This is a genomic window from Cyanobium usitatum str. Tous (assembly GCF_003011885.1).
Taxonomy (GTDB): domain Bacteria; phylum Cyanobacteriota; class Cyanobacteriia; order PCC-6307; family Cyanobiaceae; genus Cyanobium_A; species Cyanobium_A usitatum.
The window spans coordinates 55,742-245,881 of the sequence record NZ_PXXO01000002.1; the positions used below are offsets into that span (position 1 = coordinate 55,742).

Below are 190,140 nucleotides of genomic sequence, written 5' to 3' on the forward strand. Positions count from 1 at the left end.
CCCCTTTGCACGGCGTAGGGTGAAGGATTGGTAGGCGGGCGTGGGCACTAAAAGCTTTGGCAACGGCGCTGGTGGTGGCAAGAGCGATGGCCTCGATTTATCCACCGGCATGACCGTTACGGTGGCCATCACCGGCCTATCCCATGACGGGCAGGGCGTGGCCCGTCTCGCAGATCGGGTCTTGTTTGTAGCTGGTGCCTTGCCTGGCGAGCAGGCGAAGGTACGCCTCACCCATAAGGCCCGTCGCCACTGGATGGCCGAGCTGCAGCAGGTGCTTGAGCCGGCAGCGGAGCGTCGAAGACCTCCTTGCATCCTTGCTGAAGACTGTGGTGGTTGCAGCTTGCAGCACCTAGACGACTCGGCGCAGCAGCACTGGAAGCACCAAAAAGTCGTTGATGCCCTGCGGCGTATTGCCCACCTTGATACGGATGTTGCGCCCTTAATGGCAGCGCCAGAAGGGCTCGGCTATCGCAACAGGGCGATTATCCCGCTTGAGCGCTGCGAGGACGGGCGGTTGCGGGCTGGCTTTTATCGCCCTGGCACCCACAAGATTGTCAATATGAATCGCTGCCCGGTGCTTGATCCGCGCCTGGACGCTTTGATCGCACCGCTTAAGTCGGATCTTGAGACCAGTGACTGGCCCGTTGATCGGGACTGCCGCGAGGGGGGCGGCCTGCGCCATCTGGCCCTGCGAATCGGCAGCTACACAGGTGAGTTGCTGATCACCCTGGTAAGCAGCACCCCAGACCTGGAGGGCATCGAGATCCTGGCCGCCCAATGGATGCACCGCTGGCCCGAACTAGTGGGGGTGTGCCTGAACCTGCAACCCCTAGCCACCAACACCCTGATGGGACCCGAGACACGCGTGGTGGTGGGACGTAGCTGGGTGCAGGAGCGTTTCTGCGACCTCGAGCTGCGCATTGCAGCAGACACCTTTTTCCAGGTCCATACCCGACAGGCTGAGCGAATAGTCCCCCTGGTGCTTGCAGCCCTTGCGGGCTCTGCGCCTGGCGTGATGGTTGATGCCTACTGCGGCATTGGCACCTACAGCCTGCCTGTCGCTGCGGCTGGCTGGCACGTTCACGGCATTGAACTAAGCCCCGAGGCCGTGCACCAGGCCAAGGCCAATGCCCGCGAAAACGGTCTAAGTGAATCAGCCACCTTTGAGACCGGTGTGGTAGCCGAGTGCCTTGCCGAGCACCTGGTTCACTGCGATGCGGTGTTTCTCGATCCCCCCCGCAAGGGACTGGAGCCCGCCACCCTGCAGGCGATCATCGAACGCCCCCCCGCCCACCTGCTCTACCTCAGTTGCGACCCCGCCACCCTGGCCCGGGACCTGGCCCAGCTGGTTGGCGGCGGCAGTTATCGATTGGAGAGCGTTCAGCCGATCGACTTTTTCCCCCAAACAAGCCACGTAGAAACATTGACCGTTTTGAGCCGTATCGGAGCTGGCCTCCCAACCCCGCAGCCCGAGGCAGCGGAGCAGGAGTAGGGGTAGATCCCGCCTGGATATCAGCTGCGCAACAGGGCGCCCAGCTGCTTTTCCAGGGCTGCCCGGATCGAGGAGTGGGCTGCTTCCACCTCTTCATCGGTGAGGGTGCGGCTGGCATCGCGGTAGCGCAGCCTGAAGGCTTGACTGCACTGGCCTGCAGCAAGTTGACCGCCCTCGTAGCGGTCTACTAATTCCGCATGCTCCAGCAGCGGCTTGCCGGCCTTGCGAATCACCTGGAGCAGCTCAGCTGAATTCGTGCTGGCTGCCACCACTACGGCCAGATCTCGCTCCGAAGCCGGAACGGTGGCGTAGGGGGCAAAGGCTGGCTGCCAGCGGTTTCGGCGGGTGGCGGCGATCAGTAAGGCATCGAGTTCGAGCTCGAAGATAATGCTTGTTTGCGGCAGGTCTAGCTTTTCGGCCTGCTCAGGGTGCAGCTGGCCAAACCAGCCCTGGGGCCGCCCTTCTACTACCAGCTGGGCGGCTCGCCCCGGGTGTAGCAACGGGTGTTGGGTAAGTGGGCGATCTTCGATTGGGATCGCCAGCGCTGCCAAGGCTTGCTGCAGCAGGCCGCGGGCCTGGTGATAGCTGGGAGGCTGGGGTTTGCCACTGCTGCTCCAGCGCTCACCTCGCCGTTCGCCACAGATAACCCCTGCCAGCAGCTGGCGAGCGGACCTGGCGGCATCGCTGCTGAACACCTGGCCGATCTCAAAGGCCCAGAAACCTGGCTGCCCACTTTGCAAGTTGCGGCGTGCAGCGCCGAGCAATTCGCCATGCAGGTTGTCGCGCAGGTAGCCGTAATCAGCTAGCAGGGGATTAGCCAGGGGTATGCGCCCAGCTGCTGCCGGCACCAGGGAAAAGCTGCAGGCCTCCTGCAGCCCGGCAGCGCACAGTTGGCGGCGCAGGCGGCGCTCCACCTGCTGGGCTGGTGTGAGTCCCCCAGGCTCCAGTGGGTCGGGTAGGTGGCAGGCGAAGTGGTCGTAACCAACCAGGCGGGCCACCTCCTCGATTAGGTCAACCTCCCGTTGCAGATCCATCAACCGTGAGGGGGGCACGGTGACGAGCCAACCCTCACCATCTATCTCTTCTGCCAGCTGGCAACCAAGGGCCGTCAAGGTCTGGACGATCCTGTCGTCACTGAGGTCTGAATAGTCTTCGCCGTCTTCAACCGGTCCAAGCAGATTGAGCAGGGCGTCACGCCTCAGCTGCAACGGCTCGATTGGCTGCTCGGCTCGTTTATGTAGCCAGCGGCCCGAAACATTGGCAGCGCAATGTTGCTTAAGCAGGGCCACGGCCCGATCTGCAGCAGCGAGGGTGGCCTCCCTTGGCAACCCCTTCTCAAAACGGCTGCTTGCTTCAGTGCGTAAGCCAACGCTGCGGGCGGAGCGGCGCACCGCCTGGGGAGCAAACACAGCAGCCTCAAGCCAGATTGAGGTGGTGGCTTCATTAACGGCTTCATCCGCACCACCCATCACGCCAGCCAGGGCGATGGGGCGGTTGCTGTAAGTAACCACCAGGGCTTCGGGGCTGAGTTTGTGCTCCGTGGCGTCCAGGCTGGTGAATTCCTCACCATCAAGGGCCTGGCGTAGCCCCAGGCTGGCTAGCTGGGGTTCGCTGTCTCCGTCGATTACGGCGAGGCGCTTGCTGTCGAAGGCGTGCAGGGGTTGTCCCGTCTCCAGCATCACCAAGTTGGTGATGTCAACAATGTTGTTGATCGGGCGAATGCCGGCCTTTTGCAGGCGCTGATGCAGCCAGAGGGGCGATGGGGCGACCTTCAGCCCGTCGAGGGCCGTGATGCTGAATAGCCCCCCAGCCTCAACTGCGACCCGGTCGCTGGCGGAAAGAGGCAGCGGCTGGCTTGTTGCGGCAATTTCAGGGGCCTTTATCTGGGTCTGGCCGCCCACCAGGGCCGCCACCTCCCTGGCTATGCCTTGCATTGAGAGGCCATCAGGTCGGTTGGCGGTGATCGCCAACTCCAAAACCTGGTCATCCAGCCCCAGGCTTGGTCCAACTGCTGCGCCCAGGGGGGGAACCTGCTCCAGCAGCTCATCAAGAATGGCGATTCCTTCCCCTTCTGCCGTCTGGCCAAGCTCGGCAAGGGAGCAGATCATGCCGCTGCTGGCCACACCGCGCAGTTCGGCGGGCTTGATCGTCAGGTTGACCGCCGGCAGAGTGGCGCCCACCAGGGCAACGGGCACATGGATACCAGCCCGTACATTCGCTGCCCCGCAAACGATCTGCAGGGTTTCGGCGGCGCCGATATCAACTAAACAGACGCTCAGCTTGTCTGCGTTGGGATGGGCCTGGCGTTCACGCACGAAGCCCACCACGACACCGCCGGCTTGGGCGGCTAGGTCCTCTATGGCATCCACCTCAAAACCAGCCAAAGACAGACGCTCGGCTAGCGGCCCTGGAGCGAGGGCTTGTTCGGGGCCGGTCACCAGCTCCTGCAGCCATTGGAGCGAGACCCGCATAGCCCGTGGTGTGTTGAACCTTGATCTTAGGGATCAACTGGGGGGTGGGACTACCGCCAGGTAAGGTGTCAACTTGTCCTTTCGCATCGCTCCAGCGGCGCAACGTCCTTCATGGCTAAAAACAAGGGCGTCCGGATCGTGATCACTCTCGAGTGCACCGAATGCCGGTCCAACCCCGCAAAGCGTTCTCCAGGTGTGTCCCGTTACACCACTGAGAAGAATCGCCGTAACACCACCGAACGGCTCGAGCTGAAGAAGTTCTGTACCCACTGCAACTCCTCGACGGTTCACAAGGAAATCAAGTGATTCAGGCTTGGGCCCCAGTTTTGGTGCTCAATCATCAGTTTCAACTCGATTTGCCCCAGCCCCGTCAGGTACTGGTCAGATCCAGCTTCATTCACTACTCGCCTTCGTAATCCATGTCTAGCTCTTTTTTCAAAAAGCGCCTTTCGCCAATCAAGCCTGGCGATCCGATTGACTACAAAGACGTCGATCTGCTCAAGAAGTTCATCACCGAGCGCGGCAAGATCCTGCCCCGCCGGCTCACTGGCCTGACAGCCAAACAGCAGCGTGACTTGACCAACTCTGTTAAGCGTGCCCGAATTGTGGCATTGCTGCCTTTTGTGAATCCCGAAGGCTGAGGCCTCTCCCCTGGCGGCTTCAACCTTCCATCCTGGCGATCTGGTGGGACTGGGCGATGTGCGCGGTCCCCAACTTGCTGTTGTTTTGGCTGTGGCCTCAAACAAGGCCTCTTTAGCAATTGGTACCAGCGCTAGACAGCAGATCCAGCCGCTGAGGCAACTGTTGCTTCTCACTGCGTTTTCCGGCGAGTGCGACCCACCCCAGCGGCTCAGCCAAGCTCCGTGGTCAATTAGTGACGACGCTTTGACGGCAGTGCTGCCTTCTCGAAGCGATTTCGCGGCAGCTTGGATCCTGATGCAGGCTGAACCTCAGGGATTGCAGCTGAGCGACTGGGTGGATCTGGTTTCTTCGCGACGGGATGGCCTAGCTATTGCATCGTGCTGGCGCTGGTGTCTTGGTCCCCAGACCCTTTTCCGTCTGCGTCAAAACCTCGTTGAGGCCAGGCCTCTGACTGATCTTCGCCGGCTGCGGCGAGAACGCCGACTGCGGGTGCTCCAGGAGCAAGCTGAAATGCGCTGGCAGCAGCAGCTGCTCGATCGTCAGCCGCTTGATCTGCAACTGCTCAGTGCAGAGCAGCGCCAGCAGCTTGAGCTATTGGTTGATTGGGCTGGAGGTGAGTGCACAACTCCCCTACCCCTTCCCCTGCGCCAGGCTTTGCAGGCCGCCAAAGTTACGGCCGATACGGGCTCAATTCGCCACCTGCTGGTTGATCTGGGCCAGTGGCAAGCCCACAATTTGCCGTCCCTCCGAGCCACGGTCTGGGAGCAAGGCTTTTCTGCTGATCTACTGGCTGAAGCCGAACGCCTACTAGTTAGCGCTGAAACTGAACTACCGGGTGATGCCGAGCGTCTGGACCTCAGCGGCCAGCGCAGCGTCACCATTGATGACGCTGATACCTGCGACATTGACGACGGGTTGGCGTTGGAAACAACCCCCGCTGGCCAGGTGAAGATTTGGATCCACGTGGCGGACCCAGGTCGCTTGATTGCGCTGGATTCGCCCCTCGACTTAGAAGCACGACGGCGGGGCAGCAGTCTTTATCTGGCATCTGGAATTTTGCCGATGTTCCCGGAGGCGCTTGCCACCGGACCGATGAGCCTGCGGGCCGGCCATCGCAGTGCCGCCTGGAGCATCTGGGTTGAACTCGACGACGATGGGGCTGTTAAGGCTTCGGGATTGCAGCGCAGCTGGGTTAAGCCCACCTACCGGCTCAGCTATGGCGATGCCGACGACCTGATCGATCTAGCCCCGCCTCAGGAGCGCGACCTTGCCGACTTGCACGGCCTGCTGCTGCGCCGCCGCCAGTGGCGTGTGCGCCAGGGTGCCCTGCTGCTGGATCAGCCGGAGGGTCGGATTCGGGCCCAGGGAGACGCGGCCCAAGGAGACGCTCCCCAGCTTGAGATCACCGAACCCAGCCCCGCCCGATTGATGGTGGCCGAAGCGATGATTCTGGCGGGCGCGGTGGTAGCTGGTCTTGGCCAAGAACAAGCGTTAGCTCTGCCCTATCGCAGCCAACTAACAGCAACTTTGCCGCCGGAGGCCGAGCTGGCAGCCCTGCCGGCTGGCCCGGTGCGCCATTGCGCCATTAAGCGGTGCCTAAGCCGCGGTCATACCGGCACGGAGCCAAGCCCCCATTTCAGCCTGGGCTTGCCGGCCTATGTCCAAGTCACCTCGCCGATTCGCCGCTACGCCGATCTAGTGGCGCAACGGCAACTGCTGGCACTTCAACAGGGAAGCCAGCCCATGGTTGCCACCGATCTAGCCGCCCTGCTCTCCGACTTAGACGGTCCGCTCAAGCAGGGGATGCAGATCAGCAGGGAAGACCAGCGTCACTGGCAGCAGGTGTGGTTTGCGGCGCATGGGAGTCAGCATTGGCAGGCCTGTTTCCTGCGCTGGCTGCGGCCCCAGGACAGGCTGGGGCTGGTGCACGTTGATGCCCTGGCCATGGATCTGGCGGCCGAGTGCCCAGCGGGCTCGGACCCAGGTGATCTGCTGCAACTGCGAGTTCAGGCGGTAGACCCCCTGCGCGACCAATTGCGACTGCAGGCCACGGGCTAATCCGCGGCCAGTCGAGAGGCCCGCAACCACGGCCCCCAAGGATTGGCACAGCCAATCAACTTGGCCTGGGTCGGCTTATCAAGGTTCTGCAGCCAGCGGTTCAAGCCTGGCTCCAGGGTGATGAGAGGCCACTGCCGTTTGGCGTTATCACTGCTGAAATCGCTGTCGCATACAAAGGTGTAGCCGCCCTGGCCGTCCGGCAGCACCCTTCCATTCCACAGAGACTCCCTGGGTTCTGGACGGCCCTGGCTCGGACTTAGGGGTCTTTGGAATGGGCGCTCAATTTGGCCATTGGCCTGCAGGAGGTCGGGATTGGCCAGCAGCTGCAGCTGTCGGGCTAACCAGTCGCTGGCATGCCAGGGGGTGTCCCAGAGCGGCACTACCGCCGCTGGAGCACGGTGATCGTGGAGCAGGCACTGCTGAACGGCTAGGGGCGCAAGCTCAGCTGGGGGGATGCCTCGCTGTACCGCCAGGGCCGCTGCCGCCCCGGCCGCCTGGCCGATATTCAGAATTAGGGGCTGCAAACGGGTAGCCCCATTGGCCATGTGGCTGCTGCTGAAAGCCTTGTCAGCTGCCAGCAGATTGTCAATCTCAGCGCTCAGCAGCGCGTCGTAAGGAATGCAAAAGGGAGTGCCGCTCCAGCGCCCTCCCCAGCGAATGCTTTTAGGTGCCAGTGGCCAGTCAGGTCCAGGGTAGTGGTGGTCGTTGGCGTAGTTGCCCACCGCTATTGACTCCAGTTCGCCGCTGGCATTGAGCGGCAGTGGCCCCTGGGATTCAGCCATGCCTAGGGGGAGCAGGTGCTGTTCCAGCACCTGCGAGCGGCCCAGCATTCTTCGCCCCTCCCGCCAGTAGGGCATGGCAGCTAGCCAGGGGGCAGGACTGCCGGCTTCAGCAGGAAATGCATGGCCCAGTTGAAGCCAGCCCCCACTTGCCTGCTCAAGGGCTCTTGCAAACTGCAGGCTGTAGGACTGCATTTCGGCAGCTAACCCATTTTGCTCAGCTGGATCTGCGCTGAAGGCGCGTTCCAGCCCCTGGTGCCAGTCATTGCCGTGCAGCGGCCAGTTGAGCATCACCAGGCCGCCCGGCAGGCGCCCGTAGTTGATCGTGCGCTCTAAACCGAAGGCCTCGCTGGCTCGTTCAAATGGCGAAGCCAAGGCAGGTGAGACTGCAGCTGGCGTCAACACTTCGCTCTGGAGCTGGCCCATCACCACCCAGGTGGGCGATTGCACAGGTTGCTGCTTAAAAAAAGCTTCCGTTTGCAACCGTTGCAGGCTGGGGGCACTGGGTTCGCCCCATTGCTCCTGGGCTTCCCAGCCGAGTCGAAATGGAGCCTCCGCTAGGGGCAGCAGGTCGCCGCGGTCGCTGCCATCGATCACAACTTTGCAGTCCAGCCATTGGGTTTCACCCTTGTGCTCCAGCTGTACTGCTGTGATGCGGGCCCCCTGACGCCGCACAGCCAGCAGCCTGCAGCTCGGCCACCACTGCAGATTGGCCAGTTCGCTTACCCAGCCTTGCAGGATCGCTTCTGCGGTCGCGGGCCGGTAACCAAAGCAACTCACCCAGTTTTGATCCAGTCCCTCGGGCTCGGCCTGCTCAAGGGCGCGCAGAAAGGCTCCCCAGAGACCTGTCTGCCAAGGGGTGAGCTCACTGCCATCGGGGCAGCAAACGCCGGCGGCGCTCACCATGCCCCCAAGCCAGTTGCCAGGGGTCAGCAACAGCGTGCTGGCACCGCCGCGGGCCGCCTGGATTGCTGCCGCCACGCCACCGGTGCCGCCCCCCCACACCAATACATCCACTGCTTCTGAAGGCAGGGTCATGGCTGGCGGACACGGCTGACCCAAGACTCGCAGGAGATGATCTGAACAGGCGTGCTCGTGGTCAGCCTTTCTGTCCGTCGCCGCTCCGTAGGATCAAAAGGATGACTTACACGCTCACCACCCCCCTCTATTACGTCAACGACCGAGCCCATCTCGGCAGTGCCTACACAACGCTTGCCTGCGATGCGGTTGCACGCCACCAGCGGCTGAGAGGGGAGTCGGTGATGTTCATTACCGGCTGCGATGAACACGGCCAGAAGATCCAGCGCACGGCCGAAGCGGCTGGACTCAGTCCGCAGGCCCATTGCGATCTAATCAGCGAGGGATATCGCGATCTTTGGAACCGTTGGCAAATCAGCAACGACCGCTTCATCCGCACCACAGACCCACGCCACCGCCAATTGGTGGCTCAATTTTTTGCCCGCGTGGAGGCCAACGGCGACGTAGTGGAGGGTCGTCAGCAGGGCTGGTATTGCGTTGCTTGTGAGGAATTCAAAGATGACGCACCGGGCAGTGAGGATCCCGAATGCCCCATCCATCGCAAGCCCCTGGAGTGGCGCGACGAGGTCAATTTATTTTTTCGCCTTTCCCGCTATCAGGCGCAGATCGAGGCCTTGATCCGCCAGCCCGGCTTCATTGCCCCCGCCAGCAGGCAGAAGGAGGTGGAAAACTTTGTGGCCCAGGGACTGCGCGATTTTTCAATCTCCCGGATCGACCTGCCATGGGGCATTCCGGTCCCCGGCCATGAAGGCCATACCTTTTATGTGTGGTTTGACGCCCTGCTCGGCTATCTCACGGCCCTGCTCGACCCGGCGGAGCCAGTTGTGCTGCAACAGGTGCTGGATCGTGGCTGGCCGGCCCAGCTACATGTGATTGGTAAGGACATCCTGCGCTTCCACGCGGTTTATTGGCCGGCGATGTTGCTTTCGGCGGGGTTGCCGCTGCCAGAACGCGTATTTGGCCACGGCTTCTTGACCCGCGAAGGCCAGAAGATGGGCAAGTCCCTTGGCAATGTGCTCGATCCTGATGTGCTGCTGGAGCGCTGTGGCCGCGATGCGGTGCGCTGGTACTTGCTGCGCGACATACCTTTCGGCGAGGACGGTGATTTCCAGCAGCAGCGCTTCACTGATCTGGTCAACAACGATTTGGCAAATACCATCGGCAACTTGCTGAACCGCACCTCTTCGATGGCACGGCGGTGGTTTGCAGATGCCGTGCCCCCAGCCGGAGCCGCCGCCCAGGCCGATCACCCCCTTGCCGTTGCTGCCCTCGCGGCCGGCAACATAGTCAACACGACCCTAACTGACCTGGACTTCCGTCGCGCCGCTGAAGCGGCGCTGCAACTAGCAATCGCTGCAAATGGCTACCTCAACGACCAGGCCCCTTGGAAGCAAATGAAGTTGGAGGGTCAGGAGAGTTTGGTGGCAGCGGATCTTTATGCCGTGCTTGAGGCCACCCGCTGGGTGGCAGTGCTGCTGGCCCCGCTCCTGCCTGAGCTTTCTGATCGGATGCTGCTCCAGCTCGGTCAGGAACCATTTGCTAGCGGTCCGCTGGCTCCTGCCTGCGCCCCTGGCAGCCATGCTTCTCCTTGGCTGTTCGCCCAGCGATGGGGTCTGCTGGAGCCCGGACTCGCCCTGATTGAGCCGCAGCCGGTGATGTTGCGACTTGAGCTCGAGTCACCTCTGTGACCACTACTGCTGTGACCACGACTGCCCGGCTGCAGTGGTGCCCCCTGCTGGCCCTGAGCCTGGGTGCCCTATTAAGCCTGCCCGTGCTGCTGGTTGGATGCGGCACCCAGGTGTCTAAGGAGGAGCCGGCCCAGCCTTTTGTCTTCCGCTCCCTCAACCTGCGGCAGAAGGATTCCAGCGGAGGGCCCCTGTGGGAATTGACCAGCCCGGAGGTTCGCTACGACCTCGGTCGTCGTGTTGCCCAAGCCCGCGACCTGCGCGGCACCATCTATGCAAAGGGCAAACCCCTGTATCGAATAACGGCCAGCAGTGGCACCGTCATTAACGATGGCGAAGTGGTGCAGTTGGAGGGCCCGACCCGGCTGCAGCGCCTTGGTCCCAAGCCACTTGTTGTGACCTCTACTCTTGTGCGTTGGTATCCCAAGCAGGAGCGCATGGAATTGGACCGCAGTCCCCGCGCCTCCCAGGGGGAGTTGCTCGTGTCCGCTCGCCGGGCCCGCTTCTGGATCAAGCAGGACAAGTTGGAGTTGAGGGGGGAGCCCCTGCTAGAGCGTTCAGGGGCGGTCGGCTTGAAGCTGGCGCTGAGTTCTGCAGATTGGTTCCCAACCACTGGCCAACTGATCGGTCGAGGGCCAGTTCGGGGAGAACGGCGTCTAGCAGCTAGTGGACTTCAAACACTTTCGGCGCCATCCCTTACCGGTAATTCCCTGCTTCAGCTGATCGACCTACAGGCACCGGTGCAGGTGCTTGATCCTGGCCGCAAGGGCCGTCTTGATGCTAGCCATATCCGCCTCGACCTGGCGCGGGAACGCATTAGCAGTGCCCATCCATTCACCGCTGTGCTGGATCACTCCCGGCTTAGCGGCACGGGCTTTGAAGCGATTGGTCCTAGTCACACCTTGATGGTTCCCCTTAATTGCCGCCTAAACCACTCAGCCGATTCCCTCGTCGCCAATAGCTGCAGCTGGAATTGGCAGACAAATAAGATTGAGGCCTTTGGTGCTGTCGAGCTGCGCCGCAAGGCTCTTGCCCAGGTCACCCGCGCTCAGCGGCTTCAGGGCGTGCTCACTAAGCAGGGGATGGCCGTATTCAGCAATCCGGGGGCAAGGGTGGAAACTCGGGTGACTTTGCCTCCCCGGGCCCCATCAGGTCCTGATTCCCGCAAGCCGGCTCCATTCGCTCTCTAAGCCGCTGGGACCAACCCTCGAGCCAGGTCAAATCGCTGCGGCTAAAGCAGCGCGGCGACCAGCCGGCAAGCACTACCAAACCCCTTGAGTCAATCGGCTGAACCACAACGGCTGGCACCCCTGGCAGCAGGCTCTCAAATTCAGCACGGCCTGGATAAAGGTTCAGATCTACAAGTGAGATGGCAGACCCTTTTTCTTGGGCTCGCTGGCAGATAGCTCCTGGTTCAAAGGGCACCTGCGCCAGTAGGCCGCGGCGCAGCAAACACTTGTTTTGCCACAGCACCACCACCGTTGCCGCCGGGGTGGCGGTGAGCAACATCTGACTCCCCCAGCCTAATTCTTCTGATAGGGCTTCAGGTAGTCCATCTGCAAGCTCCACCCCCTGCACCCCTTCGAGGGCAACTCGGGCAGCCGCTTCGGGCAAGGCCCGGGTCCAGAGCACACCCACCAACATCAGAGCCACCGCCAGGAAGCTGGCCAATACGGCAGCTCGCTCGAGGGCGGGATCAATGCTTGTTGCGGTTGTTTGATTCAGTACAACCAGGGCAAGGGAGGCCACCCCAGAGAGAAAACAGACCCTTGCGGGTGTGGAGGGGGCCATGGGGGTTAAGCAGGAGGCGACAGCTGGGCCCGCAGGCGGCAAACTAGATCCATGTTGGGCCTGAACCGTTGCCCCCTTCCCTGCGTGTGACCCCTCGCATTCCCTTATTGGGAGTGGTGGCAGCCCTGTTTATGGGCTTTGCAGCCTGTTGGATGCCTGCCCCGGCCCTGGCAATTGCCGCAAGTGGTCTACCGGCCTCCGCTCCCCAGGAGCGCATCCTTGACACCGCAGATGTGCTGAGCCGCGCAGCCATCGGCGAGCTCAGCAAAACCCTCGAAAGTTTTTCAGCAGAGCGGGTGGATGCCCACTTGATCACCGTTAACCGCCTTGACTACGGGCTGAGCCTTTCCCAGCTCGGCAATTCAGTGCTGGAGCGTTGGTCCGAGTCGGGGGGCGAGCCCAACCAGGTGCTCTTTTTAATTGACAGCCAGACGAACAGCGCGGCGGTGGTGACCTCTCCAGGCCTGGTTACCCAACTTGACGCCAGCCTGCTACGCAGCACGGCCCGAACCACGATGGCCCAGCCGATCCGCGATGGTGGTCGCTATCGCCAGGGCAGCCTCGATGCCATGACTCGCCTGCTCACCGTGCTGCAGGGAGGCGAGGATCCCGGCGAACCAATCACCGCTGAGGTTGTCAGTCAGCCCACCAACATCCCCACGAAGGAGGAAACGAAGTCAAGTAATGCCTTCACTTGGATTGTGGTGCTTCTAACGGTTGGCACGATTGTGCCCATGCTCACTTGGTGGGTCTTCTCGCGCTGATCCGATGGCACTAACCAACTGGATGGGGGCATTTGGCCGCGCCCAAGCCCTAGACCTCAGCAATGATCTTGAGCGCGGTTATGAATCCGCCCTGCTCATCCAGAGCATTGAGCTAGAGCACTACAACGACCGGCCCGTACGTCCTGAATTGGACCTGCGTATTCCCAGGTCGGCCCAGGCCCAGTTACTGCGTCGTTTTCGAGCTGCGCTAGAGGTCTGCCGCCAGTCTGTACAAACCTTGCAGACCCACCGAGGCGAGCTGGCCGGTCAGGAAATTCGCCAGTTTCAACTAATTGAGTCTGTAGTTGCCCGCTACGCGGCCAGTAGGGATCCCCTGCCTGCTATCAGTCGCTCCCCGGAGGTGCTGCCCCGCAGCCTGATTGGTGTTGTTGATCAGGTGCGTCGCCAGCTCGACCCCGAGGCGGAAGCGAATGTGGTGGCTGGCTTTCGACGGCGCAGAGACTCCACTCTGGTGTCACTGCGCATCCTGCTACTGCTGATTTTGGTGCCGGTGCTGGTGCAGCAAATCAGTCGCACCTATGTGTTTTCGCCCCTGGTTGATCGCTTCGCTCCAGACAACGCTTTTCTTACCTATCCCAAACCAAAGCTTGAGGAGAAAGCCGTAGAGAAATTACGGCTTTTCCAGGCGGAGATTGAATTTGATGCCCTCTTGAACGGCAATCCCCTGCCAAGCCGTGATGAGCTGCAGAAGCAGCTGGCAAGCAAGGCTCAGTCGCTCAAGGATGAAGCTGATCTGGAAAGCACCCATGCCATTAAGAACGTGCTTGCCGATCTCGGTGGCTTAGCCGGTTTTGTTTGCGTTTGCTTGTTTGGTCGGCGTGATCTTCAGGTGTTGCGCGGTTTTCTTGATGAGCTTGTGTATGGATTGAGCGACAGCGCCAAGGCCTTCGGAATCATCTTATTTACCGATATTTTTGTTGGCTTTCACAGCCCGGAGGGCTGGACAGTGCTGCTGGATGGCGTTGCTCACCACCTAGGCCTGCCTGCCCAGGAGAATTTCATAATGCTATTTATTGCTACCTTCCCGGTGGTTTTAGCGACCGTATTCAAATACTGGATTTTCCGCTATCTCAACCGTGTTTCACCTTCTTCTGTGGCCACGCTCCACAACATGAATGGTGGTGGTTGATTCCTACCAGCCATGCACTCTTGTGCTCGGTCCTGCCCGTAGTGGCAAGAGCCGCTGGGCCGAGCACCTCGCCATGCAGTCGGGCCTGCCGGTCACCTACTTGGCAACCGGGCCTCAGCCAAGCGCCGAAGATGGTGACTGGTTGGCGAGGGTTGAGGCCCACGCCGCTAGGCGTCCACCGCACTGGAGCGTCTTGGAGGTTGATAGCGCCTTAGCCGGCGCCCTCGACTGCCTCAGTCCCCCTGGCATTGCTCTTGTCGATTCCCTCGGCACCTGGGTCGCTGCTGGCATCGAGCTCGATACTTCTGCTTGGCAACAGCGCTGTACAGCTCTTGTACAAAGCTTGAGCCGCTGCAAGGTGCCCGTACTGCTCGTGAGTGAGCAAACCGGGTGGGGGGTTGTGCCTTCCACTGCGATTGGCGGTTTGTTTCGCGATCGCCTTGGCTCCTTGGAGCAGCAGCTTGCCCCCCTCTGCGCTGGCATTTGGCTTGTGGTTGCGGGCCGCGCCCTCAATCTGAGCAACCTGGGTTTTGCCGTACCAGCTCTTTGATCGTGCCGCGGATCGTTTTGTTTCAGCCCCAAATCCCACCCAACACCGGCAGTGTGGCGCGAACCTGCGCGGCCACCGGCACGGAGTTGCACCTAGTGGAGCCCCTGGGCTTCCAAATCGATGATCGCCAGCTCAAGCGGGCTGGCCTCGACTATTGGCCCCTGGTGTCCTTGCAGCGCCATGCCGACTGGTCAGCGTTTGCTGATCACCGTATCCGCAGCGGGGGTCGCCTGATCGCCCTTAGTAGCCATGCAAGCCAGCCCTACACCAGTTGGCAATTTGAACCCGATGACTGGCTGCTGTTTGGCCGCGAAACCGACGGCCTACCAAGGGATGTGCTGGCCTCGGCCGATGCGGCTCTCACGATCCCAATGTCAGGTGCCAAGCGGCCCCAGCAGCCCGGAGTGCGTAGCCTCAACCTCTCCGTCTCGGTAGGGGTGGTGTTGTTTGAGTCCCTACGACAACAGAATTTGCTGACATTGGCGTGATCCCCTGAGGTGACAGGGATCTGGTCACCCCATCAGCGCACTTGGTCGCAACCCCCACTTGTGGCGGTGAGTTCCGTCCGCTACTGTCTGGCCGGCTTGGGGATATCGGCTTCTCCACAAGCTTTGTCCGACTGAACGAACTGCATGAAGCCTCTGCAAACGACTCTGCGATTCCTGATCCCCTGCGCCATTGCCCTACCGGCAGTGGTCGCAGCTCTTGACCCCGCCGATATTGAGAAGGCTTCTGTTGATTCTTTGATCGCCGCCCTACCTGCCCCCAGCATCGACAAGGTCTGGGTAAAAGTGCGGCAGCCCATCAGCGTTGAAGAGCTGTCCAGCAGCCTCAAGCTCGCGGAAGAGCGATTGGCCAAGCTCAACGACGTCAACGAGGACCACCATTTCCGTCAAGGTGACTGGCTTGTTGTTCCCAGCCAGCAATCGAAGCAAATAAAGCAGCTGGCAGCGATCGATACCAGCGAGTTGCGTCGCACACCTCCTCTCCAGTCCCTACCGCCTGTGGAGGAGCGTGCTGTTGTGCGCTTTGGCGACACGGTCGTAAAGATTGCTCAGCGCTATGGATTGACTCTGCAGGAACTGCTGCGTCTCAATCCTGGCCTCGAAACCGCACGCCTTGTCGTCGGTAGCCAGGTACGGCTTGCGCAAGCTTCATCCGGACGCACCCGCATGGTGCTGGGGCTCAAGCCAACCACTAGTGGCGGTATCAGCTGGCCCGAACTGCCTGGTTTTGATGAGCTCAACCAGCCCTTTTCTGGTCAAAACTCAGCCCAGGGCTGGATTTGGCCGACCAGGGGAGTTTTTACTTCCGGATACGGCTGGCGCTGGGGTCGCATGCACAAGGGCATCGACGTGGCCAACAACGTGGGGACACCGATCGTGGCGGCAAAGGCTGGTCGGGTGGTCTTCTCTGGCTGGCACGACGGCGGCTACGGCTACTTGGTAACCCTGGCCCATGCCGATGGCAGCCGTTCCCTTTACGGCCACAACAGCCGCCTAATGGTCCGAGTTGGGCAGGATGTTGAACAGGGATCTTTGATTTCCCATATGGGCAGCACGGGCCGAAGCACCGGCCCCCACCTGCACTTCGAGGTTCATCCCCCGAGCTCCGGCGCTGCCAACCCTCTCTATTTCCTGCCACCTAGGGCCTGATAAACTCAACCAACGGCTCGGTAGCTCAGCTGGTTAGAGCGTGGGATTCATAACCCCAAGGTCGGGAGTTCAAGTCTCCCCCGAGCCATTTTCTCTGACGGGGCCTTGATTCTGGCCCTTTTTTAATTTCTATCAATTTCCTAACTATCGCAACTCGACTGTGTTGAGCCTTTCTCGAAATGAGGCCCCATCGTTCTGATCGCTTGTAATGCTGCCCAACAGCTCAGTGGGATCTGGATCAAGCTTTAGCTGTTGAACTTCCGGCGAGGCAGAGGCGGTGCTACCAGTTGTTGCAGCACCACCCCGTCGTGCACGGCCATAGCCCTGGGAGCGCCCCTCAATCGCCCGAATCAAGGACTTGCTGCGGTTGACCTCTCCAATGCTCTGGCCGTCCTTGGGCCGGACCAATGGGTTGCCCTTCAGTTCAGAGCGCAACTGGCTAAGCAAACGGAAATGCCCAGTCGTGTTGTATTTCCGCAGCACACTCGGCTCCCAAGCCATCGCCATCACTCCCATAGACATCACGTGAATCAGCCTATGGCCCCACCAGCCTGGATCATGTGATAAATTGTGAATAGCAACTGGTAGTCGATCCGACTTTGGACTGAAGTCCCCGGTGTGCCCAGCCCTCACTTACTTAACCAGCATGTCCCGGCTAGTTGGCCTGCAGGCTCCAGATTTCACAGCCACCGCAGTGGTGGATCAGGAATTCAAGGAGATCAGTCTCTCCCAGTATCGCGGCAAGTACGTGGTGCTGTTCTTCTACCCCCTCGATTTCACCTTCGTATGCCCTACGGAGATCATCGCTTTCTCCGAGCGCTACAACGACTTCTCCAGCCGCAACTGCGAAGTGCTGGGTGTTTCCGTCGATAGCCAGTTCAGCCACCTCGCCTGGGTTCAGACGGATCGCAAAAATGGCGGTATTGGCGATATTGCCTATCCCCTCGTTGCTGACCTCAAGAAGGACATCGCCCGCTCCTACGAAGTACTCGATGAGGAAGCAGGTGTGGCCCTACGTGGTCTGTTCATCATTGATCCTGATGGCGTGATCATGCAGAGCACAATCAACAATCTGCCCGTGGGCCGTAGCGTGGACGAGACCCTGCGTCTGCTGCAGGCCTTCCAGCACATCCGCAACAACCCAGACGAAGTCTGCCCTGCAAACTGGAACCCAGGGGATAAGACCATGAATCCTGACCCAGTTAAGAGCAAGGAGTTCTTCGCCGCCGTTAACTGATTCCTTTCAGGGCTAGATTTGTTTGATCTTCTGCGATCAAACCGGGGGGCCTTTGGCCCCCTTTTTTGCGACATCTTGCTGAGAGTCGTGTTCGCCAGGCTTCAATTGCTAAGGCTGGCAAGCAGCCTCAAGCCGTCGAGCCCCCCCGTGAGCGGGTCACAGGCGCGCTCCGGATGGGGCATCAGACCCAGCACATTGCCTCCTGTGTTGGTCAAGCCCGCCACATCACCAACCGAGCCGTTGGGATTGCATGCGTAGCGCAAAACCACCTGACCATTTGCTTCGAGCTCAGCCAATTGCTCGCTCTCGCACTGGTATCGCCCCTCCCCATGGGCGATTGGCAGCACGATCGCTTCTGCCTCGCTATACCCTTTCAGCCAGCGACAGTTGCCCGGATTAACGCTCAGCGGGGTTGGTTCACAGAGAAAATGCAGCCGAGCATTGCGGGTGAGAGCACCTGGCAATAAGCCCATCTCAGTGAGTACCTGAAAGCCATTGCAGATACCCAATACCGCACCGCCTGCTTCTGCGAAAAGCCTCACCGATTCCAATACGGGAGCAAACCTGGCAATTGCACCGCAGCGTAAATAGTCTCCATAACTGAAGCCGCCAGGGATCACCACCGCGTCTAGGCCGCTGAGATCGCGCTCCTCATGCCAAAGGAAGCGAGTCGGTAGACCGACGCAACCCTCTAGGGCCCAGCGCACATCCCGGTCACAATTTGAGCCAGGGAACACCACGATGCCAATGGTCATTGCTGTTGCTCCCCGGCCTTTTCAAGCAGCTCTAGCTGCCAATTTTCAATTACTGGATTGGCAAACAAGCGGTCACTGAGGAGTTCCAGCTGGCCTTGGGCGGTGGTTTTGTCCGGAGCCTCCAGTTCCAGTTCTATTGCCTTGCCGATGCGCAGGCTGCGGACGCCGTCGACGCCGAGTCGGGCCGCTGCAGCCCTGGTGGCCTCGCCAGCCGGATCAAGCACCGAGGGCCGAAGTGAAACCTGAACGCGAGCGCGGAAGAGTGGCACCAGAGGAGCAGAAGGTTTGTTAAATCTTGGCAGCCCGGTGGCCCGCTGACGTCACTTTTGGTCAGCTTGAAAGCACCCCGCTGGCATTTCGGCCGTGGTTTGGCGCTTCAACTCAGTTCCTATTGGCGTCTGGCCAGCCTGCAGGGCACTGCTGGCTGGCTTGATAGCCCTTTGTGTGCCAGCTGCGCTTGCCCAGCCGTTGCAGTGCCGTCTGGCTGATGGGCCTTGGCAGCCATGCACAATGCTCGTTCAAGCCCCTGCAGCAGAGCTGCCTATTCGGTGGACGATCGAGCTCGGCCCACGTCGAATCGACTTCCGCAACGACGGCAGTGGCACGGTGCAGATGCTCGACTCAACAGGGTGGTTGCCGGTTGAAACCAGCTGGATTGCGGGGCCTGCGCTCTGCTGGAACGGGCTATGTGCCCAAGGGGATATCCCCTTGGATTGATCAGCTAGTTAGCAGCTGCCAGCTCACCGGTCAGAGCCTGGTTCAGGCAGGATTCGATGGCAGGGCGATCCAGTTGGAAGCCAAGCAAAACCACCTCTAGGCCTGGGGCATGCTGGGAGACCGAAGCCTGGCCAGACCCTGGTTCAAACCAGCACTCCAGCCTCGGTCCTACAGCCTGGATCTGAAGCGGTCGGTTTTTACCTGAAAGCCAAAGACGCCCCTTGAGCCGGATCAGGGCGCTATCAATCACCAGCTGAAGCAGTTGTTGCTCAAGGGCAACCCGGCAAAAATCGCCAGGCAGTTCGAGGGCAAGCGACTCGATGGCAACATGACTGTGATCGTGATGCTCATGATCGTGGTGATCATGGTCATGGTCATGCTCGTCATGCTCATGGTCTGTGGTGGTTGGCTGCCGGCTCTCAAGGCCCAGCACCAGCTCTGGGGAGACCACCCCCCTGCCCATCGACAACAGCACAGCTCCTGGCTGCAGCTGGGGGGCAAGGGCCTTATGCACTAAATCAATGTCGCCTGCAGATAGGCAGTCGGCCCGGCTAATCAAAACCAGATCGGCAGCCTCAAGCTGCTCGGCAAACAGTTCATCGATAGCCGAAGCGTGATCCAGGCTTGGATCAGCGAGCCGCTGGGCCTCGAGAGCGGCTGGATTTGCCACCACACTGCCTGCCGCAAGGGCTTCGCCATCAACAACTGCCACCACGCCATTGAGGCGAATGCGAGTGCGGATTTGCGGCCAATTCAGGGCGGCAATCAGTGGTTCGGGCAGGGCCAGGCCACTGGTTTCCACCACGATCCCATCCAGGCTTTCTGCTCGCTCAAGCAGCTTCTCCATAGTTGGCAAGAAGTCGTCTTGGACCGTGCAGCAGAGGCAGCCATTTGCCAGCTCCACCAGGCGGGTGTCCAGCTCATCTTCGGGGCAAAAACCACAGCTGCGTAGCAGGTCTCCGTCGATACCCACCTCGCCAAATTCATTTACCAGCACAGCCAGTCGCTGACCGCTGTGCAGCAGCAAATGGCGCAGCAGGGTTGTTTTGCCCGCACCGAGAAAACCTGTCACCACGGTGACAGGCAGCCTTCCACTTTGTGTCGTCATCTCAGGCCGCCAAACCCGCCAGGGCCCAGGTGCCGCCAAGGGCCATTAGGGCGAAACTAAGCCAGCGCAGCTGGGTTGAAGAAAGGCGTGCTCCCAAGGGTCGCAGCGCAATAAGTGCCATCGCAAGCAGGCCTGCCTGGGAAAGGAACAGGCCCGTGCCGTAGGCCACTACGGGCATGGCGCTCCAGCCAAAAACGGGGCCGCTTAGTACATAGCCGTGCAAGGCCATGGCGGGAAGCAACAGCAGGGATGGCAAGCGCCGTAGCAACACCAGGGCCTCAACAATGAGGGTGCAGGCCACCAGGGATTCAGCGCCTGGCATCCCTGGCCACAGCAGTCCAGCGCCACTACCAAGCAAGCCAACAGCGAGAAGTCCCAGGCTCCAGCTAAGCCGTTTTTGCAGCCCCACCAAGGAAAGTGCCAGGAGGAAAAGCAGATGATCCGGGCCCAGCACTGGGTGGGCGAGGCCACTCAGAACGCCATTAAACATGCTGGGCTTTAGCTGGCCGATATCGGCAAAATGGTGTGCCTGGACTGGGCTAAGGGCGCCAATGCCGATTGATGCCAGGCCAGCAACTAGGAGCCAGCGTCCCAGGGCTTGGCCATTGGGTGCTGTTTTGATCAAATTCATGGGCCGGTCCGCGCCGTAGGAGGAACAAAACCGGCGGGCGTTCTGACTTGGCAATGGATCGCAAGCAGGCCCCAAAGTTGGAGCAGATTTGCGGGCCATAGCCTTCACAGCTGCGGGACAGTGCCGGATTTTCACCGACCTTTCCCCCTTACCTCCAGTGGCTGATCCCCACCGGAACCGGAAATTAGATGCTAAGGGCAAGGGGCCCTATCGGCACGCCAGGCTGTCCTTGGTGGCTACTCCGGTGCTCGGATTGACACCGGCAGCTCGTTTACAGAGTGCTTTCTGCTCAGGCAGATCCAGCACTGCATCACTGAAGTCGGCTCCTTCAATGGTTGCCCCTTTGAAGTGGCTTTGCATCAACATGGCGTTTCGCAGCACAGCACCACTGAGGTCAGTGTCTTCAAAGTGACTTGCGAAGGCCACCGCGTCTTCCAGGTTGGCGTCCTTCAGGTTGGCTCCCCGTAGGTCGCTGCTGTTGAAAACAGCTCCGCGCAGATCGGTGCCGCTCAGATCGAAGCCAGCCAGAGTCGCCTTCAAAAACTCCTGCTGTTGAAGGTTGCGGCCGTGCATGTCTGGTTGGAGGTCTTGTAGCGAACGCTGGCTGCGCAGCTCAGGCGCGGTGATCGCTGCGGCAGGAAAGACCCCAAGGCACCAGGTCAGCACCAGGGCCAGTGCGGCCAGCAGCCAGCCACCAGACCAACTCGCTCGGCTTTCAGGTCTCGAGCTCATGGGCGCGCACTTACGGTTGATCATCAAGTTATGGCAACCATGGTGATGGCTTTGCGGGTGGTGGTTCCCCCCCACCCCCTGATTGGCCACTGGCTTGGCGTACTGCGCGATCGACACACGCCTAGTTCGCTTTACGCCTCCGCTACTGCCGAGCTAGGTCGCTGGCTCACCTATGAGGCTGTGCGCGATTGGCTACCCCACAGGCGCATCCAGCTGGAAACACCCCTTGCCGCTGCTGAGGCAGACGTGGTGGATCCAGCGGTTCCCCTACTGGCCCTGCCCCTGCTGACCGCTGGGCTTGGCCTTTGGCAGGGCGGCCAAACAGTGCTTCCCTCGGCCCAGGTGCTCCATCTACAAGAAAGCCTGGGTGTGATAACCCCTCCAGCCGGACCAATCCCCTCCCGCTGCGGAGTTTTGCTGTTTGTAGCAGAACTGGGAGACGGCGAATCCCTGCTCCAACTCCTCGATGACCTTTCAGCTCTAGGCGTTACCGGTGATCGCTTACGAGTGATTACATCCCTGGCCTCTGGTCCAGGACTCAAGGCTGTGGGGGAGCGGCACGGCAGCCTCACCATCTACGCCGCCGGCATCGATCCGGATTTGAACGAAGCCGGGGCGATCGTGCCTGGTATCGGCGATGTGAGGCAGCGGTTGTTCGGTGGCACGGTGCTGGATGAAATGCCCAGCGATACCTAGGCTCGCTACAGCAGGGCTTGAATTATGGGCAATCACAACGGCGTCACCCCAGCCGGTGGCAGTTCCAGCCTCAGCGTCTTGGCTGGGGCTGTTATTGGTGCTGCTGGCCTTGCCTGGTGGTTGCTTGCTGAGGCAGAGCGACGCCGGCACCAAGGCCGGCCTGCCCGGGCCGCTGGAATCGCAGCCTCGCCGGCGGCTGTCAGGACGGATCGGGATCTTCACGATCGGGTTCATGAGCTCAACCAGGCGATCGACGACGTGCGCCGTCAACTGGAGACCATGACCATCCAGGGTTAGGGCTTCGGCGTCATTCGGCCCGGTGGGTAGGTTTCCTCAAGCCCAACCCGTCACCATGCTCCGCTCCGCAGCGATCACGCAAGGCATCCAGCGCTCTCCTAACCGCGCCATGTTGCGGGCGGTTGGCTTTGGCGATGGCGATTTCAACAAGCCGATTATTGGCGTTGCCAATGGCTACAGCACAATTACACCTTGCAACCTGGGCTTAAACGAGCTGGCCCAGCGCGCCGAGACGGCCCTTCAAACAGCCGGTGCCATGCCCCAGATGTTTGGCACCATCACGGTGAGTGATGGCATATCAATGGGCACGGAGGGTATGAAGTATTCCCTGGTGAGCCGCGAGGTGATTGCCGATTCGATTGAAACTGCCTGCAACGCCCAAAGTATGGATGGCTTGCTGGCAATTGGTGGTTGTGACAAAAATATGCCAGGAGCCATGTTGGCGATGGCGCGCATGAATATTCCCTCCATTTTTGTTTACGGTGGCACAATTAAACCTGGCAAGCTTGGTGCCTGTGATCTCACGGTAGTAAGTGCTTTTGAGGCAGTCGGTCAATACAGCGGTGGTCGTATTGATGAGCAGGAGCTCACTGCTATTGAAAAAAATGCCTGTCCAGGGGCCGGTAGTTGCGGCGGGATGTTCACTGCCAACACCATGAGTGCCGCCTTTGAGGTGTTGGGGTTAAGCCTGCCCTACAGCTCCACCATGGCAGCTGAGGACCCTGAGAAAGCCGATAGTGCTGCTCGCAGCGCTGAGGTTTTGGTTGATGCACTTAAGGCAAATATCTTGCCTAGTGACCTACTCACCCGCGAGGCTTTTGAAAATGCGATCAGCGTGATCATGGCGGTAGGTGGCTCTACCAATTCCGTGTTGCACCTACTGGCGGTCGCCCGCACCGCTGGAGTACCTCTAAGCATCGACGACTTTGAGACGATCCGCCAGCGGGTGCCAGTGATCTGCGATCTTAAGCCCAGTGGCCGCTATGTGACCGTTGACCTCCATCAGGCCGGTGGCATACCCCAGGTGATGAAGCTGCTGCTCGATGCGGGCTTGCTGCATGGCGATTGCCGCACCATCGAGGGCAAAACTCTGGCTGAGTTGTTGGCGTCTGTTCCTTCCGAGCCCCCCTCTGGTCAGGATGTGATCCGTCCACTTAGCAACCCCCTCTATCCCAAAGGGCACCTGGCGATACTCAAGGGAAACTTGGCTGAAGAGGGTGCGGTGGCCAAGATCAGTGGTGTTAAAAACCCTGTAATTACTGGCCCAGCAAGGGTTTTTGAAAGCGAGGAATCCTGCCTGGCCGCAATCCTTGATAAGCAGATCAACCCCGGTGATGTGGTCGTTGTGCGCAATGAGGGCCCGGTGGGTGGCCCAGGGATGCGGGAGATGCTTAGTCCCACGGCGGCAATCGTGGGGCAGGGCATGCTCGATTCGGTGGCCTTGATCACCGATGGCCGCTTTTCAGGTGGCTCCTTTGGTCTTGTTGTGGGTCACGTTGCACCAGAGGCTGCCGTGGGCGGCACAATCGGCCTGGTGGAGGAAGGGGACAGCATCACGGTGGACGCCATCGAACTGCTGATCCAGCTCAATGTGCCAGATGCGGAAATCGCTCGGCGGCGCTCCGCCTGGGTCAAGCCTGAGCCCCGTTATCGCACCGGGGTGCTTGGCAAATATGCCCGCCTGGTTGGCAGCAGCAGCAGGGGCGCGGTGACCGATGAGATCTGATAGCTGAGCTAAGCCTCAGTCGAGCGGCACCAAAAGCGCCCTGAGCCTTCGTGCCAAAGCCTCCAGGGGGGCACCATCAACTGGTCGCTCGCAGCGGAGCCCTGACTCCGGCTCCATCCACACCGGATGGTTCCCCTGCCAAAGCAGGGGGCGTTGCTCGTCGTGGCACCAGGCCAGGGTGAGGTTGAGGTCATCACCGCTGCGATAGATTTCAATTTCGAGATCTGCTGCGGGATAGCGCTCCCCATCGGCCTTTCTTACCTCCAGTCGCAGGTTGCAATCGTCGCAGCGCTGGGCATCATCCAGGGGCAGCACGGCATGACGCCATGGCTTGCGGCAGAGATCGGCGGCGGCTGCCACCAGCTGTTGCAGGTTGCTATTAACTAGCTCAGGGGTAGCCACGTACAGCGCGAAGTTGTAGGTATATCGGACCGGCGCGGAAGCCAGCATTTAAGCCACCATCATCGGCGAAGCGTGAATGCAAAAGCTGCAGCCTGGTTATCCGGCTTGGGTCAAAGTTCAAGGGCAGTCCCACCGGCTTAGCGCGCACCGAGGCTCTTAGATCCGCGAATGGAATCCTCAAGAGGCTGGGCCCCTCTGGCTCCGTAGCGAATTCGATCACCCAGCGCAGGCCCCCCGGGATCAAGTTGGTGATTCCGGCCAGACCGTCAGCGCAGGCAACCGCCAACTTGAAGCGTCTGCCAGCACCAAGCAGCTCAAGTTCGAGCCCCTCACAACTCGAAAGATCGAGAGGGGGAGAAAACAGAGGCGAGCGGCAACTGATGAAGCCCCCTCCCTCCTCAACGAGCGTGCCTTCAAACTCCAGCCCAGTTGAGGCGATCCGGCAGTTGCCCTGGCTGCGCCCACCCATCACGGTGTCGTTTAAGGCATGCCAGCCAATGAAGCCGTCGCCGCTGGCGATGGGAATCACGGGCTGACTCCAGCAGCTGCTTCTTGGTCAGCCAATATCAGCACCTCAGTCTCAGTGGTGGGCTGCACCAACTTGGCTGGGGTGCGCAGGGGCGATTCTTCTGGATCGAGTAACCGTTGCAGGGCCTGCACCTTGCCAGCCCCACTCACAAGGAAGACCACCCGCCGCGCCGCTGAAAGGGTTGGTGCCGTAAGGCTGACCCTGGGCAGACCCTTGCCCTCCCCCAGGGTTACGGAGCGGTCCCGCACCCCCGGTGCAGTGGTGCCAGGAAACAACGAGGCGGTGTGACCATCGTCGCCGAGGCCCAACAGCACCACGTCCAGCACCGGTGGGAAGTCGCCGCACAGCTGTTGCAGCAGGTCTGCGTACGCTGCCGCTCCTTGCTCCGGGCTGGCGAGCTGGGTGGGTACCGGGTGCAAGCAGGCCTTGCTACCGGGGAGCTCCGCCATCAAGGTTTCCCTAAGCATGCGGGCATTGCTGGAGGGGTCTTCGCTTGGCACCCAACGCTCATCGCCGAGGAGCACATCGACCCGATCCCATGGCAGGTGTTGCTGACCAAGTAGGCGATAGGTCGCCTTTGGTGTCTCTCCGCCGGCGAGTGCTATCTGGGCGCGGTCGCGCTGGGCAAGTACCTGATCAATCTCAGAGGCCAGGGCTTGGGCCGTCTGACGGGCGAGCTCACCTGCCGACTCAGCCACCACCAGGCGATAGCGAGTGGTGGAGCCTGGAGTGATTGGGGTCATTGGATCAGTCCAGCCACTCGGTGTGGAAGTTGCCAGGCTTGTCGACCCGCTCGTAGGTGTGGGAGCCAAAGCAGTCGCGCATGGCCTGGACCAGGTTTTGGGGAAGGCGGGCGCTGCGGTAGCTGTCGATGTAATCGAGGGTGCTGCTTAAGCAGGGCACGGGGATCCCCGCCAGGGCAGCGCCGGCAACCACCTGCCGCAGCCCCGGTAGACGCCTGTTGATCTGCTCGGCAAACCAGGGGTCGAGCATCAGGTTGGCCAGGTTGGGGTTGGCGCCATAGGCATCCTGAATTCGCTGCAGCAAGCGGGCCCGGATGATGCAGCCCCCTTTCCAGATCTGGCCGATGGCCGAAAAATTGAGGTTGTAATCGTGCAGCTTTGAGGCTTCCTGCAGCAGGGCCATGCCCTGGCCGTAGCTGACGATGCAGGCGGCAATGCAGGCATCGCGCAGGGGAGCCATCTCATCTGCCGCGCTGCCAAGATTGAAGCTGTGCGCGGCAGGCTCTGGCAGCAGGGCGCCCGCCTCGAGGCGCTCGGAGCGCAGCGAGCTCAGCACTCGGGCATTGAGGGCGGCATAGATGGTTGGTACGGGTACACCCATCTCCAGGGCACTCACCACGGTCCAAAGACCAGTGCCCTTTTGACCAGCCGCATCCACGATCGCCTCCACCAGATCGGCACCGGTTTCCGGATCCTTGGTGCGCAGGCATACCTCGGTGATCTCCACCAGGAATGAGGCCAACTCCTCGGTTTGATTCCAGCTGGCTAGGACGTCGGCCATCTGGTCGCCGTTCAGTCCGCCAACCCGCTTCATCAGGTCGTAGGCCTCAGCCAGGATCTGTTCAATGCCGTATTCGATGCCGTTGTGCACCGTTTTGACGAAGTGGCCAGCGCCACCGGGGCCGATGTAGGTGACACAGGGACCATCGTCTACCTGGGCTGCCATCTTGCGCACCAACGGTTCAATGGCGTCGTAGGCCGCCTTGGTGCCACCGGGCATCATGCTCGGCCCTTCGAGGGCGCCTTTGGCGCCACCGGAGACGCCCATGCCGATGTAGCCGAAGCTCTTGCTCTCCAGCTCGGCAACGCGGCGTTCCGTATCGGCGTAGAGAGAATTGCCGCCGTCAATCAGCAGGTCACCCTCTTCAAGGAAGGGGGAGATTGCCGCAATCGTGTCGTCAACGGGCTGTCCCGCCTTGACCATCATCAGGATGCGGCGTGGACGCTCCAGGGTCGCCACAAACTCCTCAAGGGTCGCGGCGCCAACAATGTCCTTGCCGGCGCCACGACCAGCCAGAAACTCATCGGTTTTTGCCTTGGTGCGATTGAACACAACGGAGGAGTAGCCGTTGCGCTCAGCATTTAGGACGAGGTTTTCCCCCATCACTCCCAAACCGATCAGGCCGAAATGCGCCTTGCCCATGACTGAATTTGAAGCTTTTGGCGACAGTGTGGCGAAGCATGCTCGTCAGCCCAGGCATCCGTCACAACATGGTGGCAAAGGTGTCAGCAACTCCTGGCTTTTGGCCTGACACCTTGGCAGCTTCCCCTGCTCAGATCACCGTGCCATCAGCGATGGTCCCATTTTTGACAACCACCACAATGCCGTTGCGTATGTAGAAACTGAGCTCGGGCCGGTCAGCTTCCTCCACGTGGTCCTTGTTGACGATCGTGACGTTGTCTCCGATCCGCACGTTCTTGTCGATGATGGCCCGTTTAACGGTGCTGCCCCTGCCCACGCCGATGGGGATGCCCCCACGTTCACGTAGTAGAAGGCGTTCCTCAGAGGACTCGAAGTAGTCGGCTCCCATCACCAGGGTGTCCTGGAGCACTACCTCGTCTTCAACTCGCGAGCGCACGCCCAGCACGCAGTGATGAATGCTGCAGGCCTTGAGCAAGGATCCCTCACCGATGATCGAGGCGGTTACCTGGGCATCCTGCAACTTGCTGGGCGGCAAGTAGCGAGGCCTGGTGTAAATCGGGAACTTCTCGTCGTAGAAGGAGAAGGCAGGGTTGGGTTGATCGGTAAGCGCCAGGTTGGCTTCATAGAAGGCGCCGATAGTACCGATGTCCTCCCAGTAGTCGTCAAAGAGGAAGCTTTGGAGCCGGTCGCCGCGGGCCAGGGAGGCGGGGATGATCTCCTTGCCAAAGTCTGTTGAGGACGGGTTGCTGCTCAGCAGGTCAAAGAGGGTGTCGCGGCTGAACACATAGATGCCCATCGAGGCGAGGTATGGGCGCTTGGCCGCCTCCTCCGGCGACAGGCCAAGGGCCTGGGTGTCAACCCGCATGGTCTCCAAGGCTTCACCCTTGGGCTTCTCCCGAAATTCTTGGATACGGCCATCACTGCTAGTGCGCATCAGGCCAAAGTCCTCAGCCTGGGCAGGATCTACGGGGAGGGCGCCAACGGTGAGCTGGGCGCCGGTGTCGATGTGGTGCTGAACAAAAAGGCTGTAGTCCATCCGGTAGAGCTGGTCACCGGAAAGAATCAGGTAGTGGTCCACGTCCCATTCGTGGAAAAGTCCCTGGTACTTGCGGACTGCATCGGCCGTGCCCTCAAACCAGCTTGGGCTTTCTGGGGTCTGCTGGGCTGCCAAAACCTCCACAAAGCCTTGGCCGAATCCAGCCGAAAGGTTGTAGCTCATCGTCAGGTGACGATTCAGCGACGCACTGTTGAACTGGGTAAGTACATAGATTTTATTGATTTCCGAATTAATGCAATTGCTGATTGGAATATCAATTAGCCGATATTTACCTGCCAGTGGCACAGCTGGCTTGGCCCGCATTTTGGTCAATGGGTAAAGGCGGGTACCAGCACCACCTCCCAGAATTATTGCCAGTACACGCTTCATAAATCCTGCTGCCAGCGGTTCTCGGGGCTGACCGTACTTGAGCGTCCTGCTATTGGGCGAGCCTTTTGATCCCCTGCGGCACGAACTGTTGCAGTGCCCAAGGCTGGGGCTGGTTCAAGGCTCTGGCGGACGCTCCTGCAGCTCAAACAGATCCTCCAGGACCCTCATGGCGCTGTGTCGCTGCTGGCGCGGTTGGGGGGCCCGCAGGTTAGTAACAGGGGTGTGCAGGATCTTGTTGATGATGCCCTTGCTGAGGGCTTCAACCACCTTGCGCTCCCTGGCTGACAGGTCTGGACCCATGCGGCTTAAGGCCTTCTGGAGCTCCTGCTCACGGATGTCTTCCAGCTGGCGCCGGAGCCGGTTTACTACCGGCACCGCTTCAAGCCCGTCCCACCATTCCAGGAAGACACGAGACTCCTCCTGCAGCAGCCCTTCGGCCTCAGCTGCCATTTCGCGCCGAGCCTCCTGGTTGCGGTTCACCACCTCCTGCAAATCATCAACGTCGTAGGAGTGCACGCCGGACAGGCCAGCCGTATCGGCCGAAATGTTGCGGGGCACGCCGATGTCAACCAGCATCAAGCTGGAGCGGCGATTCAGTCCGCTGAGGCGCTGAGCCGTGATGATTGGTGTGTCAGCAGCGGTGCTGGTGAAAACCAGCGAGCAGGTGCTGAGGCAATGGTCCAGGTCGTCAAGGGGACGGCACTGAACTGGCAGAGCTGGAAAGTCAGCGGCCAGTAGTTCCGCCTTGTTAACCGTGCGGTTGAGCAGCACAAGCCCTTTACAGCCTTTGGCCTGAAGGTGCTGCAGCAGTAGACGGGCCATGCGCCCAGCCCCTACCACCGCCACCTGCTCCTGATCAAGGGGCACCAGCTCATCGAGGCCTCGAGCTTGGCCCACCTTGAGCTGGGCCAGCTCCACAGCCGCTGAACTTATCGAGACAGCGCCGGTGCCAAGTTTCGTTTCCGTACGGACCCGTTTACCGGTACTAACCGCCTGGGTAAGTAGCCGATTGAGGATTGGCCCAACGGAGTGGTGCTCCTGGCCAAGCCTCACCATTTTTTTCACTTGAGAGAGGATCTGACCCTCCCCAAGCACTAGGGAATCGAGGCCTGCTGAAACCCTCAACAGGTGGCTGATCGCCTCCTCGTGGTGAAAGGTAAATAAATGCGGTGTGAGCTCCTCGACCGCTAGGCCGGAGAGCTGGCTTAAAAAAGCTCCGACAGCGGAAATACCCCGCTCCGGATGACGAAGCAGGGTGTAAATCTCCAGCCGATTGCAGGTGCTGAGGATGGATGCCTCCAGCACCTGGTCGTCGGCCCGCAGCTGCTGCAGCGAAGCCTCCATGGTTTGATCCGGGATGCTGAGGCGCTCCCGGATCTCCACTGGAGCCGTGCGATGACTGAGGCCGACGACGGCAATGTGCATGGAGGCTGGCTGGGGTGCTCGGACTGGGGCGGGCGTCAGCTCAGCGCAATGCTCTGGGCCCCATCCTTCATGTGAATGGTATTGGTAAAGCGAGCGGTGTTGTCCAGGTTGCTGATCACCAGGGAGCTGGTGCGGGTGCAATCCTTCTCAAACTTGACACCGTGGAACAGCAGGCCATCGGTGATGCCACTGCCAGCGAAGACCACGTTTTCACCGGAGGCAAGCTCCTCTGCCTCATAAATTTTGTCTACGTCGGTGATGCCCATCTCGTTAAGACGGGCGATGTTGCCTTCTTTGGTGTAGTCAGCCCACTCAGAGGTCTGAGCCACGGCCGGGTCGTACACGAGCTGGCCTTGGAAGTGACCGCCAAGGGCGCGCATGGCTGCGGCGGAGATCACGCCCTCGGGGGCTGCGCCAATGCCCATCAGGCAATGGGTGCCAGTGCCTGCAAAACCGCAGGCGATGGCGGCTTGAACGTCGCCGTCCGAGATGGGTTGAATCCTGGCGCCAGTGGCCCGGATCTCGGCGATCAGGTCTTTGTGACGAGCGCGGTCCATCACGACGATGGTCAGTTCGCTGGCTGCAAGGCCAAGGCACTCGCTGAGGATCTTGATGTTCTCGGTAGCCGACTTACGGATGTCCACCTTGCCCTTGGCTGCCGGGGGGGCAGCCAGTTTCTTCATGTAGAAGTCGGGAGCGTTGAAAAGTCCACCGCGATCAGAAGCGGCCAGGACAGCCATGGAGCCTCGCTGGCTGTTGGCGCAAAGGTTGGTTCCCTCGCAGGGATCAACGGCGAAATCCACACCGGGGCCGGTGCCACTGCCCACTTCTTCGCCGATGTAGAGCATGGGAGCTTCATCGCGCTCGCCCTCACCGATAACGATGCGGCCCTGCATCTGGATTAGGCCCATGCGAGTGCGCATGGCCTCCACTGCTGCAGCGTCAGCTTCATCTTTCTTGCCCAGGCCGGTCAGTTCGGCAGAGGCGATGGCAGCTTGCTCAACGACCTCGAGAATTTCCTGGATGAGGGTGCGATCCACGTTGATCCGGCAGGGGAATGGGCTTCAGTAATGGCGTCGGCCTGGCGGAACACGAGGTCAGAAGCCTGTTGCTGCCAAGCCTTTCGAAGATGAAGCGGCCGCAACTGTATCAGTGCTCGCGGCCATGGGACTTAGGGACCACCCAAGGCTGGTCTGCAGACCACTTCCTACAATCCAAAGCCACCCGATCGGTTGATCCAGCCATGAGCGCCAAATCCCTGGTGATCTCCCCGTCAATTCTGTCCGCCGATTTCTCCCGTCTCGGCGACGACGTTCGTGCTGTCGATCAAGCCGGTGCCGACTGGATCCACGTTGACGTGATGGATGGCCGGTTTGTGCCAAACATCACCATTGGACCCTTAATTGTGCAGGCGTTGAGGCCTGTAACCACCAAGACCCTCGACGTTCACCTAATGATCGTTGAGCCCGAGAGATACGTGGCTGATTTTGCCAAAGCCGGCGCTGACATCATTTCTGTGCAGGTTGAGGCTTGCCCGCATCTGCATCGCAACCTTGCCCAGATCAAGGATCTTGGCAAGCTCGCAGGTGCGGTGCTCAACCCCAGCACTCCTCTAGACACGCTGGACTACTGCCTGGAGCTCTGCGATCTAGTGCTGATCATGAGTGTCAACCCGGGCTTCGGTGGCCAGAGCTTCATCGACAACCAGGTGCAAAAGATTCGCGATCTGCGCCGCATGTGTGATGAGCGAGGCCTGGATCCCTGGATTGAGGTGGATGGCGGCATCAAGGCTGAAAACGCCTGGAAGGTGATTGAAGCGGGCGCCAATGCCATTGTTAGTGGTTCTGGTGTCTTCAACCAGCCTGATTACGCCGCAGCAATCACTGGTATTCGCAACAGCAAGCGTCCCGGCGCATGAGCATCTGACTAATAAGAATCCCCCCTCGCCCGAGTGCGGGGGGGGCAGATAAGGTTTAACTCTTAATATATTTTGAATGGTGGCGCTTAGGCCTTAGCTGTCAAAGAACCACCCGTAGCTGTGGAGGCCAATGCCCAGCAGATTTACACCGATATAGCAAACCACGATCACTACCAACCCCGCTGCGGCTACGAGGGCGGGCTTGCGGCCCTGCCAGCCACGGATCAAGCGAGTGTGCAGATAGGCGGCGTAGACGAGCCAGCAGATCAGGGCCCACGTTTCCTTCGGATCCCAGCTCCACCAGCTGCCCCAGGCCTCATTGGCCCACACCGCTCCACTTACCAGACCAACCGACAGCAGCAGGAAGCCCACTGTGATCGTGCGGTAGCTGAGTGAATCAAGCTGTTCAACCGCGGGCATGGCCACGCTGCTTAGTTGCAGCTGGGGTGTAGCCAGTTGGGCCTGGCGATAGCCGCCACTGCCGATGGAGCTGCTGCGCAGTTCCATCGAATTGCCGCGGTCAGTGAATAGCACCGCCAACGAAAGCAATGACCCCACCAGCAGGGCCGCATAGCTGATCATGATCACGCTCACGTGCATCACTAGCCAGCTAGAGCGCAGGGCCGGCACCAGGGGCGAGGCTTCCTGGAGCCGATCCGGCAGAGCGAAGCTTGCAAAAGCCACACAGCCGAGGGCCATGGGGGTAGCCGCTGCAGGCACCAACGGCGAAGGCCAGCTGCGCTCCACCAGCAGCTGGGTGAGGGTGCAGCCCCAGGCGAGAAAGCAGAGGGATTCGTAGAGGTTGCTGATCGGGAAATGACCCGATTCCCACCAACGCAAGACCAATTGGGCCGTGAGGCAGAGATTGGCGCCGGCAACAAGCAGGCGCACCGCCGTGCTCGATCGGCCGCCGCTAAGGGACCAGAAGGCCAGTGGCAGGGCGACCAGCAGGAGGGCAAACGCCGTCAGACCCAGGCCAAGCACTGGGTCGTTCAACAGGGCGGGCACGGGCAACGACTCGATATCTGCTCAGTTTGGCGAATGGCAGGTGCTGTTAGCGGCTGGCCTGGCGTAACAGATACACGCCGCCACCCAAACCGATCACCACTGGCAGCCAGGCGGAGAAGTAGGGACTGAGCGTTCCCTTGACCCCGAGCGAACTGAAAACAAACGCCACTAGGTAGTAGCCAAAGATCAGCAGGACGCTGAGTCCGAATCCCTGGCTACGGCTGCGGCGCGAATGGGGTCGCACTCCAAGGCTGCTACCAATTAAGCCAAACACTAAGCAGACCGCGGGAAAGGCGAACTTCTCCTGGATGCGAACTCGAAGCTTGCGGGCACCCTGGAGATCACTGGCCTCTCTGAGCAGCCGCTCGGCGGTCCGCGCTTGGCCGATTGTCATTGAATTGGAATCCTTCGGCAGCTTGGCAACCTGGAGCGGCTGACTACCAAGGGGATATAGATAGCGGTCGAAATCAGCTGAAGTGGTGGAGCTGTCCGATCCCTCCGTGACCCCAAAGACATGGCCATCAAGGAATTCCCACTGGGCATCGGCCTCGCTCCAGCGGGCCCGATCGGCACTTAGCAGCACCCGTTGATCTCGGCGTGAAAGGTCAAGCAGGGTGACCCGCTCCATCACCCCTTTATTGAAGCGTTGGGCATAGAAAAAGTGGGTAAGGCCCCGCTCCGTACTGCCATCTTCAGCCTGTATCTCACCGTATTTAGAAAACATGACGTTGTCTTTCTGCTCGCCAGCTACGGCACGACCAATCGCCCGGTTGAGGGTGTTTTTGGCCTCGAACAAGGTGCGCGGCACGATTGCCTCGTTGAAGGTGAAGGTGAGCATGGTCATCACCAGCGCGATAGCAACGGCGGGCACCACCATTCGCCAAGTGGCAACCCCCACACTGCGCAGGGCGGTGAGCTCACTATTGCCTGAAAGCTTTGAATAGGTGAGCAAGGTTGCCATCAGCGTGGCCATGGGGAAGGAGAGCACCAGAAAGGAGGGCATCTCCAGCACCAGCACCCGCACGGCCACATCTAGGGGCAGCCCCGATTCTGCAACCCGGCGCACAAGCTCAAATACGGCACCCACTGAAAGGGATACGGCGGTGAATGCGGCTACACCGAAAATCAGGGGGCCGATCAGTTCGGCTAGGAGCCAGCGATCCAGCAGGGGTAGCTGGCGCCAAGGGGTCAGCAGCTGCTGGCGTGCGCGGTGTGACCAACTCATAGCTGGAAGGATTCTCCGAGGTAATGGCGGCGGACCAAGGGATCGGAACCCACCTGCTGAGAGCTGCCGGCAGCCAAAATCGATCCCTCAGAAAGGATGTAGGCCCGATCGGTGATTGCCAGAGTTTCGCGCACGTTGTGGTCTGTGATCAGCAGCCCCATGCCCCGCCCCTTGAGCTGGTGGATCAACTGCTGCAGATCCGACACCGCGATTGGGTCGACTCCCGCAAAAGGCTCATCCAGCAGCAGGTAGCGGGGACCCTCAATACCCACGGCCAATGCCCGGGCAACTTCGCAGCGCCGTCGCTCGCCTCCGGACAACTGATATCCCTTACGGTTTTGAAATTCGCTGAGGTGAAAATCCTCGATTAAGCCATTGAGACGCTGGCGCCTCAACTCCATCGGGGTGGCACTTTCCTGCAGGGCAAGGCTCAGGTTGTCACGCACACTTAGCTGGCGAAAGACGCTGGGCTCCTGCGGCAGGTAGCCAATACCTAGGCGGGCCCGTTGGGGCATGGGCAGTTTTTCGATTGCCTTGCCATCCATCAACACCTGGCCGGAGTCAGGGCGCAATAAGCCAGTTACCAAACCGAAGGTGGTGGTTTTGCCCGCTCCGTTGGGACCAAGCAGGCCTACTACTTCACCTGGCTCAAGCTGTAGGGATACGTGGTTGACCAGCAGTCGGCCACCGATGGCCAGCGCCACATTTACGAGCTCAAGACTCATGGCATCAGGCCTTCCTTTGCTGTAGGTGCATTCATTCGGTAATGGGTGATCACCTGTTGACCGGGGGCCGGCTCAGCCACGATCCGCTCCCTCTCCACCAGATACACCAGCCTTTCAGCCTGGATGCTGTGACCCGTATCTTGAATTACATCCACATCACCGCTGAGCACCACCCTGCCCTCACGACTGAAGTACTGGGCCTGACGGGCCGTGGCTACCACCCGTTGGTCGGGGTAAACGATGCGCACATTGCCGGTTGCTGTCACAACACCGGTGCTGTTATCGGCCTTTTGCAGGTCGGATTCAATTGTTACCAGTCCGCTGGTGGGAGTCACCACGGCGGGGGCTGCAAGCGCAGGGGCCAACATTGCCGAGAGGAAAAGGGGCAGGGCCGTCAGCCGCAAGAGCGCGGAGCGCACAAGGGGATATAGCAACAGTTGGGTATGGGACATGGCGTAATTTTTAATCTATAGAAGGGTTTTGGGGCGCTGTCCCAACCAATCTGGGCGATTCCAAGCCCTCAATTGACCTCTGTTGCTGCAACGCCAGCAGACGCTGCATAGATGAGTCGATCAAGGCGGCTAAATCAATGCCTAAGGAGTTCGGCGCACAAGCCTTAAGCCGACCGAGACCCTCACCCATCAAGATTGTGGCGCCGCGGGAATTTCCCCGTTCAAGGTGCAGCTCAGCCACGGCAATCTGCAGAATTCCTTGCAAAACCGGCCTCATGGGGCCAGCTGTCTCATGCCAAAGGGCTTCGAAGCCGTCGTGGCAGGCGTACCAGTCAGCGCTGTTAAACAAGAATATGGCCTCGCCCAAGCGGGTGTCGGCCAATAATTCCTGCTCTTCGCTTAAAAACTGCTGCTCAGAATTCGGGCGCACTGATCAGCGCTTAGCGGCCTTTTTGGAAGGCAGTTTGCGCAGTCTGATCGATTGGGGTGTGACCTCAAGCATTTCATCGGGTCCGATGTACTCAAGAGCCCGCTCTAGGGTCATCTGGATAGGTGCCTGCAGGGTGTCGAGCACCTCTGCACCAGCTGAGCGGATGTTGGTCACCTGCTTTGCTTTGCAAACGTTGAGCTCTAGGTCGGGTGGTCGGTTGTGTTCGCCAACAATCATCCCCTTGTAGACCTTGGTACTAGGCGTAATGAAGAACTGGCCGCGATCTTCCGCACCCTTGAGTGCATAGAAGGTGGCTGTGCCTTCCTCAAAGGCAATCAACACACCATTACGGCGGTTGTCCATGTCTCCCTGCATCGGCCTGTAGTCGAGGAAGGAGTGGCTCATGATCCCTTCGCCCCTTGTGGCTCGGATGAATTCGCCTCGGAAGCCAATCAGCCCTCGAGCTGGCACCACAAACTCCAGCTGGGTGCGTCCGTCGTTTGTGTTTTCCATGTTCTGCATCTCGGCCTTGCGGACGCCAAGCTTTTCAATGCAGCCGCCCACCGACTCCTCAGGCACATCCAAAACCAAGGTTTCGTAGGGCTCTGATGGGGTGCCATCAATGGTGCGGAAAATCACCTGGGGCTGGGATACTTGGAATTCATAGCCTTCACGACGCATCGTTTCGATCAGGATGCCGAGGTGCAATTCACCACGGCCGCTGACAGCCCAGCGATCCGGTGAGTCGGTGTCCTCTACCCGCAGGGCGACGTTGGTGAGCAGCTCCTTCTGCAGGCGATCCCGCACCTGACGGCTGGTCACGAATTTGCCCTCCTTGCCAGCGAAGGGAGAGTCATTGATGACGAAAGTCATCTGCAGGGTGGGTTCGTCAACCCGAATCAGGGGCAGGGCCTCAGGGTGATCGGGGCAGGCAATCGTCTCACCAATATTGACCTCGTCAAAGCCGGCCACGGCCACGAGATCGCCAGCGCTGGCCTCCTCAATCTCAACCCGCTGCAGACCTTGGAAGCCAAGCAACTTGCTGATGCGGCTGCGCTTGATGCTGCCGTCGTCACGGATAAGGGCGGCAGGTTGACCAGCCCTGATTGTGCCGTTGTGGATGCGTCCAATCATGATCCGACCCAAAAAGTCGGAATAGTCCAAGGTGGTGACTTGAAGCTGCAGCGGCTTCTCGGGATCGCCGACCGGGGGCGGAACGTGCCGCAGGATCGCATCGAAGAGCGGCTTCATGTTGTCGCTCTCGGTTTTCATGTCTGGCTTGGCGTAGCCGCCCATGCCACTCCCGAACAAATAGGGGAAATCGCACTGATCGTCGTCGGCACCCAGCTCAAGGAACAAGTCGAGAACCTTGTCGACAGCCACCTCGGGGTCGACTCGGGCCCGATCAATCTTGTTTACGAAAACGATTGGACGTAGGCCTTTCTCGAGGGCCTTTTTAAGCACAAATCGGGTTTGGGGCATGGGCCCCTCGTTGGCATCAACGATCAGCAGGCAGCCATCAACCATGCCGAGAACCCGCTCCACCTCGCCGCCGAAATCAGCGTGGCCAGGAGTGTCGACGATGTTGATACGAATTCCTTCGTAATCGACGGCGGTATTTTTGGAAAGAATTGTGATCCCGCGCTCACGCTCAAGATCGTTCGAGTCCATCACACAGGTCGGAACCGCCTCTCCCTCGCGGAAGATGCCCGATTGGGTGAGCATGGCATCCACCAATGTGGTTTTGCCATGGTCAACGTGGGCAATGATCGCAATGTTGCGAATCGGCGTACCTGGGTGTGCACCGCTCATACAAATAAAACCCTACTTTTACGTTGAATGGAATCTGTTGACTTGAAGTTTATGTAGACGGAACGTTTGATGGAACGTTTACGCAGACTTGAAGCCATGTTCCAACTCTATCCCACACCCCTACCGCTTTTGAGGCTGCCCCGGGTCACGCCAAGACGGCTGTCCAACTGTTCCTGCTGCCAGAGGCTGCGTCCGCTGATCTCACCACGCAGGGCCGCTGAATATTGCTGCACCCGATGCTGGCTCTCGGCCGCTGATTCCTGCAGCAACTCAATTCGGAACTGCCTCACCCCAGCACGCATCAACTGGGGCAGGGCCTCAGCAGCTGTCTGAGCTCGGCCATTAAACAAGGTGTTACGGCAGCCAAGATCTGCCCGCAGCGGGTGCTCACTGCCGCTGCGATCACGCAGAAGCACCCTGTGCTTTTCGCAAGGGCGGCCGCAGTCGGTGTGGTCGTGTCCGTCGGATAGGAAGGCGCAAAAGAGGCAGTGCTCCATGTGGAACAGGGGCATGTGCTGGTGGGCCGTTACCTCAACCTGGCCGGGGGGGCAGCCCCGCACCAGGGCCAGCATCTGCTTGAGGTCAAGGTCGTAGCTGGCGGTGATTCGCTGCAGCTTCCAATGGTCCAGAAACCATGCGGCCGAAAGTGCATTAGCAATATTCAAGGAAAAATCGCCACAGCAGGGAGCAAGGGGTGTGAGCACCTCGAGCTGGTCTGCATTGCGCACCAGGTAGCCATCGGGGGCCGCCCGCACCAGGGGGTCCAGGGTCCAGCGCTCATCAGTCCGTGTGATCCGAGCCCCAGCCAGCCAAATGCCTCCAGGCCAGCAGCCACGGCCGATTGCCACCGCCTCGCGCAGCTCGGCCGGCTGATCTAGGTCAGCAATAACTGACGCAACTGGTTGATCCCGCAGGGCCTTCAATTGCTCAAGGCTGCGCACCAGCACAACCAACTGCGGCTCCGAATTCACAGCCGTGCCCGAACCAGGCCCAGATAGGGGCGAAGCATGGGCAGGTCTTGAAAGACTCTGCAGTAACTCGGTGAAATCAGTTGTGTCCCGTGCCAGGGGGGCCTGCGAGTCGCTTTGGCCAGGCTCAATTGCGGCAAGCGCCTCAACCAGCTCGCGGCGCAACTTATTGAGCTGGGCAATCGGCAGAAAAAGCGCTCCCTCGAGAGCAGGCTCAAGCCCCTCCAACTTCCAGCTAGTGCCGCCAAGGCGCCCCAGCTGGGCTTGAAGTCTGGAGGTGTCTAGGGCTTGCTCGCTGGCTGCCTGCAGGACCGAGGCGGAGAGCAGCTTTATTTGCTCAGTCGCTGCTGGATCGAGCCCCTCTGCCCACTCAACCCGCAGCTCCAAGGGCTCGCCAAGCCGTCCTTGCAGGCGAAGCCGCAAGCCTCGGCTGCATTCCGGAGTTGCCTGGCCAGCCATGCGCTGCCATTGACCTTCAAGGGCGGGATCGCTGGTGAGCCAGCAAGGGCTACCCGCTGACAGCCCGCGGGCTTCGATTCGGCCAGGGCCAAGCCGTACGGCCAGCCGGCCCATCGGGCGCTGCTGCACAGCCATCAGCCGGCCGCCAATTTCGGCTGGTGCCTCGAGGGGACCATATCCAGGGGCCTCAAACACCAGACCATCGCCTGGTTTCAGCTCCGCCTGCGTCTGGATGATCCACCAGCCATCGGCACTGAGACGCTCGAATGCTCCAATCTGCGGGCCACGCTTCTTGCTCCAGCGGCCGTGCACGAGCGCCTGGTGGTCGAGGCCCCCCAGCCACCCTGTGGAAAGCCCCCGCGAGAAACTCAACTCCAGGGAGCGCTTCTGCTCAGCTGACTGGGGCGCGCTGGGTAGGCCCTCGACTAAACGATCGAGTCCTTGCCGGTAGGCATCGGTAACTGCTGCCACGTAGGTGGCGTCCTTAAGACGCCCCTCGATCTTGAGGCTGGCGATGCCGATCTGCTCGAGCTGGGGCAGAAGCTCCCAGGCTGATAGATCCTGGGGTGAGAGCAGATATCGCTGGTCTTGAAGATCGCGTTCTTCGCCGTCAACAATCAGCTGGTATGGCAAGCGGCAAGCCTGGGCACACTCGCCCCGGTTTGCACTGCGCTGGCCCAGGGCTTCGCTGGTGAGGCACTGGCCCGAATAGGCAACGCACAGTGCGCCATGCACAAACACTTCCAGGGGCATGGCCAACTGGCGCTGCTGCAGCTGATTTTGCAAGCGGCCTAGGTCGGTGAGAGTCAGCTCCCGTGCAAGCACGACCCGGGCACAACCAAGCTCCGCGGCCATGGCAACCCCTGCGGCGCTGGTGATCGACATCTGAGTGGATCCGTGCACAGCCAGTTCCGGTGCCAGCCTGCGCGCCAGCCGGGCCAGGCCAACGTCCTGAACAATTAGGGCATCGACATGGGCCGCAGCTGCAGCCCTGATCAAGCTTGCCGCCTCAACCAGCTCATCGCTGAACACGAGCACATTGACGGTGAGAAATCCCTTCACACCCCGCCGATGCAGCCAGTGCATGAGTTCTGGCAATTCCTCCTGCTCAAAATTGGCGGCCCGCATGCGGGCGTTGAATGTCTCCACACCGAAATAAACAGCGTCGGCGCCATTTGCTACCGCAGCGCGCAGGGCCTGCCAATTACCCGCAGGGGCAAGAAGTTCCGGAATAGTCATCAGCGCGCCAACCGCTGGGCGGGCTCAAACAACTGCAGGGCCTCGGCGCTGCCCTCGAATCGCCAATGCCAGGGCTCGTAACTCACCCCCTGGGAATTACCCCGGGGGAAGGAGAGGGTGAAGTGGTAGCGAGCTGCATTGGCCTGCAGCCAGGCATAGGCTGCGGTTTGGTCGAAGCTTGGTGAGAGGTTGGTGGCTGGTGCCAGGGCATCGCCGAGATCGATGGCGAAGCCGGTGCTGTGCTCAGAAAACCCTGGCGGGGCGCTAACCATGGCCCTTTCTCGAGCGCTCTGGTTGCGATCCGATTTCACTTCAAAAAAGAGTTCTTTTTGAAGCGTATGAGATCGGAAGGCGCTCAGCACCACTAGCTCGACCCCGCTACTGGCTGCATCACGCTGCATGGCCAAAAGAGCTGCTGCTGCGTCTCGATGCAGGCTTAGCCCAGGGGCAATCGCCACCCGTTTGGAGGCGGCCAGCTCGCCGTAGGGGAAATGGCCCAGCAGGCGCCCATCAAGGCCTGTACGCGCGTTTAGTCCCCTTACTGGCGGTGGGGCCAATAGGCGTTGCAGCGGCCCTGGGCGCCAAACCACAACTAGGGCAAGGGCGATCAAAAGCGAGCCTGTGCCCACGCTGACTCCTAGTAGCCAGCGGTTGGCCTTTGCTGAAGTCGGGCTGGTGCGGCGGGCGACAGGAATGTCACCCATGGCTAGGGGTTGGCCTGGCCTGCGGGAATTGCGATGCGTCACGCGGGTTCCCTGCCAGGCACCGATCAATCTTCCTAAACACAAGCAATGAAGATCCTAGGCGGGGAGGTCGGATTGCCCACCACCTGACCGGTTATCGGTGTTAGCTTCCCAGCAGCATCCATATTGGCGGAGCGTTTTTTTGATGTTGCGAGTCGCGATTGTGGGTGGCGGCCCCAGTGGATCCTGTGCGGCTGAGGTGCTTGCCAAGGCCGGTATTCAAACCTGGATTTTTGAGCGCAAGCTCGACAACGCCAAGCCATGTGGCGGGGCCATTCCTCTTTGCATGGTTGAGGAATTCGACTTGCCTGAGTCGATCATCGACCGCAAGGTGCGCAACATGAAAATGATCTCCCCTTCAAACAGGGAGGTGGATATTAATTTAGAAAATGAGAATGAATATATTGGCATGTGCCGCAGGGAGGTAATGGACGCCTTTCTTCGCAACCGAGCTGCCGAACTAGGTGCCCAGCTCGTGAACGGCTTGGTTACCAAAATTGATACTGGTGCCAACCGACAGGGCCCTTATAAGCTTACCTATTCTGATTACGGCGCTGGTGAAGCAACAGGTGAAACCAAGACTCTTGAGGTTGATTTAATCGTTGGGGCTGATGGAGCTAATAGTCGAGTTGCCAAGGCTATGGATGCCGGCGACTACAACGTAGCCATTGCCTTTCAGGAGCGGATCAGGCTGCCTGCCGAGGAGATGAAGTACTACGAAAACCTGGCTGAGATGTATGTAGGTACAGATGTATCTCCTGACTTTTATGCCTGGGTGTTTCCTAAGTACGACCACGTGGCGGTTGGTACCGGAACCATGCAACAAAACCAAGGGTTGATCAAGGGGCTTCAGGAGGGCATCCGCGAACGGGCCAAAAAACGGTTGGTTAACGGCGAAGTAATCAAAGTCGAGGCTCATCCGATCCCGGAACATCCCCGTCCTCGTCGGGTAGTTGGCCGCATGGCACTAGTTGGTGATGCGGCTGGCTATGTCACCAAGAGCTCTGGCGAGGGTATTTATTTTGCCGCCAAAAGCGGTCGCATGTGTGCCGAACAGATCGTTGAATCTAGTGCCAGTGGTAGCAAGGTTCCTGCCGAAGCAGACCTTAAAAAATACCTGAAGAAATGGGATCGCCAATATGGGGCTACCTACAAAGTTCTAGAGATTCTTCAAAATATTTTCTACCGAAACGATGCTGCTCGTGAAGCATTTGTCGAGATGTGCGACGACAAGGACGTTCAGCGCCTCACCTTCGACAGTTATCTTTATAAGCGGGTGGTAATGATGAATCCTTGGCAGCAGTTGAAACTTACGCTGCTCACCCTAGGCTCGGTGCTTAGGGGCAATGCCCTTGCTCCTCAGGGCTACAAACCTGTAGATAGCGCAGTACGAGGCGAAGCCGAAGTTAATGCCATGCTGGCGGTCAGCACCATTAAGGGTGGCATCAAGGTTGGTGTTAAATCTCGCAAAACTAACGCAATGCCTGCAAATAACGCAGAGCCTGATCACGACCGCGAACCGGCACTGGCTGCTAAGGATTGATTTCGATTAGATTGTTCACCTAAGAATTTTGATTAGCAGTTTGCAACGCTCACATTGGCTTCGGTTAATGTGAGCAATTTTTTTGTATCTGAATTCCACAGAACGTATCTAAAGCTGCTGGGGAAATCTTCAAGGCGTAATCGCGCGCAATCCTCAAGTAGCACCGCATTTGCTTCGTGGCATGCTCGCAGGCGGTAGTTAGGAATTCTTTCACAGAGGTGATGAATGCTGTGAAAGGAAATGTCTGCCCAAAACCAATTAAGGATTGCTGGCATTTCCAAGTTACTACTGCCTTCTAGGGCGCCACGCTGATAGTCCCAGCCTTCGTTGCCGCTGGCATAGGAATCTGCAAAATTGTGTTGAACGAAAAAGATGCAAAGAAATAATGCTGCCGACAAAGTCATTACAAATAGATAGCAGCTCCAAAACAGACCATGGCCAAGCCAGGATCCCATCAGCCACCAACTAGTGAGTACCAAAAGATTATTAGCAAAAAGATCTATGCACTCAGCCGATGTGTACCAATGGCTGGAGCGAAAATTACGGTTCAGCTTTGGCAGCTCGGCAAGGCCAGCTAGCCCCTTTTGGCTTAGGTGGGATGCCATAGATGTCAGCCATTCAGCTACACCGAGCACAAGCTCAAGCCTTGGCCGGACCAGTAGGTAGTAGCACCCACCTGGAATAAGCATCAGAGGGTGGCGGCTAAGTCCATAAAACCAGCGTTGACGCGGTGATAGGGCCAGGTAGTCGCTAAGGGTCAGCAGCGCTGATGGGCCCCGGTAGCGATCCCAGTTGCCGTTATGTTTATGGTGAAAAGCGTGGCCGCGGGACCAGGGATGTTGGGGGATTGCATTTAAGCAACCCAGGAGAAAACCAACGGGCCTGTTTAACCAGCGAGTTTTGAAGAGAGATTCGTGTCCACAATCGTGCATGAGCGCGAATGAGCGCGCTGAAAAGAGGACTAGTAACAGCAGCACTGGCAGCAGCAGTAGTCGTAGAGCAGGCCCGGCGGCAGCGAGCGTTGGCACGGATACCCACAGCAGGGCTGTCGGCAGGAGGGTATTGATTAGCTGCCAGCTGGCAATACGGTCATCGCCTTGGCGAAAGGCCTCGAGCTGAAAATCTCGGCGGCGAGGGGAAATCGCGGGCGGGGCCTGTGGTTCAGGTGTCTGTGGCGATTGGGCCTGTGGCGAAGGGGCCTCTGGCGAAGGAAGTAAACTCAATTATTACCCTCAATTTGGACAGGCATTTTGTTCAATAACAGGTATACACTCTACGGGAATATCATCCCACGATGCGACTGAAGTCAGCCAATACGGCAGCCTGATTGCGCAGCACCCCAAGCAAATGGAGACGGTTTTTGCGTACCGCTCCATCTTCGGCCATCACCATCACGCTCTGCTCGCCATCAAAGAAGGCCGCCAGGGCTGGGGCGCCAGCCGAAAGTCCTCCAGCCAGGTCGCGGTAGCGATCGTGGGCGCTACTGGTGGCGAAGGGCTCAAGCTTGTTGAGCACCGCCAACATGGCTGCCTCACTGCTTTTTTCGAATAGGCCAGGATCGACTACTGCCTCGGCACTAAGCACGCTGCTTGGCAGATCGGCCTGGTTTGCGAGCCGCGCTGCACGGGTAACTACCGCCTGCACCGCTGCCAACTGACCCGAGCTGCGCAGCTCCATAAGCAGGGCAACTCGTTGCCGTCCATCCTCTGGATCGGAAAGCACCCGCCCTTGATCTCCCGTTTGCCCAGCCACCGCTTGCACTAGGTCGCTATCCATCCCACCTTCTTCGAGCAGGCTCACCAGTCGCTGGCGCAGAAAGTCGGCGAGCTCAGTGGTTAATCCCTCCGCATCAACGGTGTAGTGGGGCAGCAGCTCAGCCCAGTGCTGACATGAGCGCTGCAACAGGGCGAGCAGATCCAGGCGCCAGCCCTTATTCCACAAAATTTGCAGCAGGCCTTGACCCGCCCGGCGCAGGGCGTAGGGATCGGAGGAGCCGGTAGGACGTTCGCCCTTGGCGTAAATGCTTAAGAGCAACTCCAGGCGCTCAGCTAAGGCAACAACAGCTCCCGCATCGGAGCTTGGTAGGGCGTCGCCCGCACCACGCGGTAAGTAGTGCTCCAGCACAGCTAGGCCTACCTGATAGGGCTCTCCCTCTGCCACCAGGTATTTGCCCCCCATTGCCCCCTGCAGCTCTGGGAATTCACCCACCATCTGGCTGACAAGGTCGTGTTTGCAGAGATGGGCCGCCCGACGGGCATGGCTGCCACAGCTGGAGGAGAGCTCGAGCTGCTCAAGTAGGACGTCGGTGCACCATTCGAGCCGCTCAGTGCGATCTAGCAGGGAGCCCAAGCCCTCAGCGAAGGTGACACGCCCTAGCTGCGACCTGCGATCAATACTGGCAACATTGCGGTCAGCCCGTACAAAGAATTCAGCGTCGGCCAGCCGAGCCTTCAGCACCCGCTCGTTGCCACGCGCCACGCTGGCAGCGGCTTCAGGCAGGGCGTTGCTGACGCACAAAAAGCGTGGCAACAGGCTGGCTCGGGCATCAAGGGCCAGGGGGTCAAGGTTATGGCCCTTTGCATAAAGGGGCACATAGCGTTGGTGCGAGCGCATCACGGTGCTGAGCACCTCGGCTGGCAGGCCTAGATAGTGCTCGTCGAAATGACCCTCAAGCAAGGTGGGTGATTCGACCAGGTCAATCAGTTCCTGGAAGAGCGTCTCCGGCAGATCGGCATCGGCGTTATGGGTTGAGGCTGCAGCCTCAACAGCGCTGCGGATCAGAGCTCCACGGCGATCGCGATCAACCTCCACCCCGGCTGCGGCCAGCAGCTCGGTATGGGCCTCGGCGCTAGCAATGGTCACACTGGCCTGATGCAGGCGGTGGCCCCGGCTCTCCCGGCCCGCCGTCACTACCGGATCACTGCCCATGAGGCTCACGGGCACCAGCTCGGCATCGAGCAGAGCCACAAGCCACCGCACTGGCCTGGAGAAGCGACTCTCCCCTTCCCCCCAGCGCATGAAGCGGCGTCCCTGCAGGGCCTCAATCCAGAGGGGTACCTGGATTGCCAGCACATCGGTGGTGGACTGCCCTGGTTCGAGGCAGCTGGCAAATAAAAACGGCCCCTTAGGCGTGTCACGAATTTCCAGGGCCTCGGGAGCGACGCCACAGCGTTTCGCAAAGCCAAGGGCTGCAGCAGTTGGCTCGCCATCCTTTAGTGCCTGGGCCTGGGGAGGGCCCTTGCGCTCCTCCTCCAGGTCTGGCTGGCGATGCGGCAGCCCAGTCACGCTGACCACCAATCGGCGAGGCGTACTTGTGCAGTAGATGCCGGCGTGACTAAGCCTCAAGGTGGCGAGATCGCGGCGCACTAGCTGCTCCAGCTGGGGCAGGGCTAGCCGGGCAAAATCGGCCGGAAGTTCCTCAGTGCCGATTTCGAGCAAAAAAGTCGACACGGCGGCAGGGCAACACAAGACGACTGTATTGAACGCCGTTCGCTAGCTTCATTGATGTGCCGAGCGTTGTGCAAAGGACCTGATGCCCGAAGTCAAGCCGGCCGCCTCCAAATTTGAGCAGCTGAAGGCCAGCAGTGGCCACCTCAAAGAGCCATTGCTGACGGAGCTCGGCAACGACTCCTCCAATTTCACGGAAGGTGCTGTCCAGATCCTGAAGTTTCACGGCAGCTACCAGCAGGACAACCGCGAAAACCGACGCAAGGGCGCGGAGAAGGATTGGCAGATGATGCTGCGGCTGCGTAATCCCGGTGGCCGAGTACCTGGGACGCTCTTTCTGGCGATAGACGAGCTTGCCGACCGGCTAGGTAACGGCAGCTTGCGGGTCACCACTCGCCAGGCATTTCAAATGCATGGCGTCCGAAAGGAGAACCTCAAAGAGGTGATTGGCACGATCGTGCGCGAACTGGGCTCGACCCTGGCTGCCTGTGGCGATATCAACCGCAATGTGATGGCCCCGGCAGCACCCTTTGAAAAGGGCGCTTACCCGGCAGCCCGCAAGCTTGCCGACGACATTGCTGATTTGCTCGCCCCCCAGGCGGCTGAGGGTTCCTACCTCGACCTCTGGGTTGATGGTGAGCTCAGCTACAGGATCAAGCCCAGCCCAGCGGTAGCCAAGATCAAGGCACTGCAGCAGGAGGGTGCTGTCTTCAGCGGTGATGCGGCCGAACCGCTCTATGGCGACACCTACCTGCCCAGAAAATTCAAGGTTGCGGTCACCGTTCCCGGCGACAACTCGGTGGACCTGCTGACCCAGGACATCGGCTTGGTGCTGTTCTGTGACCCCCAAGGCAGCCCCCTCGGCTGCAACGTTTACGTAGGTGGTGGCATGGGCCGCACCCACAACAAGGAGGAGACCTTCGCTCGTACAGCTGACCGCCTCGGCTATGTGGCCTACGGGCACGTGCTTGAACTGCTGCAGGCGATCGTGGCCCTCCAGCGGGACCATGGCGACCGGGAGCAACGGCGTCATGCCCGGATGAAGTATTTGATCCACGACCGGGGTGTCGACTGGTTCCGTCAGGAGCTGCAGGAGCGCTATTTCGCCCACCCGATCAAGGCGATGCGGCTAGAGCCAAAAACCAAGCTCGAGGATTACCTCGGCTGGCATCGCCAGAGCCGTGGCCTCTGGTTTGTGGGCCTGCCGGTGCTGTGCGGTCGCCTTTCAGGTGAGTTCAAGAGTGGTTTACGTCGACTGGTCGACACCTACAAGCTGGAGGTGCGTCTCACCCCCAACCAGGATCTGCTGCTCTGCAACATCGGCACCTCCCAGCGCTCCACCATCCGTGCTGCCTTGGCAGAGCTTGGTATGGATGCACCGGAGGCACCTGCACCGCTGCAGCGCCACGCACTCGCCTGTCCGGCCCTGCCCCTATGTGGTCTCGCTGTTACGGAAGCTGAGCGCATCCTGCCAAGCGTGCTGGAGCGGCTGGAAGCCCAGCTCAAGCGCCTTGAGATTTCCCGCTCGGTGCTAGTTCGCATAACCGGCTGCCCCAATGGCTGCGCCCGTCCCTACATGGCTGAGATCGGCCTGGTTGGCAGTGGTGTCGACCAATATCAGTTGTGGCTGGGGGGCACCCCCAACCTCAGCCGACTAGCGGAGCCCTACCTAGAGAAAATGCCGCTGGATGATCTAGAAACCACTCTCGAACCGCTGCTGAAGGCTTGGCAGAGTGCCGGCGGCCGCCGCAGCTTTGGTGATTTTGTGGTCAACAGTGGCCGTGACACCGTGCAGCAATGGCTAGAAGCAGCGGCTGGATGAGCTGGGCCCGCTTTGCCCTGTTCCTCTCCTTCACATTTCAGGTGGCCTTGATAAGGGCTCCCCTCTTGGCTCAGGGCCGGCAACAGTCACCACCACCTGCCTCACGCCAAACGCTCTACGACCCCGATCTGAGCACTTGCGATTCGGAGCGGATTCGAACCGCCTTTCAGCAGCAACTGCAGCCCTTTGCGGACCAGGGTGATGCCGTCCTGGCATACCTACGCCAGATTCAGCTGGAGATGACAGCCAAAACCCTCAGCCGCTGCGTAAGCCGCCAGTTGCTGAGCCCGGAACAGGCCGCTCAGCTGAGCCGGGAACTGGCCGAATCACCTACTCGTCCATAAAAGGCCTCCCTGGCGCCGCTACGCCAGGCCCACAGCTGATCCCCCCAGCTGAAGTGCCACCACTCGTTGGGGTGCTGCTCAAATCCTGCCCCAGCCATCACCCTGGCCAGCAACTGGCGCCGCTGGTGCCAGACAGCGGCAGGGCTGCTGGAATCAGCCAAGGCGGCAGCTTGATGAAATAAGGGTTCGGAAACCCTGCCAATCGCATCGATCTCTCCCCCCATCGCCAGGGCCTGGCCGCCAGCATCAGCAAGGGTGAGATCCACGGCGGCTCCGGTGCTGTGGGGTGGTGGGGTGGCCGGATCATCGCTGGGAGGGGCCCAGAAGCGGCCCACGGCAGCCTCTGCCCGATCTCGCTCTGGGGAGGGATGGTCGGGGTTGATGCCGATTCGGCCACACTCGGCCACTAGGGAGTGGCGCACCATGAAGCGCTGCACGGCCACGGGCCTCCAGGCATCAAAAATCGCCAGGCTCCAGCCAGGCTGCTCCTTCTGCAGCTCCTGCTGGGCTTGCAGCAGGCGGGTGACCACGCCTTGCCGCAGCCGAAATGGAGATGCATCAGGCCCATAGGGCGCTCCCAGAGCCGCGTAGGGATGGGGTTCGAGCCGCAGCAAGGCCGTTGGGATTTTCTGCAGCGGCTCATCAACCTCAGTAATCGGAATGGAATTCCAGGGGCGCAAAGGAGCTGCAGTCAGGCTTTGCCATTCAAGCTGGGCAGCAAAGCCAGAGGTGGCCGGCAGATCAGGGTATCCAGCCCCTAAGGTTTTGAAACTCTGACGATCACCCAGGCCTCGCCCATGCCCACTCGCTTCGTTTTGAGCGGCGATCACCCTCTAGATGGCAGCCATGGCCGAGATTTGTTGCGCTCCTACATGCGCGACATCAGCAGGGTGCCGTTGTTGAGCGCCGAGCAGGAGATCACCCTTGGGCGCCAGGTTCAACAACTGGTCGCACTCGATGAGGTTCGCGAGGAGCTCACCTTGAGGGCTGGCGGGGTTGCCCCAAATGACCAAGACTTTGCTGTTGCTGTCGATCTGGAAATAGATGAGCTTCAAGCCAGGATCCGAGATGGCAGGCAGGCCAAGGAAAGAATGGTTTCGGCGAATCTGCGCTTGGTGGTGTCAATAGCCAAGAACTACACCAACAGCAGCTTTGAGCTTGCAGATCTGATCCAGGAGGGCACGATTGGCCTGGTGCGAGGCGTGGAAAAATTTGATCCCAGTCGTGGATATAAGTTTTCTACCTACGCCTACTGGTGGATACGGGAGGGCATCACTCAAGCAATCAAGAACAAGAGCCGCACGATTCGCCTACCAGCACCAATCACGGCCGCCCTCAGCAAACTCAAGCGCTGCCAGCGTGAGCTGACCCAGCTATTAGGCCGTCCGCCCAGGCTTCATGAGCTTGCTTCAGCCGCAGGCATGACTGAACTGGACGTAGAGGAGCTGATGTTTCGAGCCGTGCAGCCGCTCAGCTGCGATTACACCACAGCTGACGGGGAAGCCATCAATCTGCTTGATAAAGTAGCCTGCGGTGGAGTGCAACCAGATCAGCTAGCACTAGAGGATTGTCTCAAGACTAATATCCGTAAGTTGCTGGATCAGCTGCCTGAACAGGAGGCCCAATTACTTAGGATGCTTTACGGCATCGACCAGGAGACGGCTATGAGTTTGTCAGCGGTTGCCCGTGAACTTGGTATCAGTCGTGATACTGCCCGTGGACTAGAGCGTCGGGCTGTTGCTTCTATGCGCGATTTATCAGGGCAGGCCACCGACTACCTATCCGACTACCTATCCGCCTAGATAGGCAGCACGCCAGCTCATGTTTGGGGGTTTTCGTAGTTAGTTAAGCCGGGCCGCTTGATCCATCTGGCGCCGCCGCTGCTCAGCTAAAGCATGGGCAAGACCTTGATGCTGCCGCAATTCCGGATCAGCAGCTGTGATCTGGCGAGCAACGTCGCGGGCTTCTTCGAGCACAGTTCCATCCTCGGTGAGACTCGCCAGGGCCAAATCCGGCAGGCCGCTCTGGCGTGTACCCAATACCTGGCCGGGCCCCCGCAGGCGCAGATCCATCTCGGCTATTTCAAAGCCATCGCTGGTGCGCACCAGCACCTCAAGCCGCTGACGGGCCAGCACGTTGCTGCTGTCGTTGATCAACAGGCAGTAGGAAGCGGCAGCTCCCCGCCCCACTCGACCCCGCAGCTGGTGCAACTGGGCAAGGCCGAAGCGTTCAGCATGTTCAATCACCATCACGCTGGCCTCCGGCACATCAACGCCCACCTCCACGACCGTGGTGCTTACAAGCACCTGGGTTTGTCCGCTGGCAAAGGCGCCGATGGCTGCCTGCTTCTCAGCGCTGCTTAGCCGGCCATGCAATAGCCCTACCGCTAAATCCGGAAACTCCTCCTCACTTAGCTGGCGGTGCACCTCCACAGCCGAGCGCAGCTCGAGCTTCTCCGACTCCTCCACCAGCGGCAACACCACATAGGCCCGCTGCCCAAGGGCCACTTGCTCGCGGATCAGCTCATAGCCCCGCTGGCGCTGACTGCCTTTGACCATGCTGGTGCGGATTGGCTGGCGTCCCGGGGGTAATTCGTCGATCTGGCTGACATCCAGATCGCCATGAAGAGACAGAGCCAGGGTGCGAGGAATCGGTGTAGCCGTCATCGTCAGCAGATGGGGCTGCAGCCCTTTGGCCAGTAAGCGATTGCGCTGGCGCACTCCGAAGCGGTGCTGTTCATCAACGACAACCAAACCAAGCCGATCGAATTGCACTGGGTCCTCCAGCAGGGCGTGGGTACCCACCAGCAGTTGCAGCTGACCGTTGACTAGATCTTGCAGCAGCTGGCGCCGTCGCGGTGCTGGGGTGGAGCCAGTGAGAAGAGCTGATGTGACGTGCAACTGGGGCAGCCACTCCGCCAGCTTGCGGTAGTGCTGCTCGGCCAGCACCTCGGTAGGGGCCATCAGGGCCCCCTGGCAGCCCGCCTCGATCGCAGTGAGTAGGGACGCCAGGGCAACAACGGTTTTGCCGCTGCCCACATCCCCTTGCACCAAGCGGGCCATGGGTTGGGGGCGGGCCAGATCGGCGCGGATCTCAGCTAGCACCCGTTGCTGGGCACCGGTAAGGCCAAAGGGCAGGATGGTTAGAAATTTCTGCACCAGGCCCTCGCCACCCGGCGGCAAGGCCAGGGGTGGAGCAGGTCTCAGGCTCAGTTGGCGGCGCCGTTGGGCCAGGCCCAACTGCAGCAGCAAAAACTCATCAAACACCAAGCGGCGACGGCTTGCCTGCAGCTGCTCCTGGCCGCTGGGCCCATGGATCTGGGTAAGGGCTTCAGAGCGGCCCATCAGCTTCTGGCTGCGGCGCAGGGCCTCAGGCAGGGGATCGGGCCAGCTACTCACCAAGGGAATCACGGCTTCCACCACCTGGCGCAGCCGGTCTGCACCCAATCCTTCAGTGAGGCCGTAGACAGGCAGGAGCCTGCCGATAGTTTCGGAGCGCACCGGTGCCTGGGGCGACTCCAAAACCTCCATCAACGGATCCTGAAATGCCGGCCCATAGGGGGTTTCCTTGACCAGACCACTGACCGCAACGGTGGCTCCAACTGGAAATAGGCGTTGTTGGGATTGCAGCCAACCAGGACTGGAAAAGCGCTGCCCGGCAAAAAAGCGAGTCACCTTGATCCGCCCAGTGCAATCGATTAGGTGAAGTTCGAGAATAGAAAGATTGGGATTGCGCGGGCTGGCAAAGGCATGGCTGCGGCGCACAGTTGCCACAATCGTTGCGGTGGTTCCCGGTTTGAGCCCGTTGATCCGCACGAGATTGGCGTAGTCGAGATAGTCACGCGGGTAGTAGTGCACCAGGTCGCGCACCAGCAGTAAACCGAGCTGGGCTAAACGGCTGGCGGTCTTGGGGCCCACCCCGCGAACTTCCGAGAGAGGCGTATCCGCGTTGAGGCTGGCTGAATTGGGGGCCTTGCCGGCGGCTGTTGAGTTTGATACCAGCCGCAGCCGGGGTGGAGCTACCGCTAGCACTGGCTGCTGGGCCTGGCGTAGGGCATGCAGCCTTTCCCTAGCCGTTCGCACCAGACTCTGGCGCCTGGCTAGGGGCAACTCGCCATAGGCCTGAAAACCAGCTGACAGATCAAGTAAGCGCTGCAGGGCTTCGGCAGGCAGATCCTGCGGCCGCAGTTGCAATTGCTGCACCACAAAGCTGCTGAAGCAGGTTTGACGGCCCTTTAGGTCGATAAATCCTCGGTCGGCCTCCACCTGCAGGGCTTGCTGCAGAGCCCGCAGCCAGGCCTCTAGTCCGGGCAGCTCGGCAGGCTCTGGGCTGGGTTGATGTCCTGCAGCCACAGCTGTTCCGCCTCTAATGCCTGAACCCGCCGCCTGAGACGGCGATAGTGCTGAGCCATTCTGCGCACCTCCTGCCGGTGCTGCTGGATCCGGGTACGACAGGTGTGCAATTTGGGCAGGGAATGCTCAAGGTCAGCAGGCCGAAGCAGCACCGCTATAGCTTCAAGGCGACCGGCTGCAGGCTCCGGGCCGAAGGGCAGGGGCAAGCGCAGCAGATTCGCTGGAGCTTCCAAGCTCTCCAATTGCGCTGTAAGAGCAGCATCAAGCAGGCTGACAGGCAACAAGGTTGTGGTTATCCCCAGCCGCATTAGCTCAACGTTGAGAGCATGGGAGAGATTGCGCAGGCGGCGGCTGAGAGCCTGCTCAAAGCCGCCGATCCAGGCGAGCAGCAGCGCAGGGTCTGAAGGTAGGCGCCCTCCGTCCCATGGCGTAGGAGTCCGGTTGGACGGCTCCACCAACCAATCGCTGAAGGCTTCCGCCATGGCCCGCATCGTCACCTCACGGTCTTGCTGGCCATCTACCTCTTCCAGTTGCTCGTCCGCTTCCTCGATCTCAGCCCCTGGGTGATTGCTATTGGGCTCCGCCAGCTCAACCGGAGGGCGGAGGGTGAAGCTGGAGGGGCTGAGGAAGTCAGCTCCAATAGGAAGGGCCATTCCAAGGTTGATTGATCCCCTTGCTGGAGTCTCCTCAGCCTGGTCTTGCTCCTCTGATTCAGAGTCGTCCCCTCCCAGGGCCGCCAGCAGCCTGCTGCGTTGGCGGCTGAGTTGCTTGTTGTGTTCGCTGGCTATCTGAGCGGCTAGGTGGGCGGTTTGCTCAACTGTGAGCAAGCTGCTAGCCCGCTGAACCAGGTTGCGGATGCGCCGATGCAGCACCCGGCGCTTGTTGCCATCGAGATCGCTGTAACGATCAGGATGCACTTGGGTCGCAACATGAAAACAAGCCTGTTGAACACTGTTCAACAGGCCGTCTCTGAGCACCTGGAGATAGAGAGCCAGGTGGCGATAGAGCTGGGGGTTGGAGGCCCCCAGCTGGGATTCCAGATCCTCAAGCTGCTGATGGGCAGCCTCCAATGGGGTCACTGGCTTGTTGATCAGGCCGTCTGGCTCATGGCTGCCACTTCGGCAGCGAAATCAGATTTCTCCACCTCAATGCCCTCACCAAGGGTGAAGCGGGTGAAGCGACGCACCTGGATGTTTTCGCCCACCTTGCCGGCCACCTGCTTCACCATCTCCGCCACGGTGACAGCGCTGTCTTTGATGAAAGGCTGATCTAGCAGGGCTAGTTCCTTGAGGCGCTTGCCAATTCGGCCCTCAACGATCTTGACCTTCATCTGCTCGGGTTTGCCCTCGAGATCATCACGCCCCATCTCGATGGACTTTTCGCGCTCAGAAATCTCTGCAGGAATCTGATCGGTGCTTACGTACTCCACACCAGGACAGGCAGCGATCTGCATGGCCACATTGCGCAGCAATTCCTGGAAGACGTCGCCACGGGCAACGAAGTCGGTTTCGCAGTTGACCTCAACCAGCACGCCCACACGAGCACCAGTGTGGATGTAGCTGCCCACGGCACCTTCAGCGGCGGTGCGTCCAGCCTTTTTCTCAGCGGTCGCAATGCCCTTCTGGCGCAGCCATTCGGTGGCTTTGGTGGCATCACCACCACATTCAGAGAGCGCCTTCTTGCAGTCCATCATTCCTGCGCCGGTTTTATCGCGCAGTTCTTTAACCAGCTTTGCCGAAATCTCAGCCATGGGTTGGTATGGGGTACGGGTTACTAAGTTGTGAACGATAAGAGGGAAGGGGATCAGCCCTCGTCGTCACGGCCCTGATCTTGAGCTCCGTGGCGGCCTTCGTTGATGGCATCGGCAAGGCGGCCAAGCACCAGCTGCACGGAACGAACGGCGTCGTCGTTGCAGGGGATCGGCACGTCGCAGAGGTCGGGATCGCAGTTGGTGTCGAGCATGGACACCAAGGGAATATCAAGCTTGCGAGCCTCAAGCACGGCGTTGGTTTCACGGCGCTGATCGACCAGCACGACTACGTCGGGCAGGCGGCGCATGTTTTTCAAACCACCCAGATACTTCTGCAGGCGCTCCAGTTCACGGCGCAGTACAGCAGCTTCCTTCTTAGGACGCATGGCGATGGCGCCCGAACTTTCCATGCGCTCCAGATCCTTGAGCCGATCGATGCGAGCACGCATCGTGGTCCAGTTGGTGAGCATGCCGCCCAGCCAGCGCTGGTTGACATAGGAGGCGCCGCAACGGGTGGCCTCCAGGGCAATCACTTCAGAGGCCTGCTTCTTGGTGCCAACAAACAGAAAGCGCTTGCCACTGCGGGCCGCACTGCGAGTCCACTTGTAGGCGTTGTTCATGCAGACGGCGGTCTGCACCAGATCAATGATGTGAACCCCGTTGCGCGCGCAATAGATGTAGCGCGACATCTTGGGATTCCACCGGCGCGTTTGGTGCCCAAAGTGGGCACCTGCCTCCATCATCTCGGCAAGAGTTACAACAGCCATAATTTGGGGTTGGAGTTTCGGGTTTGCCTCCACCTGCCAGGGATCCAAAACAACCCGTACGACCAGAAGGGTCAACGGGCATTGCTGCTCGGATCACCCGAAACACGCAGGTGTGCGGTGTGATTTGTACGAGATCACCCTATCAAATAGGGCTAGGGGCTTGACCCGAATCCTTGAGTGCTTTCGCTTCTGCAAACAGGGCCCGCACTCCCAGGCGGTTGAGCGGCACTCGCAACAGCTCCATGGCCACACCCGCATGGCCGCGGCGGATCAACCAGGCAAGCAGGGGCCGCAGGCTGCGTTCGTTGAGCAGGCCGCCCAGGGTGAGTGCCTCCCAGAGCAGGCGATGCAGCCAAGTGAACTGAATGATCAGCCGCACCCGCCGGGTTGGGTGCTTTCGGTAGAAGACCAGTCCCATTTTTGCTCGCTCCCGCTCCACCCGAATCAAATCGGGGATCTGCTCCAAATTCAGGGCTGGATGCCAGTGATAGCCAACGGCCTCCGGGCAGCGCACCAGCCCAACTCCAAGCCGCCTCAGTCTTTCGCCGAGCTCCAGGTCTTCCCAGCCATACAAACGGAAACGCGTATCAAACAGGCCGGCCTGCTCAAGCAGCTGCCGATCAATCGCCACGTTGCCGGTGGCGAAATAGGCAAAGGAATGATCCTGAAGCTTGTGTGGTTCGCTGCAGGGATCCTGGAAATTGGCGGTGTTTATGACGGCCCCATAGGTGAAACAGAGGCGGTTGCCGCGCCGCTGCCACTCGCGCTCTAGGGCTACAGCGTGGCAACGCAGAAAGCTGGGGGTGACCACCAAATCGCTGTCTATGAAAACCACCACGTCGCCGCGGGCTGCCTCCACACCCCGATTGCGGCCCTGAGCCGGCCCACCGTGTTCCTGCTCGATCAGTCGCAGGTGCGGCAGCTGCAGGCTGTGCTGCCGCAGCCAGCTAACGGTGGCATCGGTTGAGCCGTCGTCGACGAGTACAACCTCATAGCCCGTGATCTCCGCTGCGGGATCCTGGGCCTCAAGGGCCAGCAGGCACTTCTGCAGGATCGGCAGGCGGTTGTAGGTGGGGATGACGACGCTGAGGAACATCGGAGTCGCCGCGAGGGTCTAAACAGCAAAAAGGGGATCCTTTCGGATCCCCTCAGCGATGCAAGGGCTGCGCTGATCAGTCGGCGGCGCCACCGTTGTTGGCTGTGCCGGTAACGCCATTGCCGGCGCCTTCACCGCGGCCGTCGTTGCGCAGCTTGCGCTTCTTGAATTTGCGCGCGTAGGAGCGATTCCGCTCTTGCTTTTCCTTCTTGAGATTCCTGCGCTTAGCCATGCGAGCGGCGTGTTGGAGAGATTCGATTCTCCATCCTACTCAATTGCGAAGGCGCCGTTGCTCAACTGACCGTCCTCCATCTGCACAAGACGGTCTGCCACATCAAGAATCCGGGGGTCGTGGGTCACCATCAACACACCGCATCCCTGGTCCTTGGCTAGTCCCTTAAGCAGCTCGACCACCTCACGCCCGGTACGGGAGTCCAGAGACGCCGTGGGCTCATCGGCCAATAGGAGCTGGGGCCTGGCGGCTAGAGCCCGGGCGATCGAGACCCTTTGCTTCTGCCCACCGGAGAGATCATGGGGCAGCTTGCCAAGATGGTCGCTCAGGCCCACGACCCGCAACCATTCCCGAGATCTATCCCTACGGGCTCGATAACTGAGACCTTGCAGCAGGTCTGCACCCATCTGCACGTTTTGCTCCGCCGTAAGGCACCTGAGCAGGTTGTGGCCCTGAATGATCATGCCGATCCTGCGGCGCAACTTGAGCCGGTCGGCGCGGCTTGCTCCCTTGAGCTCTTCGCCAAACACCTGTACCGAGCCCTCCTGCACTTGGCGCAGAGCTCCAATCAGTGTCAACAGGGTTGTTTTGCCGCAGCCGGAGGGGCCTGTAAGCAGCACCACTTCACCGGGATCAACGCAAAGGCTGATGTCCTGGAGCACCTGGCGGCGATTGACGCCACTGCCAAATGAATGCCTCAAGCCTTCCAGGCGCACCATCGCAGCCATCAGAAAATCTCCGCGGGATCGGCGTCACCAAGGCGCCGCATCGCCAGGGTTGCCGAGCCCATACACATCACCAAAATCATGATGAAGACCGTCAGTGCCCGGGTCAGATTCATTGATACCGGTAGCTGGGTGGCATTGCGCACCAGTAAATAGAGACCCTGGCCGGCGGCGTAGGCAGGCAGATAGCCGAATACAGCAAGCAGTATTCCCTCCCTAGCTACCACTCCAAGCAGGGTGGGGAGCCGGTAGCCCATCGCCATCAAGGTGGCATATTCCGGCAGATGATCGCTGACGTCCGAATACAAAATCTGGTAGACGATTACGCAGCCCACCACGAAACCCATGGCAGCGCCGAGGGTGAAAATGAAACCGATCGAGGTGCTGGATCTCCAGTAGTTCTGCTCAAAGGCGATAAAGCCTGTTTTGGTCAGCACGCTGACGTCATCTGGTAAATCCCGCTTCAGCCTCTCGACTACCTCATCGGCATCTGCCCCAGGTCGCAAGCGGATCAGTCCTACCTCAATGCTGCCTGGAGGAGTATTTGGCAGTAGCTGGAGATAGGTCTCCTGGCTGGTGAGCAGATTGCCATCAGCGCCAAAGGAGGTGCCGAGCCCCACCAGGCCGGCCACCCTTACTTTCTTGCCATTAATCTCGCTTTCGACGGTGCGTCCGCTGCGAAACCATTCGGCTACAGGCCCAAACTCTGGCCTGGAGAGCTCGTCAAACAGCACTCGGCCCCGATCCTGCAAAAGCTTTGCCTTGGGCGCGAGGCTGGGGTCGGTGAATAGGGGATCGGCAGGTTCAAAGCCCAGGGTGAGGATTGAGCGGGTTGCCTTGGTGTCTGGGTTGCGCCAAAGCAGCAAATTCCAGTGAACCGGAGTAATCCCCTCCACATCTGGATCTGCCATGGCCTGCACCAGACGGCGGCGGGGAAAGCCGGCCATGCTCACCGAGCTGCTGGAACGGGGGCTGATTAACACCAGGTCGGTGTCAAAGAGGCGGTGAATAGTGACGCTGGCATCAAATAGGCCGTCCCTGAAGCCCAGCTGCATAAACATCAAAGTGCCGGCGAAGGCGATGCCAGCCAGGGCGACAGCCAGGCGCACGGGCTGGCGAGTCAACAGCAGCCAGGCAAGGGGAATGCGGCGGCCCTGCCAGATACGGCCAAGCATCAGGGCTGCCCAGGCGCCCTGATGGCAGCGAGGCGCGCAATCACTTTTAAGCCCGTGAGATCACGCACCCGCTGGCTATCAGCAGGATCTAGGGCCACCCGCACCTCCACAACCCTGGCATCCGCATCTCCGGTGGGATCAGTTGAAAGCACTGAACGCTGACGCACCTGGGGGCTGATCCGAATCACCTCGCCAGTAAGGGTGCCTTGATAACCACCGTTTTCGCTGATCAAAGAGACGCTCTGGCCAAGGCGCACTCGGTCGATGTCACTTTCGTAGACCTCAACCAAGGCCTGCATGCGGTTGCTGGCGCCGAGTTCAAGTACGCCTGTTTCAGTCGGGCGCTCTCCAACTCGGGCATGGAGTTTGAGCACGGTGCCAGCCATGGGCGCCCGTAGTTCGGTAAGCAGCAACTCAGCTTTGAGTTTCTCGCGTTCAGCCCATGCCTCGTTGCGATCACCCTGAAGCTTGAGCAGGTCAGTCTCGCGATTGTCCAGCTCACCGCTGGGTATGGCTCCGGAACGACTCAGCTGGCGGTAGCGACGGACGTCGCGGGTTTGTACAGCCAATCTGGTGTCAAGGTTGCGAAGACGAGCCTCGATTAGCTGTTGTTGGGCCACAAGGGTGGGTGCTGTGTCAAAGCGAGCCAGCAGCTGGCCACTGCTCACGCGGTCGCCTTCCTCAACCAAAAGCTCGGAGATACGGGGGCTCCCGCCGATGCCGCTGATGGGGGCCGCCAGCAAGCGCACATCACCAGCCGGCTCCAGCCGGCCAAGCGCTGCCACCGCTTCCTGATTACTAGGAGTGACGGCAACCACCGGTGCAGTCACTGGGGATGGTCGCTGCTGGCGGACTAGGGCGACAGCCAAAACCAACACCAGGGCCGCTCCGCCAAGCCACCAAAGTCGGTTAACCCCCAGCAAGGCGCGCTTCACGGTGCTGGCGGATCGTCGAACAACAACTCCTCGATGTAACGATCGGCCCACTCCGGGTTGAAGGCTTTCTCCAGCACCCGGCGGGTCTTGTCGTTTTGTTTCTGTTGCTTGCAATACCGGAGCTGACCCTGCCATCTGGCAAGCGTAGCTGGGTGGGTTGGTGCCTGAGCCTCGCTGGTGGCTATGGCCGACGCCAGGACATCGAGAAAGCCGCTTACCTCGTCGAGAAACCCGGCCTCCTCAGCGGCGCTCGTGGGTCTCACAAAGCGAACGTAGGGCGAAAAAATTGACGCCCAGCCCGGCAGCTCCCGCTCCTGTACGAAGCTGCAGCGGGGCCTAGCGGCAAGAGCTTCACCGATACCGGCTGGGAGCTCACCGCAAACTGGCGAGAGGTCGACGATGGCGGCGGAGACCCCGGCCGGGCCTGCCACGATATCTGCCCCAAAAACAGGCAGGTCGAAGCTGGGATCCGGAAAGAGTACGCAGTGCAAAATCTGCAATCCCGCTCCAAGGCGGGCGGTTTCCAGGTGCAGCTTGCGCAGTCCCCTGCAGCGACGCAGCTCGTTGCGTATGAATAGTGATTCGCCATCGAGGCTGCCACTAATGGCTTCGAGATCGGCAGAGACCGCAAATGCTTCCAATTCGGGCAGGCCTTGCCAGAACGTACGAATCCGTGCCGCCAGGGCGTCCATCAGGGGGTGAATCGCACCGCTTTCGCCGCAAGAGCTCTCGGGGCCAGCGTCGGGACTCTGAGACGAAGCGGGGGCGGAACTCACGACAGGAGGTGCAGCCAGCAGAATGCAGATCCTGCCACGCATCTGAGCCTTGCCCCTGGCCCCATCCCAGCCCCTGCTGCCAGGCCTGGCTAATGCCAGCGACCAACTTCTTGCCAACGGCGCCACCGTCGTCAGCCTGTCCTTGCCCGACTCGCCGCTGGTTTGCCTCGACTTTTGGTGTCGGGCAGGCAGCGTTTTTGAATCTGCCGCAGAAAGCGGCATGGCCCATTTCCTTGAACACATGGTGTTCAAGGGCAGCGAGCGGCTTGGGCCTGGTGAATTCGACCTTCGCATCGAGGCGATGGGTGGCAACAGCAATGCAGCCACCGGCTTCGACGACGTTCACTACCACGTTTTGATCCCACCGGAGGCGGCTGCAGAAGCCCTCGACCTACTGCTCGATCTGGTGCTGCATCCCCGCCTCGATGCCGCAGCCTTCGACATGGAGAGGCAGGTGGTGCTCGAGGAGCTGGCCCAAAGCGAAGATCAGCCCGATGAAATCGCTCTGCAGCAGTTACTTCGACTTGGCTGCCCAGAGCACGCCTACGGCGAACCGATCCTGGGCCAGCGCGAACTGCTGCTTGAGCAGACACCCGCTGCCATGGCCGCCTTCCATCGGCGTCTTTATGGCGCCAACCGTTGCGTGCTGGCCATGGGCGGCGCCCTCGAGCTGGAGACCCTGGCCGAACGCATCGACGCCAGTGGCCTGGCCCAATTGCCGCTGGTGGAGGAGCCCTGCCGCCGACCAGCCCTTCTGGTGCAGCCAGGGGAGCACCGGATCGAAGTGCCGCGGCTGGAATCGGCGCGCCTACTGATGCTCTGGGGTCTACCTCCCGCCTCTCAATTGCACGACGTGATGGGCGCAGACCTGCTCACAACCGTGCTGGCCGAGGGGCGCCGCAGCCGCTTAGTGGAGAGGCTGCGCGAGCAACTGCGCATCGTGGAAAGCATTGATCTGGATCTGCACGTAATGGAGTTCGGCAGCTTTGCCCTGCTGGAGGCGATCTGCGAAACGGAAGAGCTGGCCTCCGTTCGCAAAGCGATTGATGCGGTCTGGTACGAGCTGTTGCAGGAGGGTATGGCTGAGGTGGAATGGCAGCGAGCCCAGCGGCTGGTGGCCAATGGCTACCGCTTTGGTTTAGAGGCCGCTGGCGGCGTGGCTGGCCTGATAGGCAACAACCGCCTCTGGGGGCGCCACCACAGGCTGGAGCTGCCACTAGAAGAGATTGGTTGCTGGAGTGCGTCCGAATTGCTGCAGCAGGCCGTTCCCCTGCTGGATCCCAGCCGGGCCTGCGTGCTCGAGGCGGTGCCGGCATGACCAGCACCCATCCATCCTCGGCCAACTGGCAGCACACCAGCCTTCAGGGCGGCCTACCGCTGATCTGGCAGCGCCGGCCTGGACCGGCGATCGTTGCCTGCCGGCTGTGGATACGGGGAGGCAGCAGTCAGGATCTGCCGGGCCAGCGCGGGGCTGGTCAATTGCTGGCGGGCTTGATGACCCGCGGCTGCGGCAGCTATGGGCCAGAAGCCTTGGCCGACCTAGTGGAGGGTCGCGGGGCGGCCCTGCGTGCTGAAGCCGCCGAAGACTTCCTGGTGATCAGCCTCAAGTGCGCCAGCAGCGACACGAGCGAGCTGCTGCCCCTGTTGCTGTCAATGGCCAGGCAGCCCTGGCTCAGCCCTGACCAACTCGAGCTAGAGCGGGACCTGAACCTCCAGAGCCTGCAGCGCCAGCGGGAAGATCCGTTCCAGCTAGCCCACGACCAGCTGCGCCACATGCTCTACGGCGATGGGCCCTATGGCCACGATCCCCTCGGTGTAGATGGGGAATTAGCGGCCCTGCAAACCGAACAGATAGGGGCGTTGGTGCCTGATCTCGGCCAGAACGGCGCCCTTTTGGTGGCCTGCGGCGATCTGGATGACGAGCTTCCCCAGCTGCTCAATCCCCTCCTGAATCAGTGCCCTTGGACTACGGCCCCGCCAAGCCCCGGCGCCGGACCGGGAGCAGCCTCCGGGCAGGAGCGCTTTGCCTGCTTGGAGCAGGACACTGAGCAACTGGTATTGATGCTGGGTACGGCTACCGTGCCCCTGGGCGATCCGGATGGGCTGGCCCTGAGGCTGCTTCAGGCCCACCTGGGCATGGGCATGTCCAGCCGCCTGTTCGTCACCATGAGGGAGGAGCGGGGCCTGGCCTACGACGTTGGGGTTCACATGCCGGCGCGGCGCGGCGCAACGCCATTTATCTGGCACCTCTCCACTTCCGCTGAGCGAGCAGAGGAGGCCACCACCGCTCTTCTGGATGAGTGGCAACGAGTACTAGATCAGCCCTTGAGCTTGCCTGAGCTCGCTTTGGCTAAGGCCAAATACCGTGGCCAGGACGCCATGGGGCGCCAGACCTGCGGCCAGATCGCCGATCGTCAGGCGCTGGTGCTGGGCCACGGCCTGGGCTGGAGTTACGTGGAGGACAGCCTGGAGCGGGCCCAGCAACTGGATGCAGGCACCTTGCTGGCGGCAGCTCGCCGCAGGCTTTCGGCTCCCTCCCTCAGCATCTGTGGTCCAGCGCCAGCCCTAACCGCCGCAGAACTGGCCTGGCAACGCCACGATCTCAGTTCCTGATAGGCCGTGCCCAGTGCCTGATTAAGGCGCGGCAGCTTGTAGTTGGTCAGCTTCCAGCAAAAAGGTGCCGCGACGAAAGCGAACTGCCAGTTGATTGCGCGCCTTAATGGCCAGCACCTGACCCTGCTCATCGCTGTCCACCAGGTCTGGCGGACGCAACATCGGCATGGGATCAGCTGTTTTTAGATAGTTGGGACGGCCCTTCAGCTGCACCGCATCGCCCACGGCAAAAGGCAGTGGCTCCACGGCAAAAGGCAGTGGCTCCAACGACTCGGCTCCTAGTGGCACGTCCATAGCTTCCCTTGATATCTAGAAGTTAGCGGCCCCATTCGCGCGACCCCCCAAAATGGAGGCAGAAACGATGTGATCAGTTGAGGGCCCTAGCCACCTGGAGCGGCGCAATCGCCGGTCTGCTGCTGATCTTGGTAGGCGGGCTGATTCAGGCCGCCGCCCCGATTCCGACCGCCAGCGGCGGCTGGAACCTCACAACCCTGCCCATCACCCTGCAGGTGCCGGCCCTGCTGCTAACCGCCCTGGTCTGCGGCCCCCGCAGCGGCATGCTCGCAGCAGTTGCTTACCTGAGCCTGGGCCTGTTCCAGCTGCCTGTGTTTCAGGGCGGGGGCGGTGCCGCCTACCTGTTGGATCCTGGCTTTGGTTATCTGGCTGGCTTCATCCCGGCGGCCTGGCTCACCGGCAAGCTCGTGCGCCAGCAGGGAATGGACGACCTGCTTGGTTTATTTGGCGCCGCAGTAGTCGGGCTGGGCGTCCTGCAGGTCTGCGGCATAGCCAACCTGTTGCTGGGAGCACTGGCTGGCCGCTGGGGACCAAATCTTGGAATCCTGCTGTTCAGCTACAGCCTGGCGCCCTTGATACCCCAGTTGCTCCTTTGCTGCGCCGTAGCCCTGATGGCCCTGCTGCTGCGCCGTCTGCTGCTGGTGGAGTCATGAGTCGGCTGCGCAACCTGGCCTACACCAGCGCTGCCTTGGTGTTGCTGCTTGACCAGCTCAGCAAGGCTCTAGCCGTTGCCAATCTGCCGCTAGGAAGCAGTTCAACTTTTCTGCCGGGGCTCCTTTCACTGCAGCTTGTCCGCAACACCGGAGCTGCCTTCAGCCTGTTCAGTGGCAACCCCCAGTTACTCGGCCTGGTGAGCCTTCTGGTCTCCATTGGTGTGGCTGTCTGGATTCAGAGGCAGGGTCAGTTGACCCTCACCCGGAGCCTTGGGATAGGGCTGCTGCTGGGGGGAGCGCTCGGCAACGGGCTCGATCGCTGGCGTCTTGGCTATGTGGTGGATTTTTTAGCCCTGGTGCCGGTTTCCTTCCCGGTGTTCAACCTGGCCGATGTGGCCATCAACCTGGCGGTGCTTTGCTTCGCCATTGAGCTGCTGGGTAACCATGGCCAAGCCAGCGTTTGAAGCCCTAGGACGCCGTTGGCAGCGGTTCAGCCAGCCCGGGCAAGCCCAACTCCAGGTTCACCTACCGGGCCAAGCCTCGCGCCTGGTGCCCCTGCATCCGGGCATCTACCGCATCGGGCGAGACAAAGACTGCCATATTTGCGTTGACCATCCGGCGGTCAGCCGCCAGCACGCCCTGCTGGAGCGGCGCGGATCCCACTGGATGCTAAGCGACGACAGCTCAACCAACGGCCTCTGGTGGCAGGGCAGGCGGATGCAGCAGTTGTTGCTTCGCGACGGCGACAGCCTGCGCTTCGGCCCCAGCCAGGAGGCGGGACTGCCTGAGCTCGATTTTCAGATCCGTCCCCTGCCCCAGCTGCAAAGGTTGCTGCGGGCAACGAGCCTGATGCTTGCGGCGGCGGCCCTAGGCGGCCTGGGCCTACAGGTCATCTCCGGCCTCCAGGTGCCCATACGCGGCAGCCTCGCCACGGTGAGAGGGCCGCTGGTCCTCTACGACCGGCAGGGCAAAGCAATCGCAACAGCCCAGGCTAAAGAGCATCGGGAGCTCAAAGCCTTGCAGGGCTATCCCCGGGTGTTGATCGATGCCCTGCTTGCCAGTGAGGACAGCCGCTTCTGGTGGCATCCCGGCGTCGACCCGGTTGGTACGGGCCGAGCCCTTGTTACCAACGTGCTCGGAGGACGGGTACTGGAGGGGGGCAGCACTCTCACCCAGCAATTGGCCCGCAGTTTGTACCCCGATCAGGTGGGTCAAGGTGAAACCCTGGGCCGTAAGTGGCGTGAGCTGCTGGTGGCGCTACAGCTTGAGGCCCGGTTCAGCAAGCGGGATTTGCTACTGAGCTACCTCAACCGGGTTTATCTAGGAGTGGGCTGGGGTTTTGAGGATGCCTCCCGCCACTATTTCGGTAAGCCCGCCAGCGACCTGAAGCTTGAGGAGGCTGCCCTACTGGTGGGCCTGCTTCCCTCGCCCAATGGTTACGACCCCTGCTTCGATCCCCAGGCGGCCCTGAGCTCCCGCAATGCCGTGCTCAGCAAGATGGGCGATACGGGTCGCATCAGTGCCGATCAGGCCCGCAGCGGCCGCCGTAGCCCAATCCGGCTTTCGCCCCAGGCCTGCCGCAGCAGCACCTCCCTACGCGGAGTCCCCTTTTATTCAGATCAGGTGGGCCGCGACCTCGATCAGCTGGTGGGGGCAGAGGTGGCGGCCGAGGGCAACTTCCTGATCGATACCTATTTGGATCGCCACCTGCAGGAGCAGGTGGAACGGTTGCTGCGCCAACGACTTAGCGAAAGCAAGTCGCTGGGGGTGGGGGAAGGGGCCGTGGTGGTGCTCGACTCGCGCACCGGCGGCATCCTTGCCCTTGCCGGCGGTCGCGACTACCGCCAGAGCCAGTTCAATCGAGCCACGATGGCCCTGCGCCAGCCAGGCAGCACCTTCAAGCTGATTCCCTACTTGGTCGCTCTCGAGCGGGGCGGCAAGCCCAGTGATCCAATCAGCTGCTCGCCATTGCGCTGGCGCGGTCAGAGCTTTAGCAGCGGTTGTGGTGGCAATTTGAGCCTGGTATCCGCCTTCGCCATCAGTAGCAACACGGCAGCGCTGCGTCTGGCCCAGCGGGTAGGTCTTGATGCAATGGTGCAGAAAGCCCGTGATCTTGGCTTCACCAGCCCCCTAGCGGCTGTACCCGGATTGGCCCTCGGCCAGAGCGAGGTAACCCTGCTGGAACTCACAGCTGCCTACGCGGCAATCGCCAACGGTGGCGTTTGGCATTCCCCCAGCACAATTCGGCGCCTTACCGATGGAGAGGCATGTAGCGGCCAGTCATCAAACCAGTGCCGCCAGGCCAACGTCCCTTCAACATCCCAGGCGGGACGCCGGGTAAGCAGCGAGGCGACTGCCCGCGCCATGCAGCAGTTGCTTCGAGCCGTGGTGCAGCGGGGTACGGGCCAGATGGCCAGTCTTGGCGGTCAGGAGGGTGGCAAAACCGGCACAACCAATGACAGCCGCGATTTGCTCTTTGTGGGCTATGAACCCCAGCGCCATTGGGTGGTGGGTATCTGGTTGGGTAATGACGACAACAGCCCCAGTCGCGCCAGCAGCGCCTTGGCTGCAGGACTGTGGAGCGAGATCATCCGAGCAGCCAGATCCTGATGCCTGAGTTGTGAGCACTCGCACCCGCCTGTGGATGATCGCCGGCCTGGCTGTGCTGGCCCTGATCGCCGTTGGCGCCTTGCTGCAGGGGGTCAACAACCTCTACTGGCAACTGAGTTGGTATCTGCCGAGCTGGATCGTTCAGCCGCTGTTTGCCCTTATTTTCGCTGGCTTCGTGTTGCTGCTAGTGCAACTGGCCTGGCCGTGGTTGCGGACCATTACCGGCAAGGCCAGCCCTGGAGCGGCCTCCAGCTTGCCGCCGCCGGGTAACCGCCGGGAAGCGGCTGCCCAAAACCTGGCCGCCATCGATCAAACCCTCGATCGGGTGCGCGATGCGGTGGAGCGGGAAGCCCTGCGTCAAGAGCGGGAGCGCATGCAGGCCGAGCTGGAACGGGGCGATCTCGTGATTGTGCTTTTTGGTACGGGGTCTGCAGGCAAGACCTCTCTGATCCGGGCCCTGCTGCAGGAGCTGGTGGGCAAGGTGGGAGCTGCCATGGGATCCACCAGCGAAACCCAGCGCTATCGCCTGCGGCTGCGCAGCCTGCAGCGAGCCGTGGTTTTAGTTGACACGCCCGGCATCCTCGAAGCAGGTGCTGCTGGCCTTGAGAGGGAGCGGCTCGCCCGCGACCAGGCCAGCAAGGCGGACCTGCTCCTGCTCGTGGTGGACGGCGACCTGCGCGCCGCCGAGCTTGAGGTTTTTGAAGCCCTGGCTGGTCTGGGAAAGCGTCTGATGCTGGTGCTCAACAAGTGCGATCTGCGCGGCGAGCAGGAGGAGGCGCGCTTGCTGCAGCTACTGCGCCAACGCAGCCGCGACCACATTGCGGCCGAAGACGTGATCCCTGCAAGCGCGGCACCCCAGAGCGTGCCTATGCCAGGGGGGCGACCTTTGCAGCCAGCTGCCGAGGTCGATGCCCTGTTACGCCGCATCGCGGCCGTGCTCCACGCCGATGGGGAAGAACTGATTGCCGACAACCTGCTGTTGCAGTGCCGGCGGCTCAGTGAGGCGAGCCGCTCCCTGCTGACCAGGCAGCGACGCAGCGACTGCGAGGTAATCGTTGATCGCTACATGTGGATAGGAGCCGGGGTGCTTGCCGTCACACCCCTACCTGGTCTGGACCTGCTCGGTGCCGCAGCTGTAAACGCCCAGATGGTGGTGGAGATAGCCCGTATTTATGGCATCAGCATGAGTCGCCAGAGTGCCCAAGATCTGGCCCTTTCCGTTGGACGCACCATGGCTGGCCTAGGGCTGGTGAAGGGGGGCGTCAGCTTGCTTAGTGCGGCCCTAAGTCTGAACGTACCTGCTCTGGTCGTAAGCCGTGCCATTCAGGCGGTCAGCGCTGCCTGGCTCACCCGGGTTGCGGGGCTGAGCTTCATCACCTACTTCGAGCGAGACCAGGACTGGGGCGACGGCGGTGTGCAGGAGGTTGTGCAGCAGCAATACGACCTCAGCCGACGCGACGGGGCCATGAGTCGCTTCCTTAAGGCCGCCTTCAGCCGGGTGGTGCAACCGCTGCAGGCAAAGCAGCGGAGTTTGCCGCCAAGGCCTGGGTCCGACTGACTGGCAGCTCGCCCATGGCCTCCGGTGGTGGTGGCTGCAGTGGCCCCCGGCTATCAAGCACCACGATCATCGCTAAATAAAGAACGCCGATTAACACCGAAATAGCGCCAGTCACGATCGCGACCCAGCGGCCGCGGCCTGAGGTCGTCACAGCAGGGGGTTCACGCAAGGGGGGAGGGGTATCAGGATTGTTCATCGAGGCTGGCATGCACAACCCTGGCGAGGTTCTCGAGGTGGGCTGGCTTGGTGTGGGGGTTACCAAGCACGGCCTTGAGATGGTGGCGCCCGGCGTAGTGAGGGCGCGAAAGCATCAGCTGCTCCTGGAGCAGGCGCTGACGGGTGCGATCGCTCCAGGCCTGGCTGCCGGCGGCATCAAGTTGCTTGGGGGTGAAGGCAAGCAGATGGAAGGAGCCACCGACCAGCTGCAGCCGCTCGTTGGGTGTCAGCAGGGCCTGAAGCTGGCGGCGACGCTGAATAGCCCCATCGAGCACCGCTTCGATGCCCACTAGGCCAAGCTGCCGCAAACCGAGCCAAAGCTTGAGAATCTCGGCGGGGCGGGTGCCCTGCAGGCCACTTTCACCGCCGTGGCTGCCGCCCCAGCTCGGCTCCATGTAGGGCAGTCCGGTATGAAACGCCTCCACCAGTTCCTGGGGGCGGGCCAGCAACAGCAAGGAGGACGTTTTGGTGATTCCCAGCAGTTTCTGGGGATTGATCGTGATCGAATCGGCTTGCTCCAGGCCAGCAACCCGATGGCGGTGGGCAGGCACCAGGCCGAACACAGCCCCGATAGCGCCATCCACATGCAGCCACAGGCCCCGCCGCTGGCAAATCCCAGCTATCGCACTGAGGGGGTCGACTGCCCCCCGAACAGTGGTGCCAGCGGTGGCAACTACCGCGATTACTGGCAGCCCAGCCCGCTCGAGTTGATCAAGCTCCACCTCCAAAGCGGTCGGATCTAGTCGGCCCTGGCTATCTACTGGCACCGGCCGCAGGGCCTCAGGCGGTAAGCCCATCACCGCCAGTGCTTTAGCGAGGGAGACATGGGCATCAATGCTTGCCACCACCACTGCCCGGCCGTCTATGGCCAGACCCCGCTGGCGTCTCGCCGCCACCAGAGCCATCAAGTTGGAAAGGGTGCCGCCGCTGGCGGCCACACCGCCACTACCCGCAGGCAGGCCTAGCTGCTCAGCCAGCCAGGCCGTGAGGCTGCGCTCTAGGCGGCTCAAGCTGGGGGACAATTCCTCAGCCAACATGTTGTTGTTAAGGCCGGCGCAGATCAAATCTGCAGCCACCGAGGCCGGCAGGGGCGGTGGGTCGAGATGGGCAAGGGCACCGGGGTGGTTGGGATTGAAGGCCCCATCCATCACCAGCTGCAGATCGGCCAGCAGCATCTCCGGAGCCAACCCGTGATCTTCCGGCTCCACCGGTGGCAAAACGCTCAAGCCTGGCAGTGGCGAGCGTTCGGCAGCGCTACCAAGCCATACACAGAGCTGCCGTGAAGCCTGCTCTAAAAAATCCTGCAGCCTGGGGTCTAGCTGCTCCGGACTGGCGAAGGGCAGGGGCTGGCTGGCCCGCGGGGCAGGGGGGGCGCTAGCCAACGAAAACCGATCGGATCAAGCCATTCTCACTTGTGGAGGTGGGCTACAAGTGGGTTTGTGCTGCGGGCAGCAAGCAGTGGATCCTTCCCAACTCATGGGCCCACCAGGTCCCCAGCTGCAGCGCCAGTGGATGCAACTGCTGCTGCGCCACGCAGAACGGGCCGGAAACCAGGGCGAAATTCCCGTGGCCGCTGTGGTGCTCGATGAAGGGGGACGCTGCATCGGCTGGGGCAGCAATCGGCGCGAGCAAAACAGCGATCCCCTTGGACACGCCGAACTGGTGGCCCTTGGCCAGGCGGCCCGCTTGCGCGGCGACTGGCGATTTAATGGCTGCTCCTTGCTGGTGAGCCTGGAACCTTGTCCCATGTGTGCCGGTGCCTTGGTCCAAGCCCGCATGGGAACGGTCATTTTTGGCGCTAGGGATCCGAAGAGGGGCGCCCTCGGCAGTTGCCTTGACTTAGCCAGCAATCCCAGTGCCCATCACCACATGACCGTGATCGGAGGGGTTTTGGGCGAAGAGGCCAGCGGTCTGCTGGCGAGCTGGTTTAGGCGGCGACGGCAGCAGGGGCAACTGCGGGCCTGAAGGCCGGCAGCTCGGTTTCAAACAGGTTGAGCAGTAGGTCGACGTTTTCAGGCTGGCTGTTGTAACCCATCAAGCCGATCCGCCAAACCTTGCCCGCCAGCGCTCCCAAGCCTCCACCTACCTCAATGCCATGTTTGGTGAGCAGGTGCTGGGAGAAGGCTTTGCCGTCAACTCCTGCGGGGATGCGCACCGTGGTGAGGGTGGGTAGGCGCAGTGCTGCCGGGGCATGAAGCTCGAGTCCTAGGGCTTCGAGACCAGCCCATAGGAGCTCGGAATTGCTGCGGTGACGGGCCCAGGCTGCCTCCAGCCCCTCCTCGGCCAGCAGGCGCAGGGCTTCGCGCATGCCGAAATTCATATTGACTGGCGCCGTGTGGTGGTACACCCGATCGCTGCCCCAGTACTGATTCAGCAGGGTGACGTCCAGGTACCAGTTGGGGACCTTGCCGGCCCGGGCCATCATTTTTGCTTCGGCTCGCGGCCCCATGGTGAAGGGACCCAATCCAGGAGGACAGCTGAGGCCCTTCTGGCTGCAGCTGTAGGCCAGATCTACCTTCCATTCATCGAGGTAGAGGGGCACCGCACCAAGGGAAGTGACGGTATCAAGCAAGAGCAGGCAGTCGTGCTGACGGCAGAGATCGCCTATGCCCTCCATGGGCTGGCAGATACCAGTCGATGTTTCGGCGTGGACGATGGCCAGAATTTTGGGCCGATGGGTGGCTACGGCGTTCTCGAGTTCAGCAAGGCTGAAGGCTTCCCCCCAGGGCTTCTCAATCGTCACAACATTGGCCCGGTAGCGACCGGCCATGTCGGCCAGACGTAGGCCGAAATAGCCCTTGACGGCCACCAAAACGGTGTCTCCAGGCTCAATCGTGTTGGCCAGGCTGGCTTCCATGGCCGCACTGCCGGTGCCGCTCATTGGAATGGTGAGCCGGTTGTCGGTCTGCCAGGCGTAGCGAAGCAGCTCCTGCACCTCACTCATCAGCTCGACGTAGAGGGGGTCGAGGTGACCAATCGGCATTCGGGCCAGGGCCTGAAGCACGGTGGGATGGGCATTGGAGGGGCCAGGACCTAGCAGCAGACGATCTGGCGTGGCTATTGGGGCCAGCGTGCGGCGATGGGCTGAATTAACTGGTGGCAGCACGGGCAGGGGAACCAAGGCCAGGATGGAGAGGGTAAATCGAGCCTAAGGAGCAATTCTGGGGCCTAGCGGGCCCGCAGATTGGTGGCACCAAGACCACGGCAGAGATGGTCAAAGGGGGCCCGAACCACTATCGCGGATGCCACACCGGACTCGAGCAGCATCTCGCAGACCACATCAGCCATCAAGGCAATGCTGCGCACGGTGGGGCCGGTCGGCACGCCAAGACTCTTGTAGGTGTCGTCGAGACCATTCAGCACCCGCTCGTTGAGGATCGATGCGTCGTCGGCGATCAGGGCATAGCTGACGTAACGCAGGAAGTAATCCATGTCCCGCAGGCAAGCCGAAAGGCGCCTTGTGGTGTAAGCGTTGCCACCGGGCAGGATCAGCTCGGGATCAGCAAGCCAGAGACGCTGGGCCGCCTCGCGCACGATGGTGGCAGCCTCTCGGTTGATCAGCTCCACCGCAGCCAGGCGCACGCTGGATTCGGAGTAGTAAGTGCTGATGCGGTCGATCGCATCGCGGTCTAAATAGCGGCCGAGCTGGTCATAACGGCCAATTAGACCAGTGATGGCATCGCGCATGGCGGAATCAAATCGACGCACCTGCATCGAAAACTAGCACTCACATTCCGCCAAACCCCAGGCCAGTGGTGGGTTCTGGGGAAGTTGACAGAAACGGTTACGCAATCCTCGCCTTCAGTTTGGTTACAGGCGATACCAATTAGCTTCTGGACGATCCGTACGGTCCGGCGACGCCGCATCCGGTCGGCACCCATTCTTCTTGTTCGTAATGGCCCAAACAGCCCAGGACGTACTCCGTCAGATCCATGAGGACGGAATCGAGCTGATCGACCTCAAGTTTGTCGACTTGCATGGCAAGTGGCAGCACCTGACGGTCTGCCGCGACCTGATCGACGAGGCCTCCTTCAGCGATGGCGTTGCCTTTGATGGCTCCTCGATTCGGGGCTGGAAGGCGATCAACGAATCGGACATGGCGATGGTGCCGGACCCCAACACCGCCTGGATCGATCCCTTTTACAGCCACAAAACCCTGAGCCTGATCTGCTCGATCCAGGAGCCCCGCAGTGGCAAGCCCTATGGCCGTTGCCCCCGGGCCTTGGCCCAGAAAGCCCTCAACTATCTCGGTTCCACCGGCATCGCCGATACCGCCTACTTCGGGCCGGAACCTGAATTCTTTGTCTTCGACGACGTCCGCTACAGCTCAGGCAGTGGCAGCAGCTTCTACAGCGTCGATTCAGTTGAAGCTCCTTGGAATAGCTCGCGCCTCGAGGAGGGCGGCAACCTTGCCTACAAGATTCAGTTGAAGGAGGGCTACTTCCCGGTCGCCCCCAACGACACCCTTCAAGACATGCGCACGGAGATGTTGCTCACCATGGGCAGCCTGGGCGTGCCGATCGAGAAGCAGCACCACGAGGTGGCAACAGCCCAGCATGAGCTGGGTATCAAGTTTGCCGAGCTGATCAGCGCAGCCGACAACGTGATGATCTACAAATACGTAGTGCGCAACGTTGCCCGCAAGTACGGCAAGACGGCCACCTTCATGCCCAAACCCGTGTTCGCCGATAACGGCAGTGGCATGCACGTGCACCAAAGCCTCTGGAGAGGTGGCAACCCCCTGTTTTTCGGCGAAGGCACCTACGCCAACCTTTCCCAGACTGCCCGTTGGTACATCGGAGGGCTGCTGAAGCACGCCCCCAGTTTCCTTGCCTTCACCAATCCCACCACCAACAGCTACAAGCGATTGGTGCCAGGCTTCGAGGCTCCGGTGAACCTGGTTTATTCCCAGGGCAATCGTTCCGCCGCGGTTCGCATTCCGCTCACGGGGCCGAGCCCCAAGGCCAAGCGCCTGGAATTCCGCTCCGGCGATGCCCTGTCCAACCCCTACCTCGGCTTCGCGGCAATGTTGATGGCAGGCATCGATGGCATCAAGAACCAAATCGACCCGGGCGATGGCACCGATGTTGATCTGTTCGAGCTCTCGCCTGAGGAATTGGCCCGCATCTCCACTGTGCCGGCCTCACTCAATGGTGCCCTTGAGGCCCTCGATGCAGACAAGGATTACCTGCTAGCTGGTGGCGTCTTCACCGAAGACTTCATCAACAACTGGATAACCCTTAAATACGAGGAAGTGCAGCAGCTACGCCAGCGGCCCCACCCCCACGAGTTCGTGATGTACTACGCCGCCTGATTAGGCACCGGCGGGCAATAGCGCAGGTGGGCGATAGCGCTTGCCTGCATTTGCTTTTCGCGGGCCTGGCGCCTAGCCCAGGCCTGGAGCTGATGCAGGGCGTCCCCGGCGGGGTTGGGATCGTGATGCTTGGTTATCTGGGCCAGTTCGGCTCCATGGAGGCGGTTGTCGCGGGCGTGCAACAGGCTCCAGGTTTGAAATTCAGGATCGGCATGCTGGCTCTGCAGGCTGGCAATGGTCATGGCGTGCTCCCCTCTCTCTGGATCCAGTCCGCAGCTATTTTGGTAGCGGTTGCTACTAAACAGCCAGAGCTTCACAGCTCTTCAGCAATCGCGGTGTCAGTTGAAATTCGCTGAAATAGACCCAAGCAATTGCCTAGCCATGCCCGATCAGCTCACCAAGTTGGCCTACCAAACCATGCAGCAGGGCAGGGCGCTGCTTGGGGTCACCCATAAGGAGGTGAGCACCAGGCTTATGGGGTTGCTTGCTCCAGATGGCACCCCCAAAACCGTGCCAATACCGCCTGAGTTGCTGGCCAGCCTCAGGCAGGCCATGGATTCATTACACGAGCGCGACTGGCAGGAAGCAGAACAGGGCCTTTACCCCCCATCCCTGCTGTTCGATGCCCCCTGGCTTGATTGGGCGAGTCGGTATCCAATGGTGTGGCTAGATATGCCCAGCACCTGGTCCCGCCGCCGGGAGCGCAATGTGCGCGATTTACCTAGCAGTGTTGATCTAGATAATTACCCCGACTATTACCTTCAAAATTTTCATCACCAGACTGACGGCTACCTAAGCGACCACTCCGCGGCGCTCTACGACCTGCAGGTGGAAATTCTGTTTAATGGCACTGCCGACCCAATGCGGCGGCGGATGCTTGCACCCTTGCTGAGGGGTATCAAAGCCTTCGCGGATCGGCCAGCCGGCCAGGTGCGCGTGCTCGACCTTGCCACCGGCACCGGTCGCACCCTGCGTCAGATCAGGGCCGCTTTACCCAAAGCCCAGCTGGTGGGATTGGATCTTTCCAGTGCCTACCTGCGCCAGGCCAATAAATGGCTTAGTCAGCTGCCCGGAGAACTTCCCCAGCTAACCCAAGGCAACGCTGAGGCACTGCCCTTTGCCGACGCAAGCTTTCAAGCCGTCACCTGCGTTTTTCTGTTCCACGAGTTGCCAGGGGAGGCACGTCAGAACGTGATTAATCAGGCCTACCGGGTTTTGGAGCCTGGAGGGGTTGTGGTCATTGCCGACTCCGTACAACTGGCTGATTCACCCCAATTCAGTGCCGTAATGGAGAACTTCCGGCGGGTTTTCCATGAGCCCTATTACCGCGATTACATCTCAGATGACATCGGAGCTCGTCTTGCCCAGCCTGGCTTTGAGGGCATTACGGCCCAAAGCCATTTCATGACTCGGGTCTGGACGGCCCGCAAACCTCGCTAACGCTTCAGAATCCAGGCCAGGAGCAGACCGGCGGTGGCCCAGCGCAGCCCACGCCAAAACAGCACCTCCTGCCGGTAAGGGGGGGCTAGCTGCTCGGGCAGGGGATCAAGCAATCTCTGGGTTAGCTCAAGGCGCTGGCGTTGCCGCCGCTGATTGACCCCGGAGCTTTTAGCTGTCAAAGATGCCTGGGTGAGCAACCCATCCAGCAGGTGCAGTAGGCGAATTGGTTGGCGCACCGAGTGGTGGCCCAATGGTCGCGTCGGCATGGCCTGCTCCCAACGAGGCGTTACAGGCTTCAGGATGGAACCTCGAGCCTGTAGCCGTCCAGTGCAAACCCCGTTGTCCAAGCAAAAACGAAGCTGGCCAGAAGGATCCTTAGAGCTGGCTGTCGCTTTGCAGCGACATCTGGCCATAGGCGACCGGGATTGGCACGCCTTCAAGTCCCAACGCCCCCGGCGCGGCGCTGAGCAGCTTGCCGCAGCCCTGGTGCTGCTGCTTAGGGGCGATGATCCCGGGGCACCTCAAAGCTCAGACGCCCGCCGCCAGGCCATCGAGTTGGTTGAGCATGGGCTCGGCTGGCTCAAGGCTGAGTTGAGCGATCCTGGTTGCCCCAGCCACCGACAGGCACCAGCAACGAAGCTCGCTGCCGACTGACTGCCAGTTGCAACCGGTTGCCACGGTTACTCCAGCGCACGTCGTCGAAGCAGTGATGAATCAAAAACAATCCGCGGCCACCTGCAGCATCTAGCTGCTTAGGCAGGCTGGTGCTGCGAGCCGCTGCGGGCACCCCGGCTCCCTCGTCCTGCACCTGCCACACCAGCCAGTTGGGGGTTTCAATGCGGCGCACTCTCAAGCATTTGGCTGGGTCGCACCCGTTGCCATGGCGGACCGCATTGACCAGTGCTTCTTGCAGGCCAAGCTGCACCTGCCCCTGAAGCTGCAGGCAGCGAATGGGCTCAATCAAAAGTTCCAACAGCGGTGCTAGCTGCAGCGTTGAAGGCGTGATGAAGTCCGACCAGCGCAGGGCCATCGGGCTGAGGTACGCAGGTGCCGTTTTGAACATACGCCGCTGCCTGCACCCTTGCTCAGGGCCTGATCCGCTGTTGCACAGCTGGGTGGTTGAGCAGGGCATCCATCAGCCGCACACCGCGCAGTTGATTTACGAGGGGCATGTGGCCCTCAGGGGCCTCAATGGACCACTGAAAGGAGCCGGGATAGCGCGTCCAGCGGCCTGCATCCTTCCAGGCCAACTTGGGCCAGAGCAGCTCCCAGCGGCCATTACAACTGCGTAGCAACTTGCCCTGCACCGAGAAGCCAAAACGGCCACGTGAATAACAGACCCAGAGCCGATCGAGGCTGTCTAGGTCGGCGGAGGCTATCGGCGGCACCTCGCTGTAGTACACATACCCGCGGCGGATGGCTTCTGGGCCGGCGAGCTCCCGCAGCAAGCTGCTTGTGATTCGATCGGCTTCCTCAAACTGCTGAGCCATCAGAGCCCTTTGCAGGGGCGCGTAGTCCAGGCCACGGGCCGACACGGTGGCAAGCCAGCCGTCGGGGTAGCGGGCCAGAAACTCTTCGCGCAGCTGATCCTGTTCATCGAGCAGGAGCTGAATTAAAAAACCAGCTGCCCAGTCATCTCCGGTGGCATCAACACCGGCCAGATGGTCTGGGATTAGGGGGCGCAAAGCTTGGCTCTGCTGCTGCAGGGTGGCCTGCAGGGCACGCCTTTGACGGGGATTGCCGGCTTGAAAGCGCTCAAGCAGGGCCCCAGGGCTGGTGCCGGTAGTGGCGGTGACCGGAGGTCCGGAAAGCATGGAAATGGAAGCCGAGCCTGAAGCAGTGCCAGCGTGGCCCACTATGTCAGCTGAGATCTTCAATAGTGATGCCGGGCCCTTGCCCTCCCCAAGATGTAAAGGCATTCCTGGCGGCTAAGGGGCCGATCGTGGACGTGCGTAGCCCTGGGGAGTTTGAACAGGGACATGTGCCCGGAGCGGCCAACCTGCCTCTGTTTAGCAACGACGAGCGAGCTCAAGTTGGCACTGTCTACAAGCAAAAGGGACGGCAGCTTGCCGTGCAACTGGGCCTGGAACTGGTTGGCCTGAAGTTGCCATCCCTTGCCCAGGCCCTATTGGAGCTTGCAGAAGCAGACAAGCCCCTGCGCCTGCACTGCTGGCGAGGTGGCATGCGCTCAGGCAGCATGGCCTGGCTGGCTAGCACCCTCGAGCTACCCGTTTTGCTGTTGGAGGGCGGCTACAAGGCCTACCGCCGCTGGGTGTTGGACTGTTTTGAGTCCGCCTGGCCCCTACTTGTGCTAGGTGGTCGCACCGGCACGGGCAAAACCGACCTGTTGCATGCCCTTCGGCAAACAGGGCAGGCGGTCGTTGATCTGGAGGGATTGGCCAATCACCGAGGCAGCAGTTTCGGCGGCTTGGGCCAACCCCCGCAACCGAGCACGGAGCACTACGAGAACCTTCTGGCTGCAAGCCTTACGGCCAGCGCTGGCCAGGCACCGATCTGGCTTGAGGCCGAAAGCGCCCAAGTCGGTCGCTGCCGTATTCCCGCGGGCTTGTGGCGCCAAATGGGTGAGGCGCCGGCTGTTGAGATCCAACGTCCTATGGCGGAGCGGGTTGAGCAACTGGTTGCGGTATACGGCAATCAAGGGGAGGAGTCCTTGCGCCTCGCCACCGAACGCATCGCCCGGCGGCTTGGTCCCCAGCGCACGGCAACAGCTCTGGAGGCGATCGCCTCTCAAGACTGGGCGACTGCCTGCCGGCAGATGCTCTACTACTACGACCGCTGCTACGACAACGAGCTCAGCAGGCGAGCTAAACCCCTGTTGGCCAGCTTCGATTTGGGCGGACTAGACCCCGATGCAGCTGCAGCTGAATTGCTGCAACCAGCTCCCTGGTGGGAGCAGGTCTGTGGGGAGTCAGTTAAGGCGGGCTCCTAGGATTGATTTTTGTCCCCGCTTGCCATGGGCGCCGCCATTCAGTTCTTCCGTGGGGTGGATGAGCCGGTCGTGCCCGACATCCGCCTCACCCGCTCGCGGGACGGCCGTACCGGCCAGGCCCTTTTCGTCTTCGACGAGCCCGATGCCCTTGCTCCCGAAAGCATGGGAGACATTACCGGCATGTTTCTGGTGGATGAGGAAGGCGAGCTGGTGACCCGTGAAGTGAAGGCCCGCTTCGTCAATGGCAAGGCCAGCGCCTTGGAGTGCACCTTCACCTGGAAGAGCACGGAGGATTTCGATCGCTTCATGCGCTTCGCCCAGCGCTACGCCGACAGCCACGACCTGGGCTTCTCGGGTAATAAAGATGATGATCAGCCCGAGCAGGACGAGGCCTGAGCCCTTGAAATTCGGCCAGTGGTTAGGCCTGTTGGGAGTGGTGGCATCCCTGGTGCTGCTTTGGAGCTTGCGTCAGAGCCTGATTTACCTGTTTGCCGCCTTGGTGTTGGCTATGGCCCTTTGCACCCTGGTGGGATCGATCCGGTCCCGGCTCGGGTGCTCCAGGCCGCTGGCTCTCCTACTCAGCTTGGGCACGGTGCTTCTGGTGTTGGCCGTTGCTGCCACCGTGGTGATCCCCCCTTTTGTTGACCAATTCAGCCAGTTGCTCAGCAAGTTGCCGGCAGCAGCCGAAACCCTGCTGGATCTCTTGAGGAATGGTCTATCGCAGGTTTCTCAAATGATTTATGGCAGCGGGGATGGTGACCTCTCCTGGCTGCGAGATGGGCTGGTTGGCAGCGACGCTGGCGGTGCGCCAGGCCTCTCTCCCCGCCTGAGCAGCAGCTTGAGCAGCGGCGCCCTGCGCCTGCTTGGGCTTGCAGGTGGAGTTGGCACCGGCCTGCTTCAGATCCTGTTTGTAGTTGCCGTTGCTTTGATGGTGGCTGTGCAGCCAACTGCCTACTTAGAGGTGGGTGTGCTGCTAGTGCCTTCGTTTTACCGGCGCCGCTTCCGACAGGTTTTGGTGCAATGCGGAGATGCCCTAAGTGCCTGGATGGTGGGGGTATTAATCAGCTCACTTTGCGTCGGCATCTTGGCGGCTATCGGCTTGAGTTTGCTCGGGGTGAAGTTGGTGGCAGCAAACGCCCTGCTTGCAGGCCTGCTGAACATCATTCCCAACATTGGACCAACCCTAAGCACGGTCTTTCCGATGTCCGTTGCCCTACTAGATGCTCCCTGGAAAGCAGCAGCGGTGCTAGCGCTTTATGTCGCTGTTCAAAACCTGGAGAGCTATCTAATTACACCTTCGGTGATGCATCACCAGCTCAAGCTGCTGCCTGGCTTCACCCTCACGGCCCAGCTCCTGTTCACGGTTGTGTTCGGACCGCTGGGGCTGCTGCTGGCCTTGCCGTTAGCCGTTTGCCTGCAGGTGATGGTGCGCGAACTGCTGATTCACGACATCCTGGACCCATGGAAACGTCTGCGCCTGACAGGCTGACGCAATGAACGGCCGCACAGTGCTTGGAGCACTAGCCCTGGTTGTTATCGGGCTGCTCACCTGGGAATTGCGCTGGGTGCTGCTTGTGCTGTTCGGTGCCGTGGTGCTGGCTGTCGCCCTTGACGTTCCGATCACCCTGCTGCGGCGCCTCCTGCCTCTGAACCGCCCAGCCGCCCTAATTGTGGTGCTGGTTTCACTGGTGTTGCTCGGCGGCGTGCTGGGCCAGCTGTTGCTACCTGAGCTGCTGGAGCAGATCAAACAATTGACCACCCTTTTGCCTGTCTTGGCTTTGCGGCTGAGCAGCCTGGCCCGCCAGGTGGATTGGCTGCCTGATCTTGAGCAGCAGTTGATGGCGCTTGGTACATGGGAGCGGCTCCAGCCCCTAGGCGGCCAGCTGCTTGGCCTGGCCGGCGGCGCCGCAAACACCACTATCCAAATGCTGTTGATGGCCTTACTGGCGATTCTGCTGGCCCTGGATCCTCGCAGTCATCAAAAGGTGATTGTTTCCCTTACTCCCAGCTTCTGGCGCCCCCAGATGCAAAAACTGCTGGGTGAATCCCGTCAGGCTCTGGGTGGCTGGCTGGCTGGCATGACCCTGTCTGCCGTGAGCGTGTTTCTGCTCACCTGGGCCGGGCTAGCCCTGTTAGGCGTCCCGCTGGCCCTATTGAGCTCCCTGGTTTGCGGCCTGCTTACCTTCGTGCCCACGATCGGCCCCACCGCTGCCACCTTGTTGCCCCTGGCGGTGGCGTTGCTGGTATCACCAGCAAAAATGCTGCAGGTATTAGTGCTGCGGCTCACTTTGCAGAACGCTGAGGCCTTTTTGCTTACGCCTGTTTTGCTACGGCGTACCGTCAATTTGCTGCCCACCGTCGCACTCACTGCCCAGCTATGCCTGGGAGCTCTGCTTGGGCTGCCAGGAGTGCTACTTGCCTTGCCCTTAGTAGTTGTGCTGCAAGTTCTCTTTGAAGAAGTATTGGTAAAGGAAGTAATGGATCACTGGAATTAATCACTCTTAGTGATTAATTGAAATTGTCAATAAAATTTTTACTATGGCCTTTGGCGGTAGTGATGCAATAGTGATGCAATAGTGATGGCAACAAGAACAGCACTGCGGTAGCCAGGAGATGATTGCGAATCGCTGCCGCTAATGAAGACAAGGTGAAGTGGTCTGCCAGTAGCTGCAGCTCGACTCGCAGATCTAGAAGAGCAAGCAGAGCGAGCAAGATAGGCACAATGGAGCCTCTCAGGCTGCTGCGGCGGCCCGTCCTTGCAACATGAGCAGGGGAATGATTAGCGACGGGACAATACCGGTAACAGGGTGGGGGCAATGGCGATGCTCGACCAGCTACCGACAACGATTCCAAAACTCATCGCCACGGCGAACCACACGAGGGTGCTGCCGCCAAAAAAGATCAGTGCTAGGAGGGGAAGGAGCGCAGTAAAACTGATGTAAATCGATCTCGTCAAAGTGGCAGATACGGCTTCATCTGCCTGATCAGCTAGAGAAAGATCCTTGAGTTGCAAACGCTTTTCTCGAATGCGGTCGAAAATAACAACAGTGTCGTTCACGGAGTAGCCAGCAATAGTGAGCAACGCCACGGCAAATAGGCTATTCACTTCAAGTCCGATCAGGAGGCCCAACCAGGCGAACAAACCACAGGTGAGCAACACATCGTGAGCGAGACAGATTAAAGCGAGCATGGCATTGATCCGGTCGTAACGAAAACTGATATAGACAGCGATTCCAACAATGCTCATCAACAGCGAGAGCAGACTGGCCCTTAGTAGCTGACTACCCAGTGTCGGGCCGATGGTGTCAACCGACAAACTCCCAGTGAGCTGCTCACCAAGAAGAGGTTCAAGCGTCCCTATCACCTGATCCACTTGCTCAGGGCTGAGGCTAGGCAAGCGCATCACTACCGAGCGTCCTTCATCCAGCAACTGAATGGAGCTCCCCATCAGATTCGGAGCAGGGCTTGCGTCATCTGAAGCCAAACGAATTGTCTGAACCCGGTCCTCCAAGGCGGAAATAGTGAGATCTCCGCAGGCGTTGCCGCAGTTGCGATCCAGTTGAATCTGGGTGCCTCCGGTGAAATCTAGGCCTGGGCGCAAGGGGGCTGCGATCTCTGGGTTCTGCCACGAGAGAATCAAGCCAATCAGACTCACAACAACCGCCAGCCCTGAAATCAGCCATAACTGGCGGCGATGGCGATTAACCCGAACGCTCAGCAAAGGTTTGAGAAGGTACATCAGCTCAGGAAACGGCAGAGGGCAACTCAGCACGTGGCAGGAAATAGGTGGTGCGTCGCAGCGTCGGGTAGCTCATCAACAGGCGTAGCAGCACGCGTGTACATGTGAGAGCACTAAAGAGGCTTAACACAACACCAATGCCAAGGGTCACCGCAAAACCCTTGACCAGCCCGGTGCCGAGCGCAAACAGGGCGACACAACTGATCAAGGTGGTGAGCTGGCCATCAAGTATCGAGGAGAACGCCAGGGAAAAACCCGTGTCGATCGAGCGAATAAGGGTGTTGCCCTCCCGCAGCTCCTCCTTGATGCGCTCAAAGATCAAAACGTTGGCATCAACCGCCATTCCCAGCGAGAGGATAAAACCAGCGATACCTGGCAGGCTGAGAGTGACAGGTATCAAGCTGTAGATGGCCAGGTTGAAGAGGGCATAGAGGCTCAGGGAGACCACCGACACCAAGCCCGCAAGCCGGTAAGTCACCACCATGAACAAGGCCACCAGGGCCAGGCCGGAGAGGGCAGCGATCAGGCTGGATCGCACATTCTCGGCCCCGAGAGATGGGCCAACGGTGCGCACCTCAATCACCTTCACGGGCAGGGGCAGGGATCCACCCCGCAGCTGAACCTCAAGCTCACGAGACTCCTCTGAGCTGAAATTACCGGTGATGCTGGCGGATCCGCCAGCGATGCCAGCTACCTTGAATTCTGGCCCAACGCTCGCCTCGCTGATGGAGCGGCCGTCTAGAACGATGCCCAGCAGGCGGCCCGTGCCAGCGATCGATTTGGTCAACGCAGCAAACTTCTCACCACCCTCTCGGTTGAAGGAGAGGGTCACATCCCAACCAGTACCTGTTTGTTGTTGCTGGCGGCCTGCTGTAGTGAGATCCTTACCAGTGAGGTTTGTGGGTTCAAAGAGCGCAACGATCTTGCCATTGACATTGCTCAGGAGTAAGTCGAGTTGGTCGCTTTCGCTGCTGCCGCGGGGCACAGAGATCCCGAGCTTCTGGAGGGCCTCGGCCAACTCCTCGGCTTTGAGTTGAACCTCGGGAGGAGGGGCTTGACCATCGGCCAGCGCGGCCGCGCGACCCTTGGTCTGGTTGAGCACGGACTGAGCCTGGCGCTTCAGTTGCAGCAGACCCTGCATCTCCCGCTCGGTGCCGGGCTGCTGAGCCCGGAATTCCAGCAAGGCTGTGGTGCCGAGCACCTTCGCGGCCCGGCTTGGATCTTGTTCGCCAGGAAGCTGGAGAACCAGTTGATCATTTCCCACGGTTTGGAGTGTTGACTCGGCGACACCCAAGCCATTAATCCGGCGCTCTAATACCTCCTTCACCGCCTCCAGTTGTTCTTTCTGAACTGTCTTGACAGCACCGGCCGGAAGCACCTGCAGGGTGAGCTGGCTGCCGCCACGAAGATCCAGACCCAGCTGCAAAGGAAAGTTGAAGAGCAAGGCCCCGGCCGCAATTGCCAAGGCAAGGATCAGGGCAAACCACCCCTGTTGACGAGCCATATCTAGATCTTTCCGGCGACGAGCTGCTGGGCCGCATCAACAATCTGATGGGGCTGAATGATGGTCAGGTTTTCCAGGGCACCGTTGTAGGGAGTGGGGATGTCCTGAGAAGACAACCGAATCGGCCGGGCATCAAGCTCATCAAAACAATATTCCGTAATTAAGGCGAGCAATTCAGCCCCGATGCCGCCTGTCTTCATACATTCCTCCACCACAATCACCTTGTGGGTTTTGCGGATCGAGGCGGATATGGTCTCCATATCAAAGGGCTTAAGGCTGATTAGATCGATCAGCTCCACGCTCACCCCAGCCTGCTCCAACTGCTCGACAGCCTTGAGACAGTGATGACGCATGCGTGAGTAGGTGAGAATCGTGACATCCGATCCAGCCTTCACAACCTCGGCCTGGTCAAGGGCACAGATGTAATCACCTTCTGGAATATCTTCCGAAAGGTTGTACAGCAGCACGTGCTCGAAAAAGAGCACGGGGTTGTTGTCGCGGATCGCTGCCTTCATCAGGCCTTTGGCATTGGTGGGAGTGCTTACCGCCACAATTTTGATACCGGGTACGGCGTGGAAATAGGCCTCAAGTCGCTGGCTGTGCTCAGCGCCCAGCTGGCGACCAACCCCGCCAGGCCCCCGCACGACAGTGGGAATGGTGTAATTGCCGCCGCTGGTGTAACGCAGCATCCCCATGTTGTTGGAGATTTGGTTGAAGGCAAGCAGCAGGAAGCCCATATTCATGCCTTCGACGATTGGGCGCAGCCCCGTCATCGCCGCACCAACCGCCATACCAGCAAAGGAGTTTTCGGCGATCGGGGTGTCGAGCACCCGCAGCTCACCATATTTCTCGTAGAGATCCTTGGTGACCTTGTAAGAGCCGCCGTATTGGCCGACGTCCTCACCCATCACGCAGACGTAAGGATCTCTGGCCATCTCCTCGTCGATGGCTTCCCGAAGGGCATTGAACAGCAGCGTCTCTGCCACGTCTGGGCTTGCACCATTTAGCTGCCAACCTATCTCAGCCGCCGGCGGCGAAGGTTGAGAGCAGCAACACCGAAAGCAGCATGCCGGGGAGCAGCAGCGTTACCAGCAAACCCAGATCGTGGGGAGTCATGGGGTGAAGTTAGGGCTTTTCGGCCGCCTCGGCAGGGGCCGATCCGGAACCGGACACCAAGCTGCGCAAGAACACCAACGCCAGACCAATGCCAATGAAGGCAAAGCTGAAGGTGGCAAGAAACGACATGCCAACAATCAGCGTTTTGAGGGCCGTGGCGATGCTCTGGGCAATTGCCGAGCCGTAGCTGGGTGGATGCAGTGCGTAGTACGCCACCAATTTCTGGCTCAGACCCAAGGCAAGCCAGGCCAGCAAACCAGCCGTGAGCGAGCCAGAGAGGAAACTCAGCGGCCCTTTACGGGGCACTTGATCACTGGGCTTGATGGGGGATTCGGGTTTTGTCACGGAAGCAGGCTGGCACCTCGATCGCTGAAGCCACAACACCAAGACTCAAAGCCGTACAGCTCAAATCGTTCGGCTAGGTCTGCATGGGCGGTGCGAGCTTGGTCCAGGTTGGAGAACAGGGCGAAAAGACTTGGGCCAGAACCACTCATGGCAACTGCCAAGTGTTGCTCGGTCTGGCGCAGCAATGCCAGGCCCTGGCGCACGGTTTCCACCTCTGGTTCCACCACGGCCTGCAGGTCGTTGCGCAGTGGTGGCCAGCTCCCATTCCCCGCGATGGCCCCTAGCAAGGGCGCCTGGCGTAGGGCCTGACGGCGCTGCTCAAAGTCGGCTTCAGCCTCGAGATAGAAATCGCCGCGCAGCTCCTTGCAGCGTCCGTAGGCCCAGGGCGTGCTGACACTCACCCCCGGGTGCTTGAGCAGCAGTAGCGCAGGAGGCTCGGTTGAATTGAAGGCCAAGGCTTCCAACAGCTCACCGCGGCCAAAGCAGAGCTGGGTGCCGCCATCAAGGCAGAACGGCATGTCCGAACCAAGCTCAGCCGCCATGCTGTGCAGCTCCTGACTCTTAAAGCCCAGTCCCCATAGCTCGTTGAGACCAATCAGCGCCGCCGCTCCATTACTGGAGCCGCCCGCAAGGCCAGCGCCGATCGGGATGCGCTTCTCGAGCACGATCTGGGCCCCAAGCTCGGTAAAACCTGAGCGGGCACGCAACATCTCACCTGCCTTGACGACCAAATTGCTGCTGTCAGTGGGCAGCTCGGCCCGATCGCACTGGAGGCTGATTTGGCCATCCGCCGTGGGCCGCAACCGCAGGCTGTCGGCCAGATCGATCGACTGCATCACCATCGCCAGCTCGTGGAAGCCATCGGGGCGCAGGCCCAGCACCTCCAAGTGCAAATTGATCTTGGCGGGGGCACGCACGCATAGATCAGCCATGGGTAGGGGCGGCAGCGGGCGCAGCAATGACCTGATTCAAGCTGCCCGCCAACGCCACCCAGGCTGCTGGCGCGATCTCCTGGGGCCGCTGCTGCAGGCCGATGCCCGCTGCTTCTGCCAACCCAGCAAGTTCAGCTTCTGGCAGCAGGCCTGACAGGGTATTACGCACCATTTTGCGGCGAGCAGCAAAGCAGCGCTTCAAAAGCATCTCCACCGTGCGGGCTAGTTGGGGTGCCAATTGCTGCTCCACTGGCAGCGGCTCCAGCAGGATCACCTCCGAGTGAACTTGGGGCGGCGGCTGAAAACAGCGCGGCGGCACGGCACAAACGGATCGGCAGCTGGCCAGCAGCTGCATACGCACGCTCAGAGCTGAAAAGGCGCTGGCGCCAGGCTCACTGCGGATCCTTTCCCCTACCTCCCGCTGCACCAGCAGCACTAGACGATCGTAGGGGTGGGCCACCGGTCGATCGAGCCGTCCCACCAGCCGCTCTAGTAGGGGGCCAGTGATGTTGTAGGGAATATTTGCCACAACCTTGTTGGCGGCAGGTAGCTCCACTGTCAGCACATCCCCCGAGGTGAGCTGAAAGCGCGGCTGGTCGCCAAAGCGCTCTTGCAGGCCCAGCACCAGATCGCGGTCAAGCTCCACTGCAGCCACTGCTGCCGCCGATGTAGCAAGCAGGCGCTCGCTGAGAGCTCCCCGGCCCGGCCCCACCTCCAACACCCGATCGCTGGCTTCAAGCTCTGCGGCCGCCACGATGCGTGAGAGCACCCCCTGATCAATCAACCAGTGCTGGCCGAAGCGCTTGCGGGCGCGGTGGGCAGTAAATGTCATCTTGAATTCGTCAGGTATCCACAATGGCTGTTGCCCCAGATCCAGGCATTCATCCGCAGGCATTAATTTGCGCTGCGGCCATAGTTGCCGCACTGCCGTTCCTGACCCTCCCAGCTCAGGCAGGCAGCGTCACCGCATCCTCGATCTGGGATAAAAGCAACGCTATTGAACGGGCTAGGCAGCAGCTTCCCGCTGGTGCGGTTGTTACCGCTGAGCGCTGCCAGGAGACGGAGGTAGGGATGGGCAACTATCGCTACCTATGCACTGTCGAGTTCAGCCAGCCAGCGCCGGCGGCTACTACCGATCAGTAATCGGCCCGGATCCAGCGGACTGGACCAGGCGCCGGTGCCAGGGGCACCAAGGCAAAGACCAGCTCCACCGAGCTCTCCGCCCAAACCGGATGCTCCTCCAGCCAGCAGTGCCAGGCTCGCCCCAACCGCTGACGCTTGCCGCGGCGCAGGGCGCCGGCACCCCAATTATCTGGCCCGCAATTGCTGCGACCTTTCACTTCCACCAGCAACAGGCGGCCCCCTTTCTCCAGCACCAGATCCAGCTCTCCCCAGCGACATGCCCACTGGCGTGAAAGCAACCGCCAACCCCTGCCGAGCAGTAGGCGCAGCACCCGCTGCTCGGCCCAGTCGCCCTGGCGGCGTGCAGTGGTGCGAGCCATAGGCCTGTAGCAGCAGCTCCCAGGGTTCCCACGCAGTGCGCTGCTAGGTGCTCTGCCTAGGCTTGAGATACCCACCCAGCCGTTATGTTGCCTCTTTTATCTTCCGGTCGATCCCGTTCCGGTCGTTCTCCGGGCAGCCTGGCCGGCGGAGTGCTGGCGCTGTTGTTCGCCCTGGTCAGTGCCATCGGCTTGGCCTTGGTGTCCCCCCTACCCGCCCAGGCGGCCATGGATGTGGCCAAACAGGTGCTAATAGGCGCTGATTTTCATGACCAGGATCTTCGGGGTGCCACCTTCAACCTCACAAATCTGCGGGATGCCACCTTTGCCGGCTCCGACCTGCAGGGGGCCAGCCTGTTTGGCGCCAAGCTTCAGGACGCTGACTTAAGCAACACCAACCTGAAGGAGGCAACGCTCGATTCGGCGATCTTCGATGGCACCAACCTCACCAATGCAGTGCTGGAAGACGCCTTTGCCTTCAACACCAAATTCACAAATGTGGTAATCGAGGGGGCAGATTTCACCAATGTGCCTTTGCGGGGTGATGCGCTCAAAACCCTTTGTGGGCTTGCCAGTGGCACCAACCCGGTGACCGGCCGCGACACCCGCGCCAGCCTGGGCTGCAGCTGAGCTGAATCGATGAGCTTCGACGCCCGTAGCCGCGAACGCCTTCAAGCCCTAGGCCGCAGCCTGCCCCAACCCCTACCCAAGCCTGAGCAGCCTCAGCAAAGCCAAACCAAGGCCAGCGATAGACGCCACAAGGTGGAGCTGGAGCAAAACCCGGAGGCCCTGTTCAGGGAGCTGATGCAGGTCAGCCCCGATGGCACGGTGCCGCCCCACTTGATGGAGCGGCTGCGCGAGCTGGAGAGTCGCCGCCAAAGCGCTACCCCTGCGCCGGCGCCAAGCATTGCCGCCAGCCCCACCAAGCTCCGTGGTCGCAACACCGCTGGGCGGGCCGATCGGCGCACCGCAGCTGAATTTGGCGATCTATACACCGCCTTTCAGCAATTGCTGCTGGAGGACGAGGAGGACATCCCCTCGGCTATTGATAAGTGATGGCTCCACCCCTTTCCAGCGATCCCAGCCTGGCTGCCTTCGGCTCCAGCCTCACCGCCATCACCCTGGCCGAGCTGGGCGACAAAACCTTTTTCATGGCGCTGATCCTGGCGGTGCGCCACCGCGCCCGCTGGGTATTTATTGGCTCATTTGCCGCCCTAACCGCGGTCACCCTGATCTCCCTGGCCCTTGGATACGGCCTGCGGGAGCTGCTACCCCAAAGCCTGGTGCCCTGGCTGGCCGCCGTGCTCTTCCTCAGCTTTGGCATCAAGCTGCTGATCGATGCCCAGGGCATGGCTGCCAATGCGGCTACCGAGGAGAAGGAGGAGGCTGAGCAGGCGATCAATACGGCGGAAAGCAGCAAGGCCTTCAACACGGCCTGGGCCGTGATCTGGGAGGCCTTCGTGCTGGTGTTTATCGCTGAGCTAGGCGACCGAACCCAGTTCACCACGATTTTTATGGCCACTGCGCCGGCCCAGGTATTCAGCTTTGGCGGCCTGCTTGCCGGCACCCTGTTAGGTCATGCCCTGATCACCTGGCTTGCCGTAGGCGCCGGCAAGTGGATTGGTCAATGGGTGAATGAGCGCCTGCTCTATCGCCTCAGTGGCGGCCTGTTTCTGGTGTTTGGTCTGGCGGCCTTGAGCCAGGCCCTGAGCTGATCCATTCCCCGTATGGTGCCCCCATACTTTCGCCACAGGGTTTAGGGAGCTCCACCATGACCATTCGCATCGGCATTAACGGTTTTGGCCGCATCGGCCGCCTTGCCTTCCGCCGTGCCATGACCCTGGCGGACGTGGAGATCGTCGGTATTAACGACCTGATCGAGGTCGACTACCTGGCCTACATGCTCCGTTACGACTCCACCCATGGCCGCTTCCAGGGTGAGGTGGCCGTCGAAAACGGACAGCTGGTGGTGAATGGCCAGGTGATCCGTATCAGCGCCGAGCGAGATCCAAACAACCTCAAGTGGGGCGAGGTAGGCGCCGACTACGTGCTCGAAAGCACAGGCTTTTTCCTCACCGACGACTCCGCCCGCGCCCACATCAAAGCCGGCGCCAAGCGTGTGGTGATGAGCGCTCCCTCCAAGGACGCCACACCAATGTTCGTGATGGGCGTGAACCACAGCAGCTACGCGGGCCAGGACGTGGTTTCCAATGCCAGCTGCACCACCAATTGCCTGGCACCTGTCGCCAAGGTGCTCCACGACAACTTCGGCATCGTCAATGGCTTGATGACCACGGTGCATGCCACCACCTCCACTCAGAAAACCGTGGATTGTCCTTCGGGGAAGGACTGGCGTGGTGGCCGCGGCGCGGCCCAAAACATCATCCCCAGCTCCACCGGTGCCGCTAAGGCGGTTGGCCGGGTAATCCCCGAGCTCAACGGCAAGCTCACCGGCATGGCCTTCCGCGTTCCCACCCCCGATGTGTCGGTGGTGGACCTCACCGTGAACCTGGCCAAACCAGCCAGCTACGACCACATCAAGGCCGCCATGAAGGCCGCCAGCGAAAGCTCCATGGCCGGAATTCTTGGCTACACCGAAGACGAGGTTGTGAGCACCGACTTTCTGGGTGAGAGCTGCACCTCGGTTTTTGATGCCGGCGCCGGCATCGCCCTCACCGACACCTTCGTGAAGGTTGTGGCTTGGTACGACAACGAGTGGGGCTACAGCTGCAAGTGCCTCGATCTGATGCGCCATATGGCCAACGCGGGATAGGGCCGGGGCTGATCCGGGAGCTGCCCCACCGCGGCTGACCGTGGGACAGGCCGGGCACTGGAGAAGGGTCCTGCCCTTTTCCTCCCATGGCCTGTGCCGCCGTGATCTCCCTGCTCGAACCCTGCCAATCCCGCCAGGGCCACTGGCTGCTGCCAGACGCCGGCTTCCCCCAGCAGCTCGCCAGCTTGCTTGGCTCGCCCCTGCGCAGCAGCGGCAGGCCGCCCAGCAGCTGGCAGGAGCTGCATGCTGTTTTCTTACCCCTGGCGCCGCTGCCAGCACCGGAAACCCTGACCCCAACACCTGCTGCTACCTACCGCTACCTGATCTGCCTGGACCGCCGCGGTGGCCGCCTGTCCTGCTGGCGGCGCTATCCGGAAGGGCTGGGCTGGCAACGCCGTTGTGGTCCGATGCCGCTGGCACTGTTCATTCGTCGCTTCAACCAGCGCCTAACCTCCACCCCATGACCGGCAATCTTCAGGCGATCGGCTTTCTATTCAGCTGGGTGCTCGGCTGGGGCATCGGCGGCTCCCTGATCGATGCGGGACTAATCCAGGCCGGCGTCTATTCCCTCGAGACCGGCCAGCTCGGCACCCTCACCACCTTTGTGTTGTGGACCTTGCTGTGGGGCGCAGCTGGCGCCTGGCTCTACCGCCGCTTCACCACCACTACGCCCGAGTCCGGCTCGCCGGACTAAAACAGCGCGGCAGTACGCCTGAACTAGTATGGGTTGACCCGCGGCGCGCGCCTGGCTCACCCAGCCCATCCAGTCTTTCCGCCATTGCCGGGAAGCGCCAGTCTCGATGCCCAGTTGATCCGTTGCCGCGCCAGCACGGTGTTGCTGCGGGTGAGTGGTGAATCGATGCAGGCAGCCGGAATCGACCACGGCGACCTGCTGATCGTCGATCGAGGCCTGGAGCCCCGCCCCGGCCAGATCGTGGTGGCCTGCCTGGACGGCTGCTTCACCCTTAAACGGCTAGTAGCCCACCAAGGCCGGCTACGGCTAGAGGCAGCCCACCCGGCCTACCCGCCCCTAGAGCTGGATTGCTTTGATGGCGCTCGCATCTGGGCGGTGGCCCTGCACGCGGTCCGCACGCTGGAACCTGGCTGGGGTGTGCCGTAAAGCGCCATGACCTGCGAACCCTGGAGCCGCCGCCGCCAGGCAATCGTGCTGATCGATGGCAACAACTTCTACGCCTCCTGCGAAGCGGTGCTGGATCCCGCCGTGCTGGGGCGGCCGTTGGTGGTGCTCTCCAATAACGACGGTTGCATCGTGTCGCGCAGCGCCGAGGCCCGAGCCCTCGGCATCCGCATGGGCCAGCCCTACTTTCAGGTGCGGCGCGAGCTGGAGCGCCAGGGCGTGGTGGTGCGCAGCTCCAACTACGCCCTATACGCCGATATGAGCCAGCGGCTGATGGCCACCCTGGAGCCCTGGGTGGAAGCGCTGGAGATCTATTCGATCGATGAAGCTTTCGGCCAGCTAAGCCGGCCCGCCGACCAGCGCAGCCTGCACGATTGGGGCCGGCAGCTGCGTCACCACGTGCTCTGCCAGCTCGGCCTGCCGGTGGCGGTAGGCATCGGCTCCAGCAAGGTGCTGGCCAAGCTCGCCAACCGACTTGCCAAGACGACGGCCAGCGCCACGGGTGTCTTCGACCTCGGCAGCATGGATGACCCCGATCCCCACCTAGCAGCGGTCGCCATCGAGGATGTATGGGGTATGGGCCGCCAGCTCTCCCGCTGGTGCCGCCTGCGCGGTGTCGCCGATGCCAAGGCTCTGCGCGACATGCCCAGTGGCGAACTGCGCCGCCGCTGCGGCGTGGTGGGACTGCGCCTGCAGCAGGAGTTGCGGGGTATGGCCTGCCTACCGCTAGAGACCCTGCCGGCCGCCAAGCGGGAAACCTGCGTGAGTCGCAGCTTTAGCCAGCCGATCACCAGCCAGAGCGAACTGAGGGAGGCGGTTGCTACCTACCTGAGCCGGGCAGCGGAGAAATTGCGGCGGCAACAGCAACGGGCTGGTGCCATCACGGTGTTCGTGCGCAGCAACCCCTTTAACGGCACCAGTTTTTACAGCAACAGCGCCACGGTGAGCCTGCCGCTAGCCAGCAATGACACCGCCGTACTGCTGCAGGCAGCCCTACCCCTGGTGGCAGTGCTGTTCAGCCCCCACAAGCCCCTGCACAAAGCAGGCGTACTGATGCAGCAACTGCAGGGAGAGGAGACCCTCCAGCACAACTTGCTGCTGCCACTGCCCTTGGAGCAACAACACCGTCGCACAGCCCTAATGGCCACCATCGACCAGCTCAACCGCCACTACGGCAGCGGCACCGTGCAATGGGCAGCCGCGGGACTGCAGACCCCTTGGCGAATGCGGCGCTCACGACTATCTGGAGCGGCCACTACCCGCCTAGACGCCATCCCGGTAGTGCGGGCCTGATCACTGCCGACCTGATCACTGCGGGCCTCATGACAATGGCAACAAGGCGGCTTCGATCATGGCGGCAGTAACGGTGATCGTCTCCTGTTCATCGGCATTGTCGAGGTAGGCCTCAAACGAGGCATAGCGCCGAATGCAGGGAGGAGCGCTGGCAGCGGCGCAGGCCTCAGCCCAGCTGATGTCTTCAGGCTGCACGGAGAGGTAGGCGGTGAGAGCTTCCTCAAGATCGCTGCCATCGCCGATGGCTTCACCGTCCCAGAACACCTCGAAAAACCCCATGGAACCAGGGTGGAATCAGCAGATAGGCAGCGTATGCGGGGATCAGCAAAGAAAGGAGTAGACCAAGGCTGACTGTGACGAGCCCATGACGCCATTGCCTAGAGCGGCCGGCAAAACCTGGTGGGAACAGCAGCGCACCGGGCTATCGAAATTGGTGGCAGCACTGGCCTTGGCCTGACTGCCATTGGAGCAACAGGGCGGATCTGGTGTTCATTTTTTATCTCCGGCCGCAAGGACGGAGAGCTGGTCACTGAGGGGCCCTACTCGATCAGTCGCAACCCCTTGTATGTATTCAGCAGCATCGGTTTGGTGGGAGTGGGGCTTAGCACCGAAACCCTCACCTACCCGCTGCTATTTCTGGTGATAATTGGTCTTTATTACCCGGGGATCATGGCAAGGGAGGAAAAACGGCTAGAAGAACTATTCGGCGAATCCTTCCGCCAATACCGGCAGCGGGTGCCACGCTTTTGGCCCAATGCAGGGCTCTACAGCGAGCCCACCAGCTGGACCAGCAACCCGCGCCTGTTTCGCCGCCACATCCTGAGCGACATCTGGTTTGTATGGATTGCAGCAATAATTGAACTGGTGGAGGGCCTGCGCAACGTTGGCTGGCTGCCCCACCTGCTGACGCTCTGGTGAAATCACCACCAGTCATCCCAGAAAGGGCCGCCAAAATCGTCGTCATAGCCAGGTTCCACGGTCCAGGTAGGAGTGGGGCCACCTGCCTGGGGCGGTTTCGGAGGGCCAGAAAGGGTTTCGGCGTTGATGCCGGGAATCGGCACCACCCCACAGGGGCACTGACACAGACCATCTGGGCCGATCACTCCTTGGCTGGGTTGCTCACAGCTGCAGGGGCAGGGCTGGGCAAGCGCGGCAGGGGTAAGCCACAAAGGCAGCAGTAAAGATGGCAGTAAAAACAGGGAAAGCCGGGGAGGAAACATCAACGCGAGGGGATAAACAGAGTGTTGAAAAGGTCCTAGGGCAAGACAGGAGTGGTTACCGCTAATTAAGCCGCCGGTTGGGCCATCACCTCCTCGTAGCCAGCGCGGCGCTGGGAGTCGAGGTGTTCGAGATGTTTGCGTTCGTTGTAATAGAGCTCCTGAAAGCGCAGGGCGTCGCTGTTGAGTTCGCTGAAGAGGGCCTCGATGCGCGATTCCATATCGCTAAGCGGTGCCAGGCCTGAGGCCGTGGCCCGGGCCTCCTCCCTTTCCTGCTCCAGAAGCCGGGCAATACAACGCTCCAGGGTCTCAAGACGCTGACTGCTCCAGGCATCGAGCAGATGCCGGCAGCGTTTGACACTTTTCTGGCGCTCGAGAGATGCCGTGGCACCGCGCAGCTGAAGCAGGGGCTGGCTGAAAGCCATGCGCTGCAGCTCATTAGGCTCCAGCAAGGGCGTCAGCCTGGAGAGCAGGGCGCTCTGCTCCACCACCAGCTGATCGCCCAGCAACCGAGGCAAATCAAGATCGGCGAGGTCTGAGCCGGGGTCGTGGCCGCGGTTGATCGCCTCGAGCCGGCCCACACCGAGGTTGACCTCCTCTAGGCCGCTAATCGCAGCCCAAAGCAGGCGGTGGTGCTTAAGGGCGAAATCGTCGAGTTCGCGCTGCCGCAACTCCACCCGGATCGCACTGCGGTAGCCGGGGCAGTGCAGATACATCCGCAACACCTCCGCTTCAGCTCGCTCCCGCAGCCCAGCCTCACCCGGCAACTCCCACTTCTGGGAACGTCCATGCCAGCGCTGGCCTTTGACCTGCTGACGCAGATCGTCTTCCAGCTGGATCGCCAGACGGGCCTGACCACCGCTGAGGCGCTCGGCCACCCGCTGCAGGTAGTGGCTGCGCACTGCGCTCTGGGGCAGCTTGCCAAGCAGGGCAACAAGGGCCGTCACCGCAAGCTGGAACTGGTCGGGACGGGCTAGATCTCGACCCTCGAGCACCTGCTCGATTTGCCAATCGAGCCAGAGCGGCGCCTGATCAAGCAGGGCCCGGTAATCGCCGGCACCCTGGCTCTTGAGGAACTCATCGGGATCCTTGCCGGAGGGCAGTTGCAGCACCCGCAACTCCAGCTGGCCCTGCAAGGCCAGCTGCTCCACTTCGCCAATGGCCCGTTGGGCAGCGCGCACTCCGGCGCCATCGCTATCGAAGTTGAGCACCATCCGCCGCCCCTCGCAGCAGCGGCAGAGCTGGGTGATCTGCTGACTACTTAGGGCAGTGCCAAGGGACGCCACCGCATTGGTGATCCCGGCGGCGTGCAGGGCGATCACGTCGAAGTAACCCTCCACCACCACGGCTCGGTCGTCCTTGCGGATCGCGGCCGCGGCTTTATCGAGACCAAAGAGATGCTTGCCCTTCTCGAACACCTCAGTCTCCGGAGAGTTGAGGTACTTGGGCTCGCCGCCATCAAGGCTGCGGCCACCGAAACCGATCACCCGCCCCTGGCGGTCCTTGATCGGCACCATTACCCGGCCGCGAAAGCGGTCGTAGAAACCACGGCTGTCCTGGGAACTGGCGCCCTTGCGCGGCACCACCAGGCCTGCTTCCTCCAGCAGCTCCGGCCCAAGCCGCTCAACCTGCTGCAGGTGGCTTAACAGGCCATCCCAACGGTCGGGAGCAAAGCCGAGCTCGAAGGCTTCCAGGGTGGCTTCACTCAGGCCGCGACTTTCGCGCAGATAGGTGAGAGCGGCGGCACCCTCAGGGGCGCGCAATTGGCTACGGAACCAACCAGCCGCCAGGGTGAGTACCCGGTGCAGCTGTTCGCGGCGCGAGAGCTGCTTGCGCAGCCGCTCCTGCTGGGGGCCATCGAGGGTCTCGATCGGCAGCTGGTATTTGCGCGCCAGCTCCAGCACCACATCGCTGAAGCTCTGGCGCTGGTGCTCCATCAAAAACTTGATGGCATTGCCGCCGGCACCACAGGAGAAGCAGTAGTAGAACTGCTTTGCCGGGGACACCGTCATCGACGGTGATGTGTCGTCGTGGAAGGGACAGATGCCTACGTACTCACGCCCCTTCTTTTTGAGCACTACGTGCTCGCCCACCACATCAACGATGTCAGCCCGCTCCTTGACGGCCTCAATCGTGCGGGGGTGGAGACGCGGCAGGCTCAAGGAAGGGGCTATTTGCGGTGGACGCTGAAGCGAAGCCTGATTCTGACCAGGAGAGGCAAGCCATGCTCGGCATGGTTGCCAGTGCCCTGAGCTTTTCGCTGATGGGCGTCTGCGTCAAGCAGGTGGGAGGGCGCATTCCCGCTGCCGAGGTGGTGTTCGCCCGGGCGATTGTGAGCGTGGCATTGAGCTGGTGGCTGCTGCACCGAGCCGGGATTCCAGCTTGGGGCAAAAGGCGCTGGCTACTGATCTGGCGCGGAGCGATCGGCACGGCCGCCCTGCTGTGTGTTTATGCCGCCCTAGCGGCCTTGCCCTTGGCTGCGGCCACGGTGCTGCAGTACCTCTACCCGCCGTTCACGGCCCTGCTGGCCTGGCTGATGCTGGGTGAGCCAATCGGTAAGCGGGTGCTGGCGGCCATGGCCCTGGGCTGGCTCGGGGTGTTGCTCGTCGCCCAGCCGGCCGGGCTGCTGCAGGGCGGCGCAACCCTGCCGCTTTTTCCCGTACTGATCGCCGTTACCGGTGCCCTATTCACCGCCCTTGCCTACGTAAGCGTGCGCTCCCTGGGCACGAGCGAGCACCCGCTGGTGATCGTTTTTTACTTCCCCTTGGTGGCCCTGCCCTTGAGCCTGCCGCTGGTGGCCCTCAATCCCGTGCTTCCCACGCCAGCGGAGCTGCTTTGGCTGGTCGGGGTTGGGGTCTTCACCCAGCTTGGTCAGGTGTATCTGACCCGCAGCCTCACTGCCCTGCCGGCGGCGAGAGCAACGGCGATCAGCTACGTGCAAGTGCTATTTGCCGGTGGCTGGGGCTGGTTGCTATTTGGCGAGTCAATCGACAGCTGGACCATCGCCGGGGCTGGCCTCGTACTGGCAGCCACCCTGGTGAGCCTTAGCCACAGTCGGCAACAGAAGCGGTCTTAGCCTCAGCATGGGCGATAACCCGGCGGCAAAACTCCACCAGCTCCTCCGGCGTCATGTCGTGTTTGGCGTCGTTGGTTCGCCAGGCGCAGATAACGAAATTTGGCTCGGGAAGATTGGAATGGTGATCGATTGTGGGAAGTAGGGCGTATAGCTTCTTGTGTGCGCCGCTTCCAGCTTCAGCTTCCCGGTTGTCGTAGGTGCCAATCAGATGCCAGTCGAGCTGCTCGCCGGTCCAGTGGTCCAGGCCGCCCGATGCAACCACGGCGTTGTGAATGGCGATGCGGTATTCCTGCACGTTGCTGCTGCCGCCACGTTTCTGATCCCGCTTGCACAGGGTGACAGCCTTGCGCTGCACCCAACCGGGGTAGGTGCGGGCGGCTGTCTCAGGCAGCCAGGCAGGTGGGCTCGTATCCATCCTTCAAGTCTTGCTGATCAGCCCCTTGCCTTGAGTGGTAGCGGGTCGGTGATCCAGGTCTGCTGGCCGTCAGCGCCGGCAGATGGGGCAGGGCCCACGGGGCGGGCCAAACGCCAGCTTTGGCCGCGCTCGCCCCGCTGCAGAAAGAGCTCAAAGGGACTGTCCACCCGGATCGGATCGCCAGCGAGGCGCCAGTCGAACTGACCCTCCAGCCGCAGCCCCTTGGCCTCACCGATCCCGATCGGCCGCTGCTGAGCCACCCGCACCCGACTCACCTCCGGCATGCCGCCGGCATCTAGGGCCAGAGCATCGGCGATGGCGCCCTGGGTGAGCTGAATCTGCAACTCAAGCGCCTGCAACAACACCGATCGCGGCGGCTGAGCGGTAGCACTGCAACCAGTGAGCACCATGCAAACCATCAACAGCAATGGCAGCAACCAGGCGCTCAACCGAGGAGGCAGCAGGGGCTGGGCATGGCTGAACACGGCGGGCACGATGGGGAACCTATTACTGACTCCATGATCGGCTGGCTGCAAGGGCAACTCAACCATCCCTGGCAGCAGGACAAGCGCTATGGCCTGCTGCTTGTGTGTCAGGGGGTGGGTTACGAGGTTCAGGTGAGCCAGCGGCAATGGCAGCAGCTGCCGCAGGAGGGCAGTGCGCTGGGGCTGCACACCCACTTGGCCATCCGCGATGACGCCTGGATTCTCTACGGCTTTGGTGAGCGCCACGAAAGGGATCTGTTTCGAGAATTGGTTGCCGTCAGCGGCGTTGGGCCCCAGATGGGCCTGGGATTACTGGGAGTGATGGATCCCAGGGAGTTGGTGCAAGCCATCGTGCAGACCGATCTACGCAGGCTCTGCCAGGCACCCGGGGTGGGAAAGCGCACCGCCGAGCGCTTGGCTGTTGAGCTGCGGACCAAACTGCAGCAGCGGTTTCTGGGGCAACTGGAAAACCACGGCGATCCGGATTCGCTGGCGGACGGCCCCCTGCTGCCGGCAGAAGGCCGTGATGAAGTGCAGCTAACCCTGGCTGCTCTGGGCTACGAAGCCCTTGAAATCCATCGCGCCCTACGCGCCGTAGCCGCCGTCGGCATGGGGGAGTCGGCCGGGGCAGAAGATTGGATCCGAGAGTGCTTGCGCTGGCTATCCCGCCCAATGGACTGAGACGGCAATATCAATATCCGCCAGAAGGTATGGTGGGAACTTGCACCGTAGGTCCCCAAACCGGGCCCAGCCTGCGTTTTATTCCCCAGCCCATGCCGCTCACCACCACCAAAAAACAGGAACTGATCAACGGTCACCAGACCCATGGCACAGACACCGGATCGGTGGAAGTCCAGGTGGCCATGCTCAGTGAGCGGGTCAGCCAGCTGACCGGCCATCTGCAGAAAAACAAGCACGATTTTTCTTCGCGCCAAGGCCTGCTCAAGATGATCGGACGCCGTAAGCGCCTGCTTGGTTACCTAAATGGCATCAGCAAGGAGCGCTACAGCGCTTTGATCGCCAAGCTCGGTATCCGGGGCTGATCGAGGCAGCCATGGCCGGAAAGGGAATGCATGGTCGCGCCCAATCGGGCAAAGGCAACCCAAAACCGCCCCGGCGTTCCGGTCCCAGCCAGCAGGTAATCCCTGATGCGGTTGCCAATCGCATGGCGCGCCGAATTGCAATCGGCACCGGCATTCCCACTGTCATGGGCATGGGCGTATTTGTTGGTAGCTACCTGTTAGTGAGCCGCCAAATTTTTGACGTTCCACCCAGTGCCACCTTGGCGGCATCGGGTGGATGTTTTTTTCTAGGGCTGTTGGGCCTGAGCTTTGGTGTGCTTTCCGCAAGCTGGGAAGAGAAGCCAGGCAGCCTGTTCGGCACCGAGCAGATCGGGCTAAATATCAGCCGCTTGCGCAGCTCCCTGAAAGCAATGCGACAGGATCCGCCCAATCGATGAATAGAAAGAGCTCCCAACGGCTGTAGCAGGGCACACAAAACTAAGTGATCCTCATCACAATGCAAAGAACGAATAATCTGGGATGATATGATTTTTGTATGCCAAGAAAGCTATTAATTCAAATACTTTTCATAGGAGCAATTACCCTATCGCTTGCCCATCTTTTTGATTTTCAGATCGAAAGCTTTCTCAAGTTAGAAAACCGAAAAGAGCCTGATTTGATAAAACTGTTTAGGGTGTGGGGATTCCTCGGCACCTGGGTTCTGATAGCGATAACAGCTCGGCTACTAGCTGAGCCTGACAGGCCAGGAGCAATGATGGGATGGACACAACATCTCTACCGAAAGGAATGGCTTCTAGTTACCTCTCCCTTGATATCCGGTGCAGCCGCAGAGATCGGGAAACTTTTCATCCGGAGACTACGCCCGCACGGTGAATTCTACTATATTTACAGAAGCTGGATAATAGATCCATTCAGCAACTCCGGAATGGGCCTTCCAAGCTCCCACACGGCAGTTGCATTTGGAGGCAGCACAATTCTTCTCCTGCTATTTCCAAAATTAAGCACTCCAGCAATCGTCATGGCAGTTGGCTGCATGACAACGAGGGTATTGAGCGGCGCCCATTATATGAGCGATGGAATCGGTGGAGCCCTAATCGGCATCATTTCCGGCCATTTATCAATCAAAGCATATGACTATTTCAAACGAAAGTCACAAAGCATTGGAGTAATTAGATTCAACCCAGCCTTTCTTCTTAACCGCGAGAACAATTAGAAATGGAGCATACTATGGAGAGCGCTCACACCAGGGAAGTATATAAGCTTCAGGCAGGGTAGCAGCTTTAAGAATGATATAAGCTTCAGAAACAGTTCAAATGCAAGGCGGAAAGCAACAAATAAAGCGCATGCTGATGCTAAGCGGCCACCATGGCTGAGCTGACCCGAGCCTGGAAATCCGCCGAGGCAAGTGTGTCGAGCGCCGAGGCGACATCGACCACACAGAACTGTGGACCAAGCCGCACAAAGCGTATCTCATCATTGTGCCGAACCAGAGCCACCACAGGTACTCGCAGGCCAGCCTGGTCCTGGGGTGGCTTGTGGCGATGTAGGCACTCGCGCAGGCGGTGCTGAATGGCGATGTCGGCGGCCTGATCGGCAGGCAAATCGACCATCAACAACTGCAGATCGTCAATGGAGCGGCAGTCTTCGACAATTAATTGCACTCGATCATCGCGGCGATCTACCGAGGCCCACACCAGCAAGCGCGCATCCACCATTAGGTGGTCGGCTAAACGGGCATAGCTTTTAGGAAACACGACCGCCTCACAGCTGCCGGTTAGGTCCTCAAGCTGAAGCACGGCCATCCGGTCGCCCTTGCGGGTGTTCACCTGGCGCAGCTCAGGCACCATCACAATTGCGCTCACTTTGGCCTTGTCGGCCATCTCGTCGAGATTGCCCAGGGCGACCGGCGACAGCAACTTCACCTGCTGGGCCAACTGCTTCAGGGGGTGGTCTGATAAGTAGAAGCCCACCAACTCCTTTTCCAGGCGGAGTTTTTCGGTTGGGGGATAGTCGCGCACCGGAGCCGCCTTGGGGGCGGTGCTGATATCGCCCAGGCCGGTGGCATTGGAACCCCCAGCAGAGTCGGCTGCGGCGGTGGCGCCAAACAAATCAAAGAGGTTGCCCTGACCGCTGGCCCGATCCTTGGCACGGGAGCTGGCCCAGTCGATCACCAGATCCAGATCCGCCATCAATTGGGCGCGATTGCCCAGAGGCTCGAGGGCATCAAGTGCTCCTGAATGGATTAGGGCCTCCAAGGCGCGGCGGTTGAGCTGCTGTCCAGGAATGCGATCGCATAGCTCAGCTAGGGAGTTGAAACCACCATCGCCAGAGCGGGCCTCAATCAACTGTCGAATCGCCCCATCACCCAGATTGCGAACGGCCGAAAGACCAAAAAGAATCCGATCACCAACGGGTGTGAAATCGATGCCAGAAGCATTTACATCAGGGGGCATCACCTCGACACCCATTGCATTGCAGTTTGCGATATATCGCTGCACCTTGGCCGAGTCTCCGGCATTGACTGTGAGCAGCGCCGCCATGTAGGCAACTGGATAGTGGGCCTTTAGGTAAGCCGTCTGATAGGTCACCGCGCCGTAGGCGGTGGAATGGCTCTTGTTGAAACAGTATTCAGCAAACAAAACCATCTGCTCAAAAAGTGCCTCCGCTATTCGCGGTTCGACGCCACGTTCCGTGGCACCACTAACAAAAAGCCCTTGGTGTTTCTCCATCTCACTTTTTTTCTTCTTACCCATCGCCCGCCGCAGCAGGTCTGCTTCGCCTAGGGAGTAGCCAGCCAATTCCTGAGCGATCTTCATGATCTGCTCTTGGTAAACCATGATCCCATAGGTCTCCTTAAGGATCGGCTCAAGCTTCTCGTGGGCTACATCAATTACCTCCCTACCGTGCTTGCGATTAATGAATTTTGGGATCAGGCCTGCATCAAGCGGACCGGGCCGGTATAGGGCCAAAATAGAAGAGATGTCCTCAAGCGATGAGGGCTTGAGATCGCGCACAATCTGGCGCATGCCACTGGATTCAAGCTGGAAGATGCCCTCCAGATCACCACGAGCAAGCAGGGCATAGGTACCCTCGTCATTAAGAGGGAGATCATCAGGATCAACCTTGATGCCGCTATATTGCTGCACAAGATCGACAGTTTTATCGATCATTGTGAGGTTTTTGAGGCCGAGAAAGTCCATTTTCAATAGACCCATCGACTCCACATCTTCCATGAAGTATTGAGTAATCACCTGGCCATCGTTGTTGCACTGCAGGGGGACCAATTCATCAAGGGGCTCCGCTGCAATCACCACACCAGCCGCATGCACGCCAAAGGTCTTGTTTGTGCCCTCAATACGCATTGCCATATCAACCCAGCGCTGTACCACTGGGTCTTTTTCATATTTCTCGCGAAATTCTGGAGCCGGTGATTCGGCTCCGATCATTTCCTTGAGCTTGGCAGGTTTGCCCCGCACCACAGGGATCAACTTGGCCAGGCGATCAGCATCGCCATAGGGAATATCAAGTACGCGGGCCACATCCTTGAGCACCGCTTTTGATGTCATGCGGTTGAAGGTGATGATCTGGGCCACCTTTTCTTCGCCATAGCGCTTAGTTACATAGTCGATAACTTCGCCACGCCGCTCGATACAGAAGTCCGTATCAATATCCGGCATCGACTTGCGCTCAGGGTTCAAGAACCGCTCAAAAAGCAAGCCATTAGTAACCGGGTCAATGTTGGTGATACCCAGGGCGTAGGCCACCAAGGAACCCGCAGCTGAACCACGACCCGGCCCCACAGGTATGCCGTTGTCCCGGGCGAAGCGGATGTAGTCCCACACCACTAGGAAGTAGGTGGGAAAACCCATCTGCTCCATTACCTGAAGCTCAAAGGCGAGGCGATCGCCATATTGGGGCTCGAAGCTAACGTCATCACTCAGGCGTAGGCGCTGCCGGAGGCCCTGCTCGGCCACCTCAGTGAGATAGCTCACCGCTGTGTGCCCAGTCGGGATCGGGAAGCGGGGCATCTGATAGCGGCCGAGGATGTCGTAGGCCTCGACCTTTTCAGCCACCTTGGCTGTGTTCGCAACAGCCCGCTCAATCAGCTCGGCAGGAAGGTGGTCATTGAACAGGGAGAGCATCTCTGCCTCCCCCTTGATGTATTCCGTACCCGTGTAGCGCAGACGCTTCACGTCGCTGATCAACTTGCCTGTGAGTACGCAGAGCAGCGCGTCATGGGCTTCTACGTCGTTGGCACTTAAGTAATGGGCATCATTGGTGGCGATCAGTTCAATACCCAGCTCGGCACCGAGGCGGGCAATCCCGGTGTTAACGATGCGGTCTTCGATGCCGCCATGATCCTGGATTTCCAGGTAGAAGTCGTCGCCAAAAGTTTGTTGATACCAGCTGGCAACCTCCCGTGCCGCATCGGGCCGGCCGTGCAAAATCGCCTGAGGAATTTCGCCTCCCAGGCAGGCAGTAGCCACGATCAAACCTTCGCTGTACTGGCTCAACAATTGCTTGTCGATACAGGCACGGGCAAAGATGCCTCGGCCGCGCATGCCGCGTAGGTGGCTGATGCTGGTGAGCTTGACCAAGTTGCGATAGCCGACCGCATTTTTGGCTAGCACCACCAAGTGGTAGCGGCGCTCCTTTTTCTGCTGAGGATCATCAATGGAGCCATTGATGACATACATCTCATTGCCGATGATCGGCTTGATCCCGGCCTTGGCGCAAAGCTTGAGCAGCTCAATGGCGCCATACATGACGCCGTGATCGGTGAGTGCCAGGGCTGGCATGCCCAGCTCCACGGCCCGATCCACCATCGCAGGCAACTGGCTCGCCCCGTCTAGAAGGCTGTAGTCGCTGTGGTTGTGGAGCGGAACGAAGGCCAAGGGCAGGTCTAGCCGGAAGGCATCGGAAGCCTCCCCAAGCTAGGCGACCACGCAAGATCCGGTGTCATTTGCGCGCCAGAGCGGCGCAAAACCACTAGATCTGGGGTCAGTCCCTAGGGCACCAATGGGGCCACTGGCCGAGCCTGCATCACCTGAGCGGCCTGTTCGTAGTGGTGGGCCACCTGAAGCAGGCGCGGCTCTTCAAGCACTCCCGTGATCAGCTGCAGACCAATCGGCAGGCCCTCGAGATCAAAGCCGCAGGGCACATTGATGGCAGGCAGGCCAGCCATGTTTGCCGGGATGGTGAGCAGGTCGGCGAGGTACATAGCCAAGGGGTCGTCGCTGTGGGCGCCAAAGCCAAAGGCCGTGGTGGGCGAGGTGGGGGTGAGCAGCACATCCACTGCCTCGAAGGCTCGGTCAAAGTCTCGCCGAATCAAGGTGCGCACCTGCTGGGCTTTCTTGTAGTAGGCGTCCACATATCCGGCCGAGAGGGCGTAGGTGCCGATCAGGATGCGGCGCTGCACCTCGTCGCCAAAGCCCTCAGCCCGGCTGCGGGCCGTCATCTCGGCAAGGCTGGTGGCATCCGGGGCCCGGTAGCCGTATTTGACACCGTCGTAGCGGGCCAGGTTTGCAGAGGCCTCTGATGGCGCGATTACGTAGTAGGTGGCGATGCCGTCGTTGAAGCGGGGGCAGCTCACATCCACCAGCTCGCAGCCCAGGGCCTCCAACTGGGCGGCAGCGGCCAGCACAGCAGCCTTCACCTGGGGATCAAGGCCCTCAGCTTCGAAGCACTCGCGCACCATGCCCACCCTCAAACCAGCAACAGGTTGGTCAAGGGCGGCGACGTAATCGGGCACGGGGGCCTGCAGGCAGGTGGCATCGCGCGGATCCGCACCGGCGATCACCTGCAGCAGCTCGGCCGCATCCGCCACCGAGTTGGTGAACGGGCCCACCTGGTCGAGGGAGCTGGCAAAGGCGACCAGGCCGTAGCGGCTGACGCGGCCATAGGTGGGCTTCAATCCCACCACCCCGCAGAAGGAGGCGGGCTGGCGAATCGATCCGCCAGTGTCGGAGCCAAGAGCGGCGATGCACTCGCCTGCAGCCACCGCGGCGGCGCTGCCACCGGAGCTACCACCAGGCACCCTCTCTGGATTCCAAGGGTTGCGGCTGGGTCCGAAGGCTGAGGTCTCGGTGGAGCTGCCCATGGCGAACTCATCGAGGTTTGTCTTGCCAAGCAAGACAGCTCCCGACTGCCAGAGGCGGTCGGTAACAGTGCTCTCGTAGGGGGGGACGAAGTGCTCCAGCATGCGACTGGAGCAGGTGGTAGGGACCCCCTTAGTGCAGAGGTTGTCCTTGATTGCCAGAGGAATACCTGCCAGGGGTGGCAAATCTTCTCCAGCAGCGAGGCGGGCGTCGATGTGGTCCGCATCAGCCCTGGCCCGCTCGGCAGTTATCTCCAGATAGGCGTGAACGGTGGGATCAACCGCCTGGATGCGGGCCAGATGGTGTTCGGTGAGTTCACGGGCTGAAACGTCACCATTGCGCAGCTGCTGACGCCATTGAGCAATCCCCTGTTCGCGCGAATCAGCGATCCCCATCAACCCTGTTGCCAGTTGGATTGGACGCTATCAGCCAGCGGCAACGGCCACTAGCCCTCAGTCGAGCTCGGTGAGCGGTTCGCCCCGTCGGGTGCGCAGTAACTGGTGATCCAGAGAACCCGGAGATTCGGCCCGGAGGTCGTTCAAGAAAGCCGGCAGATGGCTTTCCAGGGTGCCGCGACGCACGAAGGGGCCAAACCAATAAACAGCGTTGGGAGAGTGGGTTTCTACCCGTGCCCACCAGGCCAGGCCCAGACCATTAGCGCAGCTGCGCACTGGCCACAGCAGGGGATTCATGGGGCAGGAGCGGCTTGTATTCCATTCTGCCCGCCGTCGGTACCGTGGCTTGGGGGTTGAGTCACAGTTGAATATCCCCAAGGAAACCAGATTTGGCGGCTGGCTCCATACCCAGGTCAATGACCGGTTCCTGGTTGGCCTGTTCCTGGTTGAGCGTGATCGCTGCAGCAATCTGCTGCTCTGCCGATAGCCCTGACTGATCATCTGGCTCGATTTCCGGCATTACCTCTTGCTCCAGCTGGGGCTCCTGATCGTGAAGAAGCTCAGGGGAGCTATCCGGCTGGCTTGTGGGCAGTTGCTGGGCTTCTGCAGAACTCGCTTCGGTTGCCGTGGGATCTTCCTCAGGCTCCGGGCTGGCGGCTGGAGCGGGCAGCTGGGGGCGCACCAAGCGGGGCGCGGGCTGGGAACCGCTCAAACCCTTCATCCAGCCACGCCGTGCCACCTCATAGAGCAGTAGGGCGGTAGCTACAGAGGCGTTAAGGCTTGGTGTGGCGCCACGCAGGGGGATGCGCACCAGCTGATCGCAATTGCGTCGGGTGAGCATGGAGAGACCATCCCCCTCAGAACCGGTGACTATGACCAAAGGCCCAGCTAGATCGGCCTCCTCCAGGCTGACGGTGCCCTCGGCTGCCAGACCCACTACCCGATAACCCTCCTGCTTGAGGGTGTCGAGGGCGCGGTTTAGGTTAACCACCCTTGCCACGGGCAAGTGCTCAAGAGCACCTGCCGCAACCTTGGCCACCGAGCCGGTAAGTCCAGCGCTGCGGCGCTGGGGCAAAACCAGGCCATGGGCACCCAGGGCTTCGGCACTACGCACAATTGCGCCGAGGTTCTGGGGATCAGTAAGACCGTCGACCGCCATCAGCAAGGCCGGCTCACCAATGGTTGCGCAGCCCTCCATCAGGGTCTGCAGATCAAGGGTCTCAGCTGCCGCTGTTTGCAGGGTGATGCCCTGGTGCACGGCACCTCCGGTGAGCTGACCCAGGCGCGCCCAGGTGACCTCCTCAACCAGCACGCCCGATGCCTTGGCTTCTCGCAGCAGCTGCAGAAACTTGGGGCTGAAGCGCATTTCTGGAGTGCACCAGACGCGATGAATCGGTCGACCGCTCTCAAGTGCCGCCTGGGCAGGATGCCGGCCCCAGATCAAATCGGCACTGGGATCGACGCTGTGGCGCTCCGCATCACCACTTGGGGGCAGGGTATCGGCGTCGACGATCAGCGGCTTGCCAGCAAACCTGCCAGGCGCTGGGCGGCTCCCCGTGTCAAAACGTCGGCCAACAGGGCGACCATCAGGGCGACCGGCCCCTTCAAAGCGACCCCCACCTTCATAGCGACGGCCATCTGGGCGACCTGAGTCGGGACGGCGGCCCTGGGGACGACCTTCAAAGCGGCGGCCGGGTCGCCGCTCGTAGGGCTTGCTGTCTGAGCCAGAGCGATCGCTGGAAAAACGGGGAGCAGGCGGACGGTCGAAGGACGGACGCTCGCTGTCACCACGCCGTTCAAATGGGCGGCGCTCGCCGCGACTACTGGGGCGGTCGGCTGGCCCATCGCGGCGGGGCTGGAAGCGGGATACACCCCGGGGGGCGGGTCGTGCACCGGTCTCTCGCCGGGGATCCCGATCTCTTGGCCCTTCACGGCCCTCACGGCCTTCTCTTCCCTCACGGCCCTCACGGCCTTCACCGGCTCCATCGCGGCGCCATTCAGGCTTGGGACCGCTGAAGCGGGGAGGACGGCCAGCCCCGCGGGCGCCGCCCCCCGTCCGCTTCTCGGGACGGCGTTCAAATCGTGGGCTCATGGCGTTGTCTGCAGGTTATGGATCGATCTCCTGCAAGTGATCTAGCAGCTCGGCTAACCGGGCAGGCTCGTGGAGAAACAACCAACCAAGCAGGGCCTCAAGGCCCGTTGCCTGGCCGTAGGCCGCCGCATCCCCCCGCCGGGGGCCCCTGCCAGCCCGATTGCGGCCCCGGCGCACAAGGTCTCGCTCCGCATCCGTGAGCTGTTGATCAAGCTTCTCCAGTGCCAGAGCCTGGGCGTCGGCACGCACTACCTGCACAACCTCCTGGTGCAGGGTGTGGGAGCGGCCTGGACGCTGACAGCGCTGCAGGCGGTGATGAAGCTCCCAGACCGCATCACCAAGCCAGGCCAGCTGTAGCGGGCCTAATTCGGCTTGGGGAGGATGGGGGGCAAGGCCAGCTAGCCAGCTCGAAGCGGGCCGCAGCTCAGCCTTTCCCTGCTCAAGCGGCGAGGTTGCCAAGGGCTGTTTCGAGGTCGGGCTGAAGGTGCAGAAATTCTTCTAGGCGCACCAGCTTCACGGTTTGAACAACCCGGGCATTACCCACCACCAAAAATTTCTGCTTATCGCCGTTGCACTGCTTAGCAAGCTGGACCAAGGCGCCAAGACCGGACGAGTCGAGGAAGTCGATGTGGCTGAGGTCGATCACCAAAGGCTGACCATTGCCGCGGTGAGAGGCCACAAATTCGCCGAACTGTTTGTCGGAGTAGGCATCCAGCTGGCCAGTGAAGCGGAACAGCTGGCAGTGGGCCTGCTGCTCGAAGCCTCCTCGCAGGGAGACAGTCAATCGCTGCAGGTCGTTGATGGCTCCAGTCCTCGATCCGTTCTGGGGCGAAGTGTAGGGAGCAATTTTGCCGCTGCAGAAGACGCAACAAAAATGCGTCAGCGGCGGCTGGCCATCAGGGCGGCGAAGCGCGCGAAGTGATGGTCGGCGTCGTGGGGGCCGGGACTGGCCTCCGGGTGGTATTGAACGCCAAACACCGGTGCCTCAAGCAGCTCCAGGGCAGCCACGGTGTGGTCGTTGAGGTTGTGGTGGGTTACCCGCACTCGGTCGGCGGGCAGGGATTCGGGCACGAGGGCAAAACCATGGTTTTGGCTGGTGATCTCCACCTGCCCTGAGCTGCCGCAAGGGTGATTTAAACCGCGATGGCCGTAGCCAAGTTTAAAAGTGGTACCTCCAAGGGCCAGCCCCAGGATCTGGTGGCCAAGGCAGATGCCAAACAGGGGGAGATCGGGCAGGGCGATAAGACTTTTGGCGAGCTCAATAGCGGAGCTAACGGCGGCCGGATCGCCGGGCCCATTGGACAGGAACACTCCCTCAGGTTTGTAACTGAGAACCTGCTCCAAGCTGGCATCGGCTGGAAGCACGGTCACCTCGCAGCCGTGGGCCGCAAGACGCTCAAGGATCGCCCGCTTGATGCCGAAATCAATGGCCACCACCCGGTAAGGGCAATCGGGCTGGGATTGCATACGGGCATCAAAAACGACCCCACAGGGTTGATCCCAGTGATAAGGATTAGGGGTGGTAACTGATGCCGCCAGGTTTAGGCCCTGCATCGAAGGGGCCGAGCGGACTTGATCAAGCAGGGCCGAAGCCGAGGTGCCATCACTACAAATTGCGCCGTTGATCGCGCCGCCATCACGTAAATGACGCACTAGAGCTCGCGTATCAATTGCTCGAATTCCAACTACGCCATGGCGTAGAAGCCAGCCATCTAGATCACCCTCTGAGCGCCAGCTACTGGTACAAGGTGAAAGCTGGCGGGCAATCACCCCACGCACGTGGGGGCGATCTGCCTCCTGATCGGCGGCGTTGATCCCGGTATTGCCCAGTTCGGGGTAGGTAAAGGTGACCAACTGCCCGGAATAACTCGGGTCGGTCATGACCTCCTGATAGCCGGTCATGCCGGTGTTGAACACCACTTCTCCGATGGCCGTGCCCCGGGCCCCGAAGGACTCACCCCTCAGCACGGTGCCGTCGGCCAACACCAGCAAGGCAGTGGCAGCGGGCTCGCTCACGGGTTCAGGGCAGTTGCTTTGATCATCCCGCAACGGGGGCTGGCAGGGCGGCGCGCAGCCGCTCTAGAGCTTGCCAGCCAGCTCCATTGGCAATGGCCTGCTGGGCCAAGCTCAGACCAGCGGCGACTGAGTCGGTCAAACCAGCGGCCCACAGCACCAGCGCTGCGTTGAGGGCCACCACATCAGCCTGGGCGCGGCTAGCTCGGCCCTGGAGCACGGCTTCGAGGATGGCTTGGTTGGTGGCGAGATCTCCACCTGCCAGATCGGCGATCGGGGCAAGCTGCAAGCCCAAGGCCTCAGGGTCGAGCTGGTCGCTGCTCACAACTCCAGATTTCACCAGTCGCAGCGAATTAACTCCAGCAAGGGAGGCCTCATCAAGGCCGCCCTGACCATGCACAACCACAGCTCTGCGCAGCCCCAGCCGGGCCAGAGCCTCAGCCATCGGATCGAGCAGATCAGGCCGGGCAACCCCGAGCACCTGGGCCTCGGGACGCAGGGGATTTACCAATGGGCCCAGCAGATTGAAAACAGTCCGCACCCCCAGGCTGCGGCGCAGGGGGGCCAGCCCCACCAGCGCCGGATGCCAACCAGGAGCAAACAAAAAAGTCACCCCCGCACTTGGTAAGGCACCAATCACCTGCTCCTGGGGGGCCTGCAAGTGAATGCCCACTGCCTCCAGCACATCGGCTGATCCCACCCGACCACTGGCACTGCGGTTGCCGTGCTTAGCCACGTTGGCGCCACAGGCGGCAGCCACAAACGCCACAGCCGTTGAAATATTGAAGCTGTCGGCCCCATCGCCACCGGTGCCACAGGTATCGACAAGCGCGATAGAAGGGCGGGAAGCCGGCAGCGGACAAGCTTCTCGCAAGACCTCAGCCATGGCTGCAAGCTCCTCGCCATTGACTCCCTTGGCTCGCAAGGCGGCCAGCAACCCTCCCGTAAGCACTGGATCGATCTGTTCGCTTAGCCAGCCCTGCATCAGCGCGGTGGCCTGTTTGGCCGACAGCGACTCGCCATTGAGCAGCTGGTCCAACAGGGCAGGCCAGGACTGAACAGTTGGCATAGCTAGTAAAAAGCCCGGGTGCAAAGCACTCCGGGCCGGGTGATGGGGACCTATCCACTATCACCCGAAGAAGGGGTAAATGGCGATGACTGCCTTGGCAAAGTGTCAGGTCTGCTCCTGGTCAGCGGTGTCAAAGCTGGAGCCCACCGCCTCACTCGCCGCTGGTGCGGGCCGAAAACCCTTTGCCCAGATTGCCTGGGTGCGGCTGTGCAGATCTTCACGGCTAATTCCCCACAAGCGCAGGGTCTTGGCCAAATCTGAGCTGAGATCACGGGCACCGGGAAAGGCCTCGTAGCGCATCAACAAACGGGCGGCATCAACCAGGTGGTGGTCGGCTGGCACCTCAGCGGCAAGCAGCCGATCCACCACCTCGCGATCCGTGGCGTAAAGGGGATGGCTTTGATCATTGCTGCCGGATTGAGATGGAGCGGAAGCCATGGCGCAGCTGTTGCTGAGGCCAGCCTGCCGGAAAAGCAGCTGCCTAGGTTGGTGGACCTGTGAACACGGCCCCTGATGGGAGCCATACGGCTGGATCTGATCCGTCGCTACCTGCGGCCCCATCGCAAGGTGGTGTTAATCGGCGTCGCCGCCCTTGTGGTGGTGAACCTGCTGAGCGTCTCCATTCCCCTTTTGGTGCGGCGGGTAATCGACGACCTGCAGGATGGTTTCGCTCTTCAAGACGTGCTGGCACAGGCGGCGCTGATCGTCGCCCTGGCAACGGTGATGGGGGCGGTGCGGCTCTACTCACGCATGCTGGTGTTCGGGGTAGGCCGGCAGGTGGAGGCCGAGCTCAAACAACAGATTTTTGATCACCTGCTCAAGCAGGAACCCGGCTGGGTGCAGACCACAGGCAGCGGCGAGGTGATCAGCCGAGCCACCTCCGACGTCGAAAACGTGCGCAGGCTCCTGGGCTTCGCCGTGCTGAGCCTCACCAACACGGTGCTGGCCTACGCGCTCACCTTGCCAGCGATGCTCTCCATCGACGGCTGGTTGACCCTGGCGGCTGTGGGGCTTTACCCCCTGATGTTGATGGTGGTGCGCCTGTTTGGCGGCCGCATGATGCGCCAGCAACGCCGCCAGCAGGAGGCATTGGCCTCCTTAAGCGACCTGATCCAGGAGGACCTCTCCGGCATCAGCGCCATCAAGATCTACGGCCAGGAGAGCACCGAGCAGACCGCCTTCGCCGGTCGCAACCGCATCTACCGGGATGCTGCCCTGAATCTGGCCCGCACCCGCAGCACCCTGTTCCCGCTGCTGGAGGGCATCTCGTCCATCAGCCTGCTGCTACTACTCGCCTTGGGCAGTGGCCAACTTGAAAGTGGCCGCCTCAGCATCGGCGACCTGGTCGCCCTGATTCTGTTTGTGGAGCGGCTGGTGTTCCCCACTGCCCTGCTTGGGTTCACCCTCAACACCTTCCAAACCGGCCAGGTGAGCCTGGAGCGGGTAGAGGAGCTGCTGCGACGGCGGCCCTTGATCGTTTCTTCAGCTTCACCAACTCCCCCAGCCAAGCCCGGTCGGGGGGCTGTGGAGGCCCGCGGCCTCACCGTGCGGTATCCCAACGCGCCTCGACCAGCCCTGGTGGACGTCAGTTTTGAGCTTCATCCCGGCGAACTTGTGGCAGTGGTGGGGCCCGTGGGCTGCGGCAAAACCACCCTGGCCCGTGCCCTAGGGCGCATGGTCGAGCTCGATCCCGGCCAACTTTGGCTCGATGGGGTCGACATCACCGCTCTGGATTTGGCTGAACTGCGGGGCCAGGTGGGCTTAGTCCCCCAAGAGGGCTATCTGTTTACCGCGAGCCTGGCCGACAACCTGCGTTATGGCGAGCCGGATGCGCCGTTTGAGCGGGTCGAGGCAGCAGCTCGCCAGGCCAGGCTTGAGGGCGACATCAAGGGATTTCCCGACGGCTACCAGACCCTGGTGGGGGAGAGAGGCATCACCCTTAGCGGCGGCCAGCGACAACGCACAGCCCTGGGGCGGGCCCTACTGGTTCGCACCCCCCTATTGGTGCTTGATGACGCCCTAGCCAGCGTCGATAACACCACCGCTGCCGAGATCCTGCGCACGATTCGCAGTGAGCAGGCCAATGCCCAGTCAAATGACCAAGGTCTGGGTCGGACGGTGTTGATGATCAGCCATCAGTTGTCGGCGGCTGCCGCCTGTGATCGAGTGCTGGTTTTAGAAGAGGGCCGGCTAGTGCAGCAGGGCCACCACAGCGAGCTCGTGGCTGAGCGCGGCACCTACCGTCGCCTTTGGGATAGGGAGCAGGCAACGGAACAGCTGAGGGCGGCGGGCTGATCTCAATACTTGTTGAGCTGTTCAGCCAAGTGACCTAGATGGGGCTTAGGTGGATGGTGTCGCCTTTTGCGTACCACGCCTAGGAGCATCCATGGAGCCAGTTGCCCCGATTACCGGCTTGCCCTACCGGCTGCGCTGCACCCTGACCTTTGGCGACATCTACGGGCAGATTTTGATCTGGATGCTGGTGATCTTCGCCAGCCTGGCGGCTGGCTTGGCCTTGATGGGGGCCAGCAAGCCGATCTTTGCCCTTGTGGGTGTGGGCCTGATCCTGGTGCTTTCCCTGCCGTTCCTTCTGTTCGCCTTCACCACCACTCTCCTTAATCACATTGCCTTTGAGCCCGACGCGGCAACTAAAGGGACTGTCTAGGCTCCGATTTAATTGCAATTAGCAGCGTGTTCGGCCTGTTTCAGGGCACCCCTCAGGCCCAAGCTCCCCACGTCGTACTGGGCACCCCAATTGATGCAGCCATAAAGGGCGGCCAGTCAGAGGCGGTTTTCGGTTGCGGCTGCTTTTGGGGAGCCGAAAAGGGCTTTTGGCGCCTGCCTGGCGTGGTTACAACAGCCGTGGGCTACGCCGGTGGCTCAATCCAGCAACCCAGCTACGACCAGGTCTGCTCTGGACGCACGGGCCACAGCGAGGTTGTGCGGGTGGTCTGGGATACGGCCCTGATCGATTTCAGCGATTTGCTGAAGCTGTTCTGGGAATGCCACGACCCCACCCAGGGGAATCGCCAGGGCAATGATCGGGGCAGCCAGTACCGCTCGGTGATCTATGCGGATGATTCTGGTCTGGTGGCCCTAGCAGAGGCCAGCCGCGACGCCTACCAGGCCCTGTTGAGCAGCGCTGGCTTTGGGGAGATCACCACTGAGCTGCGCAGCAACCAAACCCTTTGGTACGCGGAGCCATATCACCAGCAATATTTAGCCAAACCCGGCAGCCGGCCTTACTGCTCGGCCCAGCCAAGCGGCCAAAGGCTCGGGGAATTTGCGGGCTCGGCCTACAAGCTCGATCCACGGGTGTGGTCTTCCTATGACTGGACGGTGGCCCACTGCGTGTTGCGGGGGGAGAATGCCCCAATTCAGCTGGCCTGAGCATGTCCATGCCGCTGCTTGCCCTCGCCTTGCTCTCAATGGGGTCGCCCTGGTGGGAGGACTACGGCATCACCGAACAATTCATCTGCCCCGATCAGAGCCGGGTCACCCTGGAGCGCAATGACGCCCAAGCCTCCCTGCTCACCGGACGCTTCCGCTCCACCATGTTTCGCGAGGCCTCAGACCTACCAGGCATCCGTTATCGCAACGAGCAACTGACCTTGGTGCTCAGGGGCGATGTGCTGACTATGGAGCAGCAATTCAGAAGGTTGGAGTGCCTGCGCACGGACCAGGTATGAGCAGGACAGAGCTGTGAACCCCTTACCGGATCGCCTGGTGATTCTTTGGTTGCTTATCACCCTGGGGCTCTGCTTTGCCCTGATCTTCTGGAGCGTCAAACTGAACCCGAAGCCCGAACCCCAGCTGCAATGGCGCGATAGGCCCTCCGGTCAGCCGACCGGTCAGCCATCCGGCAGGTTGAACGACCCCAAGGCCCCCCTGCTGTGAGCAAGCTCGAGCCCAGGCCACGCAACCGCCCCCTGCATCCTCTGCCTAAGGGGCTTGTGGAGCTCTATGGGTTGCTGGCCGTGTTGTTTGTGCTGGTGCCTGAGTGGATGGCTGGCGGCGCCCTGATGAGCTTCTCAGCCAATCGCAAAGGGTCGGACCTGCCTGCGGCCTCAGCCGTATGGAGCCGCTTGCCCGAATTGCGGCTGGCAGGCCTGGGGGTCGGTGAACTGCGGCAACTAGCCCGTCGCCTGCGGGTTCCTGGGTATGCAGTTTTGGGACGGGAGCGACTCACAGAACGGCTGATACGCCGGCTGAAACAGCGCAAAGCGCTGTGGTAACTTCGACCTGCCGGGGCGTAGCGCAGCTTGGTAGCGCACCACTTTGGGGTAGTGGGGGTCGCAGGTTCAAATCCTGTCGCTCCGATTTCGACAATTCACCGATTGCCAAGGTGACCTTCTTCCATGCCGGCTTCCCCAGCCGGTTTTTTTATGCCGCTCCGCCGCTTGCCAATAAGGGCATGCAGGCAATCAGGGCAACCTGGTGCTCACTTTTAGGCGTTCCAACCAGAGATTGACGCGACGTCGCAGCCGGGGCGGCACCTCCTGCAGCAGCTGACCCAGCTCATGGGCGCCGACCCTGCGCAGATCGCGCACATCGACCCGCCAAAGCCCCTCGGCTTCGCGGATCAGCCGCGCCCAAGTGCGCACGGCCTGCCAGCGGAGCAGCCGCTGCCGCGGCATCCGACCAGCCATGGATCCATGGCAACTACCAACTCAGCCTGTGGCAGCCACGGCCAAATGGCGATAACGCGCCGTTCGGCTTCGGAGATTGGAAGAAAAACCATGACGTATGGGCACCAGTTCCGGGAGTTCAGGCCACTTGTGAATCGGCCTCCACCCTCTGCACCTCAAAAGCCAGGGATAGGGCCTGGCGCTCGCTTAGTCGACGACTCCAGGCGCCTCGCACCGGTTCATTCCAGCGAAAGCCTGCCTGTTTGGCCTTATGCCGTTCGGCATAGGGAAGATTGGCCCGATAGAGCAGCTTCGGCTCCATAGCTGCATTCAAGAGGTCTTCGAGGTTGGCGCAACGCTCCAATACTTGAACTAGATAAGTGCAATCGGTGAGGGCCCGATGGGCAGCCCACACCGGCACCCCGTAGGCCAAGGCCAGATCGCGCACCGAAGGGGACGTCCTCAGGTGTCGCTCAGGCGGCCACTCGATATCGTCCATCGAGCAGATCCATGGCTTGTCAATAGCCGGCAGCGGTCCCAGCCCAAACCACTTGGCATCAAAGGCTGCGTTGTGGGCGAGCATCGCATCGGCGCCGGCGAGCAGGGCAAGGAAATGCTGGAGGCCCGCCTGCCAGGGCTGGGGGAGTCTGGTCACTTCAGCAGCAATGCCATTGACATGCTCCGCCGGGTTGGCAGCAGCTGGCAAAAGAAAGGAAACCTGGCTCAATACCGACCTACTGGGTACATGAAACAGAACTGCTCCAACCTCGATGCACTGGGCTGAAACCGGCTCCAGACCAGTGGTCTCGGTGTCCAGGATCAGCAGGTTGCTAGGTGCCGATCGCGGTTGTGGATCGCGGTTGGAAGGGCTGGGATCACGGGCCACAACCTGCTTGGGCTGGACCGCTGGGCTCAAGGCCGGGGTTGCACTCACCAGGCTCAGCAGGTCGCTCTGCTGCCAAAGGCTTGGCTGTTCCTCAATCGGGCCAGTCACATCTGCCTGCGTCGCTCAACCCATCGTCCCAGCCCACCCTTGAAAAACAGCTACGACTTGGACTACGACTACGGCAACCAGGACAGCTGCCTAGGGTGAAAACGGTTGCCCAATTTGATTTACATGGCACTTGCCGCCGGAGATCGAGCCCCCCTCGTTGCCCTCAGTGATCAAAACGGTGAGGGGCGCCGCAGCGATCAGCTAGCCGGCAAGGCATTGGTGCTGTTCTTCTATCCAAAGGACGACACCCCAGGCTGCACCGCTGAAGCCTGTGCCTTCCGTGACAGCTACGCCGACCTTCAATCCCTGGGAGCTGAGGTGTGGGGTGTCAGCGGCGACGACCAGGCCAGCCACCAGCGCTTTGCCAGTCGTCACGACCTGCCCTTCCCGCTTCTGGTGGACCAAGGCAACGCCCTACGCAAAGCCTTCGGAGTGCCGAATGTGCTGGGGTTGCTGCCAGGCCGGGTCACCTACGTGATCGACCGGGAAGGCGTAATCCGCCATGTGTTTAACAACCTCCTTGATGGCGCAGCCCATCGCAACGAAGCGCGGGCGGCCTTGCAACGCCTCGCCCTCTGACCATGACGCTCTGGCGGCAGCGCGGTGATATCTGGCAACTGGAGGCCGAGCGACCCAGCCGCGGCACGGTCGAATTCATCGGCGGCAGTTACCTGGCGGCGACCCCCCAGCTCAGCTACCGCCGGCTTCTGGAAGCACTGGCGGCTAGGGGCTGGCGGATTCGGGCCTGGACCTATGTGCCTGGCTTCGACCACCAGGATCAGGCCAATACCGCCTGGCGGCGGTTCCGTCAGCTGCGTGATGCGGATGGTGAAGGGGGCGACTCAAGCAGGCTGGTGTTGCGACTTGGCCACAGCCTGGGCTGCAAGCTGCACCTGCTGGCACCTGATGGGGGCCGGGGCGGCGCCGGCCTAGTGGCCTTGAGCTTCAACAACTTCTCAGCCGAGCGCTCGATACCACTGCTGGCGGAGCTCGGTCAGCAGTTCAACTTTCGCAGCGAATTCAGTCCCTCACCGGAGGAAACCCTGCAGCAGGTGGCGCGCACCTACCTCCAACCCCGCAACTTATTGGTGCGCTTCAAGCGCGACCAGATCGACCAAAGCCAGCGGCTGCTGGGGGTGCTGCAAGGTCGTGCTGGAGATGCCAGCCTGCTGAAGGAATTCCCGGGCGATCATCTTGCCCCCGCTAGCGCGGGGCTGCGACAGAGCCTGCTGGGCCAGTGGGCCGACGATCCCGCTAAAAAAAGATCCCTGGATGGCATCGCAGCCGCGGTTGATGCTTGGGCCAGCGGGTCCTAAATGCTGAGCCGTCCCTACGGGGGTAGACAATTGTGGTTATCAGTCGGGGAATTGCTCCGACGCATGAGCCAGCCTCAATGGTCACTTCGATGGTTGCTGAGAGCTGGGTCCAGGTAGGAGCCTCTTCGTTAAACGACACCGGCCAGGCCCTTGAGCAGGCACTGCAGGCTCTGCAGTGCCCCCAGGATCCCAAGCTGATCGTGGCCCTGCTTGCGCCAAATTTTGATCTGGCGGCGATTGCCGAGCAGCTCCATGGGACCTTTCCCCATACGCAGGTGATTGGTTGCACAACATCTGGTGAAATCACCCCAGGTGGCGCGGTGGCCAATGCCCTGGTGCTTTGGGCCCTGGGAGGCTCGGCAATCGAGGTAAGCACGGGTTCCGGCCAGGGTGATGCGCACGGCCTGCGCCAGGCTGCAACCGAGGCCGCCCACTGCCTGGACCATCTTGAGCAACGGGCCAATACGGTCTTGATAGTGCTCTCCGATGGCCTTTGCGGTGATCAGATGGATGTGGTTCGCGGCGCCTACGACGTAGCAGGAATCGACGTTCCCCTGGTGGGAGGCTGCGCCGGCGACTATCTAGCGATGAGCCGAACCCGGCAGATCCATGGCCGTAGGGTTATGACTCAGGCAGTGGTGGCAGCAGCAGTTAGTTCCGACCGCCCCTTAGGCATCGGCGTAAGCCACGGCTGGACCCCAGCCAGTGACCCTATGTTGGTCACTGGGAGCAAGGGAAACATTCTGTCTACTTTGGAAGATAAGCCAGCACTAGATGTATACCTCGATTTCTTCAATCCGGAAGATATTGTTCGGACCGACCCTGCCGCATTCGCCAATTTTGCCGCGACTCACCCAATTGGAATACGCCGGCGAGACAAAATCGAGATGCGTCACGTCACCGGCTTCAACCCCGATAGGCGAGAACTGATCTTGGTGGCAGAGGTTCCCCAGGGAGCCTTGGCCTTCCTTACTGAAGGCAATTTCGATTCTGTTCTTAATGCGGCAGCCCAGTCCTGCATTTCAGCTGTCGAGGCCCTAAACGGGTTTCCGCCGGCTGGCTTACTGCTATTCGACTGCGTCTCACGAAGGGCAGTATTTACAGAAGAGCGCGTACATGAAGAAACTGATTTAATCACCAGCAGTTGCGGAGCCGTACCGATGGCAGGGTTCTACACCTATGGAGAAATTGCTCGCACCAAAGGCGCAGGAGGTTTTCATAATCAAACCCTTGTAACTCTGGCGATCGGCTAATGGAGACCACCTCCTGGTCCCTGCACATGCTTTCGGAGATCCTCTCAGCTTTCTCCACGGAGGATCCAGATAATCTCCGCAATGTGCTCAACCGGGTGGCAGAATCCGTTGATGCCGAGGTGGCTGCAATCATCTGCAATCGATCGATTGACTGGTGCATCGGGCTATCAGAAGATGACCAGCAACTACTTCTGGAGGAATTAAACAACCAACCCAGCGATATCACTATACGATCAGGTATTTTACGCACCTGTTGGGCTCCTATGGGGCCGATGGACCTGCTGTTTGTGGGCCGCCTCGGCGAACGCTTTGACTTGGAGGAACGTTCCCTGCTTCGGGCTATGGCTCGTAGTATCGAACTAAGTATAAAAATGCTTAGGGCTGTTACATCGGAGAGAGAGGCACGTAAGGACGCCCTTCTTCAAGCAACTCATGACGCCCTTACTGGACTGCCCAATCGGCGCATGGTGCTGGACCGCCTGCAGGCGGCGGTTGATCATCTGTCTGTAGATAGCTCCCTTTTGACCGCGGTGCTTTTTATCGATATTGATCGCTTCAAGTGGATCAACGATGCCTATGGACACAGCGCCGGCGACCAACTACTAATTCACGTCAGTCGTGTCCTAAAACACGTAGTTCGCCATGACGATCTAGTCGGTCGTCTATCGGGAGATGAATTTATCGTTATCATCCGAACAAGCCACCGAGATGATGCAGGTCAATTGGCCAGCCGGATTATCGAGGAAATCCGCCAGCCCGTGAATGTTGCTGGCTCAGAACTCAGCCACACCGTGTCGATCGGCATCAGCTTTGCCCACCTAGGAGATAGCCCATCAACTCTGCTGGAAAATGCCGACATGGCTATGTATCAGGCAAAGGCCTTAGGCCGTGGTCGCCACTCAACCTTTCATTCGACCATGCGTCTGCAAGCCCAACAACGTATCTCTCTAGAGGAGGCTCTCGGCAACGCGGTGCAAAACGGGGAAATCAAACCCTTTTTACAACCCATCTTCCGCCTCGATGACAAAACCCTCACAGGCTTTGAAGCCCTGGTTCGCTGGCAACATCCCCAACTAGGACTGCTGATGCCAGCCGCATTTCTGGAACAAGCCGAGGACAGTGGCCTGATCCAGGAGATCGACATGTGTGTGTTTGCGAGCGCCTGCGCTGTTATCGCTAGTTGGCAGCAGATTCACGGCCTAGGCAATCTGAGGTTGTCTTCAAACCTGTCTGCCCGCAGTCTTGCCGACCCACGGGTGAAGGTACATATCAAAGAAATCCTAGAATCAACAGCAATCAATCCGGCTAGTGTTTACCTAGAGATTACAGAAACAACCTTTGTTGATGACATTGAATCGACAACGGCAACTATCAACGCACTGCGAGATCTTGGCCTGCGACTGGCAATTGATGATTTCGGCACGGGGTATTCATCATTGCTATACCTAAAGCGCTTCCCGGTAGGGGTTCTTAAAATTGATCGCTCATTTGTAAGCGGATTGGGAAAGAATCCAGAAGATGAGGTGATTGCAACCACAATTCTCACTCTCGCCAAGGCTCTCGAACTGGAGGTAGTGGCTGAAGGAGTGGAAAATGAGGCCCAGATGAAACGCATGCGCGAACTGGGTTGTGATTACGGCCAGGGTTATTGGTTTGGACATCCGATCACTATTGAGGCAACGGACGTCGCCTTCATCGAACCGCTTCGCCAGGCCCCCTTAATCCCCTAAACCCTTAGGGCATCGAGTACGGAACGGTCCTCCAAGGTGGAGGTGTCACCAGTTACTTCCTGGCCAGAGGCTAGGGCCCGCAGGATGCGGCGCATGATTTTGCCGCTACGGGTTTTGGGCAGGGAATCGGTGAAACGAATTTCATCGGGCTTGGCGATCGGCCCGATCTCTTTGCCCACATGGGCCCGCAAATCGGCAATCAGGGCGTCGTCGCCGCAGCGACCCGCCTCCAGGGTCACAAAGGCCACAATCCCCTCACCTTTGAGATCATCGGGCCGGCCCACGACCGCCGCCTCAGCCACCGTGGGATGGCTCACAAGAGCACTCTCAATTTCCATCGTGCCGAGTCGGTGACCACTCACGTTGATCACGTCATCAACGCGGCCCATTACCCAGAAATAGCCGTCGGCGTCCCGGCGGGCGCCATCACCGGCGAAATACAAGTAGGAGGCATCGGCGGGTCTGATCTCCTCCCAGTAGCTCCTGCGGAAGCGCTCCGGATCACCATGCACGGTGCGCATCATCCCTGGCCAAGGCCTACGCACCGCCAGGTAGCCACCGGCATCAGCCGGCTGGGAAACGCCGTCCATGTCGACAATGTCGGCGGCGATTCCCGGCAGGGGCAGGGTGCAGGAGCCGGGTTTGGTGGGGGTGGCGCCGGGCAGGGGGCTGATCATCACGCCGCCGGTCTCGGTCTGCCACCAGGTGTCCACCACCGGGCAGCGGTTATGGCCGATCACGTCGCGATACCACATCCAGGCCTCGGGATTGATCGGCTCACCAACGGTGCCCAGGATTCGCAACGAGCTCATGTCGTATTGATCCGGCACGGCGCGGCCGCTCTTCATGAAGGCCCGGATCGCCGTGGGGGCGGTATAGAAAATTGTGCAGCGATGCTTCTGAATCACCTCCCAGAAGGCGCCGGGTTTGGAGGGCCGCGGTGCACCCTCGTACATCACCGTGGTGGCGCCATTGGAGAGGGGCCCGTACACGATGTAGCTGTGCCCGGTGATCCAGCCCACATCGGCGGTGCACCAGTGGATGTCGTCATCGCGGATGTCGAAGATCCACTGGAAGGTGAGGTGGGCCCAGAGGTTGTAGCCGGCAGTGGTGTGCACCACCCCCTTGGGCTTGCCGGTGGAGCCGGAGGTGTAGAGCACAAATAGGCGGTCCTCACTGGCCATGGGCTCGGCGGGGCACTCGGCGCTCTGCCCGTCCACCAGCTCGTGCCACCAGTGGTCCCGGCCGGTAGCCATGGCGCAGTCGCCCTTGATCCGCTGCACCACCAGCACATGCTCAACGCTTGGTGCACCGCCATTTGCCGCGAGTGCCTCATCCACCGCGGGCTTAAGGGGCACGGGCTTGTCCTTACGGAAACCGCCATCGGCGGTGATCACCGCCTTCACCTGGCCATCGATCAGCCGATCCCGCAGGGCATCGGCTGAGAAGCCGCCAAACACCACCGAGTGGGGGGCACCAATGCGGGCACAGGCCAGCATGGCAATGGCTGCCTCAGGGACCATCGGCATGTAAAGGGCAACTAGGTCCCCCTTGCCGATGCCAAGTGCCTTGAGGGCATTACTCGCCTTACACACCTCGGCATGAAGTTGGCGGTAGGTAAAGCTGAGACTGTCGCCGGGCTCCCCTTCCCAAATCAGGGCGGTCTTATCGGCCCGCGGGCCAGCGAGATGGCGATCGAGGCAATTGAAACTCAGGTTGGTGGTGCCCCCTGCAAACCACTTGGCGAAAGGCGGATCACTCCAATCGAGCACCGAGTCGAAGGGCTCAAACCAGTGCAGCTCTCTACGGGCCAGGTCGCCCCAGAAGGCATCGGGATCAAGATCAGCCTTGCTGCATAGGGCCCGGTAGGCATCTAGAGAGCCAATGCGGGCCGAGGCGGCCAGCTCAGCTGGGGGCGCAAACAACCGCTGCTCCTGAAGCACCGATTCGATCGTCGGGCCCGTTGTGGCATCAGGCATGGGTGGCAGACAGGCGGATGCTGACGGGCGGTTGCTGACAGGCGGGCTCTAACGGGCGGTTGCCATAGAAAAATTAAACCAGCTGGCGCCGCAGTCCCAGGCTCCTTGCACCGGCATGTAATGGGCCGTCGTGATGCAGGATAGATACATGGGTCCTGCCGCCTGCCTGTTCGATCTCGACGGCCTGCTTCTAGACACCGAACCACTGCAGGCCAGGGCTTGGCATAAAGCCGCCGCCCACTTTGGTTGCCAGCTCGGTGCTGAACAGTTGCTCAGGCTGCGGGGCCAGCGCCGGTTGGATTGTGCTGCCTTGGTATGCCGCTGGATCGCAGCTTCAGGCTCCAATCCCCCGAGTTCTGAGGCTTTGCTGGCCGTGCGCCAACCCCTGGCCGATGCCTTGGTGCCCACCGCTGCCGCAATGGACGGCGCCGCCGAACTGGTGCAGATGTGCAGGGATCACCAGGTCCCCATGGCCCTCGTCACCAGCAGCACCCAGGACGCGGTCCGGCGTAAGGCTGCACCCCACCGATGGCTGCAGCTGATCGAGGTAAGGGTTTACGGCGATGATCCAGCCCTGGCGGCGGGGAAACCGGCGCCGGACCCATTTCTGCTGGCAGCTAAACGCCTAGGCCGCAATCCCGGCGACTGCTGGGCCTTCGAAGATTCAGCCGCCGGCATCGAGGCCGCATTGGCCGCCGGTTGTCAGGTGTATGCCCTTCTCCCAAGCGACGCAGATGCCCAGGCCACACCAGCTGGAGTGACCCGCCTCAATTCCCTCAGAGATGTGCGCTGGTAGCTGGCTGAACAGCGTCAGTAGAGGCGACTAAGGACGAAATCAGGCAGGGCCCGCAAGGCGCTGCGCGGTTCGGAGGGGACTAGCCATTCCAAGGATTGAGCTGCTTCCTGGGCGAAGCCTTCAGCCAACGCCCTGGTGCGGGGAATGGCCTCGCAACCCCTCACCAGTTCAAGAGCTTGCTCGAGATCACCTTCCTCGCAAAATTCGCGTTCAATCAAGCCGGCCAGGGCAGGGCGCTCCTGGAGTGCATAAAGGGCTGGAGCGGTGAGATAACCGGAGGCCAGATCGCTTGCAGCTGGCTTTCCAAGCTGCTGATCACTGCCAGTGAAATCGAGAATGTCGTCCACTACCTGGAAGGCCAAACCCAACTGGCGGCCAAAGCGATAAAGATCATCGAGCTGGGCCCCTGGCAAACCGGTAAGTACGCCAGCTGCCCTAGCGCTATTTGCAATTAGCGAGGCTGTTTTGCAGTAGCTCTTTTCGAGGTATGTCTCGAAGCTCTGGCCGGTGTCGTAGCGGAAAAGGCCCTGTTTCACCTCGCCGTCTGCCAAATCCATGATCACCCGGCTGAGCAGCTTCACCACCTCGAGATCATCGAGATTGGCCAAATGCCAGCTGGCCTGGGCAAAAAGGAAATCCCCCGCAAGCACCGCCACTCGATGATTGAAACGGCTGTGAACCGTGTCAACTCCACGCCGGGTTGCAGCCTCATCGACAACGTCGTCGTGGACAAGCGAAGCCGTGTGGATCATTTCAGTGATCTCCGCCAGGCGGCGGTGGCGGGGCCCCAGCTCACCGTCGGGGGCTACTGCCCGCGATAGCAAGAGCACAATGCCGGGTCTCAGCCTCTTACCACCTGCAGCAAACAGATGCTCTGCTGCAGCCTGCAAAATTGGATGGCCAGCTCCTATAAGGCTGCGCAGGTCGGCCAGCAGGGCATCTAGGTCAGCCTCTACGGGCTGGAGCAGCTCTGCAACCGTTGCCACAACACCTCCGCCGTGGCGTGATCCTAGAAGGCTCGCCCCATCGACCGCAGGTCTACCCTCTCAACAGCAGGCCGATAACCCAACCAGCGGCTCGCCCCGTCGGCAAAGGCCTCCGCAGATCCACTGACGCAGACCCGGGTGCGCTCGGCTGGAGTCACCACCTCCACCGCTGCGAGTTCGCCCTCCGGCATGCCGCCCATGCTTGCCAAAAGGGGCCCTAGGCGCCGTACCGCCGATTCAGCTGGATCAACGAGCCGCACATGGGGTGGCAGCAGGGCCGTGAGCAAGGGGCGCAACATCGGGTAGTGGGTGCAGCCCAGCACCACCGTGTCGACACCCGCAGCGAGTAGGGGCTCCAGGTATGCCTTGGCTTCCCCTATCAGGGCTGGAGACTGGAGATCACCGGCCTCGATCAAGGGCACGAAGGTGGAACAGCCCACCTCGAGCACAGAGGTGTGGGGCCGGCAGGCATGGATTGCCCGCCTATAGGCACCGCTGGCGGCTGTAGCGGGAGTTGCCAACACCCCCACGCACTCGCTGTTTAGGTCGGCAGCAACACTGTCGATCAGGCCCACCACGGGAACGCCGGCCTCTGCCACGGCCACATCAAGAGCGAGGGCATTGGAGGTGTTGCAGGCCATCACCAGAACCCCGACCTGTTGGTTGCGCAGCCAGCCCACCACCTCAGCGGCAATGGAGCGAATATCGGCGACGCTGCGCTGGCCGTAGGGAACTCGGGCCGTATCCCCGAGATACAGGCAGGAGGAATGGGGATAGCGCTCCTGAAGCCTCCGCAGCACCGTGAGGCCCCCCAAGCCGCTGTCAAATAGCCCCACCAAAGCGCTCATTGCTGACCCTGCAGGGCGTTAAGAATGCCAGCGCTCAGGGCTAAAGCCATGCGACGACGAAAATTGGCATCGGCGAGGCGCCGGGAATCGAGTTCACCGGTGACAAAGCCCATCTCAACAAGGGCGGAGGGCATCACCGTGCGGCGGATCACGAAAAAGCGTCCGGTGCGCACGCCGCGATCAGGACTGCCAGGGGAAATGGCCACCATTTGCTCCTGCAAGGCCGCAGCCAGGCGACGGGAGGGCGATCCCGCACCCTCAAAGAAAAAGGTCTCGATGCCATTCACATCGGGACGGGCCATGCTCAAGGCGTTGGCGTGCACGCTCACAAACAGATCGGCACCGCTGCTGTTGGCCAGGGCCACCCGGGGAGGCAGGTCAACGTCCACCTCTGAGGTGCGTGTCATCAACACCTGGACGCCGCGGGCCTGCAGTAGCCGGGCGATTTGCAGACAAACATCAAGCACTACGTCGGTTTCCCGTAGGCCACCAATGCCGACGGCACCTGGATCGGGGCCCCCATGGCCAGGGTCGATCACCACCTTGAAGCGGCCCCGGGGCACAACCGGCAAGCCATCGGCGGAGAGGGGCGTAGCTGCGGTGGGGAAGAAGGTCTGCTGATCGGCGCCAAAGCTGGCAACAGCATCGAGGTCTCCCTCGCCGAGGCCAAGCCCAGCTTGGTTGCCAAGACCCGGCAACTCCATGCGCCAGCGGTCCCGGGAGGTGCCCACCAGGCGCAGGCCAGAGGGATCGAGCTGGGTACCTGGCGCAAATTCCAGAACCAAGCGGGTTGTGAAGCTATCTGGACGACCAATCCGTACCTCACGCAAGGCACCACTGCCTCGCACAGTGCGTGTGCGCGATGGGGCACCGGGCAGGTCTACCCAGACCCGGGGGCCCCTAAAGCCAGTACCAGCCTCAAAAAAGGCCTGGGGGCGTACATCGATACTGGTACGTAACTCCAGCTGACCGCTGCGGGAAACGCGCCAGGCTGCGAGGGAAGAAGCCCAGGCCGGTAGATCGGCCATCAGCAAAGCAACCGCTGCCAGAGCAGCACTCCAGCGGAATCTGACGGACCAGGGCATCGGGACAGTCAGAACAGGGCCGGCCGGCGGTGCCTCAGGCTGGGCATCTGGGCCCTCACCCTCTGGGCATGGCCCGGATCGATCGGGGCAATGGCAGCGCTGACACTCACGCCGGCATCTGCCAGCACCGTGCCCCAAGGGTCGATTACCAAGGCATGGCCGTGGCTCTGCCTGCGTCCGTAGTGCTGGCCCGTCTGGGCGGGGGCGACCACGTAGGCAGTGTTTTCAATCGCCCGGGCCTGCAGCAGCACCTGCCAGTGGTCCTTGCCGGTAAAAGCGGTAAATGCTGCGGGCACAAACAAAACATCAGCCCCTGCCTGGGCTAGGTGGCGATAAAGCTCAGGGAAGCGAACGTCGTAGCAGATCGACAGGCCAATCCTGCCAAGACCGGGCACATCAACTACAGGGGGCAGGTGGTCTCCGGGCTGCACCGTGGCCGACTCCCGATAGGTGTTGCCGTCGGGTAAGTCGACATCGAAGAGGTGGATTTTGTCGTAGCGAGCCAGCAGCTGGCCCTCCGTTCCTACTAACTCAGCGCGGTTGAAGGTCTGCCCCGGTTCAGCTGGGACGGGAAAGCCCCCACCTAACAAGGTCACTTGATAGCGGCGCGCCATCGTGACAAGAAAGCTGCTGCAGCGCTCCGCCAAGAATGGGGCCAGCTCAAGGCGCTGCTCGTCCTCCCCCATGAAAGCGAAGTTTTCGGGGAGCCCAACCAACTCAGCGCCGCGACGGGCAGCCAGCTCGATCTGCTCTTCCGCTGAAGCGAAATTCGCATCCGGATCCGGGGTGCTGGTGAGTTGCACAGCTGCCGCCAGAAAACTGCCCACTCACTGCCCCAACCAGTGCGTCAGACTTTAAAGGAAGCGCCAAGAGGCGGTTCGCGCAGCAGGGATCAACTGGCCTTCAGCACCCCGGGTTCGGCCTGAAAGGGCACTAGTTGCAGGCTGTCGACAGCTGCGCAGCAAGCAAAATCGGCGTCATGGTTGCCGAGATTGATCAGGCGCTGGCCGTGACTTGCAGTGCGCAAGCAGGTCTCGGTATCGAGGTGCCACTGCTGCCAGAGAGCAAGGGCCGCCAGCATTTCGTCGTTGCCGAAGCTCACACCGATATGGGGAGCCACCGCCATCTCAATCGCCGCAGAAGCAACGGCACCAGCAGCGAGGCTGTCTTCGAGGGAGTAATCACCCTCCCAGCCACTGCCCACGATCCAGACCCGGCAGCACTCCTGATCAAGCAGACGCCGTGCAACGGCGGTGCGGTTGGGGAGACAGGCCGTCAGCAACAGAGGCACCGACTTAACGGCCGCTAAGGAGCGGGTGCCATTGGTGGTGCTCATGAATATGCGTTTGCCACCCACCAGCTCGGGGGTTACGGCAAGGGGAGAGTTACCCAGGTCGTAGCCCGCCACCCTCTGGCCGCCTCGCTCACCGGCACGCAGTCGCTGCTGCGCCGGCCAGGCAGCCGCTGCAGCTTCAAGCTCCTCCAGGCTGGCGAAGGCCTCGATCGCCTCAGCTCCGTTCTGCAAGGACCAAGCAATCGTGGTCGTTGCCCGTAGAACGTCGATAACTACGGCCGCATCTGGCCCACCCTCCGCCAGGGAACTGACGGGTGGCACGCATTCAGAGGAGTGGAAGTAGGAAATTTGCATAGCCGCGGCCCCAGTTCAGGTGCGTCACAGTAGTCACCGCTCATAAAAGTCGATGCCGAATAAGGGAATTAGTCAACGCAGTCGCCGGGATTTGCGCGGCTTCATCGACCTCCTGGAGCAACGGGGTCGGCTGAGGCGCATCACCGCGCCGGTGGATCCAGACCTGGAGTTAGCAGCGATTGCCGACCGGGTACTGGCAGCTGGCGGCCCGGCCCTGTTGTTTGAAAATGTGATTGGCTCCACCATGCCGGTGGCCGTGAACCTGCTGGGCACCCAAGAGCGGGTGCTGTGGAGCATGGGTATGGAGCAACCAGAGGAACTGGAACGGCTCGGCGAGCGCCTAGCGCTGTTGCAGCAACCTCGCCCCCCCAAGGGGGTCCGGGAGGCAGTGCGCTTTGGTTCGGTGCTGCTGGATGTGCTCAAGGCCAGGCCCGATCTCGACCTAACCCCCCCTTGCCACCAGCAGGTGTTTAAGGGCGAGGCAGTGAACCTTGACGCCCTGCCCCTGCTGCGGCCCTGGCCCGGCGATGGCGGCCGCATCATCACCCTGGGCCTGGTGATCACCAAGGATCCAGAAACTGGCACACCCAATGTGGGCGTGTACCGGCTGCAACAACAGTCGGCGAACTCAATGACCGTGCACTGGCTGAGCGTGCGCGGTGGCGCCCGCCACCTGCGCAAGGCGGCGGCGATGGGCAAAAAACTTGAAATCGCCATTGCCATCGGCGTGCATCCGCTGCTGGTGATGGCGGCCGCCACGCCGATCCCGGTGCAGTTGAGCGAGTGGCTATTTGCTGGCATCTACGCCGGAGAGGGCGTCCGGCTCGCTCGGTGCAAAACAGTGAATTTGGAGGTGCCGAGCCACAGTGAGGTGGTGCTGGAAGGCACTATCACCCCTGGCTCTGAGCTGGCTGACGGACCATTTGGCGACCACATGGGCTTCTACGGCGGCGTCGAAGATTCGCCCCTCGTCCAGATCCAGTGCGTCACCCAGCGACGTGATCCGGTGTACTTCACCACCTTCAGTGGCCGGCCCCCCAAGGAAGACGCCATGTTGGCGATCGCCCTAAACCGCATCTACACGCCGATCCTGCGCCAGCAGATCCCTGAAATCGTCGATTTCTTTCTGCCGATGGAGGGGCTCAGCTACAAACTGGCAGTAATTGCCATCGATAAGGCCTATCCAGGCCAAGCCAAGCGGGCGGCGATGGCCTTCTGGAGCGCCCTGCCCCAGTTCACTTACACCAAATTTGTGGTGGTGGTGGATAAAAGCATCAACATCCGCGACCCGCGCCAAGTGATCTGGGCGATCAGTGCCCAAGTGGATCCGCAGCGGGATTTGTTTGTGCTCGAGGACACCCCCTTTGACAGCCTTGATTTCGCCAGCGAGCGCCTGGGCTTGGGCGGCAGGCTGGCGATCGATGCCACCACCAAGATCGGTCCAGAGAAGCGCCACCCCTGGGGCGAACCGCTTAGCCGTCCTGCCGAGCTGGAGTCCAGGCTCGATGCCCGTTGGGCCGAGCTTGGCTTGGCAGATATCGGCAACGACGAGCCAGATCCAGCCCTATTTGGTTACACCCTGGAGCATGTGCTGGAGCGGCTGGCGGGGCGGGCAACGGCTAAGGCGTGATGCTTTCTCGCCAGGCCAGCCATGCTCTTAAGGCCCTGTTGGAGCTGGCAGCAAGGCCCTTGGAGTGGCAGTCAACCCACTCGCTGGCCAGGACCCATGAGCTACCCGAACCCATGCTGGAACAGCTGCTCCTGCGCCTACGCCGAGCCGGGCTGCTGGATGCGAGGCGGGGTCGGGTGGGCGGCTACCGACTCACCAGGCCTGCGCGGGACATTTCAATGGAGCAGATTTTCGCAGGGCTGGGCGAAGCTTTATTAGTCGGCGAAGCCTTGAGAGTTGGCGAGGCTCCGCAAGAAAGTGCAAATCGGTCCGCACCGCCGGAGCCCGCCAGCTCACCAGCCGATCAAGTGACCAATGCATTGCAGCTACGGCTAGAGCGGGTCCGGCAGAAGGCGCTGGCGGAACTCAGTCTCGAAGACCTGCTGTTCGACCTGCGCAGCGCCGTGGCCGGATCCGATGGCGAGGGTGGGGTGATGCTTGGTTAAGCCATGGGCCTCCTCACCGTTCATTGCTGGAGCAAGCCGATGACTCCCGCCATCGCTATGACAATCGGGGGCAGTGATTCCAGCGGCGGCGCCGGCATCCAGGCCGACCTCAAGACCTTCACGAGCATGAAGGTGTACGGCTGCTCGGCCATCAGCTGCGTCACCGCCCAGAACACCAAAGGTGTCAGCCGCGTGGACGCTCTGTCGCCAGAGGCCCTGAGCGCCCAAATCAGCGCGGTGCTCACAGACCTGCCGGTAGCGGCCCTTAAAACCGGCATGTTGCTCAACGTCGGCCTAATTGAGGCCACTGCTGCCGCCCTGGCAGCGCTGACGATCCCGAAGTTGATCGATCCGGTGATGGTGTCGCGGGCAGGTTCAGTGCTGCTTGAACCCAGCGCCATCGCTGCCTACCGGCTGCTGCTACCCCAAGCCGAGCTGCTCACCCCCAACCTGCATGAAGCCCAGCTGCTCAGCGGAGTGACGATCGAGGCGGCTACCGATCTGGAGGGGGCGGTTGAGCAAGCGGCACAGAGGCTGCTGGAGCTGGGATCAGCAGCGGTGCTGGTCAAGGGCGGCGGCCGGCCAGAGCTGCGCGGCCGCGACTACCTGCTGCAGCGCCATGCCCCTGGCCAGTGGCTCAGCCACGCGCCAATCAGCACCACCCACACCCATGGCAGTGGCTGCACATTGGGGGCCGCGATCACCGCCCAGCGGGCCCTCGGGCTATCCCTTCAGGAGGCCGTGATCGAGGCCAAGCGCTACGTGGAAGGCGGCTTGCGCTCCGCCCTCGCCATTGGCGCTGGTCACGGTCCTCTATGCCACTGGCACGCCTATGGATCAGTCGGGCAGCGGCGCGCTCCATAGGATCGGCCAACTGCCGTCACTGCTTCGTGGCCCATTCCGCCGCTAATTCCGCCCCGCTCAGCCTGCCTGGCGGCGGCACTCTGGTGGGAACCGTGCAGGTACCCGGGGATAAATCAATCTCCCACCGAGCCCTTTTGTTTGGGGCTATCGCCGAAGGAGAAACCCGCATCGAGGGCTTGCTCCCAGCGGAGGACCCGCTTAGTACGGCTGCCTGCCTGCGGGCCATGGGCGTGGAGGTATCGCCGATTCAGGCCGGCCAGCCAGTGACCGTGCAAGGCGCTGGCCTTGATGGCTTCCAAGAACCAGGCGATGTGCTCGATTGCGGCAACTCGGGCACCACCATGCGGCTGATGCTGGGGCTGCTGGCAGGCCGGGTTGGCCGCCACTTCGTGCTCACTGGTGATGGCTCCCTAAGAGGCAGGCCGATGCGGCGGGTCGGAGCTCCCCTGGCCCAAATGGGTGCCCAGATCGGTGGCCGCGGGGACGGCAACTTCGCACCGTTAGCGGTGCAGGGCCAGCCCCTGCGCGGCACAACCATTCACACCCCGGTGGCCTCAGCCCAGGTGAAGAGCGCCATCCTGCTTGCCGCCCTCACCGCTGAAGGTCCCACCACCGTGATCGAGCCGGCCCAGAGCCGCGATCACAGCGAGCGAATGCTGCGGTCCTTCGGCGCCGAGTTGTCTGTGGGCGGTGCGGGCAACACGGTGGTGACCCTGATCCCGGGGCAAACGCTCAGAGGTCAAGCGGTGGTGGTGCCAGGTGACATCAGCTCCGCCGCCTTCTGGCTGGTGGCAGGTGCCATCACCCCAGGCGCTGAGATCACAGTGCAGAACGTGGGGCTCAACCCCAGCCGCACCGGCATCCTCGAGGTGCTGGAGCAGATGGGCGCCCAAATAAGCGTGCTCAACCGCCGGGATGTGGCCGGAGAGCCGGTGGGAGACCTGCGGGTTTGCCACGGCCCGCTGCAAGCCTTTGATATTGGTGGCGAACTGATCCCCCGGCTCGTGGATGAAATCCCAGTGCTGGCTGTAGCCGCCTGCTGCGCCGAGGGCATCAGCCGCATTCGTGACGCCGAAGAGCTGCGGGTCAAGGAAACAGACCGCCTCGCGGTCATGGCAAGACAGCTCGGTGCGATGGGCGGCCGCATCGAGGAATTCGCAGACGGCATGACTATCAATGGCTGCACCGAACTGCACGGCGCAGAGGTTGACAGTGAAACCGACCACCGGGTTGCCATGAGTCTGGCGGTGGCGGCCGGCATCGCCCGGGGTGACACCCTGCTGCACCGGCCGGAAGCGGCAGCCGTCTCCTATCCGGGCTTCTGGGACGACCTAACCCGCCTCAAGCAGCAGGCAGGTTGATAGGTAGTCCACGTAGATTCCCGGCGAGTCGTTATCGCCTGCCCATGCTCGCCGTTGCCGTATTGGCCGCAGGGAAGGGCACCCGCATGAAGAGCGCCCTACCCAAGGTGCTCCAGCCCCTAGCCGGCGCCACCCTGGTGGAGCGGGTACTGGCGAGTTGCGAGCAGCTTCAGCCAGAGCGGCGCCTGCTGATCGTTGGCCACCAGGCCGAGCGGGTGGAGCAGCAGCTGCAGGGCCTAAGCGACCTGGAATTCGTGCTGCAGCAGCCCCAGAACGGCACTGGTCACGCCGTGCAGCAACTGCTCGAACCGCTAAATAACTTCAGCGGCGATCTGTTGGTGCTCAATGGCGACGTGCCGTTGCTACGCCCCCAAACCCTTGCGGCCCTGCTGGAGCAACACCGCAGCAGTGGCGCTGCCGTGACCCTGCTCACGGCCAGGCTGGACGATCCCAGTGGCTACGGGCGAGTATTTGCCGATGCCAACGGCTCCGTCAGCACGATCGTTGAGCACCGCGACTGCAGCGACCAGCAGCGTCTCAACCACCTAACCAACGCCGGTATCTACTGCTTCAACTGGGCCAAGTTGGCCGAGGTGCTGCCCAAGCTCACCACCGACAACGACCAAGGCGAGCTCTACCTCACCGATACGGTGGCCCTGCTCCAGCCGGCCATGCACCGAGAGGTCGCTGATGCTGACGAAATCGCCGGTATCAACGACCGGCTTCAGCTCAGCCAATGCGAGACGGCTCTGCAGGAGCGGCTAAAGCGCCACTGGATGGCTGAGGGTGTGAGTTTTGTGGATCCAGCTAGCTGCACCCTTAGCGAAGACTGCCGCTTTGGTCAGGATGTTGTTGTTGAACCCCAGTGCCATTTTCGCGGCAGCAGCTCCATCGGCGATGGCTGCCGCATCGGGCCTGGCTGCTTGATCGAAGACAGCAGCTTGGGAGCAGGTGTGACCGTGCTCTATTCAGTGCTGCGCCAAGTGCAGGTGGCTGATCACTGCGCCATTGGCCCCTTCGCCCAGCTACGTCCCGGCACCTCATTGGCAGAGCACTGTCACATCGGCAATTTTGTGGAAGTGAAGAACAGCAGTCTTGCCAATGGCGTGAAAGTAAACCATCTCAGCTATATCGGCGACGCAGATCTGGGCACTGGCGTTAACGTGGGAGCAGGCACAATCACCGCCAATTACGACGGCGTGCGCAAGCACCGCACCGTGGTGGGAGCCGGTAGCAAAACCGGGGCAAATTCCGTGCTTGTAGCACCATTGACCCTGGGCGAAGACGTCACCGTTGGTGCCGGCTCGACGATCACTAAAGACGTGCCGGCCGGCTCGCTCGCCTTGGGCCGTGCTCGCCAACTCGTCAAGGAAAACTGGTCCAACCAGTTAAACCAGCCAAGCCCTCCAGCCCCATAGGCTGCGCCAATCTTCCCCAGCTTTTATGAATCGCGACAGGCGTCCTGCAGCTTCACCAGATAAGGAGGGCTTTCTCTACGAGCCGGTAGAACGGTTTGGCGAAAGCATGACCAGCCCCAAACCCTGGAACAAGGCTGCCCTGGCCGGGGTGGAATTATTAAACGGACGGATGGCAATGATGGGCTTTGCCGCAGCAATCGCCGGCGAGCTTCTCACCGGCAAGGGCATGGTGGGTCAGCTGGCTGCCATGTTGCATTGGTATCTGGGCTGAAAGCAGAAAGGCCCCGAGTGAACCACCACCCAGGACCTTCGCCCGAAGGCACAACATCGTGAAATGCTGCTCCGCAGCCATCATGGCCGATGGCGTCGAGCCCGGCGAGCCCTATTGCCGAAGCTGGGGTGCCCTATTAGAGAAGCGGGATCAAGCGCTCCAAAGCAACACCCCGGCTGGCCTTGAGCAGAAGCACATCTCCAGGCTGCAGCCATTGCAGCAATGGCTCTGCCGCAGCCTCCGGGCAATCCACCTGCCTTAAACGCGATAGGCCAGTGGCCGCCGCAATCATGGCTGCCCCTTCCTCGCCCTGGTCCACGATCACCAGCCCATCAAGGTCTAGTTGCCTTGCCCGCTCGGCCACGCTGCGGTGCAGAGCGAGACTCTGCTCGCCCAGCTCGAGCATCGTGCCGAGCACCGCGAAGCGGCGGCCAGGCTGCTGGGCCAGCAGCTCCAAGGCGGCAAGCACCGCCTCCGGTGAGGCGTTGTAGGTCTCGTCAAGTACCAGCACGCCATTTTGCTGCAAACGGCGGCTGCGTCCTCCGGGTAGATCCACCTGCAGGGGCCGCCAACGCTGAGGCTCAAGGCCGAGCTCCCGCGCTACCGCCATGGCAAGCAACAGGTTGCGGGCGTGATGCACTCCCTCTAGCGGCACGGGCAGGGCCACTCCGGCCAACTCCAGAATCTCCCCCTGGCAATCAAGGCTGCCCACCAGATCAGCGGCAGCTTCATGGCCTTCTCCCTGCAGGGCAACCCGCACTACTCGGCCAGACCACACACTGGCAAGGGAACGGTCCAGCAGGGGATCACCAGCCGGGATCACCACCAAGCCATCGGGCCTTAAACCAGCCACGATTTCGCACTTAGCCGTTGCGATTGCCTCGCGACTGCCAAGCCGGCCGATGTGGGCTGTGCCGATGTTGGTGATCACTGCCACATCGGGGCTGGCGCAGCGACTCAGCCGTTCGATCTCACCGAGGCCCCGCATGCCCATTTCCACAACCAAGGCCGCCTGATCAGGCCCTGCGCCAAGCAAGGTCAGGGGAACGCCTACGTCGTTGTTTTCGTTGCCGCTGGAGGCCCAAATCGGCCCAAGCGGAGCCAGGGCACTACGGATAAGTTCCCGCGTGGTGGTCTTACCGGCAGAACCGGTCACCGCCACCACTGGCGCTGCAAGCTGCAGGCGACAGAGACCCGCCAGTTCCTGGTAGGCCTGCAGGGTGTCCTGCACCAGCCAGAGGGGCACGTGAGCTGCGGCGGCAGCAGCCAACACACTTGCCTGGGAGGCTGGCGCAAGGTGGCCCGCCTGGGCTATGAGGGCGGCGGCACCCGCCTCAAGGGCAGCGGCAAGGAAGCCATGGCCATCGAAGCGCTCGCCAATCAACGGCAGAAAAAGGTCGCCGCCGCTCAATTGGCGGCTATCGGTGCAGATGGCCTGGGGGGCAAGCTTCAGCTCCGCCTGATCCACGGCCAGGGGGCCGGTGACGGGTTGACCCCACAGCTCCTGCAACTGGGCTAAACGCAGACTCATCGTCGGCAGTCGGGGGCGATGCGGAGGATCATGCCTGAGGAATTGTCTCCGCCTCCAACAGCACCATGCCGCTACCCACCCTGGCGGCCTGAGCCAGCAGATTGCTGCCAGGGGCTACCAGGCGCAGACGCTCGTAACCCAACTCACGGCTGCGCTGCAGCCAGAGATCGGCTTGCTGTTGGCGTCGTGGCAATGGCAAGCCTGCCCAGGTACTCACCAGCTCCAAGTCGAGCAGCCCCTGCTCGGGGTGGGGGCGGGCAGAAGAAATACTGCCATCGGGGTCATCGTTTGAGAGCAGGGCCAGCAGGGGGTCGAGCTCAAGGCGCACGGCAGGGGCAGGCTCTGCAAGCTCAGGAGGCTCAGGGGAGCTTGGCGCTGAACCAACAGAGCGAGCAGCTGGCTGGCCTAGGGCCTGCGGGAGCGGCAGGTCAGAACGGGGGGCAAGTCGTTCAGCAACATGTTCAACAACTGGTTGAGAGGCTGAACTATCCGCAAAATCAAAAGTGGTGGGGGTGGGGCTAGAGAAGAAAGTCTTTATCAGCAGCGTCAGCGAACACGCCACCACTGCCAAGCCCAGGGCTAACAACACCGGCCAAAAAAAAGCCGCTAGTGCTTGGGGCCAGAAGCCAGGCACCGATAAGTCCCCCTCGCGGTTGCGGCGCACCAGCTCCCTCAGCTTGAGCACCGTGCTGGCAAGGGCGGCACGCAGGTCTCCTGCAAGACGGCCCCAAGGTTCTACGTAAGGGGCCGGATAGGGAGCTGGCGGCTCCGAACGGCCCGATCTGTCGGGGGCTGAGGTGGGTGGCGTCACCAAAAGGGGTTCAACGACGCTTCAGCAGGGAAGCCAGGCCCCGCCGGCTGGGGTCCGCATCTTGACCCTGGGAGAAACGCTCAACGGCGGCAGCCTCAGGCGTTGGCTCCTTTACCCCGCAGACGTCGCGGTACATGGCGTCGTATTCGAGCGCCGAGCGGGCCCAGCTGAAGTCCACGCCCATGCCCCGGCGCTGGAGTTCCTGCCAACTGGCCTGATTGCGGTAGGCCTCCCAGGAGCGCACGATCGCCGTGTAGAAGTCGATTGGTTCATAGCGGTCGAAGCCATAGCCGTTGCCGCTGCCAGCCAGGGGGTCGTTGGGGGGCACGGTGTCCACCAGACCACCCACCATCCGCACCACCGGAATCGAGCCGTAGCGCATCGCCAGCATCTGGCTGATACCGCAGGGCTCAAAGCGGCTTGGCATCAAGAAGGCGTCGCTGCCGGCATAGATCAGCCGAGAGAGAGCGTCGTCGTAGGTGAGGAAAACGGCGAAGCGGCCGGGATGGCGCGCTGCCATCTGCCATAGCCCCGACTCATAGGTGCGATCCCCCGTGCCCAGAACGACAACCTGGCTGTCTGTGTAGGCCAACACCCGATCAGCAACCTGCAGCAGCAGGTCGACACCTTTTTGATCGACTAGCCGGGTCACCATTCCCATTAGGTAGGAACGGGGATTCACAGCCAAGCCAAAGCGCTCCTGCAGGACCTGCTTATTAATGGCACGGGGGGCTAAATCCGCAGCCGAAAACTGGGCTGGCAGGCTGGCATCAGTGGCTGGATTCCAGTCTTCGGTATCAATGCCGTTGAGAATGCCGCGCAACTTGCCACTGATGAAATTCAGCAAGCCATCTAGATGCTCACCGTATTGGGGCGTGCGGATCTCCATCGCATAGGTGGGAGACACCGCATTGACCCGATCTGCATACAGCAAGGCCGCCGCCATCGTGTGGTCCCCTTGCATATACCAGGGACACCAGGTAATCCGATCAAGCTTCCAGCGCCAAGGTCCCTGATACTTGAGATTGTGGATTGTGAAAACGGTGCTGATCTCCGGGTCTTGGTGCATCCACACCGGCAACATCCCGGTGTGCCAGTCGTGGCAGTGCAGCACCTGAGGTTTCCAGTGATGCCAGCAGAATTCCGCAGTCGCGCTGGCAAAGAAAGTGAAGCGCCAATCCTCGTCTTCACCGCCGTAGATGCGCTCCGGATCGAAAACTGGATGGCCAACTAAATAGAGAATTAGGCCGTTGGTGGGATGGCGGGCTTCAAAGACAGCGAAGTCATTGCCCATCGTGTGGCCACGCCAGATGGGCTCGGGCGAAACCTTCAACTTCGACCACAACTTGCCGTAACCCGGCAGGATGATGCGTACGTCGTGGCCTAAGGCAGCTAGGGCCGGGGGCAAAGAGCCCACCACATCACCCATGCCCCCGACCTTGATCATCGGCGCGCATTCGGCCGCCGCAAACAAGACCCGCATCCCAGAGTTACCGGAGGTGGGCGCAACTCTACGGTTGGCGCTAGGGCAACACCGTCACGGGCGTGCCCATCTCCACCAAGTCGAACAGTTCCCGCACATGCTCATCCAGTAGACGCACGCAGCCGTGAGATACGGCCTGCCCCACGCTGTGCCGCTGGGGTGTGCCGTGGAAGCCAGAACTGACGCAACCCTTCACCACAAGGTGCTCGCTGCCGTTAAAGCCGGCGCGGCCCTTGCAGTCGCGGTGAAAGCCAATCCAACGGCTGCCGAGGGGGTTGGCAGGTCCAGGCGGGATGCGTTGGCCGGTGGCTGGGTGCTCCCAAGTGGGGTCTACCGCTAGCTCGATAACCGAAAACTGACCCACCGGGGTCTCCCAGCCCGGCCGGCCGACACCCACCGGGAAGCGTTTGCGCTCCTGGTTGCCCTCTATTACAAATAACTGGCGCTGGCGCCGGTCAAGTACGAGCCGACGCTGCTGAGATGGCTCCACAGCTGCAACAGCAAGGGGTGGCGCAAATAAGTCGGCTCCCACAAGCAGGAGCGGAAGCATTCGCAGCAGCCCCAACCAACCCACTGCCCTGAGATGAAATCTGTTTGTTTTCAAGGTAGCCAGGGTGCATCGGAGAAGTCCGGCGGTCGCTTCTCAAGGAAGGCATTGCGCCCCTCCTGGCCCTCCGCTGTTCGATAAAACAGATGGGTGGCCTGGCCGGCCAGTTCCTGAATCCCTGCCATGCCGTCGGTTTCAGCGTTGAAAGCAGCCTTGAGGCAGCGGATCGCCGTGGGGCTGTGCTGCAGCACCTCGCGCGCCCAGCTGATCCCCTCCGTCTCCAACTGATTTAGGGGCACAACCCCATTCACCAAGCCCATGGCCAAAGCCTGGTCGGCCCCGTATTGACGGCAGAGAAACCAGATCTCCCGTGCCTTGCGCTGGCCCACCAGCCGGGCCAGGTAGCCGGCGCCAAAGCCGCCATCAAAACTGCCCACCCGCGGTCCCGTCTGGCCAAATACGGCGTTCTCAGCCGCCAGGCTCAGATCGCACAGCAGGTGCAGCACCTGGCCACCACCGATCGCGTAACCGGCCACCAAGGCAATCACCACCTTCGGCAAGCTGCGGATCAGGCGCTGCAGATCCAGCACATTGAGACGGGGCAAACCCGACTCGTCGAGATAGCCCCCATCGCCACGCACGCTTTGATCGCCGCCAGCGCAAAAGGCCCAGCCACCATCAGCCGCTGGGCCGGCTCCGGTAAACAACACCACCCCAACCCGAGGGTTGTCGCGAACTCGCGAAAAGGCGTCGCAAAGCTCCTGCACGGTGCGGGGCCGGAAGGCATTGCGCTTTTGGGGTCGGTTGATCGTGATGCGGGCGATCCCCTCCTCGCACAGGTCAAAAAGAATGTCCTCGTAGGAGCCGGCGGGCTGCCACTGCACCGCTGACGGGGTCGGGGAGGAAGGGCTCAAGACTGCATCAGGGCTTGGGCAGCCATTCTGCGCAAGGTCTGGCGCCTGAGTGCATCGGCGCGGCGATCGCTCACCAGCTCAAGCAGTGCCAGCGGCTGATTCAGCGCCCAGTCCAGCTGGGATGGCAAGTCAGCGAGCTGCTCCACCCTGCGCCCCGGCACGCCATGGGCTGCAGCCAAAGCCAAGTGATCAAGCTGCTGGGGCATGGCAAACAGCCTCTCGAAATCCAGGGCCTGCTCAGGCGTGGTGCGAATTGGCAGCTGCTCAAAGATGCCTCCACCGCCGTTGTTGATCAGGATCACGGTGAGTCGCCCCTTTAGTTGGCGCTGCCAGAGCCAGCCATGGCTGTCATGCAGCAGGGCCAGATCACCCGTGAGCAGCACCGCCTGGCCATGGGCCTCAGCGACCCCGCAGGCGATCGAGAGGGTGCCATCGATGCCTGATGCCCCTCGAAACCCATAAACCGCTCGCCAGGGGGCAGCGGGGTTGGCGAAGCTTTCCCAATCGCGCACTGGGCTGCTGTTGGCAAGCACCAGCGGCAAGCCGGCAGGCAGCAGGAGCCCCAGTTGGCGCGCCAAACAAAGCTCGTTAACACCGATTTCAGCTCCATCACCGCTGGCCAGCTGCTGATCAAGCCAGAGTTGTAATTGCAGCTCCCGCTGGCGCCAGCGAGACCCAAACCGCAGGGCCTCGGCGCTGGGGCCGCCGGCCCAAAAAGATGGAGGCAAGCTGGCGCTCCAGCCGGCCAAACCGGCTGCGCTCTGCTGGCATCCGCTGCCGTGCCATCCGCTGCCGAGCGGATCAAGACATCTCGGCTCGCCCTCACTGACAAGCCACTGGTGAGCGTTCTGGTCGGCCAGCCAGCGCTGCAGGCGGCGGCTGGCGGGCACGGGGCCAAGGCGCAGCACCTGGGCTGAACGCAGCTTGGGTTCAGGAGCCTCGAGCAGTAGGTCGTAGCTGCTGATCAAATCGAGGTCAGCCAAGCCCCGCAGCCCGCTGAGTCCATCTGCCAGCACGGGCCAGCCCGTGCGCCGCTGCCAGCGCAACAAAGCTTCCACATAACCCGGCCAGTGCTGGGGCAAGCCGCGCCAGGGACCAGCCACAACCACCCCTGGCTGGCCTGGATCGGGAGCGGGGCTGAAGGGCGTTGCCCGTATCCCTGATCCAGCAGCCCCCAGGGCGAGCTCGGCCAATGACGGTGGAGTTGGTTCAAGGGAACCGTCGGCAATTGCCTCAAGCAGCGCCGGCCCGTCCGCGTGTAGAGGTTCGCCAAAGGGAAGGTTGAGGTGCACTGGCCCGGGGGCCAGGCCAGGGGGCAGGGTTGCAGACCATGCCTGGCGAGCCAGGGCGGCGATGGCAGCGTCCGTCATGGCAGCCAGTCCAGTGCCATCGCCCTGGCCAAACCAGCGCACACTTGCGGCCAGAAAGCTTTCCTGGTTCACGGTCTGGTTTGCCCCACAGCCCTTGAGCCGGTTGGGGCGATCAGCACTGATCAGCAATAGGGGGATGGCGCCATAGTCCGCTTCCACCGCGGCGGGCAGGAGGTTTGCCACAGCGGTTCCCGAGGTGGTGACAACCGCAACTGCTTTTCCAGTCGCCCTGGCCAATCCCAGGGCAAAAAAAGCGGCAGAGCGCTCATCAATGGCGGTGTACAGCTCCAGCCCGCGCGGCTCGAGCACGCCCAGGGCCAGGGCCAGGGCACCGGAGCGACTGCCCGGACACAACACAGCCTGGCTGAGCCCCTGGCCCATCAGGGCCTTCAGCAGCAGCAGCGCCGCCTCGAGATTGCGACGGGCCAACTCCACGCCAGGGCGGTTCAGGATGGATTGAACCAGTCTCCCCTGCTCCCTTGTCGTCCTCGCCCCGCAGCAGCAGTCCCAGCCTGGTCGAAACCCTGCGCCGCCAGGTTGTGCCAGTGCTGGTATGGGTGTTGCTGGCCCTGGTGCTGCGCTGGGCGGTGCTGGAACCCCGCTGGATTCCCTCGGGATCAATGCTCCCGGCCCTGCAACTGCAGGATCGGGTGCTGGTGGAGAAGCTGCGCGCGCGGCTGCATCGCCCCATACCGATCGGCACCGTGGTGGTCTTCCATCCCCCCACAGCCCTGATAGCCGCTGGCTACGACCCCAAGGCAGCCCTGATCAAGCGGGTGGTGGGCCAAGCGGGTGATGAAGTGGAGGTGCGCGATGGCGTGCTTTGGCGCAACGGCAGCAAGGCGGCGATCGATTGGTCAGCCGAACCGATGGACTACCAGCTGGAACCCCTCACGGTGCCCCCAGACCATCTGCTGGTTTTGGGAGACAACCGCAATGCCAGCTTGGATTCCCACCTCTGGGGGCCCCTGCCTCAAGAGGCCTTGATCGGCACGGCGGTGCTTCGCTACTGGCCCCTTAATCGGTTTGGCTGGTTACGGATCTCCGCCATGGGCCACCCCCCTTGTACGACGAATGACCTGGGGTAAGGTGCAATATGGATGCAGCGCACGCCGGCGATGTTCAACCCGGAGTTCCTGACCACCGATAACGAAGCAATCAGCGGTAACTCGTTGATTCAGTACTTGCAGGAGCAGTCTCCTGATGTGCTGCAAAGGGTTGCTCGCTCAGCCAGTGGCGACATCCAGGACATCATTCGCCACAACGTCCAAGGGCTGTTGGGGATGCTCCCCGGTGAGCAGTTCGAGGTCAAGATTCAGACCAACCGAGAAAACCTGGCTGGCCTGCTCGCTTCGGCGATGATGACCGGTTACTTCCTGCGCCAGATGGAACAGCGCATGGAACTGGATACGAGCCTGCTGGGCTGCGGAGATCTGGACGGCGACCTCGATGCCGACCCAGGCGAGCTCAGGCTCTGAGTTAGTTAAAACTCAGTATTCCCTAATCCAGAATCCCCTAATCCAGAAACCCTGGTCCAGGCTCCGCGGGCTGCTCTGGCACCACTCCAAAGCGCAGGAGGGTTTTGTCAATGCCGCTCAGGTAGGCCCAGCTGCCCCTATCAGGTGCCCAATCTCGCCCTTCCAGGCAGTCTGCAAGCTCCCCTAGTTGCTGAGGGCTGCAGGCCACCGGAGCATCGTAATGGGCTGGCACCAGCCAGCGGATCTCGGATTGGCCAGCCAAAGTGCGGATCCAAGTCACCAGGGCGGCCCGGCAGCGGGGAAAGACCAGCCGCTCCAACACAGGCGCCACCAGCAGTGCGGCCTCAGGGCCGGGCACCAAACTCCGAAATTCAGCCTGCCAGCCCTCCTGCCAGCGGAAGGGATAGAGGCCGAAATAGGCCCGCGGAGAGCGCACCCCCGCGGCCAGCAAGCCGGCAAGCAACTCCCTGATGCCAGGCACCTGCAAATGATCTGGGCGGAGATAGGAGGCAAACAACACCAGTCGCTGCCAGCCCCGTCTGCGGCAATCAGGAGTGTCGAGCAGGGGCGCATCACCGCGATCCCTGGCATGGAAAAGCAGCGGCGTTGGATCGGCATCAAATAGCTCTGGGGGCTGCTCACTGATGGCCACTAGGGCATCGGTGAGCAGCAGGCAACCGCTAGCGCGGTGCAGGCAGGCCGCCTCCATGAAGGTGCCCAGGCCTAGGTCTAGGGGCCCGAGCGGTAGCCAGTGCAGCTCATCGGCATGGGGAAGCCCCTGCTCAAACAGCACCCGGGTGCGCTGGGCCGGGAAGCCCAGCCAAGCCAGCGGCAGCGGCAAGGGGAAGCTCCACTGCCGTGGTGTCACCCACACCTGAGCAGCGGGGAACGCCCTTGCCATCGCCGGCACCGGCAGCTTGTGCTCGAGGCCAGAGCTGGTGGGTAGCACGATCGTGCAAACGGGCCCGTAGCGGTGCTCCAGCTCGGCAAGAGCTGCCCGCACCTCTCCAGTGGGGGGCACGGGGGCATAGAGCAACAGACCACCCCGCACACGCACCACCGTCATCCGGATCGGCACTGCCACGTAAAACACCCCCTGGAGCTGCTCGAAACTCCAGACCTGGCCGGGGATCAATTCACGCACCAAGGTGCGGCGACGTCCGTAGGGGTAGAGCGGCAACAGCGGCCACCAGGGCCAGCTCTGATCTGCGCCCGGCGCAGCTGGATCTCGGCTGGGGAGCTGGTTCACCTCAGGCCAGCAGCACCAAGCTGACACTCATCACCACCATTCCTGCCGTGAGGCCAGCAACCATCACGTGGTGATGGGCCCCGGTGCGCTGGGCGGCAGGCAGCAATTCGTCGAAGCAGATGTAAACCATCAATCCAGCAACGCTGGCAAAAACCAATCCCATCACCGTGTCGCTGAGGAATGTTCTTAAAAAGACGTAGCCCACCACTGCACCGATGGGCTCGGCAAGCCCTGAGGCGAAAGACACCCAAAAAGCAGTGCGGCGGCTCCCAGTGGCGTAATACACCGGAGCTGAAATCGCCAGGCCCTCGGGAATGTTGTGGATGGCGATGGCAATGGCGATGCTGATGCCAAGCCTGGGACTTGAGAGGGCGCCAACAAAGGTGGCCAAACCCTCCGGAAAATTGTGGATGGCAATCGCCAGGGCTGAGAACAGTCCTGTGCGCAGCAAGGTCTGCGACTGGGCCCTGGGCAAGTTGGCCTCAGGGAGGGTCAGATCATGGCTGGGTAGGGCGTTGTCGATCAAGGCAATCACCACCATGCCAGCAAAAAACGCCAGCACGGTGACCGCATAGCCCGTAGTGGCTCCAAGCCCAAGGGCCAGCGCCTGCCTGGCCTTAGGAAATATCTCCACAAAGGAGACAAAAATCATCACGCCAGCCGAAAAGCTCAACGACAAACTGAGCAACTTGGGGCTGAATCGCCTCGACACCAGGCCAAGCAAACTGCCGAGCCCGGTGCAAAGGCCGGCTGCCAGGGTGAGAAGAAAGGCAAACAGCACCCGCTGATCGAGGGCAATCAAGGGGTTGGCTCCGCTGCCATCAGATCTGAGCCGTCCATGCCGGCAGGGGGCAGGTTGCGAAGCCATTGCCGGCCCTGCTCGAGAAAGGCAGGCCAGTCGAGTTTTTCAGCCGCCGCTGCCTTGGCCACCAACAGGGGTGCCTGGCGTTTGATCTCGGCGAGATCCGGCTCGCTCACCCCCGCCGAGAGGGCCAACATGTCAGCCATGGACCTGGCCACAACCCGGGTGAGATAGGCGGCGCTGAGCGCCTGCAACGCCCCCCCCACCAGCCAGGTGGCGCCATGCAATTTGACCAGGCCAGTAAGAAGCTGGCTGCTCCACTCCACCACCCCCTGGGCGAGGGCTGCCTTGGCGAGCTCGCTAGCGGCGGCCTGCAGTTGCTCGAAGGTCCAGGGGCAATCCCAGAGGCGAGCCATCTCGCGCAGCATCAAGCCATTAGCCACCGCCAGCACCAGCAGGTCGAGGCTGGGCAGGGGCGCCGCCACCACCCCGGCCGCCACCAGCCATTGGGTGCGCCGCTGAAGTGGCAGAAAGTGCTGCCGCCGCAGCTGCTCAAGCTCGCGCTGCCAAAGGCCATGCAATTGTTCAAGACGACGCAGCTGGCGGCCGCTGCGCAGCTCCGCTCCGGCACTGGCGAGCTGGCGGGCTAGGGGCGAAATGCTGGCTGTAAGCGTCGTGGGCAGGCCATTCCAAAAGAGCAGACGCTGGGAGAGATCCTGTCCAAGCTGGGAGCGCAATTCAGCGGCAAGAGCTTCGAGAGTCTGGTCAGCTCTGTTGAATTCCACCAGCAGCCAGGCGGGCTGAGCGGCGGGTAGGGCCTCGAGCCAGCGCAGATCGGCAGCTGAGAGAGGCGTGCGCAGATGGTGGATCAGCAGGTCGCAGGCAGCAAATGCTTCAGGCCAAGACCAATCGGTACTCCAGGCCGGCAGGGGATGGGCCCAGTGCAGCTGAAGTTTCTCAGCGCCACGCAGGGCCTCGATCAGATCTGGTTGCAGAGCCAGAGCCGGAGGACAGGTACCCACTAGGGCCAACTGCAAGCCCTGCCGATCCAGCTCCTGGCGCAGGGTTGCCAGTTGGTTCTTGCGCATCCGGCTGGCTAGCTCAGTCTTGGCTGGGGTTGACTCCCCTGCCAAACGTAAAAACTGGCCCTCAAGCTGCTCCAGGCGCCCCAGCCAGCCGGGCACATCCGTAGGGGCTGGCCCCCGGGGTTGGCGGCGGCGCAGCAGCGAAGCACCCAGGCCCAGGCCCGCCAAGGTGAGGCCAGAGGCGATGGGCAGGTGGCTCAACCGCAGCAGCCCATCGAGGGCAAACCAGCCCATGACCCCGGTGCCGATAGCCGGCAGCCAAGGTTTGAGGGTCGTGGGCATGGCCTGGCGGACCATGGCTAACCCGGCGAGCTGGGGGAGGGTCACCGGCGGCGTCAACGGCGCTGGACAAGCTGATGCATCTTTAGCTCAGCCTGAGACGCTGCGCAGGCGGCAAATGCCAATAGCTTGGGCGCGAGTCGGGGGTCTGCCTTGCCAGCTCCAGGAGTATTGGACAACCCAATGGAGATTCGCCAGGACACTCGCGAACAAGTGAAGCGAGTGTTGCTGGTAGCCCTGGCCGTAAACATCAGCATGACGCTGTTGAAATTGCTCCTGGGGCTATTAAGTGGCTCACTAGCCGTGCTGGCGGATGCCATGCACAGTGCCACTGACGGATTTTCAAGTCTGTTGGGACTGGTGACCAACGGACTTTCGGATCCCGAACCAGACCGGGACCATCCCTACGGGCACCACAAGTACGAAGCGGTGGGTGCGCTGGCTATTGCAGCCTTCATTCTTTTCACTGCCTTCGAGATCCTGCAGGCCGCCTTTGAAAGGCTGCGCACCGGACTCCAGCCCTTGCGAATGGACAGCCGGGAGCTACTGGTGCTGCTGCTCGTCCTCGGCATCAACATTCTGTTGGCTAGCTACGAGCGGGCCGAGGGGCGAAGGCTTGGTAGTCCGCTGCTCAAGGCCGATGCGGCCCACACCAGCAGCGACATCTGGACAACGGCGGTGGTGCTGGTGGGCCTGGCAGGAGCGCTGTGGCTCAACCTCAGTTGGCTCGATGTCGCCCTAGCAATTCCGCTGTGCTTGCTTCTGGTGCGGGTGTGCTGGTCGGTGCTGCGAACCAACCTGCCCCAGTTGGTTGATCAGATCGCCATTGCTCCGGAGGCCATTCACCAGGTCGCGATGGAAGTTGCGGGGGTGCTCAACTGCCACGACATCGCCAGCCGCGGGGTGCTCGGCCAGCAGGTGTTCATCGACATGCACATGGTTGTGGACACCAATGACCTGCCAACGGCGCACCGGATCACCGAATTGGTGGAGGAGCACCTAGAGGCCCGGTTTGGTCGGGTGCGCTGCACGATCCACCTCGAACCCCGGGAATACGCCAGCGCCGCTATCACCTTTAAGGGCACCCATGGCTGAGCACCTGCCGCAACTGACACTGAGGCAGCAGGCCCAGCTGCTGGATTGGGCAGTGGAGCTGCAGGCTGCTCCCAATTGGGTTGGCAACCTGCCGGTGGCCCTGCTTGAGCGCTGTTGGCTGAGGCTGCGCCGCATATCACTGGAGCAGCTCGCCCTGGTGCTGCCGCCAGATGCCAGTGCTGAAGCCCCGGAGCTGGTGCGCTATCGGGCCTGGATCGCCGCCGGACAGCCGGCCTGGTCAGCCCAGTTGCGCTGCTGGCAGGAATTCGGGCAACCGGCCTGCCAGGAGGCGCTGCGCCACTTTTGGGGTCACCAGGAGCGAGGCAACCACGGCTGGACGTTTACTGCCTATCTGGAGCTGCTTGGGACCTATAGAAACCAGTTTCAACCAGGAACCGTGCGGTCCTTGCCCCTGATCGTGCTAGCTCGCAGCGGGCAGCGGGAGCCCCATCGGCTGCACTGGCTCACCCCCCCTTTGGCCAGCCGATGCGGCACACTTGCCCCTGACTGCACAGGCTGAGGCGATGGCCGACGAAACCACCCCCTCTCAATCTCGCGATGACCAGGGAGGGCGCGCCGGTGGCGGCCGCCCGCCAGGCAACCGCGAACCCGGCGGATTCCGCATCCGGCTCAGCGACAACGAGATGCGTGCCGCCAGAGCCATTCAGGAGGGTTTCGCGCTGCGCTCCACAGTGGCTGCCTTGGGCTTCGCCATTCGCACGGTGGCCCAGCTGCTCGAGGATGGAAAGCTCGACGAACTAGTCGCTCAGCAAAGGGCCCAAGCCGGTCCCCGGGGTGATGCCCCCCGCGCGGAGCGCCGGCCGGGGGGTGGCGAGAGCCGGGTGATCCGCCAGGAGCGGGCACCTCGAATCGATCCCTTTGCTCGCCCAAGCAAGCCACCTGCTCCCGTGGCAGAGCCCATCGAGACCAACTCTGAAGAGGCTGCCGAGGACGAGCAAATCGAAGCTGCTGCCGAAGAGCTTGCCCCCGAGAGCACTGGGAGCCCCGAAAACTCTGAGAGCACCGAGAGCTGAGTCCCATGGCACGGCCGAGGGTTTTGTCTGGGGTGCAACCCACTGGAGCTCTGCACCTCGGCAACTGGCTGGGCGCAATCCGTAATTGGGTTGATCTCCAGAGCAGCCACGACACCTTTTTTTGTGTGGTTGATCTTCATGCGATCACAGTTCCCCATCAGCCAGCCCAGCTCGCCGAGGACACGCTCTCAACAGCAGCTCTCTATCTCGCCTGCGGCATAGATCCCGATTGCTCAACCGTGTTCGTGCAGAGCCACGTGAGCGCCCACTGCGAACTTGCCTGGCTGCTCAACTGCGTCACCCCACTCAATTGGCTGGAGCGGATGATCCAGTTCAAGGAAAAGGCAATTAAACAGGGAGACCAGGTGTCTGTGGGCCTGTTGGATTACCCGGTGCTGATGGCTGCCGACATCCTGCTCTACGACGCTGATCTGGTGCCAGTGGGGGAGGACCAAAAGCAGCACCTTGAACTCGCCCGCGACATTGCCCAGCAGCGCATCAACGCCCGTTTTGGCAAGCGCAATCCAGACGGTGAAGTAATTCCTGTGCTCAAGGTGCCCGAGCCCTTGATCCTGCGCGAAGGGGCCCGGGTGATGAGCCTCACTGATGGCAGCTCAAAGATGAGCAAAAGTGACCCCAACGAGGGCTCGCGGATCAGCTTGCTGGATCCGCCGGAACTGGTGGTTAAAAAAATCAAACGGGCCAAAACCGACCCCACCATGGGGCTGGAATTCGGTAATCCGGAGCGCCCGGAAGCAGACAACCTTCTGGGGCTCTACGCCCTTCTGGCCGGCAAAAGCCGCTCGCAGGCGGCCGAGCAGTGCGGCGCCATGGGCTGGGGCACTTTTAAGCCCCTGCTGGCAGAAGCTGCCGTAGAGGCCTTAAGGCCCGTCCAGCAGCGTTATCAGGAGTGGCGGCAGCAGCCAGGCGCGGTGGCTGAGGTGCTGCGCAATGGCCAACACAAGGCTGTGGCCGTGGCCGATGAGACCCTCAAACGGGTGCGGGAAACACTGGGTTTCTTGCCGCCCGCCTAGGAGCTTTCTCGGCACTTCAGGTCGGCAAAGGCTGGCCCTGGCTCCAGCCCCAGAGCCGCAGCAGCCAGTAGCCAAATGCGAGCAGCGCTGCGGCACAGGCCAACTGCAGCAGCCGCCGAGACGCCAGGCGGCCACCTAAAAGAGTCCAAAGCCCAAGGGCCAGCGCTAGCCCCACCAGCACCGGGCCAAAAGCGTGCCACTCCATGGCCTGGGCGAGGTCGCCATGCAGGGTCGCCAGCACGGAGCGCGTTAAGTAGCAGGTGGGGCAGGGTATGCCCGTGAGCTGACGCAGGGGGCAACTCCACAACCCCATGGGCAGCGACGCTCCAGCCGCCAGCCCCAGCAACAGCAAAAAACGTCGCTGTCTCAAGGCTCCTTGTAGATCACCCGGCCCCGCTCGTCATTGCCGACATCCAAGAGCTCAGCATGGAGCAGCCTTTGGATCTCAAAGCGCACCTGGCGACTCTCCACCCCAGCCGGCAACTCCATCTCGACGAGGGCGTCATTGAGGGTGAAGCCCAGCTCACCTCTGCGCCTAGCCAGATGAACTAGCTGCCGCTCAACCGAGAGGGTCGAGCCTGATAACACCAAAGGCCGGTTGGCCTGGTCAACCAGTTCGGGCATCAACCAAAGATCAACCAATTGGCCCACGAAGCAGAGGCCAAAAGTGAGCAACCAGAGAGTGCCGCTGAGGGGCTTGCGGTTGTAAAAGCGATGCACTCCACACACTCCCACCAGGCCTAGGGCCCAGAGGACGTAGCTCAAAGCCAGGTTGCGGCGCTCGCCCATCACGGCAGGGTCACCCCATGCCGGCGCATGGCCGCCGAAAGATTCCACACCGACAACATCAGTTGATGCCAGGGAGCCAGGGTTTCCATCTCGAGGGCCATTGGTATCGGAGCCGCCTGGCGCAAGCTGGTGGCAGCGCAAAGTTCCTTGCGGGCCTGCACCAGGTGATCGCGCAGGATCAGCTGCTGGTCTTGGGGCATCACGGTGTCCGGACAGTGATCTAGCAGCAACAAACCCCGTTCAAACCAGGAACTGAAGTCGTCGAGCAAGGACCCAAGCAGCTGATCAAGCAGGACGCCGGGGGATTCATGCTCGGGTGTTGGAGGAGAAAAACCCATAGATCCAGCTTAGGAGCGCTGGGTAGGATCGACATTCGCCTTAGTTAGCCGCGCGATCAGTGCCCGTGAACCCAAGCAGCTCCGAGCCCGCACCGATCGCCCTGCCCAAAACCAGCGAAAGCAATCAGCTGCTGCGCATCCGTCACTCGATGAGCCATGTGCTGGCCATGGCTGTGCAGAAGCTCTTTCCCCAGGCCCAAGTCACCATTGGCCCTTGGACCGAGAGCGGCTTCTATTACGACTTCGACAATCCCGACCCCTTCACCGAGGCCGATCTCAAGGCAATAAAAAAGGAGATGGGCAAGATCATTGGCCGGCGTCTGCCGCTTGAGCGGATCGAAGTAAGCCGCAATGAAGCCGAGGCCAGGATCAAAGCCCAAAACGAGCCTTACAAACTGGAGATCCTGGCGGGGATCCAGGAGCCCATAAGTCTTTACACCCTGGGCGAGGAGTGGTGGGACCTCTGCGCCGGGCCCCACGTAGCCAACACCAGCGAGCTCAACCCCAAGGCCTTCGAGCTTGAGAGCGTCGCCGGCGCCTATTGGCGTGGCGATGAAACCAAAGCCCAGCTGCAGCGCATCTACGGCACCGCCTGGGAAACAGCTGAACAACTGGCGGAACACAAGCGGCGCAAGGAAGAGGCCAAACGACGGGACCACAGACGCTTGGGCACCGACCTGAATCTGTTCTCGATCGAGGATGAGGCCGGGGCTGGACTGGTGTTCTGGCATCCCCGCGGGGCGCGGATGCGCCTGTTGATCGAAGATTTTTGGCGTCAGGCCCATTTCGCAGCTGGATACGAACTGCTGTACACACCACACGTGGCTGATATCAGCCTGTGGAAGACTTCCGGCCACCTCGACTTCTATGCCGAGAGCATGTTTGGCCCCATGCAAGTAGATGAGAGGCAATACCAGCTCAAGCCCATGAACTGCCCCTTTCACGTGCTCACATACGCAAGCACCCTGCGCAGTTACCGGGAGCTGCCAATTCGCTGGGCCGAGTTGGGCACCGTTTATCGCTACGAGCGCCCGGGTGTGATGCACGGCCTAATGCGGGTGCGCGGCTTCACCCAGGATGACGCCCACGTTTTTTGCCTACCAGAGCAGATCAGCGATGAAATCCTGCGCATCCTCGATCTCACAGAGGAGATCCTTTCCACCTTCGATTTCAAGACCTACGAAATAAATCTCTCCACCAGGCCGGAGAAATCAATCGGCGAAGACGCAGTGTGGGAATTGGCAACCCAAGGCCTGATCGAGGCCCTCGATCGCAAAGGCTGGGCATACAAGATCGATGAAGGCGGCGGCGCCTTCTACGGTCCCAAGATCGACCTAAAGATCGAAGATGCCATCGGGCGAATGTGGCAGTGCTCCACCATCCAGCTCGATTTCAACCTGCCAGAACGTTTCGAACTGGAGTACGTAGCCGCAGATGGCTCAAGAATGCGCCCGATCATGATTCACCGGGCCATCTTCGGTTCGCTGGAGCGGTTTTTCGGGATCATGACCGAGAACTACGCCGGCGATTTCCCCTTCTGGCTGGCACCCGAGCAGATCCGGCTGCTGCCCGTTACCGATGAGGTGATGCCCTACGCCGAGCAGCTACTGGAGCAGCTCAAGGCCGCTGGCATCCGCGCCACCCTGGACCTTTCCGGCGAGCGCCTCGGCAAGCTGATTCGCAACGGCGAGCAGATGAAAATCCCCCTGTTGGGAGTGATCGGCGCCAAGGAGGCTGAAACAGGTGCCGTGAGCCTGCGCAGCAGACGCGAAGGCGAGCTCGGCAGCGTTGCCGTGGCCAACCTGCTGGCTGCAGCAGTGACGGCAAATGCCGAGCGGGCAGCCGGCCTGGGCCTGCCGGCGGTCCCTACACCCGGTCAGTGACCACCCTTCTAGCTGGGGACATCGGCGGCACCAAGACCCTTCTCGCCCTGTATCAGCTGCAGGCCGGGGGTGAATTGAAGCTGCTGCGCAGTGAGCGCTACCAATCCGCCGACTGGGACGACCTGGCCCCAATGCTTGACAGCTTTCTGGGTGTTGGCCAGCCCACCCCAGCTGCCGCCTGCCTGGCGGTGGCAGGGCCGGTGGTGGCGGGTCAGGCCCAACTAACCAACCTTCACTGGCAGCTCGATGGCAGCCAGCTGGCTGCGGCCTCAGGTGTAGGGCGGTTTGAGCTGGTCAATGATTTCGCCGTATTGATCTACGGGCTGCCCCACCTCTCCTCAGAGCAACAGGCGCCAATACGCCCGGGGGTGGCGAGGCCGGAGGCGCCCTTGCTGGTGCTAGGTGCGGGAACGGGTCTGGGGGTGGCCTACGGGGTACCAACCCCAACTGGGCTGGTAGCGGTGGCCAGCGAGGCCGCCCACGCTGAATTCGCCCCCCGCAGCCAGCAGGAATGGGAGCTCAAACGGTGGCTAGCCCAAGAGCGGGGCCTGGAGCGAGTCTCGATCGAGCGGGTGGTGAGCGGCACGGGCCTGGGCGAAGTGGCGCGCTGGCTGCTTCACATCCGCCACCCCGGCGGAGACCATGCCCTTTCCCCGCTAGCCGAAGGGTCGGAACTGCCCGCTGCCGTGGCAGCCAGCGCTGCCCTAGGGGAAAGCCTGGCCTGCGAAGCCTTGGAGATCTGGATCGGCTGCTACGGCAGTGTGTGTGGCGATCTGGCCCTGGCGGGTCTGAGCCGGGGAGGGGTGTGGTTGGCCGGCGGCACCGCAGGAAAACTGCTGGAAAACCTGCGTTCGCCCACCTTTAACCGGGCATTCCTTAATAAAGGTCGGCTAGAGCCGGTGCTGGCAAGCATGCCGATCACGGCCGTGGTTGATCCGGCCATTGGCCAATTCAGCGCGGCCTGCCGGGCGCGCATGCTGCTGGCCTGAGACACTGGGCGCAGCAGAAGTTGTCCCATGGTGCGCCCCCGGGTCGGACAAGGGGTTGAGGTTCACGTTCCCGCTACCACCGCCAATGTGGGCCCAGGCTTTGACTGTCTGGGGGCTGCCCTGGATCTCGACAACGTCTTCCAGATGCGCTGCATCGAGGGAGGCAGCGAGCGCTTTGATCTGATTATTGAAGGCAGCGAAGGTGCCCACCTTCGCGGTGGGCCCGACAACCTGGTGTATCGCTCGGCTCAACGGGTGTGGAAAGAAGCTGGCGAGGAGCCGGTGGCCCTTGAGGCAAGAGTGAGACTGGCGGTGCCACCGGCCCGAGGTCTAGGCAGCAGCGCCACAGCGATCGTGGCTGGGCTTATCGGCGCCAATGCACTGGTGGGCGAGCCCCTCAGCCGCGAGAAGCTGCTGGAGTTGGCCATCGATATCGAAGGCCATCCCGACAACGTTGTGCCCTCCCTGGTGGGGGGACTGTGCATGACAGCCAAAGCGGCGTCCCACCGCTGGCGAGTGGTGCGCTGTGAGTGGTCGCCCCTGGTACAGGCCGTGGTGGCAATCCCCGCTATCCGGCTCACCACCAGCGAAGCAAGGCGGGCCATGCCCAAATCAATTCCGGTGGGGGATGCGGTGATCAACCTGGGCTCCCTCACCTTGCTGCTGCAGGGGCTGCGCACCGGCAATGGCGACCTGATCACCGATGGCATGCACGACCGCCTGCATGAGCCCTACCGCTGGGGCCTGATCCACGGTGGCAAGGCCGTGAGGGAGGCGGCCCTAGCCGCGGGAGCCTGGGGTTGCGTGATCAGTGGCGCCGGTCCAAGCCTGCTTTCCCTGTGCCCCAAACCAGCAGCCGAGAACGTCAGCAGGGCGATGGTTCGGGCCTGGCACCAAGCCGGGGTTGAGTCCCGCTCTGAGGTGCTGGCCATCCAGCAGCTGGGCAGCCGCTGGGAGCACTTGCCAGACCAGAAGCCCGCTGCCAGTGAGTAGATTTACTCAGTCGAGCAACCAGGGCTGATAGGTTGGTTGTCGATTTGAACTGAGCCTGACTTCGGCCCTGTTCAGCGAATCACCAGATCTGCAATCGGGCCGTGATGGACGTCAACATGCCCCTGCTAGCCGCGTCCAGCCTGGGCGTTCCAGCAGCGGAATCGGCCTTTCCCTGGCTGAGCCTGATCGTGCTGCTGCCAGCAGCAGTCGCCCTGGTAATGCCCCTGCTGCCAGGAGATGGCAGCGACCCCAAGTGGCCCCGCACCCTGGCCCTCGCCACCCTGGCGATTGACCTTGGCCTGATGCTGTTCTGCTTTAGCAGGCACTTCGATGGCTCCAGCAGTGATTTGCAACTGGTGGAAAGGGTCAGCTGGGTGCCGGCCATGGGCCTGGAGTGGTCCCTGGCAGCTGATGGCCTTTCCACGCCGCTGGTGCTGCTCTCAGGCCTGGTAACCCTGCTTTCGGTGGCAGCCAGCTGGAACATCAAGACTAAAACCCGCCTCTATTTCGCCCTGATGCTGGTTCAGGCCTCAGCCCAGGGCCTGGTTTTTCTCTCCCAAGACTTTCTGCTTTTCTTCCTTGCCTGGGAGCTTGAGCTGGTACCGGTATATCTATTAATCGCAATCTGGGGTGGCAAGCAACGTCAATATGCGGCCACTAAGTTTATTTTATATACCGCCACAGCCTCCCTGCTGATCTTGTTGAGCGGCCTTGCTCTTGCCTTCTCAGGCGACAGCTTCAGCTTCAACCTCTCAGAGCTCGCCAGCCGTTCCCCCGGTGGCACCTTTGGCCTGCTCTGTTATCTGGGCTTCCTGGTGGGCTTCGGGGTGAAATTGCCAATGTTCCCCCTCCACACCTGGTTGCCCGACGCCCACGGTGAAGCCAATGCGCCCGTATCGATGTTGCTGGCAGGGGTGCTGCTGAAGATGGGTGGCTACGCCCTGCTGCGCTTCAACGTGCAGATGCTTCCAGAGGTGCATCTGAGGTTGGCACCAGCCCTAATTGTGCTGGGCATTGTCAACATCGTCTATGGCGCCCTGAATGCTTTTGCCCAGGACAATGTCAAACGGCGAATTGCCTGCAGCTCCGTGAGCCACATGGGTTTTGTGCTGCTCGGTATTGGTGCAGTAGATGCCCTTGGCATCAGCGGCGCCATGTTGCAGATGATCAGTCATGGCCTGATCGCAGCTGCCATGTTCTTTGTTACCGGCGTGTTTTACGAACGCACCAAAACCCTTTCAATCCCCAACATGGGCGGCCTCGCCAAGGCCCTGCCGATCACCTTCGCCTTTTTCCTGGCCAGCTCTCTTGCTTCCCTTGCCCTGCCAGGCATGAGTGGCTTTGTGAGCGAGATCACGGTGTTTCTCGGCATCACCGCCAACGACGACTTCACCATCGGCTTCCGTGTGATCGCCATCGTGCTGGCAGCGATCGGATTAGTACTAACTCCTGTTTACCTGCTCAGCCTCTGCCGCCGGGTGTTCTTCGGTCCCAGAATTCCGGCCCTAGCTGTGGTGGGCGACATGCGTCCACGGGAGCTTTTTATTGGTCTCACCCTGCTTATACCAACCCTGGCGATTGGCTTTTGGCCGCGGCTGGCAATCGATGTCTATGAGGCCTCAACCAACGCCCTAGCCCAGCAGTTGAGTGCAACTGCCCTAATTGCCATGGGCCGGGCCAGCGCCCTGGGCTAACTCACAAAGGCTTGCTGGATCGGCTGGAATGGGTTCACCAAATCACCCATCCATGACCCTGAGCGCACCCCTGCCCTTGCTGGTTGGTCAGGGTCTTCCGCCCTTCGATGCGATCACGCCGGAGCAGGTAGAGCAGGCGATCCCTGCCTTGCTGAGCGATCTGAACGAATCGCTCTCCGCCCAGGAAGCCAGGCTTGAACTGCGCTTAGGCGAATCCGAGTCGCTCAGCTGGGAGGAGGTTATGGAGCCTTTGCACCAGCTTGGCGAGCGGTTGCGTTGGAGCTGGGGTGTGGTGAGCCATCTCAATGGCGTCTGCAACACACCAGCCCTGCGGGAGGCCCACCAACAGCAGCAGGGGGCCGTGGTGCAATTCGGCAACCGCGCTGGGCAATCGCGTCCGATATATCGGGCTCTCGAGGCACTGCAAGCCAATCCCAGCCAGCTCGATGCCACCCAGAGCCGCATCCTGGCGGCGGAGCTACGGGACATGCAGTTGCGGGGTGTGGGCCTGGAGGGGCAGGAGCAGCAAGCCTTCAACTCCGCCTGTGAGCGGCTCGCCGAACTCGCCACAGCCTTCGGCAACCACGTGCTCGATGCCACAAACGGCTGGAGCCTCACTTTGAACAGCGAAGACGAATTGGCCGGCCTACCAGCCAGCCTGCGGCAGCTGCTGGCCCAAGCTGCCACTGATGCCGGTGAAAGCGGCTGGCGCCTGGGGCTAGATATGCCGAGGGTGGTGCCCTTTCTAAAATTCAGTGAGCGCCGGGACCTGCGCGAAAAGGTCTACCGCGCCCAGGTTGGTAAGGCCGCCAGCGGTGAACTGGATAACAATCCCCTGATTGCCCAAATCCTGGAGCTGAAGTTGAAGCAAGCCCAGCTGCTGGGCTATGCCAACTGGGCCGAGGTAAGCCTGGCCTCGAAGATGGCCGGCTCGGTGCAAGAGGTGGAAGACCTACTTGAAGACCTGCGCGCTGCAGCCTTTCCAGTGGCCCAGCAGGAGCTCGCCGCCCTTGCTGCCTGCGCCAGCCGCCACGGGGCACCAGAGGCAGCTGAGCTCAAGCCCTGGGACGTGAGCTACTGGGCAGAGGTGCTGCGTCAGGAGAGCTTCGAGCTCAACAGCGAGGCCCTCAGACCCTGGTTTTCCCTTGAGCAGGTATTGAAGGGGCTGTTTGTTCTTTGCCAGCGCCTGTTCGACATACAAATAGTGGCCGCAGATGGGGAGGCGCCGATCTGGCATAGCGACGTGCGCTATTTCCGAGTGCTCGAAGCCCGTAACGGGGCGCCCCTGGCCGGTTTTTACCTTGATCCCTATAGCCGCCCTGGCAGCAAGCGCGGTGGTGCCTGGATGGATGAATGCCTCGGCCGCTCCCGAAGCGCCACCGGCGAGCCCGTGTTACCAGTGGCCTACTTGATCTGCAACCAGAGCCCACCGGTGGGGGACACCCCCAGCCTGATGACCTTCGACGAGGTGGAAACCCTCTTCCACGAATTTGGTCATGGCCTCCAGCACATGCTCACCACGGTGGAGCGGCCCCAGGCCGCCGGTATTAACAACGTGGAGTGGGACGCGGTAGAGCTTCCCAGCCAATTCATGGAGAACTGGTGCTACGACCGGGCCACCTTGATGGGCATGGCACGCCACTGGCAGAGCGGCGAACCGCTACCGGAAGCCGAATACCAAAAGCTGCTGGCAGCTCGCACCTTCATGGCTGGGGGGGCCACCCTGCGCCATGTGCACTTTGCCCTCACCGATCTACGCCTGCACAGCCAGTGGACCCCCGACAGCGGTGAGAGTCCGGATCAAATGCGCCGCCATATCGCTGCCACCACGACGGTGCTGGAGCCGATAGCCGAGGACGCCTTCCTTTGCGCCTTCAGCCATATTTTTGCCGGCGGCTATGCGGCCGGCTACTACTCCTACAAGTGGGCCGAGGTGCTCAGCGCCGATGCCTTCAGCGCTTTCGAGGAGGTGGGCCTGGAGAAGGAGGAGGAGATCGTCGCCACCGGCCGCCGTTTCCGCGACACCGTGCTCAGCCTGGGTGGCAGCCGCTCCCCAGCTGAGGTGTTCGAAGCCTTCCGAGGTCGCCAGCCAAGCAGCGAGGCGCTGATCCGCCATTCCGGGCTGGTGGCCGCCTGATGGCCACTCCTGCACCGGAGCTGGTGGCGGTCGCCGAGGCCTTCGCCCTGCCCGGGGTTGTCTCCGCGATTGCGCCCCTTGGTAATGGCAACGTCAACGACACCTACCGGGTGGACACCGCCAGCGGTGTTTGCTTTGTGCTTCAGCGGCTAAATACTGCTGTGTTTCCCCAGCCGGAGCTGGTGATGCAAAACCTGGAGGCGCTCAGCGCGCATGCCGAGCAGCATCCTCTGATCGGACAACGATGGGAAGTGCCTCGGCTAATCGCAAACCGCCATACCGGCCGACCCTGGCTATTGGCAGAGGGCCAATTTTGGCGACTACAGAGCTACATCGAAGAGGCCGTGACGGTTGAGGCGATCACGAACCGGGAGCAGGCCCGCCAGGTAGGTCGCGGCCTGGGGCTATTCCACTTGCTGATCAGAGAGCTGCCCCCAGAGCAACTAGCCGACACCCTGCCGGGTTTCCACGTCACACCGACCTACCTGGCGGCCTACGACCAAGCTCTGCTATGCAGCCCAATAGGTCAGGACGATCGGGAGCAATGGTGTGCTGCATTCGTAGAGCAACGCCGCGAACTGGCACCGATCCTTGAGGACGCCAATAAAGCGGGCCTTCTGCAGCTGCGGCCTATTCACGGCGACCCCAAAATAAACAATGTGATGCTCTGCGCCCACACGGGAACTGCCGTGAGCATGGTGGATCTAGACACAGTTAAACCAGGCCTGGTGCACTACGACATTGGTGATTGCTTGCGTTCAGCCTGCAATCCAGCGGGGGAAGAAGCCTGTGAACCTGATAGCGTCAAATTTGATCTCGATCTCTGCGAGACCCTCCTGGAGGGCTACCTGGACGCGGCAAGAACATCCCTAAGTGATACGGACCTAGATTACATCTACGTGTCGGTAAGGCTGATCAGCTTCGAGCTAGGCCTGCGCTTCTTAAGTGACCATCTAGCTGGCAATGTCTACTTTCGTACCACCCATCCCAACCACAACCTCGCAAGGGCTTTAGTGCAATTTCGTCTCACCGAAAGCATTGAGGCCCAGGAAGAACAGATCCGGCAGATTGTGGCAAAACTGCGATGAACAGCACCAGCTTCAAATTAATTCCTTATGCAGCCGAAATGCAGGGAGAACTTGACCTCTACTCACTCCATGGCCAACTCAGCGTAGCTGAGAATACTCTGCAGATCACATTCCAGCTTGAGGGCGAACTAGCCAAGTTGAGGATTGCTCGCAGCAGCGGCCCACCACTGCGACAAGACCTTCTTTGGCAAGCAACCTGCCTGGAATTCTTTCTTGCCGCTGCAGGTAACAGCGACTACTGGGAGTACAACCTTTCGCCCGCCGGTCACTGGAACGTTTATCACCTAGAGGGCTACCGGCAGGGGTTGGCCGAGGAACCTGCCTACAAGCAACTCCCCTTCAGCGTGATGGGCGATGACAAACAATTAAGGTTGAGCCTTACTTGCGCGCTGCCACCAGCGCTGGGCACCCACCGGGCAGCTGCGGGGCTCGAAGTTGGGGTGTCCGCCGTGCTCCAAAGCTCCAGCGGAGAGCTGGCCTACTGGGCCGTGGCCCATCCCGGCAGCGAACCTGACTTTCACCACAGATGCGGGTTCTGCCTCAAATTTGCCTAGTGATGCCGGCTGCGCCGCACCGCCACAACCCCGTCAAAACCAGACACCGGGGCCTGACATTTGCGCAGTTCAATGCGGACCGGCACCGGGCCATAGAGCTCCTCGATCCGTTCGAAAATCCTTTCGCTGTAGTGCTCCAGGGTTTGGCAGCTCAGGCTGCGGGCCTGCTGTTGCAGGGCGGTGATCAACTGGCTGTAGTCGAGGGTGTCGCCAAGGGCATCACTGCGGCCAGCAGCACTGAGATCCACGCCCAATTCCAGATCCAGCTCAAACCACTGGCCATCCCTGCGCTCGAAATCGAGCACCCCCACATGGGCCCAAAGCCGCAGGCCACGCACCTGAATCGCATCGCTCACGGTCCAGCCATTGCAAACGGGAAGGAAGCTCACAGGGGCAGGGGGCGATGGCTGAACTGGCGCACGCCGCTGGCGTAATCGGCGGCAACATGGCCCTCGCCGCGCAGCCGGTAGCGGTAGGTCACCAAACCCTCCAGTCCAACGGGGCCGCGGGGGGGCATGGTTTGGGTGGAGATGCCCACCTCGGCGCCAAAGCCGTAGCGGAAGCCATCGGCGAAGCGGGTGGAGCAGTTGAGGTAGACCCCGGCGCTGTTTACCGCAGCCAGGAAGCGGTCGGCTGTGGCGGCAACTCCGGTGCAGATCGCATCGGTGTGGCGCGAGCCGTAGCGGGCGATGTGCTCGAGGGCGGCATCCAGATCGGCCACCACTTTCACGCTCAGGATCAGGTCTGAATATTCGGTGCTCCAGTCGTCCTCTGAGGCTGCATGGCTCACACCCAGCGCCATGGCGGCAGCATCGCCGCGCAATTCAACCCCGGCGGCCCCGAAGGCCAGCACAGCCCTGGGCAGAAAATCAGCAGCTATCGACGCGTCAACCAGCAGGGTTTCGATCGCGTTGCAGGCTGCCGGGTATTGGGTCTTGGAATCCAGCGCCACCTTCAGGGCCAGCTCAAGGTCGGCGGCCCGATCCACAAACAGGTGGCAGATGCCATCGGCATGACCCAGCACTGGAATACGGGTGTTGTCTTGGATGAAGCGCACCATGGCATTGGAACCTCGGGGAATGATCAGGTCCACTAGCCCATCGAGCTTGAGCAGCCCCAGGCTTTCCTCCCGGCTGGTGAGCAGCTCAAGGGCATCGGGGTGCACCGCACTGGCGGCCAGGCCACAGCGCAACGCTGCATGAATGGCCTCACAGCTACGGCTTGCTTCGCGGCCACCCTTGAGCAGGGCGCAGTTGCCGGAGCGAATTGCCAAGGAGGCGATCTGCATCACCGCATCTGGCCGCGCCTCAAAGATCACGCCCAGCACCCCTAGGGGCACGGTCAGCCGCTCCAGCACCAGCCCCGCATCTAGCTCGGTATGGAGCTGACGGCGGCCAACCGGATCGGCAAGCTCCGCCACCTGGCGCACACCTGCGATCGCCCCTGCCAATTTGGGACCATCGAGCTTGAGCCGGGCCACCAGAGCCGGCGCCAGCTCCTCGGCAGCCGCGGCCTCAAGATCGGCCTGGTTGGCCGCCAAAATGGCTTCACTGCCCTGCTCTAGGGCTTCTGCCATGGCCAGCACGGCCTGACGGCGCTGGCCATCGTCGAGTTGACCAAGGGCCATGGCGCAGCGGCGCACCTGGGCGGCCCGGGCCAGCAGGTCTGGGGAGGGATCAGGAATCATCAAGCCATCATCCCAAGCTGGGCGCCAAACGTTGCAGCGCCAGGCGAGCCGCCCCCAGCCTGCCGGCTCCGTTGCCGAGGCTGCAGCGACGAATCGTCAGACCCTCACGGCTGGCTGCCTGCACCCGCCGCTCCACCTCCTGCCACACCGCTGGCAGGAAGTGATCGCTGGCGCCGCTGAGGCCACCACCAATCAGCACCAGCTCCGGAGTGAGTACATAAAGCAGCGAGCTCAAACCTTGTCCCAGCAGCTGGCCATAGGCCCGCCACACCGCCAGGGCTTCGCCATCGCCGCCAGTGGCACGGCGGCAGAGTTCGGCCGGATCCACGCTGGAGAGGCGATCGAAGCCACGGCGACTGCAGAACGATTCCAGGGAGCCGTTGTTACCGCTGTTGCAGGGCGGACCAGCGGGATCGAGGCCTATCAAACCGGGCTCGGCGGCCGCCCCCCGATGACCTGTAAACAACTGGCCATCAAGCAAAACCGCTCCGCCTACGCCCGTGCCCAAGGTGAGCAGCAAGACATCGCCAACTCCGCGGGCCGCCCCGAGCCAGTGCTCACCGAGCAGGGCGCAGTTGCCATCATTGGCCAGGGTCACGGGGCGCTCCAGCAGGGGCTCGAGCCAATTGGCCAAGGGCACATCCAGCCAACCCGGCAGGTTTATGGCGATGCGCGCCACCCGGCCGGCCTGGTCGCTGGGCCCCGGATGGCCCACCCCAACTCGATCGGCCAGCCGCTGAGGATCTAGTTGCTGCACCGCCGCCACGATCGCCGTTGTCACTGCACCAGGCACCGCTGGCTGGGGCGTAGGCACCTGCAGCTCCGCCAGCAGATCGCCGGCTTCGCTGAAGCGCCCCAACTTGATGGCACTACCACCGAGATCCACCCCGATCAACTGGTTCATCGGAATCGCTGCATCGAAATAAACAAGCTCAGAAGCGGAAAAACAGCTGCAACTGGGTCTGCCAGGCACCCTGGGCGTCGACGGCCCCTTGCAGGTTGAGCAATTCTGAGGCTTTGAAATTCAGATTTAATTGGGGGGGTACGTCGGAGCGGTTGGGGGCAGCCAACACGGATGCATTGAAGCGTTCCGAGAGATCAAGACCTATCTCAGCTCCCAGCACGAGCTGGAGCGGCACCCGGCCTGATCGACGTGCGGCGCCACTGGAGACAGCTTGATTCACGTAGGTGGGATAAAGGGCAAAGCTGAGTCGCTGGCCGAAGGCATCGCCGAGGGTGCCGAGCAGGGGCGAGAGCAGGGTTTGGCCTAGGGCGGTGGCGAGAGCAGTGCCGCCTGCCGATCCCGCCAGGCCGGCCAGAGTATTGCCGCCGATCAGGGCCAGTAGCCGATCTTCCGAGAGCGGTGGCGAACTGCGCAGCACCAGGTTGTCGGCAAGCCGGTCCGCCGGGCCGCTCACACTCAGGAAAACCCGCACCAAGTTGAGCTGGTCGAGGGAGTTGGTGGCACCAACCGCCTGAAAGTCTTGCAACGACAGGCTGCCGGCGGTCCCAATACCACTGGTGGTTGGCAGGTTGTCGGAGACCCTGGTACGAAGGGAGATATCAAGAAAAGGAATCAATCCCATGGAGGGTGTGAACACCGCAACGTTTGGAGAGTCGGGGTCGAGTCCAAACGTGGTGGTGAACAGATTGAGTCGCCCGTTCAGCAATCGCACCACACCCTGCAAGCGCAGGCTCGGATCCAGCCGCCCATTGAGACGCAGCAGCCCACTCGTACCAAAACTTGCCAGGTTGGGAATACCCACCTTCAGGTCGGGGCCCAGCTTCAACCTCAGGTCATCGAAACCCACAAAGCTGGCGTTAGGTACGGAGGCACGCAGGGCCTCACTAGCGTTGCTCTCCACATCGGGACCGAGCAGTACCAAGGGCTGGTCGTAATTCCAGCGGGATTCGAGCAATTCAGCGGCGCTAGTTACCGGTGCCGCCAAATTGGCTTCACTGGCCAATCGGGCGGGCTGAACGTTGACGCTGCCCCGGGTAATAGCCAACTCCCCGCCGATATCAAGGGCAGCAACGCTGCCTCCGATTTGAAGGGACCCATCAGCCACGGCCTTGATCCGGGGCATGGCAAAGGGCACCTTTTCAAGCTCAACCTTCAGGGTGGCGTCTTTGCCATCAGCTGTGGCCTCAGGGCGAAACAGCCCCAGGCTTCCGCTACCACGCACCACTCCCTTATCTCCCACCTTGGCGTTGAACTCCTGAAGCAGGAGCTGCTCAAAGTCGAACAGCACAGTGGCATCAACGTCACGAACCTTTTGGCCGATGAACTGCAACTGAGCACCCCGGAAACGCAAAAATCCGTTAGCGATCGGCTCTCTGACGCTGCCGCGCACTAGCAGTTGCAGGTCGCCGCTGCCCTGATTCCACTGCAGGGCAGGCTGGGCAAGCCCTGCCAGGAAACGCAAGCCGTCGTCACGACTAGCCAGGCGCAGTTCAAGACCCTGCTTCCCCGGATCCAAGGGCACAACACCCGCCAATTCGACGCTGCTTGAAGCCCCGGCCGCCCGCAAAGAAAGATCGAGGAGCAGCCTGGCCTGCTCCAGCTCAATGGTGCTCCGCTCCAGCACCAAAGCCGTTTCCCTTAGGTAGCCATCAACCAGGCTGATGTTGAGGGCAAGCTCAGGTTCGGGAGTGCCGAGGCGGTAGCGCCCCTGCAGAGATAGGCGGCCCCGCAATCCGGCGGGCACAGGGGTAAGCAGCGCCAACAGCTCAAGGGGCAGGTCGGCCAGGCTGAAATTGCCAGCCCCTCGCCGCAGGGGCCCGGTGAACTTCACCAGCACCGGCACAGAGGTAAGGGGCTGGTCCTGGTTTGCCTCAGGCAACCACAGGTGGGCGCGGGCCTGGAGGTCGGCGCGGGCTTCCAGCAGGCTAGCTCCGTCAAGGCGCAGGTCTGCGTCGATCTGACCTGCCAGCCGCTGCAGTCGCTCCTGGGGGCTGCTTTGCCGGTCACGCTCCAGCCTGGCAGCGCTCAGCTGAGCTCTAGCAAGCTCCAAGGCCCGCAGTTGGTCCTGCACGCTGCCGCTAAAGGTATCGATCAGGAGGGTGCCGATATCGCTGGCCCGGCCCAGGATCGGCGCGCTCCCTCCGCGCCACTGGGGCCAGGCCCTGACCAACTGCTGCAAAAACAGCGGCGGTAATCGCTCACCCTGAAGGCGGGCTCGGAAGGCGCCATGCCACACGCCACTCCAATCGATGGCAAGGTTGCCCCCAGCAAGGGGAGAGATAGCTCCTTGGACTGAGTAGCGACGCTTGGCATAGCGGATATTCGCCTGGGCCGATTTCCCCCAGACGCCCAAAAACACCGGCCGATCAAGCTGGGCGCTACCGCTAAAGGCCAGGGGTTGGAGTTCGAGCAGGCCCTTACCGCTCAGCCGGGCTTGCAGGGGTTGCCGGCTCGAATTTGGCCCCAGGGCTAACTGCAATCCATCGAGGGGCAACTGGAATGCCTGCCAGCGGTAGCCCCGAGGGCTGCCGTTGAGTTCCAGAGTGCCGCCGTCCCGGTCAAGGCGAAGTGCACGGGGGACCCAACGGGAATCGAGGCGGGCCGTAAGCACCCCCACCGGCGCTGGGGCGATGGCTTGCATGCGTAGGCGCCCACCACCAGCCGGATCACCAAACCACTGGCCCTGCCAGTTTTCCCTCAAGCTGAGGGGGCCGGCACCGGGCTGGTCGATCCGGAGATCCAGGTCTGGCTTCAAGGCTTTGAGAGGGCCCCGAACCCGGCCAGTGGCCTGCAAGATTCCCTGCAATTGGGTGCCCACAAGCAGATCGAGCCGCTCGAGGGGGTAGCGCTGCAGCTCCAAGTTGAGATCGAGCTGGCCTGGCACCAGCCCCTCACCGGACCGCAGGCCCAGGGGCAACACGCCACGGGCGGAGAGGTGGGCACTACTGAAACGCTGCAGCACTAGGCGCTTGTCGCGCCAATCCAAAACCGCATCCCAGCGACCAAGCAACGGGTTACTGGGCTGACCAAAGCGGGCCTGGAGCTGGGGCAGGCGCCACGAGCCGCTGGCCGTCACTGAACCGCCCACTTGCTGGTTCAACACCCAGGCGGGGGTGCCGGCTTGCAGGGGGAGGTCACCGGGCCGGAGCTGCCATTGGCCCGTCAGATCAAAACGCCTGGCCAAGCTCCCCTTGAGCCTTAGCCAGGAGCGGCCGCGGGCCAGCTCAAACTGGCGCAACTGAAGCTGGTTTCGCTGCCACAGCCCCTCAAGCCGCAGGGTGCCCTGCAGACCCTTGCTCCCCGGTGCTCCCCAGCGCCAAGCAGAGCGGTCCAACTCGAGCGCCTGACCGCTGCAGCGCAGTTGGCTGGATGGCAACTCCAGTCGGGATACGCCGGTCGCAGGCCGCCAGCGCAATTGGCGCAGCTGGGCTCCACCTCGACAGAAGGGCTGGCGATCCCTCCAGGCCAAGGCGAACGTGCCATCTGCGCGACCCGCAAGCTGACCAGGCAGGCCTAAGTGGCGCTGCAGAGGGGCTAGCTGCAAGGCCTTTGCCCGCAGGGTTCCATCCCAGCGCTGACTCTGCCAATTGCCCTTGAGCTCCATGGCCAGCTCGCCAGCGGCCACCTCCGAGCGCAGCCAAGCCGCCAGTTCAACCTCCCGGCGATGGGGCCGCACTGCACCACGGCCCGTGAGGCGGAGGCTCGCACCGGAAGGCTGCAGGTTGAGCAAGGCGGGATCCACCAGGCGCAACCTGAGATCCAGGCGCGGCGGCTGGGTGCTTACAGAAAGGCGCCCTGGCACCCAATACTGACCTTGGGAGTTGCGCCGCAACTCAGCGCGCACACCAGCCAGGCCTACATGCACCACTGGCAACCGCTGGCGCAGGCTGGCTAGCGGATCCACGCTCACCAAAACCGAACGCACCAAGACTGAGGAGCCATCCAGCCGCCCAGGGGCGATGCGACTGGGGCCAATGCGCAGACCACCCCAGCCCAGACCCTGATATTCGCCAAGCTCAACGGGATGGCCAGCAAGCTGGCTGAGCGGCTGCTCAAGCCGAGGTCTCCAGTGCTCGTAGAGCTTTCTCAGGGCCTGATCCCCGCCCCAGGCCAGCAGAAGCAGGGCACCGCAGCCGCCTGTAAACGCCGCCAGCAAGCGGAAGCTGCCCTGGCCCTGAGGCGAGGGTGGGGGTGCAAGTGAAGGCGAAGCGGGGACTGGCCCAGGGTTCTGTTCTGGCAACTCCGCCATTCCCGTGGGCTGCCACCCCTGCGACGGGCGCAATATAAAGGCACTAACCCAAACATCCAGCCCTATGGCCGCTGATCCAATCCTGCTGACAGCGGGCAAATGGCTGGGGGCCGCCAGTGGGGTCCTGGCTTTGACCACGATTGTTGGTTATCTGAGCCGCTGGGGGATTCGCTTTCGGCTGGTTGGTGTCACCAGCTTCACGGCCCTGCTCGCCGTTTCCTGCCTGGCCTTTGCGGTGAGCTACGCCCCTCGGGTGCAGCTAGCTGGGGCCGTGAGTGTGCCGGTGGTGTTTGACAACGGCATCGACTTGGTGGTGGCAGCAGCGCCAGACGGCCTAGCGGATGGGGCCGCCGCACCCACAGTTCAGCAAGTAGCCCAAAACCTCAGGGGTAGCGGCCGCAGCAGCGCCGACAACCTGGTGCATGTTCGACTGCGCCGCGTCGAGACGATCGCCCCGGGGCTGAGCAAGCCAGTGGTGCTGGCAGAAGCCACCCGCAGCCTGACAAGTGGTGATGTTGAGCTACAGCCCTAGCCATGTGGCAACTGCCGATTCACTTTCAGCGTGAACAACGCCAATTGGAGCTAGCCGGCATCGATAACTGGCCCCAACTCGCCGGTCTCCAAGACCAGGACCTGCGCCGGCTCGGCCGCAGCGGCGGCGCCAGCGAGGCCCGGCTGATCAAGCTTCGGGGCCAGGCCCGGCTAGTCGTGGAGGTGGGACTCGAACCGGCAGAAGCCGCCCTGCTGCTCTACGCCGGCATCGCTAGCAGGGCTGGATTGGCGGCCAGTGATCCGCACCAACTCTTGGTACAGATGGGCCGGCTGCAACGAAGCCTCACCGGCATGGCCTCCCCCCTGCTCGATCTGACCACCTTGAGCGAATGGATCCGGCGCGCTCAGCGCCGCCCCACGAACTGATCCAGAGCAGCCACCAGCCGCCGCCCCTGGTGGCTCAAATGGAGAAGCTTTGGGGCTGCATACGTTGTCAAATCTCCACTCCCCCCCCATTAATTCGACCTGCGGCCGTTACATCTTCGGCCTGGCGCCGCTTCTGCTGATCAGCCTGGCAGCCCTGTGGTCACCTGCCCTGGCCCAATCCCAATTGCTTGAGTCCGTGAAGCAAAACCCTGCGAGGGCGAAGGCGCTTTGCAGCCAGTTTCAGGGCTTCAACGCCCAGGGGCTCTCCGCCACATCCAGCTCGGCCGTGAGCCAGATCGCCCGCCAAGAAAACCTCAGCCCCATGGATTCTGAGGTTATTATCACCTATGTGATTGGGCTTTATTGCCCCGATGTGCGCTGAGTGAGCAGCCCGGCGCCAAACCTTTTGCAGGTTCGATGGCGAGACGAGGCCATGGATTGCCGGGATGGCACCCAGCTGATCAGCCGAGTCTGGCAACCAGCAGACCAAGGACCATGGCCGGTGCTGCTGATGCGACAGCCCTACGGCCGAGCGATTGCCTCAACTATTACCTATGCCCATCCCAGCTGGTACGCAGCCCATGGCTTTCTGGTAGTTGTTCAGGATGTGCGCGGTCAAGGTGCTTCCCAGGGGACGTTCCAAGGTTTCGAGCAGGAGTTATCCGATGGAGCAGACACCGTCCGCTGGGTTCGCAAACTTGATTGCAGTAACGGAAGAGTCGGTTGCTATGGATTTTCATACCAAGGCCTGACCCAACTGCTAAGCGACGATCCGGCGGCCCTGCCCGACTGCCTGGCACCGGCCATGGCTGGTTTGGACGAGCGCGGCGACTGGGCTTGCGAGGGAGGAGCCCACTGGTGGGCCCTAGGCCTCGGCTGGGGACTGCAATTGGCAGCCCTGCGCTGCAAAAAACTTGGGGACGATGCCGGCTGGCAAGCGATTCGCCGCAGCCTCGGCTCGGGCAACTTTCTGGCTGAAGGCTTGGACCTGCTCAAGCGCCATGACCCCCAAGGCATGGCCTGCCGCTGGCTGCAGCTGCCGGCAAGCGAGGCCCCTAGGTGGGTTTGCCACCAACCAGTCGCAGCTCTATGGCAGCGCCCGATGCTGCTGATCGGTGGCTGGTATGACCCCCATCTGCGCGGCATCTTGAACCTCTTCGAACAAGCTCGCGCCGCAGGTGGCTCGCCGCTGCTGCGCATTGGCGCCTACACCCACCTCGACTGGAACGGCGGCCTTGATCGGTTGCAACTGGCCTTCTTTCAGCACCATCTTCAGGATCAAGCCGCTACAGAAGAACTCAGCGCTGCAGTTCTTGTAGAGAAAGACCCACTTACAAACGGCAAAAACTCAAGCCGCCGTTGGCGGGCCCCCAATTCAGACAGCAGCCCCCTGAGCTGGGGGCTACGCAGTTGTGGCCTGGCCACAATCGACGCGGAGGAGGGCGAATTGCTGCTCGATCGATTTGGCAGCGGCGAGGTCGCCCTGGTGCACGATCCCTGGCGACCAGTTCCAGGCCGGGGCGGCCACCTTGGCCTCGATCCAGGCCCGTGTGAACGCGGCGACCTGGACCGCCGTAGTGATGTGATCTGCTTCAGCAGTTCACCACTCAGCACGCCCCTGGAGCTGGAAGGTCGGCCCCTATTGACCATTTCTGTGCGGGCCGACCAACCCAGCTTTGACCTTTGTGCAGCTCTCTCGGTGGTTGATCCCGAGGGAAGGGTGCTCCAACTGAGCACGGGCGTGGCCAGGACCCAGCAGCTAGCAGGCGAAAAATCGTTGCTGCAAGTTCAATTGCAGCCCCTGCTAGCTGAGCTCTGCCCCGGGGAACGGTTGCGACTCTCCCTAGCGGGAGCGGCCTGGCCGCAGATTGCCGTAAACCCCGGCGACGGCCTCGAGACCTTCGGGCCTACCGGCCCGCACCATCGAGTGATCACGCTGGAGCTTGAACTGGCTGATTCCCAATTGCAGCTACTGCCACTCTTGGGCGGCAAATTTGGGGCACACTGAGCCAAATGTTTGTTTTTGCGATGTCGCTGCGCCACCTGCGCCCTGTTCAACAGCCCCAGGCCCTCAGCCGCATGGCTCTCGGCATGCTTGCGCTGGCCACCGGCCTGAGCATCACCATGGCGGCACTGCCAGGAACATCAGGCAGTGCGGCTTTGGCCCAGAGCCAGAGCGGTGGTGTGGATCGCCCAGCCCTCAGCGTCGAAGCAGCCCGAGCCGCGGCTGATCGGATCTTGGCAGCAGTAAAAAGCCGAGATGCCAACCTGCGCTACAGCCAATTCTCAGAGGAACTCAAGGCGGTTAGCAGCCCTTCGATGGTGGCGGAGACAATGCGCACCCAGCCGAAACTGTTGAGCTGGACCCTGCTCAGCGTGCAAGGAGGTTTGCGCAACACCACTGTTGAGGCCAGCCTCACCACAAGCATGGGCAAGCGAGAGCTGTTCATCGTGCTCAACCCCGAGGGCAAACTCGCTGGTTACCACCTGGATGTAACCGATGAGGCGCCCGGCGCGGTTGCCAAGAGATTTGTCACCGCCCTAAGCAGTGGCCAGTTCATCTCAGCGCGCAGCTTTTTGAGCCTGTCACTGCAGAAGGAAATCTCCGCGAGCAGCCTGCAGGTGCGCTGGCAGCAGCTGCAACGTCAAACCGGCGAATTTGTACGGATCCGCAAGGTTGTGGTGGCCGAGGGCGGCGGCGACCAGCGCCTTGTACTGGTAAGTAGCGATTTCAATCGTCTTAGCGATTCCCTCTTTGTGATCCTTAATGCCAACAACGAAATAATCGGCATCGACTTTCCCAGCGATCCAATCACCCCCAAGCCGGTGCGCTGAGCCCTAAGACGCCTAAGCTCGCCTTCCGATCGCTGCTGGTACATGTCCTTGCTCACCCTTAACTGGATGGCGGAGGATTGCCAGCGGCTGGCTGAGTGCCGGCACGACCACCCGTTTGCGGTGCTGGGGCCCCAGCCCCTCGAATCGGGCGGATGGGTGTTGCGCGTCTGGATGCCTGAGGCAGAGCGAGTTGAGCTGCTGATCGATGGCCAATCGCTGCCGATGGCCACTCCGAATCACCCCTGGATTTTCGAAGCCCCTTGGGGCAGTGATCCTGGTACTTCCTATCAGGTGCGGGTCAACCGCGGCGGCATCGAACACGTGCAGCCCGATCCCTGGTCGTTTCGCCATGAATGGATGGGCGAATTGGATCGCCTGTTGTTTGCAGAGGGCAACCACCACCACATTTGGCGCCGCATGGGTGCCCACGTGGTGGAGCACAACGGCGTCAAGGGCGTTCAGTTCTGCCTCTGGGCCCCCAATGCCCGCAGCGTGGCGGTGCTGGGCAATTTCAACGGCTGGGATGGCCGCCACCATCCGATGCAGGCAAGGGTGGGTGGATCCTGGGAGCTATTCATTCCCGGGCTTAAGCCAGGTGAGATTTACAAATACGAGGTAAGAGCTCAAAACGGTCACTGCTATCAAAAAGCAGACCCCTATGGCTTCCGCCATGAGATTCGTCCCAACAATGGCTCGATCGTGGAGTCCCTTGCGGGGCACCTATGGCAAGACTCGGGCTGGATGCAGGAGCGGGATAGCCGCAACCCCCTCGACCAGCCGGTGTCTGTTTATGAAATGCATCTGGGCAGCTGGATGCACGGCGCTGCCGACCAGCCCTACATCGAAGCTGACGGCACACCGCGCCCGCCGGTGCCTGCAGCCGATCTCAAACCGGGCGCTCGCCTGCTCACCTATCCGGAGCTAGCTGATCGGGTCATCCCCTATGTGAAAGCCCGCGGCTTTACCCACATCGAGTTGATGCCCATCTCGGAGCATCCCTTCGATGGTTCCTGGGGCTACCAAGTCACGGGCTGGTACGCCCCCACCAGCCGCTTTGGCACCCCGGATGAGTTCCGCGCCTTCGTGGATCGCTGCCACGCCGAAGGCATTGGCGTGATTCTCGACTGGGTGCCAGGCCACTTCCCCAAAGATGCCCACGGCCTGGCCTTCTTTGATGGCGCCCATCTTTATGAGCATGCCGATCCGCGCATCGGCGAGCACAAGGAGTGGGGCACCCTCATCTTCAACTACAGCCGCAACGAAGTGCGCAACTTCCTTGTGGCAAACCTGGTTTATTGGTTTGAGGAGTTCCACATCGACGGCATCCGCGTAGATGCGGTGGCCTCCATGCTTTATCGCGACTACCTGCGCCCAGATGGTGAATGGTTGCCGAATGACCATGGCGGCCGTGAAAACACCGAGGCCGTCACTTTCCTGCAACAGGCCAACCACGTGCTGTTCGAGCACTTCCCTGGAGCACTCTCGATCGCCGAGGAATCCACCACCTGGCCCATGGTTACCCAGCCCACCAATATTGGTGGCCTCGGGTTCAACCTCAAATGGAACATGGGCTGGATGCACGACATGCTCGATTACTTCGAGCTAGATCCCTGGTTCCGCCAGTTCCATCAGAACAACGTCACCTTCTCAATCTGGTACGCCTTCACAGAGAACTTCATGCTGGCCTTAAGCCACGACGAAGTTGTGCATGGCAAGAGCAACCTCTTGCACAAAATGCCTGGTGACGACTGGCAAAAATTTGCCAACGTGCGGGCACTGCTGGCATATATGTGGACCCATCCCGGCAAGAAAACCATCTTCATGGGGATGGAATTTGGCCAGAGGGCTGAGTGGAATGTATGGGGCGATCTGCAGTGGGAGCTGCTGCAGCACGACTCTCACCAGGGGCTCCAGCGTCTCGTCGACGATCTCAACGTCTTCTACAAATCGGAGCGGGCTCTCTGGGGAGACGATTTCAGTGAATTCGGCTTCCAGTGGATCGATTGCAACGACAATCGCCACTCGATCATCAGCTTCATGCGACGTGAAAGTGCCACGGGCAAGTGGCTTGTGGTGGTGGCCAACTTCACTCCCCAGAGCCATTCCCACTACCGAGTGGGCGTGCCGCTGGAGGGCTTCTATGAGGAAGCCTTCAACACCGATGCTGAGCGCTATGGCGGCAGCAACCTGGGCAACCTGGGCGGCAAATTCACCGACCAGTGGGGCATCCATGGCTATGACCAATCCCTGGATCTCTGCCTACCACCCCTTTCAGTGCTCGTCTTCCGTCGGGACGAAATCCGCAGCCAGCAGTTGGATGAAGACACCTGTGACGAAGCCACCGATTCCGGGGCCCTGCTCGGGTAAGTTCTCGCTTCGCTCTGCTTGCAACCATGACCGAAGCCGCCCCCCTGCTGCTGCGCGCCGCCCGAGGTGAGCAGGTGGAGCGGCCCCCGGTTTGGATGATGCGCCAGGCCGGGCGCTACATGAAGGTGTATCGCGACCTGCGCGACCGCCATCCCGGTTTCCGCGAGCGCTCGGAAAACCCAGATCTCTCCTACGAGATCTCCATGCAGCCCTTCCACGCCTTCAAGCCCGACGGCGTGATCCTCTTTTCAGACATCCTCACGCCCCTACCGGGCATGGGGATCAACTTCGACATCATTGAGAGCCAGGGGCCCCTGATCCAGGACCCAATCCGCAACCTTGCCCAAGTAGAGGCACTGCGGGCCTTGGAGCCGGCCGAGAGCATGCCGTTTGTGGGTGAGGTGCTCACCCGTCTACGTCAATCTGTTGGCAATGAAGCTGCTGTACTCGGCTTTGTGGGTGCCCCCTGGACCCTGGCCGCCTATGTGGTGGAGGGCAAAAGCAGCAAGAACTACGCCGTGATCAAGGCGATGGCTTTCAAAGAGCCGGAGCTGCTGCACAAGCTCCTAGACCACTTCGCCGAGTCAATTGCCACCTACCTGCGCTTTCAAATCGATTCCGGCGCCCAGGTGGTGCAGATGTTCGATTCCTGGGCCGGCCAACTCAGCCCCATGGATTACGACAGCTTCGCGGCGCCTTACCAGAAGAAGGTGGTGGATCTGGTTAAGCAAACCCACCCCGATACCCCCTTCATCCTCTACATCTCCGGCAGCGCCGGCGTGCTTGAGCGCATGGCAGGCACAGGGGTAGACATCATTTCGCTCGACTGGACCGTGGACATGGCCGAGGGCCTGGCCCGCCTACCCGAGCACATTGGCGTGCAGGGCAACGTGGATCCCGGATTGCTATTCGGCACCCCAGCGGCCATCCAGGCCCGGATCGACGACACCGTGCGCAAAGCCCGCGGCCGCAAGCACATTCTCAACCTGGGCCACGGCATCCTGCCGGGCACTCCAGAAGAAAACGGCCGCGCCTTCTTTGAAGCCGGCAAGAGTGTGATGGAGCGCATCGGAGCGGCGGCTTGAGCAGCCCCGCGGCAGGATCCCGGCCCCAGCGGATCCTGATCACAGGGGCTAGTGGCTGCGTTGGCCAGTACATCACCGAGCAGCTTTATCGCCACAGCGATGCGGAGTTGCTGCTCCTGCTCCGTGATCCAGCCAAGCTCACGGTTGTTTCTGCAGATGATCCTCGGGTCACCCTGCTGGTCGGTGACCTGCGGGAGCTAACGCCCCATGCCGGTGCAATCGCCACCGCTACTCGCATCATCCACACGGCCACCGCCTGGGGCGATCCCCTAAGAGCCCAGCAGGTGAACGTAGAAGCGGTTAACCAGCTGCTGGCTTTCACCAGCCCTGTATGGCTGGAGCAGGTGATCTACTTCTCCACCGCCTCAATTCTGGATCGCCAATTGCAGCTGCTGCCCGAGGCAGCGGAATTTGGCACTGAATACATCCAAACCAAGGCCCTCTGTCTGCAGCAACTGGAGGCCCACCCCCTGGCCGCCAAAATTGTGGCCGTATTTCCCACCCTGGTATTTGGGGGTCAGGTGGGCCCGGGCGACCGCCATCCCACCAGCTATCTCACCGCCGGAATTAGGGAGGCAACCCGCTGGTTGTGGCTTGCTAAGTGGCTACGCACCGAAGCCAGCTTCCACTTCATCCACGCCGCCGACATAGCCCTGGTGTGCGCCCATTTGGCCACCCAGCCCCATCACCCCAATCCGGAACCAAACCAGGGAGCTCTGCGGCGCCTTGTTCTCGGCCAGGCGCCCATCAGCATCAATGCCACCGTGACCCAGCTCTGCCGTTGGCGCCGCAGCTGGCAGCCACCCTTTGGGATCGACCTGCAAGGCTGGTTAATCGAAGCCCTGATCAAACTTCTACGCATTGAAGTCAATGCCTGGGATCGCTTCTCAATTCGCCAGCGCCACTTCGTGCACGAGCCGGTGAGCCCACCAGAACGCTTTGGCCTGGTGAGCTACGCACCCACCCTCCAAGCGGTGTTCGAAACCGCTGGCCTGCCGCACAGATGAGTAAGCACAGGCATGGCTGGCTGGTCGGGAGGCTGCTGCTGGGCTTCCTCGTGTTCACGATGCTGCTGGGCAACGACGAAGGCTTTCTGGTGTTCCAACCCGAGCAGCTGACGATCAACGCCGGCGACACAGTGAGCTTTGAAGTGCGGGGGCTCGGCCCCCACAACTTGATCGTGGCAGGCCATCCCGAATGGAGCCATGAACCGCTCAGCTTCGCTTTGGGCGAAAGCTGGGAGCAAAAATTTGATACGCCCGGCCGCTACGCGATCTGGTGTGAGCCCCATCGGGCAGCAGGGATGACCGCTGAAATCAACGTCTTGGCACCTGGCTGATCCCACTGCACAGCCAACTTTGTGGCAATTGTTTCGAACCTGGTTGCCAGGGGTCACATCAGCCCGGTTCACGCCTTAATTTTGTCGAGTTGCCCATGCTTTTAAGCGCCCCCCATGCGCCGTCTCTTCTCTCTAATCGCTCTCTGCCTGGCGCTAGTGCTGGGTGCTGCTCCTAGCTTCGCTGCCGATGTGGCCCATGGCGGCCAGATCTTTTCCGCCAACTGCGCCGCTTGCCACATGGGTGGTGGCAACGTTGTTAACGCCGAGCGCACCCTTAAGCAGGATGCCCTAACCGCTTACCTGGCCAACTACAGCGAAGGCCACGAAGCTGCCATTGCTTACCAGGTAACCAACGGCAAAAACGCCATGCCTGCCTTCGGTGGCAAGCTCAGCGAAGGTGACATCGCCGATGTCGCTGCCTACGTCGAAGACATGTCTTCTAAGGGCTGGGCCTGATCTAAGAGCTGGTCTTCCGGGGCCGGCGTTCCTGGGCTGGTCTTCCTGACTCAATTATCCAATTAGTCCTTCAGCAAACCCCGGCCAAGGTCGGGGTTTTTTGTTGGCCACCGAAGCCGAGCGAACATCCGGGAAAATTCTGCCCGGATCTCAGTTCTGGTCTCGGCGGGCAGCCAGCACGGCCAGATAAAGCTCCTCCGGCACCTCGCGGATGTCGTATTCGCTGGGAAGAACACCGTGCACATAACGATGCACGGCCAGCCAGCAGTTGCGCTCCGGATCCCGACCCGTGCCATCAAACTCCCGGGACTCGGACGCCAGCTGCTCAATCAACGGGTCATTCCAGGTGTCGTTCACGGCAGCGATCCCCCATGCGGGGGGCCAGAGTGGGTTCAGTCTGAACTAAGCATCGGCATGGCAGCCCGTACCCCCTCGCCCCAGGCCCGACTGCTGATGAGCATGGATCCCGTGGTGCTGGGACTCGCCATCGCCGGGGCTGGGCTGCTGGGAAGCTTCCACGGCCAGGCCCAGGCTCAGGCCTTGCCTAAGCCTCCCTGTCCACTGGTGGTGCCCGCCAGCCAGAAACTGCTCCAGCCCAGGCGGATCCAAGCCAATCAAGTGCAGGCAAAGAACGCGATGGGCTGCCTTTCCCCCGCCGACGCGATGTATGGAGCGGATGGCTGTCCGCTGCGCATGTGCGGCGCCGATGCTGGTGTGATTCAGCTGCCGAAGAACTAGGCCCACCAGCTCGGGGGAGGACCGAATCAATCCGGTCGGTTCTCCTCGCTGCTGAATTGTCACAACGGACATACGGTTAATCCAGCAGCTCAATCGAGGCAAGTGGCCATGCATCCCACCGCCGAACTTTTCACCGAAAAAGCCTGGGCCTCCGTGGTGGCCGCCCAGCAATTGGCGCAGCAGCGGCGTCAGCAGCAGATGGAAAGCGAGCACCTGCTCGCCGCCCTACTAAGCCAGCAGGGATTGGCAGGCCGCATTCTGGAAAAGGCGAGCGTGGATGTGGGCAGCCTCAGCCAGAAGGTTGACGCCTGGATCGCCGGCCAAGCCAGCCTTAGTGCGCCCCCCGACAACGTCTATCTCGGCAAGGGGCTCAATACCGTTCTTGACCAGGCTGAGGAGCTCAAACAGTCCTACGGCGACAGCTACATCGCCATTGAGCACCTACTTCTGGCGCTAGCGATCGACGACCGCTGCGGTAAGCAATTGCTATCTCAAGCGGGCACAAACACCAACAAACTCAAAGAAGCCGTACAGGCCATCCGCGGATCCCAAAACGTGACCGATCAGAACCCCGAAGGCACCTACGAATCTCTGGAGAAATACGGCAGGGATCTCACGGCCGCTGCCCGCGAGGGCAAGCTCGATCCGGTGATTGGCCGTGATGAAGAGATTCGCCGCACGATCCAGATCCTCAGCCGCCGCACCAAGAACAACCCGGTGCTGATAGGAGAGCCCGGTGTGGGCAAAACGGCGATTGTGGAGGGGCTGGCCCAGCGCATCGTCAATGGCGATGTGCCCCAAGCCCTGCAGAACCGCCAGCTCGTGTCCCTGGATATGGGCGCCCTGATCGCCGGTGCCAAGTACCGCGGTGAATTTGAGGAGCGGCTCAAGGCCGTGCTCAAGGAGGTCACCGCCTCCGAAGGCCAGATCGTGCTGTTCATCGACGAGATCCACACGGTGGTGGGGGCCGGCGCCAGCGGCGGTGCCATGGATGCCAGCAACCTGCTCAAGCCGATGCTGGCCAGGGGCGAACTGCGCTGCATTGGCGCCACCACCCTCGATGAGCACCGCCAGCACATCGAGAAGGATCCGGCCCTGGAGCGCCGCTTCCAGCAGGTGTTCGTGGATCAACCAACGGTGGAGGACACCATCTCGATTCTGCGGGGCCTGAAAGAGCGCTACGAGGTGCACCACGGCGTGCGCATCGCCGATAACGCCCTGGTAGCAGCGGCCGTGCTCTCCAGCCGCTACATCGCCGATCGCTTCCTGCCAGACAAGGCCATCGATCTGATGGATGAATCGGCCGCCCGCCTAAAGATGGAGATCACCTCCAAGCCGGAGCAGATCGACGAGCTCGATCGCCGCATCCTGCAGCTGGAGATGGAAAAACTGTCTCTGGGGCGCGAATCCGACCCCGCCAGCAAGGATCGGCTCGAGCGACTGGAGAAGGAGCTGGCCGATCTCAGCGAACAGCAGAGCACACTCAATGCCCAATGGCAGGCAGAAAAGAGCTCGATTGATGAGCTTGGCGCGATCAAGGAGGAGATCGAGCAGGTGCAGCTGCAGGTAGAGCAGGCCAAGCGCAACTACGACCTCAACAAGGCCGCCGAGCTCGAATACGGCACCCTGGCCGAGCTGCACAAGAAGCTGGCCGCCAAAGAAGAGGCGCTTAATGCCAGCGGCAGCGATAAAACCATGCTGCGTGAAGAGGTCACCGAAGACGACATCGCCGAGGTGATCGCCAAATGGACCGGCATCCCCGTGGCCAAGTTGGTCCAAAGCGAGATGGCGAAGCTGCTGCACCTAGAGGAGGAGCTGCACACCCGGGTGATTGGTCAGGCCCAGGCGGTCACAGCGGTAGCCGATGCAATTCAGCGATCGAGGGCAGGCCTGAGCGATCCCAACCGGCCAATCGCCAGCTTCCTGTTCCTTGGCCCCACCGGCGTCGGTAAAACCGAACTCTCCAAGGCCCTGGCAGCCCAGCTGTTTGATTCCGAGGAGTCGATGGTGCGCATCGACATGAGCGAATACATGGAAAAGCACGCCGTGAGCCGGCTGATCGGGGCACCTCCTGGCTACGTGGGCTACGAAGAGGGCGGCCAACTCACCGAAGCGGTGCGGCGCCGGCCCTACGCCGTGATCCTGTTCGACGAGGTGGAAAAGGCCCACCCCGATGTGTTCAACGTGATGCTGCAGATCCTTGATGACGGCCGCGTCACCGATGGCCAGGGCCGCACGGTGGACTTCACCAACACGGTGCTAATCCTCACCAGCAACATCGGCAGCGCCTCGATCCTGGATCTGGCCGGCGATCCAGCCCGCCACGGCGAAATGGAGGCCCGGGTAAATGAAGCCCTCAGAGGTCACTTCCGGCCTGAATTCCTCAATCGGCTTGATGAATCGATCATCTTCCACAGCCTCAAGCAGGAGGAATTGCGCGAGATCGTGGAGCTGCAGGTGCAGCGGCTGGCCAGGCGCCTAGACGACAAAAAACTGGGACTGCAGCTCAATGCTGATGCCCTCGACTGGCTTGCCGGTGTGGGCTATGACCCGGTGTATGGGGCCCGGCCGCTCAAGCGGGCTATCCAAAGGGAGCTGGAAACCCCTTTAGCCAAGGGAATCCTGGCTGGGACGTTCACCAGCGGCCACACCATCACGGTGGATGTGGAGCAGGAACGGTTGCGCTTCCAGCAAAGCGAGCCGGCCAAGCTGCCGGTGCTGGTGTAGCTCACTGCAAAAGCTGGTACGAAAAGCTGCTGCGGGCCCGGTCCACCAGGTCCGTCAGTTGCTCAGGAGGAGCGGGCTCCCGTTCTCCTGCTGACACCGCTCGGTAATGATCTGCCACCAACCAAGCGCAGGTGCGGGGATCGCCAGCAAAGCGGGGAATTAGGTGGAGGTGCAAATGGGGCGCACCCTCGCCAAAAGCAATCGCATAGACCCTGTCGCAGCCGGTTTGCTCTTTAAGCAGAGCGCTGGCGTAGCGCACGGCCAGCCCCCAGGAGGCTGCCTCCTGGTCGTTGAAATCAGCCGGGCCCGCTACATGGCGGAGACTATCTAGGAGCAGCCAACCAACCAGGGGGGCGGGGTCGGGATGGTGGCGCAACAGCCAATGGGAACCACGCCCGATTTCATAGGCTCCCCGCGCTGCGGGGTCGTGATGAATTCTGCAGATAGGACAGGGGGTGCTGCTCATGGATCTAATCAAACGAATGGAGCCCTAAGAACCCAATAGGTGCAGTGTCAGCAACCGCTCGCTGCCCCTCCTGCGGTGCTCCCACAGATAAACAGCCTGCCAGGTGCCAAGTAACAGACGGCCAGCCTCAAAAGAAAGGCTGAGCTGACTGGTGGTGAGAGCCGTACGAATGTGGGCCGGCATGTCGTCGGAGCCTTCATCAGCGTGTACGTAAGGGCGCAGTTCCCCACGGCCGCTGACCGGACGGATGCCCTCCTCGGGCACGAGGGCTCGCAGGTAGCTGGAAAGGTCGCGCAGTACGCGCGGGTCGGCGTTTTCGTTGATAGTGAGGCTGCATGAGGTGTGCAGACACACCAAGTTGAGCAGCCCTTGCTCCATGCCACTGGAGGCCAAGGCGGCGTTAAGTCGGCCAGTGAGGTCGGTAAAGCCCTCGCCTGGGGTCACCACCCGCAGGGTCTCGAGGCTTTGGCGAAGCATAGAGATGGATATGTTTCAGATCATCCCTAGCATTCTGCCTAAGATAGGTTGAAACCTATCCAGTGCACCGAGAGGCTGCCATGCGCATATTACTTTTCTTGTTGATCGTTTTACCTGGCCTGGCAGCTACCGCCCCAGCCGCCCAAGCCCAGCGCCAAGTCTCGAAAATAGGCGACATCTGTCCCATGGGGTACGTAGACATGCTGAACGGCAAGTGCAGCACCCTGGGGCTGATGACATACACGGTGCAACCCACCAATGGCAAGGCCTGCGCTGAAGGGTGGATGAACGTAGGCGGAGGCTACTGCCGCAAAAAGTGAATTCTCCTAGCCACAAACACTTCAAGGCAGCCGAGTGCCCGGCTCTTACCCTTCTCTATGACGGGGGTTGCCCCCTGTGCCTGCGGGAGGTGGAGCTACTTGGCCGCAAAGACAGGCAGCGCCATGGTGAGTGTCTAAAACTCGCTTTCGTAGACATCGATCAGCCCGAATACAACCCAGATAGCTACGCCGGCATCAGCTATAGGGAAGCTATGGGGCGCATCCACGCCATTGATGCCAGTGGTGCAGTGCTGCGTGACGTCGAGGTGTTTAGACGGGCCTACGAGCTGATCGGATTGGGCTGGCTCTATGCCCCAACCCAGTGGCCCCTGCTGCGCCCCTTGACAAACCTTGCCTACGGCATTTGGGCGGATATGAGACTGCGGATCACTGGACGACCGAGCCTGGATAGCCTCTGCCAAGGCCGCAAAGATATTTGCCGCCGCGACTAACGCAGATGTAGTTGAGCTTCTTGTAATCGCGAGCCCTCGAACGGAATGAATCCGTTACTGAGCAACAGCCGTATCTCCCACAAAATCGAAGCAAAGCTGGTCTATAGGCAACTTGCTTCGCCGTCCGCTGCTGCTGGAGCGCAGACCCGAACGCCGTGAACCGTGGCGATTCTGTATGGCATCAGCAGTGGCAGCAAAGCCATACTGCTGCCGTAGGGCCCAGATTCGATCGCGGGCTACTGCAGCCGCAGTATTCCAATCGATCGAAGGCAGGGGATAGGCGCGACCGATCCCTATTCCAAGCCGAGCCTGGGTGCGGTCGTCCATGGTCCAGGGGGTGTGCAGATACACCGGGGGGACATGGGCAAGCTCTGGCAGCCAGCGGCGGATGAAGACACCTTCTGGATCGTGGTCTAGCCCCTGCTTAAGCGGGTTGTATATACGGATTGTATTGATGCCGGTAGTGCCAGATTGCATCTGACACTGGCTCCAGTGGATACCAGGTTCATAGTCAACGAATTGTCTTGCGAGATGGACCCCGCTCTCCCGCCAGGGAATCCACAGCTGATAGCTGGCTACGGAAAGCAGCATCGCCCGCATCCGGAAATTCAGCCAGCCGGTTGCGTTTAGGGAGCGCATGCAAGCATCCACAAAAGGAAGCCCCGTGCGCCCCTCTGCCCAGGCTGCCAAAAGCTCATGATTACTGTCACGCAGTCCGGCAGTGAGGGGATGGAGCTCCCTGTATTCCAGGCTGGGCTGGCATTCCAACTTCTGGATAAAATGGCAATGCCAATGCAAGCGCTCATCAAAGCGCTGCAGGGAGCGCCGCCAGGGGACTGCCGCAAGAGCCTGGCGACGGAGGCGGCTTTTTTGCACTACCTCCCGCATCGACAAGCTGCCCCAACTGAGATGGGGGGAAAGGCGCGAGCAGCTGACGTCGGCCGTATTGGGGCTAGACAACCCGGATTGGTAGGAGCGGCTGCGCTGATCCAAAAAGGAGGCGAGGGTTTTCAAGCCTTGGGCTCGCCCTCCCTTTTGCCGCCCAGGGCAGAAATCGGGCTTCAGCCCTAGCTCTTCGGCTACTGGCAGAGGACCAGGGTCGAGCCCGGGCAGCGGGGTGAGACGGAGCGGCGCACCAGTTAGCTCCTCGGCCATGCGCTCCTCCCAATGCTTTGCCCAACCTGTACGCCTACTGAGCCTTCGGGTGACACCAAATTGAGGAATCTCCTGCCATTCAATGCCGTGCCGGCGGGCCCAGTCCGCTACGCGCAGGTCACGGGCGTAGGTCCAACCGTTGCCAGTTTCCTCGTGACTCCACAAGCCAGCTACTCCAAACTGGCGATGGGCCCGCTCCAGCACCTGTTCAATCGCACCGATGCGCACCACAAGTGGTTGGCCAAGACCGGCAAGAGCCGCTCGCAGCTCTACTAGACATTCCCGGCAAAACTCCCACTGCCGAGCGGAGCTGTCTGGCTGCAACCACAAGTCTGGCTCCACCACGTAGAGCGGCAGCACTGGTCCCCGCAGCGAGGCCTCCAATAAGGGCCTGTGATCGAAGCTGCGCAGATCGCGCTTGAACCAAACGATTTGCAGCGGCCCCATGGCGTCAGAGGCTAAAACCTCATTTGCATTTTAATCAATCTGGAGTCAGCCAGGCGGCCCAACCTGGTTACGGTGGCACCTTTCCCATCTCCCCCACCTGAGCCCGCGATGATCTATCTGCTGCAGCATCTGGCCGTATTGCTGAGCCTCGCCCTGTTTCACATCGTTGGTCCGGTACCAATCGACCTAGGTGTGCACGACGGCGCCCTGGCCCCTTGTGCCACGCCAGCGCACTGCGCAAGGGCGGATTGGCCTATCCAGCAGAGGAGCGGAGATACTCCCCAGAGCGCCCTCGAAAGCCTGATTCCCGTGATTGAAGCGATGGGCGGCACCAAGGTTGTCGAGCGAGCTGAGGGCTATCTGCACGCAACCGCAACCAGCTCCCTGTTTGGCTTCGTCGACGATCTAGAGCTGTACGCAGACACTGAGCATGCAATTCTCCAAGCTCGCTCCGTCTCTCGGCTTGGCGATTCAGATCTGGGCGTCAACAGCAAACGCCTGGAAATCTTGCGAAAAGCGCTCATACCAGCTCCAAGTGCATGAAATCAGCTGGCCGCCAACCCGCTCGGAGCGAACTCCGATTTTGTTCAGGAGGGAGGCGTTTATAGGTGCTTTTGGGCGGGCTTTGGTGTTTCAGTGGCTGACTTCAAGCCATCAAACAACTGACCAAGCAGGGTTTTCATATCAGGAGGCAGGGCCTCCGGGGGAGCTGCCTCAGAAGCCAGTACCAACAGGGCACAGGCATCAACCAAACTGGATGCCTCTGATGACGTAAGGGCGACTAGGTGCTCACCGTTGCACTGCGTAATTCGCATACAGCTGCGTTTATACCAAGTTAAAGGTACTGCTTAAAGATTCTGGGCGTAACGAACCACTCCCAAATGGCCGAATCAAGGGTTCAGCAGCTCTTCAGACCAGGAGCCAGAGGAGCACCAGCGCCTGCGCTGGTGGGGTTGCCCGCCAAGTTCCAACAACTCGACTTGATGCACCTCAAAACTCAGCAGTTCAAAGTGACTGGGCATCGGTGTGGTATCGTCAAGTTCCTGGGGAAAGGCTGCCTGCAGCTCGAGGGGGATTCCTGGCTCCGGCCAGCCCCATAGGGCCCTAGCGGAAGGTGTGAGGTTTTGCCAGTGGTGCTGACGCTGCTTGAGCAACTCCGCTGAGGGAGGCTGACAGCGCCTTGAACGCAATCGAAACTGGCTTCGAGCCCGAGGCAAAAGCCAGCAAATTTCCGCTGCTGGCAAATGTCGCAGCTCGCTGGCTTTCTCACTGCGACCATCAGTGAACAAATCCAGAACGGCTGGAGCTGACCAACCCCGGAATACCAAGCTGCGCACCCTGGGAGTGCCATCGCTGGCGACAGTTGCAAGTTGCAGCCAACGGCTACTTGAGGATCTGCCCTCCCTCTGCAGGGCAGCTCGCAAAAGGGGACGCCATGGGGGAAGACTATCCATTAGGCCTCCCCAAAACGGCCAGCAACCTCAGCGGGTTGAATTGCTGGCATTGATTTGCACGTAAGCAGGAGTCAAACCTGAAATGCCTTCTGAGGGGGCAGACATTTCTGGCTTGATGCGAACGGTTGGCTTAACGAGCAGACCGGGCAGCATGCCAGCATCAAATGAAAAGCGGCCAGGACCAACTAGCAACAGTGCAAGGCTGCCGCCGAGGTAGAGAACGACCAGTTCGAGCACGTAAATATTTAGCCCAGCCGTAAGGATGTGTTGGTAAGCGGCGACTGTCATCGTGCCGGTGAGGGCGAGCGCTCCAACGGGCGTGAACAAGCCGAGAATTACCAACCAACTGCCGATCAGCTCGGAAAAGCCAGCGGCATAGGCGAAAAACAAGGGGAATGGCAGGTGCAGAGATGCCACATAGGTATTGGCAAATTGCTGGGGATCGGCAAGTTTTTCATGGCCATGGTGAATCATCATCACGCCGATAGCCAAGCGAAGCAGCAGCAGGCCAAGAGACGCAACTCCGCCTGGCTTCAACACATATGCCTCTAGAACGGAACGGATCCGTTGAGCTTGAGCAGTCGTGATCCATAGAGCATTTGCAGGGGTCTCGGCTGCAGCCGGTTGATCAGCAGGGCGGCTGAGGGCCACAAACCAAAGGGCCATACAGGCAGCCAGGAAGCCTCCAAACAGCTCAAGAAGCAGGGGGGTGGACATGGTGGGTTGATTGCTTCACCAATCCTGGCAAGCTTGATGAAGAAACGTGAAGCGCTCAGTCGGACTTGACCAGGGCCTACCCCAGAGCAATGGCGATCATGCAGGCCCTGGAGCAGTAGGCAAGTGTTTCAACCCCTAGAGCTAAAGGCGCATCGGGATGGCCGGAAGCGATGCCGCGAAGCTGAGCAAGGTTCTGGAGGCCGCTTTCCAAATGGAGCTGAAGTTGTCTTACCCGGGGGGCAGAGATTGAAGAGCAAGCCATAGAAGTGGCTGGACTCAACAGAAAAGGATTGACCTGGCAGATAAATCGCCCGCTGGCTAGCCCGATCAAACCAATCCTTGCCCTCGATGCGAAAACGGGTGAATTTCACCGTGAGCCCTGTTTCCTCGGCAAAGGCATCACGGTCAAGCGCAATTCACCAACTTCCCAGCCGAACGCCAATGCCTGAGTGCCGAGTCAGTCCACTTGCAGGTGAAGCGTCGCATCGGAGGCCGGAGCAGCGGCTGCCACGGAAATACACTTTTGTAAATTAATTAAGTTGTAGGTTAAATGCGTTTCGCCAAAAATTCACCTACTTCGTATTCAGTTCAAAAATCAAGGGGTTTGCTGATACATCTGCTCTAAACGCTCGCGGCTGAAATCTACGTAAAGCACCTCTTCGCCGGGCTGGGGAGCCTCTGGGTGAACCCTGCTGCGTCTACGAGGGGTTTGAAGGGAATCTCTCTCCTGGGAACTACGCAAGTTTTGGGACATCAGCGCGAAGGCTCCGCCAGCGATGGCCGCAAAGAAAACAAAATAGATGACAGCCAACAAGTCGTTCATCAGGATTCCGCTTTGCTGAATCTTAATATGAAGAAATATGAAACGTGGCTTTGCGGTCTGTTGATGCGGCACTGAGATCCCACAGCAGCCGGGCCAGTGGGTCGGAGCAGGCCTCCGCACTGGGTTGGCTGGTCTCAAAACGCAGCCGACCAGGCCCCACAACTCGGTTGCTCCAGTATTGAAATCCACTGGCGTGCGGTTTTGAGCCATCGGCGAGGCCGGCCAGCAGGGCGCCAGCCCTCTGGGGACTTTCGGTGAGCCGCAGCAGGTCGCGAGCAACAAAGGCGAACAGGGCCTGGCCCATGGGGTTATGGCTGCGGCTATAGCGGAAGAAGCCCCCCTTACTGCGCGGGATCACCAGCCCCGGGCTCCAGGCGAGCACCGGCAGATGCGTGCCCTGCTCCCTCAGCCGCCGCTCCACCTCCCTTGCCATCAACAGGTTGCAAAGCTTGCTGTCTTTGTAAGCCTTCTCGGCACTAAAGCTGGCGCTGCCATCCAGCATTAACGCCCCAGGGCCCTGACGCAGACCGGCAAGATCTCCGAGGCCAGCCGGGAGACCCACTTTTCCCCCGGCGCTGGTGGGGTCGTGCACCTCCGATGCGGTGACCACCAAGCGAGGTGCCTTGCTCCCAATCAACAGGGGCAAAAGTTGCTGCAGCAGGGCCTGGTGACCCAGGTGGTTAACGGCGATGGTGAGTTCAAACCCCTGGGCCGACCAGCGGGGCTCGACCATGCCGCTGTACTGCAAGCCGGCGTTGAGCACCAAGGTATCGATCGGCTCACCCTTGGCCAGCAAGGCTTCGGCACAGCGCCCGATGCTGCTCAGATCAGCCAGATCGCAGCTAGGGGTATCGATCTTGTCGCTCAGGCGCTGGCGCAGAAGCGCGGCGGTGGTCCCATCCCGGCAGGGGATGGTGAGGTGGTGACCGGCCTGGAGCAGCAGGGTTGCCGCCTCAAAACCGATCCCGGAGCTGCCGCCGGTGAGCAGGATCTTGCGTGACTCTCCAGCCCTGCGCTCCTCAACGGCCATAGCCCCTGTTCCCGGCAACACCCAATTCTGTTGATCCAAAAGGCGGATCGCCAGGCAGCCGGCTTGGCGCCACGATGGCTACATCAAGAGCGCAGCGATCCCCGTGTCCAGCACCGAGTTAGCCCCGGATTCCCTGGCTGAGCGGCTGGCGGGCGTTGCGGGGATGGGTCGGGGACGGCGCCGTTTGGTGCTTCTGCTACCCCAGTTGGGGGATTTCGACAGCCTCGAATACGCCCAGGCCCTGGTTGCCGCCCTGCCGCAGCTGGAGACTGCCGGGATCGCCGTGCTGGCAATCGGTATCGGCCAGGCTGCCGGAGCCGATCGCTTCTGTGAATTCACAGGCTTTCCCCGCGAGCTACTGCAGGTGGATGCAGACCCGCAGCTGCACCGTGCCCTGGGCCTCTACGAGGGTCTGCAGCAGATCGGCGGCCCTTGGACCAACCTGCTTTTGATGTGCGCCGGCATCGGCTCTCCCGGCACCTTGGCCGAGGTGCTGCGCGGCTACACGGGCGATCGAGCGGCTCCCCAGCGAATCGCCGACGAGGAGACCATCCAGGCAGGCCCCTTGCCACCAATTAAAGGTTCGTTCTTTGCCAGGGCTGGCGGGACCGGATTCCAGCGCCCCTTCGAATTGGCCACGGTTCGGCTGCGCAACATGGGCGAGGTGTTGGGCAACTGGCGCACCTACGTGCCCTGCGACGACTTTCTGACCCAGCGCGGCGGAACCTTCCTGCTGGAAGACGACGACACCCTGCTCTACAGCTACAAGGATCGCGGCATTCTCGGCTTTTCGGCATCCATGGCAAGGCCGCTCAGCTTCCTGGATCCTTACCTCGCCTGATTATTAACGGCATACACAGACAGCGCCGAATCCGGTGGAAGCCCACGGGTCCTCGCTGCCTGGCCCTAGCCGTCTGGCCCTAGCCGCCAGGCCCTCGCCACATTGCGTTACAGTTCCCGTAACAAACCGCAACACTCATGGCTGATTCTGCTTCCCGCTTCGGATTCGTTGAATTTGCTGAAACCTGGAATGGTCGCCTAGCCATGCTCGGTTTCGTAATCGGCCTCGGCACTGAGCTACTCACTGGCCAAGGCATCCTTTCCCAACTCGGCCTGGGTTGATCACCATGGAAACCGATTACACAGCTGCAATTTTCACCGTGATTGCCCTTGTGGTGGTGCTCGGTGGCATGACCACCTACGTGCTCAGTCGCCCAACTGATCTGACCCCGAGATCCTGATAGCCGTAACTCTCAGCATCGTTGAGCCTAATTCCTCCTTCTTCGTTGCAAAAAAATGACAAACACTCCGGCTGGCCGAGAATGGCTTAAGCATCGGGCCGAAGAATTGTTTCTATTGGAACAGCTCAAACGCGTAGAACTGTTCAACGGCCGAGCAGCAATGTTAGGTATCGCGATTGGCATCATCACAGAAGGTCTTACGGGCTCCGGTATCGCTCATCAAATCGGCCTCGGAGCTCTGATAGACGGTTACGCCGCCTGCCGCACCCAGTTTCTTCCCTTCTGTTTCTGATCCTGATAGCTGCGCCATTGGCTGCAATGCTCTCAGTTTGGGCTTAAATTTTGGAATCTTAATGTTGGGATATTAAGTTTGCGTCAAGATTGCATTGCAGCGGGGCAATTTGCAGCCAAAACTTGCTGATCTCCAAGCAGCCCTTGAGGTGCCCCTGCCCCAGTTATGGAGTCAGCTTGGTCAGCGGCAGCTAAGGCCAGAGCTGATGGATCAGCCCGGACTTGATCCTCTTGATCATCAGCAAGCACTGCTTGGTCTAGCTCGCATCAATGCCTTGACCCGCAGCACTGCTGGCTTCTTTCCTGATATCCGTCGATTAGCAAAATTGAATCCCGCGCGGCGGTTGCGCCTCCTAGATGTGGCCTGCGGTGGGGGCGACGCGGTGCGTGCCATCAGTCGCATGGCCAAGCGGGAGGGGATTGATCTGCAGGTGCATGGCTGCGACATCAGCGCTGAAGCTGTCTCCCTGGCAAGTGCAGCAGCTAAGGCGGAGGGATTGGAGACTCATTTCTTCCAAACCGACGCAATCAATTCCCCGCTTCCCGGCGGTTATCACCTAATCACAACCTCGTTGTTTCTGCATCACCTCACGGAAGCCGATGCAGAAAGCCTGCTGCGCTCTATGGCCGCCGCCACCCTCGATCAGCTGTTGGTACACGACCTAATCCGCAGCCCCATTGATCTGCTGCTCACCTGGATCGGCACCCGGCTGCTGAGTCGCTCAGCGATCGTGCACATAGATGGACCACTCTCGGTGGGTGGTGCTTTTCAACTCGACGAGGTGGCGCAGCTGGCCGCATCGGCTGGCCTGGTGGGTGCCCAGATCACCCGCTTCTGGCCCGAGCGTTTCCTGCTCTCCTGGAGTCGGCATGCAGCCAACGCCTGAACTCGGACCGTTGCATATTTCGCCTTGCTGGGATGTGGTGGTAGTGGGTGCTGGACCGGCCGGCGCCCTTGCAGCCCATGGTCTGGCCAGTCGTGGCGTGCGCGTCTTGCTGGTGGAGCAGCGCCTCTTTCCTCGCTGGAAAGTATGTGGAGCCTGCCTAAGCCCCCAGGCCCTGGCAGCACTTAAAACAGCTGGACTTGGCGACCTAGTGGCGGCCCAAGGTGGCCTATCCCTTGAGCGGCTGCAGCTGGGGGTAGCTGGCCGGGTTAACCCGATAGCCCTGGGAGCTGGCCGGGTCCTGTCCCGCTCTCGCCTGGATCAGGCTCTGCTGGAAGCAGCTGTTGCAGTTGGTGCCACGGTGATGACGGGCACCCGGGCGGTACTGGGCGCTGCAGCCACCGGCTTAGAACCAGACCGGGAGGTGGTGCTGCAAAAAGGCACTGCAAGGTGGAGTGTCCGCGCCAAGGTGGTGTTGATCGCGGCGGGTCTCAGCCACCGCGCCATCGATAAGGAGGCTGAGATCAGCACCAGCATCCAGCCCCATAGTCGTATTGGCGCAGGGTGCGTACTGCCAGGGGAAGCTGCTGAGCTGGCTCCCGGGGTGTTGCAGATGGCTGTAGGCCAGGGCGGTTATGTGGGTCTTGTGCGGGTAGAGAGCGGGGAGATCAACCTGGCCTGTGCCTTCGATCGGCCCATGCTGGGCTCCGTTGGTGGTGCGGCCCTGCTTTGCCAAAAAATCCTGGCTGAAGCGGGCTTTGCGACTTTGCCTGGCCTTAAAGAATCAGCCTGGCAACTCACCGCAGCGCTCAGTCGTCGCACAATTCCGCTTGCGGGTCACAGGCTGCTGCTGCTTGGTGATGCCGCCGGCTACGTGGAGCCCTTCACCGGTGAAGGCATGGGCTGGGCTATTACCTCCTCACTAGCTGCCCTGCCTCTAGTGCTGCGCGGATTGGAGCACTGGGATGGGGCAATTGAGACGGAGTGGCGGCGCCTTCACCGCCGCTGGGTGGCACAGAAGCAGAGATCATGCCGAGTGCTGGCAGTGGTTTTGCGGCACCCCAGGATCAGCTGGGGGCTGCACAGGCTGGCGGGGAGCTTCCCCTCGGTCGCCGGCTCCATGATTGGGCTTCTGCAGCGGCCCGCCCTGCCCTGCTCGACGGACTGATCAATCATGCCCTTGTCCTTGATTGGTCTTGGCACTGCGGTGCCCCAGAGGCGCATCAGCCAGCAAGAAGCCCTGGCCCTTGCACCGCAGATAGGCAATGCCAGCCCTCGTCAACAACGGCTGCTGGAGAGGATCTACCAGCGCTCGGGGGTGATGCACCGCCACTGCATTCCCCTGCCTGACTCCGGCAACCCCTCAACGGCTGAGCGGATGAGGCGCTATCAACCGGCAGCGCTGGAGCTAGCCCTAGAGGCTTCCCGTTTAGCACTTAAGGATGCCGGTATCGAGGCCAGCGCGATCACCCACTTAATCACCGTCTCGTGCACGGGCTTTGGGGCCCCTGGCTTCGACCTGGCCTTAATCGCCAACCTGCCACTAGCCATGGATGTGGCCCGAACTCATGTGGGTTTCATGGGCTGCCACGGGGCGTTCAACGGACTGCGGGTGGCACGGGCCTTTGTGGAGGCTGATCCCAGTGCCTGTGTGCTGCTGTGTGCAGTGGAGTTGTGCAGCTTGCACTTGCAGGAGGGCTGGAACCCGGACCACATCGTGGCCAATGCCTTATTCGCTGATGGTGCCGGCGCGGTGGTGGCAGTAGCTGCCGATGGCCCTGGTGTGGGCTCAACCAATAAAACAGGCTTGCAGCTAGTCGCCTCATCCTCAACGGTGCTACCCGGCACTGAAGACCTGATGGGCTGGATCATTGAAGATCATGGTTTTTCCATGGTTCTTTCATCCAAAGTCCCCAGTCGCATCGCCGCCCAGCTGCGCCCTTGGCTGGTGCAGTGGCTGGCGGGCCTGGGGCTGACGTTGCCGGAAATAGAAACCTGGGCCGTTCATCCCGGCGGGCCCCGCATCCTTGGGGCGGTACAAGAGAGCGCCGGGTTGCAACCCGGCCAGATTGATCTCTCCACTGCGGTATTACGTCAGTTCGGCAATATGTCGTCGGCAACTATTTTGTTTGTGCTGGAGCGGCTGCGCACCTCCCCAGACCTCAACGGCCCATGCCTGGCTTTGGGTTTTGGTCCCGGTCTCGCAGTGGAAGCGGCATTGCTCATGGTGCAAAAGGCCACCTGATTGCGCTTCTGACCACTGATTTCCCATCCAGGCTTGTTGTACTACTTGTGCAACCACCCAGGCAACAAAAAAGCTCCCTTATGCAAGGGAGCTTTTGGGATTCCGTATTACCCAGCCGTAGCTGGGCTGTTGACTATCAACCGATTGCAGGTGCGGTCAGTGCCACGGGGGTGGCAGTAGCAGCAGCAAGGTCAAGCGGGAAGTTGTGAGCGTTGCGCTCGTGCATCACTTCCATACCCAGACCAGCGCGGTTCAGAACGTCTGCCCAGGTGTTCACCACACGGCCTTGGCCGTCGAGGATCGACTGATTGAAGTTGAAACCGTTGAGGTTGAAGGCCATCGTGCTCACGCCAAGTGCGGTGAACCAGATGCCAACCACGGGCCAGGCAGCCAGGAAGAAGTGGAGGCTGCGGCTGTTGTTGAAGGAGGCGTATTGGAAGATCAGGCGACCGAAGTAGCCGTGAGCAGCCACGATGTTGTAGGTCTCCTCTTCTTGGCCAAACTTGTAGCCATAGTTCTGGCTCTCGCTCTCGGTGGTTTCACGAACCAGCGAGGAGGTAACCAGTGAAC

199 protein-coding genes, 2 tRNA genes, 1 pseudogene and 1 riboswitch are annotated in these 190,140 nt (G+C 61.3%); of the genes and pseudogenes, 103 read left to right on the top strand and 99 right to left on the bottom strand.

Translation table 11 applies throughout. From position 1 onward, the window contains the following. Nucleotides 1–40 precede the first annotated feature (40 nt). Nucleotides 41–1,492, top strand: a complete 1,452-nt coding sequence (gene rlmD / locus C7K55_RS02200; RefSeq protein ID WP_241518111.1) for a 23S rRNA (uracil(1939)-C(5))-methyltransferase RlmD — start codon at nucleotides 41–43, stop codon at nucleotides 1,490–1,492. A 20-nt stretch (nucleotides 1,493–1,512) separates the two neighbouring features. Here the strand turns inward: rlmD and pheT are convergent, their stop codons facing one another. Continuing rightward, a complete protein-coding gene (gene pheT, locus C7K55_RS02205) occupies nucleotides 1,513–3,963 on the bottom strand; it encodes a phenylalanine--tRNA ligase subunit beta (RefSeq protein WP_106501786.1) in 2,451 nt (816 codons plus the stop codon). Nucleotides 3,964–4,074: 111 nt separating this feature from the next. Between pheT and rpmG the strand changes: the two genes are divergently transcribed. The 3 genes from rpmG to C7K55_RS02220 all read left to right on the top strand — a co-directional run bounded on the left by rpmG (nucleotide 4,075) and on the right by C7K55_RS02220 (nucleotide 6,663). Next, entirely contained in the window at nucleotides 4,075–4,269 is a 195-nt protein-coding gene (gene rpmG, locus C7K55_RS02210) for a 50S ribosomal protein L33 (RefSeq protein WP_106501787.1), read from the top strand. Nucleotides 4,270–4,382: 113 nt separating this feature from the next. Beyond that, nucleotides 4,383–4,604, top strand: a complete 222-nt coding sequence (gene rpsR / locus C7K55_RS02215) for a 30S ribosomal protein S18 (protein WP_106501788.1) — start codon at nucleotides 4,383–4,385, stop codon at nucleotides 4,602–4,604. A 295-nt stretch (nucleotides 4,605–4,899) separates the two neighbouring features. Beyond that, the gene (locus C7K55_RS02220; RefSeq protein WP_241518112.1) at nucleotides 4,900–6,663 is read left to right on the top strand and encodes a ribonuclease catalytic domain-containing protein; all 1,764 of its coding nucleotides are present in this window, start codon (nucleotides 4,900–4,902) and stop codon (nucleotides 6,661–6,663) included. Here the strand turns inward: C7K55_RS02220 and C7K55_RS02225 are convergent. Next, nucleotides 6,660–8,480 carry an FAD-dependent oxidoreductase gene (locus C7K55_RS02225; protein WP_106501789.1) on the bottom strand — a complete coding sequence of 607 codons (1,821 nt, stop codon included), beginning with the start codon at nucleotides 8,478–8,480 and terminating at the stop codon, nucleotides 6,660–6,662. The genes C7K55_RS02220 and C7K55_RS02225 overlap by 4 nt on opposite strands. Nucleotides 8,481–8,581: 101 nt before the next feature. Between C7K55_RS02225 and metG the strand changes: the two genes are divergently transcribed. Together metG and lptC are read left to right on the top strand one after the other, a co-directional pair. Continuing rightward, complete coding sequence (gene metG / locus C7K55_RS02230) at nucleotides 8,582–10,168, top strand: methionine--tRNA ligase (RefSeq protein ID WP_106501790.1); 1,587 nt, start codon at nucleotides 8,582–8,584, stop codon at nucleotides 10,166–10,168. Further along, a complete protein-coding gene (gene lptC / locus C7K55_RS02235; RefSeq protein ID WP_106501791.1) occupies nucleotides 10,165–11,355 on the top strand; it encodes an LPS export ABC transporter periplasmic protein LptC in 1,191 nt (396 codons plus the stop codon). The genes metG and lptC overlap by 4 nt, the downstream gene beginning before the upstream one ends. On the opposite strand, the gene C7K55_RS02240 is transcribed toward lptC, so the two are convergent. Continuing rightward, nucleotides 11,258–11,956 carry a cofactor assembly of complex C subunit B gene (locus tag C7K55_RS02240; RefSeq protein WP_106501792.1) on the bottom strand — a complete coding sequence of 233 codons (699 nt, stop codon included), beginning with the start codon at nucleotides 11,954–11,956 and terminating at the stop codon, nucleotides 11,258–11,260. The two genes, lptC and C7K55_RS02240, sit on opposite strands and share 98 nt — an antisense overlap. Nucleotides 11,957–12,024: 68 nt before the next feature. On the opposite strand from C7K55_RS02240, the gene psb32 reads away from it, so the two are divergent. From psb32 to C7K55_RS02280, 7 genes are all read left to right on the top strand, one after another. Further along, a complete protein-coding gene (psb32, locus tag C7K55_RS02245; RefSeq protein ID WP_241518113.1) occupies nucleotides 12,025–12,720 on the top strand; it encodes a photosystem II repair protein Psb32 in 696 nt (231 codons plus the stop codon). A gap of 4 nt (nucleotides 12,721–12,724) precedes the next feature. Next, complete coding sequence (gene pxcA / locus C7K55_RS02250) at nucleotides 12,725–13,870, top strand: proton extrusion protein PcxA (protein WP_106501793.1); 1,146 nt, start codon at nucleotides 12,725–12,727, stop codon at nucleotides 13,868–13,870. Nucleotides 13,871–13,892: 22 nt separating this feature from the next. Next, nucleotides 13,893–14,420: a bifunctional adenosylcobinamide kinase/adenosylcobinamide-phosphate guanylyltransferase gene (gene cobU, locus C7K55_RS02255; RefSeq protein WP_241518114.1), complete on the top strand. Its 528-nt coding sequence runs from the start codon at nucleotides 13,893–13,895 to the stop codon at nucleotides 14,418–14,420. 2 nt (nucleotides 14,421–14,422) lie between these two features. Beyond that, nucleotides 14,423–14,908 (top strand): tRNA (cytidine(34)-2'-O)-methyltransferase, encoded by a 486-nt coding sequence (locus tag C7K55_RS02260; protein ID WP_106501966.1) that lies wholly within the window; start codon nucleotides 14,423–14,425, stop codon nucleotides 14,906–14,908. 144 nt (nucleotides 14,909–15,052) lie between these two features. Then, on the top strand, nucleotides 15,053–16,075 hold the full coding sequence (locus C7K55_RS02265; protein WP_106501795.1) for a peptidoglycan DD-metalloendopeptidase family protein: 1,023 nt from the start codon (nucleotides 15,053–15,055) through the stop codon (nucleotides 16,073–16,075). A 14-nt stretch (nucleotides 16,076–16,089) separates the two neighbouring features. Beyond that, nucleotides 16,090–16,163: transfer RNA gene (locus tag C7K55_RS02270), tRNA-Met, on the top strand. Nucleotides 16,164–16,721: 558 nt separating this feature from the next. Then, entirely contained in the window at nucleotides 16,722–17,312 is a 591-nt protein-coding gene (locus C7K55_RS02280) for a peroxiredoxin (RefSeq protein WP_106501797.1), read from the top strand. 101 nt (nucleotides 17,313–17,413) lie between these two features. Here C7K55_RS02280 and purQ read toward each other — a convergent pair whose 3' ends face one another. Beyond that, a complete protein-coding gene (gene purQ, locus C7K55_RS02285) occupies nucleotides 17,414–18,067 on the bottom strand; it encodes a phosphoribosylformylglycinamidine synthase subunit PurQ (protein WP_106501798.1) in 654 nt (217 codons plus the stop codon). After that, nucleotides 18,064–18,336 carry a phosphoribosylformylglycinamidine synthase subunit PurS gene (gene purS / locus C7K55_RS02290; RefSeq protein WP_106501799.1) on the bottom strand — a complete coding sequence of 91 codons (273 nt, stop codon included), beginning with the start codon at nucleotides 18,334–18,336 and terminating at the stop codon, nucleotides 18,064–18,066. Before purS ends, purQ begins: the two co-directional genes overlap by 4 nt. A 241-nt stretch (nucleotides 18,337–18,577) precedes the next feature. On the opposite strand from purS, the gene C7K55_RS13220 reads away from it, so the two are divergent. Beyond that, nucleotides 18,578–18,784, top strand: coding sequence for a hypothetical protein (locus C7K55_RS13220; protein WP_127431959.1), 207 nt, complete (start codon nucleotides 18,578–18,580; stop codon nucleotides 18,782–18,784). Between the two features lie 4 nt (nucleotides 18,785–18,788). Here C7K55_RS13220 and cobW read toward each other — a convergent pair whose 3' ends face one another. From cobW to C7K55_RS02305, 3 genes are all read right to left on the bottom strand, one after another. Continuing rightward, on the bottom strand, nucleotides 18,789–19,892 hold the full coding sequence (cobW, locus tag C7K55_RS02295) for a cobalamin biosynthesis protein CobW (RefSeq protein WP_106501800.1): 1,104 nt from the start codon (nucleotides 19,890–19,892) through the stop codon (nucleotides 18,789–18,791). A 1-nt stretch (nucleotide 19,893) separates the two neighbouring features. Then, nucleotides 19,894–20,523: a HupE/UreJ family protein gene (locus C7K55_RS02300; protein ID WP_106501801.1), complete on the bottom strand. Its 630-nt coding sequence runs from the start codon at nucleotides 20,521–20,523 to the stop codon at nucleotides 19,894–19,896. A 15-nt stretch (nucleotides 20,524–20,538) separates the two neighbouring features. Next, nucleotides 20,539–20,718: riboswitch (cobalamin riboswitch) on the bottom strand. Nucleotides 20,719–20,730: 12 nt separating this feature from the next. Then, nucleotides 20,731–21,255, bottom strand: a complete 525-nt coding sequence (locus C7K55_RS02305) for a pentapeptide repeat-containing protein (protein ID WP_106501802.1) — start codon at nucleotides 21,253–21,255, stop codon at nucleotides 20,731–20,733. A gap of 30 nt (nucleotides 21,256–21,285) precedes the next feature. On the opposite strand from C7K55_RS02305, the gene C7K55_RS02310 reads away from it, so the two are divergent. From C7K55_RS02310 to ilvD, 3 genes are read left to right on the top strand one after another with little or no spacing between them, the layout of a single operon-like run. Beyond that, the gene (locus C7K55_RS02310; RefSeq protein WP_315856765.1) at nucleotides 21,286–21,951 is read left to right on the top strand and encodes a uracil phosphoribosyltransferase; all 666 of its coding nucleotides are present in this window, start codon (nucleotides 21,286–21,288) and stop codon (nucleotides 21,949–21,951) included. Between the two features lie 24 nt (nucleotides 21,952–21,975). Then, complete coding sequence (locus C7K55_RS02315; protein WP_106501803.1) at nucleotides 21,976–22,248, top strand: hypothetical protein; 273 nt, start codon at nucleotides 21,976–21,978, stop codon at nucleotides 22,246–22,248. Between the two features lie 55 nt (nucleotides 22,249–22,303). After that, complete coding sequence (gene ilvD, locus C7K55_RS02320) at nucleotides 22,304–23,974, top strand: dihydroxy-acid dehydratase (protein WP_106501804.1); 1,671 nt, start codon at nucleotides 22,304–22,306, stop codon at nucleotides 23,972–23,974. A gap of 15 nt (nucleotides 23,975–23,989) precedes the next feature. Here ilvD and C7K55_RS02325 read toward each other — a convergent pair whose 3' ends face one another. From C7K55_RS02325 to glpX, 7 genes are all read right to left on the bottom strand, one after another. Further along, nucleotides 23,990–24,376 (bottom strand): hypothetical protein, encoded by a 387-nt coding sequence (locus C7K55_RS02325; RefSeq protein ID WP_106501805.1) that lies wholly within the window; start codon nucleotides 24,374–24,376, stop codon nucleotides 23,990–23,992. Then, the gene (locus C7K55_RS02330) at nucleotides 24,363–24,905 is read right to left on the bottom strand and encodes a CIA30 family protein (protein ID WP_106501806.1); all 543 of its coding nucleotides are present in this window, start codon (nucleotides 24,903–24,905) and stop codon (nucleotides 24,363–24,365) included. The genes C7K55_RS02325 and C7K55_RS02330 overlap by 14 nt, the downstream gene beginning before the upstream one ends. Then, nucleotides 24,902–25,648 (bottom strand): 6-phosphogluconolactonase, encoded by a 747-nt coding sequence (gene pgl, locus C7K55_RS02335; RefSeq protein ID WP_106501807.1) that lies wholly within the window; start codon nucleotides 25,646–25,648, stop codon nucleotides 24,902–24,904. The genes C7K55_RS02330 and pgl overlap by 4 nt, the downstream gene beginning before the upstream one ends. Nucleotides 25,649–25,652: 4 nt before the next feature. Then, nucleotides 25,653–27,071 carry an NADP-dependent phosphogluconate dehydrogenase gene (gene gndA / locus C7K55_RS02340; RefSeq protein WP_106501808.1) on the bottom strand — a complete coding sequence of 473 codons (1,419 nt, stop codon included), beginning with the start codon at nucleotides 27,069–27,071 and terminating at the stop codon, nucleotides 25,653–25,655. 130 nt (nucleotides 27,072–27,201) lie between these two features. Next, nucleotides 27,202–28,497: a glucose-1-phosphate adenylyltransferase gene (locus C7K55_RS02345; RefSeq protein WP_106501809.1), complete on the bottom strand. Its 1,296-nt coding sequence runs from the start codon at nucleotides 28,495–28,497 to the stop codon at nucleotides 27,202–27,204. A gap of 114 nt (nucleotides 28,498–28,611) precedes the next feature. Next, entirely contained in the window at nucleotides 28,612–29,922 is a 1,311-nt protein-coding gene (locus C7K55_RS02350) for a glutamyl-tRNA reductase (RefSeq protein WP_106501810.1), read from the bottom strand. Nucleotides 29,923–29,957: 35 nt separating this feature from the next. After that, nucleotides 29,958–30,962, bottom strand: a complete 1,005-nt coding sequence (gene glpX, locus C7K55_RS02355) for a class II fructose-bisphosphatase (protein ID WP_106501811.1) — start codon at nucleotides 30,960–30,962, stop codon at nucleotides 29,958–29,960. A gap of 203 nt (nucleotides 30,963–31,165) precedes the next feature. Between glpX and rpe the strand changes: the two genes are divergently transcribed. Continuing rightward, nucleotides 31,166–31,840: a ribulose-phosphate 3-epimerase gene (gene rpe, locus C7K55_RS02360; RefSeq protein ID WP_106501812.1), complete on the top strand. Its 675-nt coding sequence runs from the start codon at nucleotides 31,166–31,168 to the stop codon at nucleotides 31,838–31,840. A 93-nt stretch (nucleotides 31,841–31,933) separates the two neighbouring features. On the opposite strand, the gene ccsB is transcribed toward rpe, so the two are convergent. The 8 genes from ccsB to C7K55_RS02400 all read right to left on the bottom strand — a co-directional run bounded on the left by ccsB (nucleotide 31,934) and on the right by C7K55_RS02400 (nucleotide 40,904). Then, nucleotides 31,934–32,848, bottom strand: a complete 915-nt coding sequence (ccsB, locus tag C7K55_RS02365) for a c-type cytochrome biogenesis protein CcsB (protein ID WP_241518115.1) — start codon at nucleotides 32,846–32,848, stop codon at nucleotides 31,934–31,936. 46 nt (nucleotides 32,849–32,894) lie between these two features. Beyond that, nucleotides 32,895–34,073 carry an LptF/LptG family permease gene (locus C7K55_RS02370; RefSeq protein ID WP_106501813.1) on the bottom strand — a complete coding sequence of 393 codons (1,179 nt, stop codon included), beginning with the start codon at nucleotides 34,071–34,073 and terminating at the stop codon, nucleotides 32,895–32,897. After that, nucleotides 34,070–34,798, bottom strand: coding sequence for an LPS export ABC transporter ATP-binding protein (gene lptB / locus C7K55_RS02375; RefSeq protein ID WP_106501814.1), 729 nt, complete (start codon nucleotides 34,796–34,798; stop codon nucleotides 34,070–34,072). The genes C7K55_RS02370 and lptB overlap by 4 nt, the downstream gene beginning before the upstream one ends. Continuing rightward, nucleotides 34,795–35,250: an LptA/OstA family protein gene (locus tag C7K55_RS02380; protein ID WP_241518116.1), complete on the bottom strand. Its 456-nt coding sequence runs from the start codon at nucleotides 35,248–35,250 to the stop codon at nucleotides 34,795–34,797. The genes lptB and C7K55_RS02380 overlap by 4 nt, the downstream gene beginning before the upstream one ends. 10 nt (nucleotides 35,251–35,260) lie before the next feature. Further along, complete coding sequence (locus C7K55_RS02385) at nucleotides 35,261–35,680, bottom strand: DUF309 domain-containing protein (protein WP_241518117.1); 420 nt, start codon at nucleotides 35,678–35,680, stop codon at nucleotides 35,261–35,263. A gap of 3 nt (nucleotides 35,681–35,683) precedes the next feature. Then, nucleotides 35,684–37,492 carry a translational GTPase TypA gene (gene typA, locus C7K55_RS02390; RefSeq protein WP_106501815.1) on the bottom strand — a complete coding sequence of 603 codons (1,809 nt, stop codon included), beginning with the start codon at nucleotides 37,490–37,492 and terminating at the stop codon, nucleotides 35,684–35,686. A 107-nt stretch (nucleotides 37,493–37,599) separates the two neighbouring features. Then, nucleotides 37,600–40,158: a U32 family peptidase gene (locus C7K55_RS02395; protein ID WP_106501816.1), complete on the bottom strand. Its 2,559-nt coding sequence runs from the start codon at nucleotides 40,156–40,158 to the stop codon at nucleotides 37,600–37,602. Then, nucleotides 40,158–40,904 carry a M15 family metallopeptidase gene (locus tag C7K55_RS02400; RefSeq protein ID WP_241518118.1) on the bottom strand — a complete coding sequence of 249 codons (747 nt, stop codon included), beginning with the start codon at nucleotides 40,902–40,904 and terminating at the stop codon, nucleotides 40,158–40,160. Before C7K55_RS02400 ends, C7K55_RS02395 begins: the two co-directional genes overlap by 1 nt. Before the next feature lie 142 nt (nucleotides 40,905–41,046). Here C7K55_RS02400 and chlP point away from each other — a divergent pair, with 142 nt between their 5' ends. After that, the gene (gene chlP, locus C7K55_RS02405) at nucleotides 41,047–42,444 is read left to right on the top strand and encodes a geranylgeranyl reductase (protein ID WP_106501818.1); all 1,398 of its coding nucleotides are present in this window, start codon (nucleotides 41,047–41,049) and stop codon (nucleotides 42,442–42,444) included. Nucleotides 42,445–42,476: 32 nt separating this feature from the next. Here the strand turns inward: chlP and C7K55_RS02410 are convergent, their stop codons facing one another. Together C7K55_RS02410 and glyS are read right to left on the bottom strand one after the other, a co-directional pair. Further along, nucleotides 42,477–43,472 carry a fatty acid desaturase gene (locus C7K55_RS02410; protein WP_241518119.1) on the bottom strand — a complete coding sequence of 332 codons (996 nt, stop codon included), beginning with the start codon at nucleotides 43,470–43,472 and terminating at the stop codon, nucleotides 42,477–42,479. Between the two features lie 256 nt (nucleotides 43,473–43,728). Continuing rightward, nucleotides 43,729–45,894, bottom strand: a complete 2,166-nt coding sequence (gene glyS, locus C7K55_RS02415) for a glycine--tRNA ligase subunit beta (protein WP_106501819.1) — start codon at nucleotides 45,892–45,894, stop codon at nucleotides 43,729–43,731. 82 nt (nucleotides 45,895–45,976) lie between these two features. Between glyS and sir the strand changes: the two genes are divergently transcribed. Then, on the top strand, nucleotides 45,977–47,713 hold the full coding sequence (gene sir, locus C7K55_RS02420; RefSeq protein WP_106501820.1) for a sulfite reductase, ferredoxin dependent: 1,737 nt from the start codon (nucleotides 45,977–45,979) through the stop codon (nucleotides 47,711–47,713). After that, nucleotides 47,710–48,057, top strand: a complete 348-nt coding sequence (locus C7K55_RS02425) for a hypothetical protein (protein WP_106501821.1) — start codon at nucleotides 47,710–47,712, stop codon at nucleotides 48,055–48,057. The genes sir and C7K55_RS02425 overlap by 4 nt, the downstream gene beginning before the upstream one ends. Here the strand turns inward: C7K55_RS02425 and C7K55_RS02430 are convergent. Further along, nucleotides 48,015–48,737: a M15 family metallopeptidase gene (locus C7K55_RS02430; RefSeq protein WP_106501971.1), complete on the bottom strand. Its 723-nt coding sequence runs from the start codon at nucleotides 48,735–48,737 to the stop codon at nucleotides 48,015–48,017. The genes C7K55_RS02425 and C7K55_RS02430 overlap by 43 nt on opposite strands. 117 nt (nucleotides 48,738–48,854) lie before the next feature. Between C7K55_RS02430 and C7K55_RS02435 the strand changes: the two genes are divergently transcribed. After that, on the top strand, nucleotides 48,855–49,859 hold the full coding sequence (locus C7K55_RS02435) for a sigma-70 family RNA polymerase sigma factor (RefSeq protein ID WP_106501822.1): 1,005 nt from the start codon (nucleotides 48,855–48,857) through the stop codon (nucleotides 49,857–49,859). Between the two features lie 39 nt (nucleotides 49,860–49,898). Here the strand turns inward: C7K55_RS02435 and recG are convergent, their stop codons facing one another. From recG to C7K55_RS02485, 10 genes are all read right to left on the bottom strand, one after another. Further along, the gene (gene recG, locus C7K55_RS02440; protein WP_193486105.1) at nucleotides 49,899–52,409 is read right to left on the bottom strand and encodes an ATP-dependent DNA helicase RecG; all 2,511 of its coding nucleotides are present in this window, start codon (nucleotides 52,407–52,409) and stop codon (nucleotides 49,899–49,901) included. After that, nucleotides 52,358–53,488, bottom strand: coding sequence for a hypothetical protein (locus tag C7K55_RS02445; protein ID WP_106501823.1), 1,131 nt, complete (start codon nucleotides 53,486–53,488; stop codon nucleotides 52,358–52,360). The genes recG and C7K55_RS02445 overlap by 52 nt, the downstream gene beginning before the upstream one ends. 11 nt (nucleotides 53,489–53,499) lie before the next feature. Beyond that, nucleotides 53,500–54,159 (bottom strand): translation elongation factor Ts, encoded by a 660-nt coding sequence (gene tsf / locus C7K55_RS02450; protein WP_106501824.1) that lies wholly within the window; start codon nucleotides 54,157–54,159, stop codon nucleotides 53,500–53,502. Nucleotides 54,160–54,212: 53 nt separating this feature from the next. Next, a complete protein-coding gene (gene rpsB / locus C7K55_RS02455; RefSeq protein ID WP_094559589.1) occupies nucleotides 54,213–54,926 on the bottom strand; it encodes a 30S ribosomal protein S2 in 714 nt (237 codons plus the stop codon). 142 nt (nucleotides 54,927–55,068) lie between these two features. Further along, on the bottom strand, nucleotides 55,069–56,022 hold the full coding sequence (locus C7K55_RS02460; RefSeq protein ID WP_106501825.1) for a glycosyltransferase family 2 protein: 954 nt from the start codon (nucleotides 56,020–56,022) through the stop codon (nucleotides 55,069–55,071). Nucleotides 56,023–56,098: 76 nt separating this feature from the next. Continuing rightward, nucleotides 56,099–56,254 carry a hypothetical protein gene (locus C7K55_RS13680; RefSeq protein ID WP_011129965.1) on the bottom strand — a complete coding sequence of 52 codons (156 nt, stop codon included), beginning with the start codon at nucleotides 56,252–56,254 and terminating at the stop codon, nucleotides 56,099–56,101. A gap of 35 nt (nucleotides 56,255–56,289) precedes the next feature. Further along, the gene (locus C7K55_RS02470; RefSeq protein ID WP_106501826.1) at nucleotides 56,290–56,982 is read right to left on the bottom strand and encodes a DevA family ABC transporter ATP-binding protein; all 693 of its coding nucleotides are present in this window, start codon (nucleotides 56,980–56,982) and stop codon (nucleotides 56,290–56,292) included. Continuing rightward, a complete protein-coding gene (devC, locus tag C7K55_RS02475; protein ID WP_106501827.1) occupies nucleotides 56,982–58,154 on the bottom strand; it encodes an ABC transporter permease DevC in 1,173 nt (390 codons plus the stop codon). Before devC ends, C7K55_RS02470 begins: the two co-directional genes overlap by 1 nt. Further along, nucleotides 58,154–59,089, bottom strand: a complete 936-nt coding sequence (locus tag C7K55_RS02480) for an HlyD family efflux transporter periplasmic adaptor subunit (protein WP_241518120.1) — start codon at nucleotides 59,087–59,089, stop codon at nucleotides 58,154–58,156. Before C7K55_RS02480 ends, devC begins: the two co-directional genes overlap by 1 nt. Then, nucleotides 59,086–59,865 carry a phycocyanobilin:ferredoxin oxidoreductase gene (locus tag C7K55_RS02485; RefSeq protein ID WP_396094813.1) on the bottom strand — a complete coding sequence of 260 codons (780 nt, stop codon included), beginning with the start codon at nucleotides 59,863–59,865 and terminating at the stop codon, nucleotides 59,086–59,088. The genes C7K55_RS02480 and C7K55_RS02485 overlap by 4 nt, the downstream gene beginning before the upstream one ends. 49 nt (nucleotides 59,866–59,914) lie before the next feature. On the opposite strand from C7K55_RS02485, the gene C7K55_RS02490 reads away from it, so the two are divergent. Both C7K55_RS02490 and C7K55_RS02495 read left to right on the top strand, forming a co-directional pair. Beyond that, nucleotides 59,915–61,183, top strand: a complete 1,269-nt coding sequence (locus tag C7K55_RS02490; protein WP_106501829.1) for a M16 family metallopeptidase — start codon at nucleotides 59,915–59,917, stop codon at nucleotides 61,181–61,183. Further along, nucleotides 61,180–62,478, top strand: a complete 1,299-nt coding sequence (locus C7K55_RS02495; protein WP_106501830.1) for a M16 family metallopeptidase — start codon at nucleotides 61,180–61,182, stop codon at nucleotides 62,476–62,478. The genes C7K55_RS02490 and C7K55_RS02495 overlap by 4 nt, the downstream gene beginning before the upstream one ends. Nucleotides 62,479–62,499: 21 nt before the next feature. Here C7K55_RS02495 and C7K55_RS02500 read toward each other — a convergent pair whose 3' ends face one another. Further along, nucleotides 62,500–62,772, bottom strand: coding sequence for an NAD(P)H dehydrogenase assembly family protein (locus tag C7K55_RS02500; RefSeq protein ID WP_315856763.1), 273 nt, complete (start codon nucleotides 62,770–62,772; stop codon nucleotides 62,500–62,502). A 77-nt stretch (nucleotides 62,773–62,849) separates the two neighbouring features. Here C7K55_RS02500 and C7K55_RS02505 point away from each other — a divergent pair, with 77 nt between their 5' ends. From C7K55_RS02505 to C7K55_RS02520, 4 genes are read left to right on the top strand one after another with little or no spacing between them, the layout of a single operon-like run. Continuing rightward, on the top strand, nucleotides 62,850–63,425 hold the full coding sequence (locus C7K55_RS02505; RefSeq protein WP_106501831.1) for a biotin transporter BioY: 576 nt from the start codon (nucleotides 62,850–62,852) through the stop codon (nucleotides 63,423–63,425). Further along, complete coding sequence (lspA, locus tag C7K55_RS02510; protein ID WP_106501832.1) at nucleotides 63,422–63,889, top strand: signal peptidase II; 468 nt, start codon at nucleotides 63,422–63,424, stop codon at nucleotides 63,887–63,889. Before C7K55_RS02505 ends, lspA begins: the two co-directional genes overlap by 4 nt. After that, nucleotides 63,870–66,035 (top strand): transglycosylase domain-containing protein, encoded by a 2,166-nt coding sequence (locus C7K55_RS02515; RefSeq protein ID WP_106501833.1) that lies wholly within the window; start codon nucleotides 63,870–63,872, stop codon nucleotides 66,033–66,035. The genes lspA and C7K55_RS02515 overlap by 20 nt, the downstream gene beginning before the upstream one ends. A 10-nt stretch (nucleotides 66,036–66,045) precedes the next feature. Then, the gene (locus C7K55_RS02520; RefSeq protein ID WP_396094812.1) at nucleotides 66,046–67,593 is read left to right on the top strand and encodes a DUF697 domain-containing protein; all 1,548 of its coding nucleotides are present in this window, start codon (nucleotides 66,046–66,048) and stop codon (nucleotides 67,591–67,593) included. A 182-nt stretch (nucleotides 67,594–67,775) separates the two neighbouring features. On the opposite strand, the gene C7K55_RS02530 is transcribed toward C7K55_RS02520, so the two are convergent. Beyond that, nucleotides 67,776–69,191 (bottom strand): pyridoxal phosphate-dependent decarboxylase family protein, encoded by a 1,416-nt coding sequence (locus C7K55_RS02530; protein ID WP_106501834.1) that lies wholly within the window; start codon nucleotides 69,189–69,191, stop codon nucleotides 67,776–67,778. A 94-nt stretch (nucleotides 69,192–69,285) separates the two neighbouring features. Between C7K55_RS02530 and C7K55_RS02535 the strand changes: the two genes are divergently transcribed. Continuing rightward, nucleotides 69,286–69,774, top strand: a complete 489-nt coding sequence (locus C7K55_RS02535; RefSeq protein WP_106501835.1) for a nucleoside deaminase — start codon at nucleotides 69,286–69,288, stop codon at nucleotides 69,772–69,774. Here the strand turns inward: C7K55_RS02535 and C7K55_RS02540 are convergent. Beyond that, nucleotides 69,737–70,930, bottom strand: a complete 1,194-nt coding sequence (locus tag C7K55_RS02540; protein ID WP_106501836.1) for a pyridoxal-phosphate-dependent aminotransferase family protein — start codon at nucleotides 70,928–70,930, stop codon at nucleotides 69,737–69,739. The genes C7K55_RS02535 and C7K55_RS02540 overlap by 38 nt on opposite strands. Nucleotides 70,931–70,977: 47 nt before the next feature. Further along, nucleotides 70,978–71,496, bottom strand: coding sequence for a globin family protein (locus tag C7K55_RS02545; RefSeq protein ID WP_106501977.1), 519 nt, complete (start codon nucleotides 71,494–71,496; stop codon nucleotides 70,978–70,980). Nucleotides 71,497–71,704: 208 nt separating this feature from the next. On the opposite strand from C7K55_RS02545, the gene glnA reads away from it, so the two are divergent. Further along, entirely contained in the window at nucleotides 71,705–73,123 is a 1,419-nt protein-coding gene (gene glnA / locus C7K55_RS02550) for a type I glutamate--ammonia ligase (RefSeq protein ID WP_106501837.1), read from the top strand. Here glnA and C7K55_RS02555 read toward each other — a convergent pair. Further along, complete coding sequence (locus C7K55_RS02555; protein ID WP_127431960.1) at nucleotides 73,111–73,365, bottom strand: hypothetical protein; 255 nt, start codon at nucleotides 73,363–73,365, stop codon at nucleotides 73,111–73,113. The two genes, glnA and C7K55_RS02555, sit on opposite strands and share 13 nt — an antisense overlap. Nucleotides 73,366–73,504: 139 nt before the next feature. On the opposite strand from C7K55_RS02555, the gene C7K55_RS02560 reads away from it, so the two are divergent. Then, on the top strand, nucleotides 73,505–74,563 hold the full coding sequence (locus tag C7K55_RS02560; RefSeq protein ID WP_106501839.1) for a class I SAM-dependent methyltransferase: 1,059 nt from the start codon (nucleotides 73,505–73,507) through the stop codon (nucleotides 74,561–74,563). Here C7K55_RS02560 and C7K55_RS02565 read toward each other — a convergent pair. Continuing rightward, nucleotides 74,560–74,829, bottom strand: coding sequence for a hypothetical protein (locus C7K55_RS02565; RefSeq protein ID WP_106501840.1), 270 nt, complete (start codon nucleotides 74,827–74,829; stop codon nucleotides 74,560–74,562). The genes C7K55_RS02560 and C7K55_RS02565 overlap by 4 nt on opposite strands. A gap of 34 nt (nucleotides 74,830–74,863) precedes the next feature. Between C7K55_RS02565 and C7K55_RS13990 the strand changes: the two genes are divergently transcribed. Then, a complete protein-coding gene (locus C7K55_RS13990) occupies nucleotides 74,864–75,217 on the top strand; it encodes a DUF6439 family protein (protein WP_241518121.1) in 354 nt (117 codons plus the stop codon). Here C7K55_RS13990 and C7K55_RS02575 read toward each other — a convergent pair. Both C7K55_RS02575 and C7K55_RS02580 read right to left on the bottom strand, forming a co-directional pair. Further along, nucleotides 75,144–75,626: an ATP-binding protein gene (locus tag C7K55_RS02575; protein WP_241518122.1), complete on the bottom strand. Its 483-nt coding sequence runs from the start codon at nucleotides 75,624–75,626 to the stop codon at nucleotides 75,144–75,146. The two genes, C7K55_RS13990 and C7K55_RS02575, sit on opposite strands and share 74 nt — an antisense overlap. Nucleotides 75,627–75,648: 22 nt before the next feature. After that, complete coding sequence (locus C7K55_RS02580; RefSeq protein ID WP_106501842.1) at nucleotides 75,649–76,377, bottom strand: GUN4 domain-containing protein; 729 nt, start codon at nucleotides 76,375–76,377, stop codon at nucleotides 75,649–75,651. A gap of 68 nt (nucleotides 76,378–76,445) precedes the next feature. On the opposite strand from C7K55_RS02580, the gene mnmH reads away from it, so the two are divergent. The 4 genes from mnmH to C7K55_RS02600 are packed head-to-tail and all read left to right on the top strand — an operon-like array spanning nucleotide 76,446 to nucleotide 80,008. Then, entirely contained in the window at nucleotides 76,446–77,513 is a 1,068-nt protein-coding gene (gene mnmH, locus C7K55_RS02585) for a tRNA 2-selenouridine(34) synthase MnmH (RefSeq protein ID WP_106501843.1), read from the top strand. Nucleotides 77,514–77,537: 24 nt separating this feature from the next. Further along, entirely contained in the window at nucleotides 77,538–77,909 is a 372-nt protein-coding gene (psb28, locus tag C7K55_RS02590; protein WP_106501844.1) for a photosystem II reaction center protein Psb28, read from the top strand. Nucleotides 77,910–77,913: 4 nt separating this feature from the next. Beyond that, on the top strand, nucleotides 77,914–79,002 hold the full coding sequence (locus tag C7K55_RS02595) for an AI-2E family transporter (RefSeq protein ID WP_106501845.1): 1,089 nt from the start codon (nucleotides 77,914–77,916) through the stop codon (nucleotides 79,000–79,002). Between the two features lie 4 nt (nucleotides 79,003–79,006). Beyond that, a complete protein-coding gene (locus C7K55_RS02600) occupies nucleotides 79,007–80,008 on the top strand; it encodes an AI-2E family transporter (protein ID WP_106501846.1) in 1,002 nt (333 codons plus the stop codon). Between the two features lie 284 nt (nucleotides 80,009–80,292). Here C7K55_RS02600 and secF read toward each other — a convergent pair whose 3' ends face one another. The 7 genes from secF to C7K55_RS02645 form a co-directional block, all read right to left on the bottom strand. Then, on the bottom strand, nucleotides 80,293–81,252 hold the full coding sequence (gene secF / locus C7K55_RS02610) for a protein translocase subunit SecF (protein WP_106501847.1): 960 nt from the start codon (nucleotides 81,250–81,252) through the stop codon (nucleotides 80,293–80,295). 4 nt (nucleotides 81,253–81,256) lie between these two features. Next, nucleotides 81,257–82,756, bottom strand: coding sequence for a protein translocase subunit SecD (secD, locus tag C7K55_RS02615; RefSeq protein WP_106501848.1), 1,500 nt, complete (start codon nucleotides 82,754–82,756; stop codon nucleotides 81,257–81,259). A 2-nt stretch (nucleotides 82,757–82,758) separates the two neighbouring features. Continuing rightward, complete coding sequence (locus C7K55_RS02620; protein WP_106501849.1) at nucleotides 82,759–83,742, bottom strand: pyruvate dehydrogenase complex E1 component subunit beta; 984 nt, start codon at nucleotides 83,740–83,742, stop codon at nucleotides 82,759–82,761. Between the two features lie 139 nt (nucleotides 83,743–83,881). After that, complete coding sequence (locus tag C7K55_RS02625) at nucleotides 83,882–84,217, bottom strand: DUF3082 domain-containing protein (protein ID WP_106501850.1); 336 nt, start codon at nucleotides 84,215–84,217, stop codon at nucleotides 83,882–83,884. Next, the gene (gene ispE, locus C7K55_RS02630; protein WP_106501851.1) at nucleotides 84,214–85,149 is read right to left on the bottom strand and encodes a 4-(cytidine 5'-diphospho)-2-C-methyl-D-erythritol kinase; all 936 of its coding nucleotides are present in this window, start codon (nucleotides 85,147–85,149) and stop codon (nucleotides 84,214–84,216) included. The genes C7K55_RS02625 and ispE overlap by 4 nt, the downstream gene beginning before the upstream one ends. Beyond that, complete coding sequence (gene rsmA / locus C7K55_RS02635) at nucleotides 85,142–85,981, bottom strand: 16S rRNA (adenine(1518)-N(6)/adenine(1519)-N(6))-dimethyltransferase RsmA (protein ID WP_106501980.1); 840 nt, start codon at nucleotides 85,979–85,981, stop codon at nucleotides 85,142–85,144. The genes ispE and rsmA overlap by 8 nt, the downstream gene beginning before the upstream one ends. A 304-nt stretch (nucleotides 85,982–86,285) precedes the next feature. Then, nucleotides 86,286–86,651 (bottom strand): YraN family protein, encoded by a 366-nt coding sequence (locus C7K55_RS02645; RefSeq protein WP_106501852.1) that lies wholly within the window; start codon nucleotides 86,649–86,651, stop codon nucleotides 86,286–86,288. Nucleotides 86,652–86,735: 84 nt separating this feature from the next. On the opposite strand from C7K55_RS02645, the gene C7K55_RS02650 reads away from it, so the two are divergent. The 8 genes from C7K55_RS02650 to C7K55_RS02685 all read left to right on the top strand — a co-directional run bounded on the left by C7K55_RS02650 (nucleotide 86,736) and on the right by C7K55_RS02685 (nucleotide 91,852). Next, nucleotides 86,736–87,278 carry a pentapeptide repeat-containing protein gene (locus tag C7K55_RS02650; RefSeq protein WP_106501853.1) on the top strand — a complete coding sequence of 181 codons (543 nt, stop codon included), beginning with the start codon at nucleotides 86,736–86,738 and terminating at the stop codon, nucleotides 87,276–87,278. Nucleotides 87,279–87,287: 9 nt separating this feature from the next. Then, complete coding sequence (locus C7K55_RS02655) at nucleotides 87,288–87,704, top strand: hypothetical protein (RefSeq protein ID WP_106501854.1); 417 nt, start codon at nucleotides 87,288–87,290, stop codon at nucleotides 87,702–87,704. Further along, nucleotides 87,704–88,363, top strand: a complete 660-nt coding sequence (locus C7K55_RS02660; RefSeq protein WP_106501982.1) for a TMEM165/GDT1 family protein — start codon at nucleotides 87,704–87,706, stop codon at nucleotides 88,361–88,363. The genes C7K55_RS02655 and C7K55_RS02660 overlap by 1 nt, the downstream gene beginning before the upstream one ends. A gap of 56 nt (nucleotides 88,364–88,419) precedes the next feature. After that, the gene (gap, locus tag C7K55_RS02665; protein WP_106501855.1) at nucleotides 88,420–89,421 is read left to right on the top strand and encodes a type I glyceraldehyde-3-phosphate dehydrogenase; all 1,002 of its coding nucleotides are present in this window, start codon (nucleotides 88,420–88,422) and stop codon (nucleotides 89,419–89,421) included. 86 nt (nucleotides 89,422–89,507) lie between these two features. Further along, nucleotides 89,508–89,885, top strand: coding sequence for a hypothetical protein (locus C7K55_RS02670; protein WP_106501856.1), 378 nt, complete (start codon nucleotides 89,508–89,510; stop codon nucleotides 89,883–89,885). Beyond that, on the top strand, nucleotides 89,882–90,115 hold the full coding sequence (locus tag C7K55_RS02675; RefSeq protein WP_106501857.1) for a hypothetical protein: 234 nt from the start codon (nucleotides 89,882–89,884) through the stop codon (nucleotides 90,113–90,115). Before C7K55_RS02670 ends, C7K55_RS02675 begins: the two co-directional genes overlap by 4 nt. Before the next feature lie 51 nt (nucleotides 90,116–90,166). Then, nucleotides 90,167–90,541: a LexA family protein gene (locus tag C7K55_RS02680; protein WP_241518138.1), complete on the top strand. Its 375-nt coding sequence runs from the start codon at nucleotides 90,167–90,169 to the stop codon at nucleotides 90,539–90,541. Nucleotides 90,542–90,547: 6 nt separating this feature from the next. Then, nucleotides 90,548–91,852, top strand: coding sequence for a Y-family DNA polymerase (locus C7K55_RS02685; RefSeq protein ID WP_106501858.1), 1,305 nt, complete (start codon nucleotides 90,548–90,550; stop codon nucleotides 91,850–91,852). 27 nt (nucleotides 91,853–91,879) lie between these two features. On the opposite strand, the gene C7K55_RS02690 is transcribed toward C7K55_RS02685, so the two are convergent. Further along, nucleotides 91,880–92,131 carry a hypothetical protein gene (locus tag C7K55_RS02690; RefSeq protein ID WP_106501859.1) on the bottom strand — a complete coding sequence of 84 codons (252 nt, stop codon included), beginning with the start codon at nucleotides 92,129–92,131 and terminating at the stop codon, nucleotides 91,880–91,882. A 120-nt stretch (nucleotides 92,132–92,251) separates the two neighbouring features. Between C7K55_RS02690 and C7K55_RS02695 the strand changes: the two genes are divergently transcribed. Further along, nucleotides 92,252–92,770: a methyltransferase family protein gene (locus C7K55_RS02695; protein ID WP_161956105.1), complete on the top strand. Its 519-nt coding sequence runs from the start codon at nucleotides 92,252–92,254 to the stop codon at nucleotides 92,768–92,770. A gap of 2 nt (nucleotides 92,771–92,772) precedes the next feature. Here the strand turns inward: C7K55_RS02695 and C7K55_RS02700 are convergent, their stop codons facing one another. After that, entirely contained in the window at nucleotides 92,773–93,072 is a 300-nt protein-coding gene (locus tag C7K55_RS02700; protein WP_106501861.1) for a hypothetical protein, read from the bottom strand. Between the two features lie 65 nt (nucleotides 93,073–93,137). Further along, entirely contained in the window at nucleotides 93,138–95,231 is a 2,094-nt protein-coding gene (gene dnaG, locus C7K55_RS02705; protein ID WP_106501862.1) for a DNA primase, read from the bottom strand. A gap of 71 nt (nucleotides 95,232–95,302) precedes the next feature. Between dnaG and C7K55_RS02710 the strand changes: the two genes are divergently transcribed. Further along, nucleotides 95,303–96,145, top strand: coding sequence for a DMT family transporter (locus C7K55_RS02710; RefSeq protein WP_106501984.1), 843 nt, complete (start codon nucleotides 95,303–95,305; stop codon nucleotides 96,143–96,145). On the opposite strand, the gene C7K55_RS02715 is transcribed toward C7K55_RS02710, so the two are convergent. Together C7K55_RS02715 and C7K55_RS02720 are read right to left on the bottom strand one after the other, a co-directional pair. After that, the gene (locus C7K55_RS02715; protein WP_106501863.1) at nucleotides 96,114–96,560 is read right to left on the bottom strand and encodes a hypothetical protein; all 447 of its coding nucleotides are present in this window, start codon (nucleotides 96,558–96,560) and stop codon (nucleotides 96,114–96,116) included. The genes C7K55_RS02710 and C7K55_RS02715 overlap by 32 nt on opposite strands. Nucleotides 96,561–96,577: 17 nt before the next feature. Further along, nucleotides 96,578–97,057: a hypothetical protein gene (locus tag C7K55_RS02720; protein WP_106501985.1), complete on the bottom strand. Its 480-nt coding sequence runs from the start codon at nucleotides 97,055–97,057 to the stop codon at nucleotides 96,578–96,580. A gap of 21 nt (nucleotides 97,058–97,078) precedes the next feature. Between C7K55_RS02720 and ruvA the strand changes: the two genes are divergently transcribed. The 4 genes from ruvA to C7K55_RS02740 all read left to right on the top strand — a co-directional run bounded on the left by ruvA (nucleotide 97,079) and on the right by C7K55_RS02740 (nucleotide 99,280). Next, entirely contained in the window at nucleotides 97,079–97,726 is a 648-nt protein-coding gene (gene ruvA, locus C7K55_RS02725; RefSeq protein ID WP_106501864.1) for a Holliday junction branch migration protein RuvA, read from the top strand. Nucleotides 97,727–97,818: 92 nt separating this feature from the next. Continuing rightward, nucleotides 97,819–98,088 (top strand): 30S ribosomal protein S15, encoded by a 270-nt coding sequence (rpsO, locus tag C7K55_RS02730; protein ID WP_106501986.1) that lies wholly within the window; start codon nucleotides 97,819–97,821, stop codon nucleotides 98,086–98,088. Nucleotides 98,089–98,099: 11 nt separating this feature from the next. Then, complete coding sequence (locus tag C7K55_RS02735) at nucleotides 98,100–98,504, top strand: PAM68 family protein (protein WP_106501865.1); 405 nt, start codon at nucleotides 98,100–98,102, stop codon at nucleotides 98,502–98,504. A 98-nt stretch (nucleotides 98,505–98,602) separates the two neighbouring features. Then, nucleotides 98,603–99,280 (top strand): phosphatase PAP2 family protein, encoded by a 678-nt coding sequence (locus C7K55_RS02740; protein WP_106501866.1) that lies wholly within the window; start codon nucleotides 98,603–98,605, stop codon nucleotides 99,278–99,280. Nucleotides 99,281–99,419: 139 nt separating this feature from the next. Here C7K55_RS02740 and C7K55_RS02745 read toward each other — a convergent pair whose 3' ends face one another. The 9 genes from C7K55_RS02745 to C7K55_RS02785 form a co-directional block, all read right to left on the bottom strand. Further along, complete coding sequence (locus C7K55_RS02745) at nucleotides 99,420–102,962, bottom strand: DNA polymerase III subunit alpha (protein WP_106501867.1); 3,543 nt, start codon at nucleotides 102,960–102,962, stop codon at nucleotides 99,420–99,422. 113 nt (nucleotides 102,963–103,075) lie between these two features. After that, nucleotides 103,076–104,560 (bottom strand): Asp-tRNA(Asn)/Glu-tRNA(Gln) amidotransferase subunit GatA, encoded by a 1,485-nt coding sequence (gatA, locus tag C7K55_RS02750; RefSeq protein WP_106501868.1) that lies wholly within the window; start codon nucleotides 104,558–104,560, stop codon nucleotides 103,076–103,078. Between the two features lie 57 nt (nucleotides 104,561–104,617). Beyond that, a complete protein-coding gene (locus C7K55_RS02755) occupies nucleotides 104,618–104,857 on the bottom strand; it encodes a DUF1816 domain-containing protein (RefSeq protein ID WP_106501869.1) in 240 nt (79 codons plus the stop codon). A 61-nt stretch (nucleotides 104,858–104,918) separates the two neighbouring features. After that, nucleotides 104,919–106,652 (bottom strand): 23S rRNA (guanosine(2251)-2'-O)-methyltransferase RlmB, encoded by a 1,734-nt coding sequence (rlmB, locus tag C7K55_RS02760; protein ID WP_106501870.1) that lies wholly within the window; start codon nucleotides 106,650–106,652, stop codon nucleotides 104,919–104,921. Between the two features lie 15 nt (nucleotides 106,653–106,667). Further along, entirely contained in the window at nucleotides 106,668–107,075 is a 408-nt protein-coding gene (locus C7K55_RS02765; RefSeq protein ID WP_106501987.1) for a ribonuclease III domain-containing protein, read from the bottom strand. Nucleotides 107,076–107,091: 16 nt separating this feature from the next. Then, nucleotides 107,092–107,436 carry an STAS domain-containing protein gene (locus C7K55_RS02770; protein ID WP_106501871.1) on the bottom strand — a complete coding sequence of 115 codons (345 nt, stop codon included), beginning with the start codon at nucleotides 107,434–107,436 and terminating at the stop codon, nucleotides 107,092–107,094. Between the two features lie 95 nt (nucleotides 107,437–107,531). Next, nucleotides 107,532–108,668 carry a glutamine-hydrolyzing carbamoyl-phosphate synthase small subunit gene (gene carA, locus C7K55_RS02775; RefSeq protein ID WP_241518123.1) on the bottom strand — a complete coding sequence of 379 codons (1,137 nt, stop codon included), beginning with the start codon at nucleotides 108,666–108,668 and terminating at the stop codon, nucleotides 107,532–107,534. Nucleotides 108,669–108,690: 22 nt separating this feature from the next. Next, nucleotides 108,691–109,734, bottom strand: a complete 1,044-nt coding sequence (gene trpD / locus C7K55_RS02780) for an anthranilate phosphoribosyltransferase (protein WP_106501872.1) — start codon at nucleotides 109,732–109,734, stop codon at nucleotides 108,691–108,693. 105 nt (nucleotides 109,735–109,839) lie between these two features. Beyond that, entirely contained in the window at nucleotides 109,840–110,172 is a 333-nt protein-coding gene (locus tag C7K55_RS02785) for a DUF3288 family protein (RefSeq protein WP_106501873.1), read from the bottom strand. Between the two features lie 75 nt (nucleotides 110,173–110,247). Between C7K55_RS02785 and C7K55_RS02790 the strand changes: the two genes are divergently transcribed. The 7 genes from C7K55_RS02790 to C7K55_RS02820 all read left to right on the top strand — a co-directional run bounded on the left by C7K55_RS02790 (nucleotide 110,248) and on the right by C7K55_RS02820 (nucleotide 114,054). Beyond that, nucleotides 110,248–112,029: an ABC transporter ATP-binding protein gene (locus tag C7K55_RS02790; RefSeq protein WP_106501874.1), complete on the top strand. Its 1,782-nt coding sequence runs from the start codon at nucleotides 110,248–110,250 to the stop codon at nucleotides 112,027–112,029. Nucleotides 112,030–112,120: 91 nt separating this feature from the next. Next, nucleotides 112,121–112,399 carry a hypothetical protein gene (locus tag C7K55_RS02795; protein ID WP_106501875.1) on the top strand — a complete coding sequence of 93 codons (279 nt, stop codon included), beginning with the start codon at nucleotides 112,121–112,123 and terminating at the stop codon, nucleotides 112,397–112,399. A gap of 26 nt (nucleotides 112,400–112,425) precedes the next feature. Further along, on the top strand, nucleotides 112,426–113,124 hold the full coding sequence (gene msrA / locus C7K55_RS02800) for a peptide-methionine (S)-S-oxide reductase MsrA (RefSeq protein ID WP_241518124.1): 699 nt from the start codon (nucleotides 112,426–112,428) through the stop codon (nucleotides 113,122–113,124). A 2-nt stretch (nucleotides 113,125–113,126) separates the two neighbouring features. Next, entirely contained in the window at nucleotides 113,127–113,423 is a 297-nt protein-coding gene (locus C7K55_RS02805) for a hypothetical protein (RefSeq protein WP_106501877.1), read from the top strand. A gap of 13 nt (nucleotides 113,424–113,436) precedes the next feature. Beyond that, entirely contained in the window at nucleotides 113,437–113,631 is a 195-nt protein-coding gene (locus C7K55_RS02810; RefSeq protein ID WP_106501878.1) for a hypothetical protein, read from the top strand. Next, complete coding sequence (locus C7K55_RS02815) at nucleotides 113,628–113,969, top strand: hypothetical protein (protein ID WP_193486108.1); 342 nt, start codon at nucleotides 113,628–113,630, stop codon at nucleotides 113,967–113,969. Before C7K55_RS02810 ends, C7K55_RS02815 begins: the two co-directional genes overlap by 4 nt. Before the next feature lie 11 nt (nucleotides 113,970–113,980). Then, a tRNA-Pro gene (locus C7K55_RS02820) sits at nucleotides 113,981–114,054 on the top strand. 104 nt (nucleotides 114,055–114,158) lie between these two features. Here the strand turns inward: C7K55_RS02820 and C7K55_RS02825 are convergent. Both C7K55_RS02825 and C7K55_RS02830 read right to left on the bottom strand, forming a co-directional pair. Then, entirely contained in the window at nucleotides 114,159–114,383 is a 225-nt protein-coding gene (locus tag C7K55_RS02825) for a hypothetical protein (RefSeq protein WP_106501879.1), read from the bottom strand. A gap of 118 nt (nucleotides 114,384–114,501) precedes the next feature. Further along, on the bottom strand, nucleotides 114,502–115,356 hold the full coding sequence (locus tag C7K55_RS02830) for a 3'-5' exonuclease (protein ID WP_241518125.1): 855 nt from the start codon (nucleotides 115,354–115,356) through the stop codon (nucleotides 114,502–114,504). Between the two features lie 123 nt (nucleotides 115,357–115,479). Between C7K55_RS02830 and C7K55_RS02835 the strand changes: the two genes are divergently transcribed. The 4 genes from C7K55_RS02835 to C7K55_RS02850 all read left to right on the top strand — a co-directional run bounded on the left by C7K55_RS02835 (nucleotide 115,480) and on the right by C7K55_RS02850 (nucleotide 119,655). After that, a complete protein-coding gene (locus C7K55_RS02835; RefSeq protein WP_106501991.1) occupies nucleotides 115,480–115,935 on the top strand; it encodes a peroxiredoxin in 456 nt (151 codons plus the stop codon). A 2-nt stretch (nucleotides 115,936–115,937) separates the two neighbouring features. Beyond that, nucleotides 115,938–116,672: a DUF1350 family protein gene (locus C7K55_RS02840; protein WP_106501880.1), complete on the top strand. Its 735-nt coding sequence runs from the start codon at nucleotides 115,938–115,940 to the stop codon at nucleotides 116,670–116,672. 77 nt (nucleotides 116,673–116,749) lie between these two features. After that, nucleotides 116,750–117,925, top strand: a complete 1,176-nt coding sequence (locus tag C7K55_RS02845) for an FIST signal transduction protein (protein WP_106501881.1) — start codon at nucleotides 116,750–116,752, stop codon at nucleotides 117,923–117,925. Beyond that, nucleotides 117,925–119,655 (top strand): putative bifunctional diguanylate cyclase/phosphodiesterase, encoded by a 1,731-nt coding sequence (locus tag C7K55_RS02850; protein ID WP_106501882.1) that lies wholly within the window; start codon nucleotides 117,925–117,927, stop codon nucleotides 119,653–119,655. Before C7K55_RS02845 ends, C7K55_RS02850 begins: the two co-directional genes overlap by 1 nt. Here C7K55_RS02850 and acs read toward each other — a convergent pair. Then, nucleotides 119,652–121,634, bottom strand: coding sequence for an acetate--CoA ligase (acs, locus tag C7K55_RS02855; RefSeq protein WP_106501883.1), 1,983 nt, complete (start codon nucleotides 121,632–121,634; stop codon nucleotides 119,652–119,654). The two genes, C7K55_RS02850 and acs, sit on opposite strands and share 4 nt — an antisense overlap. A 133-nt stretch (nucleotides 121,635–121,767) precedes the next feature. Here acs and C7K55_RS02860 point away from each other — a divergent pair, with 133 nt between their 5' ends. Beyond that, nucleotides 121,768–122,430, top strand: a complete 663-nt coding sequence (locus C7K55_RS02860) for an HAD family hydrolase (protein ID WP_241518126.1) — start codon at nucleotides 121,768–121,770, stop codon at nucleotides 122,428–122,430. Nucleotides 122,431–122,444: 14 nt separating this feature from the next. On the opposite strand, the gene sds is transcribed toward C7K55_RS02860, so the two are convergent. The 5 genes from sds to C7K55_RS02885 form a co-directional block, all read right to left on the bottom strand. Next, nucleotides 122,445–123,416, bottom strand: coding sequence for a solanesyl diphosphate synthase (sds, locus tag C7K55_RS02865; RefSeq protein WP_106501885.1), 972 nt, complete (start codon nucleotides 123,414–123,416; stop codon nucleotides 122,445–122,447). Nucleotides 123,417–123,439: 23 nt separating this feature from the next. Beyond that, the gene (gene murI / locus C7K55_RS02870; RefSeq protein ID WP_106501886.1) at nucleotides 123,440–124,264 is read right to left on the bottom strand and encodes a glutamate racemase; all 825 of its coding nucleotides are present in this window, start codon (nucleotides 124,262–124,264) and stop codon (nucleotides 123,440–123,442) included. Next, nucleotides 124,261–125,349, bottom strand: a complete 1,089-nt coding sequence (locus C7K55_RS02875) for an N-acetylmuramoyl-L-alanine amidase (RefSeq protein ID WP_106501887.1) — start codon at nucleotides 125,347–125,349, stop codon at nucleotides 124,261–124,263. The genes murI and C7K55_RS02875 overlap by 4 nt, the downstream gene beginning before the upstream one ends. An 8-nt stretch (nucleotides 125,350–125,357) precedes the next feature. Continuing rightward, nucleotides 125,358–126,176, bottom strand: coding sequence for a carbon-nitrogen hydrolase family protein (locus C7K55_RS02880; protein ID WP_106501888.1), 819 nt, complete (start codon nucleotides 126,174–126,176; stop codon nucleotides 125,358–125,360). 65 nt (nucleotides 126,177–126,241) lie between these two features. Beyond that, nucleotides 126,242–126,997, bottom strand: coding sequence for a 2-phosphosulfolactate phosphatase family protein (locus C7K55_RS02885; RefSeq protein WP_106501889.1), 756 nt, complete (start codon nucleotides 126,995–126,997; stop codon nucleotides 126,242–126,244). Nucleotides 126,998–127,049: 52 nt separating this feature from the next. On the opposite strand from C7K55_RS02885, the gene C7K55_RS02890 reads away from it, so the two are divergent. The 6 genes from C7K55_RS02890 to C7K55_RS02915 are packed head-to-tail and all read left to right on the top strand — an operon-like array spanning nucleotide 127,050 to nucleotide 133,026. After that, nucleotides 127,050–128,627: a UbiD family decarboxylase gene (locus tag C7K55_RS02890; protein ID WP_106501890.1), complete on the top strand. Its 1,578-nt coding sequence runs from the start codon at nucleotides 127,050–127,052 to the stop codon at nucleotides 128,625–128,627. Continuing rightward, nucleotides 128,627–129,112, top strand: coding sequence for an Rrf2 family transcriptional regulator (locus C7K55_RS02895; RefSeq protein WP_106501891.1), 486 nt, complete (start codon nucleotides 128,627–128,629; stop codon nucleotides 129,110–129,112). The genes C7K55_RS02890 and C7K55_RS02895 overlap by 1 nt, the downstream gene beginning before the upstream one ends. Nucleotides 129,113–129,151: 39 nt before the next feature. Then, nucleotides 129,152–129,976 (top strand): bifunctional hydroxymethylpyrimidine kinase/phosphomethylpyrimidine kinase, encoded by an 825-nt coding sequence (gene thiD, locus C7K55_RS02900; protein WP_106501892.1) that lies wholly within the window; start codon nucleotides 129,152–129,154, stop codon nucleotides 129,974–129,976. Nucleotides 129,977–130,002: 26 nt separating this feature from the next. Further along, a complete protein-coding gene (gene aroA / locus C7K55_RS02905) occupies nucleotides 130,003–131,337 on the top strand; it encodes a 3-phosphoshikimate 1-carboxyvinyltransferase (RefSeq protein ID WP_241518127.1) in 1,335 nt (444 codons plus the stop codon). Nucleotides 131,338–131,381: 44 nt separating this feature from the next. Then, nucleotides 131,382–132,755, top strand: coding sequence for a bifunctional UDP-N-acetylglucosamine diphosphorylase/glucosamine-1-phosphate N-acetyltransferase GlmU (gene glmU / locus C7K55_RS02910; protein ID WP_106501894.1), 1,374 nt, complete (start codon nucleotides 131,382–131,384; stop codon nucleotides 132,753–132,755). Nucleotides 132,756–132,780: 25 nt separating this feature from the next. Beyond that, a complete protein-coding gene (locus C7K55_RS02915; protein ID WP_106501895.1) occupies nucleotides 132,781–133,026 on the top strand; it encodes a chlorophyll a/b-binding protein in 246 nt (81 codons plus the stop codon). Nucleotides 133,027–133,162: 136 nt separating this feature from the next. Here the strand turns inward: C7K55_RS02915 and C7K55_RS02920 are convergent, their stop codons facing one another. From C7K55_RS02920 to menD, 6 genes are read right to left on the bottom strand one after another with little or no spacing between them, the layout of a single operon-like run. Further along, complete coding sequence (locus tag C7K55_RS02920) at nucleotides 133,163–134,557, bottom strand: UDP-N-acetylmuramoyl-tripeptide--D-alanyl-D-alanine ligase (RefSeq protein ID WP_106501896.1); 1,395 nt, start codon at nucleotides 134,555–134,557, stop codon at nucleotides 133,163–133,165. Between the two features lie 28 nt (nucleotides 134,558–134,585). After that, nucleotides 134,586–135,368, bottom strand: a complete 783-nt coding sequence (locus tag C7K55_RS02925) for a hypothetical protein (protein WP_127431961.1) — start codon at nucleotides 135,366–135,368, stop codon at nucleotides 134,586–134,588. 10 nt (nucleotides 135,369–135,378) lie between these two features. Continuing rightward, nucleotides 135,379–136,851, bottom strand: a complete 1,473-nt coding sequence (gene glgA / locus C7K55_RS02930) for a glycogen synthase GlgA (RefSeq protein WP_106501898.1) — start codon at nucleotides 136,849–136,851, stop codon at nucleotides 135,379–135,381. Between the two features lie 40 nt (nucleotides 136,852–136,891). After that, on the bottom strand, nucleotides 136,892–137,401 hold the full coding sequence (locus tag C7K55_RS02935; protein ID WP_106501899.1) for a L,D-transpeptidase: 510 nt from the start codon (nucleotides 137,399–137,401) through the stop codon (nucleotides 136,892–136,894). 50 nt (nucleotides 137,402–137,451) lie between these two features. Further along, on the bottom strand, nucleotides 137,452–138,312 hold the full coding sequence (gene menB / locus C7K55_RS02940) for a 1,4-dihydroxy-2-naphthoyl-CoA synthase (protein WP_241518128.1): 861 nt from the start codon (nucleotides 138,310–138,312) through the stop codon (nucleotides 137,452–137,454). Continuing rightward, entirely contained in the window at nucleotides 138,309–140,117 is a 1,809-nt protein-coding gene (gene menD / locus C7K55_RS02945; RefSeq protein ID WP_106501901.1) for a 2-succinyl-5-enolpyruvyl-6-hydroxy-3-cyclohexene-1-carboxylic-acid synthase, read from the bottom strand. The genes menB and menD overlap by 4 nt, the downstream gene beginning before the upstream one ends. 77 nt (nucleotides 140,118–140,194) lie before the next feature. On the opposite strand from menD, the gene lepB reads away from it, so the two are divergent. After that, nucleotides 140,195–140,770, top strand: a complete 576-nt coding sequence (gene lepB, locus C7K55_RS02950; RefSeq protein WP_106501992.1) for a signal peptidase I — start codon at nucleotides 140,195–140,197, stop codon at nucleotides 140,768–140,770. A gap of 30 nt (nucleotides 140,771–140,800) precedes the next feature. Further along, the gene (locus tag C7K55_RS02955; protein ID WP_106501902.1) at nucleotides 140,801–141,160 is read left to right on the top strand and encodes a DUF760 domain-containing protein; all 360 of its coding nucleotides are present in this window, start codon (nucleotides 140,801–140,803) and stop codon (nucleotides 141,158–141,160) included. A gap of 37 nt (nucleotides 141,161–141,197) precedes the next feature. Here C7K55_RS02955 and C7K55_RS02960 read toward each other — a convergent pair whose 3' ends face one another. Genes C7K55_RS02960 through C7K55_RS02970 form a run of 3 tightly spaced genes read right to left on the bottom strand, consistent with a single transcriptional unit; the run spans nucleotide 141,198 to nucleotide 144,635 of the window. Further along, a complete protein-coding gene (locus C7K55_RS02960; RefSeq protein WP_106501903.1) occupies nucleotides 141,198–142,409 on the bottom strand; it encodes a DUF4336 domain-containing protein in 1,212 nt (403 codons plus the stop codon). Nucleotide 142,410: 1 nt separating this feature from the next. Continuing rightward, entirely contained in the window at nucleotides 142,411–143,211 is an 801-nt protein-coding gene (gene zupT, locus C7K55_RS02965) for a zinc transporter ZupT (RefSeq protein ID WP_241518129.1), read from the bottom strand. Continuing rightward, nucleotides 143,208–144,635 carry a YcjF family protein gene (locus C7K55_RS02970; RefSeq protein ID WP_206603459.1) on the bottom strand — a complete coding sequence of 476 codons (1,428 nt, stop codon included), beginning with the start codon at nucleotides 144,633–144,635 and terminating at the stop codon, nucleotides 143,208–143,210. Before C7K55_RS02970 ends, zupT begins: the two co-directional genes overlap by 4 nt. 123 nt (nucleotides 144,636–144,758) lie before the next feature. Between C7K55_RS02970 and C7K55_RS02975 the strand changes: the two genes are divergently transcribed. The 4 genes from C7K55_RS02975 to trpS are packed head-to-tail and all read left to right on the top strand — an operon-like array spanning nucleotide 144,759 to nucleotide 147,738. Next, nucleotides 144,759–145,670, top strand: coding sequence for a cation diffusion facilitator family transporter (locus C7K55_RS02975; protein ID WP_193486123.1), 912 nt, complete (start codon nucleotides 144,759–144,761; stop codon nucleotides 145,668–145,670). Then, on the top strand, nucleotides 145,663–146,190 hold the full coding sequence (locus C7K55_RS02980) for a hypothetical protein (protein WP_106501906.1): 528 nt from the start codon (nucleotides 145,663–145,665) through the stop codon (nucleotides 146,188–146,190). Before C7K55_RS02975 ends, C7K55_RS02980 begins: the two co-directional genes overlap by 8 nt. Further along, nucleotides 146,168–146,704, top strand: coding sequence for a hypothetical protein (locus C7K55_RS02985; RefSeq protein ID WP_396094811.1), 537 nt, complete (start codon nucleotides 146,168–146,170; stop codon nucleotides 146,702–146,704). Before C7K55_RS02980 ends, C7K55_RS02985 begins: the two co-directional genes overlap by 23 nt. Nucleotides 146,705–146,709: 5 nt before the next feature. Then, nucleotides 146,710–147,738 (top strand): tryptophan--tRNA ligase, encoded by a 1,029-nt coding sequence (gene trpS, locus C7K55_RS02990; RefSeq protein ID WP_106501908.1) that lies wholly within the window; start codon nucleotides 146,710–146,712, stop codon nucleotides 147,736–147,738. Between the two features lie 16 nt (nucleotides 147,739–147,754). On the opposite strand, the gene C7K55_RS02995 is transcribed toward trpS, so the two are convergent. The 3 genes from C7K55_RS02995 to C7K55_RS03005 are packed head-to-tail and all read right to left on the bottom strand — an operon-like array spanning nucleotide 147,755 to nucleotide 148,865. Further along, on the bottom strand, nucleotides 147,755–148,108 hold the full coding sequence (locus tag C7K55_RS02995; RefSeq protein ID WP_241518130.1) for a DUF2752 domain-containing protein: 354 nt from the start codon (nucleotides 148,106–148,108) through the stop codon (nucleotides 147,755–147,757). Next, nucleotides 148,105–148,527: a TM2 domain-containing protein gene (locus C7K55_RS03000; RefSeq protein ID WP_106501910.1), complete on the bottom strand. Its 423-nt coding sequence runs from the start codon at nucleotides 148,525–148,527 to the stop codon at nucleotides 148,105–148,107. Before C7K55_RS03000 ends, C7K55_RS02995 begins: the two co-directional genes overlap by 4 nt. Next, nucleotides 148,527–148,865 (bottom strand): DUF2605 family protein, encoded by a 339-nt coding sequence (locus C7K55_RS03005; RefSeq protein ID WP_106501911.1) that lies wholly within the window; start codon nucleotides 148,863–148,865, stop codon nucleotides 148,527–148,529. Before C7K55_RS03005 ends, C7K55_RS03000 begins: the two co-directional genes overlap by 1 nt. A gap of 149 nt (nucleotides 148,866–149,014) precedes the next feature. Between C7K55_RS03005 and thrS the strand changes: the two genes are divergently transcribed. The 7 genes from thrS (at nucleotide 149,015) to C7K55_RS03040 (ending at nucleotide 158,203) form a co-directional block, all read left to right on the top strand. Continuing rightward, nucleotides 149,015–150,748, top strand: a complete 1,734-nt coding sequence (thrS, locus tag C7K55_RS03010) for a threonine--tRNA ligase (RefSeq protein ID WP_241518141.1) — start codon at nucleotides 149,015–149,017, stop codon at nucleotides 150,746–150,748. Further along, complete coding sequence (locus tag C7K55_RS03015) at nucleotides 150,745–151,737, top strand: glucokinase (RefSeq protein WP_106501913.1); 993 nt, start codon at nucleotides 150,745–150,747, stop codon at nucleotides 151,735–151,737. Before thrS ends, C7K55_RS03015 begins: the two co-directional genes overlap by 4 nt. A 27-nt stretch (nucleotides 151,738–151,764) precedes the next feature. Further along, nucleotides 151,765–152,730, top strand: a complete 966-nt coding sequence (thrB, locus tag C7K55_RS03020) for a homoserine kinase (protein WP_106501914.1) — start codon at nucleotides 151,765–151,767, stop codon at nucleotides 152,728–152,730. 104 nt (nucleotides 152,731–152,834) lie between these two features. After that, complete coding sequence (locus C7K55_RS03025; RefSeq protein ID WP_106501915.1) at nucleotides 152,835–154,424, top strand: NAD(P)H-quinone oxidoreductase subunit 4; 1,590 nt, start codon at nucleotides 152,835–152,837, stop codon at nucleotides 154,422–154,424. A gap of 52 nt (nucleotides 154,425–154,476) precedes the next feature. Further along, nucleotides 154,477–156,561 (top strand): M3 family metallopeptidase, encoded by a 2,085-nt coding sequence (locus C7K55_RS03030; RefSeq protein WP_193486111.1) that lies wholly within the window; start codon nucleotides 154,477–154,479, stop codon nucleotides 156,559–156,561. Next, nucleotides 156,561–157,649, top strand: a complete 1,089-nt coding sequence (locus C7K55_RS03035; RefSeq protein WP_106501916.1) for a phosphotransferase enzyme family protein — start codon at nucleotides 156,561–156,563, stop codon at nucleotides 157,647–157,649. Before C7K55_RS03030 ends, C7K55_RS03035 begins: the two co-directional genes overlap by 1 nt. Then, nucleotides 157,646–158,203, top strand: coding sequence for a DOMON-like domain-containing protein (locus C7K55_RS03040; protein ID WP_106501917.1), 558 nt, complete (start codon nucleotides 157,646–157,648; stop codon nucleotides 158,201–158,203). Before C7K55_RS03035 ends, C7K55_RS03040 begins: the two co-directional genes overlap by 4 nt. On the opposite strand, the gene folB is transcribed toward C7K55_RS03040, so the two are convergent. From folB to C7K55_RS03060, 4 genes are read right to left on the bottom strand one after another with little or no spacing between them, the layout of a single operon-like run. Next, nucleotides 158,200–158,559 (bottom strand): dihydroneopterin aldolase, encoded by a 360-nt coding sequence (gene folB, locus C7K55_RS03045; protein ID WP_106501995.1) that lies wholly within the window; start codon nucleotides 158,557–158,559, stop codon nucleotides 158,200–158,202. The two genes, C7K55_RS03040 and folB, sit on opposite strands and share 4 nt — an antisense overlap. Nucleotides 158,560–158,588: 29 nt before the next feature. Next, a complete protein-coding gene (locus tag C7K55_RS03050) occupies nucleotides 158,589–159,890 on the bottom strand; it encodes a glutamate-5-semialdehyde dehydrogenase (RefSeq protein WP_106501918.1) in 1,302 nt (433 codons plus the stop codon). A 7-nt stretch (nucleotides 159,891–159,897) separates the two neighbouring features. Then, a complete protein-coding gene (locus tag C7K55_RS03055; protein WP_106501919.1) occupies nucleotides 159,898–160,794 on the bottom strand; it encodes an ROK family protein in 897 nt (298 codons plus the stop codon). A gap of 28 nt (nucleotides 160,795–160,822) precedes the next feature. After that, nucleotides 160,823–165,103, bottom strand: a complete 4,281-nt coding sequence (locus C7K55_RS03060; RefSeq protein WP_106501920.1) for a translocation/assembly module TamB domain-containing protein — start codon at nucleotides 165,101–165,103, stop codon at nucleotides 160,823–160,825. A gap of 64 nt (nucleotides 165,104–165,167) precedes the next feature. Between C7K55_RS03060 and C7K55_RS03065 the strand changes: the two genes are divergently transcribed. From C7K55_RS03065 to C7K55_RS03110, 10 genes are all read left to right on the top strand, one after another. Next, nucleotides 165,168–165,635 carry a DUF2518 family protein gene (locus C7K55_RS03065; RefSeq protein WP_106501921.1) on the top strand — a complete coding sequence of 156 codons (468 nt, stop codon included), beginning with the start codon at nucleotides 165,168–165,170 and terminating at the stop codon, nucleotides 165,633–165,635. A 2-nt stretch (nucleotides 165,636–165,637) separates the two neighbouring features. Then, nucleotides 165,638–166,021, top strand: coding sequence for a DUF4332 domain-containing protein (locus C7K55_RS03070; RefSeq protein WP_106501922.1), 384 nt, complete (start codon nucleotides 165,638–165,640; stop codon nucleotides 166,019–166,021). Nucleotides 166,022–166,085: 64 nt separating this feature from the next. Then, complete coding sequence (locus C7K55_RS03075) at nucleotides 166,086–166,403, top strand: hypothetical protein (protein WP_315856759.1); 318 nt, start codon at nucleotides 166,086–166,088, stop codon at nucleotides 166,401–166,403. A gap of 51 nt (nucleotides 166,404–166,454) precedes the next feature. Further along, nucleotides 166,455–168,029 (top strand): CocE/NonD family hydrolase, encoded by a 1,575-nt coding sequence (locus tag C7K55_RS03080; protein WP_106501923.1) that lies wholly within the window; start codon nucleotides 166,455–166,457, stop codon nucleotides 168,027–168,029. A 5-nt stretch (nucleotides 168,030–168,034) separates the two neighbouring features. After that, nucleotides 168,035–168,856, top strand: coding sequence for a DUF3887 domain-containing protein (locus C7K55_RS03085; protein ID WP_106501924.1), 822 nt, complete (start codon nucleotides 168,035–168,037; stop codon nucleotides 168,854–168,856). Nucleotides 168,857–168,898: 42 nt separating this feature from the next. Next, complete coding sequence (gene glgB / locus C7K55_RS03090) at nucleotides 168,899–171,223, top strand: 1,4-alpha-glucan branching protein GlgB (RefSeq protein ID WP_106501925.1); 2,325 nt, start codon at nucleotides 168,899–168,901, stop codon at nucleotides 171,221–171,223. Between the two features lie 26 nt (nucleotides 171,224–171,249). Next, nucleotides 171,250–172,308 carry a uroporphyrinogen decarboxylase gene (gene hemE, locus C7K55_RS03095; RefSeq protein ID WP_106501926.1) on the top strand — a complete coding sequence of 353 codons (1,059 nt, stop codon included), beginning with the start codon at nucleotides 171,250–171,252 and terminating at the stop codon, nucleotides 172,306–172,308. Further along, nucleotides 172,305–173,315, top strand: coding sequence for an NAD-dependent epimerase/dehydratase family protein (locus C7K55_RS03100; protein WP_106501927.1), 1,011 nt, complete (start codon nucleotides 172,305–172,307; stop codon nucleotides 173,313–173,315). The genes hemE and C7K55_RS03100 overlap by 4 nt, the downstream gene beginning before the upstream one ends. Next, nucleotides 173,312–173,647, top strand: a complete 336-nt coding sequence (locus C7K55_RS03105; protein ID WP_106501928.1) for a plastocyanin/azurin family copper-binding protein — start codon at nucleotides 173,312–173,314, stop codon at nucleotides 173,645–173,647. The genes C7K55_RS03100 and C7K55_RS03105 overlap by 4 nt, the downstream gene beginning before the upstream one ends. A 114-nt stretch (nucleotides 173,648–173,761) precedes the next feature. Continuing rightward, nucleotides 173,762–174,103: a c-type cytochrome gene (locus tag C7K55_RS03110; RefSeq protein WP_106501929.1), complete on the top strand. Its 342-nt coding sequence runs from the start codon at nucleotides 173,762–173,764 to the stop codon at nucleotides 174,101–174,103. 150 nt (nucleotides 174,104–174,253) lie between these two features. Here the strand turns inward: C7K55_RS03110 and C7K55_RS03115 are convergent, their stop codons facing one another. Further along, a complete protein-coding gene (locus C7K55_RS03115) occupies nucleotides 174,254–174,460 on the bottom strand; it encodes a hypothetical protein (RefSeq protein WP_106501930.1) in 207 nt (68 codons plus the stop codon). 57 nt (nucleotides 174,461–174,517) lie between these two features. Here C7K55_RS03115 and C7K55_RS03120 point away from each other — a divergent pair, with 57 nt between their 5' ends. Both C7K55_RS03120 and clpB read left to right on the top strand, forming a co-directional pair. Beyond that, on the top strand, nucleotides 174,518–174,841 hold the full coding sequence (locus tag C7K55_RS03120) for a hypothetical protein (protein WP_106501931.1): 324 nt from the start codon (nucleotides 174,518–174,520) through the stop codon (nucleotides 174,839–174,841). 108 nt (nucleotides 174,842–174,949) lie between these two features. Further along, nucleotides 174,950–177,568: an ATP-dependent chaperone ClpB gene (clpB, locus tag C7K55_RS03125; RefSeq protein WP_106501932.1), complete on the top strand. Its 2,619-nt coding sequence runs from the start codon at nucleotides 174,950–174,952 to the stop codon at nucleotides 177,566–177,568. Between the two features lies 1 nt (nucleotide 177,569). On the opposite strand, the gene C7K55_RS03130 is transcribed toward clpB, so the two are convergent. Next, nucleotides 177,570–178,034, bottom strand: a complete 465-nt coding sequence (locus C7K55_RS03130) for an HIT family protein (protein ID WP_106501933.1) — start codon at nucleotides 178,032–178,034, stop codon at nucleotides 177,570–177,572. A gap of 24 nt (nucleotides 178,035–178,058) precedes the next feature. Further along, nucleotides 178,059–178,511, bottom strand: a complete 453-nt coding sequence (locus C7K55_RS03135) for a secondary thiamine-phosphate synthase enzyme YjbQ (RefSeq protein WP_106501934.1) — start codon at nucleotides 178,509–178,511, stop codon at nucleotides 178,059–178,061. Between the two features lie 101 nt (nucleotides 178,512–178,612). On the opposite strand from C7K55_RS03135, the gene C7K55_RS03140 reads away from it, so the two are divergent. Both C7K55_RS03140 and C7K55_RS03145 read left to right on the top strand, forming a co-directional pair. Beyond that, nucleotides 178,613–178,831, top strand: coding sequence for a hypothetical protein (locus C7K55_RS03140; RefSeq protein WP_338152858.1), 219 nt, complete (start codon nucleotides 178,613–178,615; stop codon nucleotides 178,829–178,831). After that, on the top strand, nucleotides 178,828–179,283 hold the full coding sequence (locus tag C7K55_RS03145; protein WP_106501936.1) for a thiol-disulfide oxidoreductase DCC family protein: 456 nt from the start codon (nucleotides 178,828–178,830) through the stop codon (nucleotides 179,281–179,283). The genes C7K55_RS03140 and C7K55_RS03145 overlap by 4 nt, the downstream gene beginning before the upstream one ends. Before the next feature lie 54 nt (nucleotides 179,284–179,337). Here the strand turns inward: C7K55_RS03145 and C7K55_RS03150 are convergent, their stop codons facing one another. Continuing rightward, complete coding sequence (locus C7K55_RS03150) at nucleotides 179,338–180,885, bottom strand: FAD-binding domain-containing protein (protein WP_106501937.1); 1,548 nt, start codon at nucleotides 180,883–180,885, stop codon at nucleotides 179,338–179,340. 108 nt (nucleotides 180,886–180,993) lie between these two features. Between C7K55_RS03150 and C7K55_RS03155 the strand changes: the two genes are divergently transcribed. Then, nucleotides 180,994–181,428, top strand: a complete 435-nt coding sequence (locus C7K55_RS03155; RefSeq protein WP_106501938.1) for a DUF1499 domain-containing protein — start codon at nucleotides 180,994–180,996, stop codon at nucleotides 181,426–181,428. Between the two features lie 347 nt (nucleotides 181,429–181,775). On the opposite strand, the gene C7K55_RS14165 is transcribed toward C7K55_RS03155, so the two are convergent. The 3 genes and pseudogenes from C7K55_RS14165 to C7K55_RS03170 form a co-directional block, all read right to left on the bottom strand. Then, on the bottom strand, nucleotides 181,776–182,039 hold the full coding sequence (locus tag C7K55_RS14165) for a hypothetical protein (protein WP_338152859.1): 264 nt from the start codon (nucleotides 182,037–182,039) through the stop codon (nucleotides 181,776–181,778). A 42-nt stretch (nucleotides 182,040–182,081) separates the two neighbouring features. Next, nucleotides 182,082–182,339 (bottom strand): annotated as a pseudogene (locus C7K55_RS14170) (pyridoxamine 5'-phosphate oxidase); the annotation flags it as partial. Nucleotides 182,340–182,366: 27 nt separating this feature from the next. After that, on the bottom strand, nucleotides 182,367–183,056 hold the full coding sequence (locus C7K55_RS03170) for a DoxX family protein (RefSeq protein WP_106501941.1): 690 nt from the start codon (nucleotides 183,054–183,056) through the stop codon (nucleotides 182,367–182,369). 266 nt (nucleotides 183,057–183,322) lie between these two features. Here C7K55_RS03170 and C7K55_RS13225 point away from each other — a divergent pair, with 266 nt between their 5' ends. Continuing rightward, nucleotides 183,323–183,505 (top strand): hypothetical protein, encoded by a 183-nt coding sequence (locus C7K55_RS13225; protein WP_127431962.1) that lies wholly within the window; start codon nucleotides 183,323–183,325, stop codon nucleotides 183,503–183,505. 146 nt (nucleotides 183,506–183,651) lie between these two features. Here the strand turns inward: C7K55_RS13225 and C7K55_RS03175 are convergent, their stop codons facing one another. Together C7K55_RS03175 and C7K55_RS03180 are read right to left on the bottom strand one after the other, a co-directional pair. Next, on the bottom strand, nucleotides 183,652–183,879 hold the full coding sequence (locus tag C7K55_RS03175) for a hypothetical protein (protein ID WP_106501942.1): 228 nt from the start codon (nucleotides 183,877–183,879) through the stop codon (nucleotides 183,652–183,654). A gap of 22 nt (nucleotides 183,880–183,901) precedes the next feature. Continuing rightward, nucleotides 183,902–184,909: an SDR family NAD(P)-dependent oxidoreductase gene (locus C7K55_RS03180; protein ID WP_106501943.1), complete on the bottom strand. Its 1,008-nt coding sequence runs from the start codon at nucleotides 184,907–184,909 to the stop codon at nucleotides 183,902–183,904. Between the two features lie 163 nt (nucleotides 184,910–185,072). Here C7K55_RS03180 and C7K55_RS03185 point away from each other — a divergent pair, with 163 nt between their 5' ends. From C7K55_RS03185 to C7K55_RS03210, 6 genes are all read left to right on the top strand, one after another. Continuing rightward, nucleotides 185,073–185,750, top strand: a complete 678-nt coding sequence (locus C7K55_RS03185) for a peroxiredoxin-like family protein (protein ID WP_106501997.1) — start codon at nucleotides 185,073–185,075, stop codon at nucleotides 185,748–185,750. Between the two features lie 137 nt (nucleotides 185,751–185,887). Continuing rightward, nucleotides 185,888–186,031, top strand: a complete 144-nt coding sequence (locus C7K55_RS03190; protein WP_106501944.1) for a chlorophyll a/b-binding protein — start codon at nucleotides 185,888–185,890, stop codon at nucleotides 186,029–186,031. Nucleotides 186,032–186,205: 174 nt separating this feature from the next. Next, nucleotides 186,206–186,442, top strand: coding sequence for a chlorophyll a/b-binding protein (locus C7K55_RS03195; RefSeq protein ID WP_106501945.1), 237 nt, complete (start codon nucleotides 186,206–186,208; stop codon nucleotides 186,440–186,442). A gap of 109 nt (nucleotides 186,443–186,551) precedes the next feature. Continuing rightward, nucleotides 186,552–187,328: a methyltransferase domain-containing protein gene (locus C7K55_RS03200; RefSeq protein ID WP_241518131.1), complete on the top strand. Its 777-nt coding sequence runs from the start codon at nucleotides 186,552–186,554 to the stop codon at nucleotides 187,326–187,328. Next, a complete protein-coding gene (locus C7K55_RS03205; protein ID WP_106501947.1) occupies nucleotides 187,312–188,493 on the top strand; it encodes an NAD(P)/FAD-dependent oxidoreductase in 1,182 nt (393 codons plus the stop codon). The genes C7K55_RS03200 and C7K55_RS03205 overlap by 17 nt, the downstream gene beginning before the upstream one ends. A gap of 6 nt (nucleotides 188,494–188,499) precedes the next feature. Beyond that, on the top strand, nucleotides 188,500–189,570 hold the full coding sequence (locus C7K55_RS03210; protein WP_106501948.1) for a type III polyketide synthase: 1,071 nt from the start codon (nucleotides 188,500–188,502) through the stop codon (nucleotides 189,568–189,570). A 136-nt stretch (nucleotides 189,571–189,706) separates the two neighbouring features. Here C7K55_RS03210 and C7K55_RS03215 read toward each other — a convergent pair. After that, nucleotides 189,707–190,140, bottom strand: a 434-nt coding sequence (locus C7K55_RS03215) for a photosynthetic reaction center family protein (RefSeq protein ID WP_479415235.1), incomplete at its 5' end; no start/stop codon positions are given.

Coding starts and splice junctions, on each gene's coding strand:
- pheT (WP_106501786.1), bottom strand. CDS start 3,963: ATGCGGGTCTCGCTCCAATGGCTGCAGGAGCTGGTGACCGGCCCCGAA.
- rpmG (WP_106501787.1), top strand. CDS start 4,075: ATGGCTAAAAACAAGGGCGTCCGGATCGTGATCACTCTCGAGTGCACC.
- rpsR (WP_106501788.1), top strand. CDS start 4,383: ATGTCTAGCTCTTTTTTCAAAAAGCGCCTTTCGCCAATCAAGCCTGGC.
- C7K55_RS02220 (WP_241518112.1), top strand. CDS start 4,900: ATGCAGGCTGAACCTCAGGGATTGCAGCTGAGCGACTGGGTGGATCTG.
- C7K55_RS02225 (WP_106501789.1), bottom strand. CDS start 8,480: ATGACCCTGCCTTCAGAAGCAGTGGATGTATTGGTGTGGGGGGGCGGC.
- metG (WP_106501790.1), top strand. CDS start 8,582: ATGACTTACACGCTCACCACCCCCCTCTATTACGTCAACGACCGAGCC.
- C7K55_RS02240 (WP_106501792.1), bottom strand. CDS start 11,956: ATGGCCCCCTCCACACCCGCAAGGGTCTGTTTTCTCTCTGGGGTGGCC.
- pxcA (WP_106501793.1), top strand. CDS start 12,725: ATGGCACTAACCAACTGGATGGGGGCATTTGGCCGCGCCCAAGCCCTA.
- C7K55_RS02265 (WP_106501795.1), top strand. CDS start 15,053: ATGAAGCCTCTGCAAACGACTCTGCGATTCCTGATCCCCTGCGCCATT.
- C7K55_RS02280 (WP_106501797.1), top strand. CDS start 16,722: ATGTCCCGGCTAGTTGGCCTGCAGGCTCCAGATTTCACAGCCACCGCA.
- purQ (WP_106501798.1), bottom strand. CDS start 18,067: ATGACCATTGGCATCGTGGTGTTCCCTGGCTCAAATTGTGACCGGGAT.
- C7K55_RS13220 (WP_127431959.1), top strand. CDS start 18,578: ATGCTCGTTCAAGCCCCTGCAGCAGAGCTGCCTATTCGGTGGACGATC.
- cobW (WP_106501800.1), bottom strand. CDS start 19,892: ATGACGACACAAAGTGGAAGGCTGCCTGTCACCGTGGTGACAGGTTTT.
- C7K55_RS02300 (WP_106501801.1), bottom strand. CDS start 20,523: ATGAATTTGATCAAAACAGCACCCAATGGCCAAGCCCTGGGACGCTGG.
- C7K55_RS02305 (WP_106501802.1), bottom strand. CDS start 21,255: ATGAGCTCGAGACCTGAAAGCCGAGCGAGTTGGTCTGGTGGCTGGCTG.
- C7K55_RS02310 (WP_315856765.1), top strand. CDS start 21,286: ATGGCAACCATGGTGATGGCTTTGCGGGTGGTGGTTCCCCCCCACCCC.
- C7K55_RS02315 (WP_106501803.1), top strand. CDS start 21,976: ATGGGCAATCACAACGGCGTCACCCCAGCCGGTGGCAGTTCCAGCCTC.
- ilvD (WP_106501804.1), top strand. CDS start 22,304: ATGCTCCGCTCCGCAGCGATCACGCAAGGCATCCAGCGCTCTCCTAAC.
- pgl (WP_106501807.1), bottom strand. CDS start 25,648: ATGACCCCAATCACTCCAGGCTCCACCACTCGCTATCGCCTGGTGGTG.
- gndA (WP_106501808.1), bottom strand. CDS start 27,071: ATGGGCAAGGCGCATTTCGGCCTGATCGGTTTGGGAGTGATGGGGGAA.
- C7K55_RS02345 (WP_106501809.1), bottom strand. CDS start 28,497: ATGAAGCGTGTACTGGCAATAATTCTGGGAGGTGGTGCTGGTACCCGC.
- C7K55_RS02350 (WP_106501810.1), bottom strand. CDS start 29,922: ATGCACATTGCCGTCGTCGGCCTCAGTCATCGCACGGCTCCAGTGGAG.
- rpe (WP_106501812.1), top strand. CDS start 31,166: ATGAGCGCCAAATCCCTGGTGATCTCCCCGTCAATTCTGTCCGCCGAT.
- C7K55_RS02370 (WP_106501813.1), bottom strand. CDS start 34,073: ATGAGTTGGTCACACCGCGCACGCCAGCAGCTGCTGACCCCTTGGCGC.
- lptB (WP_106501814.1), bottom strand. CDS start 34,798: ATGAGTCTTGAGCTCGTAAATGTGGCGCTGGCCATCGGTGGCCGACTG.
- C7K55_RS02380 (WP_241518116.1), bottom strand. CDS start 35,250: ATGTCCCATACCCAACTGTTGCTATATCCCCTTGTGCGCTCCGCGCTC.
- typA (WP_106501815.1), bottom strand. CDS start 37,492: ATGAGCGGTGCACACCCAGGTACGCCGATTCGCAACATTGCGATCATT.
- C7K55_RS02395 (WP_106501816.1), bottom strand. CDS start 40,158: ATGACTATTCCGGAACTTCTTGCCCCTGCGGGTAATTGGCAGGCCCTG.
- chlP (WP_106501818.1), top strand. CDS start 41,047: ATGTTGCGAGTCGCGATTGTGGGTGGCGGCCCCAGTGGATCCTGTGCG.
- sir (WP_106501820.1), top strand. CDS start 45,977: ATGCCCGAAGTCAAGCCGGCCGCCTCCAAATTTGAGCAGCTGAAGGCC.
- C7K55_RS02425 (WP_106501821.1), top strand. CDS start 47,710: ATGAGCTGGGCCCGCTTTGCCCTGTTCCTCTCCTTCACATTTCAGGTG.
- C7K55_RS02435 (WP_106501822.1), top strand. CDS start 48,855: ATGCCCACTCGCTTCGTTTTGAGCGGCGATCACCCTCTAGATGGCAGC.
- tsf (WP_106501824.1), bottom strand. CDS start 54,159: ATGGCTGAGATTTCGGCAAAGCTGGTTAAAGAACTGCGCGATAAAACC.
- rpsB (WP_094559589.1), bottom strand. CDS start 54,926: ATGGCTGTTGTAACTCTTGCCGAGATGATGGAGGCAGGTGCCCACTTT.
- C7K55_RS02460 (WP_106501825.1), bottom strand. CDS start 56,022: ATGTTCCTCAGCGTCGTCATCCCCACCTACAACCGCCTGCCGATCCTG.
- C7K55_RS13680 (WP_011129965.1), bottom strand. CDS start 56,254: ATGGCTAAGCGCAGGAATCTCAAGAAGGAAAAGCAAGAGCGGAATCGC.
- C7K55_RS02470 (WP_106501826.1), bottom strand. CDS start 56,982: ATGGCTGCGATGGTGCGCCTGGAAGGCTTGAGGCATTCATTTGGCAGT.
- devC (WP_106501827.1), bottom strand. CDS start 58,154: ATGCTTGGCCGTATCTGGCAGGGCCGCCGCATTCCCCTTGCCTGGCTG.
- C7K55_RS02495 (WP_106501830.1), top strand. CDS start 61,180: ATGACCAGCACCCATCCATCCTCGGCCAACTGGCAGCACACCAGCCTT.
- C7K55_RS02500 (WP_315856763.1), bottom strand. CDS start 62,772: ATGGACGTGCCACTAGGAGCCGAGTCGTTGGAGCCACTGCCTTTTGCC.
- lspA (WP_106501832.1), top strand. CDS start 63,422: ATGAGTCGGCTGCGCAACCTGGCCTACACCAGCGCTGCCTTGGTGTTG.
- C7K55_RS02515 (WP_106501833.1), top strand. CDS start 63,870: ATGGCCAAGCCAGCGTTTGAAGCCCTAGGACGCCGTTGGCAGCGGTTC.
- C7K55_RS02535 (WP_106501835.1), top strand. CDS start 69,286: ATGGGCCCACCAGGTCCCCAGCTGCAGCGCCAGTGGATGCAACTGCTG.
- C7K55_RS02545 (WP_106501977.1), bottom strand. CDS start 71,496: ATGCGCGATGCCATCACTGGTCTAATTGGCCGTTATGACCAGCTCGGC.
- glnA (WP_106501837.1), top strand. CDS start 71,705: ATGGCCCAAACAGCCCAGGACGTACTCCGTCAGATCCATGAGGACGGA.
- C7K55_RS02555 (WP_127431960.1), bottom strand. CDS start 73,365: ATGACCATTGCCAGCCTGCAGAGCCAGCATGCCGATCCTGAATTTCAA.
- C7K55_RS02560 (WP_106501839.1), top strand. CDS start 73,505: ATGCCCGATCAGCTCACCAAGTTGGCCTACCAAACCATGCAGCAGGGC.
- C7K55_RS02565 (WP_106501840.1), bottom strand. CDS start 74,829: ATGCCGACGCGACCATTGGGCCACCACTCGGTGCGCCAACCAATTCGC.
- C7K55_RS13990 (WP_241518121.1), top strand. CDS start 74,864: ATGGAACCTCGAGCCTGTAGCCGTCCAGTGCAAACCCCGTTGTCCAAG.
- C7K55_RS02575 (WP_241518122.1), bottom strand. CDS start 75,626: ATGTTCAAAACGGCACCTGCGTACCTCAGCCCGATGGCCCTGCGCTGG.
- C7K55_RS02580 (WP_106501842.1), bottom strand. CDS start 76,377: ATGCTTTCCGGACCTCCGGTCACCGCCACTACCGGCACCAGCCCTGGG.
- mnmH (WP_106501843.1), top strand. CDS start 76,446: ATGCCGGGCCCTTGCCCTCCCCAAGATGTAAAGGCATTCCTGGCGGCT.
- psb28 (WP_106501844.1), top strand. CDS start 77,538: ATGGGCGCCGCCATTCAGTTCTTCCGTGGGGTGGATGAGCCGGTCGTG.
- C7K55_RS02600 (WP_106501846.1), top strand. CDS start 79,007: ATGAACGGCCGCACAGTGCTTGGAGCACTAGCCCTGGTTGTTATCGGG.
- secF (WP_106501847.1), bottom strand. CDS start 81,252: ATGTACCTTCTCAAACCTTTGCTGAGCGTTCGGGTTAATCGCCATCGC.
- secD (WP_106501848.1), bottom strand. CDS start 82,756: ATGGCTCGTCAACAGGGGTGGTTTGCCCTGATCCTTGCCTTGGCAATT.
- ispE (WP_106501851.1), bottom strand. CDS start 85,149: ATGGCTGATCTATGCGTGCGTGCCCCCGCCAAGATCAATTTGCACTTG.
- rsmA (WP_106501980.1), bottom strand. CDS start 85,981: ATGACATTTACTGCCCACCGCGCCCGCAAGCGCTTCGGCCAGCACTGG.
- C7K55_RS02645 (WP_106501852.1), bottom strand. CDS start 86,651: ATGGCTCGCACCACTGCACGCCGCCAGGGCGACTGGGCCGAGCAGCGG.
- C7K55_RS02650 (WP_106501853.1), top strand. CDS start 86,736: ATGTTGCCTCTTTTATCTTCCGGTCGATCCCGTTCCGGTCGTTCTCCG.
- C7K55_RS02655 (WP_106501854.1), top strand. CDS start 87,288: ATGAGCTTCGACGCCCGTAGCCGCGAACGCCTTCAAGCCCTAGGCCGC.
- C7K55_RS02660 (WP_106501982.1), top strand. CDS start 87,704: ATGGCTCCACCCCTTTCCAGCGATCCCAGCCTGGCTGCCTTCGGCTCC.
- gap (WP_106501855.1), top strand. CDS start 88,420: ATGACCATTCGCATCGGCATTAACGGTTTTGGCCGCATCGGCCGCCTT.
- C7K55_RS02670 (WP_106501856.1), top strand. CDS start 89,508: ATGGCCTGTGCCGCCGTGATCTCCCTGCTCGAACCCTGCCAATCCCGC.
- C7K55_RS02675 (WP_106501857.1), top strand. CDS start 89,882: ATGACCGGCAATCTTCAGGCGATCGGCTTTCTATTCAGCTGGGTGCTC.
- C7K55_RS02685 (WP_106501858.1), top strand. CDS start 90,548: ATGACCTGCGAACCCTGGAGCCGCCGCCGCCAGGCAATCGTGCTGATC.
- C7K55_RS02690 (WP_106501859.1), bottom strand. CDS start 92,131: ATGGGGTTTTTCGAGGTGTTCTGGGACGGTGAAGCCATCGGCGATGGC.
- C7K55_RS02700 (WP_106501861.1), bottom strand. CDS start 93,072: ATGTTTCCTCCCCGGCTTTCCCTGTTTTTACTGCCATCTTTACTGCTG.
- C7K55_RS02710 (WP_106501984.1), top strand. CDS start 95,303: ATGGTTGCCAGTGCCCTGAGCTTTTCGCTGATGGGCGTCTGCGTCAAG.
- C7K55_RS02715 (WP_106501863.1), bottom strand. CDS start 96,560: ATGGATACGAGCCCACCTGCCTGGCTGCCTGAGACAGCCGCCCGCACC.
- ruvA (WP_106501864.1), top strand. CDS start 97,079: ATGATCGGCTGGCTGCAAGGGCAACTCAACCATCCCTGGCAGCAGGAC.
- rpsO (WP_106501986.1), top strand. CDS start 97,819: ATGCCGCTCACCACCACCAAAAAACAGGAACTGATCAACGGTCACCAG.
- C7K55_RS02735 (WP_106501865.1), top strand. CDS start 98,100: ATGGCCGGAAAGGGAATGCATGGTCGCGCCCAATCGGGCAAAGGCAAC.
- C7K55_RS02740 (WP_106501866.1), top strand. CDS start 98,603: ATGCCAAGAAAGCTATTAATTCAAATACTTTTCATAGGAGCAATTACC.
- gatA (WP_106501868.1), bottom strand. CDS start 104,560: ATGGGGATCGCTGATTCGCGCGAACAGGGGATTGCTCAATGGCGTCAG.
- C7K55_RS02755 (WP_106501869.1), bottom strand. CDS start 104,857: ATGAATCCCCTGCTGTGGCCAGTGCGCAGCTGCGCTAATGGTCTGGGC.
- rlmB (WP_106501870.1), bottom strand. CDS start 106,652: ATGAGCCCACGATTTGAACGCCGTCCCGAGAAGCGGACGGGGGGCGGC.
- trpD (WP_106501872.1), bottom strand. CDS start 109,734: ATGCCAACTGTTCAGTCCTGGCCTGCCCTGTTGGACCAGCTGCTCAAT.
- C7K55_RS02785 (WP_106501873.1), bottom strand. CDS start 110,172: ATGGCTTCCGCTCCATCTCAATCCGGCAGCAATGATCAAAGCCATCCC.
- C7K55_RS02790 (WP_106501874.1), top strand. CDS start 110,248: ATGGGAGCCATACGGCTGGATCTGATCCGTCGCTACCTGCGGCCCCAT.
- C7K55_RS02795 (WP_106501875.1), top strand. CDS start 112,121: ATGGAGCCAGTTGCCCCGATTACCGGCTTGCCCTACCGGCTGCGCTGC.
- C7K55_RS02805 (WP_106501877.1), top strand. CDS start 113,127: ATGTCCATGCCGCTGCTTGCCCTCGCCTTGCTCTCAATGGGGTCGCCC.
- C7K55_RS02825 (WP_106501879.1), bottom strand. CDS start 114,383: ATGGCTGGTCGGATGCCGCGGCAGCGGCTGCTCCGCTGGCAGGCCGTG.
- C7K55_RS02835 (WP_106501991.1), top strand. CDS start 115,480: ATGGCACTTGCCGCCGGAGATCGAGCCCCCCTCGTTGCCCTCAGTGAT.
- C7K55_RS02840 (WP_106501880.1), top strand. CDS start 115,938: ATGACGCTCTGGCGGCAGCGCGGTGATATCTGGCAACTGGAGGCCGAG.
- C7K55_RS02845 (WP_106501881.1), top strand. CDS start 116,750: ATGGTCACTTCGATGGTTGCTGAGAGCTGGGTCCAGGTAGGAGCCTCT.
- C7K55_RS02850 (WP_106501882.1), top strand. CDS start 117,925: ATGGAGACCACCTCCTGGTCCCTGCACATGCTTTCGGAGATCCTCTCA.
- acs (WP_106501883.1), bottom strand. CDS start 121,634: ATGCCTGATGCCACAACGGGCCCGACGATCGAATCGGTGCTTCAGGAG.
- C7K55_RS02860 (WP_241518126.1), top strand. CDS start 121,768: ATGCAGGATAGATACATGGGTCCTGCCGCCTGCCTGTTCGATCTCGAC.
- murI (WP_106501886.1), bottom strand. CDS start 124,264: ATGAGCGCTTTGGTGGGGCTATTTGACAGCGGCTTGGGGGGCCTCACG.
- C7K55_RS02875 (WP_106501887.1), bottom strand. CDS start 125,349: ATGCCCTGGTCCGTCAGATTCCGCTGGAGTGCTGCTCTGGCAGCGGTT.
- C7K55_RS02885 (WP_106501889.1), bottom strand. CDS start 126,997: ATGCAAATTTCCTACTTCCACTCCTCTGAATGCGTGCCACCCGTCAGT.
- C7K55_RS02890 (WP_106501890.1), top strand. CDS start 127,050: ATGCCGAATAAGGGAATTAGTCAACGCAGTCGCCGGGATTTGCGCGGC.
- C7K55_RS02895 (WP_106501891.1), top strand. CDS start 128,627: ATGCTTTCTCGCCAGGCCAGCCATGCTCTTAAGGCCCTGTTGGAGCTG.
- thiD (WP_106501892.1), top strand. CDS start 129,152: ATGACTCCCGCCATCGCTATGACAATCGGGGGCAGTGATTCCAGCGGC.
- glmU (WP_106501894.1), top strand. CDS start 131,382: ATGCTCGCCGTTGCCGTATTGGCCGCAGGGAAGGGCACCCGCATGAAG.
- C7K55_RS02915 (WP_106501895.1), top strand. CDS start 132,781: ATGAATCGCGACAGGCGTCCTGCAGCTTCACCAGATAAGGAGGGCTTT.
- C7K55_RS02920 (WP_106501896.1), bottom strand. CDS start 134,557: ATGAGTCTGCGTTTAGCCCAGTTGCAGGAGCTGTGGGGTCAACCCGTC.
- glgA (WP_106501898.1), bottom strand. CDS start 136,851: ATGCGGGTCTTGTTTGCGGCGGCCGAATGCGCGCCGATGATCAAGGTC.
- C7K55_RS02935 (WP_106501899.1), bottom strand. CDS start 137,401: ATGCTTCCGCTCCTGCTTGTGGGAGCCGACTTATTTGCGCCACCCCTT.
- C7K55_RS02955 (WP_106501902.1), top strand. CDS start 140,801: ATGTTCAACCCGGAGTTCCTGACCACCGATAACGAAGCAATCAGCGGT.
- C7K55_RS02975 (WP_193486123.1), top strand. CDS start 144,759: ATGGAGATTCGCCAGGACACTCGCGAACAAGTGAAGCGAGTGTTGCTG.
- C7K55_RS02980 (WP_106501906.1), top strand. CDS start 145,663: ATGGCTGAGCACCTGCCGCAACTGACACTGAGGCAGCAGGCCCAGCTG.
- trpS (WP_106501908.1), top strand. CDS start 146,710: ATGGCACGGCCGAGGGTTTTGTCTGGGGTGCAACCCACTGGAGCTCTG.
- C7K55_RS03000 (WP_106501910.1), bottom strand. CDS start 148,527: ATGGGCGAGCGCCGCAACCTGGCTTTGAGCTACGTCCTCTGGGCCCTA.
- C7K55_RS03005 (WP_106501911.1), bottom strand. CDS start 148,865: ATGGGTTTTTCTCCTCCAACACCCGAGCATGAATCCCCCGGCGTCCTG.
- thrS (WP_241518141.1), top strand. CDS start 149,015: ATGAGCCATGTGCTGGCCATGGCTGTGCAGAAGCTCTTTCCCCAGGCC.
- thrB (WP_106501914.1), top strand. CDS start 151,765: ATGGTGCGCCCCCGGGTCGGACAAGGGGTTGAGGTTCACGTTCCCGCT.
- C7K55_RS03025 (WP_106501915.1), top strand. CDS start 152,835: ATGGACGTCAACATGCCCCTGCTAGCCGCGTCCAGCCTGGGCGTTCCA.
- C7K55_RS03030 (WP_193486111.1), top strand. CDS start 154,477: ATGACCCTGAGCGCACCCCTGCCCTTGCTGGTTGGTCAGGGTCTTCCG.
- C7K55_RS03035 (WP_106501916.1), top strand. CDS start 156,561: ATGGCCACTCCTGCACCGGAGCTGGTGGCGGTCGCCGAGGCCTTCGCC.
- C7K55_RS03040 (WP_106501917.1), top strand. CDS start 157,646: ATGAACAGCACCAGCTTCAAATTAATTCCTTATGCAGCCGAAATGCAG.
- C7K55_RS03050 (WP_106501918.1), bottom strand. CDS start 159,890: ATGATTCCTGATCCCTCCCCAGACCTGCTGGCCCGGGCCGCCCAGGTG.
- C7K55_RS03055 (WP_106501919.1), bottom strand. CDS start 160,794: ATGAACCAGTTGATCGGGGTGGATCTCGGTGGTAGTGCCATCAAGTTG.
- C7K55_RS03060 (WP_106501920.1), bottom strand. CDS start 165,103: ATGGCGGAGTTGCCAGAACAGAACCCTGGGCCAGTCCCCGCTTCGCCT.
- C7K55_RS03065 (WP_106501921.1), top strand. CDS start 165,168: ATGGCCGCTGATCCAATCCTGCTGACAGCGGGCAAATGGCTGGGGGCC.
- C7K55_RS03070 (WP_106501922.1), top strand. CDS start 165,638: ATGTGGCAACTGCCGATTCACTTTCAGCGTGAACAACGCCAATTGGAG.
- C7K55_RS03080 (WP_106501923.1), top strand. CDS start 166,455: ATGGATTGCCGGGATGGCACCCAGCTGATCAGCCGAGTCTGGCAACCA.
- C7K55_RS03085 (WP_106501924.1), top strand. CDS start 168,035: ATGTTTGTTTTTGCGATGTCGCTGCGCCACCTGCGCCCTGTTCAACAG.
- glgB (WP_106501925.1), top strand. CDS start 168,899: ATGTCCTTGCTCACCCTTAACTGGATGGCGGAGGATTGCCAGCGGCTG.
- hemE (WP_106501926.1), top strand. CDS start 171,250: ATGACCGAAGCCGCCCCCCTGCTGCTGCGCGCCGCCCGAGGTGAGCAG.
- C7K55_RS03105 (WP_106501928.1), top strand. CDS start 173,312: ATGAGTAAGCACAGGCATGGCTGGCTGGTCGGGAGGCTGCTGCTGGGC.
- C7K55_RS03110 (WP_106501929.1), top strand. CDS start 173,762: ATGCGCCGTCTCTTCTCTCTAATCGCTCTCTGCCTGGCGCTAGTGCTG.
- C7K55_RS03120 (WP_106501931.1), top strand. CDS start 174,518: ATGGCAGCCCGTACCCCCTCGCCCCAGGCCCGACTGCTGATGAGCATG.
- clpB (WP_106501932.1), top strand. CDS start 174,950: ATGCATCCCACCGCCGAACTTTTCACCGAAAAAGCCTGGGCCTCCGTG.
- C7K55_RS03130 (WP_106501933.1), bottom strand. CDS start 178,034: ATGAGCAGCACCCCCTGTCCTATCTGCAGAATTCATCACGACCCCGCA.
- C7K55_RS03135 (WP_106501934.1), bottom strand. CDS start 178,511: ATGCTTCGCCAAAGCCTCGAGACCCTGCGGGTGGTGACCCCAGGCGAG.
- C7K55_RS03150 (WP_106501937.1), bottom strand. CDS start 180,885: ATGGGGCCGCTGCAAATCGTTTGGTTCAAGCGCGATCTGCGCAGCTTC.
- C7K55_RS03155 (WP_106501938.1), top strand. CDS start 180,994: ATGATCTATCTGCTGCAGCATCTGGCCGTATTGCTGAGCCTCGCCCTG.
- C7K55_RS03170 (WP_106501941.1), bottom strand. CDS start 183,056: ATGTCCACCCCCCTGCTTCTTGAGCTGTTTGGAGGCTTCCTGGCTGCC.
- C7K55_RS03175 (WP_106501942.1), bottom strand. CDS start 183,879: ATGAACGACTTGTTGGCTGTCATCTATTTTGTTTTCTTTGCGGCCATC.
- C7K55_RS03180 (WP_106501943.1), bottom strand. CDS start 184,909: ATGGCCGTTGAGGAGCGCAGGGCTGGAGAGTCACGCAAGATCCTGCTC.
- C7K55_RS03185 (WP_106501997.1), top strand. CDS start 185,073: ATGGGTCGGGGACGGCGCCGTTTGGTGCTTCTGCTACCCCAGTTGGGG.
- C7K55_RS03190 (WP_106501944.1), top strand. CDS start 185,888: ATGGCTGATTCTGCTTCCCGCTTCGGATTCGTTGAATTTGCTGAAACC.
- C7K55_RS03195 (WP_106501945.1), top strand. CDS start 186,206: ATGACAAACACTCCGGCTGGCCGAGAATGGCTTAAGCATCGGGCCGAA.
- C7K55_RS03205 (WP_106501947.1), top strand. CDS start 187,312: ATGCAGCCAACGCCTGAACTCGGACCGTTGCATATTTCGCCTTGCTGG.
- C7K55_RS03210 (WP_106501948.1), top strand. CDS start 188,500: ATGCCCTTGTCCTTGATTGGTCTTGGCACTGCGGTGCCCCAGAGGCGC.